The sequence below is a fragment of the Micromonospora marincola genome (genome assembly GCF_056150385.1).
In genome coordinates, this window is sequence record NZ_JAXCFT010000005.1 from 1 (window position 1) to 224,564 (window position 224,564).

Consider the following 224,564-nt stretch of genomic DNA (forward strand, 5'->3'; position numbering starts at 1 on the left):
GACCAGGCCGACGAATCCCCTTCAGGACAGCAACGTCGGTCAGGCGGTGAGTCAGACCAGGCCGGGTGACCCCACCCCTCCATCCTCACTGTCAGGCGGCGGGCGTGGGCTGGGGGGTTGGGATTTGGGTGGGGGTGGGGCGGCCGTCCTGAGCGGGGGTGAGCAGGGGGCGCAGCGACAGGGCCAGCAGTGAGGCGGCCAGGCAGCCGCCCACCACGACCGCCACCCAGACCCGGCCGTTCGCCGCGCCGATCAGCGGCCCGGCGGTGACCGGACCGACGACCCCGCTGATTCCGAAGATCATCGAGCTCATGGCGTTGTACCGGCCGCGCAACTCGTCTGTGGCAAGCGCGTTTGTCAGGGCGGGCATGACCGGCGACAACATCGTCTCGCCGAACCCGAAGATCGCCGAGCAGGCCACCACGCCGAGCGCCGCCAGCAGCGCGTTGCCGCCGCCCACCACACCTGCCGCGCCGAGAACAAGCCAGGCGCCCGCGAACACCGCGCCGACCGCCGCAAGCGCGCCGGTCCGGCTGCGCCCCTCCATCCGGCGGATCACCAGCAGTTGGGAGAGCACGATCATCACGGTGTTGGCCGTGAGCGCCCAGGCCACCACGCGCGGCGTCACCTCCACGACCCGGACCGAGTACGCGGCGAAGCCCACCTCGATCTGCGCGTACCCGCAGGTGGTGAGCACCAGGCCGAAGAGGACGAGCCGGCGGAACGGCCGGTCCCGCAGCACGGTGAGGTAGCCGCCGGCGGTCGCCGACGCCGCGCCGGCCCCGCCCGCGACCGGCCGGCGCCCCACGTGCGGCAGCGTGAGCAGGATCAGAGCCGGCGTCAGGTAGCTCACCGCGTCCAACAGGTAGATCGCCTGGAAGGTGACCGGGCGGGCCACGTCGACCACCGCGCCGGCGATCAGGCCGCCGGTGCCGATGCCCAGGTTGAGCAGCGCGAAGTTGAGCCCGAAGACCCGCTGCCGCTCACCGTCGCCGGTCAGCGAGGCGAGGATGGTGTTCTGCCCGGCCCAGATCGCCGAACTGCCGACCGCGACGAGGGTCATCACGCCGAACGCCGACGCGGTCGAGTCGACAAGCCCCAGCGAGGCGGTGCCGACCGCCTCGACGACCAGGCAGGGCAGCACCACCCGGCGTGCGCCGAACCGGTCGATGAGCGTGCCGCCAAGCGGCGACAGGGCAAGCGTCACCGCGCCGAACCAGCCGATCACCAGGCCGGCGCGGGCATCTGTCAGGCCACGCACGTCGGTGAGGTAGATGAACAGGAACGGCAGGGTGAGACCGCGCCCGACGGCGGAGAGCAGGGTGCCCAGGAGGATCCGGCGGGCTTCGGGACGAGCGGGCAGGGCGCGGCGCAGCATGGTTGGGATTCTGGGCGGCGGGTACGACGATCGCGACCCGTTTACCTCCGACCCGGGTGGACACGGAGCACGTCACACCCGTCTGCGATGCTGGCGCGGTGTCCAGCACCTGGCGTCATCTGCCCGCCCCGGCCCGCGAGATCGCCGTGACCGCCACCGACGCGGTCGACGCGGCCCGGGCGCGCGACGCCGAGGCGTACCGGCCGGCCGTGGAACGACTCGCCGCCGCCGACCGGGCCGGGCTGGTGCTCGGCGGCGTGGTCCGGCTGCTGCTGGAGCAGGGGCATCCGGACGGGTTGGACGGCGACGACGTCCGCCAGGTGCTGGAGCGCTGCGTCCGGTCGAGCGCGACGTGGTGGCCCGAGGTCGACCCGCACGTCCTGCTGGTGCTGCTGGCCGGCGCTCTCGGCGTCTACGACCCGGGCGACGACGACAACCCGCCGGACCCGGCGTCGGTGGCCCGGCACGCCCCGCTGCTCGTCGCCGACCTGCTGGCGGTCACCGGTCGCCCGCTCGCCGACTACCTGACCGCGGCGTTCACCGAGGTCGCCCGCACCGAGCTGCACGACTGAGGGTGCGTTCGGGCCGGCGGCGACCGGTCGCGGCGTCGCGGCGTCCGGTCACGGGCTGGCGGCGAGGAAGACGAACGCGGCCAGCAGCACCAGGTGCACGCCGCCCTGGAGCACGGTGGCCCGCCCCGGCACCACGGTGAGCACGGCGGTCACCGCGGTCAGCGCCAGCAGCGTCATCTGGGTGCCACCCAGGCCCAGCAGCAGCGGGCCGTCCAGCCAGATCGAGGCGATGGCGATCGCCGGGATGGTCAGGCCGATGCTTGCCATCGCCGAGCCGAGGGCGAGGTTGAGGCTGATCTGCACCCGGTCCCGCCGGGCCGCCCGGGCGGCGGCGAGCGTCTCCGGCGCCAGCACCAGCAGGGCGATGATCACCCCGACGAACGCCTGCGGCAGGTTGGCCGCCTGGACGGCGGTCTCGATCGCCGGAGAGACGGTCTTCGCGTCGCCGACCACCGCCACCAGGGCCACGACAAGCAACGCCAGGCTGGCCAGGGCGGTACGCGTGGACGGCGGCTCGGCGTGCCCGTCGCCGTCCCGGTCCTCGGCCAGGATGCTGCCCTCCTGGGTGACCGGGAGGAAGTAGTCCCGGTGCCGGCCGGTCTGCACCATCACGAACAGCAGGTAGAGGGCGAGCGACGCGACCGCCGCGAAGGCGAGCTGGGCGGGGGAGAACTCCGGACCCGGTCGGCTGGTGGTGAACGTCGGCACCACCATGCTGAGCGTGGCGAGGGTGGCCACGGTGGCCAACGCCCCGCCGGTGCCCTCCGGGTTGAACACCGCCACCTGCCGGCGCAGCGCGCCGAGCAGCAGCGACAGGCCGAGGATGCCGTTGCAAGTGATCATCACGGCGGCGAAGACGGTGTCCCGCGCCAGCGCCTGCGTCTTGTCCCCGCCGCTGATCATCAGGGTGACGATCAGACCGACCTCGATCACGGTGACCGCGACGGCCAGCACCAGTGAGCCGTACGGCTCACCCACCTTGTGCGCCACCACCTCCGCGTGGTGGACGGCCGCCAGGACGGCGACCGCGAGCAGGGCGGCCACCACGAAGATCAGTACGCCAGGTAGTTCCCGACCCCAGGTGAACACGAGCAGGAGCACCGCGACCACGGGCGCGACGGTGGTCCAATCGGTCAGGCGGGACCGGATCATGGCTGGCATGCGTCCTACTTTGCCAGGTGGGCCGATCAACGGCCCACAGCCGGGCGCACGGGCCGCCGCGTCGCCGGGCTCGCCGATTCCCTTCTGCCAAGTGAGTCCGCGAGTTAGGATGAACCTGCGCGACCCCGTTCGACGAAAGAGCCCCTGGGCTCTGGCGAGAGCCTAGTTGGGCGGGGGTTCGTGCTGTCGGGGCTAGGGGCTAGTAGTAGTGTGTCTTGCCCGACGCCCAGAGATCGTATTCGTAGCGGATCTTCGGGCGGATCATCTCAAGGTAAGTCTCGTCGCCTCGCTCTCGCCTGCGGGTCACTGCCCAGGTGCAGTAGTCCGCAGCTTGCAGGGCAAAGTCGCTTGAGCACGGCCAGAAGGCAAGGCTGCGTTTGACCCGGTAGCTCACGCACTGGGTGAGGACATCCTCGATCGCCCCACGGAAGGCTTTGCGAGTCTTCTTGGTGCCGAGTTCGGCCGCCACGATCAGCGCCTCGTCGTCCTGGGCGAAGAGTCTCGGTGCGAGCCACTTGAGGTGGTAGTACCACGCGTACTGGTAGAAGATCGCGTCGGTCCGGTGGATGTGTGGCTGCGCCTTCGACTTCTCAAGCAGCGTCACGTCGAACTGGAAGTCGATCGATGACAGAGCGGCAAACACGGCTACCCGGACGTCGTGAGAGTCCTTCGTGGCATGGAAGTAGGAGTCGAGGCCATGGTTCCGGAATGCCAGCTCGTCGCGGAGGGCTGCCAGCGTCGCCCGAAGCTTCCGCAGCTCCGCCTCGTCGATGACCAGGGTTCCGACCGCGAAGTACTTCGAGATGTTCGGCCCCTTCGTGAAGGACAGGTCACCACTCTCATCCGAGAAGAGGAAACGGCGGGCCACCATGCCACTCCGAGGGTGAGACGAGGGGGGACCTCATCGTAGTATCTGGCCCGTTACGCTGTGTTCATCCACGCCGAGACATCCGACTGCCACCTTTCCCGCCGCATCACGAGGAACAGTGAGCACCGGGAACGGGTCAAGGCCCCTCCGTGGAGGGGCCTTGACCGTCATCTACCTCTGGTCGGGGTGGCCGGATTCGAACCGACGACCTCTTCGTCCCGAACGAAGCGCGCTACCAAGCTGCGCCACACCCCGAGGCGTGCCGACAAATACTAGCCCACCCGTCCCCCGGATCAAATTCGGTATCCCCTGCCGCGGCAGGGGAGCGGTTCAGCGGGGGATCAAGGTCAGGATGCTCGCTTCGGGGCGGCAGGCGAAGCGGATCGGCGCCGTCGGGTGGGTGCCCAGCCCGGCGGAGACGTGCAGCCAGGAGTCCGAGCCGGGCCAGCGGTGCAGGCCGCGCGCCATCGACCGGGGCAGCCCGCAGTTGGTCACAAGCGCGCCGTACCCGGGTACGCAGACCTGCCCGCCGTGGGTGTGCCCGGCGAGCAGCAGCCCGAAGCCGTCGGCGGTCATCCGGTCCAGCACGGCCGGCTCCGGCGAGTGGGTCAGCGCGATCGACAGCGCGCCGGGGTCGCTCACCGGCCCGGCCACCGCGTCGTAATCGTCGCGTTCGATGTGTGGGTCGTCCACGCCGACCAGCTCGATCTCCCGCCCGCCCGCCTTCAGCGTGGTGCGGGCGTTGTTCAGGTCCGCCCAGCCCGCGCCGGTGAGGATGCCGCGCAGTTCCTCGTACGGCAGCGGCACGCCCTCGGCGTACCCGCGGTCGGGCAGGAAGTAGGTGAACGGGTTCTTCACGACCGGGCCGGTGTAGTCGTTGGAGCCGAACACGAACGCCCCGGGCAGGTCGAGCAGCGGCTGGAGGGCGCGCAGCACGCCGGGCACCGCCTCCGGGTCGGCCATGTTGTCGCCGGTGACCACCACCAGGTCGGGGTCGAGCGCGGCGAGTGAGGCCACCCAGTCCTGCTTACGCCGCTGGTTGGGCATCATGTGCAGGTCCGACAGGTGGAGTACCCGCAGCGGCTCGGCGTCGGTCGGGAGCACCGGCACGTCGTACCGGCGGAGGGTGAACAGGTTGCGCTCGACGAGCGACGCGTATGCCAGGGTGGCCGTGCCGACGGCGGCGGTTCCGGCCGCGAGCCGGAATAGTGTGCGCTTTCGCATGGTGTTCAGGGTAGTTTGACCGTCCATGAGCACGCTGAAGGACCGTCTCACCACCGACATGCGCGCCGCCCTGAAGGCGCGCGACGAGCTGACCACCTCCACGTTGCGGATGGCTCTCGCGGCCGTCGGCAACGCCGAGGTCGCCGGCCGGGAAAAGCGCGAGCTCAGCGACGACGAGGTGCTCGCGGTGCTGACCAAGGAGGCGAAGAAGCGGCGCGAGGCGGCCACGGCGTTCGCCGACGCGGGGCGCGCCGAGCAGGCCGGCAAGGAGACCGCCGAGGGTGCGGTGCTGGAGCGCTACCTGCCGAGGCAGCTTCCCGACGACGAGCTGGCCGAGCTGGTCTCGGGGGCGCTCGCCGCGGGCGGCTTCACCGGCAAGGGGCAGATGGGCCCGGCCATGAAGGCGGCCCAGGCCGCGGTGGCCGGCCGGGCCGAGGGGGGCCGGGTGGCCGCCGAGGTACGCCGGCAGCTCGGCCTCTGAGGCTCTGACGAAACGACAAACGGGCGGGCACCCGCTGGGGTGCCCGCCCGTTTGTCGTCGTTCTCCGGTCAGCGGCGTCCAGGCCGCCCGTTGCCCGGGTTCGGTGGTGTGCCCGGCCCGGTGGAGCCGTCCGGTTTCGGCGCGCCCTGGCCGGAGCTGACCTCGATCAGGACCACGCCGCCCTTGATGGTGCGCCCGTCCGGGCTGGTGCCGGCCGCGCTGCCGGCCGGGCACTCCGACGGCACCCGGTTGCTGGAGACGACCGGCTCGAAGCCGGCGCCCTTGATCCGCGACTTGGCGGTGTCGACCGACTCGCACTTCACGCCGGGGATAGAGCGCTGGTCACCCATGACGATCTTGCCGCTCGGCGGGGTGAAGTTCTTCCGCTCCTTGCCCTTCATGGCGTCGCGCAGCGTCTCGTAGACGGCCGGGTTGATGCCGTCCTTCACGTCGTGGCCCATCTTCTGGTTGGTCTGTGCCCAGTCCGGGTCGGCCATGATGCCGGCGACCGCGTACTGCTTGGTCATGGCGACCAGGGCGGAGGTCTTCTCCGAGTCGGTGGTGCCGGACTTGCCGGCCACCGGCGCCTTGACGATGTCGTGCACGTTGCCGGCGGTGGCGGTGCCGCACTTCGAGGTGCTGGAGTGGTCGCCGACCGGGCAGCGGGCGGCGTCCACGGCGGCGCGGGCCACCTCGGTGCTGATCCGCTGCTCGCAGCGCGGGTTGGCGATGTCGAGCTTGTCGCCGTCCGGCCCGCGGATCTCCTGCACCGGGATCGGCTCGCAGTATTTGCCGTCGGCGGCAAGCGTGGCGTACGCGTTGGCGAGTTCCAGCGGGGTGGTCTGCGAGACGCCGAGGCTGAACGCGCCCCACTGGTGCGAGTCGGCCGCGAGCGCGGCGTCGTCCGACGAGCGGAACGTGATGCCGAGCTTCTGCGCCGCCTTGACCACGTTCTCCGCGCCGACCCGCTGTTGAAGGTCGATGAAGAACGTGTTCACCGAGAAGCCGAAGCCGCTCCACATGTTGTGCATGCCGGCCATCGCCGGGTTGGCGTTGGTCGGGCAGTATTTGCTGGTGCCCGGGCAGGCCGCCGGGGAATTGAACTTGACCGGGTAGTCCGACTTGAACACCGGCTGCGCGTTGATCGGGTAGCTGAGCGGATAGCCCTTCTCTAGCGCGGCCACCAGCGTGAAGATCTTGAAGGTCGAGCCGGCCTGGTAGCCGGCGATGCCGGGGCCGCCGGTGATCAGCGGGTTTACCGTGTTCGGGTAGTTGCCCCGGATGCCCTTGCGCGCCTTCTTCGGCTCGCTGGCGAGCTTGTTCTGCGGGTGCTTCGGGTCGTCGATCTTGAACTTGCGGTTCGTCGCCACGGCGCGGACCCGGCCGGTGCCGGGCTCGATGACGGCCACCATCCGGGCCGCCTTGCTGCTCTCGCTCAGGTGGTTGCGGACGGCCCTGTCGGCGGCCTTCTGCGCCTGCACGTCCATGCTCGTGACGATGGTGTAGCCGCCACTCTTCAGCCGCCGCTCGCGGTCGTACGTGGTGCCGCCGAACGTCTCTTGCCCGAGCCACCAGCGGTAGAAGAAGTCGCAGAAGAAGCCCCAGGAGTTGGTGCTGGTCTGGACGCAGCCGTTCGGCGTGCGCTTGTCCTTCACCACCAGCTTGATCTTCTTGGCGGCGTCCGCCTCCGCCTGGGTGATCGCGCCGATCTGCACCATGTTCTGGATGACGTAGTCGCGCCGGCCGACCGCCTCCGGGTAGCCGGCCTTGGTGGTCGGGTCGAACGCGGTAGGCGCCTTCACCATGCCGGCGAGCATGGCCGACTCCTGGATGTCGAGCTTGCTCGGCGGCTTGCCGAAGTAGACCTGGCTGGCGGCGTAGATGCCGTACGCGCCGTTGCCGAACGCGGCGATGTTCAGGTAGCGCTCCAGGATCTCGTCCTTGGACAGCTCCTTGTCGACCTGGAGCGCGAGGCTCATCTCGCGCAGCTTGCGGGCGCTCGTGTCCTCGGTGGCGGCGACCACGTCGGCCGGGTGGGTGGCCGAGTAGGAGATGGCCAGCCGGACGTACTGCATGGTGAGCGTCGACGCGCCTTGCTGGGAGGAGCCGGACGACTGGTTGTTGACGAACGCCCGGGCCACGCCGTTGAGGTCGACGCCGTTGTGCTTGTAGAACTCGTGGTCCTCCGCCGCGATGAGGGCCTTCCGCATGATCGGCGAGACGTCCTTGAGCCCGACGTCCTTGCGGTTCTCGTCGTACATGGTCGCAAGCGGCGTCTTGCCGTCCGAGGCGAGCAGGTAGGTGATCTGCGGGGCCCGGGCCACCGTCAGCTCCTTGGGCAGCGCGCCGAATGTCTCGGCGCCCGCCTTGGCGGCAAGGCCGGACATCGCCACCGCGGGGAAGGCCGCCGCGGCGACGACCACGCCGGCCAGCAGGCCACAGATCAGCAGCGATGCGGCGTTGGTAAAGACATTGTGGTCACGTTTCCGCATCCAGGTCACCTCGACAGGGTACGCGAGCAGGGAACGGCCGGCGCACGGGGAACTTTCCCCATTTCCATCACGCGCCGGCCTCGTTGTGCTAAACGCACGAGCCCCGGTCCGGGGTTGCGTGAGATCCGCAGGAAGTCGTCGCCGATCTCGGGGAGCGGCGCGGCGTTTGTCCGAACCGGGGACGGGTAGTCGGCCGGCGCTGGCCCGGTAAGCCGGGAGTGTCCGGAATGATAGATTTAGCCGACAACGTTGCGTAATCACACGACTACACAGCATGATGATGACGGCCGGACGACCGGGGGGAAGTTCGGGCCGCTCGCACGAAGTCGGTAGGCACTGCAAGGGGGGACGAGTACAGATGGGCATGATCACTGACTGGCCGTCACTGGCGGCATGTCAGAACGGGGACCCGGACGCGTTGTTCGTACAGGGCGCCGAACAGAACGTGGCGAAGAGGATCTGCCGGAGCTGCCCAGTTCGGTACGAGTGCCTGGCCGACGCGCTCGACAACCGGATCGAGTTCGGGGTGTGGGGCGGCATGACCGAACGCGAACGACGTGCGCTGCTGCGCCGTCATCCGCAGGTGACAAGCTGGCGCAAGATGTTCGAGGCCGCCATGAAGAAGAACGCCAAGGACAAGTCCGGCAAGGACAAGGTTTTGGTCACCACCGCCACCTGACCGTCGGCCGGCCGGCCGGTTCACCGCCGGCTGATCGCCTCGCCGATCGTCCGCAGCCCGTCGACGTCGTGCACGTCGGCGGGCTGCGCCGTCACCGACACCGCCGGCACCGCCGGGAACGCCTCGGTGAACCGGGCCGCCACCCGCTGCTCGCGTACCGCCTGCTGGGCCAACGCGGCGTGCGCGCGCAGCACCTCGGCGGCGCCCTCGTGCCCGCCGGAGGCCGACAGCCGCTCCGCGGCGGCCAGGCTCCGCTCCGCGGACAGCCCCGCCGCCGCCGGCCGGTGCACCCGGTTGAGCACGAGCCCGGCCAGCGGCATCCGCTCGTCGCGCAGCCGGCCGGCGAAGTAGGCGGCCTCCCGGACCGCGTCCGGCTCCGGCGCCGCGACAAGCAGGAACGCGGTCTCCCCGGCCTGGAGGATCCGGTACGTCTGCTCGGCCCGCTGCCGGAACCCGCCGAACATCGAGTCGAGCGCGGCGACGAAGCCGGACAGGTCGGTGAGCAGTTGCGCGCCGAGCACCTTCTGCACCACCTTCGAGAACATCCCGAAGCTCGCCGTGACCAGGCTGAACATGCTCCGCCCGCCACTGCGCGCCGGGGCCAGCAGCAGCCGCAGCATCCGGCCGTCGAGGAACCGGGACAGCCGGGCCGGCGCGTCGAGGAAGTCGAGCGCGGAACGGGACGGCGGGGTGTCCACCACAATCAGGTCCCAGTCGCCGCGGGCGTGCAACTGGCCCAGCTTCTCCATCGCCATGTATTCCTGCGTGCCGGCGAAGGTGGAACTCATCGCCTGGTAGAAGGGGTTGGCGAAGATCTCCGCCGCCTTCGCCGGGTCGGTGTGCTGGAGCACCACGTCGTCGAACGTGCGCTTCATGTCGAGCATCATGGCGTGCAGCTCACCGCCGCTGGCCTCGACGTCGATGCCCTTGACCTGGCGCGGCGTGTTGTCCAGCTCGGTCAGCCCGAGCGACTGCGCGAGCCGGCGGGCCGGGTCGATGGTGAGCACCACCGTCCGCCGGCCGTGCCGCTCGGCCGCCCGGAGCGCCAGCGCCGCGGCGGTGGTCGTCTTGCCCACACCGCCCGCCCCGCAGCAGACCACGATCCGCACGCCCGGGTCGGCGAGGATCTGGTCGACGTCCAGCGGAGGCGCCGCGTCTTCGGAAGGCACCAATCGAGCGTATCGGTCCCGAGGGGCTCTCTGCTCCGTGCCGGCCGCAGGTGTGAGTCAATCCGCCCGGACGAGCGCCTCGGCAAGCGTCTCCAGCCCCGCCCGGTCGACCCCGTCGGGCAGCAGCGGCAGCTCGGTCAGGGGCAGTTCCAACTCCACCAGGTCGCCCCGCAGCGAGTCCTCCAGGTCGCGGCGTACCCGCTGGTCGCGGGCCTCCTCGGCGAGGCCCGCCACGGTCCGCGCGTCGGTGGGCAGGCCGGCGGCGGCCAACCCCCGCTTCAGCTCCGCGGCGGTCACCGGCCGGCCGGCCGGGACCGGCGGACGGACGGCGTTCACGATCACCCGGCCGACCGGGAAGCCCAACTGGGTCAGGTCGGCCACCGCGTCGAGCGTCTCCTGGACCGGCATCTCCTCCAGCAGCGTCACCACGTGCACCGAGGTCATCGGCGAGCGGAGCAGCGCGGACACGCCCTCGCTCTGGGTCTTGATCGGGCCGACCTTGGCGAGCCGGGCGGTCTCCGCCGTGACGTTGAGGAACCGCCCGATCCGCCCGGTCGGCGGGGCGTCCAGCACCACCGCGTCGTACGCCCGGCGCGACCCGCTGGTGCGCGTGGTGGCCTCCTTGACCTTGCCGGTGAGCAGCACGTCCCGCAGGCCCGGGGCGATCGTGGTGGCGAAGTCGATCGCACCGAGCTTGCGCAACGCCCGGCCGGCCGCGCCGAGCTTGTAGAACATGTCCAGGTATTCGAGGAGGGCCTCCTCGGCGTCGACCGCGAGGGCCCGCACCTCACCGCCGCCGGGGGCGTCGGTGAGGTGCCGCTCCTCGTACGGCAGCGGGTCGGTGTCGAAGAGCTGGGCGATGCCCTGCCGCCCCTCCACCTCGACCAGCAGGGTGCGCCGGCCCCCGCCGGCCAGCCCGAGGGCCAGCGCGGCGGCCACGCTTGTCTTCCCCGTGCCGCCCTTGCCGGTCACCACGTGCAGGCGGCCCGGCCATCTGCCGGCGGACTCGGCCGGCTGCTCACTCGCTGCCACCCGTCGAGCCTAACCAGCCGGCGGGATCAGGCGACCTCGCAGACCCACCAACCCGTCTTCCGCACCACGGTGAAGCGCAACTCCTGGTCGGCGACCTTCTCGTCGGCGGTGGTCATGGTGACCCGGGTGGAGACCGTGGCGCGGTCCCCGGTCTGGTTGTCGACGGTCGGGTTGGTCCAGCGGAAACGCGGGTTCTGGTATTGCCCGGCGTACTTCTGCACCTCGGCGACCTTGGCGGCGATCCGCTCGTCGTCGCGGGCCGCGGAGCAGACGAACGTGGCCGCCTTCTCGACGTCCTGCTCCTGGTAGACGGCCTTGAGGAAGCCGTCCACCGCGACCTGCGGCTCCTCCGCGCCCCGGCCGTCCTCGCCGTTGCGGAGGGCGAGGAACGCGGCCGTGCCGCCGCCGCCGCAGAGCAGGACCGCCGCGACAAGCACGATCGAGACGATCAGCAGGGACCGGCGTTTGCGCGGGTGCGCCCCGGGTGGGTACGGCGGGTGGCCCGGTGGCGGTGTGGCCGCGTGTGACGGCTGGCCGGGACCGGTCGGTGGGGTGGCTCCAGCGGACACCGGTTGCGGGATCGGGTCGCCGGGCGTGCCGGTGGTGCCACCGGCGGGCGGTTGGGTCATCGGACTCCCCCGGGTTGCGGCGCGCCCGTCGCCGCCCCAGGCGACGGGCACGGGTCGAGGTGGTGGGCGGGCGAGCGACCGCGACCGCCCAGTCCGGAAGGGTAGCGGTCGGCGGGCCACTTGCCAGCCCCGCGTGCACGGCGTGCCGGATGCGAAACCGCCATCGCGTTTCGGACCAGGCTTGTGTCGCATATGTGACTTACTGTGACCAGGCGTGCGCGTCCCGTTGTCGAAGCGGGTGGGCACGCCCTACGTTCGTCGCGAAGCGGTGACCGGACCGAGGGAGGCCGAGCCGCAGGGTGGTGTTGATGAGCAGGTATGACGCCCGGAGGCAGCGCATGCGCGACGCGGAGAACGTTCCCCGAGCCCAGTTTCCCCCCGGCGACCGGGCCGCGCGACCCGGCGACGCCGACGGTCCCGGCGCGGGGACACCGTTCAACGAGCGCTCGTACCGACCCGCGGCGGAGGTGGTCCGGACGCTGGTCCGGCCGGCCGTGCGGGGTCGGGACGAGGAGGAGCCCGGCTACGTCATCCACCTGCCGGTGCGGGTGCCCGACCTGGCCTCGGCCACCGCGCTCGCCGGCGTCGTGGCCACCTCGCTCGGCTTCCTCGCCGAGTTGGACGCCGGCGAGACCACCGTCTCCACCGCCGACGACCAGAACAACAGGCACCGCGTCTTCTGCGACCTGTTGCTCGCCGACCGCAGCCGCTGCCCGCAGCGCTACGAGCACGAGGGGCCGTGCGGCGAGCCGCCCGCCCCGGAGCAGCGTCCCGCGACTGACTGAGGCCGCCGGACCGTAGGCTGTGCCTGACCGAAGTCCACGTCAGGCAAGGGAGCCTTCCGCCGATGCAGAAGTGGGAATACGCCACGGTGCCGCTGCTGGTCCACGCGACCAAGCAGATCCTCGACAACTGGGGTGAGGACGGCTGGGAGCTGGTCTCCGTGGTGCCCGGCCCGAACCCGGAGCAGCTCGTCGCGTACCTGAAGCGTCCGAAGGGCTGAAGCCGATGAGCAACGGACCCCACGCCAAGCTCGCCGAGCTGGGTCTCGAACTGCCCGAGGTGGTGCCGCCGGTGGCCAGCTACGTGCCGGCCGTCCAGTCCGGGCAGCACGTCTACGTCTCCGGTCAGCTCCCGATGGCCGAGGGCAGGTTGCTCGCCACCGGCAAGGTCGGCAACGGCGTCTCTGCCGAGCAGGCCAAGGACTTGGCGCAGCGGTGCGCGCTCAACGCGCTCGCCGCGGTGGACGCGCTTGTCGGGCTGGAGAACGTGGTCAAGGTCGTGAAGCTGACCGGCTTCGTGGCCAGCGCGTCCGGCTTCACCGGCCAGCCCGGGGTGATCAACGGCGCGTCGGACCTGCTCGGCGCGGTCTTCGGCGAGGCCGGCCGGCACGCACGCAGCGCCGTCGGCGTGGCCGAGCTGCCGCTCGACGCCCCCGTCGAGGTGGAGCTCATCGTCGAGGTGGGGTAGCGACATCTTGCGGGTCCGCCCCCGGGCACAAGCCTCAGACGAGGACAAACCCGGGGCCGGGCCGGCAAGATCGCGGTGGATGGCCGGCGGGGTCGTACGATCGCTGCCATGGGTGGGCGTGTGACGGGGGCCGCAGGGGCGCTGGCGGATGGGTTGCCGCCGTGGGTGACGCTGCTCCGCGCCCCCAACCCGGGGCCGATGACGCTCGACGGGACGAACACCTGGGTGCTGCGGCCCGCCCCCGACGCGCCGGCCGTGGTGGTCGATCCCGGGCCGGCCGACGAGGGCCACCTGGCCGCCATCGCGGCGCACGGGCCGATCGGGCTCGTGCTGATCACGCACGGGCACCCGGACCACACCGAGGGCGCGCCCCGGCTGAGCGAGCTGCTCGGCGGCGTGCCGGTGCTCGCCGCCGACCCGGCCCACACCATCGGTGGGGAGCCGCTGACCGCCGCCACCCTGCCCGACCCGGGTCTCGGCATCCGGCTGCTGCCCACCCCCGGGCACACCGCCGACTCGGTCTGCCTCCTGGTCGAGCACGACGACCAGCCGGCGGTGCTGACCGGCGACACCATCCTCGGCCGGGGCACCACAGTGGTCGCGCACCCCGACGGGCACCTCGGTGACTACCTGTCGAGCCTGGAACTGCTGTCGGCGTACCGGGGGATTCCGGCGCTGCCGGGGCACGGCCCGGCGCTCGCCGACTGCGGCGCGGCGGCCGACTCCTACCTGGCCCACCGGCGGGCCCGGCTCGACCAGGTGCGCGCCGCCGTGGCCGCCGGCGCGACCACCGCGGCCGAGGTGGTCGCCGTGGTCTACGCCGACGTGGACCGGTCGCTGTGGTGGGCCGCCGAGTGGTCGGTCCGCGCCCAGCTCGAACACCTCGGGGTGGAACAGCCGTGACCTGCCCGGTGTGCGGGACCGTCGCCGTGCCCGGCGCGAAGTTCTGCCACAACTGCGGCGCGGCGCTGCCGGCCGCCGCCACGCTGCCGGCCGCCGAGCGCCGGGTGGTCACCGTGCTCTTCGGTGACCTCTCCGAGTTCACCTCCTGGTCGGAGGACCTGGACCCGGAACGGGTCGGCGCGGTCACCGACCGGGTGCTTGCCGCCCTGGCCGGCGCGGTCAAGACGTTCGGCGGGCACGTCGACAAGCTCACCGGCGACGGGATCATGGCGGTCTTCGGCGCGCCTGTCGCGCACGAGGACGACGCCGAGCGGGCCGTCCGGGCGGCGCTGTCCATGCAGCGGGCCGTCCGCCGGGTGCTCGACGACGAGCGGGGCGGCGGCGCGCCGCTGGGCCTGCGGGTCGGGCTCAACACCGGGGACGTGATCGCCGGCATCCAGGCCGCGATCGAATACACGGTCATCGGCGACACGGTGAACACCGCCGCGCGGCTCGCCGACGCCGCCGCGGTCGGCGCGATCTACGCCGGGGCACGCACCTCCGCCGCGACCCGGCACGTCGCCTCCTGGCGGGCGCTGCGCCCGCTGCGGCTCAAGGGCAAGCGCGAGCCGGTCGAGGCGTACGAGCTGCTGGGTCTGCTGGACGCCCCGGGCACCCGGTCCGGTCTCGGTGACGAGGCGCCCTACGTGGGCCGGGAGACCGAGATCGGTCGGGTCGCCGGCCGGCTCGCCGAGGTGATCGACCGGGGCGAGCCGCGGGTGCTGCTGATGACCGCCGAGGCGGGCATCGGCAAGTCCCGGTTCGCCGCCGAGGTGGAACGCCTCGCCGCCGGCTACGACGTCGGCACCGGCCGGTACGCGGCGCACACCGGCGCCCGGGTGCTCTCGGTCCGCTGCGCCGCGTTCGGCGAGCGACGCCGGCTGGCGCCCCTGGCCGACCTGGTCCGCGCCGCGGTCGGCCTGCCCAGCGACGCGGCGACAGCGGTCACCCGGCCGGCCGTCGAGGAGCGGCTGCGCCGGCTCGGCCAGCGTCTCGCCCGGCTCCCCGGCGACCCGCCGCAGATCGCCGTGGACCAGCTTCTGGCCCTGCTCGGGTACGCCGAACTCCCGCCCGCCGCGGACAGCGTCGAGTGGAACGCCGCCGCCCCGCCCACGGACGCCGAGGCGGTGCCGAACGCGGTCGCCGACCTGCTCAACGCGCTCGCCGGCGAGGCGCCCATGGTGATCGTGGTGGACGACCTGCACGACGCCACCGCCGAGACGGTCAAGGCGCTCGCGCTGGCCCTCAACCGGCTGGCCGGGCCGGTGCTGGTGCTGCTGCTCGGCCGCCCCGAACTGGTGCGGACCGCGGGCGTGCTGACCCGGCTCGCGGACGCCGAGGTGCACGCGCTGCCGCCGTTGCGCGGCGCGGACGCGGCGCGGCTGCTCACCAGCTACCTGGGCGGCGGTCGGCTGCCCCAGCCCGACACGGACCGGCTGCTCGCCACCGCCCAGGGCAATCCGTTCTACCTGGCCGAACTGGTCACGCTGCTGATGGAGCGTGGTGCGCTGACCGCCGGCGCGGGGCGCGGCGCGGACGTGGCCTGGCGACTGACCCCCGGCTCGCTCGGCAGCCGGCTGCTCTCCCGGGACCTGGCCGCCGTCCTCGCGGCGCGCATCGACGCGCTGCCGCCGGACGCCCGCTCGGTGCTGCGCGACGCCGCGGTCGTCGGCGACACCGCGGTCGCCGGCGCGCTTGAGGCGCTGCGGGAGCAGCGGGCCGGGCGGGACGGGCGGCCCGCCGCGGTGGCCGAGATCGAGTGGGACCGGGCCGTCGAGGAACTGCTGCAACGCCGGATGCTGCACCGCACCCGCACCGGGTTCGCCTTCGCCACCCCGCTGATGCGGGAGGCCGCGTACGCCGGGGTGAGCAAGGCCGAGTTGGCCGAGCGGCACGCCGCACTGGCCCGCTGGGCCGCGCCGGAGAGCGCGGCCCCGGCCGGCGTCCCGGCGGGCGGGTTCACCGAGGCGGCCCGGGACGACTTCGTCGCCGCGCACGTCGAGCGGGCGAACGCGCTCGCCGACGCGGTCAAGCTCCGCCCGGACGCGCCGGCCCGGGCGGTCGCCCCGCTTGGCGTGGCCGCGCTGGGCCGGGCCGCCCGCCGGTCGCTGCGCGTCGGGGAGCCGGCGCTTGCCGTCGAGTACGCCGAGCGCGCGGCCGACCTGGCCCGGGGCGGGTTGCCCCCGGCCGACCGGGTGGTGCACGCCCGGGCGTTGCTCCAGATCGGCCGCCCGGCAGACGCGCTCGCCTCGGCCGAGAAGATCGCCGCGAACGCCGGCGAACCGGACACCCGGGCCGCCGCGCTGCTGCTTGCCGGTCAGGCGCAGCAGACCCTTGGCGATGTCGAGCGGGCCGACGCCAGCTACACCGAGGCGTTGCAGGTGGCCACCGACGCCGGCCTGCCGACCCTGCGGGCCTCGGCGATGCGCCGGCTCGGCATGGCCGACTTCGTCGCCGGCCGGCTGGGGCAGGCGAGCAGCCGACTGGCCGCCTCCTACCAGGTCAGCCTCGCCGCGAAGGACCCGCGCGGGCAGGCCTGGTCGTTGCAGAACCTGGCCTGGGTGACCACCACCCGGGGCGACTTCGCCGGCACCGACGCGGTGCTCGGCCGGGCCGCCCGGCTCTTCGCCGAGCTTAAGGACCCGTACGGGCGGGCCTGGCTGCGCGGCACCACCGCGTTCGCCCGGCTGCTCGCCGGTCGGCTGCGGGAGGCGTGCCGGCTGGCGAACGTGTTCCTGCCGTTCGGGGAGCGGGTCGGCGAGGCGTGGGCGGTGGGCACGCTGCGGGCGGTCGAGGCGTACGCCACGGCCGAGCTGGGCGACCTGGCCGAGGCGGACCGCGCGGCCCGGCGCGCGTACCGGGAGTTCGCGGCGGTGGGAGACGACTGGGGGCAGGGCTTCGCGCTCGTGGTGCGCGGCGTGGTGGCGCGCGGCCTGGGCGAGCCGGAGCACGCCGCCGACCTGTTCGGCGACGCGCTCGAGTTCGCCGACCGCACGACCCATCCGCTGCTCACCGGGATGGCCGGCACGCTGCGCGGCTTCGTCGCGCTGGACATGGGCGACTGCGAGACCGCCGAACGGGAGGCCCGGTCGGTGCTGACAAGCGTGGAGCCGCACAACCCGCAGGCGCCGGCCCAGGTCGCGCCGCGGGTGCTGCTCGCCATGGCCCGGGTCGCGGCAGGTGACCCGGGCACCGCGGTGGGGCTGCTCGCCCCGGTGGCCACCGGGGCGGCGAACGCGCCGTCGTTGCTGTTCTCCCGGCGGCAGACGATGGCCAGGTACGCGAGCGCGCTGCTCGCCCACGGCCAGCGGGAGCAGGCGCTGGACTGGGCGCGGCGGGCGGTTGCCGCCCCGGCCGAGGACGTCCGCAGTCAGGTGGTGGCGCGGATGGTCCTGGCCGAGGCGCTGGCGGCCGACGGGCGTGCGGTGGAGGCGACGGCGAGCGCCGAGGAGGCGGTACGCCTGGCGTACGCCACCGAGCAGCGCAGTGAGCGGGCCGTGGCCGACGCGCTGCGGGCCCGCCTCGCCGCCGGCTGACGACAATCGCGGTTCTGCCGGTTCCGGGGATGTGCTCGTCGGTGCGGCCGGTTAGTTTGGGGCGGCGGTGCGCGTGCGCGATCGCCGCTGGGGGAGGAACGATGAGGCTGCCGCGCTCCGGCGCCGGCTGGACGATCGCGGTGTTCGGGCTCCTCGCGTTGCTTCTCGGCGCGCTGGGTCTGATCTGGCCGGAGACGCAGCTACGCCTGCTCGGCTTCGAGGTGCCGGCCGAACGTGGCCCGGGCGACTACACCGGGACGTTCCTCACCGCGTCCTCGATGGCCTCGTTCAACATGGGCGTCTACTACCTGCTCGCGGTCGCCACCGAGTGGCGGCCGTTCTACCGCTTCACGGTCTGGTTCCGACTTGTCACGTTCACCGTGTTCACCATCGCGGTGCTCTCCGACGTGGCGCCGGACCGGTTCTTCGGGGTGGCCGCGTGGGAGGGGCTGGGCGCGCTCGCGACCGCCGCCGGCCTGTGGTGGGACGCCCGTCGATCGGTGCGACCGGCCGGCTCGGCCGGGTCCGTCCCGGTGCCGGCGTCCGACGCGGCGCGCTGACCGACCGGGACCGTTGGGTATTTTCGAGCCGTGACCGAGACTCCGCCCGGCGCCCTGCGGCTGCCCATCGTGCCCGGCCTGACCGATCTGGAGGTGTTCGCCCGGGGCGGTTACGCCACCGTCTACCGGGCCACCCAGATCTCGGTCGGGCGTGAGGTCGCCGTCAAGGTCGAGAACCGGACGCTCGACAGCGAGCGCGACCAGGCCCGCTTCCTGCGTGAGGCCCGCGCGGCCGGTCGGATGTCGTCGCACCCGCACGTGGTGGACCTCTTCGACGTCGGGGTCACCGTCGACCAGCACCCCTACCTGATCATGGAACTCTGCGACGGCTCGTACGCGGAGCGGATGCGCACCTCGCCGCTGGGCCCGCTGGAGACCCGCGACCTCGGCGTGAAGATCGCCGACGCGCTTGTCCACTCGCACGCGGCAGGCGTGCTGCACCGCGACGTCAAGCCGGCCAACATCCTGCACTCCGAGTTCAACTCGGCGGTGCTCGCCGACTTCGGCCTGGCGGTGCTGGCCGAGGTGCGCGACGCCTCGGTCACGCTCGAGGTGCTCACCCCGGCGTACGCGCCGCCGGAGATGTTCAGCCACAGTCCACCGAGCCCGGCCGTCGACGTCTACGCGCTCTGCGCCACGCTCTACGCGGTGATGCACGGCCGCCCGCCGCGCTGGCAGTCCGAACGCAACCCGAGCCTGGTCACCGTGCTGGAGATGTTCCAGCAACCGATCCCCGGCCTGCCCGGGGTGCCCGACGAGTTGATCGACGTGCTCCGCCTGGGCATGTCGAACGATCCGGGCGAGCGCCCCTCCGCCGTCGAACTGCGCGGCATGCTCGCCGCGCTTCCGCTCGACCCCGGCGCACCGAGCGGCGGCGTGCCCGGCGGTGGCCCGTACGGCCGCCCCGGCGGGCCGAGCCCGCGACCGCCGGTCGAGGACGAGCATCCGACCGTGCCGACGCGGAGCTGGCGCTGGCCGAGGCGCTGGTTCCTCGGCGGGGCCGGCGTGCTCGCGCTCGCGGCCTCGGCCGGCGCGGGCGCCTGGCTGGGCGGCGGACCACAGTCGGCGGTGTCACCGACGCCGGTGACCACAGGCGTGGCCGGGGCGGCTCCGTCGCCCGGGTGCGCGTCCGCCGACGTCCGGCTCCCGGCCGGCGCGCGCTGCGCGCCCGAGTTGGAGTGCTACGGCCCGGTGCGGTTGCGCCGCGACCGGGCCGAGGCGAGCCGGGTGCCGTGCGACGGCCAGCATACCTGGGAGACGTACGCCGCGGGTGACCTGCCGGTCGGGCTCGCCGGGGCGGCGCACCACGCGGTCGCCGCCGACCCGGCCGTCCGCAAGGTGTGCAACGTCGGCACGTTCCGGGCGGTCAGCGGCGTCGAACCGGCGAGTGGGTGGAACCTGGAGGTGCTGCCGCCGCCCGCCGCCGAGCCCGACCGCACCTATCGCTGCCTGGCCGGCCAGGGCGTGAACGCGCTCGCCGGCCCCACCCTCACCGGTCGCTGAGCCCGTTCCCGGCCCGCTGCTGCTGCCGCACCGACCTCGGGTCGAGCGTCTCCAGCGTGTCCGCGTCGACCGGGTGGGCGGCCGGGGTCCGCAGGTTCCGCACCGCACGCGGGTCGATCGCCTCGAGCGTGTCGGCGTCCACTCCGTACCCGTATCCGGGGTCGGGGCGCGGCCAGGTCTCGGCCGGCGGAGGCTCACCGACGCCGCCGGACTGCCGGACCGCGGTGATCGTCACCCCGGCGATCATGCCGAGCACGACGCAGGTCAGGGCCAGGACGACCGACAGGATGCCCGGTGGTCGCCACACCACAAGTGTCGCCAGCGCCGCCACCGCTGCCAGGGACGCCACGACGGCCTTCACCCGCGCATCGGACTTCGGGTACGAACTCACCCGACAAGCATGGCCCAGCGGGTCGACCTGTCAACCGCTGGCCCGAGACGGTTTCCCGTCACCTGGTGTTCCATATCGGATCCCGAAAAGTGTCGATCGAGAAAATATCGTTACATCCCTTGGCCTTTTGCCGCGTCGGCCCACGCCCGGGGCACACAGTGTGTAGCTGCCACTCCACAGAGTGACTGAGGTCGAGAACTCCTCGACTGAACTGTTCCCCATCGGAAGGCAGCCAGATGCCACGTGCAGTCCGGTCCCTCGCCGCCACCGGGATCGCCGGAATTCTCCTCGCCGGACCGGCCGCCGCACCCGCCGCGGCGACCCCGCAGCCGCCGCCGTACGACCGCACAAGCGCGGTCGAGGCGCGCCGGGTGGACCGCGTGCCGACGCCCAAGCTCGACTGGTACACCTGCTACGAGTACGCCCAGTGCGCCACCGTCCGGCTGCCGTTGGACTACGACCACCCGAAGGGCGCCACCACCGAGATCGCGCTGCTCCGGGTCCGGGCCCGCGACCAGCAGCACCGGATCGGCAGCCTCTTCGTCAACCCGGGCGGCCCGGGCGGTTCCGGCACCGACCTCGCGCTCGCCGCGCCCTACTTCCTCGGCGACGACCTGCTCGACCGCTTCGACGTCGTAGGCGTCGACCCACGCGGCGTGGCGGCCAGCGACAACATCAAGTGCTTCCGTTCGGTGAAGGACCAGACCCGGGCGTACGCCGGGCTGAACGTCTTCTTCCCGTGGACGAAGGCCGAGGAGAAGGCGTACGTCGCCGCCTCGAAGACCGTCGGCAGGGCGTGCTCGACCACCGGCAGGCCGCTCACCGGCGCGGCCTCCACCGCCGAGGTGGCCCGCGACATGGAGGTGCTGCGTCGGGCCGTCGGCGACCGGAAGCTCAGCTACCTGGGCTTCAGCTACGGCACCGCGCTGGGCCAGTACTACGCCAACATGTACCCGGACCGGTTCCGCGCGCTCGTCGTCGACGGCGTGCTCGACCCGAACGCCTGGGTCGGCCAGGGCCAGGCCCGCAAGCAGGTCCAGGAGACCCGGCTGCGCAGCGCCGACGGCGCCTACCGGGCGCTGCGCGAAATCCTCGTCAGGTGCGGCAGAGCCGGCGCCGGGCGGTGCAGGCTGGCGTCGGGCGGCGACCCGGTCGCCGGGTACGACACCGTGGCGAAGCGGCTGCGCGTGAAACCGGCAGTGATCGACGACCCGGACTACGGCTCGTTCACCGTCAGCTACGCCGACTTCGTCGGCGCCACGCTCAGCTCGCTCTACGACCCGTACGGCTGGGAAGACCTCGTGGAGCTGACCGCCGAGCTGCTGACCGCCACCGACCCGGCCGCGCGCCGGGCCGCCGCCGCGACCGCCCGCCGGGCGCTCGCCGCCCGCGCCGCGCAGGCCCGGCGGCAGCGGGGGTACGACTTCCCGTACCAGAACGGGCAGGAGACGTACCTGACCGTGGAGTGCACCGACGCGTACCACCCGAAGAGCGCGGACGCCTGGCCGGCGCTGGCGGCCCGGGAGGACCGGCGCGCGCCGTACTTCGGGCGGGCCTGGGCCTGGGGCACCTCCGCCTGCGCCCGCAACACCTGGACGGTACGCGACGAGGACGCCTGGACCGGACCGTTCAACCGCACCACCGCCGCCCCGGTGCTTGTGGTCGGCAACTACTGGGACCCGGCGACCAACTATCAGGGGGCGGTCGGCTCGGCCGCGCTGCTGCCGAACAGCCGGCTGTTGAGCAGCGACAGCTGGGGACACACCGCGTACGGCACCTCGACGTGCGTGACCAGCCGGATCGACGCGTACCTGCGCACCGGTGAGCTGCCGGCCCGGGACACGCTCTGTGTCGGCGACTCGCAGCCGTTCCAGGACGACTCGACGGCGAAGCGGGTGGACGCGTCCAAGAGCGAGCTGGCCCGCGCCGGCGTACCCCGCCGGGGCGAGCCGAAGCGGCTCCCGCCGGTGGCCGGCCCACGGCCCGCGGTGGGCACGCTCACCGTCCGCTGAGGACCCCCGGGGTACGACGGGTGATCGGGCACCCGCCGTACCCCGGGCCCACGACGGCGTTCACGGGGCAACGCGCGGCCACTGTCGCGGATTAGAGTCAGGCCCCATGTCACGACGATGGATCTCGACGTTGGCCGCCGCCGGGCTGGTGCTCGGCGCGGCGCTTGGCGCCGCCGCGCCCGCCGGTGCGGCCGGCACCACCTCCGACGGCGACGGCCGGGCGAACGCCGGCGCCAAGCCGGGCGCACGTGTCAGTTCCGTCGCGGCGAAAGCCGCCGTCCCGGCCGGCTACACCATCCAGGGCGTGGACGTCGCCAGCCACGACCACAACCTGGGCCCGATCGACTGGCCGGCGCTGGCCGCCCAGGGCTACAAGTTCGCCTACGTCAAGGCGACCGAGGGGGAGACCTACCTCAACCCCTACTTCGCCGAGGACTACGCCGCCGCGAAGGCCGCCGGGCTGCTCGTCGGCGCCTACCACTTCACCCGGCCGGACGGTCGCAACCCGATCGTCGAGGCCAACTTCTTCGCCGACAACGCGCGGTTCGCCAAGGACGCCCAGACGCTCGTGCCGATGATCGACGTCGAGTGGCCGTACTGGAACGGCGCACCCACCTGCTACGGCCTGACCCCCGCCGAGACGTCGGCCTGGCTCCGCGCCTTCACCGACCAGCTCCAGACTCGCTTCGGCCGGCCGGTGATGATCTACACGAACGCCAACTACTGGAACCCGTGCACCGGTAACGACGCCTCCTTCGGCAACCACCCGCTCGACATCGCCGGCTACACCGCCACCCGGCCGCCGCTGCCGGCCGGCTGGTCGACGGAGACCATCTGGCAGTACGCCCCGGGTGACGCCAGCAAGCCGGCGAACTACAGCCAGAACGTGTTCAACGGGGACTACCCGACGCTCACCCAGCTCACCGGCGCGCCGGTGGCCGCCGCGCCGGTGGCGTTCCGCGCCCGGGCGAACAACAAGATCGTGTCGGCGGACAGCGCCGGCAACAAGCCGCTCATCGCCAACCGCGACAGCGTGGGCGCGTGGGAGCAGTTCGACCTGGTCGACGCGGGCGGCGGCCTGGTCGCGCTGCGGGCCCGGGTGAACGGCAAGTACGTGTCGGCGGACAGCGCCGGCAACAAGCCGCTGATCGCCAACCGCGCCAGCATCGGCGCGTGGGAGACGTTCACCATCGTCGACAACACGGACGGCACCGTCAGCCTGCGGGCGACTGTCAACGGCGGGTACGTGTCGGCGGACAGCGCGGGCAACAAGCCGCTTATCGCCAACCGCACCACCATCGGCGCGTGGGAGAGGTTCGACAAGCTCCCCATCGCCTGAGTTCGCGCTACACCGCCGCTCCGCCGCCCGCGTCCTGGGTGGCGGAGCGGCGCGCTTTCCGGCTACGCCCTCGATCTTGGTACGACTGCGCCCCCGGAGGGGCGGATCGGTACCAAGATCTGGAGGGTGCGACTCGTCGCGGGGCGGAGTGCGGCTCTGCGGACGAAGATGGAACGGCGGGCGGTCGCGTCGCCGCGTTCGTCGACCTGGTAGCCGTCCAACCAGACCCATCCGTCGTAGGTGGTCCAGTCGAGTTCACGGATCAGCCGGAAGAAGATCGGCCGGACGAACTGCGGGCTGGCGGCGCGCGTCACGTGGAGCAGATCACCGGCCCTCACGCAGGCCACGCCCACGGCGGCAGGACCGGATCGGGCGCGGTCACCAGTGTCCCCGGTTGACCAGGACGCGCTGCTTGACCCGACACGGCAGCGGCGATCCGCACGAGCACATCCGCCTGGCCCGGCGCAGCGACCACACCGGACGGTGCTTGCGCGCCAACTCCTCGGCCAGCGCGAGCACGTATTCCGCGTAGCTGATGTGCCTGGTCATCCGCCCTCCTCAGGTGAGGGGCGCGGTGGCCGGGCCACGCACGGTCATCCGACCACCACACCCAGGGTCATCGTTCGCTCACCGGGCAAGATGTGCAATATTACATCTCGGATGAAACGCCTGAGCGCATTTCGCATCGATGTATTCGATTGCTCGGCGTGGCCGACAGGTGTTACATATCGAGCGGAGCTTTCGCCCGGTGTGTAGTCGCGGAGGAGGAACGATCAGTGACGACGGATGCCGGTTCGACAGTCCCGAGGCGACAACTCGGGCGGTACCTGCGGAAGCTCCGCGAGGAAGCGCGCATGACGGTCAAGGCGGCAGCCGACGCGCTTGAGTGGTCCACTCCGAAGATCTGGCGCATCGAGACCGGCGCGACGTCGATGCGCTCGCTCGACGTGGAGGCGATGTGCAAGATTTACCGAGCGTCACCGGAGCTGACCGAGGCGCTGATGGGTCTCGCCAAGGAGACGAAGGGGCGCGGCTGGTGGCACTCCTACGGTGACGCCATCCCCGAGTGGTTCGAGCTGTACGTCGGACTGGAAGCCGCCGCCGCTCGCCTCCGCACCTACGAGGCGCAACTCGTCCCCGGCCTGTTGCAGACCGAGTCATACGCCACCCGCGTCCTGGAAACAGCCCGACCGGACATGGGTCAGGGAGAGATCGAACGCCGCGTGGCCGTGCGCCTCGGTCGTCAGGCGCTGCTCACCCGAGTCGCACCGCGTGCGCCCCAGTTCGACGTCCTACTCGACGAGGCGGTTCTGCGGCGAGAGGTGGATCGGGAACAGCTCCAACGTCTGGTCACTGTCGGCAGGCAGCCCAATATCGCGCTCCGACTGATCCCCTTGGCTGCCGGCCTGCACCGAGGCAACATGACCAGCGGTACATTCACCATCCTCGACTTCGAGGGCGGAGCGGAGCCGTCACTTGTCTACTCCGACAGCCTCACCGGCGCGCTCTATCTCGACAAGCCAGGCGAGGTGGCCACCTACGGGGAGGCGTGGGCCGCCATGGAGAAGCTGGCGCTCACCGAAGCGCAGTCCCGCAAACTCATCGCATCGATCGCGGAGGACCAGGCATGACCAGCCTCATCTGGAAGAAGAGCACGCGCAGCAACGAAGGAAACTGCGTCGAGGTTGCCACCCCGCCCCAGTTCGTCATGGTCCGCGACAGCAAGGACCGCCAGGGCCCGACGCTGTCCTTCACGTCCCCCAGGTGGACCGGCTTCGTCCAGGGCCTCAAATCGGGCACCTTCGACGTCTGAAGCGTCCTCCGCATAGATCTTGGAAGCGGAGGGCCCCCCGAGGGGCCGTTTGCTTCCAAGATCTGCGCCGAGCCTGCGCCGAGCCTGCGTCGGGTCAGCGCGTCTTGCGGAGCAGGTCGGCCAAGTCGGCTGCCTCGACCAACTCGTCGCCGAGGCGGGTTCCCGCGTGGGCCACCGCGGCTGCCCACAGCAGGTCCGTCGGGGTGTCGGAGGCCCACCAACGCTCCATCTCGCCTCTCGCCGGCTCATCCGGCGCCGACCATTGCACGATGCCCGCGAGGTGGCGGAGGGGCGCCTCGCCCGTCAGCTCCGCGAAGTCCGCCAGGTACGGGCCGAGGTCCAACCTCAGCTCGGCCACCGCGTTCAGCAGGTCCTCCATCGGGTACGTGGACGGCCAAGACGTCAGTGTCCACCGCCACCAGGCGCGGAAGAAGTCCCCGACCGCGTCCCGTTCGGCCGGCGTCCAGCCCGCCCAGTATCGGGCGATCCGGCGGGCCAGCGTGTCCGGCCAGGAGTGGTCGACCATCTCGCCGCCTGCGTAGGCGGTCAGCAGCCGGGGCGCCAGGTGCGGCAGCTCGCTCCCGTCACCCCAGGTGCCCGGGTTGGACAGGTAGCTGCCGAGTTGGTCCGGCGTCAGCGCGCGCAGCGGCGTACGCCGGAACCGGTCGACGTCCGCCGGGTCCACGCAGTGGTCGCACGCCGCCATGTCGGACGGCATCGGGTGCCCGGCGAGCACGGCGTACAGCCGCTCACCCGCCCGCTCCACCGCATCCGCCCACACCCCGACAGTCTCCCCACCTCTCGTGACGGGTGTCGACCGGATAATCGCCGGTTAGTAGGACTTGTCCTGGCTGAGTACGTGTTGGGCGACGAAGTTGAGGATCATCTCGCGGCTGACCGGGGCGATCCGGCCGGCCCGCACCGCGCCGAGCAGCGTCGCCACCCCGTACTCGGTGGTCATGCCGGCCCCGCCGAGCGCCTGGACGGCGGTGTCCACGGCGAGCGCGGCGGCCTCGCCGGCCGCGTGCTTGGCCATGTTGCCGGCGACGCCGGCCTCCAGGTCGCGGCCGGCGTCGTAGAGCGTGGCCGCCTTGTGGATCATCAGGCGGGCCAGCTCGACCTGCACGGCCGCGTGCGCGAGCGGGTGCGCGACGCCCTGGTGGGAGCCGATCGACCGGCCGCCCCAGACCTTGCGGGTGGCGGTGTAGTCGGATGCCTTCTCGATGGCGTAGCGGCCGGTGCCGGCGCCCATCGCGGCCACCGTGATGCGCTCCGGGTTGAGGCCGGCGAACAGCGCCGGCAGGCCGGACTCAAGCGACTCGCCGACGAGCGCGTCGGCGGGCAGCCGGACGTCGTCCAGGTAGAGCAGGAACTGGTTCTCCGGGGACAGGATCTCCATGTCCAGCTTCGACTTTTCCAGCCCCGGCGCGTCGGTCGGCACGATGAACAACGCCGGCTTCAGCTTCCCGGAGGAGGCGTCCTCGGTCCGGGCCACCACAAGCACGTGACCGGCTTCGTCGACGCCGGAGATGTAGACCTTGCGGCCGGTGAGCAGCCAGTCGTCGCCGTCGCGGCGGGCCACCGTGCCGAGCCGGTGGAAGTTCGAGCCGGCGTCCGGTTCGGTGATCGCGAAGACGATCTTCTGGGAGCCGTCGGCGAGGCCGGGCAGGTGCCGTTTGCGCTGCTCCTCCGTACCGTGCTTGTTGATCACGGTGGCGGCGATGGCGGGGGAGACCACGAGCAGCAGCAGCGGGCAGCCCGCCGCGGCCAGCTCCTCGCAGACAAGCGCCAGCTCGGTGATGCCGCCGCCACCACCGCCGTACTCGGTGGGGATGTTGACGCCGAGGTAGCCGAGCCGGCCGGCCTCGTGCCACAGCTCGGTGGTGTGCTCCCCGGCCTTGGCTTTCGACACGAAGTAGGAGTGGCCGTACCTGCGTCCCAGCGCCCGGACGGCGTCGCGGAGCTGGTCCTGCTCGTCGGTGAGGTCGAAGTTCACTGCGGGTCCTCCTCGGGGTCGACCACGGCCAGCACGGCGCCCGTCTCCACCTGGCCGCCGGGCGGCACCGGCAGCTCCGCCACCACGCCGGCGGCCGGGGCGAGCACCTGATGTTCGAGCTTCATCGCTTCCAGCGTCAGCAGCAGGTCACCGGCGGCGACCCGCTGGCCGACCTCGACGTGCACCCGGGTCACCGCGCCTGGTAGCGGCGCGAGCAGCGAACCGGCCGCCAGGGCCACGGTGGGCAGGGGCAGCCGCGGAAGCTCGGTGAGGCTCGCCGCCCCGTCCGGGCCGTCCACGAAGACCGACGACCCCACCCGGTGTACGCGGAACGCGCGCCGCACCCCGTCGACGTCGAGCACCACCCGGTCCGGGGTGGCGCTCACCAGCTCCACCCGCGGCTGCGGTTCACTGCGCTCGCCGGCTCCGGTGTTAATAGGGGCCCCTTCCTCTACCGAATCCGTTAAAAGGGGCCCCCGCCTTTCCCACTCGGCGAGCGCGCCGGTGCGGGAGAGGCGGTAGCGGATCTCGATGGCGGTGAAGCGGGTGAGCTGGGGGACGGATGGGACGTTGCGCCAACCCGACGGCAGGCCGGCGAGCACCGGTGCGGCGGCCCGGCGCGCCACCGCACCGGCAAGCGCCGCCGCCAGCGCGGCCACCGGGAGCTGGTCCGGCGGCAGCAGCGGGGCGAAGACCTCCGGATGCCGGTCCAGGAAACCGGTGTCCACGTCGGCGGCGGTGAACTCCGGGCTGCGCAGCACGCGTACCAACAGGTCCCGGTTGGTGGCCACGCCGTGCAGCTCGGCCCGGGCCAGCGCGCCGGCCAGGGCGCGGGCCGCCTCGGTGCGGGTGGGCGCCCAGGCGACAAGCTTCGCGAGCATCGAGTCGTAGTGCACGCTCACCGTCGAGCCGTCCACCACGCCGGAGTCCAGGCGCAGCCCGCGCGCCGGCCCGAACTCGGCGACTACCCCGGGGATCGCGAACCGGTGCATGGTGCCGGTGGCCGGGCGGAAGCCCTCGGCCGGTTCCTCGGCGCAGAGCCGCACCTCGATCGCGTGCCCCTCGGCGGGCGGCGTGGCAGTGACCGGCAACGGCTCGCCCTCGGCCACGAGCAGTTGCAGCCGGACCAGGTCCAGCCCGGTGGTCAGCTCGGTGACCGGGTGTTCCACCTGGAGGCGGGTGTTCATCTCCAGGAAGTGCACCTGCCCGTCCGGCGCCAGCAGGAACTCCACAGTCCCCGCGCCCACGTAGTCGACCGCCCGGCCGGCCGCCACCGCCGCCTCGTGCAGCCGTTCGCGCACCCCGTCGGGCAGCACCCCCGGCGCCTCCTCGACGATCTTCTGGTGCCGGCGCTGGATCGAGCAGTCGCGTACCCCGAGCGCCACCACCGTGCCGTGGGTGTCGCCGAAGATCTGCACCTCGACGTGTCGGCCGCGCTCGACGTACCGCTCGATGAAGACCGTGCCGTCGCCGAACGCCGACGCCGCCTCGCGGCGCGCCCCCGCGACGGCCTCGGCCAGCCCGGCGGCGTCGCGGACGATCCGCATGCCCCGCCCGCCGCCGCCGGCGGCGGCCTTGACCAGCACCGGGAAGTCGGTGACCTGGTCGGGATCGGTCCAGGTGGGAAGCATCGGCACGCCCGCGTCGGCGAGCAGCGCCTTGGCGGCCATCTTGTCGCCCATCGCGGCGATGGCCTTGGGCGACGGACCCACCCAGGTCAGGCCGGCGTCGGTCACCGCGGCGGCGAACTCGGCGTTCTCGGCGAGGAAGCCGTAACCCGGGTGGACGGCGTCCGCACCGGCCCGCCGGGCCGCGTCCAGGATCGCCTCGATCCGCAGGTACGTCTCGGCCGGCGTGTTCCCCGGGAGTCGGACCGCCTGGTCGGCCTCGGCGACGAACGGCGCGTCGGCGTCCGCGTCGGAGTGCACGGCCACGGTCGCCACGCCGAGCGCCCGGCAGGTGGCGAAGACCCGGCGGGCGATCTCCCCCCGGTTCGCCACGAGAAGGGTGTTGATCAAGGCTCTCCCCCTCACATCCGGAAGACGCCGAAACCGTCGGCGCCCCTCACCGGTCCGTTGTGGATCGCCGACAGGCAGAGCCCGAGGACGGTACGGGTGTCGCGGGGGTCGATCACCCCGTCGTCGTAGAGCCGGCCGGAGAGGAACAGCGCCCCGGACTGCGACTCGATCTGCTGCTCGACCATCATCCGCATGGCCGCGTCGGAGTCCTCGTCGTAGTCCCGTCCCCGGGCGGCGGCGGCCTGCCGGGCCACGATCGACAGCACGCCTGCCAACTGCGCCGGCCCCATCACCGCCGACTTCGCGTTCGGCCAGGTGAACAGGAACCTCGGCTCGTACGCCCGGCCGCACATGCCGTAGTTGCCGGCGCCGTAGGAGGCGCCCAGGTTGACGGTCAGGTGCGGAACCGTCGAGTTCGACACCGCGTTGATCATCAGGGCGCCGTGCTTGATGATGCCGCGCTGCTCGTACTCGGTGCCGACCATGTAGCCGGTGGTGTTCTGGAGGAAGACGAGCGGGGTGTCGGCCGCGTTGGCGAGCTGGATGAACTGGGTCGCCTTCTGGGCCTCCTCGCTGAACAACACGCCCCGGGCGTTCGCGAGCACGCCGACCGGCCAGCCGTGCAGCTCGCCCCAGCCGGTCACAAGCGCGGTGCCGTAGCCGGGCTTGAACTCGTCGAACGCGCTGTCGTCGAGCACCCGGGCCAGCACCTCGCGCGGGTCGAACGGCACCTTCAGGTCGGCGCTGGCGAGACCGAGCAGCTCCTCCGGGTCGTACCGGGGTGGGCGGGGGGACGGATTGCGCGGCGGCGGGCCGGCCTTGCGCCAGTTGAGCCGGCGTACGCACTGCCGGGCCAGCCGGATCCCGTCCCGCTCGTCCTCGGCCAGGAAGTCGGCCAGGCCGGACGTGGTGGCGTGCATGCGCGCCCCGCCGAGCGACTCGTCGTCGGTGACCTCGCCGGTGGCCATCTTCACAAGCGGCGGCCCGGCCAGGTAGACCTGCGACCGGTCCCGGATCATGATGGTGAAGTCCGACATGCCGGGTACGTACGCGCCGCCGGCGGTGGCGTTGCCGAAGACCACGCTCACCGTGGGGATCTTCGCCTTGGAGAGCCGGGTCAGGTCGCGGAACACCCGCCCGCCGGGAATGAAGATCTCCGCCTGGCTGGGCAGGTCCGCGCCGGCCGACTCGACCAGGTTCACCATCAGCAGCCGGTTCGCGAGCGCGATCTCACCCGCCCGCCGGGTCTTCGCCAGCGACCACGGGTTGACCGCGCCGCCGCGTACCGTCGGGTCGTTCGCCACGATCAGGCACTCCACGCCCTCGACCACGCCGATGCCGGTCACGGTGCTGGCGCCCACCGGGAAGTCCGTGCCGTACGCGGCCACCGGCGACAGCTCCAGGAACGGGCTGTCCGGGTCGAGCAGCAACTCGATCCGCTCCCGGGGGAGCAGCTTGCCGCGCCCGTGGTGCCGGGTCACGTACTTCTCCCCGCCGCCGGCCCGCGCCTGGTCGAGCGCTGCCTCCAGCTCGGCGAGGCGTTCCCGCAGCGCCTCCCGGTTGGCCGTGAACGCAGGCGCGGACGGGTCGATCGTGCTCTGGAGAACGGTGCTCACAGGCCCATGCCCTTCGCGATGATCTCGTTCATGATCTCGGTGGTGCCGCCGCCGATGCCGAGGATGCGGGCGTCCCGGTAGTGCCGCTCCACCTCGGCGTCGCGCAGGTAGCCGAAACCGCCGTGCAGTTGCAGCGCGGCGTCGACCACGTGGTCGCAGGCGGCCACCGCCATGTTCTTCGCCATCGCCACCTCGGTCACCACCGGCTGCCCCGCGGCGACGCGCTCCGCGACCTCGTGCACGTACGCGCGCGCCGCCTCGGCGCGGGTGTGCATCTCGGCCAGCCGGTGCCGGACGAGCTGCCGGCCGGCGAGCAGGCGGCCGAACGTGGAGCGGTCCCGGCACCACCGCACCGCCAGGTCGACGCAGCGCTGCGCGGTCGCGTACGCCTGCGTGGCGAGCGAGAGCCGCTCGGTGGCGAACTGCTGCATGATGGCCAGGAAAGCGGTGTCCTCCGGCCCGACCCGGTTCGTCACCGGCACCCGGACGTCGACGAAGGACAGCTCGGCGGTGTCCGAGCAGTGCCAGCCCAGCTTCTCCAACCGCCGGCCCACGGTGAACCCGGGCGTGCCCTTGTCGATCACCAGCAGGCTCAGCGAGCCCGACCCGGGGAAGTCGGTGCAGACCGCGGTGGTCACGAAGTCCGCCCGGACACCGCTTGTGATGTAGGTCTTCGACCCGTTCACCACGTAGTGGTCGCCGTCGGGTACCGCGCAGGTGCGGATCGCCGCCACGTCCGAGCCGCCGTCCGGTTCGGTGATCGCCAGCGCACCGATCATGGTCCCGGCCAGCGTCGGCCGGACGTACCTCTCGATGAGCTGCTCGTCCCTGGCGGCCACGATGTGCGGCAGTGCGATGCCGTGCGTGAACAGCGCCGCGATCAGCCCGGACGAGCCACCCGAGCGGATGATCTCCTCGGTGACCACGATCGAGTCGAGCAGGTCTCCTCCGCTGCCGCCGACCGACTCGGGGAAGCCGACGCCCAGCAGCCCGATCTTCGCGGCCGTCTCGTGCAGCGAGCGGGGCACCTCGCCGGCCCGCTCCCAGCCGTCCAGGTGGGGCAGCACCTCCCGGGTGACGAAGGCGCGGGTCAGCTCGCGGAGCTGGCGACGTTCGGGGGTGTCCACGAGGGTCATGCCGGCACCTCCGCCGGCAGGTCGACGACCCGGGCGCGGAGCAGCTCGCCGAGCGCCTTGGCCTGCGGATCGAACCGGGTGGACGCGGCCACGCCCGGCCCCAGCAGCCCTCGGATCACGAAGTTGACCGCGCGCAGGTTCGGCAGCTCGTAGCGCTCCACGGCCAGCGGGGCGGTCTCCGGCAGCAGGTCCACCAGCCGCTCCACGGTGAGCCAGCCGCGCAGCCAGGCCCAGGTGGCGTCCGTGCGGGCCCACACGCCGAGGTTGGCATCCCCGGCCTTGTCGCCGGAGCGCGCGCCCACCACCTCCCCCAACGCTCCCCGCCGGGTGCGGGGTAAGGAAGGGGCCCCGCTTAACGCATTCGGTATATGCGGGGGCCCCGCCAATCGCTTTGTCGTGGGTGGGGTCGGCGGCGGGATCGGCACGCGCTCGCCGGAAGGGAGCACCGCCACGTGCTCCACCGCGTCCTGCGGGACGGTGTCGGCGGTGAACACGCCGTACGGCGTCGCGTCGCCGGGCAACGTGGTCAACGTGCAGCCCGGGTAGGAGGCGAGCGCCAACTCCACCGCGGCGGCCGAGAACGCCCGCCCGGCCCGCGCCTTGTCGCCGTCCCGCAGGTGTACGTGCAGCAGCGCGCTCGCCGCCTCGGTGTCGGCGGCGTCCGGGTGGTCGGTGCGGGCCAGCGTGAACTCCAGCCCGTCCTTGCCGACCGCCTCCTCCACCTGGCCCCGGACCAGGGCCGCCTTGGCCGGGATGTCCAGCCCGCACAGCACGAACGTCATCGAGTTACGGAAGCCGCCCAGGTTGTTGACGCCCACCTTCAGCGTGTCCGGCGGCGGCGTGCCGCGCACCCCGGAGACCCGGACCCGGTCCGGGCCCTCCTGCTCCAGGCGCACCGTGTCCAGCCGGGTCACCACGTCCGGCCCGAGATAGTCCGGCCCGCCCACCTCGTACAGCAGTTGGGCGGTGACCGTCTCGACGGTGACCGCGCCGCCGGTGCCCGGGTGCTTGGTGAGCACCGACGACCCGTCCGGGCGCAGCTCGGCGATCGGGAAGCCGGGCCGGTGCCCGCCGTCCGGCAGCTCGGTGAAGAAGCTGAAGTTGCCGCCGGTGACCTGCGCCCCGCACTCGATCAGGTGCCCGGCGACGGTCGCGCCGGCAAGCGCGTCGAGGTCGTCGCGGGTCCAGCCGAAGCGGGCGATCGCCGGCCCCACCGTCAGGGACGCGTCGGTGACCCGCCCGGTGACCACCACGTCCGCGCCCGCGTCGAGGCAGGCCGCGATCCCGAACGCGCCCAGGTAGGCGTTCGCGGTGAGCGCGTCCGGCCGGGAGAGCGCGTCGCCTTCCACGTACCCGACCCGCACGTCGAGGCCGAGCCGCGCGGCGAGCGACCGGACCGCGTCGGCCAGGCCGGCCGGGTTGAGGCCGCCGGCGTTCGTGACAAGGGTGACCCCGCGCTCCAGCGCGGTGCCGAGCACGCCCTCCAGTTGCCGCAGGAACGTCTTCGCGTAGCCGAGCGACGTGTCGCGCATCCGGTCCCGGCCGAGGATCAGCGTGGTCAACTCGGCCAGGTAGTCGCCGGTCAGCACGTCCAGCTCGCCGCCGTCGAGCATTTCCCGCCAGGCGGCGAACCGGTCGCCGTAGAAGCCGGAGGCGTTGCCGACCCGCAGCACGCTCATTGGTGCGCCCCGCTCGCCGGCTTCCGCTTGTCGCCGGGCGGCCCGGCGAACGCCTGGGCCACGTCCAGCCACTCGTCGGCGACCGGCCCGGTCGCGGCCAGGGCCAGGTCGGCGCGATGTCGCCGCTGCGTCACGAGCAGGCAGAAGTCGAGCGCCGGCCCGGTCACCCGGTCGGCGGCGTCCGCCGGCCCGAAGCCCCAGACCTCACCACCCGCGGGCGCGGCCAGCTCGACCCGCACCGGCGCCGCGGGCACCGGGCGGCCGTGCGCCGCGAAGCCGTGCCCGAGGGTACGGAAGCCGAGGTGCGCGACGTGCCGCAGGCGCCCGGTCGGGGTACGCCGGAAGTCGAGCGCGTCGGCCACGTCCTCGCCGTGCGCCCAGGTCTCCATGAGCCGGGCGGTGGCCATCGAGGCGGGCGACATGCTCGTGCCGTACCAGGGCATCTTCTGCCCGGGCGGGACGGCGGCGAGCGCGCCGGCGAGCGCGGACCGGCCGGCCCGCCAGCGGTTCAGCAGCGCGGCCGGCGGGGCGAGGAACGCCTCGGCGCCGTCCTCGACCAGGCGGGACAGGTCGGGCGCGGCGGTGACGGAGGCGAAGAACGCCGGCTCGTCGGTGGCGGCCAGGTGGGCCACGTGATCGGTCCAGGCCAGGTGCGCGATCTGGTGCGCGACGGTCCAGCCCGGTGCCGGTGTCGGGCGCTCCCATCCGTCCGCCGGTAGCTCCGCGACGAGCGCGTCGAGCTGCTCGGACTCCGCGTGCAGGTCCGCGAGCAGTGCGGTCAGGTCGACCATGGCGCCTCCGGGCGGGTGTGCCGGTCAGGGGGTGAGGAGCGTGGCGAGCTGGCGTTTCCAGGTGTGCAGCAGCGCGGTGCGGCGGGTCGAGTCGTCGTTGAGCAGGTTTGCCACGCCCAGCCCGCGGAGCAGGTCGAGGGTGGCCTGCACCGCCTCGCGGACGCCGGGGCGGCGTTCGTCGACACCGAGCAGTTCGACGGTGAGTCGGTGCATCTCCCGGCCCACGGTGGCCTCCAGCGGGACGAGCGCGTCGCGCAGTTCGGCGTCGGTGCGGGCGGCGACCCAGAGTTCGAGGGCGGCGACGAAGAGCGGCCCGGTGAAGGCCACGCCGAGCAGGTCGATCACCCGGTCCAGTCGTTGCGGGCCGGCCGGCAGCGCGTCCGCCTCGGTGCGCAGTTCGGCCGCCCGGCGCTCGGCCAGGTGGCCGACGGCGGCGGTGACAAGCGCGGCCCTGGTGGGGTAGTGGTGGAGCTGCGCACCCCGGGAGACACCGGCGCGGGCGGCCACCACGGTGGTCGTGGTGCCGGACCAGCCGTGCTCCACCAGGCATTCGACGGTCGCCTCCAGCAGCCGGGCCTGGGTGGCGCGGCTGCGTTCCTGCTGCGGGACGCGGGTCGGTGCGGCGGGCACGGGGACAGCCTTCCGCCCCGGAAACAAACAGTCAAGACTGACTTTTTCTCGGGCCGACATCCGACACCTTCGGCGGCCGGATTCGGCGATACTGTGCTCCGTTCACGGGGAGGGCACGAGACATGGATCAATTCGTGCTGGTCGGCGGCTCCGGATTCCTCGGCACCGCGACCGCCGAGGCGCTACTGGCCGCCGGCGCGCGGGTCACCACCGTGGACCGCCATCCGCCGGCCGAGGCGCACACCGCCGCTGGCCTCGACTGGATCCGGGTGGACCTGCTCACCGACGACCCGCCCGAACTGCCGCCCGGCATCGTCGTGGTGCTGCTCGGCGCCAGCGAGCCGCGTCCCCGCCGGCCCTGGACGCTACCGCTCGACAACGCCGTCAGCACCGCCCGGCTGCTGCCCCGGCTCACCGGCCGGCAGGTGGTGCTCACCTCGTCCGTCGAGGTGTACGGCGCCGCGGCCGGCCCACTCACCGAGGACACCGCGCCCGAGCTGCCGTGGACCGTCGAGGAGATCGACGACTGGGGCGCGCGGGCCCGCGAGCTGGCCCGGACGCCCTGCCCACCCTGGCGGTCCGCCCCGCTCGCCCGCGCCATGGCCGACGCCGACCCCACCGGCCGCTGGACGTACGCGATGGCGAAGCTCGCCCAGGAACGGCTCGTCGCCGGCGCGGTCGACCCCGACCGGCTGACCGTGCTCCGGCTCGCGAACGTGGTCGGCGCGGGACAGCACCGGGTCGCCACCCGACTGGTCCGCCGGGCCCGCCAGGGGCTGCCGCTGCCGGTCACCGCCGACGCCGTCCGTAGCTTCCTGCCCGCCGGCGCGCTCGCGGCGATCCTGCTCGACGGAATCGGCCCCGGCGTCTGGAACGTCGGCGGAAAACCGGTGCCACTCACCGACCTCGCCACCTGGATCCGGGACCTGTGCGGCTCGTCGTCGCCGCTGCGGACCGTGCCCCGCCGCACGCCGGACAGCTCCGGCCTGGTGGTCACCGACAGGCTGACCGCCGCCGGCCACCGGATCGGTCCGCTCCACCCACACCTGGCGGCGCTCGTCGCCGAGGTGGACGGCGACCGGACACCCCTGTTCCGGCCGCCGTTGCCGGTCGTCGTGCCGCCCCCGCCGGCAAACCCCGAGCTGGTGGCCGCCCGCCAGCAGGAGGCGCTCGCCAGCGGCGAGGTCAAGCACGGCAACCGGTGGACGCGGGAGCTGACCGAACGACTGGGCAAGGAGCTGGAACTCGACGACGACCACCGGGTGCTTGTCACCGCGTCCGGCACCGCCGCGCTGCGGATCATGGTGGCCGCCACCGTCGGCCCGGCCCGCCCCGGCGACGTGGCGGTGCTGCCGTCGTACACCTTCCCGGCGACCGCGGAGGTCCTGGTCCAGCTCGGGTACGCGCTGCGCTTCGTCGACGTGGACGCGGCGACCTGGACGCTTGACCCGGCGGCCGTCGCCGTCGCGATCGCGCGCGGCGGCGTACGACTTGTGCTCGGCGTCGACACCTTCGGCAACCCGTGCGACTATCCGGCCCTGCGCGCGGTCTGCGACCCCGCCGGGGTGGCGTTGCTGGCCGACTCCGCCGCCGCGCTCGGCAGCCTGCACCAGGGGCGCCCGGTGGCACAGCAGGCGCTCGCCCACTCGTACTCGATGAGCTTCGCCAAGGTCGTCTCGGCCGGCGGGGCCGGCGGCGCCCTGGTGCTGCCCGCCGACGCCGCCGACGCGGTGCTCGCCTCGCCCGCCGGCTGGACCCGCTCGGAACTGATGAACGAGCTGCACGCCGTCGTCGCGGTCGACCAGCTCGCGGAGCTGGACACGATGGTCCGTCACCGGGCCGAGGTGGCCGAGGTGTACGCGGACGCCGCGCGCTCCCTGCCGGTGGAGTGCCAGCAGGCCCGCCCCGGGGACCGGCACTGCTGGGTGCACTGGGTGGCCCGGTTCGCCGAGCGGGACCGGGTGGCGGCGGAGCTGGCCGGCCTCGGCGTGCAGACCAAGCCCTACTTCGCGGCCATCCACCGTGGCCCCCTCGGCGGCGGGGAACGGCTGCCGGTGACCGACCGGCTGGACGCCGAGGCGCTCGCCCTGCCGATGTCGTCGGAACTCACCGTGGAGCAGGCCGAACGGGTCGTCGCCGCGCTGCGCCGCTGCCTGGGCTGAACCCGGCGGCGCTCGCCGGTCGGCTCGCGCCGCGGCGGCCGATGCGGGCGGTCAGGCCGATGCGGGCAGTCAGGCCGGGGCGGGCGGTCAGGCCGATGCGGGCGGTCAGGCCGGGGCGCGGCGGCCGGTGACAAGCAACTGCTTGCCGGCGTCGGCGAGGACCGGGTCGTCACCAAGCCGGCGCTCAAGCGCCAGCAGCGCGTCCCGGTCGGCGGCGAGCCGCCCGGTCAGCCCCGCCCGGCCCAGCGGCCCCGCGCTGACCAGCAACCCGGCGCTGCGGACCTCGACCAGGCCGGCGTCGGCGAACGCGGCCTCCAGCCGGGCGCGGTCCAGCAGATGCAGGTCGGCGGCGTGCCCGTCGGCACGCCACACGCCCCGCCGCCGGGCCAGCCGGTCCACCGCCTCGTCGTCCCGGCCGGCGCCGACCAGCTCCAGCACCAGGCCGACGAGCGAGTCGACGAGCACCGCCAGCACCCCGCCCGGGCGCAACCATCCGGCCAGGTGCCGGACCGCCCGCTCGGGATCGGCGGTGTACTGCAAGGAACCCATCGCCAGCACCGCGCCGGCCGTGGCGGGCAGCGTCACATCAGTCATCGAGCCCTCGACCAGGGTGAAGCCGGGGCCGGGCGGGCGGCGGCGCAGCTCGGCGATCATCCCCGGCGCCTGCTCCACACCCGTCACCGGGTGGCCCAGGTCGAGCAGCCGCCGAGCCCAGCGGCCCACCCCACAGCCGGCGTCCACCACCGGCCCGCCGGGCGGCAGCAGCGCCCGAACCCGCTCCCAGGCCAGATCGTCGTACGCGCGCCGGTGCGGCACCGCGAAGTGCTCCTCGTAGCCGGGAGCAAGCGCGTCGTACAGCGGCTGACTCGGGCGCATCGGCTCAGACAAGGCTGCGCCGCCCGCGCCGCCACTGCCGGTCGGCCAGATAGGTGCCCGGCCGCCAGCGCAGGTTGAGGCTGTAGTTGCTGCCGCAGCCGACACACTCCTTGCGGAACAGCCGCGCGTGCTCGGCGCGGTATTCCGGAGCGTCGACGATCTCGGCGATCGGACGCTGCCGCACCGAGGCGGTCGGGTCGTGCGCCCAGCAGCCGCCGATCTCGCCCCGCGAGTGCACCATCAGCTTGAGCTGCGACTCGGCGCAGGGCAGGTCACGCTGCACGAGATCGTCGAAGTGCCCGCGCAGGTAGCGCAGCTCCGAATAGCGCGGCAGCCACCGCCGGTCGGCCCGGGCCATCGCCTCCAGCTCGGCCAACGCCGCGTCGAGCCGGTCGCCTGCCACGTCGGTCTGCCCGGTGACCGCGTCGGTCCGGAACAGGAACGTTCGGTCGGTGACCAGGTTGAGATAGAGCGTCACGCCCAGCTCCTGGGCGAGCGCCGCGATGCCGGGTAGGCTGTCCACGTTGTCCCGCATCACGGTGAAGTTCATCCGCACCTTCAGGCCGAGCCGGTCGCGCCCCGCGATCAGGTTCCGCAGGTGCCGGGTGGTCGTCTCGAACGCGCCGAGCCGGCCCCGGATCCGGTCGTGCACAACCGCCGTCGGGCCGTCGACGGAGACGTTGAAGCTGCGTACGCCCGCGGCGAGCACCTCGGCGAGGACCGGCGGGGTGAGCCGGATGCCGTTGGTGTTCAGATGCAGGTGGCGCACCCCGACCTCGCGGGCGTACGCCATCAGGGCCAGCGCGTCCGGCCGGATCAACGGCTCGCCGCCGGTGAAGTTGACCTTGTGGATGCGCAGCGCGACGAGTTGGCGCAGCACGTCCCGCCACTCCTCGGTGGACAACTCACCCCTGGTGTTCGTGGTCCAACAGCCGCAGCTCGTGCAGCGCAGGTTGCAGTTGTCGGTGAGGAACAGCTCGGCGACGAGCGGCCGTACGTGCAGCCGGGGCGCGACCCGCTCCTTGACGGCGAGCCGGCCGAAGAACCAGGCCAGCCGAGCGGTGTCGGTCATGCTCACGGTTGCCTCCGGTCGGTGTCGGTCGTGCTCACGGGCGTCTCCGGGCGCTTCCGGGCGATGACGAAGAGGTTGGCCGAGCGGAACAGGCGGCCGTCGAGGTGGATGCCGCGCTCCAGCAGGCGGCGTACCGGGCCGCCGGTGAGCAGCGCCGGGATCTGCAACCACCGCCAGAACAGGTTGGCGCCGGTCACCGTGGTCGGCTCGAAGCCCGCCGCGCGCAGCAGGTCGAGCAGCTCCCCGGTGCGGTAGTTGGTGTGCCGGTCCCGGCCGACCGACATGTCGCCGCGCAGGTCGTCGGAGAGGTCGGCGAACCGGCTGTGCCACACCTGCGACCCGAACCGCCACGAGTAGATCCGGCGGTGCAGCCGGGGGAAGTCGAACTTCGCATTGTCCGGGTCGAGGAAGCTGAAGACGTGCCGGCGCGGCACGGTCAGCACCAGCAGCCCGCCAGGGGCGAGCACCCGGTGCGTCTCGGCGAGCAGCGTGGCCTCGTCGGGCACGTGCTCCAACACGTCGAGCAGGCTCACCGAGTCGAAGCGACAGTCGGGGAACGGCAGCGGCCCGCCGACCCGGAGCCGGTGCAGCGGCAGGCCCGGGTGGCGGGCGGCCAGCCCGGCGAGGTAGCCCGGGTGCGGGTCGGCGCCCTCGCAGGTCACCGTGCCTAGTTCGTGCAGCGTGGCGAGGAAGTCACCGGGACCGCAGCCCAGGTCGAGGTGCCGCCCGGTGCGGCCGGCGAGCGCCGCCCAGGTGAACGCGTACCGGCGCAGCGGGTGGGTGGCGAAGGGCTGCCCGCCCGCGCGGCGGGTCGCCTCGTCGGCCCGGCTCATCGGACGAGCCGGGCGCAGAGCGCGTCGAGCGTGGCGACCAGCCGTTCGCCGTCGACCGCGCCGGGCAGCGGCCGTTCGGCGAGCAGCAGTCGCTGCCGCTCGGGGTGCCCGGCCACCACGGCCGGCAGGTCGGCCACGTCCCACACCGCGACCACCCGGCCCGAGCGTTCCTCCTCGCGCAGGTAGGCGACCTGGTGGTCGTTGCCCATCTCGCCCCGTGCCGCCTCCCGGGCCACCGCGACCGGCACCCGGCCGAGTCGCTGGACCAGGCGTACGGTGTTGCCCGCGTGGGTGATCACCACATCGGCGGCGGCCAGCCGCTCCCGCATGTCGTCCAGGGGCAGGAACGCCTCGTGCGGGCACGGCGGCGTCACGGTCGAGGTGCCGGTCTGGACGAACACCTCGTGCGCGGCGCAGAGCGGCGCGACCCCGGCGACCAGGCGATCGAACGGCCACGGACCCATACCGACGGTGACCAGGACGCGGGCCATGGTCAGTAGAGCTCCCCGATGAGCACCGCGCGGGGCCGGGAGGCCAGCAGGGCGGGCCGTTGCACGAGCACCGCGGCGGCGAGCCGGGAGCAGAGCCGGGCGGCGGCCCCGGCGGGCCCGGTCATGTTGAACGTCTCCAGCCACAGCGCCGGCACCCGGAGCAGGCGGGCGGCGAGGAAGACGCCGACGGCGACCCCGGTGCCGGCCGACACCACCACGTCGGGTCGCTCCCGGCGCAGCAGCCGCAGGGCACGCCAGGCCGCCGGCAACACCCGGAGTCGGGTGCGCGTCGACAACTCGGGCTGCCAGTGCACCCGCTGCCCGGCCAGTGCCACCTCGGTGTCGGGGGCGCGGACCGCCACCCACACCGGGTCGTGCCGCTCCCACCAGGGGCGCAGCGCGAGCAGGTCCAGCAGGACGCCGCCGCTGCTGGAGACGAGGAGTATCCGGTAACGCCGGCCCATCACGCCACGCTATCGCAGAGTCGCGGATCAGGGCGGATCTGTCCAGGATGGACGGCCGTCAGCGGCCGTCCCGGGGGCCGAAGACAGCCAGGGCGTCGAGGTCCGAATAACGCCCGCGCAGGTACTCGTCCACCCACTGCCCCGCCTCGGGGAAGCCGGACTCGGCGGACACCCGGGCCGCGGCGGCGTCCACGTCGTACCGGGTGCGGCGCAGTTGCACGCCGGGGCCGAGCAGCGCCCACCAGGCGCCGGCGCCGCCGTACGGCATGCCGACGCTGCCCGGGTTGACCACCAGACGGCGGTCGACCAACCGGGCGAACGGCATGTGGGTGTGCCCGCAGACCACGGTGCCGACCTCGGCCGGCAGGCCGCCGAAGACCTCGGCCCAGCGCGCCGGCCGCGAGTCGACGAGCACGACCTCCTCGTCGTCGCGGGGGGTCGCGTGGCAGAACAGCACCTCACCCAGGCCGGCGACCGGCAGGGTGACGTGCGGCGGCAGCGCGGCCAGCCGGGCGACCTGGTCGGCGCGGAGCTGCCCGGCGGCCCAGTTGGAGACCTCGATCTCCGACGGCTTGCCGGCCCGCGCCTCGACCAACTCCCGATCGGCGTTCCCGCCCACCCAACGGGCGCGGTCACCGAGCGCGGCGAGCCGGTCCAGCACCTCGACCGGCTGCGGGCCGGCCGCGATGTCGCCGGTGAGCACGATCAGGTCGGCGGCGGCCACGTCCGGTTCGGCCAGGACGGCATCAAGCGCCGGCAGCACACCGTGGATGTCGGAGAGTACGGCGACTCGATCGATCATCGCCCCAGCCTGGCCGCGGGTCACCGGCGCGTCCAGGAATTCTGCGCCCGGCAGACGGCCGGGCGCCGGTGGCGCGCGGTCCGGGGCGCCCCGCGCGGCCCCGGACGGAACCGCCGCCGGTCTTGGACGGGAGCCCCGCCGGCCCCGGACGGGACCGGCTCGGGCCGCGCGGGGCGGACCGGGCCGGAACGAAGCGGGGGCCGGGAGCACCGGCCGGAAGGTCAGACCCGCGCGCGGCGGGCCAGGCGCTCCGGGTCGAGGATGATGATGCTCTTGCCGTCCAGCCGCAGCCAGCCGCGTGAGGCGAAGTCGGCGAGCGCCTTGTTGACGGTCTCCCGGGAGGCGCCGACGAGCTGGGCGATCTCCTCCTGGGTGAGGTCGTGGGTCACCCGCAGCACGCCGCCGTCACGGGTGCCGAACCGGCCGGCCATCTGGAGCAGGTTCTTGGCGACCCGACCCGGCACGTCTGTGAAGATCAGGTCGGCGAGGGAGTCGTTCGTCCGGCGCAGCCTGCGGGCCAGCACCCGGAGCAACTGCTCGGCGATCTCCGGCCGGTTGTTGAGCCACGGCCGCAGCGCCTGCTTGCGCAGCCGGACGAGCCGGGTGTCGGTGACCGCGGTGGCGGTCGCCGTCCGCGGGCCGGGGTCGAACAGCGACAGCTCGCCCACCATGTCCGACGGGCCCATCACGGCGATCAGGTTCTGCCGGCCGTCCGCCGCGCGGCGACCCACCTTGATCTTGCCGGACAGGAGGATGTAGAGACTGTCACCGGGCTCACCCTCGTTGAAGACGACCTCGCCCTTGCGGACCTCGATCGTCTCCATCTCCTTGGCGAGCGCCTCGGCAGCCTCCGGGTCAACGCCCTGGAAGATCCCGCTTCGGGCCAGTACCTCGTCCATCGCGCACCTCCGCCTGCGCGTGCCGTCCGTCGGCCCGGGTCCGCCGTCCGCTGATCCCTCGCGCGCCGCCAGTCTAGGCGCACGTGAGCAGGAATCGGAGGTGCACCCCTGGATCTCGCTCCCCGGTCCGGGTCGGCGCCACCCCTCCCCACCAGTGATCGTAGGGTGATCGGCGTGCTGGGTGAGCCGATCCTGACCAGCCGGCCGGAGGCCGGGTGGGACATCCCGCTGTTGTTCTGGCGGGCCGAGACGCCGCTGCTGGCGGTCGGCTCCGCCCCGCTGGGCGGGGGGATCGGCGTCCGCGGGTGGGTGGTCAACGCGACCGTGCCGATGTCGTACGACCGGGACGACCCCGCCGCCCACCTGGCTGAGCTGGCCCACGACCTGGACCTGGCCGGGCCCGGGGTCGGGCTGCTGACCGGCGTGGACGTGACCGAGGTGGTGCGCCGGACGGACGGCGGCGTGCGGGTCTGGGCGACTGTCGGCCTGGGCACACCGGTGTGGGCCGCCGCGCCCGACGCTGTCGCGCCCGCCTCCACCGCGCCCGCCCAGCGCGTCGGCACGATCAACATCGTCGCGTACGTGCCGGACCGGCTCGGCGACGCGGCCCTGGTCAACGCGGTGGCCACGGCCACCGAGGCGAAGGCGCAGGCGATCGGGGAGCTGGGGCTGCCGGCCACCGGGACCGCCACCGACGCGGTGACCGTGCTCTGCCCGGCCGACGGCGAGCCGGCCCCGTACGGCGGGCCGCGCTCGGCGTGGGGCGCCCCGCTGGCCCGTGCCGTGCACGCCGCGGTGCGCGACGGCGGTGCCGGCACGGTGGTGCCCTGGTCCGACCGGCGGGCGGGCTGACGTGCGCGGGCGGTTACTCCGGCCATTCGGCCCTCGTCGTGGCGTGCCCCGCACGGTAGCGTCGCCGGCGATGTACGCTCCCGCCCGCTCTGTGCCCCGTTCCCACCGCCCCGCTGGCCCGGTTCCGCGCCGCGTCGAACCCGTCGCGCGCCGGTCCGCCCTCGGCTCGCGTCTCGCCGCGCTCGTCGCCCTCTTCACGGTCCTGCTCGCCGCCGGCTGCTCGGACTCCGGCGACGGCGACCCGATCTGGCAGAGCGGGCAGGGCGGGGGCTCGACCGGCTCGGCCAGGCCCGCGACGGGCGACCAACCGGCGGCCGGCGAGTCCAAGGAGCCGTCCATCTCGCTCACCGCGACCGGCGACGTGATCATGGGTAACGCGCCGAGCCGGCTGCCCCCCAACGGCGGCAAGGGCTTCTTCAACGACGTGAAGTCCGCGCTCAAGGGCGACCTGGTGATGGGCAACCTGGAGGAGCCGCTCACCGAGGACACCGGCGCCGGCAAGTGCGGCCCCAACCCGAAGAACTGCTACCAGTTCCGGGCCCCGCCCGGCTACGCGGCGCACCTGCGCTCGGCCGGGTTCCAACTGCTCAACCAGGCCAACAACCACGGCAACGACTACGGTCAGCAGGGCTACGAGAACACCCAGTCGGCGCTTGAGGCGCACGGGCTCAAGCACACCGGTGCGCCCGGCGAGATCACCGTGGTCGACGTCAAGGGCATCAAGGTGGCAGTGGTCGGCTTCTCGTCGTACGCCTGGTCGAACAGCCTGATCGACCTGGGCGCCGCCAAGCAGGTCATCGAGATGGCCAAGGGGATGGCCCAGCTCGTGGTGGTCCAGGCGCACATGGGCGCCGAGGGCGCCGACAAGACCCGGGTGAAGCCGGGCACGGAGACGTACGTCGGGGAGAACCGGGGCGACCCGGTGCGGTTCGCCCGCGCCGTCATCGACGCCGGCGCCGACCTGGTGATCGGGCACGGCCCGCACGTGCTGCGCGGCATGGAGTTCTACCAGGGCAAGCTGATCGCCTACAGCCTGGGCAACTTCGCCGGCGGCGGGAAGTCGCTGAACAGCGACGGTCGGCTCGGCTGGGGCGGCGTGCTCAAGGTGTCGCTCACCGCCGAGGGGCGCTTCGTCGGCGGCACGTTCACCTCGACCGCGATGAACGGCGTGGGCCGGCCGTCCGTCGACCGGCAGGACCGTGGCCTCGGGCTGGTGCGCGAGGTGACCCGGGCGGACTTCGGCACGACCGGCGCGAAGCTCGACGGGGCCGGCAAGATCAGCGCTCCGGCGGGTGGCTGAGCGAACGTCACCCGCGTCGGCGCGCCGGAGCGTCGGCCCCGCGACGTAGGCTGGCCGGCGTGACCACGCGCTCCCCCGAGACCGACCTCGGCCGTACGCGTCGCGCCCGCCGCATCGGTCGGGTGCTGACCGAGACCCACCCCGACGCGCACTGTGAACTCGACCACTCCAACGCGTTGGAGCTGGCGGTCGCCACGATCCTGTCCGCCCAGTGCACCGACAAGAAGGTCAACGAGGTCACGCCGAAGCTGTTCGCCCGCTACCGCACCGCCGCCGACTACGCCGGGGCGGACCGCGCGGAGCTGGAGGAGCTGATCCGGCCCACCGGGTTCTACCGCAACAAGACCAGCTCGCTGATCAACCTGGGCCGCGCGCTCTGCGAGCGGTACGACGGCGAGGTGCCAGGCAAGCTGGCCGACCTGGTCACCCTGCCGGGCATCGGGCGCAAGACCGCGAACGTCATCCTCGGCAACGCCTTCGACGTCCCCGGCATCACCGTCGACACCCACTTCCAGCGGCTGGTGCAGCGGTGGGAGCTGACCACCGAGACCGACCCGGTCAAGATCGAGCACGCGATCGGCGCGCTCTTCCCCAAGCGCGACTGGACCATGCTGTCGCACCGGATCATCTTCCACGGCCGCCGGGTCTGCCACGCCCGCAAGCCGGCGTGCGGCGCGTGCACGTTGGCGAAGCTCTGCCCCGCGTACGGCACCGGGCCGACCGAGCCGGCCGCCGCGGCCAAGCTGCTGAAGGGCCCCCGCGCGCGTGACCTCGCGGCGGCCGTCGGCCTCGACCCCGACCTGGTGCCGCAGCAGGCGGCCGTGGCGGACGTGCCGTGAACCACCGCCGGCTCGCCCTTCTGCTCGTCCCGCTGCTGCTGGCGGCGGTGGGTTGCACCGCCACGGCCGAGGAGCCGGCCGGCCCGGCGCCCGCCACCCGGGCGGAACGCCCGTCGCCGTTCGCCGACTGCGCCCCGCTGACCGTGGCGCCGGCCTCGGCCGCGCCCGCGCCCGACGGCGACGCCGGTGGTCCGCTGCCCGACCTGACGCTCAACTGCTTCACCGGCGGCGCGCCGGTCACGCTGCGCGACCTCAAGGGTCCGTTGGTGATCAACGTGTGGGCGTCCTGGTGCCCGCCGTGCCGTAAGGAGCTGCCCGCGTTCCAGCGGCTCAGCGAGCGGGCCGACGGCCGGTTCCAGGTGGTCGGCGTGAACAGCCGGGACAGCCGCGGCGGCGCGCAGTCCATCGGCGAGGACTTCGGGGTCGGTTTCCCGATGCTCGTCGACCAGGGCGACGCGTTCGAGCGCGCGTTGGAACGCAGCGCGTTCCCGCTTACCGTGCTTGTCGGCGCCGACGGGCGGATCCGGCACATCGAGGGGACGGGCGCGCTCGACGACGCCCGCCTCGCCACGCTCGTCCGGACCCACCTCGGGGTGCGGGTATGACCCGACGGCCGCCGGGATGGTTCGACCCGCTGCTGGGCCGGCTCGGCACCGCGCGGGCGGAGGACTTCACCCGCCTCACCACCCCGGAGACCGGCGGTCGGGAGAGCGCCGTGCTGGTGCTGCTCGGCGAGGAGCCCGGCGTCGGGCCGGACGTGCTCGTCCTCCAGCGCGCCGCGACCCTGCGCAACCACGCCGGCCAGCCGGCCTTCCCCGGTGGGGCGGCCGACCCGGAGGACGCCGACGCCCGGGCCACCGCGCTGCGCGAGGCGAACGAGGAGGTCGGCCTCGACCCGGGCAGCGTCACCGTGCTCGCCGAGCTGCCCCGCCTCTGGATCCCGGTAAGCGACTTCGTGGTCACTCCGGTGCTCGCCTGGTGGCACGACCCGCACCCGGTGCACCCGCGTGAGCCGGCCGAGGTGGCGCACGTTGCCCGGCTGCCGGTCGCCGAGCTTGTCGACCCGGACAACCGGATGCGGGTCCGCCATCCCAGCGGCTGGACCGGCCCGGCCTTCTCGGCGCGCGGCATGCTGGTGTGGGGCTTCACCGCCGGGGTGATCGACCGGCTGCTGGAGATGGGCGGCTGGGCCCGGCCCTGGCCGCGTTCCCGGGTGGTGGAGCTGCCGCCGGTGGGTGCCACGCCCGCCCCCTCGGCCGGCACCGACGCGGCCGACGAGAGCCGGGTGCGCTGATCACTCGCACGCATCCTCAGGTCACGTTCAGCGAGCGCTGAGCCGGGTGCGAGCCCGGTGCCCGTACCCTTGGGGCGTGTCCGCCGTGGATCTCGTACTGCTGCTGCTCATACTCGTGTTCGCGATCAGCGGATACCGTCAGGGCTTCGTCATCGGCGCCCTGTCGTTCTCCGGGTTCTTCCTGGGCGCGTTGATAGGTCTCCAGGTCGGCCCGCTGATCGCCAGGCAGTTCGCGGCAAGCGGCACCCGGGTGCTGATCTCCCTGGTGGCGATCTTCGGGCTCGCCGTGCTGGGGCAGGCGCTCGCCGGTTGGCTCGGCTCCAACCTGCGCGCCGCCATCACCGGGCCGACCGGGAAGAAGGTCGACGACGTCGGCGGCGCGTTCATCTCGGTCATCGCGGTCATGCTCGTGGCCTGGCTGGTCGCGGTGCCGCTGGGCTCCTCGTCGGTGCCCTGGCTGGCCGCCTCGGTCAAGAACAGCGCGCTGCTCACCGTGGTGGACCAGGTGCTGCCCGACCGCGCCCAGGAGCTTTCCACCGCCCTGCGGGACACCGTCGACACCAACGGCTTCCCCGACGTGTTCAACGGCCTGGGCAGCACCACTGCCCGGCAGGTGTCCCCGCCCGACCCGGCGCTTGCCGGCTCGCAGGTGGTGGCGAACAGCAAGCGGTCCGTGGTGAAGGTGCTCGGCTCCGCGCCGAGCTGCTCCCGCCGGATCGAGGGCTCCGGCTTCGTCTACGCCGACGACCGGGTGATGACGAACGCGCACGTGGTGGCCGGCACCCGCTCGGTGGCGGTGGAGCTGCGCGGTGAGCGCTACGACGGCGAGGTGGTGGTCTACGACCCGGCGCGGGACCTGGCCGTGCTCTACGTACCCGGGCTGCCCGGGCCGTCGCTGCGTTTCGCCGCCGGGGCCGCCGGCAGCGGGGCGGACGCGATCGTGCTCGGCTTCCCCCTCGACGGCCCGTACGACGCCCGGCCGGCCCGGGTCCGCGACGTCGACCGGATCACCGGGCCGGACATCTACTCCTCCGGCGACGTGACCCGGGAGATCTACACGATCCGGGCGCTTGTGCGCAGCGGCAACTCCGGCGGCCCGCTTGTCTCGTCGAACGGGCTGGTGCTCGGGGTGATCTTCGCGGCGGCTGCGGACGACCCGAACACCGGCTTCGCGGTCACCGCGACCGAGGCGCGGCCGGTGGCGCTTGCGGGCGCGGAGCGTACCCGGGGCGTGGCCACCGGCGACTGCACCTGAGGCCGACTGCACCTGAGGGCGGCCGGCGCGGCGGTCAGCCGCCCGCCGGGGCGCCCGCCGGCGTCACGTCGCCGCCCGGCCGGAGCGGCGACACCTTCGCGCGCCCCCAGGTGAGGGTGCGGTCGAGCACCGTCCGCGCCATGATCGCCACGCAGGCGCCGCCGTTGACGAACGAGGCGACCACGTCGCTGGGATGGTGCATGCCCCGGTACATCCGGGTGAGCGCCACGCCGACCGGCACCAGCACCAGCAGCGTCCACCAGGTGACCTTGGCCGGTGTGCTGCGCGCCCGCAGCGCCAGCAGCAGCGCGAGACCGACGTAGAGCGCGGTCGCCGCCGAGGTGTGCCCGGAGGGGAAGCTGGACGTCGGCGGGGAGGAGTCCATGTGCTCCACCGTCGGACGGTTCCGGTCGATGACCATGGTGGTGAAGAGGAAGATCAGCGCCTGCGCGGTCACCGCCGCGCAGAGGAAGATCGGCTCCCGCCAGCGGTGCAGCACCAACCGCAGCACAAGCGCGGCAAGCACGGTCACCACGACGATCATCTGGGTGCTGGCCACCGTGCTGAAGACAAGCGACACGTCGTTCCAGCCCGGGGTCCGGTCGCCGGCGAACTCCCGGTTGACCGCATCCTCCACGGTGAACGGCCAGGTGTGCGTGAGCACCCGGGTGATCAACAGGCCCAGCCCCACCATGACGGCGAAGAGCAGGGCCACCGGCAGCAGGACGCGCCGGGCGATCTGGACCGCGACATCTGACATGAGCCGCCCTTTACCCCGGCGGACCGCCGGTTACGCCCATCTATCCTCGGAGCCCGGTTCGACCACCTCGGGTTCCACCCCCTCCCGGAGCGGCCGGACCGGCCGGTGACCGTCGCCGGACCGCCAGGTGGTGAAACCGGCCGCGGTGGCGGCCACCACTGCCGCCCCGAGCACCCAGCCGCCCACCACGTCGCTTGTCCAGTGCACGCCAAGCGCGATCCGGCTCAACCCGGTGACCACCGTGAGCAGCGCCGCCGCCGTCCACACCGCGACCCGGCCGGCCCGGCTGCCGGCGAACGGCAGGAAGACCAGCAGCAGCACCCCGGCGGCCAACGCCGCGGTCAGCGCGTGCCCGGACGGGAAGGAGTAGCCGGCGGCCCGGGCCACCGGCTCCAGCAGATCCGGCCGGTCCCGGCCGACGAGCAGCTTGAGCAGCGCGCCGAGCAGGCCGCCGGCCACCATCGTGGTCACCACCCAGACCGCCAGCCGGCGCGCCCCGCGCCGCAGCAGCCACACCACCACCACCGCGGCGGCCACCCGCAGCGGGCCGGGCCCGAAGACGTGCGTCCACACGGTCATCGCCCGGACCCAGGCGGGATGGCCCACCGCATAGCCGTGGAACGTGTCGGTGACCGACGCGTCCAGCCGGAGCAGCGGCGGCCAGGCACCAAACACCAGCAGCGCGAGCAGGGCGAACGGCACCAGCACCAGGATCGCCGCGACGGCGGCCACGGTGAGCCGGAGGCCAAGCGACCGGTCGGGGTCGAGGCGGCGGCTCCGCCAGGACCGATCGCGGGTAAACGTCGAGCCGGTGCTGTTCATGCGATGTTCACTACCCCGCGCGGGGCGCGGTCAGACCGGTGATCGTCGCCGGTCAGCGGCGGGCCCGCCGGAACCGGCGCACCATCAACGCGGTGCCTGTGACAAGCGCGATGAACAGCGCCAACCCGGACCACAGCCGCTCCGGCGTGGAATGGTCGGCCTGCCCCGCCGGACGGGCCGACCACCCGGTCGGTTGCGAGCGGCCGAACGGGTCGCCGCCCTGCCCCGCCGCCGCGGCCCGGGTGTCCGGGTCCGCACCCGGCGCGGGCCCGAAGCCCACCACGCCCGGGGAGTCGTTGTCGTCGAGCGGGTTGTGCCCCACCGCCGCCACGTCGGCGGTGAGCGCCGCCACCGGGTCGACCATGCCGTAGCCGAACCTGTCGTCCCGGCCGGTCGGGCCGAGATCCCGGGCGGTCCTGATCAGCCGATTGACCACGTCGCCCGCCGACATCCGCGGATAGCGCGCGCGGACCAGGGCGGCCGTGGCGGCGACGAGCGGCGCGGCGAAGCTCGTCCCCTGCACCCGCCAGTAACCGCCCCGCGAGCGGGCGCCGTAGAGAGCGGTGGCCGGGGCGCTGAGAATGGTCTCGCGACCGGTGATCGCGCCGGACCAGAGGTTCTCGCTGTTGCGATCCAGGCCGGTGACCGCCAGCACGCCCGGCTCACGGGCCGGATACCAGACCTTCGAGGTGGTCGAGGTCGCCAGATTGCCGGTGCACGCCACCACCACCACGTCCCGGGCGAAGGCGTAGTCGAGCGCGGCGGCCAGGGCCGGGCTGTCCCCGCCACCGCCCAACGACAGGTTGACCACCCGGGCGCCGTTGTCGACCGCCCAGCGCACCGCCTTCGCGATGATCAGAGCGTCGTCGTACCGGTTCTCGGCGTCCAGGACCCGGATCGGGAGGATCTTCGCGTCCGGCGCCAGCCCCACCACGCCGCGGTCGTCGTCGGCCCGCCCGGCGATCAACCCGGCCACCGTGGTGCCGTGCCCGACCGGGTCCGGCTCGTCCGTGCCGCCCGGCGTGACCATGTCGAGGCCGGGCAGCACCTGGCCGGCCAGGTCCGGGTGGGACGCGTCCACCCCCGAGTCGATCACCGCGACCACCACGCCGCGCCCGGTCGACGTCTTCCACGCGGTCTTCGCCCGCAACTCCGCCAACTGCCACTGCTCGTCGCGGACCTGGTCGGCGCGGAACACGAGCTGCGGAGCCACCCAGGAGAGCGGCCGGGTGGAGACGGACGCGGCCGGCGCGGCGTACCCCGGCGGAGCCAGCGGACCGGCGGTGACGGCCAGCGCCGCCGCGCCGGCGAGCAGCGCCCGCCCGGCGAGACGCCGGGGCGGCACGCCGGAAGGTCCCTGCCGGTCCCTGGTCACATTCCCCCAGCCATTTCGTCGCTTCCGAAACATGCTGCTCGGAGATTACCGGTTGTCCCGTCCGTCACGGGGCACTTCCGCGCGTCCGGTCACCCGGGCGGGAGATGAGCCAACTGCACCAGACGTACGCCCTCACGGCGGGTGACCAGACGGGCCCGGCCCGGCGGCAGCGGGCCGGCCTTCACCTGCCCGACGAGCGGGCCCTCCTCCGGGCCGCCGGACATCACCAGCCCCGCAGTGGACAACTCCCGCAGCCGCTGGACGATCGGCTCGTACGCGGTCCGGCCGGCCCCGCCGGAACGCCGCGCCAGCACCAGGTGCAGCCCGACGTCCCGGGCGTGCGGCAGGTGCTCCTCCAACGCGCGCAACGGGTTCGTCGGCCCGCCGGCCACCAGGTCGTAGTCGTCGACGAGCACGAACAACTCCGGCCCGGTCCACCACGACCGGCCGCGCAGCTCGGCCGGGGTCACCTCGGGCCCCGGCTGCCGCCCCTGGAGATAGCCGGCCGCCGACTCGATCAGCTCGGTGGTGTGCGGGGCGGCGGTGCCGTACCCGATCAGGTGCGCCGTCTCGATCGCCCCCATCAGGCTGCGCCGGTAGTCGACCAGGATCACCCGGGCCTGCTCCGGGCCGAACCGGCAGACGATCGAGGTGGCAAGCGCGCGCAGGAACGAGGACTTGCCGCACTCGGCGTCGCCGAAGACCACGAAGTTCGGCTCGGTGGCGAAGTCGAGCACCACCGGGGCCAGGTCCGCCTCGGCCACCCCGATCGGGAAGGCCAGGCCGGTGGTCGCGGTCTGGTCCAGCTCGGCGTACGGCAGCACCGGCGGGAGCAGCCGCACCCGGGGCGCGGCCGGGCCGGTCCACGCCTGCGCGACGGACGTGACCAGGTCCCCGGTCTCGGCGCCCAGGGCGGCCACCCGGGGCTGCGCGGTGAGGAAGTGCAGCCCGCCGGCGGTGATCCCGCGCCCCGGCCGCTCCTCCGGCACGGTCGCCGCCAGCGCGCGCTTCACCACCACCGAGTCGGCCGGGTCGCCGAGGCGCAGCTCCAGCCGGGACCCGAACAGGTCCCGGATCGCCGGCCGGAAGTCCGACCAGCGCAGCGCGCTTGCCACCACGTGCACCCCGTACGCCAGGCCCCGGGTGGCCAGCTCGGTGACCAGCGGCTCCAGGTCCTCGTACTCGCCGCGCAGCGTGTTCCAGCCGTCCACGACCAGGAACACGTCCCCGAACGGGTCGGCGCCGGCCGGCCCGCCCGCAGGCATCGCGGCCCGCCGCCGGCGCCACGCCGCCATCGACTCCACCCCCGCCTCGGTGAACCGCCGCTCCCGCTCGGCGAGCAGCCCGGCGACCTCCCCGACGGTGCGGCGGACCGCGGTGCCGTCGGTCCGTCCGCTGACGCCGCCGACGTGCGGCAGGTCGCGCAGCGCGCCGAGCGTCCCGCCGCCGAAGTCGAGGCAGTAGATCTGCGCCTCGGTCGGGGTGTGGGTGAGAGCCAGCGCGCAGATGAGCGTGCGCAGCAGCGCCGACCGGCCGCTGCGGGTGGTGCCGACCACCGCGACGTGCCCGGCCGCGCCGTCCAGGGCCAACCAGAACAGGTCCCGCCGTTGCTCGAACGGCTTGTCCACCACGGCCACCGGCACCTGCAACGCGCCGTGCAGCTCGGGATTGGCCACGGTCAGCCCGCGGGCCGGATCGACGCCGACCGGGCCGAGCAACTCGTCGAGCGTGGGTGAGTCGTCGAGCGGGGGAAGCCACACCTGGTGGGCCGGCGGACCCTGCCCGGCCAGCCGGTCCACGAGCAGGTCGAGCAGCGTCTCCCCGCTCTCCTCCTCGGCCGTCAGGGCGGCCGGCGCGACCGGCTCGGGCACCGGCGCCAGGTGGGTGGAGAACGCGAGCACCCGTGCCTCGCCGAGCCCGGCGCCGCCCGCCGGGCCGGTGCGCCGGCGGACCGCCCCGGAGACGTACGCGGCCTTGAACCGGACCAGCGGGTCGGTGCCGGAGCGCAGGTAGCCGTGCCCGGGCGTGCGGGGCAGCTCGTGCGCGTCCGGCACGCCGAGCACCGTCCGGGACTCCAGCGCGGAGAACGTGCGCAAGCCGATCCGGTACGACAGGTGGGTGTCCAGCCCGCGCAGCCGCCCCTCCTCCAGCCGCTGGCTGGCCAGCAGCAGGTGTACGCCGAGCGACCGGCCCAGCCGGCCGATCTGCACGAACAGGTCGATGAAGTCGGGCTTGGCGGAGAGCAGCTCGGAGAACTCGTCGCAGATCAGCAGCAGCGACGGCAGCGGGGCCAGCGGGCTGCCCGCCGCGCGCGCCCGCTCGTAGTCGCGCACGCTCGCGAAGTTGCCGGCCCGGCGCAGCAGCTCCTGGCGGCGCATCAGCTCCCCGTTGATCGCGTCGACCATGCGGTCGACCAGGGGCAGCGCGTCGGCCAGATTGGTGATCACGGCGGCGGTGTGCGGCAGCCGCTCGAACGGCGCGAAGGTGGCGCCGCCCTTGAAGTCGACGAGCACGAAGTTGAGCTGCTCCGAGCCGTGCGTGGCGGCCAGGCCGAGCACGAGCGTGCGGAGCAGCTCCGACTTGCCCGATCCGGTGGCGCCGATAAGCAGCCCGTGCGGGCCCATGCCGTCGAGCGCCGACTCCTTCAGGTCGAGGTCGATCGCCCCGCCGTCCGCGCCCACCCCGACCGGCACCCGCAGCCGGTCGCGGGCGGCACGGGGCGCCCAGCCCTGCTCGGCGGTGAAGCCCTCCGGGTCGCCGAGGCCGAGCAGCTCCGGCAGGCCCGGCTCGGCGCCGGGGGACGCGGCCGGTCCGCGGGCCATGCCGGCCAGCCGCAGCGGGGCGAGCCGCCGGGCCACCGCCTCGGCGTCCGCCGGCGCCAGCGCGTCCGCGGCGCCCACCTCGGCGTGCCCCTCCGCGGAGTGCGAGTGCAGCCGGCCGTCGACCAGGTCGAGGAGCAGGGCGTACCGGTCGAGCAGCCGGGGCGGCGGGGTGTCCAGGTCGAGCACCGTGACCGCGTCGATGCCGCCGTCGCCGGCCAGGTCGGCGGCTCCGGTCAGGTCACCGCCGTCGAGCACCACCACCACGTGCGGCCCGTCGGTGGCCGGACCGTGCGGGCTGAACCGGGACCGGCTGCCGAGCACGTCGTCGAAGAGCCGTTCCAGGTCGGCGGCGGCGCTTGTGACCAGGCGCACCGGGCCGAGCGCGTCGGTGCGCGTCGGGTGGTGGGCGTGCGGCAGCCACTTCACCCACTCCCAGCGGCTGCGGCGTTCCGGCCCGGCGCAGACCGCGATCAGCAGCTCGTCCGGGGCGTGGAAGACGGCGAGCTGGGTGAGCACCGCCCGGGCCAGCGCCTGCGCGGCCGGCGAGCCGGCGCCGCGTACGTCGCCGGCCGGGCCGCGCACGAAGACCCGGGCGAAGCTGCGCAGCGACAGCGCCACCGGCAGGTCCGGCACCACCGAGTACGCGTCCAGGAAGCGCCGCAACGCCCCGGCGGTCATCGGCTCCAGCTCCTCAAGCGGGCGGGTGACCGGCGGGACCAGTGGGGTGGCGAGCGTCTGCGGCCCGACACCCACCCGGACCACGGCGAAGTCCGGGTCGCCCGGCCGGCGCTCCCACACCCGGTGGCTGTCCACGGTGGACCAGAGTCGCCCCGGCTCCGGATGGCGGTAGGAGAGCCCGGCCCGCTGGGCGCCGGCGGTCTCCCGGACCCGGCGACGCAGCGTGGCGAGGTGGCGCAGGTATTCCCGGCGGGCGCCCATCAGCTCGGACTTCTTCGGGCCGGCGCTGCCCCAGGTGGTGACGAGCATCGCCAGCGAGGAGAGCCCGAACATCCCGCCCACCACGTACGAGTAGGCGCCGCCGCCGCGGCCGAACATCATCGCCATGGCCACCGTCCCGCCGAGCATCGGCAGCACCAGCAGCGCCTGCTGCCAGCGCCCGCCGGTGGCGGTGGGAATCTCCGGCGGCGCCTCGACGGGCAGCTCGCCGGCCGGGATCTCCGGGGCCGGTCGGCGCGGTGGCCGCTTGATGACGACAGTGGACACGGAGCCTCCCATGGCTCTCGGTAACCCGAGCCTGGCTCATAGTAGGTAAAGTCCTCTCGTCCGTCAGCCCACCGAAACGGCCCGATGATGGAGATGCGTCGATGACAAGCGGGCTCGCCCGGGTCACGATCAGCGCGCCCCGGCGGCGGGTCGACGTGGCCCTGCCGGAGCAGGTTCCCCTGGCCGAGCTGCTGCCCGAGGTGCTCCGGCACGCCGGGGAGGGCCTCGCCGACGACGGCGAACGGCACGGTGGGTGGGTGCTCCGGCGCACCGACGGCGCGGTGCTTGCCACCGCCCAGGCGCTGCTGCCGCAGGGTGTCCGCGACGGCGAGGTGCTGCACCTCGTGCCCGCCCGGGCGGAATGGCCCGAGCTGGAGTACGACGACGTGGTCGAGGCGATCGTCGACGGGTCCCGCCGCCGGGGGGCCGCCTGGTCGGCCGGCGCGACCCGGGCCGCCACGCTTGCCGGCGCCGGTGTGCCGCTCGCCGTCGGGCTGGTCGCCGTGCTGTCGGCCGGTCCCGGGGAACGCGGCGGCTGGCCGGTCGCCGCCACGGTCGCCCTGATCCTGGTGCTCGCCGCCACCGCCGCCTCCCGGGCGTACGGTGACGGCCCGGCCGGCGCCACCCTCGGCGGATACGCGCTGCCCTGGGCGGCGGCGGCCGGCGCCCTGGCGGTCGGCTCGGGCGATCCGGTCGGCCCGGTCCCCGGCCTGCGCTGGCTCGGCGCCCCCGAACTGCTCGTCGGCTCCGTCGCGCTGCTGCTGGTGTCGGTGCTCGGCCTGCTCGGTGTGGCCCACCGGTCCCGGGTCCCGGTGGCCGGCGTGACAGTCGGCGCGGGCGGCGCGGCGAGCGCCCTCGGTGCGTTGCCGCTCGACCCGGCCGGCACCGCGGCCGTGCTGCTCGGCATCCTGGTCTTCGCGCTGGGCGGGCTGCCGCTGCTGGCCATCCGGGTGGGCAAGCTGCCGCTGCCGCCGCTCACCCTGCCCACCCCCGCCGGCACCCGGGACCTGCCCGACCGGGGGCGGGTGCACGCGGCCGTGGCCCGGGCCGAGGAGGCGCTGACCGGGATGCTGCTCGGGCACGCGGTGCTCGCCGTGGGCGCCGCCGTCGTGCTCGTCGCCACCGGTGGGACCGCCGGGCGGCTGCTTGTCGCCGTCGCCTGCGGGGTGCTGCTGCTGCGTTCCCGGCTCTTCGTGGCGGTGCGGCACCGGGTGCCGGCCGTCACCGCCGGGCTGGCCGGCTACGCCCTGCTCGGCGTGGTGCTCGCGGAACGGGCCGGGCCGGGCGGGCGGCTCGCGTTGACCGCCGGCGGGCTGGCCCTGGCGCTGGCGGCGGTCACGGCCGGCGTGACGTACGCCCGGCGGCCGGTCTCGCCGTACCTCGGGCGGTTGGCCGACCTGACCGACACCGCGCTCGTGGTCGCGGTGGTCCCGGTGGCCTGCGCGGTGCTCGACCTCTACGACCGGGCCCGCGGCCTGCTCGCCTGAACACGGCGGGGCCCGGGTCGCCGATGCGACCCGGGCCCCGGGGAAGTCTCGCCGTCAGTGCAGCGTCTCGCCGCGCTCCGCGGCCTCCTTGGCACGCCGGTAGGAGTTGACGATCTCCGCCTCCGCCTCGACCCGACCCACCCAGGTCGCGCCCTCGACCGACTTGCCCGGCTCCAGGTCCTTGTAGACCTCGAAGAAGTGCTGGATCTCCAGCCGGTCGAACTCGCCCAGGTGGTGGATGTCCCGCAGGTGCTCCTGGCGCGGGTCCTCGTAGGGAACGCAGAGGACCTTGTCGTCGCCGCCCTTCTCGTCGGTCATCCGGAACATGCCGATGGTGCGGCAGCGGATCAGGCAGCCCGGGAAGGTGGGCTCGGGCACCAGCACCAGCGCGTCCAGCGGGTCGCCGTCCTCGCCCAGGGTGCCCTCGATGAAGCCGTAGTCGGCGGGGTACTGGGTGGAGGTGAAGAGGGTGCGGTCCAGCCGGATCCGGCCGGTCGCGTGGTCCACCTCGTACTTGTTGCGGTGACCCTTGGGGATCTCAACCGTGACGTCGAAATCCATCTTCCACGCTCCCTCGTTGCCCACGCTGGCTGACGGAAACCACCGGCTCGCCGCCCGCACGGGAGGAACGCCCCCGCCGGCTCCGGCCGCCGCATAGTGTTCGGACCGAAGTAGTGTCACCCAAGGTGATTTCGAGTGGGGGAGGAGGGGGCCGTGGGGAGGGAAGATTCACACTACCGCCCCGAGGGGGTTGACGGGCGACGGTCCGTCGGATCCGATTCCGGTCCTCCCGGGGCCGCCGGGCGGGTGTCAGTCCCGGGCGCCAACCAGGCCCACCGGGCGGCGCCGCCCACCGGCTCGGCCCGGGTCGGCCGCCCGGACGACCGGACGGCGTCCGGCAACTGGCCCGCCCCGATTCCGGTGAGCCCGCCGGTCCCGCCGGTCGGTGTCGCCCCGCCGCCATACTCCCCACCGCCCGCCGTCCGGCCGCGCCGCCGGGCCCGACTGGTCGCCGTGCTCGTCGGCGTGCTGGTCCTAGCCCTCGCGGTGGGCGGGGTGGCGGTGCTCCGTCCCGGCCCGGTAGCCGGCTGGCTGGGCGGTGCGGCCACGCCGTCAGGAGTGGCCGCCGCGCCGCCCGAGCCCGACCCGCCGGCCGTGCTGGCCGGCCCGGACGGCAACGCCCCGCTGCCCACCGAGGCCGGCCTCCGGGCCGCGCTGAATCCACTTGTACGCGCCGCCGCGCTCGGCGACCGGGTGAACGTGTCGGTGGCGGACGTGAGCACCGGTCAGGCGCTCTACGGCAGTGGGCCGGACACGCCTACCGTGCCCGCCTCGGTGACCAAGCTGGCCACCGCCGTCGCGGTGCTCGCCGCGCGCGGTCCGGCGTACCGGATCCCCACCCGGGCGGTGGCCGGCGCGAATCCGGGCGAGGTGATCCTGGTCGGCGGCGGCGACCCCACCCTCGCGGTGGACCGGAAGAACGCCTTCTACCCGGGCGCGGCCCGCCTGGACGACCTGGCCGCCCAGGTACGCGACGCGCTCGGCGGCACCGCCCCGACCAAGGTGATCGTCGACTCGTCGCTGTTCAGCGGCCCGGTCTTCGAGCCCGGCTGGGACGCCGACATCCCCACCGGCGGGTTCGGCGCGGCGATCACCGCGCTGATGACCGACGGCGCGCGGAAGGACCCGGCGCAGGCGCGGCGTACCGCCGAGGAGACCAACCACGCCGCCGAGCGGGTGCCCCAGCCGGATCTGACCGCCGGCCGGCAGTTCGCGAAGCTGCTCGGGCTCACCGGGAGCGCGGCCCAGGTGACCCGGGGGACCGCTCCGGCCGCCGGCGGGTCGGGCACGGCACCCGGCGCCGAGCTGGGCAAGGTCGAGTCGTTGCCGGTGATCCGCCTGGTCGACATCATGATCAGCGACAGCGACAACGTGATCGCCGAGGTGATGGCCCGCCAGATCGCGCTGGCCAAGGGCAAGCCCGGGTCCTTCGCCGGCGGCGCGGCGGCCACCGACGAGGTGCTCGGCGAGCTGGGGCTGCCCGCCGACGAGATCAGCCTGGCCGACGGCAGCGGGCTGTCCCGCACCAACCGGATCAGCCCGTCGCTGCTCACCGACCTGATCACGCTCGCCGGCAACGGGAGCCACCCCGAGCTGGCCGCGATCTTCGGCGGTCTGCCGGTCGGCGGTTGGTCCGGCACGCTCGACGACCGCTACCGGGCGGCCACCACCAAGGCCGGCGCTGGCGTGGTACGCGCCAAGACCGGCACGCTGACCGGGGTGAACGCCATCGCCGGGACGGTGACCACCGCCGACGGCCGGCTGCTCACGTTCGCCGTGCTCACCGACCGGACCCAGGGCTCGCTCGACGACACCCGGCAGGCGCTCGACCGGATCACCTCCGCGCTTGCCGGCTGCGGCTGTCGGTGACCGACCGCCGTCGATCGGCCGGCGCGAGCCGGGGTGGGGGTGTTCCGGCGCGGGTACGGTGGGTTCATGGCGCAGTTCGTGGACTGGGATCTGGCCGCCGCTACCGCGGGGGCGCTGAGCAAGTCGGGCCCCCGGGTGTCGTACGCCGAGGCCACCGATGTCGTCGGTGACCTGCGCCGACTGACCGAGGAGGCCGCCGGGCACGTCGCCGACTACACCGGCCTGCGGGCCCAGGTGGCCCACCCGCCGGTGCGCGTGGTCGACCGCCGGGACTGGGCGGCGGCGAACATCGCCGGGTTGCGGGAGGTCGTCAGCCCGCTTGTCGAGCGGCTCTCCGGGGACAAGCGGCCTGGCGCGTTCACCGAGGCGATCGGCTCCCGGCTCACCGGCGTGCAGGCCGGCACCATCCTGGCCTACCTCTCCGGCCGGGTGCTCGGCCAGTACGAGGTCTTCGCCGGTGACCCCGGGCAACTGCTGCTCGTGGCCCCGAACATCGTCGAGGTCGAGCGGAAGCTCGGCGCCGACCCGCGTGACTTCCGGCTGTGGGTGTGCCTGCACGAGGTGACCCACCGCACCCAGTTCACCGCCGTGCCGTGGATGCGCGCCTATTTCCTCGGCGAGGTGCAGGCGTTCGTGGACGCCTCGCAGGGCGGCGAGCACCTGCTGGAGCGCCTGCGCCGCGGCGTGGCCACGCTCTCCGACGCGGTCCGGGAGCCGGACAGCCGGGCCAGCGTCCTCGACATCGTGCAGACACCGGCGCAGCGCGCCGTGCTGGACCGGCTGACTGCGCTGATGACCCTGCTGGAGGGGCACGCGGAGTTCGTGATGGACGGCGTCGGCCCGGAGGTCATTCCCAGCGTCGAGTCGATCCGGTCGGCGTTCAACCGCCGCCGGGAGTCCGGCAACCCGCTGGAGAAGGCGATCCGCCGGCTGCTCGGCATCGAGGTCAAGATGCGGCAGTACGCCGAGGGCCGCAAGTTCGTGCACGGCGTGGTCGACCGGGTCGGCATGACCGGCTTCAACAAGATCTTCTCCTCCCCGCTCACCCTGCCCCGGCTCGACGAGCTGGGCGACCCGGACGCCTGGGTGTCCCGGGTGCACGGGCCGGCCGGTGCCACCCCGACCGCCGGCTGAACCGGCCGCGCCGCACGCCCGGGCACCGTCTGCGCCCGCGCCGGCGGTCGCCGCCGTCCGGCTCGCCGTACGCCGGCTGCTGACCGGCCTGCCCGGGCCCGGGCCGGTGCTCGTGGCCTGCTCCGGCGGGGCCGACTCGCTGGCGCTCGCCGCGGCCACCGCCTTCGTGGCGCCCCGGCTCGGCCGCCCGGCCGGCCTGGTGACCGTCGACCACGGCCTGCAACCCGGCTCGGCCGAGCGCGCCGACGCGGTCGCCGGCTGGGCCCGCGCGGCCGGGCTCGACCCCGTCGACGTGATCCCGGTACGGGTGACCGGGCGACCCGGCGGCCCCGAGGCGGCTGCCCGGCAGGCCCGCTACGAGGCGCTTGTCGCGGCGGCCCGGCGGCACGGGGCGGCCGGCGTGCTGCTCGGGCACACCCGCGACGACCAGGCGGAAACCGTGCTGCTGGCGTTGGCCCGGGGCGCCGGGCCGCGCGGGTTGTCCGGGATGCCGGAGCGGCGCGAGTGGGACGGGGTGCCGCTGCTGCGCCCGCTGCTCGACGTCGCCCGGTCCGACACCCGGGCGGCCTGTACGGCGCTCAGCCTGGCGGCGTGGGCCGACCCGCACAACGCCGATCCCGCGTACGCCCGCGCCCGGGTGCGGGCCGAGGCGCTGCCGGCGCTCGTCGACGCGCTCGGGCCGGCGGTGGTGGCGAACCTGGCCCGGACCGCACGCCTGCTCGCGGCCGACACCGCCGCGCTCGACGCGCTCGCCGTCGACGCGCTCGCCGACGTCCGGGCCGACGGTGGCGGGCTCTCGGTCGACGGGCTGGCCGCGTTGCCGGCGGCGGTCCGCACCCGGGTGTTGCACGCCTGGGCGCGGGAGTTGGGTGCCGCGCCGGCAGCCCTGTCCCACCGGCACGTGGCCGCGCTCGACGCCCTGGTGACCGACTGGCGGGGGCAGGGGCCGGCGCACCTGCCCGGCGGCCTGCCCGTGCGCCGCCACACCGGCCGCCTGGTGCAAGGCGGGGGCCCCGCTTAACGCCTCCGGTATAGGCGGGGGCCCCGCTTAACAGCGGGCCGGTCAGGCGTCGGCGCGTTCGCGGAAGGTGGTCCGGTAGGCGTGCGGCGTGGTGCCGACCCGCCTGGTGAAGTGGTGCCGCAGCGTCGCCGCGTCGCCGAAGCCGGCCTGGTCGGCGACGCTCTCCACGCTGAGCCGGGTGTCCTCAAGCAGCCGTCGCGCCAGCAGCACCCGCTGGTTGGTCAGCCAGTCGTGCGGCGTGGTGCCGGTTTCGGCGCGGAACCGGCGGGCGAAGGTGCGTGGCGCCATGCCGGCCCGGGCGGCCAACTCGTCCACTGTCACGCCGTGGTGCAGGTGACCCATCAGCCATTCCAGCACCGGTTCGAGGGTGGGCGCCTCCGGCGCCTTCGGGATCGGCGCCTCGACGTACTGGGACTGGCCGCCGTCCCGGTGCGGCGGGACCACCATCCGCCGGGCCAGCCGGGTGGCCACGGCGGAGCCGTGCTCCTGGCGGACCAGGTGCAGGCAGGCGTCGATCCCGGCGGCGGTGCCGGCGCTTGTCAGCAGTCGGCCGTCCTGCACGTAGAGCGAGTTGCAGCGGACCTGGGCCCGGGGGTTGCGGCGCTGCAACTCGTCGCCGTAGAGCCAGTGGGTGGTGCACTCACGGTCGTCGAGCAGGCCGGCCGCGCCGAGCACGAACGCGCCCGAGCAGACGCTCATCACGTACGCCCCGCGCTCGGCGGCCCGCCGCAGTGCCGCCAGCACGTCGGACGGGATCGCGGCCAGGTCCTCGTCGCCGGGCACCGTGACGCCACTGAAGTGCGCGGGCACCGCGACGAGGTCGGCCTCCTCGAGCGGCGCCAGGTCGGCGTGCGGCTGGAGATGGAAGCCGGAGGAGGTGCGCACCGCCCGGCCGCCTGGCGTGCAGACCTGGAACCGGTAGCGGGGGAAGCCGTCGTCGGTGCGGTCGGTGCCGAACACCTCGGCGAACACGCCGAGCTCGAACGTGGCGACCTGGTCCATCGCGAGGACGGCAACTGAGCGGAGCATGTGACGAGGGTAACCCGGGTGATGGCAGGAAATCGATGGTGGCGGGCATTCCTGCCACTGTCCGCAGCGGACGGCGGGCCGCAGACTTGGTGGTGTCCGGTGCGCACCGGCGGCGAAAACACTCTCCACCAAGCGAAAGCGAGCGCCGCCGTGACCGTTCTGCTGCTTCTCCTCTTCCTGTTCCTACTCCTCGGCGCCAGCGCCCTCGGGCTCACCGCCGACACGCGCGACTCGGCCGACTGGAAGCCGACCGACGACGGGCGGCGCTGGCGCTCCCGCGTCTGCTGAGGTGATTTGTTCCGTTAGTGCCATAGATCCTCGGCGGGACCGCGCCGAAAGGTGCGGCCCCGCCGACGGAGGCCATCCGGCGTACGGCAGGCTAGGAGCATGGCTGACGGCTCCTGGTACGACGCCGACATCGACCACGTGATCATCTCCGAGGCGCAGATCCGCGAGAAGACGGCGGAGCTGGCCAAGCAGGTCTCGGCGGACTACGCCCACGTCGAGGACGGTCTCCTGCTCGTCTGCGTGCTCAAGGGCGCGGTCATGTTCATGGCCGACTTCGCCCGCGCGCTGGGCCGCCAGGGCCCGCCCGCGGAGCTGGAGTTCATGGCCGTCTCGTCGTACGGCCAGGGCACCACCTCGTCCGGGGTGGTGCGCATCCTCAAGGACCTGGACCGGGACATCGCCGGCCGGCACGTGGTGGTCGTCGAGGACATCGTCGACTCCGGCCTGACCCTCTCCTGGCTGCTCCGCTACCTGGAGTCGCGCTCCGCGGCAAGCGTCGAGGTGGTCGCCCTGTTCCGCAAGCCGGACGCGGTGAAGGTGCAGGTCCCGGTGAGATACGTCGGCTTCGACATCCCGACCGAGTTCGTCGTCGGCTACGGCCTCGACTTCGGCGAGCGCTACCGCGAGCTGCCATACGTCGGGGTGCTCAAGCCCGAGGTCTACGCGCGGGCCTGAGCGCCCGGCCGGCCGTTCGTCAGCGGACGTTCAGCGGGCTCTCAGTCTTTCGGTCTACGGTAGGGCCGGTGACGTGGAGGCACCCTCCACGCCCGACCCCTCAGGCCGCGTGACCGTGCGGCAGGTGCGGATCGGGTGGGGAGCTCCCCGGCCACGCCGGCTCAAACCCCGGTTCGCCGTACGCGTAATTGTGTCGGTCTCGCGAGCTCACTCCTCGCGCGCACTGGGCTCGAATTGTGCGCGACTGCGGGGCTCGCGAGCTCACTCCTCGCGCGCACTGGGCTCGAATTGTGCGCGACTGCGGGGCTCGCAAGCTCACTCCTCGCGCGCACTGGGCTCGAATTGTGCGCGACTGCGGGGCTCGCAAGCTCACTCCTCGCGCGCACGGTGTACCGTCGAATGACCGTGGTGCGGCAGTTCGCGTGCCCCGGGGGTCGGGCCGGCCCGCACGGCGGCCCCGGCCGCCGCCGAGGCGGCGACACCATTCAGACGGTCAGGACGTCGATCAGGAGGATGCGGGCGCCTCGGTGCCCGACGACAGCATGGAACGTACGCGTTTCTTCCGCCGACCGGTGGTCTGGATCATCCTGGTCATCCTCGGCGCCGTTGTGCTCAGTCAACTGTTCACCGCTGGTCCCAGCTACCACCGGGTGGACACATCCGTTGCGCTCAACCAGCTCAATTCCGGTGGCATCGACAAGGTCGTCTTCCAGGACAAGGAGCAGACGCTCCAGCTCGACCTGAAGGACAAGGCCAAGTTCGGCGACACCACCACCGACAAGATCGAGGCGCAGTTCCCGTACGAGGTCGGCGGCCAGGTCTGGAACCAGGTCCGCGAAGCCGAGGCGGCGGACCGGATCACCGGTGCGGTCGACACCAAGGTGTCGTCGGACAGCATCTGGGTCAGCCTGCTTGTCAACCTTCTCCCCATCGCGCTGCTCGTGCTCCTGCTGCTGTTCTTCATGTCGCAGATGCAGGGCGGCGGCTCGCGGGTGCTCAACTTCGGCAAGTCCAAGGCGAAGATGATCACCAAGGACACGCCGAAGACCACCTTCGCGGACGTGGCCGGCGCGGAGGAGGCCGTCGAGGAACTGCACGAGATCAAGGACTTCCTGCAGAACCCGGCGAAATACCAGGCCCTGGGCGCCAAGATCCCGAAGGGCGTGCTGCTCTTCGGCCCGCCCGGCACCGGCAAGACGCTGCTGGCCCGCGCGGTCGCCGGCGAGGCCGGGGTGCCGTTCTACTCCATCTCCGGCTCCGACTTCGTCGAGATGTTCGTCGGTGTCGGCGCCAGCCGGGTCCGTGACCTGTTCGAGCAGGCCAAGTCGAACGCGCCGGCGATCGTCTTCGTCGACGAGATCGACGCCGTCGGCCGGCACCGCGGCGCCGGCATGGGCGGCGGTCACGACGAGCGGGAGCAGACCCTCAACCAGCTCCTGGTCGAGATGGACGGCTTCGACACCAAGGGCGGCGTCATCCTGATCGCCGCCACCAACCGGCCGGACATCCTCGACCCGGCGCTGCTGCGCCCGGGCCGGTTCGACAGGCAGATCCCGGTCGACGCCCCCGACATGGAGGGCCGCAAGGCCATCCTCCGGGTGCACGCCAAGGGCAAGCCGTTCACGCCCGACGTCGACCTCGACGCGGTCGCCCGGCGCACCCCGGGCTTCAGCGGCGCCGACCTGGCCAACGTGATCAACGAGTCCGCGCTGCTCACCGCGCGTAAGGAGCAGCGGGCGATCAGCAACGACTCGCTCGAAGAGTCGATCGACCGGGTGATCGCCGGGCCGCAGCGCCGGACCCGGGTGATGAGCGACCAGGAGAAGAAGATCACCGCGTACCACGAGGGTGGGCACGCGCTCGTCGCCTGGGCGCTGCCGCACGCCGCGCCGGTGCACAAGGTGACCATCCTGTCCCGGGGCCGGTCGCTTGGGCACACCCTGGTCCTCCCGACCGAGGACAAGTACACCCAGACCCGGGCCGAGATGATCGACACTCTGGCGTACGCGCTTGGTGGCCGGGCGGCCGAGGAACTGGTGTTCCACGAGCCGACCACCGGCGCCGGCAACGACATCGAGAAGGCCACCCAACTGGCCCGCGCGATGATCACGCAGTACGGCATGAGCTCCAAGCTCGGTGCGATCAAGTACGGCACCAGCGGCGACGAGCCGTTCCTCGGCCGCAACATGGGCCACGAGCGGGACTACTCCGACTCGGTGGCCGCCGAGATCGACGGCGAGATGCGCGCGCTCATCGAACTGGCCCACGACGAGGCCTGGGAGATCCTGGTGGAATACCGGGACGTGCTGGACAACATGGTCCTGGAGTTGATGGAGAAGGAAACCCTCTCCACCGCCGACATGGCCCGGATCTGCGCCCGGGTGGTCAAGCGCCCGCCGATGGCCCCCTACCACGGCTTCGGCAAGCGCCTGCCCTCCACCGAGCCACCGGTGCTCACCCCGGCCGAGAAGGACGCGCTGGCGACGCAGGCCCGCGCCGACGCTGCCGCCTCGATCGGTGGTTCCAGCAACAACTCGGACGGTACGCACTGAGCACCGACCCGACGGCCGGCTCCCTTGACCGGGAGCCGGCCGTTTCCGCGACCGAGCCCGACGAGGACGACGCGCTCGACCACGTCGCCGCGCGCCTCATCAGCGGCCGGCTGACAGGTGGCCCGGTGGAGAACAGCGTCGACCTCACCCGGATCGAGAAGGCGGTCCGGGAGATCCTCATCGCGGTCGGCGAGAACCCGGACCGCGACGGCCTCCGGGAGACGCCCGCCCGGGTCGCCCGCGCCTACGCCGAACTCTTCGCCGGCCTGCGGGTCGACCCGGCGCAGGTGCTCCGCACCACCTTCGAGGCCAACCACGAGGAACTCGTGCTCGTCCGGGACATCGACGTGATGAGCCTCTGCGAGCACCACCTGCTGCCGTTCCGGGGCAGCGCGCACATCGGCTACATCCCCGGGCCGGACGGCCGGATCACCGGCCTGTCCAAGCTGGCCCGGCTGGTCGAGGTGTTCGCCCGCCGGCCGCAGGTGCAGGAACGGCTCACCTCCCAGATCGCCGACCTGCTGATGTCCAGCCTCAACCCACGCGGCGTCATCGTGGTGCTCGAATGTGAGCACATGTGCATGGCCATGCGGGGCATCCAGAAATCCGGTGCCAAGACCATCACCTCGGCCGTCCGCGGCGGCCTCCAGCACGACGCCAAGTCGCGGGCCGAGGCGATGGCGCTGATCATGCACCGCTGACCCGGCTCCCCGACGGCCGCGTACCCCCGCCCGGGAGGCGCGGCCGTCGCCGTCGCCGGACGGTCAGCCGGGCAACATGGCCAGCAGCAGCCCGGCGGCGGCCAGCACCGCCGGGACCAGGCAGACCAGGGCGCCGAACCGGGGCGTCCGGTCCACCCGATCCGTCGGGCGGGGGCGGAAGATCCGCCCCACCGCGAGCCAGCCCACCATGAACGCGACCGCCGGCAGCGGCAGCCCCACCAGCAGCGCCACCACGATCACCGGCCCGGGGCCGACGAGCGCATAGAGAGCGAGCTGAAGCAGCGGCACCACGACCGCCGCCGGCCCGTAAACCAGCAGGTTGCGCGGACGGGCCGGCCACCGGGCCAGCCGGGGCAGGCCACGCGCCGCCAAGGCGTCGTCCGCCGCATCCGCCCAGCCGCCGGCCGAGCGCAACGCCGCCAGCACCGCCGACGGCCCACCCGCCATCGACCGGGCCGCCTCGGTCACCTCAGGCGGCGTCGGAACCAGCGAAAGCGGCGGTACGCCCAGCTCACGCAGCCGGGACTGCTGCGACGCCAGCCGCTCGCGTACCGTGGTCAGCTCCTCGCGGGCCGCCGCCACCGACCGGGCCTGCTCCCCGGCGGCGGTCGCCGCCGCCCGGCGTACCCCGTCGAGCTGCCGCGCGGCTGCCACGTATTCCGCCCACGCCGACTCGGCGGGGTCCACCGTCACGGTCGGATCACCCACCCGCGGCCCGGGCACCGCCGTCCCCGTCTCGCTCATCAGGTGCCGTCCTCCGCGCCGAAGGGCACGAAGACCGTGCCCTGCTCCGCCGGGCCGTCCCAGAGCACCGCGCGACCGGGGCGGGGTTGCCACCACACCGGCCGGTCGAAGAGCCGTTCCAGCCGGCCACCCGGCACGTCGGTGACCGCCACGGCGGTGAGCTTGTCCACCTCGCCCGCCGGACCGAGCAGCCCGGCCAACGGGCCCGGCGTGCGCCACCAGCCGAGCAGATGCCGACCGGCCGGTGGCCCCTCCAACAGCAGCGACCGCAGCAACTCCGGCGGCACCTCGGCGGCGTCCGGCACGTCCAAGCCGAACACCACCAGGTAGCCCGGCTCGTCCGACTCGACGGCCACCCGCAGCCCGGCGGCGTCTACCGTCTCCACCCGATGCCGCCCGGCCAGCTCGGCGGCGAGCACACCGGCCGGCTCGGCCGACCCGTTCGCAAGCGGCGCCAGCACGAACCGCCCGGCGTCCGGGTGCGCCGCCGCCGCGCTACGGACCGCTGTGACAAGCAGCCGCTCGGCCTCCTCGTCCCGGCCCAGCACGGCCAGGTTGCGCCCGGCGGCCGGCCCCAGCGGCACCGCCACCGTGCTGCGCCGGACGTCCACCGCCCGACCCAGCAACGCCGCCGGCGCGTGGGCCCGACCGGCAAGCGCCGCCCGGTGTCGCGGATCGTTGGCGAGCAGCGGGCGGGCGTAACCGGCGAACACCACAGGCGGGACGGCGTCCTCCGGGCGGGCCGACCACAGCCGCCGCCGCAGGTCGGTGAGGACCGCCGGATCGCCGTACGGGTCCGGGAAACGGATCATCCGCTCGTGGCCCCGGGTCGCGCCCCGCGGGCCGCCCAGCCCACCGGCCGTGTTGACCACCGCGCTGCCCACCGGCAGGCCGGCCGCCGAGTCGTTGGCCGGCTCCAGCACCGCCGAGCCGCCGGGAAGCGCCACCCGCACCGGAAACTGGCCGAGCAGCGGATCCCGCGGGCCGCCGATGCCCAGGTCACCCTCGCCGGCCAGAACCAGGTGGATCCCGTACGAACGGGCGGCGCGCGCAAACGCGTCCAGCCGGGCCAGCAGATCGGTGGCGAGCCGGTCCCGGTCCCGCAGCACAAGCGGGAAGTTGTCGACCACGCAGACGATCCGGGGCAGCGACTGGTGCCCGCGCAGCTCGGCGAAGCGCTGCCCGCCGGCCCGCCGGGACGCTTCCTCCCGGCGGCGCAGCTCCGCCTCCAACTCGCCGAACAGGTCCGCGACGTACTCCCGGTCGGCGGCCATCCCGGCGGCGCGGACCTGCGGCACCCAGGACCGGTCCCGCTCGGTCTGGAGGAACTCCACGAAGGACTCGCCATCACCCAGGTCGGCCAGGTAGAGCGCCAGCTCGTCCGGGCCGTACCGGGCGGCCAGCCCGAACAGCGTATCGGTGAGGAACGCCGACCGGCCGGCCTGCGACCGGCCACTCACCAGCCAGTGCGGGGTCAGCTCGGTGAAGCCGAGACTCACCGGCCGCCCGGCCGCGTCGCCGACCGTGGTGCTCAGCCCGTCGACCGAGTCGATCGCCCACAACCCGTCCGCCGGCAGCAGATCGGCAAGGGTCAGCCGGGAACCGTCCTCGATCTGGCGGGCCAGCCGCCGGCACACCTCGGCGACCAGCTCCGGTGGCGGACCGTCGTCCAGGAACACAGGTGAGTTCAACCCGCCCGGCGAGCCGGCGCCCGGGCTGCTGAACCCGACCTGCGGCGGGTCACCGACAAGCGCGTACGCGGTGCGCACCGTGAGCGGGGTGGCCCGGGGCATCGGGCTGCCGGCCGGCCAACCGGCGGCCACCAGGTGCAGCCCGGCCCGCGGCCCCCGCTCCGCCAGATCGGCGAGCCGGTCCAGGTCGGCCGGACCCGCGCCGGCGGGCCACGCGGCGACCACAAGCAGCAGCGTACGGTCGTGGCCGCGTTGCCTGGCGCTCCCGGCGGCCACCCACTGCTCCGCCTCGGCCAGCACCGCCCGCAGCCCGGCCAGGTCGGTGGCGGGCGGTGGCAGCAGGCCGGCGTCGGCGAGCGCCGCGAACCCGCCGAACGTGTCGCCCGGACCGCCGTCGACCACCCGGGCCAGCAGTTCACCCGCCGGCGTCGCCGCGAAGAGGCGCAGCAGCAGCGCCCGGAGCAGCCCGGCCACCCGCGGATCCGACGCGTCCGCGTCGACGCTCAGGTGGCCGCTGCCCAGCAGGGGCACAAGCGCGGGAAAGCGGACGTCGTCAAGTGGCGCGGCGGCACCGACCCGGACGCAGGGAGGCGGGCCGTCGCCGGGCGGCGTGGTCGACGCCAGCGCCTCCAGCGGCGCGCCGGCCCACCCGGGCGCCACCCGCTCGGCCGCCGATCGCAGGCGCTCGGCCAACTCGTCCTGACGGTGGTGATCGGCGGGCGCGGGCCGGATCTCGTCGAGGATGCCCGCCGCCGCGGTCGCTGCGGCCTCGGCCCGGCGGTGCAGCGCGGCGGCCCGACCGGCACGCGCCTTCGGAGTCGCCACCGCGTCCACCTCTCTTCCCGAGGCCGACATCTTCCCCCCGAGCTGTGACGGTAACCCAGCCGGCAGCCCTCCACCGGGATGTCGGTCGGCGCGGTGAGCTGCCCGCCGGTGACCAGCCTCACCCGATCGCCGGGCGGCGTCCGCCCGGCGGTTCGCCACGATCCGCCAGTTCTGAGGCATTGGGTACGCGGCGCGCAGCCGATAGCCTCAGGGGGTGGAATCAGTGCAGCCCCCCGCCGGTTCCCAGGTCTCCCGCGTACCGGCGCAGCGGACCCCGCCGGAGCAGTTGGCGCCCCCCGCGCCCGCTCCGAGTCCGGTGCGGCCGAAGCGCCCGTTGCGTACGGTGCTCACGATCATCGCCGGGGTGTTGGCGTTGCTCTGCACGGGCGGAGCGCTTGTCGGTTTCGTGCTGTACGACCGGGCGACCGCCCCGGACCGCAGCGCCCCGGACGTGGTGGTGGCGAACTACGTCCAGGCATATCTCATCGACCGTAATGACACCAAAGCCCGGGAGTTCGCCTGCGGGAACGACGGTGGCCTCGCCGACATGCGTGCATTGCGGGCGGAGCTGGAGCAACGCGAGGCCAACTTCAATGTGGTGATCAAAGTGAGCTGGGCGCCTCTGATCCGAGCTAAGGATGGACAAGGCGAGTCGGTAACCACGACGCTTGCCATCTCAAGTTCACAAGACGGTCAGCCACGGAGCAGCCGTCGTGAAGCTTGGCGGTTCGGATTGGTAGACGCCAAGGACGGTTGGCGTATCTGCGAGGCGAGCAAGATTAGCTAGGCGGCGCCTACTCCAGCCAGAGGAGATGAACGGGCACCTCAAGGGTGGTGGGTGCCTGGCCGCGCCAGGCCCACCGGTACCACTCCACCTCGGGTGCGACCCGGACGCAGATGTCGCCGTCCGCGCCGGAGTAGGTCTCGGTGACCGCGCGTAGGTCGCGTCGCTCCACGCCGCCGTCCACGTGCACCACCCGCCGCCCGGTCACGGCGTCGGCCTCGAAGACCGGAGTGGGCGGCCGACGGGCCGGCGCGTCGAGCGAGACCAGCCGGAGGCCCGATCCGGTCGATGCCGGTATCGTCCGCCGTTCGCCGATCGTCTCCACCCAGACCCGTTCCACCGGCACCAGCGGCGCGAACACCTCCACCTGCTCGGACTCGGCCCGGTACCACTCGTGCTCCGGGATGACCGGCACGTAGGTACGGCTGCCCTGCACCACCCGCTCGTCGGCCCGCAGGTCACCGCGCCAGCCGAGCCCGGGGAGGCCGACAAGCACGCGGCGACCGCGTAACTCGGCGCCGCCGGTGGCGGGCACGACGTCTACCGGACGGGGCGGCAGCGGGGCCCAGTCGGGGCGGTCCGCGAAGGGGTCCGGCAGCGGGTTGCTCACGGGCGGGACCTCACTTGGTCTCGCCCAGGGGCGCGCCCCGTTCGCGCATGAACGGCACCGGGTTCTCGGCGCCGCCGCTGGACCGGTCGCTGTCGTGGTGCACCTCGAAGTGCAGGTGCGGGCCGGAGGAGTTGCCGCTGGTGCCGGAGAGCCCGATCACCTCGCCCGCCGCGACCTCCTGGCCCGGGCGTACCTTGGGGCGTTCGATCATGTGGCAGTAGCGGGTGATGAACCCCTCGGCGTGCAGGATGTCGACGAACCAGCCGCAGCCGCCCTTGTCCGGCCAGCCGTCCCGGTCACAGTCCCGTCTGCCGGAGTGGTCGGGGTCGCAACGGGCGACGAGCACCCGGCCCGCCGAGGCGGCGTGGATCGGGGTCCGCTTGCCCGCGGCCAGGTCCACGCCGTCGTGGCTCGGGCGGGCCTCGGTCCGGAAGCCGGAAACCACGCCGCCGGGCAGCGGCGCGGTCCAGCCGGAGGCGGCGATCCGGGCCCCGGCGGCGGCGTCGCAGACGGCCCTACCGGCGATCTCCACGGTCCGGGCCGCCCCGCCGGCGAGCGCGTCGACGATCTGCCCGGCCAGCGCCTCGTGCTTGGCGTAGGCGTCGGGGAACGCGCTGACCTGGACCCGCTGCGCCACCGCGGTCAGCGGCCGCTGCTCCCAATCCGGCACCTTCGCCATCTTCTGGTAGAACTTGCGGGCCGCGTACGAGGGCGTCATCCGCTCCTCGACGCTGCCCCAGCCGGGCCGCTGCTGGAACAGGCCCAGTGAGTCGTGATCGGCGCCGACGCCCTCGTGCGGCAGGGCCAGCGACGCCGACACCCTGCTGTTGGCGAGGTTGCGCAGCGCCGACTCCTGCATCGCGGTGGCCAGCGCGATCACCCAGCCCCGGGCGGGCAGTTTCATGTCCTGTCCGACCTTGATGATGACGGCGGCGTTGCGCAGCTGGCTCTCGCCGTACTTGGCGAAGCGTGGCATGTCGCCGGTCAGGTTGACCTGGTAGTCGGGGTCGCAGGACAGGCTGGCGAGCTTCGGGTCCTCCCGGTCGCCGCCCAGTTCGGTGAGGAAGAACGCGCCCGCGCCACCGACGCAGCAGAGCAGGGTGAGGACGGCGGTGACCGCGGTGGCCAGCACGCCGACCCGCAGCTTGCGGCGAACCCGCGCGGCGGCGGCCGGCCCGGCGGTCACGGGCGCTCCCAATCGACCGCGTCCACCAGCCACGGGCCGTCCGGGGCGACCAGCTCAAGCCGGAGCGTGCCGTTGTCCAGCGGGATCAACGCCTCGACGAAGGACTCGGTGCGTGGCCGCAGCGTCGGCGGGCCGGTGGTCCGCCGCGCCGGCACGGTCTCCGGGTCGGCGCCTGTCATCTTCTCCTCGAGCGCGGGGGAGGAGAGCGGACGCAGCCGGGCCTGCCAGGCGTCCCCGGTGCTGCCGGGGCCGGTCAGCCACGCGGTGGCGAACCGCGCGGCGACCTGTTCCGGCGGGGCCTCGCCCGGGCGCGTCCGCGGGGCGACCGCGGCCGGCGGGCTGGACAGCATCCCGTCCTCACCTGCCTCCGGATCCGCCGTGCTGATCGGCTGGGTGGGGCGGACGGCCACGCCGCCGCCCGGGTCGGCGGGGCCGGAGACCAGCCGGGCCGCGCCGATCACCCCGAAGACCAGGACGGCGATCACCAGCGCCACGCCGAGCCGGGACCGGAGGACCCGGGTGAAGAGGAATTCCACCGCCCGCCGCACCGGTCTCACCTCGCCTCGGTGCGGATCCGCGGCGCCGGTCGGGCCGGCGCGCCACCACGGTCCGCCGAGTCCGGCCGGTAGACGGCGTAGGAGGGCGCCTCCTCGGGCACATCCGGCTCGGTCCAGGTCGACGGCGCGCGGCGCGGTCGGGGCGCGGTGGTGGGGCGCCCGCCCCGGCGCTCGGTGGCAGGCGCCTCGTCCGGCCGCTCCCGCCCGTCCGGCCGTTCCCGCTCCACCGTGGGGACGGCGTGCGCCGGATCCTCGTGCCGGGCCTCCGGCCGGAGGCTGCGCTGGTCGGCCACGACGCCGCGACGCCGGCCGAGCGTCGGCTCGTTGGTGCCACCGGGCTCGGCCACGTCCAACCGGGCGGCGATCCGCATGTCCCGGAAGAACCTGCGGTGCCACGAACCGGCCGAGCTGACCGCCTCGCTGCTGTCCTTGCCGCCGAGCTGGGTGATCCGCCGGTACGGCCGCAGCAGCAGCCAGCCCACCACCCCGCAGAGCCATACCAGGACCACCTGGAGCCAGCCGGGCAGTGTGGCCGTATTCATGATCAGGTCGACCGCGAAGAGGTAGATCGCCGCACCGGTGCCGAAGATGGCGATGTTGAACACGGCGGCCACCACGGCGTTCGCCAGCCGGCGGAGTCCGGCGCTGGCCGGACGCATCAGGCCGACCGTGCCGAGGATCGGCGCGGCGATCACCGCCCACCGGAAGATCAGGAAACCGAGCAGCACCAGCACCGACGCGGTCAGGTCGAACATGGCGAAGAGCAGCGAGGCGAGGACCGCGATGAAGCCGGCGCCGATCCGGTCCATGTCCTTGGTGCCCTGGAGGTATTCGTACGCCTCCGGGTCCTCCGACTTGATCTGCTCGGCGACCCGGGCCCACTGCTGCTGCTTGGCCTTGATCACGACATCGCGTGTGGCCGGATTGGCGCGAATCGACTCCGCTTCGTCCCAGGTCAGCGACTTGGCATCGTAGAGGGCCAGGCCGTACTTCTTGGCCGTCTCGCTGTCCGCCGAGCCGAGGATGCCGCGCAGCCAGTTGCGGTAGAGCATGGTTTCGGTGGCGGTGTCGCTGGCCCGTACGGCGGGTGGTCGATGGTCCTTGCATGCTTCGGGGTTGGGGTCGTCGCACTGGCCAGGGGGAGTGTCCTTGGTGGAGGGGCCGACCGCGTCGTGCACCACGCCGAGCGTGGTGATCAGTGTGTTGTCGGCGATGTTCGCGGACTTCACCGGCCAGGCGGCAAGCGCGGTCACCGCCACCATCACCAGGATCGCCCAGCCGGCCGTGGTCATCGCGTTGCTCATGTCCGACTGGCGGGAGCGCCAGAGCAGGTAGAGGCCGACCACGCAGATGGTGATGATGCCGAAGACGCTGAACACCTTCTGGTAGACGGCCTTGGTGGCCTGCTCCACAAGCGGGTCCGCCCAACGCCACATGGTCCGCGGGTCCCACGCGCGCTCCCGCAACGCGTTCGACGCGCCGATCACCGCGTTGGCGAACATGAACTCGCCGTTCGCCACCATGGTGGTGAAGCGGTAGTCGGGGTGGAGCACGGAGGAGGCGCAGCCGCCGTCCACGTCGTACGTGGTGTAGCTGTAGCCGGCGTATCCGTAGTCGCTGTAGAGGCCCTTCGGGCCGGGCTGCTTGGCCGAGTCGGGCCGGGATGCGAACCAGCCGGCCAGGCCGGAGTCCGGCGCGCCCGGCACCGGCGCGTTACGGCACTCGACCTGGTCCTCGCTCACCGCCTTGAGCTTCCCGACGCAGGCGCGGAAGTCGGTCTGCCACTCCTTGGTGCTGCACAACTCGGCCCGCGCCTGGCTGGTCGGGCCGGCGGCGTATGCGGGTGTGGCCCCGACCAGCGGCCAGGAGATCGTGGCCCCGGCGAGTACGCCGAGGGCGATGAGGAGCGCCGCGATCCGTGCCCGGGCCCTCGCCATGTCACGCCTCCAGGTCAGCCAGCACGGTCGGGAGTTGCCCGGCGGCCTGGGCGACCGCGGCGGGGGTGGTGTCCAGGTGGGTCAGCAGCCCGTCGACGTACGACACGTCGACCCGGACCTTCTGCACGCGCCCGTCGACGTCGCGCATGACGAACTCGCGGAAGCCGAGCCGGTTGGCCGAGCCGCTGTCGGCCTGGGAGAGCGAGGCGAGGGTGGCCTCGTAGCCGTCGTCGACCGGCACCCGCAGCAGCCGCAGCGCCTCGGAGGCGATTTCGCTGTCCTCGGCGATGCGGCCGACGAAGACTGTGGAGACGAGGTTCTGCACGTCGAGCCCGAGGATGTCCTTCGGGTTCTGCGAGGCGACGAGCGCGGCCAGGTTCCACTTCCGGGAGTCGCGGGCGAGCCGGACCAGGAACGACCGCCCGGAGCGCCAGCCCTCCATGAAGTGCGCCTCGTCCAGGCCGACAAGTTTCCGGGAGGACATCGAGCCGCCGTAGCAGCGGCGGACCGCGAGCCGGTGCGCGGTGTGCAGCATCGGCAGGGCCAGGGCCTCCTCGGCCGACCAGTATTCTCGCTCGATCTTGAGGTCGGGCAGCCGGAGCCCGGCCATGGTGATCACGGTGAGCGCGGCGTCGGCGCCGAGCAGACCTTCCGGCGGCCGGCCGAAGAAGAGCATGGCCAGCGGCATCTCGGCGGTGTCGAGCAGCAGGTTCGCCAGCTCGCGCCCGGCGTCGTCGTCGAGCCCCTGGAGGCAGGTGACCACGTCGTCCAGGGTGGACGTCTCCTCGGCCGGCACCTGGCGTACGGCGTGCCGGAACAGGGTGGCGGTGGACGCCTCCCGGGCGACCTGCGGCGGCACCAGCATCATGCAGATGTCCTGCACGAGCATCCGGCGTTCGGCCCGGGCGTTGGAGACGGCGATCTCGAACTCCCGGTCGCCGGCCGCCCCGGTGGCGAACTCGCTGCGCAGCGGCGTGGGGATCAGCGCGTACGGCGCCAGGGTGCCCTGCTCGGAGCCGGTGAGGTTGAGCACCCGCGAGTAGGGCGCCAGCTCGGGCATGGCGCAGAGCCGGGCCAGCGGGCCGGACGGGTCGAGCAGCGTCACCTGCACGCCGCGCCGGGCGGACAGGTAGCCGAGCGCGCCGAGCAGGGTGGATTTGCCGCCGCCCGGTTCGGCGACGAAGACGGCGAGGCCGGAGCGCTCGCGTACCTCCATCGGGAAGTGGAGGTCGAGGAAGACCGGCCGACGGCAGGTGCCGGCGGTGCGGCCGATCAGGTCGCCCCGCCGGTCGCCGACGGTGGACGCGGCCTGCGGCAGCGCGGCGGCGAGCAGGTTGACCGGCATCCGCCGGACGTATCCGGTGTTGGCGATCGGCTCGCCGGGGATGAACTCGCGGGCCAGCCAGTCCTGGTTCTTCGGGTGCTGGAGCGAGATCCGCAGCTCGCGGGAGTAGAGCTGGATGAGCCGCCGGGCCCGTTCCAGGCACTCCTCGCGGGTGCGGCCACCGACGGCGATCCGGTGCCAGCCGTGCGCGCGGGCCGAGTCGACAGGCAGGCCGGTGGTCATCTCGTCGCCGATCACCAGCGCCCGCTTGGCCAGCCGTTCCAGCTCGGGCGGCGCGTCGATGCCGTGTTCGGCGTAGTCGAGCTGCTGGGAGCGGATCATCCGGAGCCGGTGTTCGAGGTTCCGGAAGGAGTCGTTGGGGCCGAGGATGTCGACGCGTGTGGACAGCTCCATCGGCCACGGCAGGCGCTCGTGGAAGTGCAGCCAGGGCTCGTGCCGCTCGGGGATCTCCAGCGGCTCCATCCGGCCGACCGCGAGCACGGCCACGTGCCGTTCCTCGCCGGTCATCCGGTTGACCAGCTTCACCGTGGAGCCGTAGGGGGTGCGGTAGCGCTCCACCTGCTCGGTGAGGGCAAGCAGGTCGCCGCGTTCCCATCGGCCGTTGGTGATCGGAGAGAGGACGCCGGGCGGCGCCATGCAGAGCGCCACCGAGCGGTAGAGCAGCCACTCCAGCTCGGGCGCGCTGACCCGGCGACCCCGCATGCCGAACGCGCCGAGCACCTCGTCGAACTGCTCGACGGTGCGGCCCAGCCGGCGTCGCTCGCCGTCGGCGGTGCCCCGGCCGAACGTGCGCAGCAGGCGTTCGGTGAGCGAGTCGCCGAGCGACCGGCGGGCGAAGGTGACGCCGAGGTAGGTCTGCCCCTCGGCGTGGTTGACCGACATCAGGTGCCGCTGGGCGGCGACCAGATGATCGGCCCAGCCGGTGGTGCCTGGTACGTCGGGCAGCGGCGCGGCGGTGTGCGCGTCGATCGTGCGGGCCCACTCGTCGGCCGGGAAGGGCCGGGTGGTGCGGCGCAGGTGCAGCCGGAATCCGGCCAGGCCGGCGTACTGCTCGGAGATCGCCGAGAGCAGCGCCTCGCGTTCGGCGTCCGGGCGGAACGCCCAGCGCACCTCGGGCAGCCAGTACCAGGCGGTGACCGTGTTGGGAGTGAAGGTGAGGTGCCCGGCGATCTCGGTGATGGCCAGTTCGACCGAGGGGTCCCGGTCGCCGAACTTGATCTTCGGGGCGCGGACCCGGACCGGCTTGGCCGGCTTGTTCCGGCGTTCGGTCGAGCGCTGCCGGGGCGGCGCCACCTCCCGGTGCGCCGGCCGGCTGACCTCCCGGGACGGCGCGGCCGGCACCGGATGGGCGTCCCGCCGGTCGGGTTCGGGCTCCCGCCGATCGGCGCGGTGGGCCGGCCCGCGCTCCTCGACGGGCGTCACCGGCGCGACGACGGGCTCGGGGGCGGGCTCCGGCGTGGCGGTGGGTCGGAGGGCGGGAAGCCTGTCGCCCGGCTGCGTCGGCACCCGGTTGCGGGCCGCCGGTGGCGGGTCGAGCGCGGGCGGCTCGACGGGCGCGGCGAGCGCCGGCTCCGGGCGGGGTCGCCCCACCGCGCGTACGCCGGGGATGTGCTCCCGGGCCGGCGGCTCGGGCTGGACCTGTGGTGCGGGCTCGACCGGCACGGCGGGCTGGTGCGGGATGGGCAGCGCGTCGCGGCCGACACCGCGTCGGGGCGGCGCCACCACGGGCTCGATCGCCGGCGCCGGTGGGGGCGGTCCGGCGGCCGGCGCGGGGCGGCGGACCCGGGGCTGCGCGCCGCCGAACAGGTCGAGGAAGGGCGAGTCGATGTCGCCGTCGGGGCCTACCGGCTCGCGCGGTTCGCCGCCGCGGGGGGCGAGCGGACGCGGCGGTTGGAAGACGCCGACCCGGCCGTGCCCGGGGCTGGTGACGAGCGCCGGGTCGAGGACGACCTCGTCCAGCTCCTCGTCGGGCGGGTAGTCGAACGATCGCGCACGGTTACCGGGGGGCCCGGCCGGGCGCCCGGCCGGGGAACCCGGCGTGGAAGAGCGACTCATGCGACCGCCTCACCCGCGTCGTTCGTCTGCGCCATCGGCGTACGCCTGGTCATGCCAGTTCCTCCCGGATCCTGATCCGGCTCGCGACGAGGCGCGGGTCCCGCAGCTCGGCGGCCGGCTCCCGGGTGCGTCGCCAGTCGGTCAGCGCGGTCCGGATGACCATGCGCGCCGGCCGGTCCGGGTCGACGTACCGGAAGATGAACGAGGTCGTCACGATGGCGAGCGAGATCTCCCAGGCGGGGAAGAGCTCCACCTGGAGCGTGAACAACCAGTGGATGAACACGTAGAGGGGTACGAGCAGCATGAACAGGCCGTACTGGGCGTACGGCAGGTGGACCGGAAGGGTGTAGCCGGGCGGCCCCAGGTAGACCAGGCGAGCCCGGTAGATGTCGTCGTCGGTGCGCAGCCGCATCGTCGCCCAACGCCCTACTCGAAGATCAGGTTGATCAGGTAGTCGCCGACGAAGAAGAGTGTGGCCGCGCCGGCGATGAAGGCCAACCCGATGATGGCGATGGCCGAGCTGGTGAGCACCTTGGAGATCTCGCCCCGGCTGGCCCGGCCGATGAAGATCACTCCGAGGACCGCGAGCAGGATCGGTGCGACCTTGCTGGCGAAGAAGGAGACGACGTTGTCGGTGTCGATGCCCTTCGGGGCCGGCTCGGCGAGTGGAGTCGACGCCAGGGTGTGGAGCGCGTGGTCGACGGCGGTCGACGCCGTTGCCATGAGCTCGATGGCGATCACTGGAAACCTCCCCAAGGGTCGCGGCCGGCGGCGCCGCGATGGTGCAGTTAAGGCAAGCCTGGCGGGATGGTGCTCGTCAGGAACAGCGCCGTCGACGCTGGGTCCGTCACCCACCACGTACGGTGGTGAGCTTTGGGCGGATTCGTCCCGCTTCGGCCCTCCCTCCAGGCTTCGCCATCTCGATGCCGGGCAATTCCAAAGCGTACGGGCCGGCCACCTTTGCGACAAGCCGCGAAGAGTGGACCCCGATCGACCCGGACGACCGATCGTACACCTGTTCCAATGCGCACGTCAGGGGTGGCGGATCCGCGGCGCGCCCGGTGACCGGAACCCCTGCCGGCGAACGGTACTGTCGGGTCCGTGACCGATCTGGTACGAGCGGACGCCCCGGTGGTGATGGGCGTTCTCAACGTCACCCCCGACTCCTTCTCCGACGGCGGCAGATACGCCGGTCTGGACGCCGCCGTCGCACACGGGGTGCGACTGCGCGGGGCCGGCGCGGACCTGGTCGACGTGGGCGGCGAGTCCACCCGGCCCGGCGCCGACCGGGTCGACGCGGAGACCGAGACCGCCCGCGTGCTCCCGGTGGTCCGGGAGCTGGGCGCCGCCGGCATCCCGGTAAGCGTCGACACCACCCGGGCCCGGGTCGCCGAGGCCGCGCTCGCCGCCGGCGCCGACGTGGTGAACGACGTCTCCGGCGGACTCGCCGACCCGGACATGGCCCGGGTGGTCCGGGACGCCGGTTGCCCCTGGGTGCTCATGCACTGGCGGGGCCACTCCCGCGACATGCGCGACCTGGCCACCTACACGGATGTGGTGGCCGACGTCCGGGCCGAACTGGGCCGCCGGGTCGACGCGGCGCTCGCCGCCGGCGTCGCCGCCGACCGGATCATCGTCGACCCCGGGCTCGGCTTCGCCAAGACCGCCGCGCACAACTGGGAACTCGGCGCCCGCCTGCCCGAGCTGGTCGACCTCGGCTTCCCGCTGCTGTTCGGGTCCAGCCGCAAGTCCTACCTGGGCCGGCTGCTCGCCGACCCGGCGGGCGGGCCCCGCCCCACCGACGGGCGGGACGCCGCGACCATCGCGACAAGCGTGCTGGCCGTGGCCGCCGGCGCCTGGGGGGTACGCGTGCACGACGTCCGCGGCACCGCCGACGCGCTGGCCGTATGGCGGGCCACCGGCAGCCCGCGGCTGGCGACCGCCACGCGGGCCGGCGCCGGCAGCGGGGCGGACCGATGACCGACCGGATCGAGCTGACCGGCCTGCGCGCGCACGGCCGGCACGGCGTCTACGACTTCGAGCGCGCCCAGGGGCAGGAGTTCGTGGTCGACGCGGTGCTCGAACTCGACCTGGGCCCGGCCGCCCGCTCCGACGAGGTGACCGACACGGTGCACTACGGCGAACTGGCCGACCGCCTGGTCGCGGTGATCACCGGAGAGCCGGTGAACCTGATCGAGACACTCGCCGACCGGCTGCTCGCGATCTGCCTGGCCGAGCCGCGGGTCGCCGCCGCCACGGTGACCGTGCACAAGCCGGAGGCCCCTATTCCGCACGCCTTCCGGGACGTGGCGGTCACCATGCGGCGTACCCGGTGACCCGGGCCGTGCTGTCGATCGGCAGCAACCTCGGCGACCGCCTCGGCCACCTGCGCGGCGCGGTGGCCGCGCTGGGCGACGGCGTGGTGCTGGTCTCCGGCGTCTACGAGACTCCACCGTGGGGGGACGCGGACCAGCCCGCGTACCTCAACGCGGTGGTGATGGTCGCGGACCCGGCGGCGGAGCCGGGCGACTGGCTGGCGCGGGCCCGGGCCGCCGAGGCGGCGGCCGGGCGGACCCGCGACCCGGCCCGGCGGTACGGTCCCCGCACGCTCGACGTGGACGTGATCGCGGTCTGGGACTCCGCCGGTCAGCCGGTGCTCGCCGACGACCCCGAGCTGGTCCTGCCGCACCCCCGGGCGCACCTGCGCGCCTTCGTGCTGCGGCCGTGGATCGACATCGAGCCGCACGGCCGGCTGCCCGGGCACGGCTGGCTGACCGACCTGCTCAACGCCGAGCCGCTGGCCGCCGACGCCCTGGAACTGAGCCCCCGGCCCGATCTGACGCTAGAGTCGGACGCATGAGTACGGCCCGGTCCCCGCAGGACCCCGACCGCTTCCGGATGGGTCCGACCCGGGCTTCCACGCTTGTGGTGGCCGGCCTGGCCGCCGCCGCGGTGGCCTGGCTGCTGATCAGCGGCTTCTACTACGACTTCGCCCCCGACCTGCCCTGGCTTCCGGTGATCACGCTGGCCGGGCTGGCCGTGCTTGAGGGCTACGCGGCGGTCAACACCCGCAGCCGGATCGAGCGGCGGCCCGGCCGGGAGCCGGTGAACCCGCTGCTGGTCGCCCGGTTCGTGGTGCTCGCGAAGGCGTCCGCGTTGGCCGGCGCCATCTTCGCCGGCTTCTACGCCGGGTTGGCCGGCTGGCTGTTCGTGGAGCGGACCAACGCCGCCGAGAGCGACCGACCGGCCGCGGTGGCCGGGCTCCTCGCCTCGCTGGCGCTCGTCGTGGCCGCGCTCTGGCTGGAGCGCGCCTGCCGGGTGCCCGAGCAGGAGGACGACGAGGACCGGGAGCCGGGCGACCGCGAGACACCGCGCGGGCGTCGCTGATTCCGAGGCTTCCCCCGCCCTCCGCCCGCAGGTACCGTCCCTGGCGACCGGAGAGCGACGGCCGCACCGGTCCGCCCGCGGGATGGGCCGGAGACGCGGCCACCTGGGAGGCGCGCGCTGATGGGGTACGACGAGCCGGGCCGGACGGCCCCACCGGAGACGTCGTCCGGCGTGCCCGCCGCCGTGCTGGAGAACATCTTCGACGACCCGTCCCACGGTGAGCCCGGCCGGGACCGGATCGCGGTGCACGTGGTCTGGGAGTTCGTGCTGCTGGCCGGGCTGGCGGCGGTGACCTGGCAGCTCTGGCGGTCCGACTCGGACGCGCTGCGCGGCGGCGCGCTGAAGACGCTGCTCGTCGACGTGGCCGCGCTCGGCCTGCTCACCCTGGCCGCCGGCCTGGCCCTGCGGGCCGCCGCGGTGAACCTGGCGATCGGCCCGGTCGCGCTTGCCGCCGCGTTGCACTTCGCCGAGCAGGGCGACCGGGGCGCCCGGGAGGCGCTGCTCCCGGCGCTCGCGGTGGCGGCGGCCGGCGGGCTGGCGCTCGCCCTCGCCGTGGTGGTGCTGCACGTGCCCGGCTGGGCGGCCAGCCTGGCCGGTGCGGCCGGCGTGATCGTCTACCTGGAACGGCGGACCACCCCGGTCGCGGTCCAGGGCGAACACGACCCCCGGCGCGCCGCGCTCTACCTCTTCGTCGGGTTCGCCGCGGTCGCCGTCCTCGGTGGTCTCTTCGGCACGATCAAACCGGTGCGCCGGCTGATCGGCCGGTTCCGTCCGATCGCCGACCCGGCCCGGCGGCGCGGTGCCGTGGCCGCCACGGTGACCGCGCTGGCCCTGGTCGGCTCCACGGTGCTGGCGATGCTCGGCGGGGTGCTGATCGCCGCGAACGGCAACGGCCCGGTCGAGCCGGGCACCGGGCTGGACTGGACGGTGCTGGCGGTCGGCACGGTGATGCTCGGCGGCACCAGCGCGTACGGCCGGCGCGGCGGCGTCTTCGGCACCCTGCTCGCGGTCTGCCTGGTGGCGGTCTTCCTGGCCTGGACCGTGGTGCACGACTGGACGATCAGCCGGTGGGCGGTGGGCGGCGCCGTTCTCGGCGGCGGGCTGCTTGTCACGCGGCTGGTGGAGACGTTCGGTAGGCCCCGCCCGGCCCCGCCCGGCGCGGGCGCGCCCGGTCCGCTCCGACCGGCCGGCGACGGCGTGGTCAGCGGTGGCTGGGCGATGACCCCGGCGCCCGGGCCGGCCGACGCCTGGCCGTCGGTGCTGCCGGAGCGGAACACCGACACCCCGGTCGACGCCTGGGAGGCGCCACGCTGGGAGAACGAGCCGCGCCGCTGGGACGCCGACGACCGTTGACGCGCGCCGGACGTGATCTCGCCGGTTAGGCTCGGCGGCATGACGGAGACTCCTGCCCCCGGCGGCCGTACCTTCGACGAGCTCGACAAGCTCCCCACCGAGGAGTTGCGCGAGCAGGCCTTCCACCTGGCCCGGGAGCGCCGCGACGTGGGGTTCTTCTGGTCGGTGCTGCGGCACCTGCCGAACGCCGACGAGGCCGCCGCCCTGGACGGCGCGCCGAACTCGGTCGGACCCACCATCGACGAGGCAAACGCGCTGTGGCGGGAGTTGACCGGGCACGGCTACGAGGAGTCCGCGCCGCTGCTGCGCGCCGCCTTCATCGACTACCTGATGAAGCACTGACCGGTGGCCGCCCGCCGGCCGGCGGCCGGCGCGCGGCCGGGCAGGTTTGCCCGGCGCGGCGGCCCGGGAACTGATCGCCCCATGGCGCTCACCAACCGCCCCCGCACCATCCCCCGGTACGGCACGGCCGCCGGCACCGGCACGCTCGCCGCGTTCCTGCTCGTCGCGGTCGGCGGCAGCCCGATGTACGTGAACTGGGCGCAGGGCCACACCGACCCGACCGGCGCCGGTGGCTGGTTCCTGCGGCTGCTGGCCTGGCCGGCCTGGCGGTGGCAGGCGGACGAGGGGGTGCTCGCCACGAACCTGCGGGCGATCCTGCTGATCGTGCTGGCCGCGGCGCTGCTCTATCTGTTACCCGGCCCGCAGGTGGACCGGGTGGCGTCCTCGGGCAGCCAGTTCCTCTCCGGTTGGGGCGCGTACGCCCTGGCCGCCGGGCTCAGCGCGCTTGTGGCCACGCTCGTCGGGCCGGACGGCACGCTCTACGCCGCCTTCCAGGCCGCGAGCACCGGTGTCGCGTACGGCTTCTTCACCGGCTGGGTCGTCGGCCTGGCCAGCTTGGGTGGCCGGGCCTGACCCGGACCGGCGGTCTGGGCGGCTCAGTCCACCGCGCCCATGGTCAGCACCCGGGCCCGGGTGAGCAGTCCGAGCGGGTGGCCGTCGTCGGTGACCACGGCGTGGTCGGCGCCGGAGGTGAGCAGCGTGCCAAGCGCGTCGTAGGCCGAACTGCCCAACGGCACGGTGGGCAGGCCGGTCCTGTCGCCGGCCGGGAGCGGGTCGAGCACCGTGCGGGTCACCGGGGTGACCGCCAGCCGCCGGATGCCCCGGTCGGCGCCGACGAACTCGCGGACGAACGCTGACGCGGGCGTGCCGAGCAGCGCGGCGGGGGTGTCGTACTGCTCCAGGACGCCGCCCTCGGACAGCACCGCGATCCGGTCGCCGAGCCGCACCGCCTCGTCGAGGTCGTGGGTGACAAGCACGATGGTCTTGCGGACCTCGGCCTGGAGCCGGAGGAACTCCTCCTGCAACCGGGTCCGGACGATCGGGTCGACGGCCGAGAACGGCTCGTCCATCAGCAGCACCACCGGATCGGCGGCGAGCGCCCGGGCGACCCCCACGCGCTGCCGCTGGCCGCCGGAGAGCTCGTGCGGGTAGCGCCTGCCGAACTGCGCCGGGTCGAGGCCGACCAGCTCCAGCAGCTCGGCGACCCGGCCCCGGGTCCGCTCCCGCGACCACCCGAGCAGCCCCGGCACGGTGGCCACGTTGGCGGCGACGGTCTGGTGCGGGAAGAGGCCGACGTTCTGGATCACGTATCCGATGCGGCGGCGCAGCGTCACCGGGTCGACCCGGGTGACGTCGTCGTCGCCGAGCAGGATCCGTCCGTCGGTCGGCTCGATCAGCCGGTTGATCATCCGCAGCACGGTGGACTTGCCGCAGCCGGACGGCCCGATCAGCACCACCAGCTCGCCGGCCTCGACCTCCAGGCTCAGCTCGCGAACCGCCTCGGTGCCGTCCGGATAGCGCTTGCGGATGCGCTCCAGCCTGATCGAGGCGGCGCCGTGACCGGCGGGGGTCCCCGGGGTAACGTCCACGTGTGTTCCTCCACCTGAGCTACCGGGCCGCCCCGGGTAATCCGTGGTTCTCCTGGCAGTACGTGCGGGACAACTCTGACACCATCCTCGCGGCGCTGCGTGAGCACACCTGGCTGACCGCCCGGGCCGTGGTGATCGCCGCGCTTGTGGCGCTGCCGCTCGCGGTGGCAGCGTACTGGTTCCGGTCACTTGCCGCGTCGATCCTGGCGCTGACCGGGGTGCTCTACACGATTCCGTCGCTGGCGCTGTTCGCCTTCCTCGCGCCGTATCTCGGCATCGGCGCGGCGACCGTGCTCACCGTGGTGGCGCTGTACGCGTTGCTGGTGATCGTCCGTAACACGCTTGCCGGCCTGAACCAGGTGCCACCGGAGGTGCGGGAGGCCGCCGAGGGGATGGGGTACGGCAGGTGGGGCCGGCTGTTCCGGATCGAGCTGCCGCTGGCGCTGCCCGGCATCCTCACCGGCGTACGGCTGGCGACCGTCTCCACGGTCGCCCTGGTCACGGTGGGGGTGGTGGTCGGCCGGGGCGGGCTCGGCCAGCTCATCTTCGCGGGCTTCCAGAACAACTTCTACAAGGCGCAGATCATGACCGGCACCGTGCTCTGCGTCCTGCTGGCTTTGGTGCTCGACCTGGTCCTGGCCGGGGTGGGTCGGCTGCTCACCCCCTGGCTGCGCGGGCGGTCCTCCTCGTGAGCGCGAGGAGTGCAGCGCAGCGGAGCCCCGCAGTCGCGAACGGAAGGACAGCTCGGTGAACCCGGTGCAGGCGGCGGTGACCTGGCTCAACGACCCGCTGAACTGGACCAACCCCGGCGGCGTGCTGGACCGGCTCGGCGAGCACCTGAGCATGTCCGCCCTGGCGGTGCTGCTCGGCTGCCTGGTGGCCTGGCCGATCGGCCTCTGGCTCGGGCACAGCGGCCGGGGTGGTGGCGTGGTGCTGCTGGTCTCCAACGTCACGCTGGCGATCCCGACCCTGGCCCTGCTCACCATTCTGCCGCTGACCTTCCTCGGGTTCGGCCGGCCGTCCGTGGTGGTGGCGCTCGCGGTGTTCGCGGTGCCTCCGCTGCTGGCCAACGCGTACACCGGCGTCCGGCAGGCTGATCCGGAGGCCCGGGACGCCGCGCGCGGGATGGGACTGTCCGGTTGGCAGGTGCTGCGCCGGGTGGAGCTGCCGCTCGCGGTGCCCTACCTGGCGGCCGGTTTCCGGACCGCGGCCGTGCAGGTGGTGGCCACCGCCGCGCTTGCGTCCTTCGTCAACGGCGGTGGCCTGGGTCAGATCATCCGGGCCGGTTTCGGCCTCGACATCGCCGCCGGCGGGGGCCAGATCATCGCCGGGGGCGTCCTGGTGGCCGGCCTGGCGATGCTTGTTGAGGGCGTGCTCGCGGTGGTGGAGCGGATGGTCACGCCGCGTCCGCTGCGCCGGGTCCGGCGGCGGGCGAACCGCCGCGCCGCCGCGGCCACGGCCGGCGGCTGACCCACCCGTCCGGCGGGTTTGCTGAGGCGGCGGTCACAGCCGCGCGGCCGGCCGGTGACGATCGGATGACGAAAACCGCTCCGAGTTTGTCGGTGGGGTCGGTGAGGATGTTGGGTGAAGTCGCGGGCGGCGCACGGATCGCCCGTCGGACACGCGGCCGGCCCGAAGGGGTCGCGCCGGGACACGGAAGGCGGGCATTGATGCGCGCACGTTCACGGCTGGCCGCGGGGGCCTTCGGCGCCCTCGTCGCGGCGGGCCTCCTCACCGGCTGCGGCGACGCCGGCTCATCCGGCACCGACGCCCCCGAGGCGGGCGCCTCGGGCGCCGGTTGTGCCCCGGTGGCGGGCAACCAGTTGGTCGTCCTCACCGACGACAAGAAGCTCCAGAACACCGACAACGTCCTGCCGGCGATCAACGCGAAGGCGGCCACCCCGCAGCTCGTCGCCGCGCTGGACAAGGTCTCCGAGAAGCTCGACACGCCGAAGCTGATCCAGCTCAACCGGGCCGTCGACGACGAGCGGAAGACCCCCCAGGTGGCGGCGCAGGAGTTCGCCACCGCCAACGGCGTCACCGACGGGATCGAGAAGGGGTCGGGCGGCCAGGTGACAGTCGGCGCCGGCAACTTCAGCGAGAGTCAGACCGTCGCCGAGCTCTACAAGATCGCCCTCACCGCGGCTGGCTACCAGGTCAAGGTGCAGACCATCGGCAACCGCGAGCTCTACGAGCCGGCCCTGGAGAAGGGCCAGATCCAGGTCGTCCCGGAATACGCCGCCACCATGGCCGAGTTCCTCAACACCAAGGCGAACGGCAAGGATGCCCAGCCGGTTTCCTCGCCCGAGCTGGACAAGACGGTCGCGGCGCTCAAGACCGAGGGCGACAAGGCCGGCCTGGTGTTCGGTAAGCCGTCGCAGGCGCAGGACCAGAACGCCTTCGCGGTGACCAAGGCGTTCGCCGACAAGTACGCCGTGTCCTCGCTCTCCGATCTGGCGGCGAAGTGCTCCGGTCAGGCCACCGTGCTCGCCGGTCCGCCGGAGTGCCCGCAGCGGCCGAAGTGCCAGGCCGGGCTTGTCGAGGTCTACGACTTCAAGGCCGGCTCGTTCAGCTCGCTTGACGCGGGCGGCCCGCAGACCAAGAACGCGCTGAAGACCGGTTCCGCAAGCGTCGGCCTGGTCTTCTCCTCCGACGCCGCGCTCGCCGCGAGTTAAGCCACCGCCGCCGGCCGGCCACCCGGCCGGCCGGCGGCTCCACGCACGGGCGGGCAGCCCGATCAGCGGTGCGTGCATCCGACCGTGCCGACCCGTTCCCCTCGGGTGGAACTCTCGGTAGTCTGCTCACCCATGCCCGCCTCGGTCGCCCCCGCCGACAAGCGCACCCCGACGCTGCTGACAGTCCTGTTCTGGATCGGTGTGGGGCTGGCGCCCGTGGCGGCGCTCATCCTGCTGGTCGCCGACGGCAACGGCACGCTCCGGTTCGGTGCCGTGCTCGCGATTCTCGCCGTCGTGCTGATCGGCCTCTCCATCGCGCTGCGGGCCGACAACGGCGCCGGTGACGCCGCGACCGAGGAGCTGCGGGAGGCGTTGGAGCAGCTTCGTCGGGAATTGCGGGCGGAGATCGTGGCCACCGCCCAACGCGGCAACCAGGCGCTGGACCAGGCGCGACGAGCTGAGGAAGTAGCGGGCGCGGTGCGCCGCCGGCTCGACGCGGCGGCCGCCGGCCTGGCCGCCGCGCCCGCCGAGGAGCGCCCGGGCGGACGGGCCCGAGTGCCGGCCGCCGGGGCGTACGAGGCGGGGCGGGCGCAGTCGACCGGCCACGACGAGGACGCGTCGAGCCGGCCGGCGGGCGATCGCTACGGCGCCGACCAGCAGGCCGACCCGCCGCGAGCGGGTCGTCACGACACCGGGCGACCCGACACGTATGCCGTCGAGGGCCGGGCGCGCCCGGAGCCGCCCGGCCGTGATCGCGTCGCGGAGGAGCACACCGGGTTCGGCGGCCATGGGGGCGAGCCGGCCCGGCCGGGCGCGGCACGTGCGGAGGGCTACCGCGCGGAGCCGGCACGGTCCGGCGGACACGGCGCGGAACGGCCCTCCGGCGGGGTGTACGGGGCGGCGCGGGTGCCCGAGCCGGGCGCCCGGCCGGAACACCGCCCGGTCGGCGTGGTCCACCACACCGAGACCGTGCACGTCACCACCCGGCACACAATCGTGGGCGACGGGGGCGACGCGGCCGGTTCCCGGTACGGCGGATTCGCCGGTAGCTGGTCGCCGCCAGTGGACGACCGCCATCGGGACGAGCCGGTCGACCATCGGGCCGCCGGACACCGCGAGGCGGGCCGGGACGACCACCCGTGGCCGGGCCGATCCGGTGCGGCCGAGGACGCCTGGCCCGGGGGCCTGTGGTCCGGCTCCGGCGCGGAACGGTCCTGGCCCGACGCGCGGGACGACGGCCCGCCGGACGTCGGGGGCCGTCCTGGCACGCCCGGCGACGGACCCGGATGGGCCGGCGACGGTACCGGATGGAGGGGCGACGGGGCCGGGTGGGCCGGCGGCGACGAGCCGGTCCGCACCGGTGGCGAGCACCCCTGGGCGGGCGTCGGCCGGGCCGCCGGTGGCGAGCGGGGCTGGACGTCGCGGGAGGACGACGGCTGGTCCGCCGGCCACGACCGGGCACGTCCGGCGGACGAGCAGCGGCCCGGGTCGGGCGCGGAGCGGACCGGCTGGGCGGCGGGCGACCGCCCCGAGGAGCGGCCCTGGCCGGGCCGGCACGACGGCCCGGCGGACCGGAACGACTCACCGGTCCGCCCGGGTGCGTGGCTCGGGCCGGAGGGGCGGGCCGCAGCGGGCGCCTGGCCGGAGGAGCAGCCGGCGCCGGGCTGGTCACCGGCCGGACCGTACGACCCCGGAACATACGGCCGGGGAGCGTCGTCCGGTGAGTACGGCCGGGCGGCTCCGGTCGGGCCGTACGGTCGGACGGGGACCGCCGAGCCGGACGGGGAGCACTGGTCCGAGGCGCGCGCCGGCAACCGCTGGGCCGCGGTGCGCGACGACGGCCAGGGCCGGGAGGTCCGGGTCGGCGAACGGCGGGCCGCGGTGCACGCCGACGGGGGCGGGACCGAATACCGGATCGAGGACCGCTGGGCCGCTGTGCGGGGCGCGTCTGCCGGCGCGGACGCCGCCGGCTCGGCGCGTCACGATCCGGAGCCGGGCGGCGGCTGGCCCGGGGAGAACGCACCGGCGCTGCCGGCCGGTGGGGTGCCGGTGCCCGAGCAGTGGCGTCCGCCGACCCAACACGGCGGCCAGGAGTGGCGTCAGGTCGAGCCGGAGTGGCGGCAACCGGAGCCGGCGTGGCAGCAACCAGAGCCGGCGTGGCAGCCCGAGCCGGAGTGGCGCCGGCCGGAGCCCGGCGGCTACGGCCCGCCGCCCCGGGACACCGCCGACCGCTGGCGCTGACCGCGCACGCCGTCCGTCGACGCGACGGGACGGAACGGAACGCGACGGAACCGGACGCGACCCGACCCGACCCGACCCGACGCGACGCGACGCGACGGGCGAGATTACTTGTCGATGTCCCCGACCACGAAGAACATCGAGCCCAGGATGGCGATCAGGTCCGGCACCAGGCAGCCGGGCAGCAGGGTCGACAGCGCCTGCACGTTCGCGTATGAGGCGGTGCGCAACTTGAGCCGCCAGGGCGTCTTCTCACCCCGTGACACCAGGTAGTAGCCGTTGATGCCGAGCGGGTTCTCGGTCCAGGCGTAGGTGTGCCCCTCGGGCGCCTTGACGACCTTCGGCAGTCGCGTGTTCACCGGCCCGCTCAGCCGGTCCACCCGGTCCAGGCACTGCTCGGCGAGGTCGAGCGAGGCGTACACCTGGTCGAGCAGCACCTCGAATCGGGCGTGGCAGTCCCCGGCGGTCTTCGTCACCACCGGCACGTCGAGCTGGTCGTACGCCAGGTAGGGCTCGTCGCGGCGCAGGTCGAGGTCGAGGCCGGAGGCCCGGCCGACCGGCCCGGACGCGCCGAACGCGGCGGCGTCGGCGGCGGACAGCACGCCGACGCCGACGGTGCGGGCCAGGAAGATCTCGTTGCGCCGGATCAGATTGTCGAGGTCGGGCATCCGCCGGCGTACCTCGCCGATGGCGGCGCGGGCCCGGCCGGTCCAGCCGGCCGGCACCTCCTCCTTCAGGCCGCCGACCCGGTTGAACATGTAGTGGATCCGGCCGCCGGAGACCTCCTCCATCACCGCCTGGATGGTCTCCCGTTCCCGGAACGCGTAGAACATCGGCGTGATCGCGCCGATCTCCAGCGGGTAGGAGCCGAGGAACATCAGGTGGTTGAGCACCCGGTTCAGCTCGGCCAGCGCCATCCGGAGCCAGGTCGCGCGCTCCGGCACCTCCATGCCCATGAGCCGTTCGACGGCGAGCACAACGCCCAGCTCGTTGGAGAACGCCGACAGCCAGTCGTGCCGGTTGGCAAGCACGATGATCTGCCGGTAGTCGCGTACCTCGAAGAGCTTCTCCGCCCCCCGGTGCATGTAGCCGACGATCGGCTCGGCGGCGACCACCCGTTCCCCGTCGAGCACCAGGCGCAGCCGGAGCACACCGTGCGTCGACGGGTGTTGCGGCCCGATGTTGAGCACCATGTCGGTGCCGAGCTGCTCGCCGCCGGCCCCGGTGCCGACGGTCAGCTCGCGGAGGTCGCCGGCGTCCGTGGTCATGCCCGTCATCGTGCCACGAGCGGGCCGAGGGCGACGCCGACCGGCTGGCGCAGCCAGAAGTGCCCGCCGAGGCCGGCCGCGTCGGTCAGTTCGGCCGCCGCCGCCGCCGTGGCAAGCGCCCGCAGGTAGCCGGCCGGGTCCCGGGCGGCCAGGCTCAGCGGCGGTCGCACGCCGTCGGCCCCGAGCGCACGCAGCGCCTCCCGCTGCGACACCAGGGTGTACGCGCACCGGGCGACCCGCTCACCGGCGGAGGCGACCGAGTCCATGGCGACGTGCGCGGTCACGTCGCACGACCCGTCCGGCACCGGTGGCACCTGCCGCCCGTCCCGGTAGCCGGTCAACGTCCCGGCGATCGGCCGCGACCCGCGCAGGTGCCCGTAGTCCACGGCCAGCGCCAGCCCCCGCTCGACCCGCCCCACGGCCTGCGCCCACGCCTCATCCCGCGCCCGCCCGACCTCCGCCCGCCCCCACCCGCCCGACTGCCCGTCCCACCCGTGCCCGCCGTCCCACCCGTGCGGGCGGGACGGGAGGGGCCACCAGCGGGTGAGCCAGGCCGTGTCGGTGGGGGAGAGGGCGGGGCCGGGGGTTTCCTCGCCTGTGGTGGGGTTCACCAGGAGGTGGCGCCAGCCGGTCGGGGAGAGGACCGCCACGTCCAGGGGGACGTTGTCCAGCCACTCGGTGGCGAGCAGCAGGCCGGTGATCCGCTCGGGGATCTCGTCCCGCCAGTCGATCTCCGGCGGCAGTTCGGTGGGGCGGGCGGCGCGTTCCACAGCTGTCGGGCGGATGCGGGCGGCCAGGTCCGGCGTGACCTGCGCCAGCAGGGTGCGGAGCAGCTCGCCCCGGCCCGCGCCCACGTCGACGACGTCCAGCCGGGCGGGCCGGCCCAGCGCCTCGTCAAGCACGACGAGTTGACGGAGCAGGGCGGCGGCGAAGACCGGCGAGGCGTGCACGCTGGTGCGGAAGTGGGCCGCGGGGCCGGGGCCGGCGACGAAGAAGCCGCCCGGCCCGTAGAGCGCCCGCTCCATGGCGTCGCGCCAGCGCAGCGCGGGGGGTCCGGACGTCACCGTGCCGACCTTACGGCGCGCCGCCGCAGGCCCGGCGGGTGGCGGGTGTTGGTTTTCACACCTTCTTGTTTCCGGTCTGTCACCCCGGCGCATACTTGCCTCGACCGGTACCCCCTCCGAGGACTGGATCACTGCCATGAGCGCACCGCTGCGCCCGCGGGCCCTCCGCGCCCCGCTCGCCTTCCCCCGTACCCTCTCCGTCGGTGTGCTCGGCGCCGGCCGGGTCGGGGCCGTGCTCGGCGCGGCCCTCGCCGCCGCCGGCCACCTGGTGGTCGCCGCGTCCGGCGGGTCCGGCGCCTCCCGCGCCCGGCTCGCGCTGCTGCTGCCGCGGACCCCGCACCGTGCCGCGCCCGACGTGGCCCGCGCCGCCACCGACCTGCTGATCGTCGCGGTGCCCGACGACGCGCTGGCCGGCGTGGTCGCCGACCTGGCCGCGCGGGGCGCGCTGCGCCCGGGCCAGGTGGTGGCGCACACCTCGGGCGCGCACGGGCTGGCCGTGCTGGCCCCGGCGGTCGCCGCAGGCGCCCGACCGCTCGCGTTGCACCCGGCGATGACCTTCACCGGTACGCCTGACGACCTGTCCCGCCTGCCCGGCATCTCCTACGGGGTGACCGCTCCGACCGAGCTGCGCCCGTTCGCGGCCCGGCTGGTGGCCGACCTGGGCGGCGTGCCGGAGTGGGTGGGCGAGGCCGACCGGCCGCTCTACCACGCGGCGCTCGCGCACGGCGCCAACCATCTGGTGACCCTGGTCAACGACGCCGCCGACCGGCTGCGCGACGCCGGGGTGGACCGGCCGGAGAAGGTGCTCGCCCCGCTGCTGCGCGCCGCCCTGGAGAACGCGCTGCGCCTCGGCGACGACGCGTTGACCGGCCCGGTGTCCCGGGGCGACGCGGGCACCGTACGCCGGCACCTGGACCGGCTGGCCCGGACCGCGCCGGAATCCGTACCGGCGTATCTGGCGTTGGCCCGACGGACGGCGGACCGTGCGGTCGCGGCGGGGCGGCTGCGCCCGGCGGACGCGGCGGCGCTCGTGGACGTGCTGGACGGGATGGAGGTGGCTTCTTCGTGGTGAGCGTCGTGCACACCCGTAAGGATCTGGCGGCGGCCCGGGGCGGGCTGACCGGCACGGTCGGCGTGGTGATGACCATGGGCGCGCTGCACGCCGGGCACGGGACGCTGCTGCGGGCCGCCCGGGAGCGGGCCGACCACGTGCTGGTGACCGTGTTCGTGAACCCGCTCCAGTTCGGCCCGAACGAGGACTTCGACCGCTACCCGCGCACGCTCGACGCGGATCTGGAGATCTGCCGGCGGGCCGGGGTGGACCTGGTCTTCGCGCCCCCGGTGAGTGAGATGTATCCGGAGGGCCAGCCGACGGTTCGGCTGGACCCGGGTCCGCTCGGCGCGGACCTGGAGGGCCTGAGCCGTCCCGGTTTCTTCCACGGCGTGCTCACCGTGGTCCTGAAGCTGCTTCAGCTCACCCGCCCCGATCTGGCGTTCTTCGGGGAGAAGGACTACCAGCAGCTCACCCTGGTCCGCCGGATGGTGCGCGACCTGGACGTGCCGACCGAGATCGTCGGCGTGCCGACCGTGCGGGAGCCGGACGGCCTGGCCCTGTCCAGCCGCAACCGCTACCTCTCCGCCGAGGAGCGGCGGGCCGCGTTGAGCCTCTCCGCCGCGCTGCGCGCCGGCGTCGCGGCGGCCGAGCGGGGCGACGACGCGGGCGCGGTGCTGGCCGCCGCGCACCGGGGCTTCGTCCCGGGTACGCCGGCGGCCCGCCTCGACTATCTGGTGCTCACCGACCCCGACCTGGAGCCCGGCCCGGTCGCCGGCGCGGCCCGGCTGCTGATCGCGGCCTGGATCGGCGCCACCCGTCTGATCGACAACACGGCGATCCACCTCGCGCCGCGGCACTGACCCACCACGAATGCGGAAAGGCACCCCGATGCTCCGGACCATGCTCAAGTCGAAGATCCACCGGGCCACGGTGACCCAGGCCGACCTGCACTACGTCGGCTCGGTGACGGTGGACGAGGATCTGCTCGACGCGGCGGACCTGCTCCCCGGCGAGCAGGTCGCGATCGTGGACATCACCAACGGCGCCCGCCTGGAGACGTACGTGATCCCGGGCCGGCGGGGCAGCGGCGTGATCGGCATCAACGGTGCCGCGGCGCACCTGGTGCACCCCGGTGACCTGGTCATCCTCATCTCGTACGGGCAGATGGACGACGCCGAGGCGCGTGCCTGGCAGCCCCGGGTGGTGCACGTGGACGCCGACAACCGGGTCGTTGACCTCAATGCCGACCCGGCCACCGCCGCCCCCGGCACCGCCGGAGACCCCGTCCCCAACCCCCTGGCCGCCCTGGCCTGATTCCTGCCCGCGATCCCCTGGTTCGCGGTCTGTCACCGGAAGGTCATTTTCGGCTACCCTGAGCGGACCGTCGGAATCGACGGTCGTCGGGCTGGGGGAGGCGCGATGGGCCGTGCGATGCGGAGCCTCGTCGCCGCGGTGGTCGCGGCGGTGACGCTTGCCGGGTGTGCCTCGTCGGGCGGGCTGGACGGCGACCTCACCGACGACTGGGCGGCCTTCGCGCCGGCCGGGCCGTTCACCCCGGCGGCCGAGGTCTGCCAGGTCGCCGACTTCACCCCGACCCTGGCCCTGGCGGGCTACGACCCGGTCGACTGCGACCTGCCGCACCGGGTGGAAACCGTGCACGTCGGGGCGTTCACCGTCGACCGGGCCACCCCGCCGGCGCTCACCTCGCCGGAGTTGCGTGCCGCGTTCACCGAGTGCGACAAGCGGGCCGGCGCGTACGTCGGCGACGACTGGCGCGCCGGACGGCTCCGGCTGGGCGTGGCGGTGCCCACCGGCACCGGCTGGACGGCCGGGGCCCGGTGGTACCGGTGCGACCTGACCGAGTTGAACACGGTCGAGGCGGCGGCCGTCGTGGTGGTCCGGACGGGCAGCCTGCGCGGCGCGCTCAAGCCGCCGTCCCCGCTGCGCCTGGGCTGCCAGCGCACCGGCACGGACGGGAGCCGGGTGCAGCGGCTCACCCCGGTCGACTGTGCGGTGGCGCACGATGCCGAGTTCGTCGGGGTGTGGGTGGCGCCGGACCGCCCGTTCCCGAAGAAGCCGGCGGACTGGGCGCCGCTCTACGCCGGCTGCTATTCCGCCATCGCGCGCTTCTCCGGGGTGCCCGCCGACCCGATCCTGCGCTACCGCAGCGACGTGGTGGTCCGGCCGCCCGCCGCCGGTCGCTGGGCGGTCGGCGACCGCGGTGTCAGGTGTTACCTCTGGCTCAGCGACCGCAGGGTGACCGCCTCGCTGAAGGGCGCCGGCCCGACGCGCCTGCCGGTCCGGACGAGGTAGCCGAAACCACTCGTCCCGCCCCCGGCGCCCGGGCCGAGGACGCTTCGGGTTGACTGTGCCCATGGACCTACCCACCGTCGACCTGCCAGTGCTGCCCCGGCTGCTCGCCGCGCCCGCGCCCGGCTGGGTGGAGACCACCGACGTGATCGTCGTCGGCTCCGGCGTCGCCGGGCTGACCGCCGCGCTGCACCTGCGCGAGGCCGGCCTGCACGTCACAGTCGTCACCAAGGTCGACATCGACGAGGGTTCCACCCGCTGGGCGCAGGGCGGCATCGCCGCGGTGCTCGACCCGGCGGACAGCCCGGCCGCGCACGCGTACGACACCGAGGTCGCAGGCGTTGGCCTCTGCGACCCGGCGGCGGTCCGGGTGCTCGTGGAGGAGGGCCCGACCCGGCTGCGCGAGCTGATGCGGATCGGAGCGGAGTTCGACCGCAACCCCGACGGCTCGCTGATGCTCGGCCGCGAGGGCGGCCACCGGGCCGACCGGGTCGTGCACGCGGGCGGCGACGCCACCGGCGCCGAGGTGCAACGGGCGCTGCACGCGGCGGTGCGGCGCGACCCGTGGATCCGGCTGGTCGAGCACGCCCTGGTGCTGGACCTGCTGCGCGCGCCCGGCGACGGTCCGGGTGGGTTCGGCCCGGCCTGCGGGATCACCCTGCACGTGCTGGGCGAGGGCAGCGAGGACGGCGTCGGCGCGATCCTCGGCCGCGCGGTGGTGCTCGCCACCGGCGGGATGGGGCAGATCTTCGCGGCCACCACCAATCCGTCGGTCTCCACCGGGGACGGGGTGGCGCTGGCGTTGCGCGCCGGCGCGGCCGTCACCGACCTGGAGTTCGTCCAGTTCCACCCGACCGCGCTTGTCGTGCCGGCCGGCGGCCCGGGAGCCGGCCTGGCGCAGCAGCCGCTGGTGTCCGAGGCGTTGCGGGGCGAGGGCGCCCACCTGGTCGACGGCGACGGCAAGCGGTTCATGGTCGGCCAGCACGAGCTGGCCGAGCTGGCACCCCGGGACGTGGTGGCCAAGGGCATCCACCGGGTGCTGCGGACCACGGGCGCCGACCACGTGTTCCTGGACGCGCGGCACCTGGGCGGCGACTTCCTGGCCCGGCGGTTCCCGACCATCGTGGCGTCCTGCCTGGCCATCGGGGTGGACCCGGCGACCGACCTGATCCCGGTCGCGCCGGCCGCCCACTACGCCTCCGGCGGCGTCCGGACCGACCTTCGTGGCCGCACCTCGATCCCCGGCCTGTACGCCTGCGGTGAGGTGGCCTGCACCGGTGTGCACGGCGCCAACCGGCTGGCCAGCAACTCACTGCTGGAGGGGCTGGTCTTCGCCCGCCGGATCGCCGAGGACGTCGCCGCCGGGCTGCCCGAGCAGGCCCGGCCGGCGGAGACCGGCGCCTGGGTGGGCGGGCCGGGCCGGCTGGTGCCGGCGGCGGGCACGCCGGAGCTGCAACTGGCGATGTCCCGGGGCGCGGGCGTGCTCCGGTCGGCGGAGTCGTTGACCGCGACCGCGGCCACGCTGACCGGCCTGGGCGAGGGGCGGGGCGTGCCCCGTACCGCCGACTGGGAGGCGACGAACCTGATCACTGTGGCGTCGACGCTCGTCGCCGCCGCGTACGCCCGCGGGGAGACGCGGGGGTGCCACTGGCGGGAGGACTTCCCGGCGGCCGACGACAGGTGGCTGGGTCACCTGGTGGCCGAGGTGGACCCGAACGGACGGCTGGTCGAGCGTTGGGTGAGCGCGAGGAGTGAGCCGGTTTTGCGAGCCCCGCAGTCGCGAACGTCAGGAACAGAGGAGCAGAAACCATGATCGAGTCGACGGTGCGGGCGCTGCGGGACGGCGGGCTGGACCCGGAGCGGGTCCGGCGGGTCGTGGTGGACGCGCTGGCCGAGGATCTCGGCCCGGACTTCCTCGACGTGACGAGCGTCGCCACCGTCCCGGCCGACCAGCGGGACACCGCCGACCTGGTGGCGCGCGAGGACGGGGTGGTGGCCGGGCTGCCGGTGGCCGCCGCGGTGTTCGAGCTGGTGGGCGACGTGACAGGCGCCGGGCGTGCGGTCGAGGTGTCGCTTGTGGCCCACGACGGGCAGCGGGTGGCGCGCGGCGACGTGCTGGCCACCGTGACCGGGCCGACCCGGCTGCTGCTCACCGCCGAGCGGACGGCGCTCAACCTGCTCTCCCGGATGTCCGGGGTGGCCACCCACACCCGGGCCTGGGCCGACGCGCTGGCCGGCACGAAGGCGATGGTGCTCGACACCCGCAAGACCACGCCGGGGCTGCGGGCGCTGGAGAAGTACGCGGTCCGGGCCGGCGGCGGCACCAACAAGCGGATGGGCCTGCACGACGTCGCGATGATCAAGGACAACCACAAGCTGGCGGCGGGCGGGATCACGCCCGCGTTCCGGCGGGTCCGGGAGGCGTTCCCGGACGTTCCGGTGCAGGTCGAGGTGGACACGCTGGCCGAGGCGGTGGAGGCGGTCGAGGCCGGGGCGGGCTTTCTGCTGCTTGACAACATGACCCCGGCGCAGTTGCGCGAGGTGGTGGCCGTGGTGGGCGACCGGGCCGAGCTGGAGGCGACCGGCGGGCTGACCCTGCCGGTGGCCGCCGAGTACGGCGCCACAGGTGTCGACTTCCTCTCCGTGGGCGCGCTCACCCACTCGTCGCCGATCCTCGACATCGCCCTCGACCTGCGCGGTAGGTGACCGTCTAGGCTGCCGCTGTGCTGCTCTGCATCGACATCGGAAACACCAACACCGTGCTGGCGACCTTCGACGGCGACAAGCTGGTGCACTCCTGGCGGATCAAGACCGACGCCCGTTCCACCGCGGACGAGCTGGGCCTGATGTTCCGCGGGTTGCTGGCCGGTGACGCCGTGGAGATCACCGGGGTGGCCGCCTGCTCGACCGTGCCGGCCGCGTTGCGCTCGCTGCGCACCATGCTGGGTCGTTACTACGCCGACCTGCCGAGCGTCATCGTCGAGCCGGGCGTGCGGACCGGGGTGCAGCTCGCCATCGACAACCCGAAGGAGGTGGGCGCGGACCGGGTGGTGAACACGCTTGCCGCTTACACGCTCTACGGCGGGCCGTCGATCGTGGTCGACTTCGGCACCACCACCAACTTCGACGTGATCAGCGACCGGGGCGAGTTCCTCGGCGGGGCGTTCGCACCGGGCATCGAGATCTCCTTCGACGCGCTCGCCGCCCGCGCCGCGCAGCTACGGAAGGTGGAGGCCACCCGGCCCCGCTCGGTGATCGGCAAGAACACCGTGGAGTGCCTTCAGGCCGGCCTCTACTTCGGCTTCGCCGGCCAGGTGGACCGGATCGTCGAGCGGATGTCCGAGGAGCTGGGTGAGGTGAAGGCGGTCATCGCCACCGGCGGCCTGGCCTCGTTGGTGCTTACCGAGTGCCGTGCCATCACCCATCACGAGCCGATGATCACCCTGATCGGGCTGCGGATGGTCTACGAGCGCAACACCTGAGGTCAGTACCGTCGCGCGCGGAGCACGACCGTGCGGTAGGGCAGCTCGACGGTGTCCCGGCCGGCCAGCTCGGGGTGGGTGGCGAACAGGTCGACCAGCCCGCCGTCGACGCGCGCCCGCTCGGCCGGCGTGGCGGTCAGCCAGTAGGAGCGGGTGTGCAGCATGCCCACCAGATCGTCCGGCGTGAGCGTGGTCGCGTGCGCGAACTCGCCCACCTCGACCCGGGTGAAGGGGGGCCCGAAGTCGGCGTACCGCTCGGTCACGTCACCGGCGTTGTGGTCGAGGTGGGCGATCCGGGTCAGCTCCGCCACCCAGCCGACCCGTTCGTCCCGGACGTTCCACACCGGCGCGAACGTGCCGTCGGCGCGCAGCACCCGGGCGACCTCGGCGTGCGCCAGGTCCCGGTCGAACCAGTGGTAGGCCTGCCCGGCCAGCACCGCGTCCACCGAACCGTCCGGCAGCGGCACCGACTCCGCGCTGCCGGCGAGCGCCGTCGTGCCCGGGGTGGTGGCCGCCAGTTGCGCCCGCATCCCCGGATCCGGCTCGACGGGTACGACGTGGTGCCCGAGTGCGGTCAGGCCACGGGTGAGGATGCCGGTGCCGGCGCCGAGGTCCACCAACCGGGCCGGGGTGGCCAGCCCGTCCAGCGCCCAGCGCAGCGCCGCCTCGGGATAGCGGGGCCGGAACCGGTCGTACGCGGCGGCGGCGGCGCCGAACGAGAGGGCCGAAGTGGGGTCGGTCATGGCGGGCAGGTTATCCCGTAACGGTCGGCACGGCGCTTGAGTACGCTCATGGGCTGACCCCGCCGTTGTTCCCCAAGGCTTGAGGAAGCGTGCCGTGACCGAGCAGAACGCCCTGCCCACCGACCCCGCCGACGACCTTCCGCAGCAGATGAAGGTCCGCCGGGAGAAGCGGGACCGGATGCTCGCCGAGGGCGTCGAACCGTATCCGGTGGGTTTCCCCCGGACCACCACGCTCGCGCGGCTCCGCGAGCGCTACGCCGACCTGCCCACCGACACCGCCACCGGCGACCGGGCCTCGGTCACCGGCCGGGTGATCTTCATTCGCAACACAGGCAAGCTCTGCTTCGCCACGCTGCGTGACGGCGACGGCACCGAGCTTCAGGCGATGCTCTCGCTCGACCGGGTCGGGCCGGAGCGCCTGGCGGACTGGAAGCGCCTGGTGGACCTCGGTGACCACGTCGGCGTGACAGGTGAAGTGATCACCAGCCGGCGTGGTGAGCTGTCCGTGCTCGCCGACGAGTGGGCGGTCACCGCCAAGGCGCTGCGCCCGCTGCCGGTGGCGCACAAGCCGCTGAGCGAGGAGTCCCGGGTCCGCCAGCGCTACGTGGACCTGGTGGTCCGCCCGCAGGCCCGGCAGATGGTCCGCACCCGGGCCACCGCGGTCCGCAGCCTGCGGGACGCCCTGCACGCGGAGGACTTCATCGAGGTCGAGACCCCGATGCTCCAGTTGCTGCACGGTGGCGCCGCAGCCCGCCCATTCGTGACCCGCAGCAATGCGCTCGACACCGACCTCTATCTGCGAATCGCGCCGGAACTGTTTCTCAAGCGCGCGGTCGTGGGTGGCGTCGACCGTGTCTTCGAGATCAACCGCAACTTCCGTAATGAGGGCATCGACTCGTCGCACTCGCCGGAGTTCGCGATGCTGGAAACCTACCAGGCGTACGGCGACTACGACACGATGGCCGAGCTGACCCGAAATCTGGTGCAGCGGGCCGCCGTCGCGGTCGCCGGCTCGACGGTGGTGACCCACGCCGACGGCCGTGAGTTCGACCTGGGGGGCCAGTGGCGATCGGTGACGCTGTTCGGTGTTCTTTCCGAAGCGCTCGGCGAGGAGGTCACCGTCGGCACCGAAAGGTCACGGCTGGTGGAGTACGCCGACAAGATCGGTCTCTCGGTCGACCCGAAGTGGGGGCCGGGCAAGCTGGCCGAGGAGTTGTTCGAGGAGTTGGTGGTGCCGTCGTTGCAGGCGCCCACGTTCGTCCGTGACTACCCGGAGGAGACCAGCCCGTTGACCCGGGCGCACCGCAGCGAGCCGGGGCTGACCGAGAAGTGGGACCTCTACGTGCTCGGATTCGAGCTGGCCACCGCCTACACGGAGCTTGTCGACCCGGTGGTGCAGCGGGAGCGGCTGGTGGCCCAGGCGCAGCTCGCGGCGCGCGGCGACGACGAGGCCATGCGTCTCGACGAGGACTTTCTCCGGGCGTTGGAGTATGGAATGCCGCCGGCCGGTGGTATGGGAATGGGAATCGACCGGCTCCTGATGGCCCTGACCGGCCTGGGAATTCGGGAAACCATCCTGTTCCCCTTGGTCCGGCCCGAGTAGGCGCGCAAGGATTCTCCGGCTTGTTACGCGCTCCTATTGACGGAGCGAGCATCGGACAGGTTATTGTGCTCGGAGTATTGCAGGAGCACAGCCCTGCTCGAAAGGAATGTGGGACGTGGCCAAGCAGATCATTCACAGGCTGGTCGATGACCTGGACGGCGGGGACGCTGACGAGACTGTCAAGTTCGCGCTCGACGGCGTGCAGTACGAGATCGACCTCTCGGCCCCCAACGCGGAAAAATTGCGCGACGTATTCGCGCAGTACATCGCGCATGGCTCGAAGGTCGGTCGTGGGGGCGTGGTGGTCGGTGGCCGGGCCGCGCGCGGTCGGGGCGGCGCGACCGCGGACCGGGAGCAGAACCGCGCCATCCGCGAGTGGGCCAAGAAGGCCGGAAAGGACATCTCCGACCGGGGCCGGATCCCGCAGGAGATCGTGGACGAGTACCACGCGAAGGCGGGGCACTGACCCCGACGTTCGCGATGGTGGCCGCACGCCGGTCCGGAGGACGACTCCGGGGCGGCGTGCGCCGTTTCCGGCCGACTGTCCGATTCAGGGCGATCGTGACGGCCGGTGTATCGCGGCCGGCGCGGAAGGAAACCGGCGTCGGACGGAGTTGTCCACAGGCGGTGGAGATTCCGTCCACAGGCTGTGGACAGCCGTGGCAGGTGCGCGCTCCCCGCTCGAAGCCCCTCGACCGGGCCCTCCACCGCCTGTCGAATTTCGCTCTGCGCGTACACGCCGGGGTCCCGGAACACCTCCTGAGCGTGGACGGTTGGCAGAAACGACGTCGGAAGGGTCCCCGGCGGGGTCACACGACCTCAGCGGAGACGCTCCGCGGCGATAGAGTAAGGAGGCACGGACGTCCGTCCCGGACGTTCGCGCACCGGCCCCGCCGAGATCTGACCATCAAGGCGCACGGCACGTGAGGAGCACGAGGGCATGTTCGAGCGGTTCACCGACCGAGCGCGACGGGTTGTCGTCCTGGCCCAAGAAGAGGCCCGGATGCTCAACCACAACTACATCGGTACGGAGCACATCCTGCTGGGCCTGATCCACGAGGGTGAGGGTGTCGCGGCGAAGGCTCTGGAGAGCCTCGGCATCTCCCTGGAGGGCGTCCGCCAGCAGGTCGAGGAGATCATCGGCCAGGGCCAGCAGGCGCCGAGCGGGCACATCCCGTTCACGCCGCGGGCCAAGAAGGTGCTGGAGCTGTCCCTGCGCGAGGCGCTGCAGCTCGGCCACAACTACATCGGCACCGAGCACATCCTGCTCGGCCTGATCCGCGAGGGCGAGGGCGTGGCCGCCCAGGTGCTGGTCAAGCTCGGCGCCGACCTCAACCGGGTCCGCCAGCAGGTGATCCAGCTGCTCTCCGGCTACCAGGGCAAGGAGCCGGCCGCCGCCGGGGCTGCGCCGGGTGAGGCCGCGCCGTCGACCAGCCTGGTGCTGGACCAGTTCGGCCGGAACCTGACTCAGGCCGCCCGGGAGGGCAAGCTCGACCCGGTGATCGGGCGCGAGAAGGAGATCGAGCGGGTCATGCAGGTGCTGTCCCGCCGCACCAAGAACAACCCGGTGCTGATCGGTGAGCCTGGCGTCGGCAAGACCGCCGTGGTGGAGGGTCTGTCCCAGAAGATCATCAAGGGCGAGGTGCCCGAGACGCTGAAGGACAAGCAGCTCTACACGCTCGACCTCGGTGCGCTGGTCGCCGGCTCGCGCTACCGTGGCGACTTCGAGGAGCGCCTGAAGAAGGTGCTCAAGGAGATCCGCACCCGCGGCGACATCATCCTGTTCATCGACGAGATCCACACGTTGGTGGGCGCGGGCGCGGCCGAGGGCGCGATCGACGCCGCCAGCATCCTCAAGCCGATGTTGGCCCGCGGCGAGTTGCAGACCATCGGCGCCACCACGCTCGACGAATACCGCAAATACCTGGAGAAGGACGCCGCTCTCGAGCGCCGCTTCCAGCCGATCCAGGTGGGTGAGCCGTCACTGGCCCACACCATCGAGATTCTGAAGGGCCTGCGGGATCGCTACGAGGCGCACCACCGCGTCTCGATCACCGACGCCGCCCTGGTCGCCGCCGCGACTCTTGCCGACCGGTACATCTCCGACCGGTTCCTGCCGGACAAGGCGATCGACCTGATCGACGAGGCGGGTGCGCGGATGCGGATCCGCCGGATGACCGCGCCGCCGGACCTGCGTGACTTCGACGAGCGCATCGCCCAGGTGCGCCGCGACAAGGAGTCCGCGATCGACGCGCAGGACTTCGAGCGGGCCGCTCAGCTCCGCGACAAGGAGAAGCAGCTGCTCGGCCAGAAGGCGCAGCGGGAGAAGGAGTGGAAGGCCGGTGACCTGGACGTCGTCAGCGAGGTCGACGACGAGCAGATCGCCGAGGTGCTCGGCAACTGGACCGGCATCCCGGTCTTCAAGCTGACCGAGGAGGAGACCTCGCGACTGCTGCGCATGGAAGATGAGCTGCACAAGCGCGTCATCGGCCAGGAGGACGCGGTCAAGGCGGTGTCCAAGGCGATCCGGCGCACGAGGGCCGGTCTGAAGGACCCGAAGCGCCCGTCCGGCTCGTTCATCTTCGCCGGCCCGTCCGGCGTGGGTAAGACCGAGCTGTCCAAGGCGCTCGCCGAGTTCCTGTTCGGCAGCGAGGACGCGCTGATCCAGCTGGACATGTCCGAGTTCCACGACCGCTACACGGTCTCCCGGCTGGTGGGTGCACCTCCCGGCTACGTCGGTTACGACGAGGGCGGGCAGCTGACCGAGAAGGTGCGTCGCCGGCCGTTCTCGGTGGTCCTGTTCGACGAGATCGAGAAGGCCCACCCGGATGTGTTCAACACGCTCCTGCAGATCCTTGAGGACGGGCGTCTGACCGACGGTCAGGGCCGGATCGTGGACTTCAAGAACACGGTCATCATCCTGACCACAAACCTCGGCACGCGGGACGTCGCCAAGGCGGTCTCGCTGGGCTTCCAGGCCTCCGACGACTCCGAGTCGAACTACGACCGGATGAAGCAGAAGGTCAACGACGAGCTCAAGCAGCACTTCCGGCCCGAGTTCCTGAACCGGATCGACGACACCATCGTCTTCCACCAGCTGCGCGAGAACGAGATCCTCCAGATCGTGGACATCATGATCCAGCGGATCGAGGGCCAGCTGCGCAACAAGGACATGGGCCTGGAGTTGACCGACAACGCCAAGAAATACCTGGCGAAGAAGGGCTTCGACCCGGTGCTGGGCGCGCGTCCGCTGCGTCGCACGATCCAGCGCGACATCGAGGACAACCTCTCCGAGCGGATCCTGTTCAACGAGCTGACCCCCGGTCAGATCGTGGTGGTGGACTGCGAGGGCGACCCGGAGAACATCGACAAGTCCAAGCTTGTCTTCCGGGGCGCGGACCGGCCGGACGCCGTGCCGGACGCGGTCCCGGCTGATCTCGGTGCCGCGGCCACCGGCGCGGACGACAACGCCGCGTAGGTCAGGGCGACTGTTTCCAGGGCGACGGCCCCGGTCGGCGAGAGCCACCGGGGCCGTCGCCTTTTACGGATGCGCGGTGACCGGGCCCAGGGCAGCAGGACGGCGGTGCGAGCTCAGGGCAGGGGGACGGCGGGGCCGGCTCAGGGCAGGGGGACGGCGGGGCCGTCGCCGGCCAGCCGGAAGGACTCCTGACCCACCGGTTCCACAAGCCCGTCGGTGACCAGGCCGGCCAGCGCCCGCGCCCGCTGCACGTCGTCGTACCAGACCTGGTCCAGCCGCTGGTGCGGCACCGGTCCGGTGGTCTCCCGGAGCACCGCGAGCAACAGGCCGCGTACCTGCCTGTCGGTGCCGGCGTAGCGCTGTGGACGACGGGTCGGCCCGGCGGGGGCCGGCTGCCCGGAAGCCCGCCAGGCGCAACTGGACTCGACCGGGCACACCGCGCAGCGGGGCGCGCGGGCGGTGCAGACGACCGCCCCGAGCTCCATGAAGGCCGCGCTGGCCAGGGCCGCCGCGGCCGGTTCGACGGGTAGCAGTTCCTCGGTGGCGACCAGATCCGCGGGCCGGGTGGTCGGGCCGGCGTCGGGCTCACCCGCGACCGCCCGGCACACCACCCGCCGGACGTTTGTGTCCACCACCGGGTGCCGTTGCCCGTACGCGAACGCGGCCACCGCGCGGGCCGTGTACGTGCCGACTCCGGGCAGCGCCAGCAACTGGTCGAGCCGGTCGGGCACCACGCCGCCGTGCCGTTCCACGACCGCCACCGCGCACTCGCGCAGGCGTACCGCCCGGCGGGGGTAGCCGAGCCGTCCCCACATCCGGATCGCCTCGGCCGGGGTGTCCTCCGCGAGTGCGCGCGGCTCCGGCCAGCGGGCCAGCCACGCCTGGAAGGCGGGCACCACCCGGACCACCGGGGTCTGCTGGAGCATGACCTCACTGACCAGGATCGCCCAGGCGCCGATGCCCGGCCTGCGCCAGGGCAGATCACGGGCGTTGCGTTCGTACCACCGGCTGACCAGGGTGGCGAAGGTGGGCTCAGTCATGGCGGTGCCGATGATGTCACGGGCGTCCTTCCCGCAGGATGGGCGGGCCGGGTGGGCCGGCGCGGCGGAGTTCCGGCGGCGGGGCAGAATGTCCGAATGAATGAGCTCGCGATCACCGTCATCGGTCGGGACCGGCCGGGCATCGTGGCCGATGTCGCGGAGGTCCTCGCCCGGCTCGGCGCGAACCTCACCGACTCGACGATGACCCGGTTGCGGGGGCACTTCGCGATGACCCTGATCTGCGTGGGCCCGGCCGCCGCGGATGTCGAGGCCGCGCTGGCCCCGCTCGCCTCCGACGGGCACCTGCTGGCCACCGTGCGCGCGGTCACCCCGGACGGTGGCAGCATCCCCGCCGGCGAGCCGTACGTGCTTGCGGTGCACGGCGCCGACCGCATGGGCATCGTCGCGGCGATGACCCGGGTGCTGGCCGACGTCGGCGGCAACGTGACAGACCTGAGCACCAGGCTGACGGGTTCGCTCTACGTGGTGGTCGCCGAGGTGGAGTTGCCGCCGGGCAGCTCGGACGAGGTGGCCGGCCGGCTGACCCGGGCCGCGGCGGAGTTGGGCGTCGGGGTCAGTCTCCGCCCGGCGGACACGGACCTGCTGTGACCGCCGAGGGCTACGCCGGCCTGGGTGGCTGGACGCCGGAGAAGCTTGGCGTACCGGGCGAGGTGCGCCGGGTGGTCGCCGCCCCGGAGCCGGTGTTGAGCCGGCCCGGGCCGGAGGTCGACCCGACCTCGGCCGAGGTGGTGCGGCTGGCCGCCGACCTGGTGGCCACCATGCGGGTCTCGCCGGGTTGTGTGGGGCTGGCGGCGCCGCAGGTGGGGGTGGGCGCCCAGGTGTTCGCGGTGGACGTGACCGGGCACCCCAAGGCGGTGACGGTGCACGGCACGTTTGTCCTCTGCAACGCCCGGGTGGTGGAGGCGAGCCGGTGGAAGGCCGGCCGGGAGGGCTGCATGTCGGTGCCGGACCTGACCGGCGACGTGAAGCGGGCCAGCCGCCTGGTGGTGGAGGGGATGCTGCCGGGCAGCGGCGAGGTGGTGCGGCTGGTCACCGACGGTTTCGAGGCGCGGGCGCTCCAGCACGAGATCGACCACTGTGCCGGGCAGCTCTTCCTCGACCGGGTGGCCGGGGCGCACGCCGTCTACCAGCGCAAGGTCTATCTCTGACCATGGTGCTCGGCTTCCACAATGGACGCGACGCCGGTTGTGGCTCAGGGTCACCGGCGCGTCGGACCGGCGCGCCGAGCGTCGCGCGACTACGGTAGGCGAATCATGCGTCTGACGGTCGGCTCCCTGCCTCCCGCCGTGTACTGGCGGCGTCGCGCCGTCGTGCTCGGCGCGGTGCTGCTCTTCCTGATTGTCCTGCTCTATTCGTGCACCGGCACGGACAAGAACACCGGCGCGCCGGGCGGCGATCCGTCTCCGGGCGGCTCGGCCGGTGCGGCTCCGGATTCCTCCGGCCCGGTGTTGACTCCGCAGTCGACGAGCCCGTCGCCGACACCTGGCGCTTCCGGTGACACAGGCGGCACGAACGCCGGCGGCGGCTCCGGCACGGGTGACGGTTCGGGCACGGGCGACGGCACGGGCGACGGCGCGAGCAACGGCGCCGGTGACGGCGGCACGTCCGGGCAGTCGGGCTCCGGCGACGGCACCTGCACGGACTCGGAGTTGCAGGTGACGCCGGTCGCGGTGCCGACAAGCGCCCAGCGGGGCACCGTGGTCACGCTGCGCCTCAAGGTCAAGAACGTCTCCGACCGCACGTGCAGCCGGGACGTCGGCGCCGATCTGCAGGAGCTCTACGTCAAGGCCGGCGCGGAGAAGGTCTGGTCGTCGGACACCTGCGGCACCAACAGGGGCACGAACGTGCAGTCGTTCGCGTCGAACTTCGAGCGCTCCTACGAACTGGGCTGGAACGGGCGGGACACCAGCCGCTGCGCCGACGGCCTGGCTGCCGGCCCGTACGCGCCGGTCGGCACGTACCAGGTCTTCGCCCGGGTCGGCACCAAGATCAGCGACCCGGTGAAGCTGACGATCACCGGCTGAGGCGGGTCAGACGTACCGCTCCAGGATGGACGCCTCGGCGAGCCGGGACAGGCCCTCGCGGACGCCACGGGCGCGGGCGTCGCCCACCCCCTCGACCGCCTGGAGGTCTTCCACTGTCGCGCCGAGCAGTCGCTGGAGGCTGCCGAAGTGCACGACCAGCCGGTCGACCACGGCCGCCGGCAGCCGGGGCACCTTGGCCAGCAGGCGGAACCCGCGCGGGCTGACCGCCGCGTCGAGCGCGTCGGAGGCGGACGGGTAGCCGATGGCCTTGGCCACCGCCACCAGGTCGATCATCTCGGTGGCACTGAGCAGGTCGAGTTCGACAAGCGCCTCGTCGAGCGTGCGCGACTTGCGGCCGACCGGCAGGTAGTCGCGGATGACCAGGGTGCGGTCGGCGTCCACGCCGGCCATCAGCTCGTCGAGCTGGAGGGCCAGCAGACGGCCGTCGGTGCCCAGCTCCACCACGTAGCCGGCGATCTCGTCGGCGATCCGCCGGACCATCTCCAGCCGCTGCACCACGGCCACCGCGTCGCGGACCGTGACCAGGTCTTCGATCTCCAACGCGGAGAGCGTGCCGGAGACCTCGTCGAGCCGGAGCTTGTAGCGCTCGAGCGTGGCAAGCGCCTGGTTGGCCCGGGACAGGATCGCGGCCGAGTCGTCGAGCACGTGCCGTTGGCCGTTGACGTAGAGGCTGATGATCCGCATCGACTGGCTGACCGAGATGACCGGGTATCCGGTCTGCCGGGCCACCCGCTCGGCGGTGCGGTGCCGGGTGCCGGACTCCTCGGTGGGGATGGACGGGTCGGGCATCAGGTGCGCGCCGGCCTGGACGATCCGGGTGCCGTCGCTGGAGAGGACCACAGCGCCATCCATCTTGCACAGCTCGCGGACCCGGGTGGCGGAGAATTCCACGTCCATCGGGAAGCCACCGGTGCAGATCTGCTCGACCACCTTGTCGTAGCCGAGCACGATCAACGCGCCGGTGCGACCGCGCAGGATCCGTTCCAGACCGTCGCGGAGCGCGGTGCCGGGCGCCATGAGGGCGAGGTTGGCCCGCAGTGGGTCGGCGCCGGCTCCACCGACGCTCGCGGCGACGCTCACGCTGATCGCGCGGGTCGGGTTGCCGCTGACGGCACCGGTGCGGGCGTGCGGCGTCGCCGTTGCGGGCTTGGTGGCATCGCGGTCGGTCGGCACGGGCACATTCTACGGACTGCGGTGCGGTGGGTGCTCTCGTGGTTACTGTGATGTGTCACGATGTCCGGCTTTCGTGGTCGCCGACGGGGTGCGCGGCCTGTCCGGAATCGCCCGGCCGGTCCCGGCTCGTGACCACCCACGGTCACTCCGCGGACGCGCGGGCGGCGGCCTGGAGCGCGGCCCGTACATCCGTGACCTCGATCACCCGCATGTGCTCGGGGGCGACGCCGCTGCTGCCGGGACCGCAACCGGGTGGGACCAGGGCCAGCCGGAAGCCCAGCCGGGCGGCCTCGGCCAGCCGGCGGGCCACCGCGCCGACCCGGCGCACCTCACCGGTGAGCCCGACCTCGCCGATGGCGACCAGGTGCGGGTTGAGCGCGAGATTGAGCCCGCCGGAGGCCACCGCGAGCGCCACGGCGAGATCGGCGGCCGGCTCCACCACCCGGATGCCGCCGACGGTGGCGGCGAAGACCTCGCGGTCGTGCAACGTCAGCCGCTCGGTGCGTCGTTGGAGCACCGCGAGGACCATGGCCAGCCGGGCGCCGTCGAGCCCGGAGACGGTGCGTCGGGGCGAGCCGGCGACCGTCGCCCCGATCAGCGCCTGCACCTCGGTGACAAGCGCCCGCCGGCCCTCCATCGCCACGGTCACGCAGGTGCCCGGCACCGGCTCGGAATAGCGGGTGAGGAAGAGGCCGGACGGGTCGGCCAGGCTGCTGATGCCGCCCTCGTGCATCTCGAAGCAGCCGACCTCGTCGGCCGCGCCGAACCGGTTCTTGACGCCGCGCACCATGCGCAGCGAGGAGTGCTTGTCGCCCTCGAAGTGGAGCACCACGTCCACCAGGTGCTCAAGCACGCGCGGGCCGGCCACCTGACCGTCCTTGGTGACGTGGCCGACGAGCACGGTGGCGACGCCGCGTTCCTTGGCGACCGCGACGAGCGCGGCGGTGACCGCGCGCACCTGGGTCACCCCACCGGGCACACCCTCGGTGCCGGTGGTGGAGATCGTCTGCACCGAGTCGAGCACCAGCAACCCCGGCTTGACCGCGTCGAGGTGGCCGAGCACCGCGGACAGGTCGCTCTCGGCGGCCAGGTAGAGCTGGTCGTGCAGGGTGCCCATCCGCTCGGCCCGCAGCCGCACCTGGCTGACCGACTCCTCGCCGCTGACCACAAGCGACGGGCTGCCGGCGCCGGCGGCCCACTGCTGGGCCACGTCGAGCAGCAGCGTCGACTTGCCGACGCCGGGCTCGCCCGCGAGCAGCACCACCGCGCCGGGGACCAGGCCGCCGCCGAGCACCCGGTCGAGCTCGCTGACGCCGGTCGGGCGGGCCCGGGCCGGCGCGGCGCTGATGGTGGCGATCGGCCGGGCCGGCTCGGCCGGCATCCGGGAGCTGACCACCCGGCCGGAGACCATCGGGCCGGTGACCGTGGACTCGACCACCGAGCCCCACTCGCCGCACTCGGGACAGCGGCCCATCCACTTGGGCGGCTGGTGCCCGCAGGCGTCGCACTCGTAGGCCGGGCGGGGTTCGCGGGCGGCGGCGCGACCGCGGCCGGCGCCGGCGCGGGGGGAGGACGATCGGGGCGTGGTCACCACCGGACGTTAACCGGACGGTACGACGAAAGCCCACCGGAAACGGCGACACCGCCGCCGCGGCGCGGGCCACGACGGCGGTGTCGGCGGAAAGCGGGGTACGGCGTCAGCCGTGGCTCTCACCCTCGACGCCACCCTCTTCGCCGGCGTGCTCACGCGGGTTGACGACCGCGGACGGGGGCGCCTCCGGGGTCAGCGGGACGCCGACCTGGGCCGGCGTCCGAATGACCTGGCCGTTGCCGAAGTCGAAGGTCAGGTTGACCTGCTGGCCGACGACCAGCTTCTGGTTCAGGCCGACGAGCTGGAGGAACCGCGGATTGCCGCTGTTGAGCTGGGCGTACCCGAGCGCCGGGATCTCGATCCGGGCCGGTTGGCCGGCGGGCGCGGACTCGCTCTCCGACGGCGAGGGGCTGGCCGAGTCGGACTCGCCGGCCGACGGCGAGGCGGGCACCTCGAGCGACTGGCTGGGGGAGGCGCTCGGGTCGGCGGCGGTCGGCGAGACCGAGGCCGGCTCGGTCGGCGAGCCGGTCGGGGTGGCCGCGCCGCTGGCGCCGGCGGCACCGGCGAGCACGATATCCCGGGCGCTGTCGGTGGTGACGGTCACCGTGACCGGGGCCTGGCTGTCGTTGTAGATCACGACGTTGAGCGGCGCGTTGGCGCCCGCCTCGTAGCCCTGTGGCCCGGGGAACTGCACGTAGAGGCCGCGCACCTTGTAGAGGTTGTCGGAGGTCTGGACGTTGACGCCCTGTACCGACGGGATCTTGTTGGCGGTCTCGGCCACCTGCCCGGTGCCGCACCCGGCGAGCAGCAGACCCGCCGCCGCGGTGCCGGCCAGCAGCAGGGCCGGCCGCCGGGAACCCCTGATCGAGCGCGTCACGTCGGTCCTCCTCGTCACGATCCCCGCCCGGTCGACCGCCGGGCACGGGGTGGCCTTGCCCGCGCAGACCGCGCTCCAGGGTAGTTGGAGCTGATCGAGGCCCGCACACGGACCCGGCAATGCCACCCGCGCCGGGGACCGCTCAGACCACCCGGCCGTTCGCGACAAGCAGCACCACATCGATGAGCGCCACCACGAGCACCGCCCGGAAGGCGGCCACCTGTCGACCGCCGGTCCGGGCCGCCGCGCGCCCGGCGTACCAACCGACGGCCGGCACCGCGACGGCGGCGGCGACCGCCGAGAGGCCGGCCCACGACGGCGGGCCGGGCGGGCCGAACACCAGGGCGACGGTGGCGGCGAGGAGCAGCCCGGCAGCGGCCAGCCGGCTGCCCGTCGGGCCGAGCCGGTGTGGCAGCCCGCGCACCCCGGTCCGCGCGTCGTCGGCCAGGTCGGGCAGGACGTTTGCGAAGTGCGCCCCGGCGCCCAGCAGCGCGGCGGCGGTCACCAGCCAGGCCGGTGGCGCGGGCGAGCCGGGAAGGGCCAGCACCACGAACGCGGGCAGCGCGCCGAACGAGACCGCGTAGGGCAGCACCGACACCGCTGTCGACTTCAGCGGCCAGTTGTAGAGCAGCGCGGAGACCAGCCCCAGGGTGGCGCAGGCCGCCGCGGCCGGACCGCCGGCAAGCGCCAGCAGCGGGGTGGCGACGGCGGCCACCGCGGTGGCCCGGGCCAGCGTCGACCGGGCGACCGCGCCGGTGGTCACCGGCTTGTCGGTACGTCCCACCGCGGCGTCCCGGTCGGCGTCGATGAGGTCGTTGCTCCAGCCGACCGCGAGTTGGCTCGCCAGCACGGTGAGCGCCACCGTCGCGACCCCGGCGGCGGAGTGCCCGACGCCTGCGGCGAGCAGCGCGGCGACCACGGTGACGGCCGCCGCCGGCTCCGGATGGCTTGCCCTGACCAGCCCTAACACCCGCGTCGACATAAGGGAAGTCTGGTCGTTACCGGGGAGTCGTGCCACGCTCGGTCCATGCCAGAAGCGTCCCCGGTGTCCCGTCCGCGCCGGGCGCTGCCCCCGAACGACCCCCGGCAGTACGACGACCTGGCCGGCGAGTGGTGGCGGCCGGACGGCGCCTTCGCGATGCTGCACTGGCTGGCCCGCGCCCGTGCGGCGCTTGTGCCCCCGGCGTCCTCCCCGGACGATCTGCTCGTCGACCTCGGTTGCGGCGCCGGTCTGCTGGCGCCGCACCTGGCCGGCAAGGGCTATCGGCACGTCGGGGTGGACCTGACCCGCTCGGCGCTCGACCTGGCCGCCGCGCACGGGGTGACCGTGCTCCAGGGCGACGCCACCGCGGTGCCCCTTGCGGACGGTTGCGCCGCCGTGGTGTCCGCAGGTGAGGTGCTTGAGCACGTGCCGGACTGGCGGCGGGCGGTCGCCGAGGCGTGTCGGCTGCTGCGCCCCGGTGGCCTGCTGGTGCTTGACACCATCAACGACACGTTGCTGGCCCGCCTGGTCGCGGTGGAAGTGGGCGAACGGCTGCCCACGGTGCCGCGTGGCATCCACGACCACCGGCTGTTCGTGGACGCACGCGCGCTTGTCGCCGAGTGCGCCCGGCACGGCGTGGCGTTGCGCGTACGCGGGCTCCGCCCCGAGTTTGGCGGCACGCTTGGCTGGCTGCTGCGCCGGTGGCGGGGCGGTGACCGTCCGGTCCGGACGCAGCCGCGCATCGTGCCGACCCGGTCGACCGCCGTCCTCTACCAGGGCAGTGGCCGGCGAGGCGGGTAGCCGGGACCACCCGGGGTAAGGGACGCGGAGAGGGAGGCGACATGAATGTGGACGCGCTGGAGGCGGCCCGCCGGTTGGCGCCGCGGCTGGCCGCCCGCGCGGCCGGGCACGACCGGGACGGCTCGTTCCCGGTGGACGACTTCGCCGACCTGCGGGAGGCCGGCCTGTTCGGGTTGATGGTCCCGCGCGAGCTGGGTGGGCTGGGGGCGACCTTCGCCGAGTACGCCGCGGTCGCCACCGAGCTGGCGCGCGGCAACGGCGCGACCGCGCTTGTGTTCAACATGCACGCCTCGGTCACCGGCGCGTTGGGCGCGGTCACCGAGGAACTGGCCGAGGCGCTCGGCGTACCCGAGGATGCGCTTGCCGCCCGGGACCGGCTGCTGCGCGCGGCGGCCGACGGCGCCTGGTATGCGGTGGCGATGAGCGAGCGCGGCGCCGGCGGCCGGTTGTCCCAGCTCAGCACCGTCTACGAGCCGGTCGACGGTGGCTGGCACGTCAAGGGCAGCAAGACCTTCTGCTCCGGCGCGGGCCACCCGGACGGCTACCTGGTGGCCGCGCGCAGCGCCACCGACCAGTCCGTGGTCTCCCAGTTCCTGGTCCCGGCCGGGGCGGGAATCACGGTGGAGCCCACCTGGGACTCCCTCGGCATGCGCGCCACCTCCTCGCACGACCTGCACCTGGACGTGACAGTGCCCGCCGACCGGCTGCTCGGCGGCGTGGAAGGGCTGGCCCTGGTGGTGGCCCAGCTCATGCCGCACTGGCTGGTGGCCAGCTACGCGGCCGTATACGTCGGGGTGGCGCGGGCCGCGATCGAGGCCGCCGCCGAGCACCTGAACGCCCGGAACCTGGCCGGCCTGCCGGCGGTCCGGGCCCGGTTGGGCCGGGCGGACGCGGCCACCGCGGCGGCCGAACTGGCGGTCGCCGAGGCGGCCCGTCGGGTCGACGAGAACCCCGGCGACGCCGAGACGAACCGGTGGGTGTGGCGCGCCAAGCTGCTGGCCGGCACCACGGCCGCGGACGTGGCGGCGTCGATGCTCGAGGCCGCCGGCACCTCGGCGACCCGCCGGGGTCATCCGCTTGAGCGGCTCTACCGCGACGCCCGGTGCGGCTCGCTGCACCCGGCCACCTCCGACGTGTGCGCCGACTGGCTCGGCATCGCCGCGCTCGGCGGTGACCCGGACCGGGACGGCACGGCCCCTCGTTGGTGAGCGGAGACAGCTATCGAGAGGTGGGGGACGTGGGCGTACCGGTGATCGCGGGTCTGGGCATGGCACAACCGCCGGGCGCGGCGCAGGCCGAGCTGTGGACCGGTTTCTTCGAGAAGCACTTCTCCGGCACCACCCGGGCGCTGGCCGAGAAGATCTTCGCCAATTCCGGGGTGACCCGTCGGCAGGCCGCGGTGAATCCCCTGCTGGAGGACGTCTCGGAGTGGCCGACCGAGCGCCGGATGCGCCGCTACCAGGTCGAGGCGCTGCCGCTCGGCAAGGAGGCGGTCGGTCGCGCGCTCACCGCCGCCGGCCTGGACGCCAGTGACATCGGGCTGTTCGTGGTCTGCTCCTGCACCGGCTACGCGACGCCCGGGCTGGACATCCTGCTCGCCCGGGACCTGGGCATGGCCTCGGACACGCAGCGCATGTTCGTCGGGCACATGGGTTGCTACGCGGCCCTGCCCGGGCTCGGCGCGGCGAGCGACTTCGTCACCGCCCGGGGGCGGCCCGCGCTGCTGCTCTGCGCGGAGCTGACAAGCCTGCACATCCAGCCGGCGGGCGCGCGGGTGGACACCCAGCAGATCGTCTCGCACGCGCTCTTCTCGGACGCCGCGGTCGCCGCCGTGGTCGTGCCCGGCGGCCGGGGGTACGCGGTGCGCGAGGTCACCTCGATCACCGACACCTCCACCGCCGACCACATGACCTGGGACGTCACCGACACCGGCTTCCGGATGGGGCTGTCGCCGAAGGTGCCGATGGTGCTTTCCCGGTTCGTCCGCGATCTGGTGGACGACCTGCTGGCCCGGCACGGGCGCGACCGGTCCGAGGTGGACGGCTGGGCGGTGCATCCGGGCGGCCCCCGGATCCTCAACGTGGTGGAGCGTGAGTTGGCCCTGCCGCCGGCGGCGCTCGCGGCGTCCCGGGAGACGCTTGCCGAGCACGGCAACTGCTCGTCCCCGACGGTCCTGCTGATCCTGGACCGGCTGGGCCGGGCGTCCCCGCCGCCGCGTCGGGTGGTGATGCTCGCGTTCGGGCCGGGGCTGACGCTCTACGCGGCCCTGCTGGAACGGGAGTCCTGACGGGTCGCCGCGAGCCGTCCACATGGATACGCTGCACGGCATGGCGTCCGAGGAACGGATCCGGCGCGCGGTGCTGGCCGGCCTGACCGTGCTGGCGCTGGTGCTCGGCGCGTGGTGGTGGCGGTTCACGGCGCCGGCTGTCGGTCCGATCTCGGGCCGGTCCGCCGACGGCATCGTCCAGTCACATGTCGATCTCGACGCCGAGACCGGCGAGGTGCTGCCGGGCCGACCGCCCGGCTCGGAGCCGCTTGTCGGTGTGGATCCCCGCTCCGGCCGGGAAAGCTCCGATCCGGACCGGTCGGTGGTGATCCGGGTGAACCCCGACGGGGCGGCGCGTCCGGTCCGGGTGTCGCACGTGGTGTGGCGGGAGACGTCCGAGCTGGCGGCGGACGGCCCACCTGTGGTGCGGCAGGTGAGCCCCACGCCTGGCGACACGTACCAGCTCTCGGTGGGCTGCTCCGGCGGCGGGGTCATGGTGATGCGGCTGACCGCCACCGACTCGGAGGACCTCGAACGGGTGCGCGACTGCGACGGGCTTCTCGAAGTCCTCTTCGTGGAGGGCACCGGCGGGCAGGTGCGGGTGCGGTTCGCCGCGCTGCGGGGCGAGCCCCAGCTCGACGCCCGGTTGGAAGCGCTCTACTGAGCCCGGGTCAACCGCTCAGCCGGGCCAGGTCGGCCTGGTAGTCGCCGGCGGGGCCGAGCTCTGGCACCACCCGGACCAGCGTGCCCCGCCGGTCCACGAGCAGCGCGGCGGCGGTGCCCGGGTGGGCGGCGAGGTGCAGGTAGGAGCGCAGGCCGCCGGCCGGGTCGCCGAGTGGGCGTACCCCGGTCGCGATGGCGGGTCCGGCGCTGCGGCCCTCGGTCACGGTGACCACTGTGACTCCGGCGGGCGCGGTGGCCGCGGCCGTGCCGACCTCCGCGGTGCAGGCGCAGGCGTCGACCAGGATGATCATGGCGGGCAGCAGGCTACGCAGCGGCACCGGCGTGTCGTCGGCGCCGACCAGGTCGAGCGCGGGCAGCGGGCCGACCACGGGCGGGCTGGCCGTGGTGGCCCGGGGAAGCACGGTCGGGCCGCCGGCCCGGTTGGACCGGGGCCAGGTGACGGCGGCCAGCCCGGCGAGTGTGACAAGCATCGAGATCAACAGCGCCAGGAGGGGGAACCCGAGGCGGACCGGGCCGGAGCGGCGCGGGTGCCGGGTGCCACGGCGCAGCTCGCGGCGGACCTGCCGGGCCTCGTCGGCGAGCGCCGACGCGTCGTCCGGCACCACCACCCGGCCCCATTCCGGGGGCAGCCCGGGCAGGCCGTCCGGCGGCCCCTGGCCGTCAGCGTCAGGCACGCCCATCGGACCCCCAGGAACGCCTCGGTGAGCGGACGTCGCGTCCACTCCCAGGGTCCCGCACCGGGGGCCGTACCGCCACACCTGGGCGGGAATGGAGTTACGGAGCTACCATGGAAGGAGCGCATTGCCCTAGATCCGTACGCTCCGGCCGGCCGTACCGGGTTGTCATTTGTTCGTGACGGAGCGTGTTGAAACCATCGACTTGAGCTCCTGTCAAGCCGAAGAAATACCTCTCACAGGGCCCCTGAGCTGCGCCAACGATCAGGACAGCGGTGAGACATCGGTGCCTGAGCGTGTTACCCTAGACACAGCGAAAGGGGTTTCGAACCTATGGTTTTCAGTGTCGGCGAGACCGTTGTTTACCCCCACCACGGGGCCGCACTCATCGAGGCAATCGAGACTCGGGTCATCAAGGGCGAGCCCAGGGAATACCTCGTCCTGAGGGTCGCGCAGGGTGACCTGACGGTCCGGGTGCCCGCCGAGAACGCCGAGATCGTGGGTGTGCGCGAGGTGGTCGGCGAAGAGGGCCTGGGCAAGGTCTTCGACGTGCTCCGTGCACCGCACACCGAGGAGCCGACCAACTGGTCGCGGCGTTACAAGGCGAATCTGGAGAAGCTGGCCTCCGGTAACCCGCTGAAGGTGGCCGAGGTCGTCCGCGACCTGTGGCGCCGGGAGCGGGAGCGGGGCCTGTCGGCGGGCGAGAAGCGCATGCTCGCCAAGGCCCGTGACATCCTTGTGGGCGAGGTCGCACTGGCCGAGAAGAGCACCAAGGACGAGGCGGAGACGCTGCTCGACAAGGTGCTGACCGAGGCCTGATCCGCACCACTGCCTCTACCCGCACCGCAGCGAACGAAAACCGAGGACCGCGACGTGACCGCGCAGCTCAATCCGCGCGGTGACGTCGCGGTCCTCGTTCCTGCGGCAGGTGCCGGGGTACGCCTCGGCCCGGGCGCTCCCAAGGCGCTCCGACCGCTCGCCGGGGAGCCCCTGCTGGTGCACGCCGTCCGGCGGATCGCCGCCGCGCCGTCCGTGCACACGATCGTGGTCGCCGCGCCGGCCGCCGACGTCGAGTCGGTGCGGGCGCTGCTCGCGCCGGTGGCACCGGTGACGGTGGTGCCCGGCGGCGCCGAGCGGCAGGCGTCCGTCGCGGCAGCGCTCGCCGCCGTGCCGGCCGGGCCGGAGATCGTCCTGGTGCACGACGCGGCCCGGGCGCTGACCCCGCCCGAGCTGGTCGAGTCGGTCGCCGCAGCGGTCCGGGACGGGCACGACGCGGTGATCCCGGTGCTGCCGGTGGTCGACACGATCAAGGAGGTCGACGCCGCCGGGCGGGTGCTCGGCACCGTCGACCGGGCGGCCCTCCGGGCCGTGCAGACGCCGCAGGGCTTCCGCCGGCCGGTGCTTGCTGCCGCGCACCGGGCGGCCGGCGATCCACTCACCGACGACGCCGGCCTGGTCGAGAAGCAGGGCGTCGCGGTGTTCTGCGTACCCGGCTCCGAGCTGGCCATGAAGATCACCCGCCCGTTCGACCTGACCTTGGCCGAACACCTCCTGGCCACTGCTCTCACTCGGCCCTGACCGCGTTGATCAAGGAGTTTCTGTCAACCGCGACCTCGCATCGTGACGTGAACTCCTTGGTCAACGTGGGTCGCGCCGGCAACGCCGGGTGACGGGGCCGCGCGTACGCTCGGGTCATGATCGTTCCTCTGGTGGCCGTCGGCACCGACGTGCACGCGTTCGCGGCCGGGCGGCCCTGCTGGGTCGCCGGCCTGCACTGGCCCGGCCAGGACGGCCTGGCCGGCCACTCGGACGCCGACGTGGTGGCGCACGCCGCCTGCAACGCGCTGCTCTCCGCCGCCGGGCTCGGCGACCTGGGCGCCAACTTCGGGGTGGACCAGCCGGAGTGGGCGGGCGCCTCCGGGGTGGCGCTGCTGACCGAGAGCGCACGCCGGGTGCGGGCGGCCGGCTTCGCGATCGGCAACGTCTCCGTCCAGGTGGTCGGCAACCGGCCCAAGATCGGGCCGCGTCGGGACGAGGCGCAGCGGGTGCTCTCCGAGGCGGTCGGCGCGCCGGTCACGGTCTCCGCGGCGACCACCGACGGCCTCGGCTTCACCGGGCGTGGGGAAGGGCTGGCCGGCATCGCGGTGGCGCTCGTGTACGAGGCGCCGACGCGGTGACGCGGCGACCGGGCGCGCCGGTCGCCGCGCCGGCAGTCAGTCGACGTCTGTGCACACGTTGTGGGTCGTGCCGTGGAGCATCGTGATGGTCTTGTCGAAGTTGGCGGCGAACGCCACCCGGAACTGACCGTCGACGACCCACAGCCCCTTCGGCAGCGAGCCGGCGTTCTCCCGGAAGCCGAGCAGCACCGGACCGGAGACGTACCAGGTCATCGATCCGTCGGTGCGGTAGACGACGAGCGAGGTGCCGCTCGCATCCGCGGTGGAGGTGGCCCCGGTCTCCAGGTTCGTCACCCGGTCGATGAGGGCGCCGGTGAACAGTTCCCGCTTGGGTGAGCCGTCCGGATAGGTCTCCAGGGTCAGTTTCCGCACCTCGTCGATGATCGGCTCCACCCGCACCGCGAACTCGCACCGGGTGCCGGCGGGCATCTCGAACGCCTCCTGGGGCGCCGGCACCCAGGCGCCGGGGCCGCGCCCGTTGCCGGCGGCGCTCGCCGGGCCGGGCTGGGCCGCGACAACCACCGCCAACAGCGCCGCCACCGCGACGCTCATCCTGTTGACACGCATGATCACTCCGTCCGGGTCACTTGTCGGGACGGGATCAGCCTCAGCAATGTGGCTCACCACCGGCTCACCGTGTCGAACTCGCCGCCGGCCCCATCCGCCCCGTGCCCGGACCCGGACGCCGAGGTGCCCGACCACCGGCTCACCGCCGGCTGACAACCGCCGGCCCCGGCTGGCTCGTCCTGGTTGGTATGGAGTTCCGCCTGCTCGGGCCGTTCGAGGCCCGCCATGACGGCCGGCCCGTCGAGATCGGCAGCCGACGCCAGGAGCGCTGCCTGCTGGGGCTGCTGCTGCTCGACGCGGGTGCGGTGGTGCCGACCGACCGCCTCATCGACCTGCTCTGGAACGGCCGGCCCCCGGCCGGGGCGCGCGGTGCGGTGCAGACGTACATCGGTCGGTTGCGGGGCGCACTGAACCCGTACGGGGTGCGGATCAGCACCCGAGGTGAGGGTTACGTCGTCGAGGGCGACGGGCATCGCGTCGACGTCGACGAGTTCGGCGAACTGGTCCGGGCGGCAGGTGGCGTCGCCGACCCCGCCGAGCGGGTGCGGCTGCTCGACCGCGGGCTCGCGCTCTGGCGGGGGCCGCTGCTCGCCGCCGAGGCGGACGGCGAACTCCGCGACCGCCTGCACGGCCCGTGGGCGGAACTCCGCCTGGTGGCGGTGGAACTGCGTGCCGAGGCTCAGCTCGCGCTGGGCCGGCACGGCCGGGTGATCGCCGAGCTGATGCCCCTGGCCGCCCGGCATCCGACCCGGGAACAACTGGTGGCTGTGCTGATGACCGCCCTGTACCGGGGCGCGCGGCGGGCCGACGCGCTGCGGCTCTACCGCACGACCCGGGAGTTGCTCCTGGCGGACTTCGGCGTCGAGCCGGGGTCGCGGCTGCGTGAGGTGCGCCGCCGCGTCCTGGCCGGGGACGACCGGCTCGACCGGGTGGGTCGGCCCGCGTACGAGGTGCGGGTCCGCGACGAGGCCCTGCCCTGGAGTGTCGGCGGTCATCCCGCCCTCGACTTCTGCAACACCTACGCCGGGTGGGGACTCGAATCCCCGCTGCCCGGGGCCGAGTGGCTGCGCGGCTACCGGACGCTTGCCGTCTGGGCGGGGCACGTCGGGCTGGCCGACGAGGTGTCCGTGAACCGCCTGCTGCACCTGGCCCGGCGCGACCCCGACACGGCGGAGACGGTGCTCGCCGAGGTCCGTACGTTTCGGGCCGCCCTCTACGCCAGCCTGGTCGAGCCGGCCGACCGACGGGCGTTCGACGTGGTCGCCCGGACCGCCGAGGCGGCCGTCCGGACCCTGGTGTTCCGGCGCGAGGGCGAGGGGCGCGGGCGCTGGTGGGTATCCCTCGCCGCCGGGTTGCGGCTGCCCCTGTACGCCGCCGCGTTCAGCGGCGCCCAGTTGCTCGCCGACGCGAGTCGGTTCACCGTCCGGGTCTGCCCCGACGAACGCTGCGGGTGGTTGTTCCTCGACGAGAGCGGCAGACGCCGCTGGTGCAGTCTCGGGACCTGCGGGGGCCGGGCGGACGCGCCCTGCCGCAGCGCCTGAGCGGCGGCGCTGTGGACGCGAGGTGGGGCGGGCCGGTTACGCTCGCCGGGATGCCGAGTGACGCCGCCCCCGACCAGTCCGCCGCCGACGGCTTCCTCCAGCGTGCCCACCTCCTCGCCGAGCTGGGCCGCTACGACGAGGGCATCGGCGAACTCACCGCGTTGATCGCGACGGAGCCCGCACACCTGGGCGCGTTGACCATGCGAGCCCGGATGCAGCTCGCCGCGGACCGTCCCGCCGAGGCGCTTGCGGGGGCCGAGGCGGCGCTGGCGGCGGCACCGGGCGACGTGCCGGCGCTCGTGGTACGCGGGCTCGCGCTGCTCGACCAGGAGCACTGGAAGGCCGCGGCGAGCACCGCGGACGAGATCCTGGCGCTCGGCCCGACCGACCCGTACGCGCAGCGCAGCGCCGCCGCGATCCTCTCCGCCGCGCGCAACGGGCAGCCGGCGCTCGACGCGGCCTGGCGGGGGGTCGAGCTGACCCCGGACGAGCCGGAGGCCCACCTCGTGCTCGGCCTGGTCTCGGTCCGGCTGGAGCTGTTCGACCTCGCCGAACGGGCCTACCGCGAGGCGCTGCGGCTGGATCCGGAGCTGGCCGGGGCGGGGCAGGACCCGGGGGTGGCCCGGCTGGAGCGCCGTCGCTACGCGGAGACGCTTGAGCACCTGACCGAGGTGGCCGAGATCTCGCCGGCCGGGCCCGATCCGGTCCGGTCCGCCGACGACGGCCTGCGCCGGCTGGTGCTGTCCGCGGCCGGCTGGTCGCTTGCCGCCACGCTGCTTGCCGCCGGGCTGGCCCCGGTCGCGTCGGGCGCGTCCCGGCTGCTCGCGGTGCTGGTGGCGGTCGGGGTCGGCGTGTTGGCGGGGCTGCCGGCGGCCCGGTCGCCCGGGCTGCGGGACGCCATGTCGCGCGGCCTGGCCCCGGCGGTGTACGCGTCGGCCGCCGGGCCGCTGCTGCTGGCCGGGTACGCGCTGACCGGCGGCCCGTGGCCGTTGGTGGGGGCGATCACGGTCACGGTGTTCGCCTGGTTCACCGCGTTCCGCCGAGGGTAGGAGCGTCAGGGCTTGCGCGCCCAGGTCCAGGCGTAGCCGTCGTCCTCGCAGGCGGTGCCGGCGTCGCAGAGGTCGAGCGGGCGGAACGTGTCCACCATGACCGCCAGCTCGTCGAAGAAGTCCGCGCCGATCGACCGTTCGGCGGCACCCGGCTGCGGGCCGTGGGTGAAGCCGGACGGGTGCAGCGAGATCGAGCCCTGCTCGATGCCGGAGCCGCGCCGGGCCTCGTAGTTGCCGCCGGTGTAGAAAAGCATCTCGTCGGAGTCGACGTTGTGGTGGTTGTACGGCACCGGGATGGCGGCCGGGTGGTAGTCGACCTTGCGCGGCACGAACGAGCAGATCACGAAGTTCGGGCCCTGGAACGTCTGGTGCACCGGCGGCGGCTGGTGGATCCGCCCGGTGATCGGCTCGAAGTCGTGGATGGAGAACGCCCACGGGTACAGGTGCCCGTCCCAGCCGACCACGTCGAACGGGTGGTGCGCGTAGACGTACCTCGTCCAACCACGACGGTGCTTCACGAGCACCTCGACCTCTTCGCCGTCGACGAGCAGCGGGGTGTCCGGTCCCCGGACGTCGCGCTCGCAGTAGGGCGAGTGCTCCAGGAACTGCCCCCGGACGGAGAGGTAGCGCTTGGGCGGGCCGATGTGGCCGGCCGCCTCGACGGCGAGCAGCCGGGTCGGCTCGTCGCCGGTCGGCACCAGGCGGTGGATGGTCGAGGTGGGGATGACCACGTAGTCGCCGGCCACCGCGTCGAGCACGCCGAACGGCGACTCCACCCGCAGCGAGCCGGATTCCAGGTAGAGGCAGTGGTCGCCGGTGGCGTCGCGGAACAGCGGCGAGGGCCGGTCGGCCTGCACGTACGCGATCCGGACGTCGTCGTTGGCGAGCAGGTACCGCCGGCCGAGCACCGGGTCCGCGCCGGCGCCGTCGAGTTTGTGGGTACGCAGGTGGCGGGGCTTGAGCGGCAGGTTCGGCACGCGGGTGACTGTGGGTGGGGCGTACTCCTCGGCGGCGAGGATCGCGGTCGGCGCGTGCCTGTGGTAGAGCAGCGACGAGTCGGAGGAGAAGCCCTCCTGGCCGACCAGTTCCTCCGCGTAGAGCGTGCCGTCGGGCTGCCGGAACTGGGTGTGGCGCTTGCGGGGCACCTCGCCCACGCTGCGGTAGTAGGGCATTTCGCCTCCCGTTATGTCCCGTTGCCGGCCGGCGGCGTCCGATAATCGGACGCTGTTGTCCGTTCCTCGTAGCGTCCCGTACATTCTTGTCTCGTGTCAACGCAGGTGCCCCGCCTCCTCACCGGCCTGGTCGACGACGCCGCGGTCTTCCCGCCCGGCAACGCCGCGCTGCCCGACGCGGTGACCGCGCACCGCCGGCACCGCGACGCCTGGTACGCCGGCCTCGTCGGCCCGCTGCTGCTACCCGCCTCGGAGATCGTCCGCGGCGCGCTGAGCGGCCTGGCCGCCCCGGGCCTCGTCATCGGGTTGATCGGGGACACCGGCCTCGATCAACTGCCCTTCGCGCTGTCGTTCCTCCCACCGGACGGCGTCACCGCCCGGCAGGTCGAGGCCCCGGTCGCCAAGCGCGGCGAGGACCCGCAGCCCGGCGTGGCCGAGTTGGTCGCGCTCGCCGGCCGGCTCGACGGCACCGCCGTCTACGCCGAGATCCCGCTGACGTTCGGCCTGATGGGCGCGCTCGACGCGCTCGCGCGGGCACGGGCCGACGGCCTGCCGGTGGCGGCCAAGTTCCGCACCGGCGGGCTCGCCGCCGAGCTGTTCCCCACGCCTGTCGAGCTGGCCGCGGTGATCTGCGCCTGCCGGGAACGCGACCTGCCGTTCAAGCTCACCGCCGGGCTGCACCACGCGATCCGGCACCGCGACCCGGAGACCGGCTTCACCCACCACGGCTTCGTCAACGTGCTGGCCGCCACGCTGGCCGCCGTCGAGGGCGCCGAGGTGGACGCGGTGGCCGAGCTGCTGGCCGCCACCGACGCGGTGCGCGTGGTCGAGCCGGCCCGGGCCGGGCGCGAGACGCGGCGCCCGCTCTGGGTCGGGTACGGCTCGTGCAGCATCTCCGAACCACTTACCGATCTGATCCGGCTGGGGCTGGTGAACGGAGGCTTCGAGGCATGAGCGAACGCACCGAGCGAAGCGAGGGCCGTGAGGGCATGCCCGGCCAGCACGGCATGAGCGAACGCACCGAGCGAAGCGAGGGCCGTGAGGGCATGCCCGGCCAGCACGGCATGACGTGGGTTGAGGGGGCGGCGGGTTCGCCGTACGGGGTGACGAACCTGCCGTACGGCGTGTTCCGGCACGGCGAGGGCGAGCCGCGGATCGGCGTCCGGATCGGCGACTCCGTGCTCGACCTGGCCGGCGCCGAGGCGGCCGGGCTGGTGCTGGCCGGCGGCGCGCTGGGCCGACACACGCTCAACGCCTTCCTGGCGCTCGGCCGGCCGCAGTGGACCGCCGTCCGGGAGCGGATCACCGAGCTGCTCACCGACCCGGCCCACCGGCCGGCGGTGGAGCCGCTGCTGGTGCCGGTGCGCGAGGTCGAGCTGCTGCTCCCGTTCGAGGTGGCGGACTACGTCGACTTCTACTCCTCGGAGCACCACGCCGGGAACGTCGGGCAGATCTTCCGGCCCGGCCAGCCGCCGCTGCTGCCGAACTGGAAGCACGTGCCGATCGGCTACCACGGCCGGGCCGGCACGGTGATCGTCTCCGGCACTCCGGTGGTCCGCCCGACCGGTCAGCGGGCCAGCGCGCAGGGCCCCACCACTGGCGCCTCGGTGCGCCTGGACATCGAGGCCGAGGTCGGCTTCGTGGTCGGCGTGCCGAGCCGGCTCGGCGAGCGGGTGCCGGTGACCGACTTCGCCGACCACGTGTTCGGTGTGGTGCTCGTCAACGACTGGTCGGCCCGGGACATCCAGGCCTGGGAGTACCAGCCGCTCGGCCCGTTCCTCGGCAAGTCGTTCGCCACCTCGGTCTCCGGCTGGGTCACGCCGCTGGAGGCGCTCGCCGGCGCGTTCGTGCCCGCGCCGGACCAGGACCCGCCGGTGCAGGAATACCTGCGGGACACCCCGCGCCTCGGGCTGGACCTGACGTTGTCGGTCGAGTGGAACGGCGAGCGGGTGGCCGAACCGCCGTTCGCCACCATGTACTGGACCCCGGCCCAGCAGCTCGCCCACCTCACCGTCAACGGGGCGTCGCTGCGCACCGGCGACCTCTACGCCTCCGGCACCGTCTCCGGTCCGGAACGCGACCAGGTCGGCTCGTTCCTGGAACTCACCTGGGGCGGGACCGAGCCGGTGAAGTTCGCCGACGGCAGCCAGCGGACCTTCCTGGAGGACGGCGACACGGTGACGATCACCGCCACCGCGCCCGGCCCGAACGGCACCACTGTCGCGCTCGGCGAGGTCACCGGGACGATCCTCCCGGCCCGCTGAGATCCACCTGCCGAACGACGGCCCCGATCGCACCAGGTGTGCGATCGGGGCCGCTTCCTTGTGCGTTTATCGACGCGGATCGAGTGCGCCCGGGCGGTGCCGGTCCGGGACGTACGAGGAAGAGAAACAGGAAGGACCGAGCATGACCGAGTTGACCGGCGCTCTATGGCGCACCAGCAGCCGCTCCAACGATCAGGGCCTCTGCGTCGAGGTGGCCACAAATGTGGTCGCCGCGCACGGCGTGGTGGGCGTACGCGACTCGAAGGACCCGGAGGGTCCGGCGCTCGCGGTGAGCCCGCCGGGCTGGTCCGCGTTCGTCGCGGCGCTGCGGGGCGACGTCTTCCGGGGCTGACCGATCCACGGGAACGCCGGCGCCCCGACCGGGGTGCCGGTGGTGGAAATGTCGCCACGGGGCTCCACGGGACCGGTGACGGCCCGTACCGTGGACGACACGGGAGGTGCCATGTCGACGGTTACCGTTTCCGCTAACATCGAGGCGCGGGACGCCGATCTGTGGCGCCTGCTGACCGACCTCCCGGCCCGCGCCGACTGGCTGTCCGCGGTGGGCGCGGTCGAGGTGCTCTCCGCCGGTGGGTTCGCCCCCGGCGCCATCTGGCGGGAGACCCGGGTCCGGCCGGACGGCGGGGCCGAGCCGGAGGAGTTCGAGGTGGTCGAGGCGGTCGCGCCGCGCCGACTGGTGCTCGGCTCGCGCGGTTCCGGCGTCGACTACCGGATCACCTGGACGCTGCGCACGGTCGAGCGGCGGCGGCGCGGCTGCACCGAGGTCACGGTCGAGCAGCAGGCGGTGCCGACCCGGCCGTACGGGCGGGTCCTGGCGCTGATCCTCGGCGGCCTGGCCGCCCGGGCGGTGGAGGGCGCGCTCCGGCGTGACCTGGCCGACCTGGCCGTGGCCGCCGGCCCGTCCCGCTCCGCCGAGGCCGCCTGAGGCGCTCCGACCGCTCGCCGCGCCGCCCAACTGTGCAGCCGTCCGTGCCGGTGAAGGACGACCGGATGGCGTCGCCGTCCGTGCCGTCCGGCGTCGCGCTTTGGGTGCACCTGTGGTTGCCAGAGCGACAACAAACGCACCCAAAGCTTGATTTGGAAGCCGGACGCCTTGGGGCGGGCGAACGGGTCGCGCCCGGGACCCGGCCGGTAGGGTGCCGGGGCGGAGGTGGCGGATGGCGAAGGCCGGCAGGCGGCGGGCCGTGGTGGCGCTGGTGGCGGTGCTTGTCGTCGCGGCGTCGGTCGCCGTGGTCGCCCGGGTGCTGGCGCCGGCCGAGGTCGAAACCGTGGCCCGGGATCCCTACCCGGCACTGCCCGCGCCGACCGGCGGGGTGATCGGGCGGCTGCCGGTGGCGCCGCTTGTCGTGGACGGCCGGCTCCGCGTCTACACGGGCACCCGCCAGGTGTACGCCGACCAGCCGGTCACCGGCCGGCACCGGGTCACCCCGTTCTGGTCCTACCGGCGTTGGCCGGCGACGCTCGTCGGGGTGCTCGCCGAGGGCACGACTGTGGTCAGCCGCTGGTCCGACGGGAAGCTGGTGGCGCTCGACGCGCGTACCGGACGGGTGTCCTGGCGCGCCGACGGCCCGGAGCCGGCGTCGGTGCCGGAGCCCCGACGGACCTTCGCCGCCACGGTCTGGGAGCCCGCCGGCCTGCACGTGGCCCGCGCCGCCGACGGGCGCGACGTGCTGCTCGCCGCCGGTCCGGGCGCGGTCGCCGGATACGCCCTGGCCGACGGCCGCCGGCTCTGGCGCGCCGACGTCGGCCGTGGCTGCCGGGTCGACGTGGGCAGCACCGCGAGCGGCGAGATGGTCGGGGTGGACAACTGCGGCGGGCCGGCCGCGGTCGAGCTGCGGGACGCGACGACAGGTGTGGTGCGGACCCGCTGGCGACCGCCGGACGCGCTGGACCGGCTCGTGGTCACCCCGGCCGGCTGTCGCGACGGGCACTCCGGGTGCCGTGGCCTGCGTACCGCCGGGCCGGGCGGCGAGAACAGCCGGGGCTGGCTGGTGACGGATCCCGGCGAGCCGACGGCCGCGCCGGGCCTGGACGGTCCGGACTCGGTGCTTGACGGCGAGCGAGTGGTGGACACGTCCGGTCCGGTGGTGACCGGACGGTCCGCGCGCACGGGTGAGGAGCTGTGGCGCCGGGCGGACATCCACCCGGCCCGGGTGCTCGCGGTGGAGCCGGGCCGGGTGCACCTGCTTACCGACCGGCGGGAACTGGTCACGCTCGATCCGCTTACCGGCGCGACCCGGTCGGAGTTCGTGCTCGACGTCGGGCGGGACGGGATCGGCTGGCAACCGGGCCGCGCGTACGCGGTGAGCGGCTACGTCGCCGTGGAGCGGGTCCGGGAGGACGCCACCCCCGAGGACGACGACCAGGGCTGGTTCCTGATGGCCGAGCCGGTGCTGCTAGCCGCCACCTGACGCCTCCGGGCCGGTGAGAGGGGGCCCCTTCTCGACGCCAGGCGTTAAGAAGGGGCCCCTCCTCAAGCCTCGGCGGCGGCGAGGAACGCGTCGTTCTCGGCCGGGGTGCCGATGGTGACCCGCACCCCGTCGCCGGGGAACGGCCGGACGATCACGCCGCGCGCCTCGCACGCCCTGCCGAACTCCACGGCCCGCTCGCCGAGCGGCAGCCACACGAAGTTGGCCTGGCTCTCCGGCACGTCCGGCACGAACTTGCGCAACGCCTCGGTGACCCGGTCCCGCTCGGCCACCACGAGCGCGCAGCGCCGCCGCACCTCGTCGGCCTGTGCCAGCGCGGCAAGCGCGCCGGCCTGCGCGGCCGTGCTCGTGGAGAACGGGGTGACCACCTTGCGGACGGCGGCGGCCACCGCCGGCGCGGCGACCAGCCAGCCGATCCGCAGGCCGGCCAGGCCCCACGCCTTGGACAGCGTGCGCAGCACCGCCACGTTCGGCCGGTCCAGGTAGCTGAGACCGTCGGGCACCTCGGCGTCGGTGACGAACTCCCGGTACGCCTCGTCGATCACCACGAGCACGTCGTCCGGCACCGCGTCGAGGAAGCGGTCCAGCTCGGCCTTGCGCACCGCCGTACCGGTGGGGTTGTTCGGGTTGCAGACCAGGATCATTCGGGTCCGGTCGGTCACCGCCGCCGCCATCGCGGCCAGGTCGTGCCCGTGCCCGGCGTCGTTCGGCACGCGCACGCTTGTCGCGCCGCTCGTCGCCGCGATGATCGGGTACGCCTCGAAGGAGCGCCACGAGTAGATCAGCTCGTCGCCGGGCAGGCAGGTGGCCCGCACCAGGTGCTCGGCGAGCGCCACCGAACCGCAGCCGGTGGCGATCCGGTCGGCGTCCACGCCGTAGCGCTCGGCGAGGGCCTGGCGCAGCGCCACCACACCCATGTCGGGGTAGCGGTGCGACCCGGCGACGGCCTCGGCGACCGCCTCCACCACGCCCGGCAGCGGGCCGTACGGCACCTCGTTGCTGGCGAGCTTGATCGCCTCGGCCAGGCCCAGCTCCCGGGCCAGGTCGGCGGGGCTGCGGCCGGGCACGTAGTTCGGCAGCGCGTCCAGGTCGGCGCGGGTGAGCCGCAGCGCGGGCTGGTGACGTCCGGTCTCGGTCATGGGGATTCTCCCGGGGGGTCGGCGCGGTCGCGCGGGGTGGTGGGGGCGTCGGGCCGGGCGCGGGGGAGCTGGACCACCACGGTCTGCGCCCGCTTGTCGTGCAGCGCCTGGCGCAGCGGTTGGTCGAACAGCGGGGAGACGGCGTCGACGAACTGGAACAGCAGGCCGAGCCCGCAGCAGTACCAGAGCAGCGTGGGCAGGCCGAGCGTGCTCCACCGCCGGAAGGCCCGGCCGAAGCCGAGCGGCTGGTCCGTCTCGACCGGCAGCGCGCGTACCCGGGCCACCCGCTTGCCGAAGGTCTGCCCGCGCGCCGCCATCGACGGGACCTCGTACGCGAACCAGAGCGCGGTGGCGATGAGCAGGATGACGACCTGGAGCCCGCCGGCCTGGTCGTCGATCTGGGGCAGCCCCTCGGTGGAGGTGTCCCCGTTCAACGCCCGGCGCATCGTCTCCCGCAGGTAGGGCTCGACCGCCTCGAAGTAGCGCCAGATGAACCAACCGTTGACCAGGACGTTGAGCAGGAACACCACGCCGAAGTCGATCAGGCGGGCCACCAGTCGGGCGCCGTACGAGGCGAGCGGCAGACCGTGCGGGCGCGGGACGGGCGGTCGGCCCGGCCATTGCGGGTAGGGCCAGCCCGGCGGCGGCCCCTGCTGCCCGGCCTGTCCCGACCAGGCTCCGCCCGGTCCCGGCTGCGCCGGCTGCCCGGGTTGTTGTCCCGACCACGGCCCGGCCTGGCCCGGCTGCCCGGCCTGGCCCGGTGTGCCGAACGGCGGGGCCCCGGTGGCGGGGGCGCCGGCCGCGCCGGAGGCCGGCGCCGGGGCGGCCGGCTCGGGCTCGGGCTCGGCGGGCGGGGGACCGTCGGGCGGGGTGACGTCGACCGGGATCGGCGCGCCGATCCAGCCCTCCCCGTCCCACCACCGGCGGGTCTCCGGTTCGGCAGGGTCGACGTACCAGCCGGGTTCCACACTCACCGACGTGCCTCGCTGTGCTCGTTCAAAGTCACGGACCAACCTTAACGACGACCGTGCCGGCGAACTTGTCGTGCAGGCACTGCTGCCAGGGCTTGTCCCAGAGCTGCCAGAACCCGTCGAGGTAGTTGAGGAACGGCACGAGCGAGCCGGCGACGAACTCGACGAGCCAGCGCTTGCCGAGCATGCCGCGGGTAAGCGTCGCGCCGGGCCGCGCCGGAACGATCCGCAGCTTCATCACCTTCTTGCCGAGCGTCTGCCCGGTCCGGCGGGCGTACTCGACGTGGTAGAGCCAGTAGAAGACAAAAAGCAGCAGCAGGAGGCCGAACTCGACGGCCAGCAGCGGCAGGAAGAAGTCGGTCAGGAACGCGTCCGGGTCGGGCCCGTCCGGGCCGGCCCGCTCCAGGTCGTCGATCATCCGGAAGACGATCAGGAAGAGGACCGGCAGGAAGACGACCATGGCCACGGCCGACGCCACGGCGGTGTCGATCAGCCAGGCCAGCAGTCGGTCGCCGAAGCTCGCAAGCGGCTGCCCGTCCGGCGCCACCGGGGGCGGGGCGAACGCCGCGTACGGGGCGTACCCGGGTGGGGGCGACGGGTAGCCGGGCAGGTCGGCGTACGTCGGCGGGGTGTGCTGCGCGGGCACCGCCGGACCGGACGGCGGCGCGACGCCGCCGCCCGGGGGCGGGGGCCCGGCGGGCGGCGGCGTCGTGTTCGGGGGAGGCTGGGTCACGCGGACAGTGTCACAGATTGCCGCGCTTCTCCTGCTCCCGCTCGATCGCCTCGAACAGGGCCTTGAAGTTGCCCTTGCCGAAGCCGAGGGAGCCGTGCCGCTCGATCAGCTCGAAGAAGACGGTGGGACGGTCCTGCACCGGCTTGGTGAAGATCTGGAGCAGGTAGCCGTCCTCGTCCCGGTCCACCAGGATCTTGCGGGACTGAAGCTCCTCGATCGGCACCCGCACGTTGCCGATGCGGGCGCGCAGCTCCGGGTCCTGGTAGTAGGAGTCCGGGGTGTCCAGGAACTCCACGCCGGCCGCCCGCATGGCGTCCACGCTCGCCAGGATGTCGTTGGTGGCCACCGCGACGTGCTGGGCGCCGGGGCCCTGGTAGAACTCCAGATACTCGTCGATCTGCGACTTCTTGCGGGCCACCGCCGGCTCGTTGAGCGGGAACTTCACCTTGCGGGTGCCGCTGGCGACCACCTTGCTCATCAGCGCGGAGTAGTCGGTGGCAATGTCGTCGCCGACGAACTCGGCCATGTTGGTGAAGCCCATGACCCGCTTGTAGAACTCGACCCACTCGTCCATCCGGCCCAGTTCGACGTTGCCGACCACGTGGTCGACGGCCTGGAAGAAGCGCTTCGGCTGGAGGCCGGCGTCGATCATCGGCTGCCGGTCCACGATCGGGCCGCGGGCGACGAAGCCGGGCAGGAACGGGCCGGTGTAGCGGGACCTGTCGACGAGCGTGTGCCGGGTGTCCCCGTACGCGGCGACGGACGCGATCCGGACGGTGCCGTGCTCGTCGCTGACGTCGTGCGGGTCGAGCAGGCCGGTCGCGCCCTGCGCGGTGGCGTGCGCGTACGCGGCGTCCACGTCCGGCACCTCAAGCGCGATGTCGGAGATGCCGTCGCTGTGCGCGGCCACGTGCTCCGCGCCGTCGGCGCCCGGGCGGACCACGCCGGTCAGCACGAACCGGGCCGAGCCGCTTGTCAGCACGTACTGCGCGTGGTCGCGGTAGCCCTGCTCCGGGCCCCGGTAGGCCACGCAGGTCATGCCGTAGGCGGTGGAGTAGTAGTGCGCCGCCTGCTTGGCGTTGCCGACCAGGAAGTGCAGGTGGTCGAGGCCCCGGACCGGGAACGGGTCCCGGCTGATGTCGTGGTCGACGGCGCCGACGAGAACGTCGGCGTCGGCCTCCTCGGTGGGCTGGGGTCGGTCGATCGCCTGGGTCATGGTGGCCTCCCTCGCGTACCGGCCGGCCTCGTGGGCCGCCGTGGGTGTGCGTGTCCGGCGAGCATCGCCGGACCGCCTCCGGTTGGGCAACAGTTGACGAAATTCCTGGTCAGGTTGTGCATTCGGTACGGTTGACCACCATGAACACTGATCAGGATGTACAGCTCGACGAGCTGGACGCTCGCTTGATCGAACTGCTCGCGGAGGAGCCCCGGATCGGGGTGCTGGAGTGCTCACGGCGGCTCGGCGTGGCGCGGGGCACGGTCCAGGCACGGCTGGACAAGCTGGTGGGCCGCGGCGTGGTGGGCGGGTTCGGGCCGGACATCTCGCCGGCCGCGATCGGCTTCGGGGTGACCAGCTTCGTCACCCTGGAGATCAGCCAGCGGCACGGCCACGACCAGGTCACCGCGCACCTGGCCGCCATCCCGGAGGTGTTGGAGGCACACACCATCACCGGTTCCAGCGACCTGCTGTGCCGCATCGTGGCCCGGTCGAACACCGACCTCCAACGGGTCATCGACCAGATCGTCGCCTCGGAGGGCATCCGGCGCGCCTCCACCATCATCGCGCTTGCCGAACAGATCCCCTACCGCACGCTGCCGCTGGTCCGCTCCGCGGCCCGCGGCGAAGGAAGGGGCCCCGCTTAACGCATCCGGTAGAGGCGGGGCCCCCTCTTAACACCTGAGGCCGCGCAAGAAGCGGCGCGACACGCCCCGCGCGGAGCCCGGGGGAGCGGTGATCGTCGCTACGGTGTCGGGTGTGAAGGGCCTAGGCGCACGCGGCTGGTTGCTGCTCGGGCTCATCACCGTGGTCGTGCTCGCCGCGACAGGTGTCTGGAACCCCTTCCCCGGCCTGTGGGACTGGGTCGACCGGAGCAAGCCGATCTCCGAGCCGGACGTGCTCTGGCAGCAGCGCGTCGGCGGCACCCCACGCAGCGTCACGATCGCCGGCGACACCGTGATCGTGGAGCAGCGCACCCGGATCGAGGCGCGCAACCTCGCCGACGGCAGCCAGCTCTGGGAGCGCAAGGCCGACTGGTCCGCGGTGGCCGGCAGCGGACGCGAGTCGGTCGTCGCCGTGGGCAAGCTGCTGAACAAGGGGTACGAGGTGCTCGACCCGGTGACCGGGGTGACCCGTCGCCGCGACGATCGCGCGATCGCCGTCTGGACCTACCGGAACCTGCTGCTCGACGCCTACTGCGTGGAGCCCACCGACTGCACGTTGCGGGCCTGGGATCCGCGCGGCAACGCTCCGTTGTGGACCGCCTTCCTGCCCGGCGTACACAGCGGTGTGCTCGCCGACAACCCGGAGCTGCGCGGCACCCGCCGGCTGGACGCGAACCGGATCGACGGCGAGGTGGCCGGGCCGGAGTCGGTCCCGCCGCTGCTGGGTTTCCCGGTCGACGGCCGGGTGCACGTGCTCGACACCGCGACCGGCCGGGTGCTCCAGAACGTCCAGCCCGGGCGCGACGAGCGGCTGTCCGTGGTCGGTGGCCGGCTGCTCCGGATCGCGGCGACCTCCCGCGACGGGAGCTGCTACTTCGTCATCACCGCCGTCGACCCGGCCACCGGCCAGCAGGTGTGGCGGCGGGCCGGGGTCAACCTGCGCACCGCGGACTCCGCCGGCTGCGTGCAGCGGGAGGATCCGCAGGGCGCCCGCAACGTGCTCATCGGGGTGGCCCCGGACGGCCGCGAGGCGGTGCTCGACGGCTACGACGGTCGGCCGCTCCAGGTCGGCGCGGAGGGCGAGAAGTTGCTCACCGTCGACGACAGGTACGCGGTGGTGCGCAGCGCCGGCAAGGACTTGCTGCTCGGCCGCGAGCTGTCGGCCGACCGGACCAGGTGGACCCGGCCGGCGGGCACCAAGAGTGGCGCGGCGCTCACCCCGTACGCGGTGGTGATCAGTGAGGAGAAGCCGTCCCGGCTGGTCGCGGTCGAGCCTCGCCAGGGCCGGGTGCTGGTCGAGCTGCGTACCTCGGCGAACGCCCTGGCGGTCGGCCCGAACGGCATGATCATCGGGGAGGGGCGGGAGATCGGGTACGTCCGCTGGGGCGCCACCGCCGCCGGGGTGTCCCGGCCGGATCAGGGTGCGGTGCCGGCGCCCGACCCGGCTGACACCTGGCGCCCCCCGAGCGACCAGGGCAGTTGCGGGCCGAAGCGGGAGCTTTGCGTCGACGGGAAGTGACGCGCGGTGGGACGCGCGGTGAGATGGGCGTCCCACGACCCACCGGCGGGTGTCACCGATCGATCGCTCTGCCCTAGGCTTTTCGGTCATGAGCAGTGCCGCCGCATTCTCGTACGCGCCCCTGTTGCCGACCGGTCCGGACCAGACGGAATACCGCCTGGTCACCGACGAGGGCGTGGACGTCGTAAACGGCCCGGGTGGCCGCCGGTTCCTCACCGTGGAACCCGCCGCGCTCACCGCCTTGACCGCCGAGGCCATGCACGACATCGCCCACTTCCTGCGCCCGGCCCACCTGGCCCAGCTCCGGTCGATCATCGACGATCCGGCGGCCTCGCCGAATGATCGGTTCGTCGCGCTCGACCTGCTGCGCAACGCCAACATCGCGGCCGGTGGCGTGCTGCCGATGTGCCAGGACACCGGCACCGCGATCGTGATGGGCAAGCGTGGCCGGCACGTGCTCACCGACGGCGCCGACGCGGAGGCGATCTCGCGCGGCGTCTACCAGGCGTACACCCGGCTCAACCTGCGCTACTCGCAGCTCGCGCCGCTGACCATGTGGGACGAGCGGAACACCGGCAGCAACCTGCCGGCGCAGGTGGAGCTGTACGCCGAGGACCCGGACGGTCACCCCGACGCGTACAAGTTCCTCTTCATGGCCAAGGGCGGCGGTTCGGCCAACAAGTCGTACCTCTACCAGGAGACCAAGGCGCTGTTGAATCCGACGCGGATGATGCAGTTCCTGGAGGAGAAGCTGCGGCTGATCGGCACCGCCGCCTGCCCGCCCTACCATCTGGCGATCGTCATCGGCGGCACCTCCGCGGAATACGCGTTGAAGACCGCCAAGTACGCGTCCGCGAAATACCTGGACGCGCTGCCCACCCGGGGTTCGATGAGCGCACACGGCTTCCGTGACCTGGAGTTGGAGGCCGAGGTGCTGGAGCTGACCCGCAACTTCGGCATCGGCGCGCAGTTCGGTGGCCGCTACTTCTGCCACGACGTGCGGGTGGTCCGGCTGCCCCGGCACGGCGCCTCCTGCCCGGTCGCCATCGCGGTCTCCTGTTCCGCCGACCGTCAGGCGGTTGCCAAGATCACCCCGTCGGGCGTGTGGCTGGAACGACTCGAAACCGACCCGGCGCGGTTCCTGCCCGACGTCACCGACGAGGCGCTGGAGACCGAGGAGGTCGTCCGCGTCGACCTGAACCGGCCGATGGCCGAGATCCGGGCCGAGCTGTCGAAATACCCGGTGAAGACGCGGCTGTCGCTGACCGGCCCGCTCGTCGTCGCCCGTGACATCGCGCACGCGAAGATCGCCGAGCGGCTGGACGCCGGTGAGCCGATGCCGCACTACCTGCGCGACCACGCGGTCTACTACGCCGGCCCGGCCAAGACCCCGGAGGGGTACGCGTCCGGTTCGTTCGGCCCCACCACGGCCGGCCGGATGGACGCCTACGTGGAGAAGTTCCAGGCGGCCGGCGGTTCGATGGTGATGCTGGCCAAGGGCAACCGGTCCGCTCAGGTGACCCGTTCCTGCCACGCCTACGGCGGGTTCTACCTCGGCTCCATCGGCGGCCCGGCGGCCCGTCTCGCCCAGGACTGCATCAAGCATGTCGAGGTGCTCGAATACGCCGAGCTGGGCATGGAGGCGGTCTGGAAGATCGAGGTGGAGGACTTCCCCGCCTTCATCGTGGTCGACGACAAGGGCAACGACTTCTTCGCCGAGGTCACCAAGCCGGTGCTCACCGTCGGCCGCCGCTGACCCGCCGACGTACACCGAGGGGCGCCCGGGGATCTTCCCGGGCGCCCCTCGGCGCGTCCGCCGTGCATCGACATCGGTGCGCCTGACCAGCCTCGCGGCCGGCCAGGCGCACCGCCCCCGTCGGATGCCGTCACCGACAACCGGAATGATTCTGGGCGCGGGCGCTGTCGATCCGCTATCAGATCGCTATCGCCTCCCCCCGGCGTCCGGTGATCGCCGGGCTACGCTGCTGGAAGGTGCAACCGGGCGTACGGGGGTCGCAGATGCGGTTCGGGATCCTGGGACCCCTGCGGGTGGGCGGTGGCGAAGCCACCGTCACCGCAGGTCGGGACCGGATCGTGCTCGCCATGCTGCTGCTGCGCGCCGGTCGGGTGGTCCCGACCGAGGAACTGGTCGACGCCATCTGGGAGGAACGCCCGCCTGCCACCGCCCGCGCCCAGCTCCAGATCTGTGTGTCGCGGCTGCGACACCGGTTCGTGGTGCTGGGCCTGCCCGCCGACACCATCGTCACCGACCCGGCTGGTTACGGCATCCGGGTCGGGGCGGACGATCTGGACGCCGAGGTGTTCGCCCGCATCGTGGAGACCGCCCGCGCGGAGGTCAGCGCCGGTCGGGCGACGGAGGCGCGTGCGCACTACCGGGCCGCGCTGGCGCTCTGGCGCGGCCCCGCGCTCGCAGGCATTCCCGCCCGGAGCGTACGGCGGCGGGCGCTGACGCTCGACGAGCAGCGGCTCGCGGTCCTGGAGGAGTGCGTCGACGTCGAGCTGCGGCTGCGTCGGGCGGCCGACCTGGTCGACGAACTGGCCGAGAACGTCGAGCGTCACCCGCTGCGGGACCGGCTGCGCGGGCAGTTGATGCAGGCGCTGTCCGCGCTCGGCCGGCAGGCGGACGCGCTCGCCGTCTACCGGGAGGGGCGGCGGATCTACGCCGACGAGCTGGGCATCGAACCCGGCTCGGCGCTCCAGGCGCTGCACCAACGGCTGCTCGCCGGTGACGACGCCGGGGGCGGGCCGGCGGTCGCGCCCCGGGCCGTTCCGGTGCGCGCCCTGCCCCGGGCCATCAGCGACTTCACCGGGCGGCAGCAGACCATGGCCCGGCTGGTGAAGGAGATCGTGGCCGAGGGCGCCCGCCTGCACCTGATCGACGGGATGGCCGGTAGCGGTAAGACCACCCTCGCCGTGCAGGTCGCGACCGCCGTGCGGGAGCAGTTCCCGGACGCGCAGCTCTTCATCGACCTGCACGGCTACAGCGAGCGCACCCCGTTGACCGCCGCCGCGGCGGCGGGCACGTTGCTCCGGCAGCTCGGGGTGCCCGCCGAGCGGGTGCCTGTCGACCCGGAGGACCGGCTGGCCATGTGGCGCTCCGAACTCGCCGACCGGCGGGCCGCGGTGGTGCTGGACAATGCGGCGAGCGCCCGCCAGGCCGCCGCGTTGCTTCCCAGCGGCCCGGACAATCTGGTGCTTGTGACGAGCCGCCGTCGGCTTGTCGGTCTCGACGAGGGGCGTCCCCACTCGCTGTCCGTGCTGGACCCGGACGAGGCGCTCGAACTGCTCGGCCGGGTCGTCGGCGCCGACCGGATCGGCGCGGAGCCGGCGGCTGCGGCCGAGGTGGTCGGACGATGCGGCTACCTGCCGCTCGCCATCCGGCTGGCCGGCGCCCGCCTCGCCCATCGTCCGCTCTGGCGGGTCGCCGACTTGGCGCAGCGGTTGACCGAGGCACAGGATCCACTGGCCGAGCTGGCGGCCGGCGAGCGTTCGGTAGGTCACGCCTTCGCCCTGTCGTACGCCCAGGTCTCCGCGCCGGCCCGGCGGTTGTTCCGGCTGCTCGGGCTCCACCCGGGGGTGCGGTTCGACAACCGGGTGGCGGCGGCGCTCATCGAGCTGCCGCTGCCCGAGACGCAGGACCTGCTCGACGAACTTGTCGACGCGCATCTGGCCGAGGAGGTGGAGCCGGGCCGTTACCGTCTCCACGACCTGTTGCGGGAGTACGCCCGCCGGCTGGTGGCCGAGTCCGAGCGTGCCGAGGAGCGACGCGCCGGCGTCGACCGCCTGATCGAATACCACCTTCAGGTGGCGGCTGCTCTCGCGATCCTCGCCGAGGCCAAGCCGAGCGGCATGGCAAACGTCGCGCTCCCGCCGCCGCGTCGTCCCGACCTGGTGCTCACCCAGGAGCGGCGGGGCCTGTCCTGGTTCGACGAGAACCGGGCCACGCTCACCGCGTTGGTGCGCCTCGCCGAGTCGGAGGGCCTGCTCGACCACTGCTGGCAGCTCGCCCGGGCGTTCTGGTGGTCCAACTTCGTCGGCGGTCACCTCGACGAGCTGGTCGAGACGCACGACGTCGCACTGCGGGCCGCGACCGCCTCGGGCAACGACGAGGCGGTGGCGATCACCATGAACTACCTTGCCTCGGCGAAGTTCCGGCTCGGCCGCTACGCGGAGTCGGTCCGGCTGATGGAGGCGGTCGTGGACCGCTACCGCCGGCTCGGTCTGCGTCAGGAACGGGTGCAGGCGCTCAGCAATCTCGCCGCCGCGTGTTTCGGCGGTGACGAGTACGAACGCTGTGTGGAGTGCCTGGACGAGGCCCTCCGGCTCGCCCGTTACCCGGAGGACGCCGGGTTGATGGCGACCCTGTTCAACATGCTCTCGATCGTCATGATCTCCCGGGGCCGGTACGACCGGGCCCTCCGGGTGGCCCGCCAGCACGTCCTGCTGGCCCGGGAGGGCGGCGAGTTCCGGCACACCGGGAACGCGATCGGCCACCTCGGCATGATCCGTCATCGCATGGGCGACCTGGGGCCGGCCCGCCGGCTGCTCCGGGCGGCGCTGCGGGTCAAGCGGTTGAGCGCCAACCGGTTCGGCGAGGGGGAGATCCTCAACGAGATCGGCCTGATGGAACAGGAGGCGGGTCGTCCGGCCGAGGCCGCGGCCCGGCACCGCGCCGCCCTGCTGGCGATGACCGACGCCGGGGACCGGGTCGGGCAGTGTGCGTCCCGCAACCTGCTCGCGCGCGCCCTGCGTGCGCTCGGTGACGTGGACACCGCGCTCGAACTGCACCGCCGGGTGATGACCGACGCCACCCGGCTCGGCCTCCGCTACGAGCAGGGGCGGGCCCTCGACGGGTTGGCCCGCTGCCTGCGCGGCACCGACCCGGCGCAGGCCCACAGGTACGCCGCCCGGGCGCTTGTGCTGTTCCGCCAGGTCGAGTCGCCGGACCAGCGGGCGACGGAGGAGTTGCTGGCCGAGCTGGGCTGAGGGCGCTCTGCTTTCCCTGCACGTCGGCGGGGGGCGGGGCAGGATGGTACGGGTGACGACTCCAGAGGCGACCGGTTACCGGATCGAACGCGACTCGATGGGCGAGGTGGAGGTGCCCGCCGAGGCGCTGTGGCGGGCGCAGACGCAGCGCGCGGTGCAGAACTTCCCGATCTCGGGGCGCGGGCTCGAACCGGCCCAGATCAAGGCGCTGGCGCAGATCAAGGGCGCGGCTGCCCAGGTCAACGGCGAGCTGGGGGTGATCGACGCGGATGTGGCCGAGGCCATCGCCACCGCCGCCGCGCACGTGGTCGCCGGCGGCTACGACGACCAGTTCCCGGTGGACGTGTTCCAGACCGGTTCCGGCACGTCGTCGAACATGAACGCCAATGAGGTGATCGCGTCGCTGGCGAGCCGCGAGCTGGGCCGCGACGTCCACCCGAACGACCACGTCAACGCGTCGCAGTCCAGCAACGACGTGTTCCCGACCTCGATCCACCTGGCCGCCACCCAGTTCGTGGTGGAGGATCTGCTTCCCTCGTTGACGCGGCTCGCCATGGCGCTTGAGGCCAAGGCGGCCGATTTCGAGACCGTGGTCAAGGCCGGCCGTACCCACCTGATGGACGCCACCCCGGTCACCCTGGGGCAGGAGTTCGGTGGTTACGCCGCGCAGGTCCGCTACGGCGTCGAGCGGCTGGAGTCGGCGCTGCCCCGGCTGGCCGAGCTGCCGCTCGGCGGCACCGCCGTGGGCACCGGCATCAACACCCCGCTCGGTTTCGCGGGGAAGGTGATCGGGCGACTACGGGACTCGACCAGCCTGCCGCTGTCGGAGGCACGCAACCACTTCGAGGCGCAGGGCGCCCGGGACGCGCTCGTGGAGACGTCGGGTCAGCTCCGCACCGTCGCGGTCGGCCTCTACAAGATCGCCAACGACGTACGCTGGATGGGTTCCGGCCCTCGCGCCGGCCTGCGCGAGCTGCGCATCCCCGATCTCCAGCCCGGCTCGTCGATCATGCCGGGCAAGGTCAACCCGGTGGTGGCCGAGGCGATGCGTCAGGTCTGCGCCCAGGTGGTCGGCAACGACGCGGCGGTGGCCTTCGCGGGCTCGCAGGGCGACTTCGAGCTGAACGTGATGCTCCCGGTGATGGGCCGGAACCTGCTGGAGTCGATCAAGCTGATCGCCGCGTCGAGCCGGCTCTTCGCGGAGCGCCTGGTGGCCGGCCTGGTCGCGGACGCCGAGGTCTGCCTGGCGTACGCGGAAGGGTCGCCGTCGATCGTCACCCCGCTCAACCGCCATCTCGGCTACGACGAGGCCGCCTCGATCGCCAAGGAGGCGCTGGCCAAGCAGGTCTCCATCCGCGAGGTGGTGATCTCGCGCGGCCACGTCGACTCGGGCAAGCTCACCGAGACCCAGCTCGACGAGGCGCTCGACCTGCTCCGGATGACCCACCCCTGACTTCGCGGCGGGCCCAACCGAGAAAGCGGTCGAACAGGGCCGCCGGTTCGAGCCGGTGGTCGGGGTGCGGGCGCAGGGGCAGATGCGGCCGGTCGGGTGACGGCATGGGCGCTCCGACCCAGCGTTGCGTCATGCGGGGCGCGATCATGAAGTTGACGGCCCTGACAGAGATCCACATCGCCGTCAACTTCATGATCAGGCCGACGGGCGTGGTGCCGTGGAGATGTGAGAAGAGGGGTGGGGGATTTGTGGTCGCCGAATTGGGGGAATCCTGGCCAGCGTCCGCGCGCAGATCGCGAGCTGGACTGGGGGTGGTTCGGCCGGACGGGCGGGTAATTGACTCGCTGGATCGTGAGGGGTGGCGGGATGATCCGGCGGTGGGTGACGACGGGGTGTTGCTGGAGACCGCGCGGCTGACGGTGCGGCGGTTCACCATGGACGACGTGGATCAGCTTGTCGCGCTGGACGCCGATCCGGAGGTGATGCGTTTTCTCACCGGCGGCGTGCCGACACCGGCCGGGACGATCCGAAACGAGATGTTGCCGCCGCTGCTGGCGCGGTACGACAGTCATCCCGGCCTCGGCCGCTGGGCCGCGCTCGACCGGTTCAGCGGTGAGTTCCTCGGCTGGTTGGCGCTCGACCCGTCCGACGACGGCGGCGAGGGGGAGCTGGGCTACCGGCTACGCCGCGCGGCGTGGGGGCACGGGCTGGCCACCGAGGGCGCACGGGCGCTGGTGCGGCACGGGTTCGACACGGTCGGCCTCCGCCGGGTGTGGGCGCAGACGATGGCGGTCAACGACCGGTCCCGCGCGGTGATGGCCCGCGCGGGGTTGCGCTACGTCCGCACGTTCCACCTGACGTTCGACGACCCGATTCCGGGTACGGAGCACGGCGAGGTGGAGTACGAGCTACGCCGGGAGGACTGGCCCGGGGTGCGTCAGGAGTGGGACGCCGCCCTGCGCGCCCGGTAGGCGCTGACCGCGGCCCGGTTGCCGCAGCCGGCGTCGCAGAACCGGCGGGACCGGTTCTTCGACAGGTCGACGAGCACGTTGTCGCAGTCGGGGTGGTCGCAGCGGCGCAGCCGGCTCAGCTCGCCCGCCCGGACCAGGTCGGCCAGGGCCATCGCGGCCTCGACCGCCATCCGGGTCGCCAGCGGCGCGTCGCGGGGCACGGCGTGCAGATGGTACGGCTCGTCGTCGTGCCGGATGAGCTGCGGCAGGGCGCGGGACTCGCGGAGCAGTCCGTTGATGATCTCCACCACCTCGTCGGTGTCGGCGTACCAGATCCGGCGTAGCCGGGGCCGTAGCGCTTGGACCTGGCGCAGCTCGGCGTCGGTGTGTTCGTGCCGGCCGCTCCACCCGTGCGCGGTGAAGAACTCATCGAGCGCGGCCACGTCGGGCAGGCTCTCCCGACCCGGACCGGTGGTGTTCACAAGCGCGGCGGTGGCGGCCAACCCGCATTCGGTGTCATGGGCAAAAAGCAACTTGACTCCTGTCGTGTCACACCCCTAGCGTCATCAGCGTAACGCTTTTCACTCATGACCAGGAGTTGCCGATGCGTGAACGGTCCGGTGCCGGGCTCGGACTGGCCCTGCTCTCCGCGCTCACGTTCGCCACCTCGGGCACGTTCGCCCGCCCGCTGATCACCGGCGAGTGGTCGGCGGCGGCCGTGGTGATCGCCCGGGTCGGCATCGCCGCGCTGGTGCTTGCCGTGCCCGCCATGCTGGCGCTGCGCGGCCGGTGGCCGGTGCTGCGCCGCAACGCGTTGACCGTGGTGCTGTTCGGCCTCCTCGGCGTGGCCCTGGCCCAGGCGTGCTTCTTCAACGCGGTCCGCTACCTCCCGGTCGGCGTGGCGCTCCTGCTGGAATACCTCGGCATCGTGCTTGTGGTCGGGTGGATGTGGCTGGTGCACGGGCAGCGTCCCCGGCTGCTGACCGTGGCCGGCTCGCTCACCGCCCTGGCCGGGCTGGTGTTCGTCCTCGACCTCACCGGCGCCGGCCGCCTCGACCCGGTGGGCGTGCTCTGGGGGCTCGGCGCCGGGATCGGGCTGGCCGGATACTTCGTCATCGCCGGTCGCATCGACGCCGACCTGCCCTCGGTGGTGATGGCAAGCGGCGGCATGGCCGTCGGCGCCGTGGTGCTGCTGCTGCTCGGCGTGGTCGGGGTCCTCCCGCTGGCCGCCGGCACCGCCGACGTCAGCTTCGCCGGGCACCGGATGAGTTGGCTGGTGCCGATCGCCGGGCTGTCGCTGATCGCCGCCGTGGTCGCGTACCTGACCGGGGTCGCCGGGGCGCGGCTGCTCGGCGCCCGCCTCTCCTCCTTCGTGGGGCTGACCGAGGTGATGTTCGCGGTGCTGATCGCCTGGCTGTTGCTCGACGAGTTGCCGAGCGCGATCCAGTTGGTCGGCGGCGTGCTCATCGTCGGCGGCGTCGCCCTGGTGCGGGTGGACGAGCTGCGGGCCGGCCCCGAGCAGACGTCGCCGGTCGCGGCCGAGCCGGCGCTGGCCGGCGAGCGATGAGCGCGCCCCGCAGCGCCGTCGTCTTCGACGCCGACGAGACCCTGATCGACCTGCGCCCGGCAGTCACCGGAGCGCTTGCGACCGTACTCGACGAGATGCGGCGGCGGACCCCGGCGGCGGCCGAGGTGTCGCTCGCGGACCTGGAGGGGGACTGGGGTGCCGTCTTCGGCGGGCTCACCGCCGCGCCGGTGCGGGAGATCCGGCGTGCCGCGTTGGCGCGGTCGCTGGCGCGGGCCGGCCTGGACGCCCACCTCGACGAGTTCACGGCGCTCTTCTTCGCCCGCCGGTTCGCCCTGAGCCGGCCGTTCCCGGACGCGCTGCCGGCGTTGGCGGCGCTGCGCCCACATCACCTGCTGGGCTTCGCCACGAACGGCAACAGCCGCGCCGAACGCTGCGGGCTCGCCGGCCAGTTCGCCTTCGCGTTGTACGCGCACGAGGGCGGCGTGCCGAAGAAGCCCGCTCCGGCGTTCTACGCCGCCGTGGTGGCCGCCGCCGGGTTGCCCGCCGCCCGGATCGTCTACGTGGGCGACTCGCCGGAACACGATGTGACCGCCGCCCAGCGCGCAGGTATGCGAGCCATCTGGCTCAACCGGCGTGGGGTTCCCCGACCGCCCGGTCTCGAACCGGATGCCGAGGTGTCCACGTTGGTCGACCTGCCCGACGCGGTGGCCGCGTTGACGAGCGCGAATGCCTGATTGCGGACTATTACGGACGTGCATCTGGCGAAACCCGCTCCCGTGTTGTGGGATGACTGCCACGTCCCTCAACGAGAGGATCTGATGTGGTGAGCAAGCGCTTCACCGCCGGCGCGGTCGCGGTAGCGGCCTCGTTGGCACTCACGGTGACCGGCCTGGGCGTTCCGGCGACCGCCGCGCCGTCCAGCACCCGGACCTTCACCGTGCTGGCGGAGAGCGGTGTGTCCACCGACGCCGCGATTGCCGCGATCAAGGCGGCCGGCGGCACGGTCGTCTCCCGCACCGACGACGTCGGCCTCTTCCAGGTCACAAGCGACCGGGCTGACTTCGCGAGCCGGGCCACCGCCGCCGGCGCGCTTGTCGGCGCCGCCGAGGAGAAGGCCATCGGCCGGAAGCCGAAGCTGGACCGGGTCGAGCAGGAGCATCTGACGGCCCCCGGCGCGAGCAAGGGCAAGGCCGCCAAGGGCAAGGCCAAGAAGATGGACCCGCTCGACGACAAGCTCTGGGGGCTGGACATGATCCGGGCCGACCAGGCCCGCAAGATCGAGCCCGGCGACCGGCGGGTGACCGTCGGCGTCCTGGACACCGGCGTCGACGCCAGCCAGCCCGATCTGGCACCGAACTTCAACTGGGCGCTGTCGCGCAACTTCGCGCCGGACATCCCCGACGTCGACGGGCCGTGCGAGGTGGCGAGCTGCCTCGACCCGGTCGGCACCGACGACGGCGGGCACGGCACGCACGTGGCCGGCACGATCGGCGCCGCCGCCAACGGCTTCGGCCTCTCCGGCGTGGCCCCGAAGATCTCCCTGGTGGAGCTGAAGGGCGGCCAGGACAGCGGCTACTTCTTCCTCAACCCGGTGGTCAACGCCCTGGTCCACGCGGGCCGCTCCGGGCTGGACGTGGTCAACATGTCCTTCTACGTCGACCCGTGGCTCTACAACTGCGCCGCCAACCCGGCCGACTCGCCGGAGGCGCAGGCCGAGCAGCGGACCATCATCGAGGCCATGAAGCGGGCGCTGACCTTCGCCCACCGCAAGGGCGTCACGCTTGTCGGCGCGCTCGGCAACAACCACGAGGACCTGGGCTCTCCCCGCACCGACGTGAGCAGCCCGGACTACGGCGCAGACCCGTACCCGAGGCCGATCGACAACGCGAGCTGCTGGGACCTGCCCACCGAGGGCCCGCACGTGATCAGCGTGTCGGCGGTCGGCCCGTCCGGCAAGAAGTCCGACTACTCGAACTACGGCACCGAGCAGACCGCGGTGGCGGCACCGGGCGGCTGGTTCCGGGACGGCTTCGGCACCGACAGCTACCTCACCGACGCCAACATGATCCTCTCCACGTACCCCAAGAAGGTGTTGCAGGAGGAGGGGTCGGTCGACGAGAACGGCAACATCGTGGCCGGCTTCGAGGAATCGGTGTTCAAGCAGTGCACCGCAAAGGGTGAGTGTGGCTACTACACCTACCTCCAGGGCACCTCGATGGCGTCCCCGCACGCCGCGGGCGTGGCCGCGCTGATCGTCAGCCGGTTCGGCAAGAAGCAGGGCCGGGACGGCTACGGCATGGCGCCGGACCAGGTCGAACAGCACCTCTACCGGACGGCGGCCGAGCACGCCTGCCCGGAGCCGCGGCTGCAGACCTACACCAACGAGGGCCGGAGCGCCGAGTTCGACGCGTACTGCGCGGGCTCGCTGAACTTCAACGGCTTCTACGGCTATGGCATCGTCGACGCCTACGCGGCGGTGAAGACCCCGCTGAAGCCCAACGCACGGCCGTAACGACAATCGCTTACCGGGAAGCCCGGGCGACCTTCGTCGCCCGGGCTTCTCCGTGCTGTGCGGCGACCGCGCACACTGATCTTCCGCCGGTGGCACCACACTCGTCACGGGCGCCAACCCCGAGCCACAAGGGCGGCGCGAATCTCGCGGACCAGGGGCGGAAACTCGTGGCGTAGGCGGCGGCCGGTCACGTGCAGCACCAACCAGCCCGCCTCGACGAGCTGGTTGAGCCGGCGCCGGTCGAGGTGTATCCGATCGGGGTCGACGTGCCACTGACCGTCGTACTCGACTGCCACCCGGAACTCCGGCCAGGCCAGATCGGGATGCAGGACGAGGCCGGTGGACACGCGTACCGGATGCTGCGCCACCGGACGCGGCAGGCCGGCGAACATCAGGCGCACCCGCAGATGGGACTCGGGTGGTGACTCGGCACAGCCGTCGGTCAGGCCGAATATCCAGGAGGCCCGGCGGCCGCCCGGACGGCCGGTGTTCCGGGCCGCTTCGGCGGCCAGGCCGGACTGACCGACCGCCCCGATCCGCAGGAGCCCGTCGATGATGCCGACCGCCCGGACGGGATCGGCCCAGACCGCCGTCTCCCAGGCGCAGACGGCGGGTGCCGTCCGGGGTGTCGGCCCGCTCAGGCCCGGTGGCGCGCTCAGGTCCGGTGGTCTGGTGAGGTCTGGTGGCCGGGCCGGTCGCGCTGATCTGATGAGGGTCGTCGGTCTGGTCGGGTTGGGCGATCTGGTCGGGTTGGGCGATCTGGTCAGGCTGGATGGTCGGGTCAGGCTGGATGGTCGGGTCGGGCTGGGTGGCGCGGTCGGGTTCGGTGGTGCGGTCGGGTTCGGTGCTGTGGTCAGGCCTGGCGCTCTGGCGGGCGTGGTGGAACGGAAGCCCGTCGACGTGGTGACGGCTGCGACGCGCGTTGGCCGGTCGGTCGGGAGGCCGGTACCGGTCGGCGCGGCGACGGTGGGAACCAGCAGGCCGCTGCGCGCGCTGGCGATCGGGGCGTGGTGCACCCGGACGCCCGGATGAGAGTCGGCTCGGACCATGGCCGGCAGGAGGACGTGCACGTCGTCCGTGAAATCGGCGGCGTGTTCGACGCCGTGCAGGTAGGCCGCCGACGGGCCGGCGATCAGTGTGCCGGGCGGCATGCGGAGCAGGACGGCCCGGCAGGACAGCGCGTGGTCGCGGTCGAGGCGGGCATCGGCGTAGACGTCCTGCCGGAGCCGGACCCAGGACGCCCCCCGGAGATGGTGGCGGGACAGCAGCCCGCGCCGGACCGCGTCGGAGCCTCGGAAGACCTGCCATGCCAGCTGCGGCGGTCGATGCGGATGAGGTGGCATGCGACAAGCGTGGCGGCGAGTCGAGGCCGACCGACACCCCTGTGGACAACCGCGGCCCACCTCCTCCGCCGCTCCTGTGGACAACCCACCAGCCGGCCGCCCGATGTGCTATGCCGACGCGCCCGTGCCCCTATCTTCGGTGGAAGATCGACTCCAGTTCGCCGAGGTGGTGCGGTCGGACCGCCTCCGACTGCGCCACTTCGCCGAGCTGGCGGCGGAGCGGCTGATCTGCGGGTCGTCGCGGGAGCCGAGTGCCCGCCGGACGAGCAGGGCGGGCGGGCCGGCGACGTTGGCCTGGCTGCTCGCGCGTTCGCGGCTTGCTGCTTGCGCGTTCGGCCCGGCCCGAGGTCGAGGTCGAGGTCGAGGTTCGGCGCCACTTCGCCGAGGTGGCGTAATCCGATCGGGTGCGACGCCGCCACTTCGCCGAGGTGGCGCCGAGTAACCGGTCGCGTCGATTGAATTGCCACTTGAGCGTCGGACGAGTGGAGCGAGGCGGTGGGGAGCGTTGGCACGCTGGCCCGCATGGACGGGTGTCGTCTGAAGCAGAGCCCGCAGGGCGGGATTGAAACGGGGTGATCACCTCCATCTCGCCGAGGTGGCGGTATCCACCCGGCTCTGATGGCGCCACTTCGCCGAGCTGGCGCTGGCGAGCGGCTGGCGAGCGGCCGGGGAGCGGCCGGGGAGCGGCCGGGGAGCGGCGAGGGGCCGTCAGGTCAGGGCGGCGGCGACCGCCTCGGCGGCGGCCGTGACCTGGATGCCGACCTCGGTCACGTCCAGCGGGGTCAGCGACACCACGCCGACGCTGCCCTCCAGCCCGGGCACCCCGAGCACCGGCGCCGCCACCCCGTGCGCCCCGGACTGGAGTTCCCCGCTGGTGCTGACCGGCCCGGGGTCGCCGGCCCGGCCGGCCAGCACGGCCCGGCCGGCCGCGCCCCGCTCCAGCGGGTGCCGGGAACCCGTCCGGTACGCCACGTGGAACGCGGTCCAGCTCGGCTCGACCACGGCCAGCGCGACCCCTTCGCCGCCCTCGACCACGGTCAGGTGCGCGGTGGCCCCGGTCCGCTCGGCGAGCCGGCGCAGCGGGGGCAACGCCCCCTCGGCGAGCAGCGGCTGGGCGCGTCGGGCCAGGTGCAGCACGCCGACACCCAGTCGGAGCCGGCCCGCACCGTCGCGCCGGAGCATGCCGTGCCCGGTCAGCGCGCCGACCAGCCGGTAGACGGCCGCCCGCCCGATGCCCAGCCGGTGCGCCGCCTCGGTGACGGTCAGCCCGCCCGGGGCGTCCGCGACGAGGTGCAACAGGCGCAGACCCCGGTCCAGGGTCTGCGCGGTCTCTCCCGGGCGTGCCTGCGCGTCCACAGCACGCAGCGTACGACCCGGCTCCGGCCAACCGGGAAATGTGCGTACGGCTACCCTTGTGAGGTGACGCTACGCCTGTACGACACCGCCACCCGATCGGTGCGGGACTTCGTCCCGCGGGAAGCCGGCAAGGTGGGGGTCTACCTGTGTGGTCTCACGCTCCAGGGGCCCCCGCACATCGGCCACCTTCGCTCCGGCGTCAACTACGACGTGCTGCGTCGCTGGCTGGTCGGCAACGGGTTCGAGGTCACCTTCATCCGCAACCTGACCGACATCGACGACAAGGTGCTGGCGAAGGCCATGGAGCAGGGCCGGCCGTTCTGGTCCATCGCGTACGTGAACGAGCAGATCCTGACCGCCTCCTACCGGGCGCTGAACGTGCTCCCGCCGACGTACGAGCCACGGGCCACCGGGCACATCCCGGAGATGCACGAGCTGATCGCCCGGCTGATCGAGACCGGGCACGCCTACCCGGCCACCGACGGCTCCGGCGACGTCTACTTCGACGTGGCCTCCTGGCCGGCGTACGGCTCGCTGTCCGGGCAGTCCCCGGCGGACATGCAGCCCGCCGGGGACGCCCCCGACCGGGGCAAGCGGGACCCGCGTGACTTCGCGCTGTGGAAGGGCGTCAAGCCGGGCGAACCGACCGACGCCTCCTGGCCGTCGCCGTGGGGTCGGGGCCGGCCCGGCTGGCACATCGAGTGCTCGGCGATGTGCTGGCGCTACCTGGGCGCGGAGTTCGACATCCACGGCGGCGGGCTCGACCTCACGTTCCCGCACCACGAGAACGAGATCGCCCAGTCGCAGGCCGCCGACCTGCCGTTCGCCCGCTACTGGGTGCACCACGGCCTGCTCGGCATCGGCGGCACCAAGATGGGCAAGTCGCTCGGCAACACGCTCGACCTCGACTACGTGGCCTCGCTCGGGGTGCGCCCGGTGGAGCTGCGCTACTACTACGCCGCCGCGCACTACCGGTCCCGCATCGACTACTCCGAGGACGCGCTGCGGGAGGCCGCGGTCGCGTACCGGCGGATCGAAGGTTTCGTGAAGCGCGCGGCCGAACGGGTCGGCGCGGGTCTGCCCGGTGGGCTGCCGGCGGGTTTCGTCGCGGCGATGGACGACGACCTCAACACCTCGGCGGCGCTCGCCGTGCTGCACGAGGTGGTTCGGGACGGCAACACGGCGCTCAGCGGCGGCGACGATGTGACCGTCCGCACGACGATGGCCGCCACCCGGGCGATGCTGGATATCCTCGGCGTCGACCCCCTGGATCCGGCCTGGGCCGGCGGCGACCGCGCGGGTGACCTGCGCGGCGTGGTGGACTCGCTGATCGCGTTGGCTCTGGAGCAGCGCGCCCAGGCCCGCAGCCGCAAGGACTGGGCCGCCGCCGACGGTGTCCGCGACCAGCTCAAGCAGGCCGGCGTGGTCGTCGAGGACACCCCCCAGGGCCCGCGTTGGACTATTGGAGAGCAGGACTGATGGCCGGCAACTCGCAGCGCCGTGGCCGGCGACTGACGCCGAAGGCAGGCGCCCCCAAGGGCACCGGTGGCAAGAACAAGGATTCCCTCGCCGGCCGGGGCCGCACCCTGCCGGCCGACGAGCGGCCCTGGCACAAGGCATACTCGGGCACCGAGAAGCTGCCCCAACGCACCGCCTGGAAGCAGGACAAGGAGCGCCGTGCCGCCGCCGAGGAGGGTCGCGCGCCCAAGATCGGCCAACCCGGCAGCAAGGACACCACCTGGGGCAAGGGCGGCGGCCGGGGCGTGCCAAACGCCAAGGGCCGCAGCGGCGGCGGCAAGCCGACCGGCCGGTCCGGCGGGCCCCGGGTCGCCCCGGGCCGCAAGTCGAACCCGGCGAAGGACAGCCCCGAGCTGCTCGTCGGGCGCAACCCCGTGCTGGAGTCGCTGCGCACCCAGGTGCCGGCGACCGCGCTCTACACCGCGCATGGCATCGACGTCGACGACCGGGTCAAGGAGATCGTCCGCACCGCCGCCGACCGGGGCATCGCGATTCTCGAAGTCGGCCGCGCCGAACTGGACCGGATGACAGGTGGGGTGCTGCACCAGGGCGTCGGCCTCCAGGTGCCGCCGTTCGCCTACGAGTCGTTCGACGACCTGGTCGCCGCCGCGCTTGAGCAGGCCGCCCCGCTGCTTGTCGCGCTGGACGGGGTCACCGACCCGCGCAACCTCGGCGCGGTGATCCGGTCGGCCGCCGCGTTCGGCGCGCAGGGTGTCTTCGTACCCGAGCGGCGTGCCGCCGGGATCACCGCGACCGCCTGGCGGACCAGCGCCGGCGCCGCCGCGCGCGTCCCGGTCGCCCAGGTCACCAACCTGACCCGGTCGCTCAAGGCGTGCAAGGAGGCCGGCTTCGTCGTGGTCGGCCTCGACGCCGACGGGCAGACCGACCTCTACGACCTGGAGGCCGCGACCGGCCCGCTTGTCGTCGTGGTCGGCTCGGAGGGGCGCGGGCTGTCCCGCCTGGTCGGCGAGACCTGCGACCTCACCGTCAGCATCCCGATGGTCTCCGACGTGGAGTCGCTCAACGCCAGCGTCGCCGCCGCGGTCACGCTCGCCGAGGTCGCGCGCCGCCGGGCCGCCGAACTCTGACACCGCAGACGAAAAGGGGCGGTCCGCCGTGGCGGACCGCCCCTTTTTCGCGTACGTCAGATCCGCAGGCCGGAGGCCGCGTGGAAGACGTGGCTGCGGCCGGTACGCGGCTTGACGAACACGGTGTCGCCCATGTTCGGCATGCTGCGCCGGTCGGTGCGGACCACGAACCGCTCGTTGTGGCCCTCGAGCGCGGCGTGGCCGTAGATGTTGGCGTCGGAGCCCAGGTCCTCGACCAGCTCGACCACGACCGGCATGCCGCCCTCGGCCGGGCTGACCAGGTCGCAGTCCTCCGGCCGGAAGCCGACCGTGACCTTGTTGTCGCCGCCGTCGGCGCGGGCCGCCGCGACCTGCTCGCGGGTCAGCGGGATCATCATCTCGGCGAACGCGCCGCCCTGCTCGGTCAGCGGCACCGTCTTGATGTTCATGGCCGGGGAGCCCATGAAGCCGGCGACGAAGACGTTGGCCGGGGTGTCGTAGAGCGCCCGCGGGGTGTCCACCTGCTGGAGCACGCCGTCAAGCATGACCGCCACCCGGTGACCCATGGTCATGGCCTCGACCTGGTCGTGGGTGACGTAGACCGTGGTGACGCCGAGCTTCGCCTGGAGCGAGGCGATCTGCGTACGGGTCTGCACCCGGAGCTTGGCGTCGAGGTTCGACAGCGGCTCGTCCATGAGGAAGACCTGCGGCTCGCGGACGATCGCGCGGCCCATGGCGACACGCTGGCGCTGACCGCCGGAGAGCGCCTTCGGCTTGCGGCTGAGGTATTCCTCAAGCTGGAGGAGGTTGGCCGCCTCCTTGACCCGCCTGTCGATCTCCGACTTCGAGGTCTTGCGAAGCTTGAGGGCGAACGCCATGTTCTCGTACACCGTCATGTGCGGGTAGAGGGCGTAGTTCTGGAAGACCATCGCGATGTCGCGGGCCTTCGGCGGGAGGTGCGTGACGTCCCGGTCGTCGATGTAGATCGCGCCGTCGTCCACGTCCTCCAGGCCGGCGAGCATCCGCAGGCTGGTGGACTTTCCGCAGCCGGACGGGCCGACCAGGACGAGGAACTCCCCGTCACCGATCTGCAGGTCGAGCTGGTTGACGGCGGGGCGCTCGGTGCCCGGATAGATCCGGGACGCCTTCGCGTAAGTGACCGTAGCCATGATGGAGCGCTTCCTTTCACCGGCAGGAACGTGCCGGACGATCCGAGTGGAAGGAGCGACCGGCACCCAGGGTGCCGGCCGGACGGGGCGTCACCCAGGCAGCCGAGGCCGGCCGGAGTGTCATCCGTGTCACTGCACCGTAAACGGCTTTCACCTTCGTGCCAAGGCGGGGAGCAGTCGGTGGGACGAGGGGCATAGACATTTCGGTCACCTAGGCACGGCAAGGCATCAATCTCCCGGCTGTTGAAGCGATTCGACGACGATCCATCGGCCGATCCCGGTCGGGAAGGTGACGTTTTCCGTGGTCGGGAGCACTGCCAGGCGGGATTTCCGGTGGCCAGTCGCTATGCTGAGCCCGTCACACGCGCCCCTGTAGCTCAGCTGGCCAGAGCACTCGCCTTGTAAGCGAGATGTCGCCGGTTCGATCCCGGCCGGGGGCTCCAATTCCACAAGGCGTTTGCGGCCGGTGGCCGTCGTGATCGCCGAGGGTCAGACGGCCGTGTCCTGGGCGACCCGGTCGTCGGCGGCGACCGGCGCGGTCCGGAGACCCTTGACGAGCAGGTAGACGCCGAGCGAGAACTCCCACACCGCGATGGGCAGGGCCGCGATCGCGGTCACCGGCGACAGCCGGTCCCAGAAGTCGAACAGGATGCCGATGTCGGCGACGACGAGCAGGGGTGCCCCGGCGAGTCCGAGCAGCGGAAGAACGCGCGGGACCAGGCGTGACTGATACAGCAGGGAACCCAGCAACAGCGCGTTCACGGCCGGGATGAGGCTCTGGCTGAGCAGGAACATCGAGTCGTAGAGCGCGACCAGCGCCTGACCTGTGACAAGCGCGTCCGCACCGGCTCCGGCCCGTCGCAGGGCCACCACGGTCAGGAGGCTCGCGACCCCGACGAAGATGCCGGCGGCCTCCAGCACCCGAGCGGCGACGAAGCCCAGCGCTCGGGTTTCGCCCTGCCGCTTGAGCACCGGGAACAGCGCGACGGCGGTGCCGATGCAGGCGAGTGCGACGATCACCTCAAGCGCGCCGCCGACGGCGACCGAGGTTTCCGACCCGCTGCCCACGAGGTAGTCCGCCTCGCGTACCGGGGCGTACAGGGTGAGGGTCGGGATCGAGGCGAAGGTGAGCACGTAGCAACCGCCCGCGATCAGCGAGGTCCTTCTCAGTTGGTCCATCCGGGGCTCCTCCCGTGGTTGTCGTTCAATCGACGGTGTTGATGCCGTTACCCTGCTGCGCATCGGAGCGGTGGCGAATCGGCCGCTCGGGCAGTCCTCGGCGACGACGGAACGGGGCAGAACTGGGAGGCGTGCGGCGATGCGCGAGGTGACGGGGCGACGGGGTGACGGGGTGACGGGGTGTTAACAGGGGGCCCCTCCTATACCGAATGCGTTAACAAGGGCCCCCTCCTTACATGAGTCGGGGGAGTGAGGAGTCGAACCGGGCGATGTTGCGTGCCCGGGACGCGATGGATCGGGCGTACGCGCAGCCGCTCGACATCCCGGCGCTGGCCCGGATCGCGCACGTCTCCGAGGCGCACTTCATCCGGACCTTCCGGGCCACCTTCGGCGAGACCCCGCACCGCTACCTGCAACGCCGTCGGGTCGAGCGGGCCATGTCGATGCTGCTGGAGACCGACCGGGACGTCACCGACATCTGCCTCGCCGTGGGCTTCGTCAGCCTCGGCACGTTCAGCCGGACGTTCCGGCGGATCGTCGGCGAGTCGCCGAGCGACTTCCGGCGGCACCGGTCCGCCGCCGCGAACGTGCCGAGCTGCTTCGCCAAGTCCTGGACCAGACCCAGCAGTTTTGGATAAGCAGCAGGTCAGGGGCTTGCTCTAGCGTTCATGGCATGACGATGACTTCGATTTCCCGCTCCCAGATCTACGTGCTCGACCAGGACGAGGCGCTCGACTTCTATGTCGGCAAGCTGGGCATGGAGGTGAACACCGACCAGGATCTCGGCTTCATGCGTTGGTTGACGGTGAACGTGCCGGGCGACGTCGAGCGGGAGATCCTGCTGGAGAAGCCCGGCCCGCCGGCGCTTGACCCGAAGACCGCCGAGCAGGTGCGGGAACTGCTCACCAAGGGCGCCACCGGCGGCTTCCTGTTCCTCACCACCGACGACGCGCACAAGACGTACGCGGATCTGGTCGCCAAGGGCGTGGACGTGACCGACGAGCCGACCGACCGGCCGTACGGGATCGACTTCGGCATCCGCGACCCGTTCGGCAACCGGATCCGGATCGGCCAGATGCACCCTCGGGAGCAGTGGGCGAACGGCTGACCGGGGCAGCGGGCATCGGGAGGGGCGGCTAGGGTCGTCCCTCCCGATCATGGTGAGGTGGCAGATGCCCAGCCGGCTGCTGTTCCTGGCCCGACACGGCGAGCAGGACGAAGCGGAGGTGGAGGGGAACACCGGCCTCTCCGCGCGGGGCCGGCGGCAGGCGGTCCTGCTCGGCGAGCGGCTGCGTGGGGCGCGGATCGACGCGGTGCACCACGGGCCGCTGCTTCGGGCCGCGGAGACCGCCGAGCTGGTCGTCGCCGCGCTTCCAGGCGTACCCGTGCACTGCTCCGACAGCGTGGGTGACCACCTGCCCCACGACACGGACCCGACCGGCGTGCCGCCGGCGTACGCCCGGATGCTTGCCGGCTACGACGCGGCCGAGCGGGTCGACGGGCCGCGCCGGACGGCGGAGGCCGTGGCGCGCTTCGCCGCCGCCCCGGCCGAGGGTGACGTACGCGAGCTGGTGGTCACGCACAGCTTCCTGATCGCCTGGTTGGTGCGGCACGCCCTGGACGCCCCGGAGCGGCGTTGGCTCGGCCTGGGCCTGCACAACGCGGGGTTGACCGTGATCCGCTTCAGCGACGGCGGCCCACCGAATCTGATCGCGGTCAACGACGTCGCGCATCTGCCGCCGGAGCTGCGCGGCACCGGCATGCCGCCGGACTTCGTGTTCTAGCCGGTCGCGCGGGTGAGCAGGCCGACGACCTCGGCGGTGGCGGCCGGCGGGGTGGCCTGCGGGGGGCAGTCCACGTAGCCGACGTTTGTGGAGCCGATGGTGAGCTGGTAGCTGAAGGCGTCGGCGCACATGGTCGCCGGCACGGTGACGGCGGCCTCGGCGGTCAGCCGGGGGTCGACGGTGAGCTGGCGCAGCCGGTCGAGGTCGGCCTCGGCGAGCCGGCCGTCGCGGGCGGTGCCGGCCCGGTCGGTCCTGGTCCAGCTTCCGTCGGGTCGCACGGTGATGGTGTCGGTGAGCCCGACGATGCCGCCCGATTTCACGAGTGTCACGTTGACGCCGGGCAGGGGTGTGACGGCCGGGCCGACGGGCGCCGGTGTGTCGGCTCGGGCGCAGCCGGCGAGCGGGGTGAGGATGGCGGCGACGGCGGCTGCCATGGCGGGGGCTGCTCTCATGCCGATCGGACGCGCGACGGGGCCACCAGGTTCCGGCCCACCGCGCCTCCCTCATCCGTTCGGTCAGTGTCTCGGACGGGAAACCGCCGATCTCTTTCACGTTCTTCGATGTCTCAGATATATCTACATCAGTGACTACCCCCGTCACAACTTCCTTCCAGGAGGGCCCGTGAAAAGAACCGTCGCCGCCGCCAGCGCAGCGCTGCTCACCAGCGGCGTGCTGGCCTGCGTCACCACCACGGCGCACGCGGCAGCACCAGGCGCCGCAAACCCCGAGCCCGCCGCCGCGGCCCGGGCCGACAGCTTGCTCCGTGCCAACCCGGGTGCCGTCCAGGGCGCCAGCGGGGAGGCATACCAGGCCGTCCGCACCAAGGTCGACCCCTCGGGGGCGGCGCACACCCGCTACACCCGGACCTACCACGGCCTGCGGGTCTACGGCGGTGATTTCGTCGTCCACACCGCCCCGAACGGCACCATGGCCGGCACCTCGGTCGGCCTGTCCGCCCCGCTCACCCTGGGCACCACCGCGAAGGTCGGCGCGGGCGCGGCCAAGGCCAGCGCACGCAAGGCGTTCTCCGGCAGCCTCACCTCCGTCGGCGCGCCCGAACTCTTCGTCGACGCCACGAGCGGCAAGGGCCGGCTGGCCTGGGAGACGGTCGCCACCGGGTGGAAGGCGGACAAGCAGACGCCGTCGAAGCTGCACGTCGTCACCGACGCCACCACCGGCAAGGTCATCGGCTCGTACGACGAGATCGAGTCGGTGGTCGGCAGCGGCCAGGGCATCTACACCGGCTCGGTGAGCATCGACACGACGCTCTCCGGCAGCACCTACCAGATGATCGACCCGTCGCACGGCAACGGCCGCACCTGCGACATGAACAACGGCACCTCCACCTGCACCACGTTCACCGACGCCGACAACGCCTGGGGCACCGGCGCCAACTCCAACCGGCAGTCCGCCGCCGTGGACGCCCACTTCGGCGCCGCGAAGACGTTCGACTACTTCAAGAACGTGCACGGGCGCAACGGCATCTTCGGCAACGGCCAGGGCGTGCCGAGCCGGGTGCACTACGGCAACAACTACGTCAACGCGTTCTGGGACGGCGCCCAGATGACCTACGGCGACGGTTCCAGCAACTCCCGCCCGCTGGTCTCGCTTGACGTGGCCGGGCACGAGATGAGCCACGGCGTCACCGAGGCGCTGTCCGGCCTGGTCTACTCCGGTGAGGCCGGTGGCCTCAACGAGGCGACGAGCGACATCTTCGGCAACATGATGGAGTTCTACGCCGCCGCGCCGAGCGACCCGGGTGACTACCAGGTCGGCGAGAAGATCAACATCAACGGCAACGGTACGCCGCTGCGCTACATGTACAACCCGTCGCTTGACGGCTCGTCCGACTCGTGCTGGTCCACAAGCACGAAGAACAAGGACGTGCACTACTCCTCCGGCGTGGGCAACCACTTCTACTTCAACCTCGCCGAGGGCACCGGCGCCACCGCGTACGGCACGTCGCCGGTCTGCGGCTCGGCCCCGGCGGTCACCGGCATCGGCCGCGACAAGGCGGAGAAGATCTGGTACCGGGCGCTCGACGTGTACTTCACCTCGAACACCTCGTACGTCAACAACACCACCCCGTCGAACACCGCCCGGGCGTACAGCCTCCGGGCGGCGACCGACCTGTACGGCAACTGCTCGACCGAGTACAAGACCGTCCAGGCGGCGTGGACCGCGGTGAACGTCGCCGGCAGCGACGCGCCGTGCAGCTCCACCGGCAACGACTTCTCCGTCTCGCTCTCCCCGACCGCCGGGTCGGTGACCGCGGGCGGTTCCGTCTCCGCCACTGTCGCCACGGCCACCACAAGCGGGACCGCGCAGACCGTGACGTTCTCCGCGTCCGGCCTGCCGAGCGGCGCCAGCGCGTCGTTCAGCCCCGCCTCGGTGACCTCGGGCGCCTCGTCCACCCTCACGATCGCCACCAGCTCGACCACCCCGTCCGGCACCTACTCGGTGACGGTCACCGGCAGCGCCACGTCGGGGGCGAAGACCGCCACGTACTCGCTTACCGTCACCGGCGGCAGCGGCGGCTGCACCGGCGCCGGCCAGAAGCTCGGCAACCCGGGCTTCGAGTCCGGCACCAGCCCCTGGACCGGCACCACCGGCACGATCGGCTCCTTCACCGGCCAGTCGGCGCACGGCGGCACCCGGTTCTCCTGGCTGAACGGTTACGGCTACCGCAGCAACGAGAACATCGCGCAGTCGGTGAGCCTGCCATCGGGCTGCTCGACCTACAACTTCAGCTTCTGGCTGCACATCGACTCGGCGGAGAGCACGACGAGCGTGCAGTACGACAAGCTCACCGTGCAGGTGCTCAACTCCTCCGGCACCGTGCTGGCGACGCTGGCGACCTACTCGAACCTGGACAAGGCCACCGGCTACAGCCAGAAGTCCTTCTCCCTGGCGTCGTACGCCGGGCAGACGGTCACGCTGAAGTTCACCGGCACCGAGGATCTCTCGTTGCAGACCTCGTTCGTCATCGACGACACCGCGGTCGACGTCTCCTGACCTGACCGCCCGACCCCAGGGGCCCGGCGGCCACCCCGAACGGGTGGTCACCGGGCCCCGCCCGTTACGGTCGGACCCATGTCCGACGCGGAGTTGACCGTCACCGTCACCGGCCCGGTGGCGACGGTGGTGATCCGCAACCCGGCCCGCCGCAACGCCATGACCCCGGCCATGTGGAGGCAGCTTCCAGTGCTGCTCGACGGCCTGGAGGCCGACCCGGTGGTGCGGGCGCTCGTGCTCACCGGCGCGGGCGGCACGTTCTGCGCCGGCGCCGACCTCGGTGACCTGGACGAGCTGCTGGACGCCGGTGACGGCAGCATCGCGGTGGCCGCCGAGGAACGGCTCGCCGCGTTCGGACGCCCCACCGTGGCGGCGATCGAGGGCGCCTGCGTCGGCGGCGGCTGCCAGCTCGCCGTCGCCTGCGACCTGCGCCTCGCCGCGGCGGACGCCCGCTTCGGCGTACCCCCGGCCCGGCTCGGCCTGGTCTATCCCGCGCCGACCACCCGCCGGTTGGCCGGCCTGGTCGGGCCGTCCGCGGCCAAGCACCTGCTCTTCACCGGCGAGCTGATCGACGCCGAGCGGGCGGCGCGGATCGGCCTGGTCGACGAGGTGCTGCCGGCCGGTTCGCTCGCCGACCGGGTGGCGGCGCTGACCGCCACGATCGCCGAACGGTCCCGGCTCACCGTGACCGCCGCGAAGGAGATCGTGGACGGGCGCGCCGACGCCGACCGGATCGCCTGGTGGCACGCCCAGGTGCGGGCCAGCGGCGAGGCTCGCGAGGGGGTGGCGGCGGTCACTGAGCGCCGACCGCCGCGCTTCCGCTGGACTCCGCCGGTTTGATCGTCGTTTGACCGGCACCACCCTCTGGGTACGGCGCATCCCGCCGATCCGGTGACGGAACGCGAAGGGTTGCCGTTCTGAGCGGTTCCCCGGGCCGAGCAGGCGCCAGCTCGGGGGAGTGGCGGCATCCCGAGAGCCGCTACCCCGCCACCTCGGCGAACTGGAGTCGATCACCGGTTCCGAGCGACCGACGGGCCTACTCGTCGTCGGCTGGTCGGGGCCGTCGGTGTTCGGCGATCCAGGCTTCGACGTCGGCGGCCAACCACACCTTCGTGGCGCGTAGCTCCTGGTACGGCTTCGGGAACGAGGGGCGCATGGCGATCTGCTGGAACCGCGATCGGGACACCCCGAGCCGTTCGCAGATCTCCCACGGTCCCATCAGCTTCCCGGGTCCCTCGGACATGGGCTGAACATAGGCACAGAATCATCTCCCCAGATGGGGGTCCCCGGAAGGGGGTGCCCAGATTGACAGGGCGGTGATGGCTGGTGTGCGATGAGTGCAGGCCCTCGCTCTGCTGGAGGTGACGCCCGGTGTGGCGGGGTGCCAGCCGAAGCCGACCCTTCCGGAGGTGGACATGCAGTGCCATGCACCCGTCAAGCCGCTGTGGTTCTGTGCGGCCTGCGCCAACCCGTGGCCCTGCGGACCGGCCCGGCTGGAGTTGGCCGCGCAGTACGCAGGCGAACCGAAGTGGTTGGCCGTCGACATGGCGGAGCTGCTGCACGAGGCGATCGCCGACCTGACCCGGCTGAATGCCCAGCCGCCGGACGGCGTGGCGATGTACGGCAGGTTCCTGGGCTGGGTGCGGCACCTGGCCGTGAGCCGGGCACGCAACCCCTGCCACTTCGGCAGCAGCCCCCGGCGGGCGCCGCGCCGGAGGCGTACCCCCGGCACCGCCCCCTGTGCCCGCCGGCCGTCCGTCACCGCGCCAGCGCGACCCAGCTCGGGGTCGTCGGCTCCCGCCGCAGCGGCATGCCCGCCTCGGCCGGGGTCCGGTCGCCCTTGCGCTGGTTGCAGCCGTAGCAGGCGGCGGTGGTGTTCCCCCAGGTGTTCCGGCCACCGCGCGAGCGGGGCAGGACGTGGTCGATCGTGCTGGCCGGGCCGTCGCAGTAGGCGCACCGCCGGCCGTCGCGGGCCAGCACCCCGGCGCGGGACCAGGCCGGGCCGGCGCGGAACCGCCAGCGCGTCACCACGTACCGGACGAGGCGGACCACCCGCGGCAGCGGGAAGACGCCGATCAGCCGGTCCGGCTCGGCCTCGTGGATCTCGGCGACCCGGCGGCAGAGCATCCGGATGGCGTGCTGGACGGTGACCCGGTGCAGCGGGCCGAGGTCGGCGTTGATGACGAGGACGGCGTCCACCGGGCACTCCCTTCCCGATCGGTGGTACGAAAAAGCCGCCCGGTCCACGGGGACCGGGCGGCGCGACGGGGACGCGCGGGCGCGCGTCAGTCGCGCCTTCCGGACCATGGGCCGTCAGCGCCGGACAGCCACGACGGCATCGTGGTGGCGGATCGCAGCGACATGGACGGCTCCCGGAACAGCGGTTGACCTTGCGCGCTCACGGTAGATCGATGCCGGAAACGCGGGCAACGCATTTCGATCTCATCGACGACTCAGCGACGGGCCAGCAGGCCACGCGGACGGATCGAACGGACCGGCTCGGCCGCCGCCCCCTCGGCCCGCAGGATGTGGTTCGCCGCGATGATCCCGGTCGCCGCCGAACGCTCCATCAACGCGCTGGGGAACTCGGTGCGGATCCCGTCCCCGGCCAGATACAGCCCCGCGGCGTCGGTGCGTACCCCCGGACGGCCGGCGTGGCTACCAGGCGTGAACGCCGGCGCCTGCGCCTCGACCCGGGCGCGCAGCTCGCGTACCCGCAGGTCGGCCACCTCCGGCCAGAGCGCGGTCAGCTCCCGCAGCATCCGCGCGGCCAACTCGTCGGCCGGCACGTCCGGTTCGCAGGCGTACGCGTGCAACTCCACCACCGAGCCGCCGGTGCGTTCCGCCCAGCGGCGCGGCTCCGCCTCCAGCCGGTGGTAGAGCGTCACCGAGTCCAACGTCGGCTGGCGGGACACCCCGCTGAACACCGCCCGGTCGGGCCGGACGTCACCGTCCATCCAGTAGCGCGCCACCGCGTACGGCGGGCCGGGCCGGCCGAACGCGGGCATCCGCGCCACCAGCTCGGGCGCCGCCGCACCCAGGCCGGGGGAGGCCGCGACAAGCGCGGCGAGCGCCGGCGGGTCGACCGCGAGCACCACGTGCCCGGCCGCCCAGGTGTCACCGTCCGCGCCGATCACCCGCCAACCGTCCGGGGTACGGTCCAGCCGGGCGGCCGGCGCGCCGGTGAGCACCCGGCCGCCGTGCTTCTGCACGTGCCGGGTCAGCGGCTCCCAGATCGCCGTCGCATAGTCCTGGTCCGGGCAGTCGAAGGCCAGCCCCTCCGGGTTGCCGAGCAGATAGAAGTGGAACTGGGCGATCATCTCGGCGGCCGACATCTCCGCCTCGTGGTTGAAGAACGAGTGCGAGAAGACCTCGAACAGCATGGCCCGGGCCCGGTCCGGCAGCCGCAACGAGGTGAGCAACTCGTCCGCGGTCCGCTCGTCGAACTCGGCGTAGGTGCGCACCGGGTCGTAGGTGAGCAGCGGCAGCGCCGCGTCCCGATCCATCGCGCGCAAATCCGCCAGGCGCACGCTCGGGCTGCGCAGCAGCAGCGCCAGCAGGTTGGCCGGCGGGGCCGGCGGCAGCTTGCCGAACTCCTCGGTCGGCCACCGCGCGGACAGGATCGGATAGCCCGGGACCGGCTTGAGGAAGCCAAGCGTCGGGTCGACCCGGCGCAGGATCGACCGCCAGTTCCAGTACTGCCGGAAGAACGCGTGGAACCCGTGCTCGTTGCGCTGCACACCGTCCGGCAGCGCCTCCGGCCAGGCGCCGAGCCGGCCGCCGAGGTGCGGCGCGGCCTCCAGCACGGTCACCGCCACCCCGCGCTCGGCCAGCACCACCGCCGCCGACATGCCGGCGATGCCACCACCCACCACGAGCGCCGACGCCGGTCGCGGCACGCGGGCCGCGCCACCGCCGCCCGGGTCCACCACATGTTCGCGTACGCCGATGAGCCGGCCAACCTGTCGCGACAGCCCCACGCCCCACCTCCCCGGCCTCCCAGTGTGCCCGAGGTGAAAGGCGGGGGCCCCGCTTAACGCATTCGGATGTGGCGGGGCCCCCGCTTAACACGCGGGGCGCGAGCTACCCGAACGAAAAGACGCGTTCCGCCGGGTCCACCACCACTGGCAGACGCGCTCCAGGCACGAGGGCCGGGTCGTCGGGGCGGATCGCCTCGACCTCGAAGGAGGCGAATCCGGTACCACTGATCCGCAGGCGGAGTTTCAGCCCGGTCTCCTCCCCACCCAGATGGTTGGCCACCGTGAGAACCTCCGCCGTGGCGGGGATGCCGGTGGCGGCGAGCCGCCGCGCGTCACGGCGCGAGCGGGTGACGAGGCGCAAGCCCCAGACCCCGAAGCCGACGCTGACGATCGTCGTCAGGAGATCCCCGGCGAGCAGGCCCCAAAAGTCGGTGGTGGACAGCCTCTGGCTCTGCGAGACGCCGGCGACCAGCAGGACCGGTCCGGGCAGACAGATCGCCAGGAACACCACTCGGCACAGCAGCGCGCCGACCGGACCGATGCGCGTCTCAGCCTCCCGCGGCGCGCTCGTCATTCCCACACCCTAGGCGGGGCCGTCCTCTCACGACAGGCAGCGGCGGGGGCGGTCGGAGGGGGGCCACACGTACTCCAGGTCGGTGGGGGTGTCGGGGAAGAGCGGGGCGTAGTGGGTGGGGTCCTTGCGCAGCAGGGACGAGCGGTGGCTGCGGTGCACGTCGTCGCGGCCCAGCCAGGGCGGAAGGTCACCGGTGGCGGCCAGCTCGCCCTGGGTCCGGATCGTCGTGATGCCGCAGGCGACGGCGAGGTCGGTGGCGAGCGTGGCGGCGCAGGTGTCGGCCCGGCCGGGCTCGCACCACACCGCGCACATGTCCAGCCCGTAGCGGGTAAGCGCCTCCTCGTACCCGGCCCACATCTTCACCGCCGGATGGTTGCGCCAGCCGTAGTCCGGCCGGGTCAGCCCGCGCAGCACCTGGATGGCCTCGACGCGCTGCTTGCCCAGCCGCTTCTGGTCGAGCGTCCGGGCGCTGGCCAGGAAGTCCGGATGGGGCAGGAACGTCTGCATGCCGCTGCTCTACCCGCGCCCGGCCGCGACATGCGTTCAAGATCGGGGGCTGCGCCGGCCGCGAGCGGCTGACTACGATCCGGGCATGGCCGAGCCCCTGCGCGACCGCGCGCGTCGCGCGACCGGGTGGCGGTTCCGGCCGAACGGCGACGAGCTGCCCCACTACGTGGTCTGCGGCTCCGACCCGCTTGCCTACTGGGTGGTGCGGGCGCTGCTCGCCACCGATCCGACCGCCGGTCAGGTCCGGGTCACGCTCGTGGTGCCGGAACGCCGCCGGTCCGACGGCCCCGACGGGCGGGACGTGCCGGGGGTACGCGTGGTGACGGCGGACCGGCTCGACGAGGCCACGTTCCGGCGGGCCGGGCTGGCCGACGCGGACGGGCTGGCCCTGCTGCACCAGGACGACGTGGGCAACATGCACGCCGCGCTCTGCGCCCAGGAGGTGGAGCCCCGGCTGCGGCTGGTGGTGCGGATGTACAACACCAACCTGGCCGACGGGCTGCGTCAGCTCTTCCCCGACTCGGCGGTCATCTCCGACGCCTCGATGGCCGCTCCCGCTTTCGTCGCCGCCGCGCTCGGTGAGCTGGCGCCGACCCACTTCCGGCACGCCGGTCGCACGCTCTACGTGGCGCGTCGCACCGACGTACGCCCGCAGGACGTGGTCTGCGGCCTGGCCGTCACGACCGATCCGGAGCTGGTCCGGGTGCTGCCCGCCGACGAGGCCGCGGCCGACGTGGTGCTGGCCGAGGCGACCGGCCGGCCGGCGGGCACCGAGCTGGCGGCCCGCCGGCTGGTGCGGGCCCGGCGGCGCCGCCAGCCGGTGGAGGTGGTGCTCCGGGCCGCGCGCAGCTTCGCCACCCGCAAGATCGGCATTGCGGTGTTGGTGCTGCTGGGGGTGATCGCGGTGCTCGGCTGGCTGAACGCCCGGGCGGCGGGCGTCACCTGGGGCGAGGCGCTCTACCTCACCCTGGTCACCACGCTCAGCGGCCAGGATCCGGACGTCAACAAGCCGGCCGCCGCCCAGGTGATGCAGGTGGTGCTCAACCTGGCCGGGCTGGCGTTGATCCCGCTGATCACCGCCGCCGTGGTCGACGGCATCGTCAACGCCCGGCTGGCCCTGCACTCCGGCCGGATCCAACCCGACCGGTCCGGGCACGTGGTGGTGGTCGGGTTGGGCAACATCGGCACCCGGGTGATGGCCCAGTTGCACGACTTCGGCGTCGAGGTGGTGGCGATCGACAAGGACCCCGACGCGCGGGGCGCCGCGCTGGCGCACCGGCTGGGGGTGCCGGTGATCGTCGCCGACGCCGGCCTGGAGGAGACGCTCCGCTCCGCCTCGGTCGACACCAGCCAGGCGCTTGTGGTCGTCTCCACCGACGACGGCGCGAACCTGCGTGCCGCGCTCATCGCCCGTTCCCTCGACCCGGACCTGCGGGTGGTGCTGCGGTTGTTCGACGGCGACTTCGCCGAGCGGATCCAGCAGGCGTTCGGGATCGGCATCTCGCGCAGCGTGTCCTACCTGGCCGCGCCGTCGTTCGCGGCGGCCCTGCTGGACCGCGCGGTGATCGCCACCATCCCGGTCGACAGGCACGCGCTGCTGGTCACCGAGGTGCCGGTGGTGGCCGACTCGCCGCTTGACGGTCGCCCGCTCGGCGCGGTCGCCCGCCCGGGCGAGGTGCGCCTGCTCGCGCACACCCGCACCGGGCAGAAGGCCGACTGGTCGGTCGACCCGCGCGTGGTGTTGCGCGCCGGCGACCGGTTGACTGTGGTGGCCCGGCGGGCCGGGCTGACCGCCCTGCTTCGGGAGACCACCCCCGGGCCGCCGGCCGCGCCGGTTCCTCGCCAGCCGGAAGAGTGAGCCCGGTCAGCGGTGGCGGAGGGCGTACCAGAGTGCGCCGAGGGCGAGCACACCGAAGCCGGCGAGCACGCTCGGCAGCGGCAGGCTGACCGCGAGCACCAGGCACCCGACCAGCCCCAGCGCGGCGAGCAACGTCGGGCCGAGCGTCAACGCGGAGGCGTTGGTGATCGCGTAGTAGACGAGCACCGTGAAACTGGAGAAGCCGATCGCGCCCCGGACGTCGGCAAGCGACACCACGACGATCACCACGGCGGCCACGGCCAGTTCGGCGCGGTGCGGCACCCGGTGGCGCGGGTGCACGGCGGCCAGCGTGCCCGGCAGGTCACGGTGGCGGGCCATCGCCAGCGTGGTGCGTCCGACGCCGGCGAGCAGGGAGAGCAGCACCCCGGTCACCGCGACTGCGGCCCCGGCCCGGACCAGCCAGGCCAGTCCGGGCCGGCCGGCCGCGGTCACCACGTCGACGAGCGGGGCCGTCGAGGCGGCGAGCCGGCCGGAGCCGAGCACGCCGAGCGCGACCACGGCAAGCGTCAGGTAGATCGCCAGCACCGCGCCGAGCGCCAGCGGCACCGCACGGGGGATGGTGCGCTCCGGGTCGCGGACCTCCTCGCCGAGCGTGGCGATCCGCGCGTAGCCGGCGAAGGCGAAGAAGAGCAGGCCGGCGGCGGTGAGCACGCCGTGCGTCCCGACGTCCGCGAAACCGGTGAGCCGGTCGGCCGCCACGTGCGGCGCGCCGGTCACCGCCACCACGGCCAGCACGGTGAGCACCACCGCGACAAGCACCCGGGTGGCGGTCGCGGTCTTGCCGATGCCGCGCAGGTTCACCGCGGTCACCGCCACGACCGCGAGGACCGCGACGAGCCGCGCCCGCCCCGGCCACAGGTAGGCCCCGATGGTAAGCGCCATCGCCGCGCAGCTCGCCGTCTTGCCGACCACGAACCCCCACCCGGCGACGAAGCCGGCGAACGGGTGCAGCCGCTCCCGGCCGTAGACGTAGGTGCCGCCGGACTCCGGGTAACGGGCGGCGAGCCGCGCCGAGCTGGTGGCGTTGCAGAACGCGATGAAGCCGGCGAGCGCGAGCGCGACGAGCAGCCCGGCGCCGCCGGCCGCCGACGCGGCCGGGGCGAAGACCACGAAGACGCCCGCGCCGAGCATCGAGCCCAGACCGATGACCACCGCATCGGGTACGCCGAGCCGCCGCGCCAGCCGTTCCACAACGGCAGCCTAGGGGCTCGGGGTGAACGGGCGGTGGATCAGTCCGGGGCGGACCAGCCGACCGGGCGCGTCCATCCGCCCAGCCGCCGGGGCAGCGGCAGGTCGTCCCAGGGCACCCGGCGCAGCAGCCGGTCCAGCAGCAGCCCGAGCAGCAGCCCGGCGATCGAGTCGGTGAGCCAGTGCCAGCCCAGGTAGACGGTGGTGCAGAAGACGATCGCCGGGGGCGCCACCCGGACCACGGTGACCAGCCGGGGCGGGACGACGCGGCCGACCGTGCGCAGCAGGGGGGCCAGCAGCAGGGCGAGCACGCCGTACCAGACGATCGCGTTGGCCACGTGCCCGGACGGGTACGACTGGGCGAAGCGCACCGGCAGCTCGTGCTGGAACAGCGGCAGGGTCTGCTCGGGCGGCAGGAACGGCTCCTTCACGCTGGCGCTCGGCGCCGGGCGGGCGGTCCACACCTTCAGCGGGCCGATCGTGAAGAACGTCAGCACGAACGCGGTCACCGGCGGCAGCACGGCCCGCACCGAGCGCAGCCGCAGCGCCAGCAGCACGCCCAGCCCGGCCGCCAGCAGCGTCAGCGGGGTGCCCTGGCCGAGCAGGTTGAACGCCATCGCGACCCAGCGGGCGGCGGTCGGCCGGTGCGCGGCCGACCAGTCGGCGACGGCCCGGTCGAGCCCGAACAGGTGCCCAGCGGCAAGCGCCACGGTCAGTGCCACGAGCGCGGCGAGCAGCAGCCCGTCGCACCACCACCCGGCCGGACGGACGGGCCGCAGCCGCAGGTCGCGGCGTACCCCTGAGGTCTGACGCACGCGAACACGCTACCGGCCGCCGACGGCGGACCGGGCATCGGCGGTTGTGTGCCGAGCCACGAAGAGAAGCGTTTCCCGGCGGTCACCGGTCACACTGGTGGCCGTGCGGATCACTTCGGCCCTCGTCGACCCGGCGCTGCTCGACCTTCCCTGGTCGACACCGCTGGCCGAGTGGCCTGCCGAGCATCTGGTGGCGCTACCTCAGGGCATCTCCCGGCACATCGTCCGGTTCGTCCGGCTCGGCGGCTACGTCTACGCGGTGAAGGAGACCGGCGAGCGGGTCGCCGAGCGCGAGTACGACCTGCTGCGGGCGTTGGAGCGGATCGACTTCCCGTCCGTCGAGGCGATCGCGATCGTGGCGGACCGGCAGACCGACGACGGCGAGCCGCTCGACCCGGTGCTGATCACCCGGCACCTCCAGTTCTCCCTGCCCTACCGTGCGCTGTTCTCCAACACGCTGCGCCCGGAGACAATGAACCGGCTGCTTGACGCGCTTGCCGCGCTCATCGTCCGGATGCACCTGACCGGCTTCTTCTGGGGCGACTGCTCGCTGTCGAACACGCTGTTCCGGCGGGACGCGGGCGCATTCGCCGCCTACCTGGTGGACGCCGAGACCGGGGCGTTGCACCCGTCGCTCTCCAACGGCCAGCGCGGGGAGGACCTGGAGATCGCCCGGGTGAACATCTTCGGTGAGGCGCTCGACCTCCAGGCCGCCGGCCTGCTCCACGAGTCGATCGACCCGGAGGTGGTCTGCGAGGAGGTGGTGCGGCGCTACGAGCAGCTCTGGCACGAGATCACCTACGAGCAGCAGGTCGAGCGCGCCGCCCGGCACGACATCGAGGGCCGCATCCGTCGGCTCAACGAGATGGGCTTCGACGTGGCCGAGGTGGCGCTGTCGACCGTCGACAACGGACGCTACCTGGTGCGGCCCAAGGTGGTCGACGCCGGCTACCACACCCGGCGGCTGCTGCGGCTCACCGGCCTGGACGCCGAGGAGAACCAGGCCCGCAAGCTCCTCAACGACCTGGACGCCTACCGGGTGGAGAGCGACCTGACCGACGAGCAGCAGGCCGCGCACCGCTGGCTCACCGAGGTGTTCGAGCCGGTGGTCCGGGCGGTGCCGGCGCACCTGCGGCGGAAGCTGGAGCCGCAGGAGCTGTTCGCCCAGATCATCGAGCACAAGTGGCTGCTCTCCGAGCGGGCCGGCCGGGACGTGGGGATGCGCCGGGCGGTGCACTCCTATCTGGCGGACGTCCTGGTGCACCGCCCGGACGAGCAGGCCGTGCTCGGCGTCGAGGTCCCGGCCGCCGGCTGACCCGCCCGGCTCACTCCACCCACTCGCCGGCGCGCATCACCCGGACCACGTTCAGGTCGTCGTCCAACACCACCAGGTCGGCGCGCAGGCCGGCCTGGAGCGCGCCCACCTGGTCGCCGAGGCCGAGGGCGCGGGCCGGGGTGGTGGCAACCATGCGGGCGGCGTCGGGCAGCGCGACTCCCGCGCCGACCGCGTGCCGCAGCGCGGCGTCCATGGTGAGCGTGCTGCCGGCGATCGCGCCGTCGCGGGTGAGCCGGGCCTCGCCACCGGCCACGGTGACCGCCTGGCCGCCCAGCTCGTACTCGCCGTCGGGCATGCCGGCGGCGGCCATCGCGTCGGTGACCAGGGCGGCCCGGTCCGGGCCGGCGACCGAGGTGGCGAAGCCGAGCATGCCGTCGTGCAGGTGCACGCCGTCGGCGACCAGCTCGCAGACCACGTTCGGGGCCTCCAGCAGCGCCACCACCGGGCCGGGCTCGCGGTGGTGCAGTGGACGCATGCCGTTGAACAGGTGGGTGCCGACGCTCGCCCCGGCGGCCACCGCCGCGCGGGTCTGCGCCCAGGTGGCGTCCGTGTGCCCGACGGCCGCCACGACGCCGTTCGCCACAAGCAACTCGATCGCGGCGATGGCGCCCGCCCGCTCCGGTGCCAGCGTGACCATCCGGACCGCGCCGCCGCCCAGCTCGATCAGCTCGGTCAGCTCGTCGGTGGACGGGTCGCGCAGGAACTCCGGGTTCTGCGCGCCGCAGCGGTCGGCGGACAGGTAGGGGCCCTCGAAGTGGAGGCCGGCGAGCACGCCCGACTCGACGAGCGGCCGGAGCGCGGCGGTGGCGTCCCGCATCAGCGCGAACGGGGAGCTGACCAGGCTGGCCAGCAGCGTGGTGGTGCCGTGGCCGAGGTGGAACGCGGCGGCCTGCCGGGCGGAGGACGGGTCGCCCGTGGTGAAGGTGTGCCCGCCGCCGCCGTGGGTGTGCATGTCCACGAAGCCGGGCACGATCCAGTGTCCGTCGCGCACCGACGGGTAGTCGGCGACCGCGCTGATCCGGCCGTCCCGGATCTCCACGCAGCCCTGCCGGATGACGCCGGTCGGGGTCACCACCTTGCCGGTCACGCGCCGGGTCATCGACTCTCCTTCACCAGTGTGTCCAGGGCCAACAGGGCGGCGCCGAGGCAGCCGGCCTCGTCGCCGAGGGCGGCGGCGACCAGGCGCGGCTCGCGGTGGAACGTCAGCCGCTCACGCAGCGCGCCGCGCAGCGGGTCGAACAGCCGGGGACCGGCCTGCGCCAGGCCGCCGCCGATCACCACGGTCGCCACGTCGTACAGCGCCTGCCCGGTGGCGAGCCCGTCGGCGAGCGCCTCGACCGCCTCCCACCAAACCTCACCGGCGAGCTGCTCGCCGGCCGCCGCCCGGTCGGCCACCTCGGCGGCGGTCGTCGGCACCCCGGCCAGATCCGTGTAGCGACGGCCGATCGCCGAGGCCGAGGCGACCGCCTCCAGGCAGCCGGCCCGACCGCAGCCGCAGGGCGGGCCGCCGGGGCGTACCAGGATGTGTCCGATCTCCCCGGCGGCGCCGTGCGCGCCGGCGGCGGCCGACCCGTCGACCACATGCGCGGCGGCGATGCCGGTGCCGATCGCGACGAAGAGCACGTGGCCGGCGTCCCGGCCGGCGCCGAGCCGGGCCTCGGCCAGGCCACCCACCCGCACGTCGTGGCCGAGCGCCGCGGGCAGGCGCAGGCGCGTCCGGGCCAGGTCCCGCAGCGGTACGTCCCGGAAGCCCACGTTCGCCGACCAGACCGCCACCCCGCGGGTCTCGTCGACCACCCCGGGCACGGCGATGCCGCAGGCGACAGGCGTGAAGCCGCCGGCGCGTGCGGTGGCGGCCAGGCCCTCGGCCACGTCGAGGATCGTCCCGACCACGGCGTCCGGGCCGCGCTGGGCGCCGGTGGCGTGCCGTTCGGTGTGCACGGTCGTGCCGTCCGGTCGGACCAGGGCGCACTTCATCCCGGTGCCGCCCACGTCCAGCGCGACGACGACCTCGTCGCCCGACCTCACGCCGTCGGCTCGCTTCGCTCACCGACGCCGCGAGGCGCCTGGACGCTGAGCCGGCCGGTTCGCTCGCTGCGCTCGCTCACGCCAGAACCACGGACCGGGTCAGGTGGCGGGGCGCGTCGGGGTCGAGGCCGCGGCTGGTGGCCAGCGCGACCGCGAAGCGCTGGGCGAGGATCAGGTCGGCCATCGGGTCGACGGGGTTGCGGCCGGCCGCCCAGCTCGTCAGCACCGTGCGGCAGCCGTGCGTGCGGCTGTGCACGAATGCCGCGCCGGTGGCCGCCACGTCTTCCGCCAGCCCGTCCGGGATCCCACCGAAGGCCCAGACCAGCCGGCCCGGGGCGGCGACCGAGATGGGGCCGTGCCGGTAGTCCATGGCCGGGTACGCCTCGGCCCAGAACGTGGCCGCCTCGCGGCACTTCAGCGCCGCCTCCTGGGCCAGCCCGACGGTCCAGCCGCGTCCGAGGAACGTGACCTGCTCGATGCGGGCCGGGTCGATCGGCAGCGGGGCCCGGACGGCCACCTCGGCGTCGGCGGCCAGCCGGCCGAGGTCCTCGCCGAGGTGGGCGCGGAGCAACGCCAGCGCGGTGGTGGCGAAGCGGGTCTGCACGACGGAACGCTCGTCGGCGAAGGGCAGCGCGACGGTGGCGTCGGCCAGGGTGACGGCGGGCGAGGCCGGGTCGCCCACCAGGACCGTGGTGGGGATCTGCCCGCGTAGCGCGGCGAGCAGGTCGAGCACCTCGGTGGTGGTGCCGGAGCGGGTGATCGCGATGAGCCGGTCGTAGCGGCGGCCGGTGGGGAACTCGCTGGCCTGGAAGGCGTCGGTTTCGCCCTGCCCGGCGGTCTCGCGTAGCCCGGCGTACGCCGCCGCCATGAACCACGATGTGCCGCAACCGACGACGGCGACCCGCTCGCCGGGTTGCGGCAGGCGCTCGGCGACTGTCGGCGCGAGCCGGGCCGCCTCCCGCCAGCAGTCGGGCTGGCTCGCGATCTCCGCGTGCACGTACGCCATGACAACTCCTCGCCCGGGGAGACCTTGCGCAATACGGCGCGATCCGGCCTTCTTTCGCGCGTCATTCTGCGCGAAGTGGGGTGGGCGTCGCAACCGTCTCCCGGTTCGCGCAGAACAGGGTTTTGCGCAGACCGAGTTTCGCGCACTACTGTGCACGCAACCGATCACCGTACGTGCACAGTCAGGGGAGGCCCCCGCGGTGGACCGCTACGCGCGCTGGAACGCGCTGCTCGAGATGCTCACCGACAGCGGCCGGGTAAGCGTCGAGGAGGCGGCCGAGCGGCTGGAGGTCTCCCAGGCGACCATCCGGCGGGACTTCGACCAGCTCGCCCAGCAGCAGATGATCACGCGGACCCGGGGTGGCGCGGTCGCCAACGGCGTCTCCTACGACCTGCCGCTGCGCTACAAGACCGCCAAGCACTCGGCGGAGAAGCAGCGGATCGGCGCCGCCGCCGCCGCGCTTGTGTCCCCGGGCACGGTGGTCGGCCTGAACGGCGGCACCACGAGCACCGAGGTGGCCCGCGCCCTGGCGGTCCGCCCGGATCTCAACACCAGCGCCGAGGGCGCCCAGCTCACCGTGGTCACCAACGCGCTGAACATCGCCAACGAGCTGCTGGTGCGCTCGCGGATGAAGGTGGTGGTGGCCGGCGGCGTGGTCCGGCCGAAGTCGTTCGAGCTGGTCGGGCCGCTGGGCGGGGCGCTGTTGCGTGAGGTCACCCTGGACGTCGCGCTGCTCGGTGTGGACGCGATCGACCCGCAGCTCGGCGCCGCCGCGCACCACGAGGGCGAGGCGGCCATGAACAGCCTCATGGTGGCCCGCGCCAAGCGGGTCGTGGTCATCGCCGACTCGTCCAAGCTGGGTGGGCACGCGTTCGCCCGGATCTGCCCGGTGGACCGGGTGGAGACGCTCGTGACCGACTCCGGAGCGTCACCGAGCCTGTTGCAGGCGTTCCGCGAAGCGGGCCTGCACGTCGTCTGCGCCTGAGGTGTAAGGAGGGGGCCCCGCTTAACGCCTCCGGTATAGGCGGGGCCCCCGCTTAACACACCGACACTGCATACCGGGTATTGCCTTTGCGTGCATACCGCGTATGGTGTCGCTGTCGCCTAACTTATCGGGGGAGGTCAGCTGTGTCGGCTGTCCTGGAGATCGAGGGTCTCCGTAAGACGTACCGGAGCCGGAAACGCGGGGTCCGCCACGCGCTCGACGGCTTCGACATGCGGGTCGAGGCCGGCCAGGTGCACGGCTTCCTCGGCCCGAACGGTTCGGGCAAGACCACCACGCTGCGTACGCTGCTCGGGCTGATCCGGCCCAACGGCGGCCGGATGGCGATCCTCGGCCAGGAGCTGCCGCGGGCGCTGCCGGCGGTCGCCGGGCAGGTCGGCGCCATCGTGGAGAGCCCGCAGTTCTTCCCGCACTTCTCCGCGCGGGACACGCTCGGCCTGCTCGCCCGGGCCGGCGAGTTGCCGAAGCAGCGGGTCGACGAGGTGCTGGAGCTGGTCGGGCTGCGCGACCGGGCCAGGGAGCGGGTGAAGACCTACTCGCTCGGCATGAAGCAGCGGCTCGCCGTCGCCTCCGCGCTGCTCAAGGAGCCCAAGCTGCTGATCCTGGACGAGCCGGCCAACGGCCTCGACCCGGGCGGCATCCGGGAGATGCGCGGGCTGATGCGCAACCTGGCCGAGTCCGGCATGACCGTGGTGCTCTCCAGCCACATCCTGGGCGAGATCCAGCTTATCTGCGACTCGGTCACCATCATCTCGCTCGGCCGGCGGGTCGCGTTCGGGCCGGTCGAGCAGGTGCTCGCGGCGCACTCCCAGGGCTCCGTGCGGGTGCGCCTGGAGGCGGTCAACGACCTGCCCCGGGCCGTGGAGACGCTCACCCGCTCCGGGATCCGCGTCGCCAGCGAGCCCGACCACCTGATGCTGTCCGGCGTGGACAAGCCGGCGGTGGTCAGCCGGCTCCTCGCCGAGCAGGGCCTCTACGTCAGCGAGCTCACCCCGGTCGCGGTCGACCTGGAGAGCGTCTTCCTCGAACTGACCGCCACCGCGCCGGTCCCCGGCCAGAACCGTCAGGTCGATCAGTCCGCCAAGGTCGACCAGACCGGCACCGCAGGAGGTTGGGGCGCATGAGCCTGTTCGTCACCGAGCTGCGCCGGCTCGCCAAGCGCCGGCTCACCCGGCTGCTGCTCGTCCTGCTGGTGCTCGGCCTCGCCACCGTGGCCACCGCGTTCAGCTTCTCCAGCCACAAGCTCTCGCCGGAGACGGTGGCCGCCGCCCAGGCCGAGTCCGACCGCCAGTACCGGCAGTCGGTCCAGGACTGGCAGCGCACCGTGACCGAGTGCGAGGCCGCCCAGGCCCGCGGCGAGCAGACCGAGGACCGGTACGGCCCGAACTGCGGCAAGGACTACCAGCCGCAGCCGGAGATGTTCGACCCGAAGTGGAACCTGCCCTACCAGTTCGACTTCCGGGCCGAGTTCCCCACGTTCATCGCCGTCTTCGCCGGCGCGGTGGCGCTCTTCGCGTTCATCGTCGGCGCCTCCTTCGTGGGCGCCGAGTGGAACACCGGCGGGATGATGAACCTGCTGCTGTGGCGACCGAGACGGCTCGCCGTGCTGGGCACCAAGTTGGCCGCGCTGCTCACCACCGTGCTCGGGCTGAGCGTCGTGCTCGGCGCGTTGTGGACGGCGGTGTTCTGGCTGATCGGCTCGTCCCGCGGGACCACCGCGAAGATGACCGCCGGGGTGTGGCAGTCGATCGGGCTGGACGGCCTGCGAGCGGTGGCGCTGGTGCTCGTGGTCGGCGCGGTCGCCTTCGCGCTCGCCTCGCTGGGCCGGCACACCGCGATGGCGCTCGGGGCCGCGGTGGCGCTCTTCGCGGTCAGCGAGATCGGCATCCGGATCGCGGTCGGCGTGCTGTCGGTGCCGTTCGGCGACCGCTACGTGCTCTCCACGTACGCCCAGTCGTGGTTCATGAAGCAGGCAGAGTTGTTCGACTACGACACCTGCCAGTTCGCCAGGGGCGCCTGTGAGCCGGCCAGGTACGTGGTGACCTGGCAGCAGTCGGCGGTGGTGTTCGCCATCGGCGCCGCGGCGGCCCTGGTCGGCGCGTTCTGGACGATGCGCCGGCGGGACATCTCCTGACCCGCCGTCCGCGCCGCCGTCACCAGGCGACGGCGGCGCGGGGCGATGCGGCCGAGGGCGGCCCTGGTTACGCTGGGGTTCCCCTCGGCCGGCGCGTCTCCCGCGCCGGTCATTCTTCGTCGGAGAGGAGCGCCATGTCCGCCGACGCCCCGGACCGGACCGCCGTGGAGCGGCCCGACCCGTCCGGCCCGACGGAGGGTACGCGCCGGCCGGCCGTCCCCCCGCCGCGCACTCCGGCCGAGCCCGTCGGCGCCACCTCGCCCGAAGCCGGTGGCGACGATACGGCCGGCGGCGACGACGCGGCCGGCGACGACGACGCGGCCGGCCCCGTTGCGGCGGAACCGGTAGGTGGGCTGACCGAGCGGGAGCGGCGCATCCTCACCTTCGAGTCCCAGTGGTGGAAGCACGCCGGCGCCAAGGAACAGGCCATCCGGGACACGTTCGGGCTGTCCGCGACCCGCTACTACCAACTGCTCAACGCGTTGCTCGACCATCCGGCGGCGTTGGCCACCGAGCCGTTGCTGATCGGTCGGCTGCGTCGGCTGCGTTCGTCGCGGGCCCGTAACCGGCGGCGTTGACAGACGTCGCTTCCCGCCGATGGTGAGCGCTCTCACCCCGGAACGGACCGGTCGGATGACAACGCAGCGTGAGCCGGAACACCCCGGGGGTACGACCGGCCGACCCGCCCCGCCGTACCGGCAATGAGTGCGCAAAGGGGTGGACGCGCGTCGGAGGGGCCGGCAGACTCCGGCTCGTGACGGGTGCGGTACGGCTGGAGCCGGTGGACGAGCGGAACATGGAGCCGTTGCTCTCCGTAGCGGCGGCGGAGGCGGAACCGGAGGATGTCATGCCCCCGGTGGACGCCCCGGCCGGCTGGTCGCTGGCCCGCCGGGACGCCTTCCGCGAGTTCCACCGAGCCAGCTTCGGCGGGCTGGACGGGCCGACGCGCACCCTGATGTTCGCGATCGTCTCCGGCGGTGAGGTGGTCGGCATGGTGCGGATGACCCGCCGGGACGAGCCGGGGACGGTGGAGACCGGGATGTGGCTCGGTCGGTCGGCGCGGGGTCGCGGCCTGGGCGCCGCCGCGCTGCGGGAGTTGCTGCATGCTGCCGCCGCGGCCGGCATGCACACGGTCGTGGCCGACACGACACCGGACAACGCCGGGGCGATTTCGGTGCTTCGCAGATGTGGCGCGGAATTGCGGGAGAAGGGCGGAAAAACGCACGCCAGGATGTGTCTGGATTCCGCCCTGCCGACCCACTGACGAAGTCCCTCATTTCTCACCTTCGCCCTGCTCGTTAGTGCTTCGCTGCGAAGTTCCGCCCCGGCCGCGACCCCTTTCCGATTTCGCTGGGGAAATGTTTTGCGCATGTTCTGCCGGGTACTGCCGCCCGGGTTTCCCGCGCCTGTTGCCACGCATGAGGTGTCCCTCCGCCGGGGAGCGAAGGAGAACTTGTGAAGAGTGGAGCTCGGATCGCCCTGGCGGTCGGATTCGGATATGTCCTCGGCCGTCGCCGGAAGCTGCGGACGGCGCTCACCCTGGCCGCCGCGGTCGCCGCCGGCCGGGCCAGCCAGAACCCGGCGGGCCTGAAGCAGATGGCCACCGGCCTGCTCGGGTCGAACCCCCAACTGGGCAACCTCGGCAAGCTCGGCGCGCCGCTTGTCACCGCCGGTCGGGCCGCGGCGACCGCAGCCGCTGGCAGCGGCATCGACGCGGTTAGCGGCCGGCTGCGCGGCGGCGCGGACGCGCTGCGCCGCCGGTCCGGCACGCAGTCCACCGACGGTTCCCGCGGGCAGCGGTCGGCTCCGGACGAGGAGCCGGAAATCGACGACCAGCCGGACGCCGGTTACGACGAGACCGACGACCAGATCGACGACGAGGACCGCGACGAGCAGCCGGCCCCCGTGCGCCGGTGGCGGGGGCGGTGACCATGTCCACGAGCAACCTCACCGGGCGGGCCCGCGACCAGATCGGCGGCGAGCTGCGCAACCTGGCCTCCGCGATCGGCGAACGCGCCGTGCAGGTGGTGACCGAGCGGGTCACCGGCGCGACCGGTCGACTCAGCGAGTACGCGAAGCAGGGCGGTGGACCGGGCCTGGTCGCCGCGGCCACCGGCGCGCAGAAGCTCGCCGACGGCCACTCCCCGCTGAAGGCCATGTTCCATGCCGGCGTGGCCGGCGGTAAGGAGAAGCTGATGTCGGCATTCGGCGGCGGCAAGGGTGGCAAGGGCGGCGGCAGGAAGCTCAAGGTCACCAACATCGTCGAGGCCATCGAGGTCGGCGTGCCGGTCCGGGTCGCCTACAACCAGTGGACCACCTTCGGCGACTTCCCGAGCTTCATGAAGAAGGTCGAGCAGGCCGACTGCGACGAAGACGAGAAGATGACCTGGAAGGCGCAGGTCCTGTGGTCACACCGGACCTGGGAGTCGACGATCGTCCGGCAGATCCCGGACCGGCTCGTCCACTGGCGGTCCAGGGGCGACAAGGGCTCGGTCGACGGCACGGTCAGCTTCCACGAGGTCGGCCCGGAGCTGACCCGGATCCTGGTGGTGCTGGAATACCACCCGCAGGGCCTCTTCGAGCACACCGGCAACCTGTGGCGGGCGCAGGGCCGCCGGGTCCGGTTGGAGCTGAAGCACTTCGTCCGGCACGTGATGACCGAGACCGTGCTCGACCCGGACTCGGTCGAGGGCTGGCGAGGCGAGATCAAGGACTCCCAGGTGGTCAAGGACCACGAGACCGCGCTCCGCGAGGAGCGGGAGGGCGGCGGGCAGCGGGAGCAGGACCGCGGCGAGGAGCCCGCCGGGCGTGGCCGCCGCCGGCCGCCGCAGCGCCGCCGTCCGGTCGAGGAGCAGGAGTACGACGACTACGACTCCGGTGACGACTTCGACGACGCGGAGTACGACGAGGAGCCGGAGGAGGAGCAGCCGCAGCGCCGCCGGCAGCCCGAGCGGGCCCGCCGCCCGCAGCGCGACGAGCGGGCGCCCCGCGAGGAGCGGGCCCGTCGTGGCCCCGAGGCACCCCGCCGGCCCGTGGCCCGGCGTCGTCGGGAGGAGCGCGACGAGTAGCGGTGGCGTGTCGCCCTCCGTCAGCGGGGGTCGAGGTTCTCCAGCAGTGAGGGGTCGCGCCGGATCATTTCGGCGAGCCGGGCCGCCGGGTCGGTCCCGACCGGGTCGTGGCCGGGGTCGACCACCGTCTTCACCGACATCGGCCAGGCCGGCGGCGACTTCGGCGCGGGCACCGGACCCACCGTGACCGTCGGGCCGGCCCAGGAGACGCGCAACGGGTACGCCTGGTTGCCCAACTCGACCCGGACCGTCACGGCGAGCCCGGGGTGATCGGCGACCACCCGCCGGAGCGCCTCGGCGACCTCCTCGACCGGGTCGCGCCGGCGCGGCGGCGCCTCTCCGCCGCGCAGCCGGTACGCGCCGTGCCCCGCCCGAGGGTCGGCCGCTTCGACGAGGCCGCGACCGGCGCGGTCGGACCCGGCGCGCTCCGGCCCGACGGGGTCCGGCCCGACCCGGTCGGGCCCTGCCAGGCCAGGCCAGGCCAGGTCCGACCCGGCCAGGTCCGGCTCGCCGATGCCGGGCCCGGCCAGTCCCGACCCGGCCAGTCCCGACCCGGCCAGTTCCGACCCGGCCAGTTCCGCGCCCCGGTCGGCCTCCTCGGCCGGCTCGGCCGGCTCGCCGGGCAGCGGGGTCCGGCGGCGCTGCGCCTCCTGGCGCCGGGCCAGCCGGGCCAGTGTCTCGTCCAGATCACCTCTCATCGCGTCCACCCCTTCGATGACCACGGACCGAACCGACGGATGGTTCAGCGTTCCCGGGACCGGGTCGCCCGGTCCAGCGCCCGGTCCAGGACGACAAGCAGGGCGTCCCGAACGGAGAGCCGGTCCCGGGCGTCGAACTGCACAAGCGGCACGTGCTCGGCGATCGCCAGCGCCCAGCGGATCGACGGGAGGTCCAGGGCCAGCCGCCCGTCGAAGGCGTTGACGCCCACGGCGAACGGCAGCCCGGCCCGTTCGAAGAAGTCGATCGCCGGATAGCAGTCGTCGAGCCGGGCGCTGTCCACCACCACAAGCGCGCCGAGCGCGCCCCGGGCCAGGTCGTCCCACATGAAGCCGAACCGGGCCTGACCGGGCGTACCGAAGAGGTAGAGCTTCAGGCTGCGGTCGATGGTCACGCAGCCGAAGTCCATGGCGACCGTGGTGGTGGTCTTGCCGGCCACCCCGCCGGGATCGTCGACGCCGATTCCGGCGGTGGTCATCTCCGCTTCGGTGGTAAGCGGCGCGATCTCGGAGATCGCCCCGACCGTGGTGGTCTTGCCGACCCCGAAGCCGCCGGCGATGAGGATCTTCACCGGGATGGGCGGGCGGGGCGCGGGTACCCGGCTGACGATCGGCGCCGGTTCCCCGGGCGTGCCCGGTGGCCGGTAGGGCAGTGGCGGTCCGGCCGGTGGGGGCGGTGTGGCCCGGCCGATCAGCGGGGCAGGGTTGCCGTAGCGGGCAGGGGCGCTGTTCGCGGCCGGCCCGCCCTGGGCGGCCGCCCGCCAGTCAGGAGATCGCACGAAGTCCATCAATCACTCGCAGGATGAGGTCGGGATCGAGGGCGTCGTCGCCGTCCGCGACGTGTACGTCGAGGTGGCCGGCGGCGCGCAGGTCACCGACCAGCACCCGGGTCACCCCGAACTGCATCCGGGTCCGGGCGGAGATCTCGGCCACCGACACCGGCTCGACGCAGATCGCGACGATCGCCGCCAGTTCCGGGGCCAGCCGGGCGGTCACCGCCCACGAGATGCTGCCCGGTCGGGCAGTCACCTGGGTCTCCAGGCTGATCGCCGGGTCGCCGTCCACCCGGCCGGCGGTGAGCACGAACGGCCGTAGGCCCGCCGGCTCCCCGTCGACGGCGTCCGGGCTCGGCGCCGGCTTGGCGGACGCGCGCAGGAAAGGGCGGATCCGGACACCGGGCTCCGGCTCCGGGTCCTCGTCGGCGACCCCCGGGATCATTGCTGAACGGCGTTCTTCAGCTCGGCGATCAGGCGGGGGCTCAGCGCGCCGCCGGCACGGCCGGCGAAGAGAGTCATCTCGTACGCCACGGTGCCCAGGTTGGCCGTGCGGTCGGCGACCACGCCGAGGACCGAGCCGCTGCTGATCGCGCTGATCAGCAGGTAGCCCTCGGCCATGTCGACGATCACCCGGTTGAGCCCGCCGAGCGCGTACCAGCTCGCGGCGCCGCCGGCGAGGCTGGTCATGCCGGAGACCACGGCGGCGAGCCGCTCCGCGTTGGACCGGTCCTTGATCGCGGACATGGCCATCAGCAGTCCGTCCGAGGAGACGGCGATCGCCTCCATCACCCCCGCCGTGCTGGAGGTGAACGAGTCGAGCAGCCAGTTGAAGGTGCGCGCCTCGGGGCTGAGGTCGCCGTTGATGCTCTGTTCGACGTTGTCGTGCAGGAACGGGCTGGTCACCGTGATGGATCCTCTTCATAGCGTCGGTCGGGACTCACCTCGCGCAGAGCACGGGCGACGCCCGCCTCGAACTCGGTGATGAGGTTTCGGACCTCGACAGGGTCGCCGGGGTCGGAGCTGGCCGGGGGCGGGGGCGCCACCGCCGAGACGGACAGGTTCGCCCCGGGCACCCGCCGACTGAGCCGGGGGCGTTCCGGTGTCGACTCAGCCGGCGTGACATCGTCCTCGGCCCGGCGTACCCCGTCCTGGAACGCCTCCACCAGGGCGCGGACCGCGGCCGGGTCGTCCGGGACGCCGATCAGCGGCCCGATCGCCGGCCCGGCCGGCGCGGCCGGCGGGCCCGGGGGCAGGTTCGCGCCGGGGACCCGTTTCCGGATCGGTCGGGTTCCGGGCGGCCCGGCCGGGCCCGGCACGCCCAACGGCCGCGCGGTGGGCGGCCGGACGGTGGACGGCCGTTCGGCCGGCGGGAACCCGGCGGGCGGCGGCGTCGGGCGGGCCGGGCCGCCGGGCGTCGTGGGTCGGGTCGGGCCGGTGGGCGGCGGCGCGAAGGCCGGGCCGGTGGGCGGCGGCGCGAAGGCCGGGCCGGCGGGCGGCGGCGCGAAGGCGGGGCCGGCGGGCGGCGGCGCGAAGGCGGGGCCGGCGGCCGGGGGCGCGAAGGCCGGGCCGGGCGGGGGCCCGGGGGCCGGGGGGGCGGCCGGTGTCGGGCCGACGACCGGTGTCGGCGGAGTGGTGCTCGCGGGGGGCGCGGCCGGGCCGGCGGGCAGCGTGGTCGGTGGCCCGTCCGCCGGCGGCCAGGCGGGCGGCGGGCCGCCGGTGGGGAGGCGGAAGTCCTCCACGGACATGTCTGCGGCGACCGGGCGGTCGGCCCTCGCCGGGCGGTCCGGACCGGTCGGGCGGCCGTCGGTCAGCGCGGCCGGAGCGGTCGCCGCGGCGCCGAGCGGGCCGGTCGACTCCGGATCGTCGGCCGGCTCGCCGAAGGCGTTCCACGAGTCGCCGCTGGTGATGCTGCGGGTGGCCCGGCTCAGCAGCTCCGCGTCGAAGCCGACCGGGTCGGCGTGCGCCGGCGGGACGCCTACCGCGTGCCCCTGGGGAGCGGGTGCCGCGTGCCGCTCGCCGGCCGGTACGGTGGCCCGCGCCACGGTCGCGCCGGCCGGATCCGGCCGGCGGACCACGAGCGAGGCGGCCGGGATCTCCACGCCGGCGGTGACGCCACCGCCCAGGGTGGCCGCGAGCCGTACGGTCCAGCCGTGCCGGCGGGCCAGCCGGCCCACCACGAAGAGCCCCAACACCTCGGTCGGGGCGAGGTCGAGCCGTTCCCGCCGGGTGAGCCGGGCGTTCTCCTCGACGAGCCGTTCCTCGGTGAGGCCGATGCCGTGGTCCACCACGAGCAGCCGGGCGCCGCCGCCGGTCAGCTCGCCGGAGACCACGACGCGGGTGTGGGGGGGCGAGAAGGCTGTCGCGTTCTCCATCAGCTCGGCCAGCGCCAGCACCAGGTCGCCGGCGATCGCGGGCGCCGCCGAGACACCGGGCGGGACCTGCACGTCGACCCGGGTGTAGTCCTCGATCTCGCCGAGCGCGAGCCGGACCACGTCGGCCAGCGGGACCGGCGCCACGTGACCGTCCGATCCGGTGGCGCCGGAGAGCACCACCAGGCTGCCCGCGTTGCGGCGCAGCCGGCTGGAGATGTGGTCCAGCCGGTAGAGGTGCTCCAGCCGGCCCGGGTCGGCCTCCTGCCGTTCCAGCCGGTCGATGAGCGCGATCTGGCGGCCGACCAGGTTCTGCGTACGCCGGCCGACGTGGCCGAACATCTGCGCCACGTTGCGCCGGCCGGCCACCTGCCGCTCGACCAGCCGGGCGGCGGTGTGCTGTACCCGGTCGAACGCGCGGGCCAGGTCGCCGATCTCGTCCCGGGCGCCGACGTCAACCGGGTCGAGGCGTACCGGTGGCACCGACTCGGTCTCGTCGTCGGCGACCCGGGTCAGCTCCGCCTCGGCGACCCGGGCGACGCGCTCGGCGGACTTGGTTAGGCGGCTCAGCGGCCGGGACACGGTCCGGGCCACGGTCATGCTCAGCAGCACGACCAGGAGAAGGATCACGGCCGCCGCCACGGCGACCAGCCAGGCCGTGGTAAGCGCCCTCCGCTCCTCGGTGCGGGTCTCCGCGATCACGTCCGCGACGACCTTCTTCTCCACGAACTGGCCCAGTGTGATCATCGAGCGGACGGAGGGGAAGAGCGTGTCAAGCGGTATCCGGGCGATCGAAAGGACCGGGTCCCGGACGCTGTCCTCCAGGAAGGTCTGACTGGTCCGGGCGGCCACCGCCGCGTCGTCAAGCAGCGCGAGCTGCAACTGTTCCGGCGTGATCAGCTTGCGGAACCGCTCGTTGTCCACGTTGAGCGTCGCGACACAGGCGATGTAGGAGGCGGACACCGCCGGCTCACCTGTCGCACGGACCAGCACGATCTGGGTGGCGCACGAGCTCAGCGACTCGTCGGTGCGCAGCAGCGCGTCAAGCGCGAGCACCTGCCGCCCGGCCGACGTGTCGGTGTCCACCCGGAACGGCAGCCGAAGCGCCTCGATCAGCGCCAGGTCGACCCGGGAGAAGGTGTTCAGGATCTGCCCCGGGACGGCCCGGCCGTCGAGCGTCGCGGCACGGACGTCGGCGAGCTCGCGTACCCCTTCGAGCGCCTCGCTGACCGGCGTCGGCAGCGCTTCGGCGCGCAGGTCGGCGACCCGGTCGTCGACGGTGGCGGACTTCTGGATCAGCTCGGTGCGGGTGACCCGACCGAGCAGCAGCCCGATCGAGAGCAGGCGTTCCTGCTGGAGATCCTGGACCAGGCTGCCGATCCGGCTGGCGACGCGGACGGTCTCGGCGGTGTCGGCGGCCCGCTGCGCGGCGGCCACCCGGTCCAACACCACTGGCACGGCAAGCCCGACCATGCTGAGCAGCGGAATGATCACCAGCAGGGCGAGCTTGCCCCGGATCCGCAACCTAGTGAGCAGCATCGAAGGGCCTCCACCGCTCGGCCTCGGGGGCCGCACCGACCCGGACGGGTAGGCGGTCGGCGTCCCGGGCGGGGGCCGGTGGGTCCGCGCGGGTCGCCGGGGGCGGCGCGGTCCCGGCGCGCGGCGGGCGCGTGTCGGTGGGCCGGCGCCGGAACAGCGTCACGGCCAGCCCCACCAGCAGCGCGGTCGCCACCCCGGCCGCGACCCGGGCCAGCAGCCGGTCCTGGTCGAGTGAGTCCAGCCGCTTCTTCAACAGTGTGTCGAGCTGGTCGAGGATGACGGTGCGGAGCTGCTTGGCGGCGTTCTGGGCGCTGATCCCGGCGGCGGTGAGCTGCTGGGGATTCGGCGCGGCCTGCCCGCCGCCCGCCGCGGTGAACGCTTCGAGGGACCGCTGGTAGGTGTCCAACGGGGTGAGCACGTTGGCGCCCAGGTCGGTGCTCTCCGAGCTGTCCACCGCCGCGCGCAGGTCGGCGACCAGGTCGTTGGCCGGGCCGAACGCGGCCACCCGGAGTTCGGCCAGCTCGATGCCGGTCTTCGCGCGCTCGGCGGCGGGTCGGGTGCCGGCCAGCCGGACCAGGTCGGCGAGCCGGCCGGCCAGCACCGTCGCGGTGGGCAGGTCCGCGCCGATGCCGTCCTGCAGGAAGAACGTGTCCGACTGCGGGTCGCGGATCAGGCCGGAGCTTTCCCGTACCTTCCGGTAGAGGGCGAGCAGGAGGTCGGTGGCCTCGCCGTACGCCTGGTAGGCGGCCTCCGGGTCGGTGAGGCTGCGCTCCGGCAGCCCTTCCAGTTTCGCCCGCAGCCCGGCCCAGCGGTCGTGGCTGCGCAGCTCGTCGCCGACGGCGTCGTCGACGCTTGCCACCTGTTCGACGGCGGCGTCGAGCGCGGCGCGGGAGGCCGGCACCTCGGCGACGGCCGTGGACTGGACCTCCACGAGCGAGTCGGTGAGCGGCCCGAGGGCGCGCAGGTAGCGGACGCCGAGCCGTTCCCGGTTGGCCAGATCGCGGTCGTCCGCGGTGTTCCCATCGGCCAGCGCGAAGAGCAGGCCGAGTGGGGCGACAAGCGCCAGCGCCAGCAGCAGGGGCAGGACACGGCCCGGCACGGAGGGCCGCCGACGGACCCGCGGCGCGGGAACGGTCATGGTCTGTCTCCTCCGGCGACGGCGGGGCGGTCGGTGCTGCGGAAAGGTCGCCGTGAACAGTCCCGTGCACCGGACCGGAAAATTATCCGAACCGGGCGTGTCTGGAAGCGTGGTCGCGGAGTCGGCTTCACGTCAGTTCGTCCGGGGTGACCGATGGTGGATTGTGGCGACACACAGCGTCGGATCGGGCCGGCAAGACGTGGCATCGACGATGGTTTGCGCCTGTAGATGTGAATTCACGTGATCCGAATACATCCCGCTGGGATGTTCTGGACCTTCTGCGGACGACGGGCGGCGCGCACCGAACGGCGCAACCGGACGGACGTACGGCGGATCTCAGTAAACGCTCAGTTGACGGCCCGTACCGTGTGCCACATGAGATCACCGCTGTCCGTCGCGCGGGCCCGGCGTGCCCTGTCCGGCCACCCGCGCCGGATCGTCGCCGCCGTGGTGGTGGTCGTCCTCGTCGCCGCCGCGCTGGTCTGGGTGGTCCGGCCGCAGGGCCCGGACTTCCGGACCGAGCCGTCCCTGGTGACCGTCCGCTCGGGACCGGACGGGACCGAGCCGGTCGACCTGGACACCACGCTCTATCTGCCCGACGGCGCCTCCGGCGACAACCGGGTGCCGGCGGTCCTGCTGGCGCACGGCTTCGGCGGCACCAAGGAGTCGGTGCGCTCCGACGCGGAGGACCTGGTCGCCCGGGGCTACGCGGTGCTCACCTGGACCGCCCGGGGCTTCGGCCGCAGCGGCGGCCAGATTCACCTGGACAGCCCGGACTACGAGGTGCGGGACGCGCAGCGGCTGCTGGACCGGCTCGCCGCCCGCCCGGAGATCCGCCTCGACTCCGCGGGCGACCCGCGGGTCGGCGTGGTCGGCGGCTCGTACGGCGGCGGCCTGGCCCTGCTGCTGGCCGCGCAGGACCCCCGGGTCGACGCGATCGTCCCGATGATCACCTGGAACGACCTGTCCCGCGCGTTCCTGCCGGAGAGCACCGGCAAGGCGCCGACCGACGGCGTGTTCAAGAAGGGCTGGGCCGGCATCTTCTTCGGGGGTGGCGGCAACGCCGGCTCCGGCCCGGCCGGCCTGTCCGGCGCCACCGCCGCCGTGCCGGAGGGCGCACCCGCCTCGGCCGGGCCGGCGAGCCCGCAGCCCGGCGCCGGACCGGGCAGTGGCTCCGGCCGGGCGCCGGGTGGCGCCGCCGACCCGTCCTGCGGGCGGTTCGCCGCCGACGTCTGCGCCGCGTACCTGCGCATCGCCACCACCGGCCGGGCCGACGCCGCCGCGGTCGAGCTGCTGCGCCGCTCGTCGCCGGCCACGGCGCTGGACCGGATCAAGGCCCCCACCCTGCTGGTGCAGGGCGAGGCGGACACGCTCTTCCCCCTCACCGAGGCGGACGCCAACGCGCGCGGCATCGCCGCCACCGGCACCCCGGTCCGGGTCGCCTGGTTCACCGGCGGCCACGACGGCGGCGCCGGGCCGACCTCCGACTCCGACCGGGTGAAGTTCCTGACCGCGCAGTGGCTCGACCACTACGTCAAGGGCGAGGGCGCGGCGCCCGGCGACACCTTCACGTTCTCCCGGATCGCCGGGTTCGACGCGCTCGACCGTGGCCTGCTGGCCACCGGCTACCGCATCGACGACTACCCGGGCCTGACCGGGCAGGAACGCCGGAACATCGCGCTCACCGGCCCGGCCCAGCCGGTCGCCGTGCCGCCCAACGGCAACCCGGCGGCGATCTCCACGATCCCGTTCGCCGGCGCGCTCGGCTCGCTGCTGGACGGCGTGGCCGGCGACATCCCCGGCCAGCACGCGCGCTTCGAGTCGGCGCCGCTCGACGACCCGGTCGACGTGGTGGGCGCACCTACCGTGCGGATCCGGGCCGCCTCGGCGACCGGCGAAGCGGTGCTCTTCGTGAAGCTCTACGACGTCGACCCGCAGGGCGCGGCCACGCTGCCCGACGGCCTGGTCGCGCCGGTGCGGCTGACCGGCCTGCCGGCCGGCCTCGACGCCGCGACGCCGGTGACGGTCACGCTCCCGGCGATCGTCCGGCGGGTCGAGGCCGGGCACCGGCTGCGGCTCGTGGTGGCGACGTCGGACCAGGCGTACGCCACGCCGGCCGAGCCGGCCGTGCACACCGTGGCCCTCGGCGACGGCCCGCTCGTGCTGCCCACCGTGGACGCCGCGCCGATCCCCACCTTCGCCGCGATCTGGCGCTGGGTGCTTGTCGGCCTGGTCGCCGCGATCGCGGTCGGACTCGTCGTGGTCGTCCTGCTCGCCCGCCGCCGGCAACGCCGTCAGGACCGCTCCGTGCACCCGGAGTACGCGGGCGTGCCGCTCGCCGTGCGTAACCTGCGCAAGGAGTACGCGGACGGGTTCGTCGCCGTCTCCGAGGTGGACTTCGAGGTGCACCCCGGCCAGGTGGTCGGCCTGCTCGGGCCGAACGGCGCCGGCAAGACCACCACGCTGCGGGTGCTGATGGGACTGACCCAGCCCACCGCCGGGGAGATCTACGTGTTCGGCCACCGGCTGGTGCCCGGCTCGCCGGTGCTCTCCCGGATCGGCGCGCTTGTCGAGGGGCCGGGCTTCCTGCCGCACCTGTCCGGGCTGGACAACCTGAAGGCGTACTGGCGGGCGACCGGCCGGCCGTGGGCGGACGCGCACTTCGACGAGGCGCTGGAGATCGCCGGCCTGGGTGACTCGGTGCACCGGCGGACGAAGAAGTACAGCCACGGCATGCGCCAGCGGCTCGCCATCGCCCAGGCCATGCTCGGCCTGCCCGAGCTGCTGGTGCTCGACGAGCCGACGGACGGGCTCGACCCGCCGCAGATCGCCGAGATGCGCCGGGTGCTCCAGCGCTACGCCACCGACGGTCGGGCGGTGCTGGTCTCCAGCCACCTGCTGGCCGAGGTGGAGCAGACCTGCACCCACGCGGTGGTGGTGAACAAGGGGCGGATCGTGGCGTCCGGCCCGGTCGGGGAGATCGTCGGCGAGTCGCCGAGCGTGCTGTTCGAGGTGAGCGACCCGGACGCCGCGCGTACGGTGCTCGACCGGCTCGACGGCGTGCGGGTGCTGCCCGACGACGACGGTGGGCTGGTGGTCGACACCAACGGCACCGCGCGCAGCGAGGTGGTGGCCGAACTGGTCCGGGCCGGCATCGGGGTGGACCGGGTGGTGCCCCGGCGTCGCCTGGAGGACGCGTTCCTCGCCCTGGTCGGCGAGAACTCTCGGGGAAGCGGTGACAGGTGAGGGCGGATTCTTCGGTGGTGTCCGGCGTGACCTCCTCCGACGCGGGTGGCGCGGCGGTCGGCTACCGGCCGACGGCCACGCTGCCGTTCGGGGCGGAGTTCCGGCGGCAGGCGTCGCGTCGGCGTACCCAGTTGGCGCTGGGGTTCATGGTGCTGCTGCCACTGATCATCCTGATCGCGTTCCAGTTCGACTCCGGAAACGACGACGGCGGCGGGCGGGGAGAGTTCGCCAGCCTGGCCGACCTGGCCACCGCGGGCGGGCTCAACTTCACCCTGTTCTCGATCCTGGTGTCGGCGTCGTTCCTGCTGGTCGTGGTGGTGGCGTTGTTCTTCGGCGACACGGTGGCAAGCGAGGCGAGCTGGGGCAGCCTGCGCTACCTGCTGGCCGTGCCGGTGCCCCGGGCCCGGCTGCTCGCGGTGAAGCTTGTGGTCGCGCTCGCGTACTCCGGGTTGGCGTTGCTGCTGCTCGCGGGCACCGCGCTGCTCGCCGGCACGCTGCGGTACGGCTGGGAGCCGTTGAGCAGCCAGGTCTCCGCCGAACTGGCCCCGGCCGACGGGTTGCTCCGGCTGCTCGGGGTGCTCGGCTATCTGGCGGTGGTGCTGCTTGTGGTGGCCGGGTTGGCGTTTCTGCTCTCGGTGACCACCGATGCCGCGCTCGGTGCGGTCGGCGGGGCGGTGCTGCTCTGGATCCTGTCCAGCATCCTGGATCAGATCACCGCGCTGGGCGGGCTGCGTGACCTGCTGCCGACCCACTACAGCAGCGCCTGGCTGGGGTTGTTGTCCACGCCGACGCAGACCGACGACGTGGTGCGGGGCGCGATTTCGGCGATCGTCTACGCGACGCTTTTCTGGGCGCTCGCCTTCTGGCGGTTCACCCGCAAGGACATCACCAGCTGAGATGCAAGGCGGGGGCCCCGGTTAACGCCTCGGGTAGAGGAAGGGGCCCCGCTTAACAGCTTCAGCCCATATCATGGGAGCGTTCCCATGAGATTGTCCCGCCAGCAAGGAATTGATTAACTTCTATACCTGAGCCCGCCATCCTGGACGTCGCCACATATCGCCCCAGGAGGTTTCCCATGGTCCCCGCGCAGTTGAAGGGCCCCGTGCTCGCCCTGTTCCGCATCGTCGTCGGCCTGCTCTTCCTGCTCCACGGAGCGGCGTCGATCTTCGGCATACTCGGCGGCAACCCGGTCACCGGCAAGGCGATCCCGTTCGGCACCTGGCCCGGCTGGTGGGCCGCGTTGATCCAGTTGGTCTGCGGCGCGCTTGTGCTCGTCGGCCTGGGCACCCGGCCGGCCGCGCTGCTCGCCTCCGGCTCGATGGCGTACGCGTACTTCGTGGTGCACCAGCCGCACGGCCTGCTGCCCATTCGCAACGGCGGCGAGGCAGCCGCGATGTTCTGCTGGTCGTTCCTGCTGATCGCGGTGCTCGGCCCCGGCGCCTGGGCGCTCGACGCCCTGCTGGCCCGCCGTCGCACGGCCGCCGAGACCCCTTCGACCCCCCGCGCCTCCGTCCCCGCCTAAACCCCACACCTCCGCGATCTTGGTACGGGGTCGCCCCTCAGGGGGCGGTCCCGTACCAAGAGTCAGCCCGGCACCCGTCCGGATGGGGCGCGGGGAGCTGGCAGCGGCGGGGGAGTGGGCCGGTGAGGCGGGCGTCGCACCAGACCCGGGTACGCGCCGACTGTCGGTCCTCCTCGGACAGCGTCGTCTCGCCGAAGTCGACGGCGAGCACATGACCGAGTGAGCGACGCAGCGCCATGGCCAGCGCGGCGGCCTCGTCGACGCTGGTCAGCGTGGTGGGCAGGTGGATGATCCAGTGCGCATCGCTCATCGCGGCCCACCCGTGCCGGACAACCCGCAGGTGTACGTCGACAGCGCGCCGACGGCCGCCGTCAGGCTCTCCATCATCAGGTCGAGTTGTTCGGCGGCGCGCCGCCACTGCCGGACGGCGTCATCGGCAGCCGGGTCGTCAACCGGGGCGGCGTCGAGGAGTTGACGCCCGGCGGCGGTGACCCGGTCGGGGAGCCGGCCGATCCGGTCGGCGGTCGCGCCCAGCCGGCTCCGCACGCCGTCCAGCGCCTCGACCAGCCCGCCGACGGTGACGGTTTCCCGGTGGTCGGCGGCCACGCGGAGCCGGCGTACGCCGTCGCTGATCTGGGACTCCGCGTCCCCGGCCAGGTCCAGGGCGTCCTCGCCGCTGCGCCGGGCCAGCTTGACCGCGGGATGCGCGCACCCCGCGCCGACGCGCTCCAGCAGCACGGTGGCGGCGGCCACCGCGAGGTACGTCTCCCGCATCTCGCCGGCCACCTGCTCGACCGCCCAGATCGCACCGGCGACGGTCGCCTCCGGACTCGTCTTCGCTTCCGTCACATCGGCTCTTCTTTGCCTGGCGGGGTGCCGGGGCGGCGCACTGGTGCCGTCGAAGACGTGCGCTGCCCCGGCTGGGGGGATCGACCAGTGCCTAGCTGGGCGTTCCTTCGGGAAGCTTTACCGATAATGCTGGTAAAGTCAACGATGCGCTTGAAGTGTCTCCCGGCTTCGTGATCAGATGGGTATGCCTAGCTGGGAGCACTCGCATGTCCACACCGCGCAGATTCGAGCCGCACTACCGCAGGATCATCGTCGACATCAGGAGGCGCATCGCCGAAGGCGAGTGGCCGCCCGGTCACAAGCTGCCGTCCACCAAGGAGTTGGCGGATCTGTATGAGGTGGGCAGCCAGTCGACCGTCCGGCAGGCCATCACGATCCTGATCGAGACCGGCGAGTTGTACGGCCATCAAGGCCTCGGCGTGTTCGTTCCGGACGCCAACAAGTAGCCCGGCCGCAAGATCGGGTGCCACCACCCGAGATCTTGGAAAGAAACGGCCCCTGGAGGGGCACTTTCCCTCCAAGATCTCTCCGGCTTCGTTGACAACCCGCTCGCGGATCGTCGAGGGCCGGAGGCGCTCAGAGGGGCCGGAAGAGCTCAGAGGGGGTTGTCGGGGGTGACGGCTGGGGACGGCGGGGCGCTCGGCTCGGTCGGTTCCGTGGTCGGCTCGGGGTCGCGGCGCTTCCAGGCGCTGACCCCCAGCCGGCCGGTGTTGCCGAGGTCGATCGGACCGTCCAGCGCGACCGGGTACGCCGGCCGGCCGGTCACCGGGGCGACGTAGAGTTGCCTGCCCTCGGTCGCCACCACTGTCGCGTCGGTGACGGTGTTGCGCCAGAGCAGCGCCGCGCCGGCCCGTTCGCCGGGGCGCAGCACGATCAGGGTGGGTGGGGCGTCGAAGCCGGAGGTGATCCCGGTGGCGCCGGGGACGATCCGGACCATGATCGGTTCCCCGTCGCCGTCCCGGAGGCGGACCGCCGGATAGCCGCGCAACTCGTACGGCTGGTTGCCGCAGTTGACCAGGTCCAGGCCCATGGCCCGCAGCCCCATCGCGGCGCTCACCCCGGTTTCGGTGATCCGGATGCCCTCCGGGGTGCACGGCGGGGTGGGTGAGGCGGCGGGGGCGGTCGGGTGCGGGGGCAGCGGGTCGATCGGCGCCGGTGCCCGGGTGCAGGCCGCCAGTAGCGTCAGCGCCGCGAGAAGGCCGGTACCGACTGCCGCGTTCCGCATCCGGTGATCATGCCACCCGCGCCGGCCCACTGCGTGGGATCCCCGGGTGGCAGCTTCGTGAGCAGCGCATAGACTCGGTGGCACAACTGCATACCTCATCCAGAGGGGCTGAGGGATACGGCCCGACGACGCCCCGGCAACCACCCGCCACGCTCGACGACGAGCGACCGCGGGCAGGTGCCAATTCCGTCCCCGCCGCACCCGGCGATGCGGGGAAAGATGAGAGGAACCTCTCGACATGACGTCGACGCTTTCCGCCGTCCCCGGCATCGACACCACCCGCAGCCCGGCCCGCGCCCTGGTCTGTCGCGCCTGTTCCGCGCGCTACCCGCTGGCCGCGCAGCACGCCTGCTACGAGTGTTTCGGCCCGCTTGAGGTCGACTACGACACCGCCGCCCTGGCCACCGTCACCCGTGCGCAGATCGAGGCCGGCCCGAACAGCATCTGGCGCTACGCCGCCCTGCTGCCGGCCGGCCAGGACCCGGCCACCCGGGTCACCCTCGACCCGGGCCTGACCCCACTCGTGGCCGCCGGCAACCTCGCCGCCGAGCTGGGCCTCACCGGCCCGCTCTGGGTCAAGGACGACAGCGCCAACCCCACCCACTCGTTCAAGGACCGCGTCGTGTCGGTGGCGCTCACCGCCGCCCGGGCGCTCGGCTTCACCCGTTACGCCTGCGCGTCCACCGGCAACCTGGCCAACTCGGTCGCCGCGCACGCGGCCCGGGCCGGCGTGCCGTCGGTGGTCTTCATCCCCAGCGACCTGGAGCAGGGCAAGGTCGTCACCACCGCGGTCTACGGCGGTGACCTGGTCGCGATCGACGGCTCGTACGACGACGTGAACCGGCTCTGCGGCGAGCTGGTGGAGACCGACGAGTTCGAGGACACCGCGTTCGTCAACGTGAACGTCCGGCCGTTCTACGCCGAGGGCTCCAAGACGCTCGGGTACGAGGTGGCCGAGCAGCTCGGCTGGCGCATCCCGGCGCAGGTGGTCATCCCGATGGCCAGCGGCGAGCTGCTCACCAAGATCGACAAGGCGTTCACCGAGCTGGTCGAGATCGGGCTGGTGGAGGCCCCGGCCGGCGGCTGGAAGGTGTTCGGCGCCCAGTCCGCCGGCTGCAACCCGATCGCCACCGCGCTGCACGACGGAAGCGACACCATCGTCCCGGTCAAGCCGACAGGCATCGCCAAGTCGCTGAACATCGGCGACCCGGCCGCCGGGGTGTACGCGCTGGAGGCGGTCCGCCGCACCGGCGGCTGGATGGAGTACGCCGACGACGAGGAGATCCGCGCCGGCATCCGACTGTTGGCCCGGACCACGGGCGTGTTCGCCGAGACCGCGGGCGGCGTGACGGTGGCGGTGCTGCGCAAGCTTGTGGAGTCCGGCAAGCTCGACCCCACGGCTGAGACGGTGGTCTTCAACACCGGCGAGGGCCTGAAGACCCTCGACGCGGTGGCTGCCGCCGCCGGCCCGACCCACCGCATCAAGCCCAGCCTCCGCGCCGCCCGCGACGCCGGCCTCCTCTCCTGACCTCCTGACCCGTCCGGCAAGGCGTTGACCAAGGAGTTCGTGTCAGCGGCAGTGGCCGTTCCGGACGCGAACTCCTTGGTCAACTTGCCGCAGCGGGTGACGGGGGATGTGCGGGGAGTGGCAGAAAGCCGCCCCCGAGGACTTGACGGCAGGAACCGGACGGCGCAAGATGCTCGGTGCGGGAGGGCATCCGCCGGAGACTTTTCGAAGTTTTGCGACCCAACGCCGGAGGCGTTGTGCGGACGTCCCTCCCGACCAACCTCGGACAGGGCCAGCGGAAAACCGCTGGCCCTGTCGCCGTTTCCCGCCCCAGGCAGTTGTGACACGCCCCTACTGATCTGGTGCCTTCCTGTTGCATGATGGCGGGCATGACGGAGACCCCGCACCCCCTGTACGACAGGCACGCCGAAACCCTCGACCGGGCGCTGACCGCGATCACGGAGCGCGGGTACTGGTCCGCCTATCCCGAGTCGCCCAGCCCCCGGGTGTACGGGGAGACCGCAGCCGCCGACGGCAAGGCCGCCTTCGAGGCGTACCTGGGTGGCGACTTCCCGCTCGACCAGGCCGGTGACGGCACCACGGTCGCCACCGAGGCCAGCCCGTTCGGGGTGACGCTTGACGTGCGCTACCCGCACACCGGCGCCGACGAGCTGGTGGCCGCCGCCACCGCCGCGCTGCCGGCCTGGCGCGACGCCGGCCCGGCGGCCCGGGCCGGGGTCTGCCTGGAGATCCTCAACCGCCTCCACAAGAACATCTTCGAGCTGGCCAACGCGGTGCAGTTCACAAGCGGCCAGGCGTTCGTGATGGCGTTCCAGGCCGGTGGCGCGCACGCGCTGGACCGCGCCCTGGAGGCGGTCGCCTACGCGTACGCGGAGATGACCCGCCACCCGGGGACGGCCGGCTGGGAGAAGGCCGCCGGCAAGGGCGACCCGCTGCGGATGACCAAGACGTTCCACGTGGTGCCGCGCGGGGTGGCGCTTGTCATCGGCTGCAACACGTTCCCGACCTGGAACTCGTATCCCGGGTTGTTCGCCTCGCTCGTCACCGGCAACCCGGTCGTGGTGAAGCCGCACCCGCGTGCCGTGCTGCCGCTGGCGATCACCGTGAGGTACGCCCGGCAGGTGCTCGCCGAGGCCGGCTTCGACCCGAACCTGGTGCAGCTCGCCCCCGAGGCCGCAGGCGAGAAGCTCGCCTCGACGCTTGCCCTGCACCCCGCCGTCAAGATTGTCGACTTCACCGGCTCCACCGAGTACGGCGACTGGCTGGAGGCGAACGCCCGGCAGGCCGCCGTCTACACCGAGAAGGCCGGCCTGAACACGGTGGTGATCGACTCCACCGACGACTTCGCCGGGCTCTGCCGCAACCTCGGCTTCACGCTCACGCTCTACAGCGGTCAGATGTGCACCACCTCGCAGAACCTGCTGATCCCGCGCGACGGCATCGACACCGACCAGGGGCACCGGAGCTTCGACGAGGTGGCCGCCGGTATCGCCGGCGCGGTCGCCAAGCTGACCGCAGACCCGGCCCGGGGCGTCGAGCTGACCGGCGCGATCGTCAACGACGGCGTGCTGGAGCGGCTGGACGAGATCGCCAAGGTCGGCGAGCCGGTGCTGGAGTCCCGGACCGTCGAGCACCCGTCCTTCCCGGGCGCCGTGGTGCGTACGCCGACAGTCGTCAAGCTGGACGCCGGCGACACCGCGACCTACGGGCGGGAGTGGTTCGGGCCGATCTCGTTCGCCATCGCGACCGCCTCGACCGAGCACAGCCTGCGCATCCTGCGCGAGACGGTGGGGGAGAAGGGCGCGCTGACCGCGGCCGTCTACTCCACCGACGAGGCGGTGCTGGACGCGGCCGAGGCGGCGGCTGTCGACGCCGGGGTGCACCTGTCCTGCAACCTGACCGGCGGCGTCTTCGTCAACCAGTCGGCGGCGTTCTCCGACTTCCACGGCTCGGGCGCGAACCCGGCGGCGAACTCCGCCCTGACTGACGGCGCATACGTGGCAAACCGCTTCCGCGTGGTCCAATCCCGCCGCCACGCATGAAAGGCGGGGCCCCTTCTTAACGCATTTGGTAGAGGAGGGGCCCCCGCTTAACACACTCAGGCCGGGCGGCGCATCTGGAGTTCGTGCAGGGCGGGGATGCGCGGGTGCGGGACGCGTACCCCGGTGTCGGTGAAGCCCAGCTTCTGGTAGGCCCGGCAGGCGCGGTCGTTGCCGACCACCACCTCCATCATCAGCTCCGGCCGGCCGCACGCCCGGGACCAGGCGGCCACCTCGTCCACGAGCGCGGCGAGCAGCCCGCTCCCACGCCGTGCCGGGGTCACGTAGACCGCGTAGACGAGCGTCAGGCCCGGCTCGTCCGGCGCGGCCGTGCCGCCGGCGTGACCGACCAGGCGGCCACCCGGGTCGGCGACGAACTGGGCGGTGTGGTCGCCCCGGGAGACCGCCGCGACCCGGGCGGCGAAGTCCGCGTGCGGCCGGGCGGCGGCCTCGGCGACGGTTTCCAGGAAGGCCAGCGGGGCGTCGGCAAGCATCTCCAGCCGGAGCGCCCGCATCCGGGCGGCGTCCTCCGGGCGAATCCGGCGGACCGTGGTCGGGGCGGGCGCGCTGGTCATGCCGCATACATACCGGACCGGTCCGGTGGCGGCGCCGCCGGGTGCCCGACCCGGCCCGGAATGCGCCCGATTTGTGGTCGTGCGCGGTCGTCACGCCTGGTGTAGCGTGCGATTTCGGTCACCGATTCAGCGGCCGTCGCCGATCGCCGAAACCGGTGGGCCGCCGGTGCCGGTCCGCCGGTCTCCGGGTCTTGGGACGCCGCGCAGAGTGAGGAAGTGCACCGTGGCACAGGGCACCGTGAAGTGGTTCAACGCCGAAAAGGGCTACGGCTTCATCGCCGTCGACGGCGGCCAGGACGTCTTCGTCCACTTCTCCGCGATCGAGATGGACGGCTACAAGGCGCTTGAGGACGGCCAGCGGGTCGAGTTCGAGATCGCCCAGGGCCAGAAGGGTCCGCAGGCCGAGCGCGTCCACGTCATCTGATCATCGTCGGTCGCCGCGCGCGGCCGAGCCACCCCGGCCGGGGCTGCGCTGCGGCCCCGCACCGTGGAAGATCATGAGCCGTTCCAGCCGTCGCTGAGGAGGGCCCATGTCCGAGCTGCCCCCGTCGGGTGCCCCCGAACCGGTGCCCCCGGTCGACCCGACCCGGCCCCCGCCGCCGCCCGCCGACCCGTGGGCCGACCCGGCCCCCGCCGGCCAGCCCGGCTCAGACCCGGCCGTTCCACACCAGCCCGGGTACGACCCGCCCCCGGGCTCCGCTCCGGACGGCACCCCACCCGGTCGGCCCGCCCCGCAGGGCACCCCACCCGGTTGGCCCGCGCCGCAGGGCAGCCCGCCCGGTTGGCTCGCCCCCCAGGGCGCTCCGCCGGGCTGGCCCGCGCCGGACTCCGCTCCGCCCGGGTGGCACTGGCCGGCGGCCGGCGCGCCCGGGGCGGCGTACCCCGGTCACCCGATGCCCGGCGCGGCGTATCCGGCGTCGCCGATGCCCGGCGGCCATCCCGGCTGGTTTCCGGGTATCGACCCGCAGGACCCGCTTGTCACCCCGCCGCACGCGGGCGTGGGGGGTTGGTTCGCGCGGTGTGCCGGCGCGGTCCGGCGCGGCTGGCCGCAACTGGTGCCGATCATGCTGCTCACCCAGGGTGTCCCGGCGGCGGTGATCTCCGTCGTCTCGCTGTTCCTTGTCCCCACCGACGAGATGGCGACCGGCCCGGACGGCGCGCCGGTGCTCCCGGACGGCTACCTGGAGCAGACGCTCGCGTTCTACGGTGTGGTGCTGCTGGCCGCCCTGGTCTTCGGCCCGCTCCAGGCTGTCGGCTGGGCCGCCGGCACCTGGGTGGTCGCCCGGCAGGCGGCCGGTGGGCCGGCGGGCCTGGGCGGCGCGCTCCGGTACGGGATGCGCCGCGCGCTCGGTCTCTGGGGTTGGACGATCGTTGCGTCGCTGCTGATCACGGCCGGCGCCTGCTTCTGCCTGCTGCCAGGCGTCTACGCCGGTTTCGCGGTCGCCCTGTTCGGGCCGGTCTACCTGTTCGAGCGGCAGGATCCGATCGGGCGGTCCTGGCGGATGTTCCACCGGAGCTTCGGCATGGTGCTGGGCCGGGTGGCGCTCGTGGCGTGCGCGCTGCTCGCGGCGGCCGTGCTGGACATCGTGGTGGGCGCGGTGAGCGGCGCGGTGTTCGGCGCCGATCCGACGACCGCGCTCGGCACCACGGTCGGGGCGGTGGCGCTGGCCGTGGTGGGCGCCGCGCTCGCCGCGCCGGCCTACCTGGCCCAGCTCGTCGGACTGGTCGTCGCGTACGCCGAGCAGCGGGCGCAGGAAGGCCCGGTGAACGCGGCCCGGCTGGCGGCGGAACTCGGCTGACCGGCGCTGTCGTGCTTGCACTCGGCTAGGGAGAGTGCTAAACAAGTCATTGGCACTCGCGTACGGTGAGTGCCAATGGTCGGGGCGGTAGGGCCACGGCCGCACCGGTGTCCCAGGGGCGCCGGAGTGGCACGGGGCCGGTCGTCGCGGGCTGTCCGGCCCGACCGAGGAGGACGTCGTCGTCGCCAGGTGGCGACGTCCCCAAGGTGCGTACACCAGACGGCCCATCCGGGCATCCGGGTGGACCGTGAGTGTCCAGGAGGACAACGCCGTATGGCCAAGATGATCGCGTTCGACGAAGAGGCGCGCCGCGGCCTCGAGCGGGGCATGAACCAGCTCGCCGACGCCGTGAAGGTGACGCTCGGCCCGAGGGGCCGCAACGTCGTGCTCGAGAAGAAGTGGGGTGCCCCCACCATCACCAACGATGGTGTGAGCATCGCCAAGGAGATCGAGCTCGAGGACCCGTACGAGAAGATCGGCGCCGAGCTGGTCAAGGAGGTCGCGAAGAAGACCGACGACGTTGCCGGTGACGGCACGACGACGGCGACCGTCCTGGCCCAGGCCCTCGTCCGTGAGGGCCTGCGCAACGTGGCTGCCGGCGCCAACCCGATGGCCCTGAAGCGGGGCATCGAGGCCGCCGTCTCCAGCGTCTCGGAGGAGCTGCTCAAGCTCGCCAAGGACGTGGAGACCAAGGAGCAGATCGCCTCCACCGCCTCCATCTCCGCCGGTGACAGCACCGTCGGTGAGATCATCGCCGAGGCGATGGACAAGGTGGGCAAGGAAGGCGTCATCACCGTCGAGGAGAGCAACACCTTCGGCCTGGAGCTTGAGCTCACCGAGGGCATGCGCTTCGACAAGGGCTACATCTCCGCCTACTTCATGACCGACCCGGAGCGTATGGAGGCCGTCTTCGACGACCCCTACATCCTGATCGTCAACAGCAAGATCTCGTCGGTGAAGGACCTGCTCCCGATCCTGGAGAAGGTCATGCAGTCGGGCAAGCCGCTGCTGATCATCGCCGAGGACCTGGAGGGCGAGGCCCTGGCCACCCTGGTGGTCAACAAGGTCCGGGGCACCTTCAAGTCGGTCGCCGTCAAGGCGCCGGGCTTCGGTGACCGCCGCAAGGCCATGCTCGGTGACATCGCCATCCTCACCGGTGGCCAGGTCATCAGCGAGGAGGTCGGCCTCAAGCTGGACGCCGTCAACCTCGACATGCTGGGCCACGCCCGCAAGGTCGTGGTGACCAAGGACGAGACCACCATCGTCGACGGCGCCGGTGACGCCGACCAGATCCAGGGTCGGGTCAACCAGATCCGGGCCGAGATCGACAAGAGCGACTCCGACTACGACCGGGAGAAGCTGCAGGAGCGCCTGGCCAAGCTGGCCGGCGGTGTTGCGGTGATCAAGGTCGGCGCGGCCACCGAGGTCGAGCTGAAGGAGCGCAAGCACCGCATCGAGGACGCCGTCCGCAACGCGAAGGCCGCCGTCGAGGAGGGCATCGTCCCGGGTGGTGGCGTCGCGCTGGTGCAGGCCGGCAAGACCGCCTTCGACAAGCTGGACCTTTCCGGCGACGAGGCGACCGGCGCGCAGATCGTCAAGATCGCGCTGGACGCCCCGCTGCGGCAGATCGCCGTCAACGCCGGCCTCGAGGGTGGCGTCGTCGTCGAGCGGGTTCGCAACCTCGACTCGGGTCACGGCCTCAACGCCGCGTCCGGCGAGTACGTGGACCTGCTGGCCGCGGGCATCATCGACCCGGCCAAGGTGACCCGTTCCGCGCTGCAGAACGCCGCCTCGATCGCCGCGCTGTTCCTCACCACCGAGGCCGTCGTGGCGGACAAGCCGGAGAAGACCCCGGCCGCCCCGGCTGGCCCGGGTGGCGGGGAGATGGACTTCTGAGTCCAGCTCCACAAGTACGCCGAGAAGGGGGCGGGCCGCGTCAGCGGTCCGCCCCCTTCCGCGTGCGCGCTCAGGTGGGCAGCGGCCGTTGGTTGCGTCGCTTGTGCGCCCGGTCGTAGGGCGGCAGCAGCCGCCTCGGCTCGTCCACCGGCTGCCGCGACTCCTCCGCGGCCGGCTGGTCGGCGGCGGCCTGCTCGGCGTCGCCGAGGTCGAGCCGATCGGCGACCCGCTCGCCGGTCGGGGCCGGGTCGTCGGTCCGTTCGTCATCAGTGGTCATGCGCCGCCTCCTCTGCTCCTCGACGGTAGGGGCCGATCGATCACCACGGCGGACGAACGGCGTTATGCCCCATTTCGGGCGGCCCGCACCGCCGCGTACGCGTCGACCAGGCCGGCGCCGACCGTGTCCCGGGTGCCGCCGCACGTCCCGCCGGCCGGCACCGTGGCCGGGGTGGCGGTCTCGGCGAGGATCCGCCGGGTCCGGTCCAGGTCCCCGATCAGCGCCGGGTTCGCCGACCACATCAGCGCCACCACGCCCGCCACCTGCGGCGTCGCCATCGAGGTGCCGTCCAGGGTGGCGTACCCGCCGCCCGGGAACGCCGACGGCACGGCCGCGCCGGGCGCCACCAGGTCGGGTTTCGCGACGCCTCCGGTCGGGCCCCGGCTGGAGAACTCGGTGAGCCGGCGGGAGCGGTCGACCGCGCCGACCGTGAGCACGTCCGGGTACGGCGCCGGCGGGTCGTTGAGCGAACCGCAGGACGGTCCCTCGTTGCCGGCGGCGGCCACCACCAGGATGCCGGCGGCGGCAAGCGCGGCGGTCGCCGGACGCAGCGCACCCGCGTCGCACCCCTCAAACGGCGGGCAGCCCCACGAGTTGGTGAGCACGTCCGGCGCGCGTTGCGGCCGGCCGTCGGTGAGCGGGTCACCTCCCGGCGGGAACGGGGCCAGCATGAACTGGAGACAGTCGAGATAGCGGGCCGGGTTACCGAGGTTGCGGTCCAGGTTGACGCAGCCGACCCAGCTCGCCCCCGGGGCCACCCCGATCCCGCCGCGACCCACTGCGCTGCCGAGCGTGTGGGTGCCGTGGCCGCCCCGGTCGGCCGGCGCGCGGCGGTGCTCCCACGGGTCGTACCAGGAGTCGTCGCCGCCCCGGAAACCGGCGGCAAGCGCCGGGTGTCCACCGTCCACGCCGGAGTCCGAGCTGCCCACCACCACGCCGGCGCCGGTGACGCCAAGCTCCGACCAGACCCGGTCCGCGCCGATCAGCGACACGTTCCAGGTCGGGCCGGTCGGCGCCGGGCTGTCCCCGCGGGCCGGCGGCGGCGCCGCGGGAAGCGGGCGCAGACGCTGGTCGACGAGGACCCGGGCCACCTCGGGGCGGCCGGAGAGCCAGGCCCGTACCGCCGGGCCGCCGTCCGTCTCGATCGCGTTGACCAGGTAGTAGGGCGTCGGGTCGAGACGCAACCTGGTGAGCGTGCGGCGCAGGTCGCCCTGGGTGCGCTCGGCGGTCGCCACCAACCGCCGGTAGACCTCGGCGGCCCGGGCGTCCCGGCCGGCCCGACCGGGCACGCCGGCCGGCAGGCCGCTCAGGTCGGCCTGCTCCCGCAGCACCACGAACAGCCGCTCGCCGTACAGCCCCGGCTGGCCGGGCACCACGTACACCACGGCCACGGCGGCCAGCAGGGCCCCGGCGGCAAGCGCGGCGACGCCCCGGCGGGGAGCGCGGGCGTGGGGGCGGGCGAGCAGCACGCCGTACCCGACGGCGAGCAGGACCGCGACGGCGAACGCGGCGCCGGTGCCGACCGCGACCCAGAACGGCACGTCGCGGCCGGTGGCCAGCAGCAGGCTGATCTCCTCCGGGTCGGTGAACGCCAGCGGCCCGGCCACCGCCAGGCCGACAAGCCACCGCACCGGGGCCGGCCCGGCCGCGCGGCCGGCATGCCGGGCCGCGGCCTCCAGCGCACCGAGGACGAAGCCGAGCGGCGGCAACAGGACCAGGCCCGGCAACTGGGCGCCGGACTGCCCGGCGCCGGCCGCCAGCAGCGCCAGTGTGACCCCGGCGACCAGGCCGCCGACAAGCACCAGCCGGGCCGGCCGCAGGGTGGTCCCGCCGGCGAGCCCGGCCCAGAACCCGGGGCCGAGCAGCACCCCGGCCAGCACGCCGAGCGCGGCGGCGGCAAGCGCGGCGAGCAGCGTCTCCAGCGCCCCGCCCAGCGCGCCCACCCAGATCCAGGGCAGCAGCGCCGCCAGCCCGGCGGCGATCGCCAGCAGCGACACGGCGGCGTCACCGCCCGGCGGAACCGCCGGGACGGCCGGCCGGCGGCGGGCGACCAGGCCGACCGCGAGCGCGAGCAGCGCGGCGGTCACCGCCAGCGCGGCCAGGTACGCCTCGTGGTGCACCGGCGGCAGCGCCCGCAGCAGCGTCGCCGCGCCGAGCGCGACCGCGCCGCCGGTCCACGCCCGCCCGGTCGCCCGCACCGCCGGGGAGCGGGGCGCCAACGCCAGCGCCAGCGCGGGCCCGCCGACAAGCAGCATGGTGACCACCGCCACCACCGGCCAGCTCACCACCGCCCGGTCCATCCCGAGGGCCAGCATCACCTGGTCGACGAGCCAGCCGGTGACCTGGCCGGGCACGGTGACAAGCACCGCCCAGACGCCTGTCGCCACCGCCGCCACGACCGGCCACGGCCCGGTCCCGCGCGGCGGTGGCAGGGGTACGGGAGCAGCGGGCGGCCCGGTCAGCATGGTCATCACGGTACGGCCGGGACGTGTCGTCGTAGCGCGGGGACGGCTACCGTGGACGGGTGCGTGACCCCAACGTCTTCCGATCCGTGGCCGGCCAGCTCTCCGCCGAGCGCCGCGCCGACGACCTGCGCCGGCTGCGCGCCGAGCGGTTCGACGTGCTGATCATCGGTGGTGGGGTGACCGGGGCGGGCGCCGCGCTCGACGCCGCGTCCCGGGGGCTCAAGGTCGCCCTGGTGGAGGCGCGGGACTACGCCGCCGGCACGTCCAGCCGATCCAGCAAGCTGATCCACGGTGGCCTGCGCTACCTGGAGCAGTTGGAGTTCCACCTGGTCCACGAGGCGCTCACCGAACGCGGCCTGCTCGCCACCCGGCTCGCCCCGCACCTGGTCCGCCCGGTGCCGATCCTGGTGCCGCTGCCCACCTCCGGCGGCGTCCGTGACCTGCCCGGGCGTGTCGTCCGCCGCTCCTACTACGGCCTCGGCGTGGCCGCGTACGACGCGTTCGCCGGGTTGTTCGGCGGCGGGCGCGGCATGCCGATGCACAGGCACCTGACCCGCGAGGGCGCACGCCGGGTCTTCCCGAGCCTGCGGCCGGACGCGCTCGCCGGCGCGATCCGCTACTACGACGGCCAGGTCGACGACGCCCGCCTGGTGGTGACGCTGGCCCGCACGGCGGCCAGCCTCGGCGCGACAGTGGTCAACAGCGCCCGGGCGGTCGGCCTGATCCGCCAGGCCCGCGAGGTGACAGGCGTGCGGGTCCGCGACCTGGAGGCGCCGGCCGGCTCGCCGGACGCCGAGTTCGAGGTACGCGCGCGCACCGTGATCGCCGCGACCGGGGTGTGGAGCGACGACATGTCGCGGATGCTCAACGACGTCGGGCTGCGCCCCGGCCTGCGGGTACGGGCCTCGAAGGGCGTACACCTCGTGGTGCCCCGGTCGGCGATCGTCGGCGAGACCGGGCTGATCCTGCGCACCCCGACGAGCGTGCTCTTCGTCATCCCGTGGGGCGGCCACTGGATCATCGGCACCACCGACACCGACTGGCAGCTCGACCGGTCCCACCCGGCCGCCACCGCGCGCGACATCGACTACCTGCTCGATCAGGTCAACACCGTGCTGGACCGGCCGCTCACCACCGCCGACATCGAGGGCGTCTACGCCGGGCTGCGCCCGCTGCTCTCCGGCGAGGCGGACTCCACCTCCAAGCTCTCCCGGGAGCACGCCGTGGTCGAGCCGATGCTCGGCCTGCTGCTGGTGGCGGGCGGGAAATACACGACGTACCGGGTGATGGCCTCCGACGTGGTCGACCACGCGGCGCGCCGCCTCGGCCGGACCCGCCCGTCGCGCACCGCCGACCTGCCGCTGCTCGGCGCCGACGGCTACGCCGCCATGTGGCGGGACCGGGCCGACCTGGCCCGCCGGCACGGGGTGCCGGTCGGGGTGGTCGAGCACCTGCTGGAGCGCTACGGCAACCTCACCCTCGACGTGCTCGCCCTGGTCGACGCCGACCCGCTGCTCGGTTCGCCGCTCGCCGGCGCGCCGGAATACCTCGCCGCCGAGGTGACGTACGCGGCCCGGGCCGAAGGCGCCTTGCACGTCGAGGACGTGCTCACCCGGCGTACCCGGATCTCCATCGAGACCAGCCACCGCGGCCTGGAGTCGGCGGAGCACGCCGCGGAGCTGATGGGCGCGGTGCTCGGCTGGGACGCGGCGACCCGGGCCCGGGAGGTGGCCCACTACCGGGCGCGGGTGGAGGCCGAGCGGGAGTCGCAGCTCATGCCGGACGACATCGCGGCCGACGCGGCGCGACTCGGCGCACCAGACGTGCGTGGCTTCGCCGCCGACCGGGCCAGCTCACCCCGCTGAGAAAACCGGACCGCACGGACTGATCAGTAGGGTAGTGCGCCCTACCTACGGAAGTGTAGGTTTCCCGCGTGGTTCGCCCATCCTGGACGCGCGTCTCCGCCCTGTCCGCCGGCGTGCTGCTGGTGACCGCCGTGACCGGCTGCTCGCTCCTCGGCCGTTCGGGGAGCGCCAGCGACCCCGACCAGCAGGGCTCGGCCACACCGACACCGGCCGGGAGGCGCGTCAGCCTGGTGCAGCGGCTCGGCGGTGACGGCCCGGTCCGCACGCTCGACGTCGAACCGACCGGCCGGTGGCAGTGCCGCGACTGCGCCGGCGACGGCGTCGACGCGACAGGCGCGCTGAACCCCGAGCAGACGTCCCGGTTGCAGAAGATGCTCGACGACCCGGCGCTGGCCGGGGAGACCGACGAGGTCCGGCGTTACCGGCAGCTCTGCATCGGCGCGCTGACCTCGACGCTGCTCATCCCGCCGGGGCTGACCATCACCATCCAGGACTGCCCCGGCGAGCCGGAGCCGCCGGTGGCGTACGAGGTGTTGCTGCTGCTCACCCAGGCCACGCCGGCGCAGGACAAGGGCTGAGTCAGACCACCTTGCCGGGGTTGAGCAGACCGGCCGGGTCCAGCGCCGCCTTGATCGCCTGGTGCACCCGGACGCCCACCGGGCCGATCTCCCGGGCCAGCCAGTCCCGCTTGAGCAGCCCGACGCCGTGTTCGCCGGTGCAGGTGCCACCCAGCTCCAGGCCGAGCCGCATGATCTCGTCGAAGGCCCGCCGGCCCCGGTCCACGCTCGCCGGGTCGGCCCGGTCGACCACGATGTTGGGGTGCATGTTGCCGTCGCCGGCGTGCCCGACCACGCCGATCGGCACGTCGCACTCCTCGGCGATCCGGGCCACCCCGTCGAGCAGTTCGGCCAGCCGGCCGCGCGGCACCGCCACGTCGTCGATGACCAGGCCGCCGTTGCCGCCGGGGAAGGCAACCGCGGCGAACCGTTCCATCGCCGGGTGGGCCAGCCGCCGGGCCTGGAGCAGGGCGGCGGCCTCGGTCGCGTCGGTGGCCACGTAGACCTCGTCGGCGCCGGCCGCGCGGCACACCTCGGCGATCCGGTCCAGGTCGCCGGACGCCCGATCGCCGGTGTCCACCGCCGCCAGCAGCAGCGCCTCCGCGTCCGTGCGCAGACCCATCGGCCGGTACGCCTCGATGGCCCGCAGGTGGGTCCGGTCCAGCAGCTCCAACAGGCTCGGGGTGAGCCCCCGCTCGGCGATCCCGGCCACCGCGCCGCCGGCCGCCGCCGTGGTCGGGAAGACCGCCACCAGGGTCAGCGACGCCTCGGGCGCCGGGCGCAGCGCCACGGTCACCTCGGTGATCACGCCGAGCGTGCCCTCCGACCCGACGAACAGCCGGGTCAGGTCGTAGCCGGCGACGCCCTTGGCGGTGCGCCGACCGGTGCGCAGCACCTCACCGGAGGCGAGCACCACCTCCAGGCCGAGCACATACTCGCCTGTCACGCCGTACTTCACGCAGCACATGCCACCGGCGTTGGTGGCCACGTTGCCGCCGACCGTGGACGACTCCCACGAGCCGGGGTCCGGCGGATACCACAGCCCGTGCTCCCGCAGCGCCCCGGCCAGCGCCGCGTTGACCACGCCGGGCTGCACCACGGCGATCCGGCCGACCGGGTCGACCTCCCGGATCCGGTCCATCGCCACGGTGCTCAGCACCATCGCGCCGGCCACCGCGTTCGCCGCGCCGGCCAGCCCGGTCCGCGCGCCCTGCGGCACCACTGGTACGCCGTGCCGGCCGGCCGCGCGCACCGCCGCCACCACCTGCCCGGTGTCCCGAGGGCGGACCACCACAAGCGGGGTGCCCGAGGCGCACAGGTCGGCCTCGTCCCGCTCGTGGACGGCCAGCAGGTCCGGGTCGGTCAGCACGGCGGACCCGCCGAGCGCGGCCCGTAGTTCGTCGAGGAGGGGATGGGCGACCATGCCGGGAAGGCTACCGGCGTACCGTTGCGCCGTGCTCTTCCTGGACCCGCCCGCGGTGCCCTGGCGCGGCCGGCTCTGGTCGCACCTGATCAGCGACGTGTCCTACACGGAGCTGCACGCCTTCGCCGAGATGCTCGGCGCGCCCCGGCGCGGCTTCGACCGGGACCACTACGACCTGCCCGCCGAGCGGTTCCGGACGGCGATCTGGCTGGGCGCGACAGCGGTCCCCTCGCGGGAGATCGTCCGGCTGCTGCGCGCCGCCGGGCTGCGCCGCCCGAAGCACGTCTCCGCCCCGGCCACTCGGGTGCCCGGCCAGCCGGCCTCAGGTCAGGGTGCACAGCTCGCGGTCCAGGTTGGCGCGGGCAGCCGCCTCCCAGCGGGCGTGCGGCTCGGGTAGGCGGTAGAGCGCCGGCAGGGCGAGCAGGTGCCGCAGCACATCGGCCCGGCCGGCCCGGAAGTCCGGCTCCGGCACGTGGGCGTACTCGCGACGGATCGCCACGGCGTACCTGTCGTAGTCGGCCGGCGCGGCGGCCAGCACTGCCAGGTCGGCGTCGCAGAGCAGGGCCCCGTCCGGGTCGTCCGGCCCGACCTCGTGGCCGGCGGTGAGCAGCACCAGGCGGCGTACCCCGGTCACCGTCGCGGCCGGCACCCCGGCGGCGGTGAGCAGCGATCCGGCCAGGTCGGCGCTGGCCCGCTCGTTGGCGTCGCCGCCCGCGCGCGCGTCATAGACCGCGTCGTGACACCACGCCGCCAGCCGGACCAGGTCGGGGTGGCGGGCCCGATCGGCGTACGCGTCGACCACGTTCAGCACCGTCCGCAGGTGGTCGACCGTGTGGTGGTGCCGGTGCGGCTCCCGCCAGCCGGCCAGCAGCCGCGCCCCGGCCCGATCCACGGCGGCCGGGTCGGTGGCCCCGGCCGCCCGCGCCGTCTCCCGCCACCGCGCCGTCAACTCGTCCATCCGGTGCAGTCTGCCCGACGTCGTCTCCCGGCCCGCGGTCGTCTCCCGGCCTGGCGTCGTCTCCCTGCCCGGCGTCGTCTCCCGGCCCGACTCGGCCGTCGGGGCGAGGATTCACCGGGGGTGGGACGGGTAGTACCCGCCATGGCCCGGGACCGACGACTGCCGTTCCTGCGGCGCGTGACGTCGCGCGACGGGCGCGGTGACCTCGACGGGCCGCGGATCGCCGCCGCGATGGACGAACTGCGGAGCAAGAGCAAGGCCACCCTGCACGACCGGCTGCACCGGGTCCGGACCGCGTTCGGCCTGGCGTTGCAGGCCGGGCTCGCGGCCGGCCTGGCGTACCTGGTGTCGCACCGGTTGCTGGGCAACCCGCAGCCGGTATTCGCACCCATCTCCGCGGTGGGCACGCTCGCCGCCTCGGTGGGCCAACGGTTCCGGCGTACCGTCGAGTTGATCATCGGGGTGGCGGTCGGCGTGCTCGTCGGCGACGTGCTGATCTACTTCCTCGGCACCGGCGCCTGGCAGCTCGCGCTCGTGGTGACCTCGGCGATCCTGCTGACCATCTTCGCCGGGGGGAGCGTGGCCATCGTGATCCAGGCGGCGGCCACCGCGGTGCTGATCGTGACGCTCAGCCCGTCCACCAAGAACATCGAGTTCCCGCGCTTCATCGACGCCTTCATCGGCGGCGCCCTCGCGTTGGTGGTCACCGCCGTCCTGCTCCCGCTCAACCCGCTCCGGGTGATCAACCGGGCGGCCCGGCCGGCGCTGGACCTGCTCGCCGAGCAGCTCGACATGTGCGCCCAGGCACTGCGCAACCGGGACCGGGGCACGGCCCAGCAGGCGTTGTTCCGGCTCCGGGAGAACAAGGAGGAGTTGGCCGCGCTCGGCGAGGCGATCGAAGGCGCCAAGGAGACCATCACCATCTCACCGGCGCGCTGGCACCGGCGCAGCGAGCTGACCCACTACGCGGAGGCGGCCGAGCCGATCGACCGGGCGATGCGCAACAGCGGCACGCTGATCCGCCGCTCGGTGACCATGATCGAGGACGAGGAGCCGATCCCGGAGCCGATGCCGGACGCCGTCGCCCACCTCGCCGAGTCGGTACGCCTGCTCCGGCACGAGTTCGCCGTGGGGGAGGAGCCGCAGCGGGCGCGGGAACGGGCGCTGCGCGCGGTGAGCGAGGCCGGTCGGGCGTACACGTCAGGGGTGGGCTTCTCCGGGAGCGTGGTGGTCGCCCAGGTGCGTACCGCCGCGAGCGACCTGATGGTGGCCTCCGGCGTCGACCAGGAGGAGGCGAACCGCCTGGTCCGCCAGGCGTTCGGCGTCAAGGGCCAGAGTCCCGGACCTCCCCCCGCCCAGCCCTCCCCCACCCCCGCCCCCACCGCCCCACCCATCGACTGACCCACCCCCACCCCCCGCCCCCGCCCTCCCCCTCCCCGCCGCAGGGATCGCTTCGGTGATCATGAAGCTGACGGTTGGGAGAGCGCTTCGGTAACTTCATGATCACCGGGGGCAGGGCGGGGCGCCGGGGGCAGGGCAGGGAGGGAGCGGTCAGGGGAGGGTGGAGAGGGCGGTCAGGAGGGTCTCGATCTCGTGGGGGGTGGTGCCCAGGCCCAGGCTGGCGCGTAGGGCGGTGGGGGGCAGGGTCGCGCCGGGGGTGCGGGCGGCGGCCTCGGTCAGCAGGCGGCGGGCCAGTGGGTGGGCGCAGAACAGGCCGTCCCGGACGCCGATCCGGTGCCGGGTCGCCAGGTGGGCGGCCACCTCCGCGGAGTCCCGCCCGGCGACCACGAAGCTGACGATGCCCACCCGGGGCGCCTCCGGGCCGAACGTGCGCAGCTCCACCACGCCCGGCAGCGCGGCCAGGCCGGACCGCAACCGGGCCAGCAGCGCCTGTTCCCGGGCGTGCAGCGCGTCCCGGTCCGCCGCCGCGAGGGCCGCGCACACCGCCGCCAGCGCCACCGCGCCGAGCAGGTTGGGGGTGCCGCCCTCGTGCCGGGCCGGGCCGGTCGTCCAGCGCACGTCGTGGGTGGCGGCACCGACGTGACTGGTGGCCCCGCCGCCGGGCAGGTACGGCGGGGCGGCGTCCAACCAGTCCGCCCGCCCGGCCAGCACACCCGCGCCGAACGGGGCGTACAGCTTGTGGCCGGACAGGGCCACGTAGTCCAGGTCCAGCGCGGTCACGTCGACCGGGGCGTGCGGGGCGAGCTGCGCGGCGTCCACCAGGATGCGGGCGCCGTGCCGGTGGGCCACCCGGGCCAGTTCGGCCACCGGCCAACACTCGCCTGTGACGTTGCTGGCGCCGGTCACCGCGACAAGCACCGGCAGGCCGGGCCGGGCGTCCCGGGCCAGCTCGCTGAGCGCCGCGTCGAGGGACCGGACCGCGTCTGCCGGGCTGGCCGGGACCGGGAGCCGCACCGAGCCGCGCGGCCAGGGGAGCAGGTTGGCGTGGTGCTCGCCGGCGAAGGTGACCACTGTGGTGCCGGCGGGCAGTGCCCGGGCCAGCAGGTTCACCGCGTCGGTGGTGTTCCGCGTGAAGATCACGTGGTCGTCGGGTCGCGCGCCGAGGAAGTCCGCCACGGTCTGCCGGGCCCGCTCGTAGGCGAGGGTGCAACGCCGGGACAGCGCGCCCGCGCCGCGGTGCACGCTCGCGTACCAGGGCAGCAGCTCGGCCACCGCGTCGGCCGCGGCCCGCGCGCACGGCGCGCTGGCGGCGTGGTCCAGGTTGATTTCTCCTGGTACGCCGAGCACGCCGAGCGGGTCCGGCCGGACCGGCGTGGGCAGCGTGGGCAGTGCGGGTACGAGGGTGACGGTCATGGCGGAGCCTCCCGGGCCACAGGGGACCCCGGGGTGTCGGGACGGGGTCCGCGCTTGCCCAGCGCGCGAGGTGGCGCTGGGCCCGGTCATCACCCGGGGCACCCCACCGCGAACTCGACGAGGGTTGCCGGCCAGCAAGCCGGGGCTTGACGCTGGCGCTCGTGACCTGTTCGGGAGCATAGCGGTCGTGATGCGGCCGGACCAGCGGGGCGTGGGTGGTTACGCTGACCGCATGGCCGTCACCCCGCCCGGCGGAGCACTGCCGCCGCCGTCCGCGCCGCCCGCCGCCCCGCCGCCCGGGGCGCCGACGCCGCGGATGCCCCTGCGCCGGCTCGGCTGGCGGCGTTTCCTGGTGCTGGCCGGGGTGGTGTTGCTGATCGCGGCCGGCGCCGTGTTCATGGTCTTCACGCTTGGCGAGAGCCTGGGCTCCGAGGCGCTGCTTGTCGGTGTGATCGCGGCGATCCTGCCGGTGCCGGTGCTGGTGTCCTGCTTCCTCTGGCTCGACCGCTACGAACCCGAGCCGCTGAAATACCTGGTCTTCTGCTTCGCCTGGGGCGCGTTCGTCTCCACCGCCATCTCGCTGCTCGTCAACGAGACCGGCGCGAGGCTGTTCGACGACTGGGGGCTGCCCGCCGCGTTGACAGCCGTGCTCGTCGCGCCGTTCATCGAGGAGTTGACCAAGGCGGCCGGCCCGATCCTGCTGCTGATCTTCCGGCGTCGGGAGTTCTCCGGGGTCACCGACGGATTGGTCTACTGCGGGCTCTCCGCGGTCGGCTTCGCCATGGTCGAGAACATCCTCTACCTGGGCGGATACGGCTACCGCACGGGTGTCGAGGAGTACGGGCCGGCGACCGGGGCGCAGCAGGTGATCGCGATCTTCATCGTGCGGATCCTGCTGTTCGGGTTCGCCCACCCGCTGTTCACGTCGATGACGGGCGTCGGGCTGGGTGTCGCCGCGCGTACCGCCGACCGGCGGGTGCGGATCCTCGCCCCGCTCGCCGGCCTGCTGCTGGCGATGATGCTGCACGGCACGTGGAACCTGATCCCGTCACTGGCCCAGGTCACCGGGCAGCCGGTGATCGTGCTCTACGGCTACATCGGCGTGATGGTGCCGATCTTCTTCGGCATGGTCGGCCTGGCGGTCTGGTTGCGGGCCTGGGAGGGGCGGCTCACCGAACGGACGCTTCCCGACTACGTGCGGGCCGGTTGGCTCACCCCGCCCGAGGTGGCGTCGTTGGGCAGCCTGGGCCGGCGGCACGCGGCCCGCGCCTGGGCCCGGAGGGTGGCCGGCGACGGCGGGGTGAAGGCGATGCGCGGCTACCAGTTCGCCGCGACCCGGTTGGCGTTGCTGCGGGACGGGATGCGCCGGGGGTTGGACCGTAAGCCCGCCGAGCGGGACCGGACGGCGCGGGAGGAACGGGAGCTGCTGGACGCGATCGCCGCGTACCGGTCGTTCTTCGTGGGTCGCGACCCGCAGGCCCCGGTCGGGGTCTGGGACGGGCAGCGCTACCACCTGCGTTTTCCGGACGGCTCCCGGCGGGCGGTCGAGGCGCCGGACGAGCCGGTGGTGCCGATCCCGGTGGTGCTGGCCCCGCCGCCTCCAGCGGTCTACGGCCCGCACCCGTGGCACCCGCACGGCTGAGGTCAGGCCATCAGGCCGCTGAGGAAGTCGCTGAGCCCCTGGGCGATGGCCATCAGCGCGGCGCCGATGCCCCGGAACAGCTGTGCCGCGCCGTCCGGCCGGAAGGCCATGAAAAAGATCAGGAACGCGAGCAATCCCCAGGCGAGAATCCGCTTGACGACGATCATGGTCCCTCCCCAGGGCACGCTGAGGTGCCTGGGCTTCCCGCCGGGACGCGCCGCAAACAGCCCTAGAGGTAGAGCCCGGTGGAGCCGGTCGCGGTGGTCTCCACCCGCTCCGCCGCCACCGCGTGCACGTCGCGTTCGCGAAGCAGCACGTACGCCCGGCCGTGCAGCTCGACCTCGGAGCGGTCGTCCGGGTCGAACAGCACCCGGTCCCCGGCGACGATCGAGCGCACGTGCGGCCCGACGCCGACCGCGGTGGCCCAGGCCAGCCGCTTGCCGACCGCCGCGGTCGCCGGGATGACGATGCCGGCGGTGGAGCGGCGTTCCCCCTCACCACCCTCGGTACGCACAAGCACGCGATCGTGCAGCAGGCGGATGGGCAGCCCGGCGTCGAGACTCTGGTCGGCGGTCACGCGAAGACGCTACCGCGTGCCCCCACGGGCGCTTCCGCCGTGGTTGCCGGACGGGGCGGCGGGGCAATGTGTGGCGGGACGGCCCTACGGTGGGGCGGTCCGTCGTATCCTGTCTGCCCTGTGACGTGGGTCGACCAACTTTGCGGGAGGTGCGCTTGAGCCGCTTCGAGCGGATGCGCGGACGGCTCCGCCGCGCGTACGAGTCGGGTCGTGAGGCCCGGGCCCGCGAAGCCGGTCCGGATCCGACAGCGGGGGATGCGGGCGTGGCGTCGCCCTCCTCGCCGGGTCCGGAGGCGCCGCCGGCCGCGACCGTGGTGGGCGCCGAGCCGCCGGCCGCGATGCACAACTCGACAGTCAGCCGCGACGACACCGAGGTGCCGCACGCGCTGCGGATCGCCGCCGCCTGGTGCTGGCGGCTGATCGTGATCGGGATCGTCACCTGGGCCCTGCTCAGGATCGTCGGCACGATCAGCATCGTGATCATCCCGTTGACCGTCGCGTTGCTGCTGTCGGCGTTGCTCGCCCCGGCGGTCGGCTGGCTGCTCAAGGCCCGGTTCCCCCGCTCGCTTGCGACAGGCGTGGTGCTTGTCGGCGGCCTGGCCGCGGTGGTGGGCACGCTGACGCTCGTGGTCAACGAGTTCATCCAGGGCGTGCCGGAGTTGAGCGAGAAGTCCTCCCAGGGCGTCCGGCAGATCCAGGACTGGCTCAAGACTGGGCCGCTGCACCTGTCCGACAGCCAGCTCACCCGCTACATCGACGAGGCGCAGAACTGGATCAACGGCAACACCGAGCGGTTCACAAGCGGCGCGCTCAGCACCGCCGCCACGCTCGCCGAGGTGCTCACCGGCACCGTCCTGGTGCTCTTCGCGACGTTCTTCTTCCTCCGTGACGGCAACAACATCTGGCGGTTCCTGGTCCGGCTGCTGCCGGTGGCCGCGCGGTGGAAGGTCGACGACGCTGGCCGTGCGTCCTGGGCGACGCTCGGCGCGTACGTCCGGGCCACCGTGCTCGTCGCCTTCATCGACGCCGTGGGCATCGGCATCTTCCTGGTCATCTTCGATATCCCGTTCGCGTTCCCGCTTGCGGCGCTTGTCTTCCTGGGCGCGTTCATCCCGATCGTCGGCGCGTTCCTGTCCGGCGTGGTGGCCGTGCTTGTGGCGCTCGTCGACAGCGGCCCGGGAATCGCCCTGGTGATCCTCGGCGCGGTGGTCGGCGTGCAGCAGGTCGAGGGGCACGTGCTCCAGCCGCTGATCATGGGCCGGGCGGTGGCCATCCACCCGCTCGCGGTGATCATCGGCATCGCCGCGGGCGTGGTGCTCGCCGGCATCGCCGGCGCGCTCGTCGCGGTGCCGCTGATCGCCGTGCTCAACACCGCGATCCGGCGGCTCGCCGCGCGTACCGTGCCGGACACCCCACCGGACGCGGTGGTGGTCGCCTCGCAGGCGCCCTGACCCGGCCGATCCTGCCGACGCCCGCGTCACCCCGCCCGGGGAGGCGCGGGCGTCAGCTCTTCGCGAGCCGTTCCAGCGCGCCCCGGGCCACCTCGGGCCGCGTCGTGTACCAGAACGGGGGCAGCGAGCGGCGCAGGAACGGGCCGTAGCCGCGTGCCGTCTCCAGGCGCGAGTCGAGCACCGCCACCACACCCCGGTCGCCGGTGGCCCGGATCAGCCGGCCGACGCCCTGCGCCAGCCGCACCGCGGCGATCGGCACGCTCACCGCGGCGAAACCGGAGCCGCCGCCCGCGTCCACCGCCGCCGCCCGAGCGGCGGCGAGCGGCTCGTCGGGCCGGGGGAACGGCAGCCTGTCGATCACCACGAGTTGGCAGGCGTCGCCCGGCACGTCCACCCCCTGCCAGAGCGACATCACCCCGAACAGGCAGCTCTCCCGTTCGGCGCGGAACCGGCGGACCAGCAGCGGCAGCGCCTCCTCGCCCTGGAGCAGCACGGGCAGGTCGGTCCGCGCGCGGACCAGCTCCGCCGCCTGCTGCGCGGCCCGTCGCGACGAGAAGAGCCCGAGGGTACGCCCACCGAGCGCGCCGACAAGCGCCAGCAGTTCCTCGCCGGCCGCCGTGGGCAGCCCGGAGACGCTGGGGCGGGGCAGGTGCGCGGCGACGTAGAGGATGCCCTGCCGGGCGTAGTCGAACGGCGAGCCGACGTCGAGCGACCGCCAGCCGGGGCCCTCGGTGGCCGGGACCGTGCCGATGGCCGCCCGGCTGCCCTCGGTGCTCGCCACCGGGGCCGGACCGGCACCGCGGCCGGCGGCTGCCGCGGTGGCCATCGCGGCGGCGGCAGGCGTCGGCGGGGCGGGCGGCGGCGCGTCCAACCCGAGCGCCCGGGCCACCGTGTCGAAGCGCCCACCCAGCGCCAGCGTGGCCGAGGTGGCGACCACTGTCCGTTCGTCGTAGAGGTGGGTGGCGAGCGTGCCCGCCACCGACAGCGGCGCCACCACGAGCGCCCGGCGGCTGCCGTTCTCCGGCTTCTCCACCCAGGCCACGTCGTGGTCGCCCTCTTCGAGCAGCCGCTGGGCGGTGGCGGACAGCTCGTCCAGCACGGCTTTGGCCTGCTGCTTGCGGACCGGGTCCGGGTCGTCGGCCTTCACGTCGCCGATCGCCTCCAGCGCGGCCCGGGTCGCCGAGTCGAGAAGCGTGCACGCCTCGCGCAGCGCGGGCGGCAGCCCGGCGGTGAGCCGGCCGGCCGGCGCCTCCGCCAGCCCCACCGCAAGCGCGTCACCGGCCTCGGTGAGCCGGTCGGCCAGGTCGGGGCGGAGCAGCGGCCGGGCCCGCCGGGTGGACCTGTCGATCAGCTCGGGCACCAGCTCGGCCTGGGCCGCCGAGGACACCCGGTCGGCCAGCTCGTGCGCCTCGTCCACGACGAGCAGCCGGTGCGGCGGCACGATGTGCCGCCCGGCGAGCATGTCCACGGCGAGCAGGCTGTGGTTGGTCACCACGATGTCGGCCTCCCGGGCGCGGGCCCGGGACGCCTCCGCGAAGCACTCCTGCCCGAACGGGCAGCGGCTGGCGCCGACACACTCCCGGGCCGGCATCGAGACGCCGCGCCACACCTGGTCGTCGACGCCCGGATCCAACTCGTCGCGGTCGCCGGTGGCGGTCTCCTCCGCCCAGTCGCGCAGCCGCTGCACCTGCTTGCCCAGCCGGCCCGCCTCGCCGAGCCACTTCGTGCCGCCGCCGGGCCGGGGGGTGTCGAAGAGCGCGTCGTCCGGCTCGTCCTCGACGGAGCTGTCCAACCGGGCCAGGCACAGGTAGTGGTGGCGGCCCTTGAGCACGGCGAAGGTGGGCCGGCGGCCGAGCGCCGACTCGACCGCGTCGGCCAGCCGGGGCAGGTCGTGGTCGACGAGCTGGGACTGCAACGCCAGAGTGGCGGTGGAGACCACCACCGGGCCGTCCACGGTAAGCGCGGGCGCGAGGTAGGCCAGGGACTTGCCGGTGCCGGTGCCGGCCTGCACCAGCAGGTGCTCGCCGGAGGCGATGCTGTGCTCGATCGCCTCGGCCATCTGCTGCTGGCCCGGCCGGGTCGCGCCGCCCGGCACCGCGCCCACCGCGGCGGCCAACAGGTCCCCACCGCTCGGCCGGCCGCTCCGGCGCTTCTTCGGGACGGCGGGGCCGGTGGCGGTGCGGGACGGGCTCACCGTGCGACCGTACCCGCCGGCACCGACGCCGGTCCCGCCACTCCGGCGGCGTGGCGGGACCCCGGGTCGCGTCCGGTTACCTGCCGATCGCGTGGCGTTGCCGGAATCGGTTAGGGTGCCAGGCATGCCGAGCGATGTGGTCCGCGTGATCTACCGCAAGTACGACGGCAGCGCCCACCGCGACTACCCGGCCCGCCGGCTCGCCGAGGACGACCTCGGCGTATGGCTCGGCGTGCCGGCCGGCACCGAGTCGGTCTACCACGGCCGGCCCTCGGTGGAGCAGATCCCGTTCGTCCTGCTGGTGCCCCGGCACGCCTGGTGGACGGGCATGTTCAACCCGCCGCCGCGCACAAGCGAGGTCTACTGCGACATCGCCACCCCGGCCCGCTGGGACGGCGACGAGACGGTCCACCTCGTCGACCTCGACCTGGACGTGGTGCGCCGCCGCGAGACCGGCCTCGTCGAGCTGCGCGACGAGGACGAGTTCGCCGAGCACCGGACCCGGTGGAACTACCCGGACGACCTGGTCGCCGAGGCCGAGGCGGCGGCCCGCTGGCTGCTCGGCGCGTTGGGTGACGGCAGCGAGCCGTTCGCCACGTCGTACCGGAAGTGGTTGGCCCTGGTGGTCTGAGACCGCGCTCACCAGCGCGGCGGCCAGCCGGCCTCCGGGCCCAGCGGCGGCAGCTCGCCCACCTTCTCCGGGTTGAGCTGGTTGAACACGCCGGTGATCCGTCCCTCGTGCACCGCGAACGAGGTGACCATCCGCATCGTCCGCCCGTCGGACCAGGCGAGTTCCGCCTGCCAGCCGAGCACGCCGTCGACGAGCACCGGCCGCGCCCGCACCCCGCCCCGCCGCCGGGCCTGGTCGAACAGGCCGAGGAGCAGGCGGCCGGCCGCCTCGGCGCCGACCACCGGCCGGCGGGCCGCCGGGAAGTGGCCGCCGGAGTCACCCATCGACACCACGTCCGGGGCGAGCACCTGGACCAGTTGGTCCAGCTCACCGGACTCCACCGCGGCCACGAACGCGGTGAGCACACGCCGCTGCTCGGCCAGGTCGGCGGTGTGCCGCGGCTCGTCCGGCCCGTGCACCGCCCGGCGGGCCCGGGAGGCGAGCTGCCGCGCCGCCTCCGGCGTCACGGCGAGCACCTCGGCGACGTCGCCGAACGGCACCGCGAACACGTCGTGCAGCACGAACGCCACCCGCTGCTCCGGCGTCAGCCGCTCCAGCACCACAAGCAGGGCGGTGCCGAGCTGGTCGGCCCGGACCGCCCGCTCGGCCGGGTCCGGCGCGAACCCGTCCGCCGGCGGCAGGCCGGTCACCACCGGCTCCGGCAACCACTGACCCGGGTACGCCTCGCGGCGCACCCGCGCCGACCGGAGCACGTCCAGGCAGAGCCGCGAGCAGGTGGTGGTCAGCCAGCCGCGCAGGTCCCGGACGCGGGCGCGGGCGGCCGGATCGGCGAGCGCGCCGGAGTATCGCAGCCAGGTTTCCTGCACGGCGTCCTCGGCCTCGCTGCGGCTGCCGAGCATCCGCCGCGCGACCGCCAGGAGGTGCCCCCGCTCCGCCTCGAACTCCCCCGCCAGCCCATCCACCCACCCATTCTCCCGCCCACCCCCACCCCTCCCACCCCCCACCCCCGCCCGTGTCCACCCCCCACCCCCCACCCGTGTCCGCCGCCCACCCGTTGTCCGCCGCCCACCCGATGCGGTGGCCTCCGAGATCTTGGTACGGATCCGCCCCTCCAGGGGCGTGCGCGTACCAAGATCTCCCCGCTCCCGAAATGCGGACCGCCCGCCGGCGACGGGGGCGATCATGAGGTTGGCGGTGAAGTTGATCTCCGTTGATGCCGCCAACTTCATGATCATCCCCTCTCCCGCCCCTCGGGTGAGGTGCGAGTGGTTGGTGACGCGAGCCGGGTGACCCGCCAAAGTCAGCCCAGCCCAGCCCAGCCCGGCCGGCTCGTTCCCTCTCCCGGTCGGCAAGCGCATGTATCGGGATGTAGCGGGCGCTGCGTACCCATGATCGGGGTTGTCGGGTGAGGATCGGGGGATGAGTGGGGTGGTGAGGCCCGAGGACGGGTCGATGCGGGAGTTGCTGCGGGTGGGGCCGGGAACTGTGGACCTCGAGGCGGTGGATCCCCGCTCGATGCCGGGATTGCCGAAGGCGGCCGGACGCGGGTCGGCGCGCAAGGCATGGGCCCGCGGCCAGGTCGAGCTGATCGGCGCGGAGTTGGGCCGGCAGCAGGAGATGCTGTACGCCGCCGCGCAGGTCGCCGCCGGAGCGGGCAGCGCCACGAGCGCACCCGCACAGTCCGGCGCACGGTTGGCCGGGGGCCGGCCACGCCGGGTGCTGCTGGTCCTCCAGGCCATGGACTGCGGCGGCAAGGACGGCGCGGTCAAGCGGGTGGCCGGCGCGATGAACCCGCTCGGTCTGCACATCCGCTCGTTCGGTCCGCCGACGAAGGAGGAGCTGCGGCACGACTTCCTGTGGCGGATCCGGCGGGCGCTGCCGCCCCCCGGGTACGTGGGCGTGTTCAACCGCTCGCACTACGAGGACGTGCTTATCGCCCGGGTGGAGGGCCTGGTCGACGAGGCGACCTGGCGGTCCCGCTACGAGATCATCAACGGCTTCGAGCGGGAGTTGGCCGAGGGTGCGGTCACCGTGGTCAAGGTGATGCTGCACATCTCGTACGACGAGCAGGGCGAGCGGCTGATGGAACGGCTCACCGACCCGACGAAGCACTGGAAGTACAACCCCAGCGATCTGGACACCCGGGCCCGGTGGGACGAATACCAGGCCGCGTACGCCGAGGCGTTGGAGCGGTGCGGCACGGACGCCGCGCCCTGGTTCGTGGTGCCGGCGGACCGCAAGTGGTACCGCGACTGGGCGCTCGCCCATCTGCTGAAGGAAACGTTCGACGACCTGGATCTGGGGTATCCGGCTGCCGATTTCGACGTGGAACGGGAGCGTGACCGGTTACGCGACCAGGGCGCGAAGCGCTCAGGTGAACAGCAGGTGAACGAGCGGTGAATCGGGCCTGACCAGGGGTGGGCCGGTCGATGCCCGGTTCCACCGTGTCCCTAGCATGCCCAGAGCAGGCGCCTGCTTCAGGCGACGGCCACCCTTCCACCGACACGACGAGGTCCGTGCTGTGAAGTTTTCCTTCCGTCCCACCGAGGGCGCCTTCTACGAGCTCTTCACCAGGGCCGCGCAGAACCTGGTGAAGGGGACCGACCTGCTCAACGAGCTGGGCCTGCCCGGTTCCGACGTGCAGTCGATCAGCGAGCGGCTGACCGACATCGAGCACGACAGCGACCAGATCACCCACGATCTCTACAAGAAGATCAACTCCACCTTCATCACGCCCTTCGACCGGGAGGACATCTACCGGCTGGGGTCGCTGCTCGACGACGTGATGGACCACCTGGAGGCGGTCGGCAACCTGCTCTACCTGTACGGCCTGACCAAGCTCCCGTCGCTCCCGCGCGAGCTGCACGAGCTGGTGAACGTGCTCGACCTACAGGCCAAGCTCACCGCCGAGGCGATGCCCCGGCTGAAGTCGATGAAGGATCTCGAGGACTACTGGATCGAGTGCAACCGGCTCGAGAACGACGGCGACCAGGCGTACCGGATGCTGCTCGTCCGCCTCTTCTCCGGTGAGTACGACGCGCTCACGGTGTTGAAGATGAAGGAGGTGGCCGACGAGCTGGAGGCCGCCTGCGACGCCTTCGAGCACGTCGCCAACACCGTCGAGACCATCGCGGTCAAGGAGTCCTGATCCACGTGACACCCGAACTCATCGCCGTGCTGGCGGTGATCGCGGTAGCCATGGCGTTCGACTACACGAACGGCTTCCATGACGCGGCCAACGCGATCGCCACAAGCATCTCGACCCGGGCGCTGACGCCCCGCATCGCGCTCGGCCTGGCCGCCGTCGGCAACTTCGTCGGCGCGCACTTCGGCGCCGGGGTCGCCAAGACGGTCGGCGACGGCCTGGTCACGCTCCCGACCGGGGTGCAGAGCCTCGGCGTGGTCTTCGCCGGTGTGCTCGGCGCGATCGCCTGGAACCTGATCACCTGGTACTTCGGCCTGCCCTCGTCCTCCTCGCACGCGCTCTTCGGCGGCCTGGTCGGCGCGACCCTCTTCGCCGCCGACGGCGTCGTCCAGTGGGGCAACATCGTGGAGAAGGTCCTCCTCCCGATGGTGCTCTCGCCTGTGGTCGGCCTGGTCCTCGGCTTCCTGGTGATGCTGGCGATCATGTGGCTGTTCCGGAAGGGGCAGCCGGGCAAGCTCAGCCGCGGCTTCCGCTGGGCGCAGACCGTGTCCGCCGCCGCCATGTCCGTCGGCCACGGCATGCAGGACGCCGCCAAGACCATGGGCATCATCGTGCTGGCGCTCTACACCGGCGGATTCCAGGACAGCAAGACGCACATCCCGGGCTGGGTCTTCTGGACCTCCGCGACGATGCTGGCGCTCGGCACGTACGCGGGCGGCTGGCGGATCATCCGAACCCTGGGCCGGAAGATCATCGACCTCGGCCCGGCGGAGGGCTTCGCGGCCGAGACCGTGGCCAGCGCCGTGCTCTACTTCAACGCGCTGGTGCTGAAGGCCCCGATCTCCACCACGCACACGATCACCTCGGCGATCATGGGCGTCGGCGCGACCAAGCGGCTCTCCGCGGTCCGCTGGAACGTGGCCGGCAACATCGTGATCGCCTGGATCATCACGTTCCCGGCGGCGGCGGCCATCGCCTGCCTCGCGTACCTGCTGGTCCGCCCCCTGTTTTAAGGAGGGGGCCCCGCTTAACGCTTTCGGTATAGGCGGGGGCCCTTCTTAACACCCGGGTTTTAAGAAGGGCCCCCGCCTTACTCATAGGAGACGCCGATCTGGGCCTTGATGTCGTCGATCAACGTCATCACCTCAAGCGTGGCGGCGTGCGGCACCAGCGGGCTCTCGGTCAGCCCCGCCGCCAGGCAGCGCTGCACCTCGATCGCCTCGTACTGGTAGCCGCCCCCGGTCAGGTCCGCCGGGATCGTCTCCGGCGCGGCGCCGGCCCGGTGCAGCACCACCGACCCGGGCCGGAAGAACAGCTCCGGCAGGTCGATGCGACCGGTGGTGCCGGTGATCGACGCGGTGATAGCGGTAGGGCCGACCATGCCGCAACTGAGCGTCGCCACCGCCCCGGAGTCCCAGCCCAGGACCATGCCGGTGTTCTCGTCCACCGCCTCCGGGCTCAGCTTCGCCCACGCCCGCACGTGCTGCGGCGCGCCGAGCACCAGGTGGGCCAGGCTCAACGGATAGACCCCGAGGTCGAGCAGCGCGCCGCCGCCGAGCGCAGGATTACGCATCCGGTGCTCGGGCGGGAACGGCCCGGCCGCACCGAAGTCGGCCCGGACATGGGTGACCTCACCGATCGCGCCGTCGGAGATCAGCTCCATTACCCGCAGGATCAGCGGGTTCGTCCGCATCCACATGGCCTCCATGAGGAAGAGCCCACGGGCGCGCGCCGTCTCCACCAGTTCCGTGGTGGTGGGCAGGTCAAGCGTGCAGGGCTTCTCCACGAGCACGGCCTTGCCGCCGGCCAGGCAGGCCATCGCCGCCTCGTGGTGCGCGGCGTGCGGCGTGGCCACGTAGATCGCGTCCAGGTCCGGGTCCGCGGCCAGATCGGCCCAGGAGGCGTACGCCCGCGGCACGTCGTGCTGCCGCGCGAACGCCTCGGCGCTCTCCCGGGTACGCGACCCGACCGCCACGAGTTCGGCGTCCGGCACCAGCCGCAGGTCGGCGGCGAAGCAGGCGGCGATGTGTCCGGTAGCCAGAATTCCCCAACGCGTCATGCCGGCACGTTATCCCGGCGGACTCGGCCGCCGGCAGGGCGATCCACCAAACGGGATGTCAGGCCCGGCCGGCGACCTCCGCGACGAACGCGCGCCACGACGTCGGGAAGGCAAGCGCCGGCCCGGTCGGGTTCTTCGAATCGCGTACGCCGACGACGCCGGCAAGGTTGTCGGCCACCTCGACGCAGGCCCCACCGTTGGTCGAAGAACGTGACGCCTTGCGCCACTGCGCGCCACTCAGGTCCATGTCCTCACCCATCCCTACTACCGAGCGGCGACATCAGCGATGAACGCACGCCAGGCGGTCGGCGTGAAGAGCAGCAACGGCCCGACCCGATCTTTGGAGTCCCGGACGGCGACGACCTCTCCCAGACCGTCGGCAACCTCCACACAGTTCCCGCCGCTCGATCCGCTGCGCCGGGACTTCCGCCAGATGGCGTCATTGAGATCCATGATGGTTCTGCACTTCCTTCAACAGGTCGAGGGACTGCCGACGCGGGAGGGCTTCGGTGCGGACGTTCTCCCATCGCGCCTCAAGGATATGAAGTTCATCCTGACCGTCGACGACGATGCCGCCCAGCTGATTCTCAAGGTGCCCGACCCAGCGGCCGTCCTCGCCGCGAGCCAGTGCGAAGGGACCGGACAGACCGATATGGAGGCCGGCGGTCGCCGGGATCACGTGTATGTGCACGTGCGGAAGTTCGGCCACGACGATCAGGTGAGCCACCTGTTCCGCGATGACGACCGAGAACTCTTCCCCGGCACGGTGCAGCGCGGACTCGTCGAGCACCACCACCACCTGCGGGGGAGTCTCGCTGGTCAAGATCCGATGGCGACTCATGCGCCCGCTCACCCGTTGGTCGACCTCCTCGGTCGACATGAGGTCGTTGAGTCGCATCACCACGCGGGCGTAGTTCTCTGTCTGGAGCAGACCCGGGATCAGCAACGGCTCGAAGAGACGGAGCTGCCGAGCGCCGCGCTCGGCGTCGAGCCAGGGCAGGAACCACGACGGTGCACCCAACTTCGCCACCAGCCGCTCGAAGAACCCGCCGTTGCGGAGTGCACGGTCAGTGCCCTTGACGAAGTCCATGGTGAGGGCCCGGGAGCCGCTCTCGACCGCACTCACATGCGAGGCGCTGAACCCCGCCGAGCGCCCGAATGTCTCCTGGGTCATTCCTGACATGCCTCGGGCTCGGCGGATCTCGCTCACGATGAAGTCGGCGAGGGGACTTGGCACGCCACTCATTCAGACCCTCCCAACGTGGAGATCGACTACTCAACGCCCCGCGACCACGGTTCCGGCTCGGCCAGGCCAGCCCAGCAGCCCGAACGGCCTTCCGAGAGTAACGGCGATCGCAGCAGAGTGTCACGAGGTGGCGCGGCTGGTGGAGGCGGAGCCCGGCGGTCGCGTCGCACGCGGGGGCCGCCGCCATGGTCCAGCGCCGGCGGCGGCCCCCCTGACCGCCCTACGAGGGGAGTGCAGTGCCATGCCCGACGAGAAGCCCGCACCGCCGACCAGCGCCGCGAAGGTGGTACACCATCTCGACCCGAATCGCCGGACCAACGTCGCGCCGGAAACTCGCTGGTCTCCGCGTACCCCCTCGGGGTGGCCCTCGGCGCACGTGGCGGACGGTCCGGCGTGGATCTGCGCGCGATGCGGCCACGACTGGCCGTGCCCGACGTTGCGGTCCGCGCCGACGGACGCCGCCCGCCGGGCGACGCTGATCCCGGAGTTCGCCCGGCTTGCCGTGCCGCCTCCGTTCGCGACTGCGGGGCTCGCAAACCCGGCTCACTCCTCGCGCTCACTAAGGGCGGGCCATCCGCGACCTGCGCGGCCGGGCCGACGGCCCGACGCCGCCCGAGATCGTCAAGCGCTTCCTGTGGTTCATGTCGCTGAGCGATGACGAGGCCCGGGCCGTCGCGTTGCGGCTGCGGTGAGCCGGCCGCATGTCGCCAGGCGTCCCACCTGGCGCTGCGACGCCTGCGACCGTCCGTGGCCCTGCGACGCCGCCCGCCGGGCGCTGCTTGCCGAGTATCGCGACGACCGGGCGGCGCTCGCGATCTACCTGGCCACCCTCCTGGTGGAGGCCGCCGGGCAGTGCGCCGGCCAGGATCCGGTGCGGCTCGGGGCCCGCTTCCTCGGCTGGATCCGGCCCGGCCGGGTCGCCGCGCCGGGAACTAGGCTCGGGCCATGACGATCGACGGCTTCGCCGCGCCTCCCGCCCTGGTGGAGCACGCCCGCCGGTTCCACGCCGAGGGCGGCGTGCCCGCGGTGCCCCGGGTCGCCGCCACCGTGCTGCTGCTCCGCCCGGCCGGCGACGGCTTCGAGGTCTATCTGATCCGGCGGGTGGCGGCGATGACGTTCGGCGGCATGTACGCCTTCCCCGGCGGCGGGGTGGACCGGTCCGACTCGGAGGCGCACCTCGGCTGGGCCGGTCCGACGCCGGCGACCTGGGGCGAGCGGTTCCGGCTCGACCCGGCGGACGCGCAGGCGGTGGTCTGCGCCGCCGCCCGCGAGGTCTTCGAGGAGGCGGGCGTGCTGCTGGCCGGCCCGGACCCCGGGACCGTCGTCGGTGACGTGAGCGGCGACGACTGGGAGACGGCCCGGCAGGACCTGGTGGGCCGGCGTACCGGCTTCGCCGACCTGCTGGCCGGGCGCGGGCTGACGCTCCGGTCCGACCTGCTGCTGCCCTGGACCAGGTGGATCACGCCGGAGTTCGAGCCGCGACGCTTCGACACGTACTTCTTCGTCGCCCTGCTGCCCGAGGGGCAGCGGACCCGCGACGTCTCCGGCGAGGCCGACCTCACGCTGTGGCTGCGCCCGGCGGACGCCGTGGCCCGCGCGGAGGCGGGGGAGCTGACCATGCTGCCGCCCACCATGGTCACGCTCGCCGAGGTCGCCGCCGCCGGTGACCTCGCGGGCGTGGCCCGCGCGGCGTTAAAGCGAGACCCGGGTACGCCGATCATGCCGCACCTGGAGGACCTGGACGGCGCCGAGCCGCGCTTCGTGCTCCGCTGAGCGGCCTCGCGCTCGGCGGCTCGCGCCGAGCGGGGTTGTTAGGCGGGGCCCCTTCCTATGCAGAAACCGTTAATAGGGGCCCCCTCCTAACACCTCAGCCGAAGCGGCCGGTGATGTAGTCCTCGGTCTTCTTCTGGGTGGGGTTGCTGAAGATCTTCTGCGTGTTGTCGTACTCGATCAGGCGGCCCGGGTCGCCTGTCTTCTCGATCGAGAAGAACGCGGTGCGGTCGGACACCCGCGCGGCCTGCTGCATGTTGTGCGTGACGATGATGATCGTGAACTTGTCCTTGAGCTGGAACATCAGGTCCTCGATGGCAAGCGTCGAGATCGGGTCCAG

210 protein-coding genes, 2 tRNA genes, 2 pseudogenes and 2 riboswitches (1 of these 216 running past the window's edge) are annotated in these 224,564 nt (G+C 73.3%); of the genes and pseudogenes, 115 read left to right on the forward strand and 99 right to left on the reverse strand.

Features of this window, described 5'->3' with window-relative positions:
- Positions 1-91: 91 nt before the first annotated feature.
- Positions 92-1,378, reverse strand: coding sequence for an MFS transporter (locus SM450_RS13480; RefSeq protein ID WP_474620079.1), 1,287 nt, complete (start codon positions 1,376-1,378; stop codon positions 92-94).
- A 98-nt stretch (positions 1,379-1,476) separates the two neighbouring features.
- Between SM450_RS13480 and SM450_RS13485 the strand changes: the two genes are divergently transcribed.
- Positions 1,477-1,950 (forward strand): hypothetical protein, encoded by a 474-nt coding sequence (locus SM450_RS13485; RefSeq protein WP_474620080.1) that lies wholly within the window; start codon positions 1,477-1,479, stop codon positions 1,948-1,950.
- Positions 1,951-1,998: 48 nt separating this feature from the next.
- On the opposite strand, the gene SM450_RS13490 is transcribed toward SM450_RS13485, so the two are convergent.
- The 4 genes from SM450_RS13490 to SM450_RS13505 all read right to left on the reverse strand — a co-directional run bounded on the left by SM450_RS13490 (position 1,999) and on the right by SM450_RS13505 (position 5,203).
- A complete protein-coding gene (locus tag SM450_RS13490) occupies positions 1,999-3,102 on the reverse strand; it encodes a calcium:cation antiporter (protein WP_474620452.1) in 1,104 nt (367 codons plus the stop codon).
- A 208-nt stretch (positions 3,103-3,310) separates the two neighbouring features.
- A complete protein-coding gene (locus tag SM450_RS13495) occupies positions 3,311-3,982 on the reverse strand; it encodes a DUF3800 domain-containing protein (protein WP_474620081.1) in 672 nt (223 codons plus the stop codon).
- A 175-nt stretch (positions 3,983-4,157) separates the two neighbouring features.
- A tRNA-Pro gene (locus tag SM450_RS13500) sits at positions 4,158-4,234 on the reverse strand.
- Positions 4,235-4,309: 75 nt separating this feature from the next.
- Positions 4,310-5,203 (reverse strand): metallophosphoesterase, encoded by an 894-nt coding sequence (locus SM450_RS13505; protein ID WP_474620082.1) that lies wholly within the window; start codon positions 5,201-5,203, stop codon positions 4,310-4,312.
- Between the two features lie 25 nt (positions 5,204-5,228).
- Here SM450_RS13505 and SM450_RS13510 point away from each other — a divergent pair, with 25 nt between their 5' ends.
- Positions 5,229-5,684 carry a GatB/YqeY domain-containing protein gene (locus SM450_RS13510; RefSeq protein WP_474620083.1) on the forward strand — a complete coding sequence of 152 codons (456 nt, stop codon included), beginning with the start codon at positions 5,229-5,231 and terminating at the stop codon, positions 5,682-5,684.
- A 68-nt stretch (positions 5,685-5,752) separates the two neighbouring features.
- On the opposite strand, the gene SM450_RS13515 is transcribed toward SM450_RS13510, so the two are convergent.
- Positions 5,753-8,176 carry a transglycosylase domain-containing protein gene (locus tag SM450_RS13515; protein ID WP_474620084.1) on the reverse strand — a complete coding sequence of 808 codons (2,424 nt, stop codon included), beginning with the start codon at positions 8,174-8,176 and terminating at the stop codon, positions 5,753-5,755.
- Positions 8,177-8,534: 358 nt separating this feature from the next.
- Here SM450_RS13515 and SM450_RS13520 point away from each other — a divergent pair, with 358 nt between their 5' ends.
- On the forward strand, positions 8,535-8,855 hold the full coding sequence (locus tag SM450_RS13520) for a WhiB family transcriptional regulator (RefSeq protein WP_474620085.1): 321 nt from the start codon (positions 8,535-8,537) through the stop codon (positions 8,853-8,855).
- 20 nt (positions 8,856-8,875) lie between these two features.
- Here SM450_RS13520 and bagB read toward each other — a convergent pair whose 3' ends face one another.
- Genes bagB through SM450_RS13535 form a run of 3 tightly spaced genes read right to left on the reverse strand, consistent with a single transcriptional unit; the run spans position 8,876 to position 11,685 of the window.
- A complete protein-coding gene (gene bagB / locus SM450_RS13525; RefSeq protein ID WP_474620086.1) occupies positions 8,876-10,027 on the reverse strand; it encodes an ATPase BagB in 1,152 nt (383 codons plus the stop codon).
- 54 nt (positions 10,028-10,081) lie between these two features.
- Complete coding sequence (gene bagA / locus SM450_RS13530) at positions 10,082-11,056, reverse strand: ATPase BagA (RefSeq protein ID WP_474620087.1); 975 nt, start codon at positions 11,054-11,056, stop codon at positions 10,082-10,084.
- Positions 11,057-11,082: 26 nt separating this feature from the next.
- Positions 11,083-11,685, reverse strand: coding sequence for an Rv0361 family membrane protein (locus SM450_RS13535; RefSeq protein WP_474620088.1), 603 nt, complete (start codon positions 11,683-11,685; stop codon positions 11,083-11,085).
- Between the two features lie 338 nt (positions 11,686-12,023).
- Here SM450_RS13535 and SM450_RS13540 point away from each other — a divergent pair, with 338 nt between their 5' ends.
- The 7 genes from SM450_RS13540 (at position 12,024) to SM450_RS13570 (ending at position 19,696) form a co-directional block, all read left to right on the forward strand.
- Positions 12,024-12,470, forward strand: coding sequence for a hypothetical protein (locus tag SM450_RS13540; protein WP_474620453.1), 447 nt, complete (start codon positions 12,024-12,026; stop codon positions 12,468-12,470).
- 62 nt (positions 12,471-12,532) lie between these two features.
- The gene (locus SM450_RS13545; protein WP_013289021.1) at positions 12,533-12,688 is read left to right on the forward strand and encodes a DUF4177 domain-containing protein; all 156 of its coding nucleotides are present in this window, start codon (positions 12,533-12,535) and stop codon (positions 12,686-12,688) included.
- Between the two features lie 5 nt (positions 12,689-12,693).
- On the forward strand, positions 12,694-13,155 hold the full coding sequence (locus SM450_RS13550) for a RidA family protein (RefSeq protein WP_474620089.1): 462 nt from the start codon (positions 12,694-12,696) through the stop codon (positions 13,153-13,155).
- A gap of 108 nt (positions 13,156-13,263) precedes the next feature.
- Positions 13,264-14,058: an MBL fold metallo-hydrolase gene (locus SM450_RS13555; protein ID WP_474620090.1), complete on the forward strand. Its 795-nt coding sequence runs from the start codon at positions 13,264-13,266 to the stop codon at positions 14,056-14,058.
- Positions 14,055-17,633 carry an adenylate/guanylate cyclase domain-containing protein gene (locus SM450_RS13560; RefSeq protein WP_474620091.1) on the forward strand — a complete coding sequence of 1,193 codons (3,579 nt, stop codon included), beginning with the start codon at positions 14,055-14,057 and terminating at the stop codon, positions 17,631-17,633. Before SM450_RS13555 ends, SM450_RS13560 begins: the two co-directional genes overlap by 4 nt.
- A 101-nt stretch (positions 17,634-17,734) precedes the next feature.
- A complete protein-coding gene (locus SM450_RS13565) occupies positions 17,735-18,193 on the forward strand; it encodes a hypothetical protein (RefSeq protein WP_474620092.1) in 459 nt (152 codons plus the stop codon).
- Between the two features lie 30 nt (positions 18,194-18,223).
- On the forward strand, positions 18,224-19,696 hold the full coding sequence (locus SM450_RS13570) for a serine/threonine-protein kinase (protein WP_474620093.1): 1,473 nt from the start codon (positions 18,224-18,226) through the stop codon (positions 19,694-19,696).
- Here SM450_RS13570 and SM450_RS13575 read toward each other — a convergent pair.
- On the reverse strand, positions 19,683-20,087 hold the full coding sequence (locus tag SM450_RS13575) for a hypothetical protein (RefSeq protein WP_474620094.1): 405 nt from the start codon (positions 20,085-20,087) through the stop codon (positions 19,683-19,685). The genes SM450_RS13570 and SM450_RS13575 overlap by 14 nt on opposite strands.
- 236 nt (positions 20,088-20,323) lie before the next feature.
- On the opposite strand from SM450_RS13575, the gene SM450_RS13580 reads away from it, so the two are divergent.
- Together SM450_RS13580 and SM450_RS13585 are read left to right on the forward strand one after the other, a co-directional pair.
- Positions 20,324-22,099 carry an alpha/beta hydrolase gene (locus SM450_RS13580; RefSeq protein ID WP_474620095.1) on the forward strand — a complete coding sequence of 592 codons (1,776 nt, stop codon included), beginning with the start codon at positions 20,324-20,326 and terminating at the stop codon, positions 22,097-22,099.
- Positions 22,100-22,205: 106 nt separating this feature from the next.
- Positions 22,206-23,438, forward strand: coding sequence for a GH25 family lysozyme (locus SM450_RS13585; protein ID WP_474620096.1), 1,233 nt, complete (start codon positions 22,206-22,208; stop codon positions 23,436-23,438).
- A 62-nt stretch (positions 23,439-23,500) separates the two neighbouring features.
- Here the strand turns inward: SM450_RS13585 and SM450_RS13590 are convergent, their stop codons facing one another.
- Both SM450_RS13590 and SM450_RS13595 read right to left on the reverse strand, forming a co-directional pair.
- Positions 23,501-23,785, reverse strand: coding sequence for a hypothetical protein (locus tag SM450_RS13590; protein WP_474620097.1), 285 nt, complete (start codon positions 23,783-23,785; stop codon positions 23,501-23,503).
- Positions 23,786-23,816: 31 nt separating this feature from the next.
- A complete protein-coding gene (locus SM450_RS13595) occupies positions 23,817-23,987 on the reverse strand; it encodes a hypothetical protein (protein ID WP_474620098.1) in 171 nt (56 codons plus the stop codon).
- 227 nt (positions 23,988-24,214) lie between these two features.
- On the opposite strand from SM450_RS13595, the gene SM450_RS13600 reads away from it, so the two are divergent.
- Together SM450_RS13600 and SM450_RS13605 are read left to right on the forward strand one after the other, a co-directional pair.
- Positions 24,215-25,069 carry a helix-turn-helix domain-containing protein gene (locus tag SM450_RS13600; protein ID WP_474620099.1) on the forward strand — a complete coding sequence of 285 codons (855 nt, stop codon included), beginning with the start codon at positions 24,215-24,217 and terminating at the stop codon, positions 25,067-25,069.
- Positions 25,066-25,251, forward strand: a complete 186-nt coding sequence (locus tag SM450_RS13605; protein WP_474620100.1) for a DUF397 domain-containing protein — start codon at positions 25,066-25,068, stop codon at positions 25,249-25,251. Before SM450_RS13600 ends, SM450_RS13605 begins: the two co-directional genes overlap by 4 nt.
- A 94-nt stretch (positions 25,252-25,345) precedes the next feature.
- Here the strand turns inward: SM450_RS13605 and SM450_RS13610 are convergent, their stop codons facing one another.
- Genes SM450_RS13610 through SM450_RS13645 form a run of 8 tightly spaced genes read right to left on the reverse strand, consistent with a single transcriptional unit; the run spans position 25,346 to position 35,117 of the window.
- Positions 25,346-26,032 (reverse strand): hypothetical protein, encoded by a 687-nt coding sequence (locus SM450_RS13610; RefSeq protein ID WP_474620101.1) that lies wholly within the window; start codon positions 26,030-26,032, stop codon positions 25,346-25,348.
- A 51-nt stretch (positions 26,033-26,083) separates the two neighbouring features.
- Positions 26,084-27,247: an acyl-CoA dehydrogenase family protein gene (locus SM450_RS13615; RefSeq protein ID WP_474620102.1), complete on the reverse strand. Its 1,164-nt coding sequence runs from the start codon at positions 27,245-27,247 to the stop codon at positions 26,084-26,086.
- A complete protein-coding gene (locus tag SM450_RS13620; protein ID WP_474620103.1) occupies positions 27,244-29,265 on the reverse strand; it encodes an acetyl/propionyl/methylcrotonyl-CoA carboxylase subunit alpha in 2,022 nt (673 codons plus the stop codon). The genes SM450_RS13615 and SM450_RS13620 overlap by 4 nt, the downstream gene beginning before the upstream one ends.
- A gap of 11 nt (positions 29,266-29,276) precedes the next feature.
- Positions 29,277-30,881: an acyl-CoA carboxylase subunit beta gene (locus SM450_RS13625; RefSeq protein ID WP_474620104.1), complete on the reverse strand. Its 1,605-nt coding sequence runs from the start codon at positions 30,879-30,881 to the stop codon at positions 29,277-29,279.
- The gene (locus tag SM450_RS13630; RefSeq protein WP_474620105.1) at positions 30,878-32,017 is read right to left on the reverse strand and encodes an acyl-CoA dehydrogenase family protein; all 1,140 of its coding nucleotides are present in this window, start codon (positions 32,015-32,017) and stop codon (positions 30,878-30,880) included. Before SM450_RS13630 ends, SM450_RS13625 begins: the two co-directional genes overlap by 4 nt.
- Positions 32,014-33,696, reverse strand: coding sequence for an acyclic terpene utilization AtuA family protein (locus tag SM450_RS13635; protein WP_474620106.1), 1,683 nt, complete (start codon positions 33,694-33,696; stop codon positions 32,014-32,016). Before SM450_RS13635 ends, SM450_RS13630 begins: the two co-directional genes overlap by 4 nt.
- Positions 33,693-34,487 carry a TIGR03084 family metal-binding protein gene (locus tag SM450_RS13640; protein WP_474620107.1) on the reverse strand — a complete coding sequence of 265 codons (795 nt, stop codon included), beginning with the start codon at positions 34,485-34,487 and terminating at the stop codon, positions 33,693-33,695. The genes SM450_RS13635 and SM450_RS13640 overlap by 4 nt, the downstream gene beginning before the upstream one ends.
- A 24-nt stretch (positions 34,488-34,511) precedes the next feature.
- Positions 34,512-35,117 carry a TetR/AcrR family transcriptional regulator gene (locus SM450_RS13645; RefSeq protein WP_474620108.1) on the reverse strand — a complete coding sequence of 202 codons (606 nt, stop codon included), beginning with the start codon at positions 35,115-35,117 and terminating at the stop codon, positions 34,512-34,514.
- 122 nt (positions 35,118-35,239) lie between these two features.
- Here SM450_RS13645 and SM450_RS13650 point away from each other — a divergent pair, with 122 nt between their 5' ends.
- Entirely contained in the window at positions 35,240-37,279 is a 2,040-nt protein-coding gene (locus SM450_RS13650) for an aminotransferase class I/II-fold pyridoxal phosphate-dependent enzyme (RefSeq protein WP_474620109.1), read from the forward strand.
- Between the two features lie 105 nt (positions 37,280-37,384).
- Here SM450_RS13650 and SM450_RS13655 read toward each other — a convergent pair whose 3' ends face one another.
- The 7 genes from SM450_RS13655 to SM450_RS13685 form a co-directional block, all read right to left on the reverse strand.
- The gene (locus SM450_RS13655) at positions 37,385-38,155 is read right to left on the reverse strand and encodes a class I SAM-dependent methyltransferase (protein ID WP_474620110.1); all 771 of its coding nucleotides are present in this window, start codon (positions 38,153-38,155) and stop codon (positions 37,385-37,387) included.
- Between the two features lie 4 nt (positions 38,156-38,159).
- Positions 38,160-39,227: a radical SAM protein gene (locus SM450_RS13660; RefSeq protein ID WP_474620454.1), complete on the reverse strand. Its 1,068-nt coding sequence runs from the start codon at positions 39,225-39,227 to the stop codon at positions 38,160-38,162.
- Between the two features lie 2 nt (positions 39,228-39,229).
- Positions 39,230-40,060, reverse strand: coding sequence for a class I SAM-dependent methyltransferase (locus SM450_RS13665; protein WP_474620111.1), 831 nt, complete (start codon positions 40,058-40,060; stop codon positions 39,230-39,232).
- Positions 40,057-40,551, reverse strand: a complete 495-nt coding sequence (locus SM450_RS13670) for a hypothetical protein (RefSeq protein ID WP_474620112.1) — start codon at positions 40,549-40,551, stop codon at positions 40,057-40,059. The genes SM450_RS13665 and SM450_RS13670 overlap by 4 nt, the downstream gene beginning before the upstream one ends.
- Positions 40,552-40,553: 2 nt before the next feature.
- Positions 40,554-41,015 carry a glycosyltransferase gene (locus tag SM450_RS13675; RefSeq protein WP_474620113.1) on the reverse strand — a complete coding sequence of 154 codons (462 nt, stop codon included), beginning with the start codon at positions 41,013-41,015 and terminating at the stop codon, positions 40,554-40,556.
- Between the two features lie 58 nt (positions 41,016-41,073).
- Entirely contained in the window at positions 41,074-41,817 is a 744-nt protein-coding gene (locus tag SM450_RS13680; RefSeq protein ID WP_474620114.1) for a metallophosphoesterase family protein, read from the reverse strand.
- A gap of 221 nt (positions 41,818-42,038) precedes the next feature.
- Positions 42,039-42,716 carry a Crp/Fnr family transcriptional regulator gene (locus tag SM450_RS13685; RefSeq protein WP_007073398.1) on the reverse strand — a complete coding sequence of 226 codons (678 nt, stop codon included), beginning with the start codon at positions 42,714-42,716 and terminating at the stop codon, positions 42,039-42,041.
- A gap of 174 nt (positions 42,717-42,890) precedes the next feature.
- Between SM450_RS13685 and SM450_RS13690 the strand changes: the two genes are divergently transcribed.
- From SM450_RS13690 to SM450_RS13715, 6 genes are all read left to right on the forward strand, one after another.
- The gene (locus SM450_RS13690; RefSeq protein WP_474620115.1) at positions 42,891-43,568 is read left to right on the forward strand and encodes an adenosylcobinamide amidohydrolase; all 678 of its coding nucleotides are present in this window, start codon (positions 42,891-42,893) and stop codon (positions 43,566-43,568) included.
- 202 nt (positions 43,569-43,770) lie between these two features.
- The gene (locus tag SM450_RS13695) at positions 43,771-44,868 is read left to right on the forward strand and encodes a CapA family protein (protein ID WP_474620455.1); all 1,098 of its coding nucleotides are present in this window, start codon (positions 43,771-43,773) and stop codon (positions 44,866-44,868) included.
- Between the two features lie 59 nt (positions 44,869-44,927).
- Positions 44,928-45,707 (forward strand): endonuclease III, encoded by a 780-nt coding sequence (nth, locus tag SM450_RS13700; RefSeq protein WP_474620116.1) that lies wholly within the window; start codon positions 44,928-44,930, stop codon positions 45,705-45,707.
- A complete protein-coding gene (locus SM450_RS13705) occupies positions 45,704-46,312 on the forward strand; it encodes a TlpA family protein disulfide reductase (protein WP_474620117.1) in 609 nt (202 codons plus the stop codon). Before nth ends, SM450_RS13705 begins: the two co-directional genes overlap by 4 nt.
- Positions 46,309-47,001: an NUDIX hydrolase gene (locus SM450_RS13710; RefSeq protein WP_474620118.1), complete on the forward strand. Its 693-nt coding sequence runs from the start codon at positions 46,309-46,311 to the stop codon at positions 46,999-47,001. Before SM450_RS13705 ends, SM450_RS13710 begins: the two co-directional genes overlap by 4 nt.
- A gap of 76 nt (positions 47,002-47,077) precedes the next feature.
- Positions 47,078-48,256, forward strand: a complete 1,179-nt coding sequence (locus SM450_RS13715) for a MarP family serine protease (protein ID WP_474620119.1) — start codon at positions 47,078-47,080, stop codon at positions 48,254-48,256.
- Positions 48,257-48,290: 34 nt separating this feature from the next.
- Here the strand turns inward: SM450_RS13715 and SM450_RS13720 are convergent, their stop codons facing one another.
- The 4 genes from SM450_RS13720 to eccCa form a co-directional block, all read right to left on the reverse strand.
- The gene (locus tag SM450_RS13720) at positions 48,291-49,016 is read right to left on the reverse strand and encodes a phosphatase PAP2 family protein (protein WP_474620120.1); all 726 of its coding nucleotides are present in this window, start codon (positions 49,014-49,016) and stop codon (positions 48,291-48,293) included.
- A 30-nt stretch (positions 49,017-49,046) separates the two neighbouring features.
- Positions 49,047-49,838: a phosphatase PAP2 family protein gene (locus tag SM450_RS13725; RefSeq protein ID WP_474620121.1), complete on the reverse strand. Its 792-nt coding sequence runs from the start codon at positions 49,836-49,838 to the stop codon at positions 49,047-49,049.
- 52 nt (positions 49,839-49,890) lie between these two features.
- Positions 49,891-51,213: a type VII secretion-associated serine protease mycosin gene (gene mycP / locus SM450_RS13730; RefSeq protein WP_474620122.1), complete on the reverse strand. Its 1,323-nt coding sequence runs from the start codon at positions 51,211-51,213 to the stop codon at positions 49,891-49,893.
- 89 nt (positions 51,214-51,302) lie between these two features.
- Positions 51,303-55,259: a type VII secretion protein EccCa gene (gene eccCa, locus SM450_RS13735; RefSeq protein ID WP_474620123.1), complete on the reverse strand. Its 3,957-nt coding sequence runs from the start codon at positions 55,257-55,259 to the stop codon at positions 51,303-51,305.
- Between the two features lie 101 nt (positions 55,260-55,360).
- On the opposite strand from eccCa, the gene eccD reads away from it, so the two are divergent.
- A complete protein-coding gene (gene eccD, locus SM450_RS13740) occupies positions 55,361-56,746 on the forward strand; it encodes a type VII secretion integral membrane protein EccD (RefSeq protein WP_474620124.1) in 1,386 nt (461 codons plus the stop codon).
- Between the two features lie 54 nt (positions 56,747-56,800).
- On the opposite strand, the gene SM450_RS13745 is transcribed toward eccD, so the two are convergent.
- Positions 56,801-57,307, reverse strand: coding sequence for an inorganic diphosphatase (locus tag SM450_RS13745; protein WP_091070192.1), 507 nt, complete (start codon positions 57,305-57,307; stop codon positions 56,801-56,803).
- Between the two features lie 453 nt (positions 57,308-57,760).
- On the opposite strand from SM450_RS13745, the gene dacB reads away from it, so the two are divergent.
- The 3 genes from dacB (at position 57,761) to tilS (ending at position 61,331) form a co-directional block, all read left to right on the forward strand.
- The gene (gene dacB, locus SM450_RS13750) at positions 57,761-59,176 is read left to right on the forward strand and encodes a D-alanyl-D-alanine carboxypeptidase/D-alanyl-D-alanine endopeptidase (protein ID WP_474620456.1); all 1,416 of its coding nucleotides are present in this window, start codon (positions 57,761-57,763) and stop codon (positions 59,174-59,176) included.
- Positions 59,177-59,242: 66 nt separating this feature from the next.
- Positions 59,243-60,310 (forward strand): zinc-dependent metalloprotease, encoded by a 1,068-nt coding sequence (locus SM450_RS13755; protein WP_474620125.1) that lies wholly within the window; start codon positions 59,243-59,245, stop codon positions 60,308-60,310.
- The gene (gene tilS / locus SM450_RS13760) at positions 60,288-61,331 is read left to right on the forward strand and encodes a tRNA lysidine(34) synthetase TilS (protein WP_474620126.1); all 1,044 of its coding nucleotides are present in this window, start codon (positions 60,288-60,290) and stop codon (positions 61,329-61,331) included. The genes SM450_RS13755 and tilS overlap by 23 nt, the downstream gene beginning before the upstream one ends.
- Before the next feature lie 42 nt (positions 61,332-61,373).
- Here tilS and SM450_RS13765 read toward each other — a convergent pair whose 3' ends face one another.
- A complete protein-coding gene (locus SM450_RS13765) occupies positions 61,374-62,360 on the reverse strand; it encodes a GlxA family transcriptional regulator (RefSeq protein WP_474620127.1) in 987 nt (328 codons plus the stop codon).
- Between the two features lie 150 nt (positions 62,361-62,510).
- Between SM450_RS13765 and SM450_RS13770 the strand changes: the two genes are divergently transcribed.
- From SM450_RS13770 to folE, 4 genes are all read left to right on the forward strand, one after another.
- The gene (locus SM450_RS13770; RefSeq protein ID WP_474620128.1) at positions 62,511-62,648 is read left to right on the forward strand and encodes a hypothetical protein; all 138 of its coding nucleotides are present in this window, start codon (positions 62,511-62,513) and stop codon (positions 62,646-62,648) included.
- Positions 62,649-62,747: 99 nt separating this feature from the next.
- Positions 62,748-63,323, forward strand: coding sequence for a hypoxanthine phosphoribosyltransferase (gene hpt, locus SM450_RS13775; protein WP_474620129.1), 576 nt, complete (start codon positions 62,748-62,750; stop codon positions 63,321-63,323).
- 542 nt (positions 63,324-63,865) lie between these two features.
- Positions 63,866-65,875 (forward strand): ATP-dependent zinc metalloprotease FtsH, encoded by a 2,010-nt coding sequence (ftsH, locus tag SM450_RS13780; RefSeq protein ID WP_474620130.1) that lies wholly within the window; start codon positions 63,866-63,868, stop codon positions 65,873-65,875.
- Positions 65,872-66,576, forward strand: coding sequence for a GTP cyclohydrolase I FolE (gene folE, locus SM450_RS13785; RefSeq protein ID WP_474620457.1), 705 nt, complete (start codon positions 65,872-65,874; stop codon positions 66,574-66,576). The genes ftsH and folE overlap by 4 nt, the downstream gene beginning before the upstream one ends.
- A gap of 63 nt (positions 66,577-66,639) precedes the next feature.
- On the opposite strand, the gene SM450_RS13790 is transcribed toward folE, so the two are convergent.
- Positions 66,640-67,341 (reverse strand): hypothetical protein, encoded by a 702-nt coding sequence (locus tag SM450_RS13790; RefSeq protein WP_474620131.1) that lies wholly within the window; start codon positions 67,339-67,341, stop codon positions 66,640-66,642.
- Positions 67,341-69,866, reverse strand: coding sequence for an FtsK/SpoIIIE domain-containing protein (locus SM450_RS13795; protein ID WP_474620132.1), 2,526 nt, complete (start codon positions 69,864-69,866; stop codon positions 67,341-67,343). The genes SM450_RS13790 and SM450_RS13795 overlap by 1 nt, the downstream gene beginning before the upstream one ends.
- Positions 69,867-70,080: 214 nt before the next feature.
- Between SM450_RS13795 and SM450_RS13800 the strand changes: the two genes are divergently transcribed.
- Positions 70,081-70,644, forward strand: a complete 564-nt coding sequence (locus SM450_RS13800) for a hypothetical protein (RefSeq protein ID WP_474620458.1) — start codon at positions 70,081-70,083, stop codon at positions 70,642-70,644.
- Between the two features lie 7 nt (positions 70,645-70,651).
- On the opposite strand, the gene SM450_RS13805 is transcribed toward SM450_RS13800, so the two are convergent.
- The 7 genes from SM450_RS13805 to SM450_RS13835 are packed head-to-tail and all read right to left on the reverse strand — an operon-like array spanning position 70,652 to position 79,072.
- Positions 70,652-71,251, reverse strand: a complete 600-nt coding sequence (locus tag SM450_RS13805) for a hypothetical protein (protein WP_474620133.1) — start codon at positions 71,249-71,251, stop codon at positions 70,652-70,654.
- A gap of 10 nt (positions 71,252-71,261) precedes the next feature.
- Complete coding sequence (locus tag SM450_RS13810) at positions 71,262-72,437, reverse strand: M23 family metallopeptidase (protein ID WP_474620134.1); 1,176 nt, start codon at positions 72,435-72,437, stop codon at positions 71,262-71,264.
- The gene (locus SM450_RS13815) at positions 72,434-72,994 is read right to left on the reverse strand and encodes a hypothetical protein (protein WP_474620135.1); all 561 of its coding nucleotides are present in this window, start codon (positions 72,992-72,994) and stop codon (positions 72,434-72,436) included. Before SM450_RS13815 ends, SM450_RS13810 begins: the two co-directional genes overlap by 4 nt.
- Entirely contained in the window at positions 72,991-74,931 is a 1,941-nt protein-coding gene (locus tag SM450_RS13820; RefSeq protein WP_474620136.1) for an MFS transporter, read from the reverse strand. Before SM450_RS13820 ends, SM450_RS13815 begins: the two co-directional genes overlap by 4 nt.
- A 1-nt stretch (position 74,932) precedes the next feature.
- Complete coding sequence (locus SM450_RS13825; RefSeq protein WP_474620137.1) at positions 74,933-78,331, reverse strand: ATP-binding protein; 3,399 nt, start codon at positions 78,329-78,331, stop codon at positions 74,933-74,935.
- A gap of 49 nt (positions 78,332-78,380) precedes the next feature.
- Positions 78,381-78,743 carry a hypothetical protein gene (locus SM450_RS13830; RefSeq protein ID WP_089157613.1) on the reverse strand — a complete coding sequence of 121 codons (363 nt, stop codon included), beginning with the start codon at positions 78,741-78,743 and terminating at the stop codon, positions 78,381-78,383.
- 14 nt (positions 78,744-78,757) lie between these two features.
- Positions 78,758-79,072 (reverse strand): hypothetical protein, encoded by a 315-nt coding sequence (locus SM450_RS13835; RefSeq protein ID WP_474620138.1) that lies wholly within the window; start codon positions 79,070-79,072, stop codon positions 78,758-78,760.
- A 360-nt stretch (positions 79,073-79,432) separates the two neighbouring features.
- Here SM450_RS13835 and folP point away from each other — a divergent pair, with 360 nt between their 5' ends.
- From folP to SM450_RS13870, 7 genes are all read left to right on the forward strand, one after another.
- Positions 79,433-80,311, forward strand: a complete 879-nt coding sequence (gene folP / locus SM450_RS13840) for a dihydropteroate synthase (RefSeq protein WP_474620139.1) — start codon at positions 79,433-79,435, stop codon at positions 80,309-80,311.
- Positions 80,308-80,667, forward strand: coding sequence for a dihydroneopterin aldolase (gene folB, locus SM450_RS13845; protein WP_474620140.1), 360 nt, complete (start codon positions 80,308-80,310; stop codon positions 80,665-80,667). Before folP ends, folB begins: the two co-directional genes overlap by 4 nt.
- Entirely contained in the window at positions 80,664-81,191 is a 528-nt protein-coding gene (folK, locus tag SM450_RS13850; protein WP_474620141.1) for a 2-amino-4-hydroxy-6-hydroxymethyldihydropteridine diphosphokinase, read from the forward strand. The genes folB and folK overlap by 4 nt, the downstream gene beginning before the upstream one ends.
- On the forward strand, positions 81,188-81,718 hold the full coding sequence (locus tag SM450_RS13855) for a DUF3180 domain-containing protein (protein WP_474620142.1): 531 nt from the start codon (positions 81,188-81,190) through the stop codon (positions 81,716-81,718). The genes folK and SM450_RS13855 overlap by 4 nt, the downstream gene beginning before the upstream one ends.
- 120 nt (positions 81,719-81,838) lie before the next feature.
- Complete coding sequence (locus SM450_RS13860) at positions 81,839-83,071, forward strand: ABC transporter permease (protein ID WP_474620143.1); 1,233 nt, start codon at positions 81,839-81,841, stop codon at positions 83,069-83,071.
- A 39-nt stretch (positions 83,072-83,110) separates the two neighbouring features.
- Positions 83,111-83,413 carry a hypothetical protein gene (locus tag SM450_RS13865; protein WP_281586290.1) on the forward strand — a complete coding sequence of 101 codons (303 nt, stop codon included), beginning with the start codon at positions 83,111-83,113 and terminating at the stop codon, positions 83,411-83,413.
- A gap of 81 nt (positions 83,414-83,494) precedes the next feature.
- The gene (locus SM450_RS13870) at positions 83,495-83,986 is read left to right on the forward strand and encodes a hypothetical protein (protein WP_474620144.1); all 492 of its coding nucleotides are present in this window, start codon (positions 83,495-83,497) and stop codon (positions 83,984-83,986) included.
- Positions 83,987-84,009: 23 nt separating this feature from the next.
- Here SM450_RS13870 and SM450_RS13875 read toward each other — a convergent pair whose 3' ends face one another.
- Positions 84,010-85,002: an ABC transporter ATP-binding protein gene (locus SM450_RS13875; RefSeq protein WP_474620145.1), complete on the reverse strand. Its 993-nt coding sequence runs from the start codon at positions 85,000-85,002 to the stop codon at positions 84,010-84,012.
- A gap of 2 nt (positions 85,003-85,004) precedes the next feature.
- Here SM450_RS13875 and SM450_RS13880 point away from each other — a divergent pair, with 2 nt between their 5' ends.
- The 4 genes from SM450_RS13880 (at position 85,005) to SM450_RS13895 (ending at position 89,918) form a co-directional block, all read left to right on the forward strand.
- Positions 85,005-85,694: an ABC transporter permease gene (locus SM450_RS13880; protein WP_474620146.1), complete on the forward strand. Its 690-nt coding sequence runs from the start codon at positions 85,005-85,007 to the stop codon at positions 85,692-85,694.
- 55 nt (positions 85,695-85,749) lie between these two features.
- A complete protein-coding gene (locus SM450_RS13885; RefSeq protein ID WP_474620147.1) occupies positions 85,750-86,472 on the forward strand; it encodes an ABC transporter permease in 723 nt (240 codons plus the stop codon).
- 200 nt (positions 86,473-86,672) lie between these two features.
- Entirely contained in the window at positions 86,673-87,677 is a 1,005-nt protein-coding gene (locus SM450_RS13890) for a glycine betaine ABC transporter substrate-binding protein (protein ID WP_474620148.1), read from the forward strand.
- 132 nt (positions 87,678-87,809) lie between these two features.
- Positions 87,810-89,918, forward strand: coding sequence for a hypothetical protein (locus tag SM450_RS13895; protein ID WP_474620149.1), 2,109 nt, complete (start codon positions 87,810-87,812; stop codon positions 89,916-89,918).
- A gap of 104 nt (positions 89,919-90,022) precedes the next feature.
- On the opposite strand, the gene SM450_RS13900 is transcribed toward SM450_RS13895, so the two are convergent.
- Complete coding sequence (locus SM450_RS13900; RefSeq protein ID WP_474620150.1) at positions 90,023-91,192, reverse strand: NADH-quinone oxidoreductase subunit D; 1,170 nt, start codon at positions 91,190-91,192, stop codon at positions 90,023-90,025.
- Complete coding sequence (locus SM450_RS13905) at positions 91,189-92,208, reverse strand: SAM-dependent methyltransferase (protein WP_474620459.1); 1,020 nt, start codon at positions 92,206-92,208, stop codon at positions 91,189-91,191. Before SM450_RS13905 ends, SM450_RS13900 begins: the two co-directional genes overlap by 4 nt.
- Positions 92,209-92,383: 175 nt before the next feature.
- Here SM450_RS13905 and SM450_RS13910 point away from each other — a divergent pair, with 175 nt between their 5' ends.
- The 7 genes from SM450_RS13910 (at position 92,384) to SM450_RS13940 (ending at position 99,093) form a co-directional block, all read left to right on the forward strand.
- Positions 92,384-93,319, forward strand: a complete 936-nt coding sequence (locus SM450_RS13910) for a Rossmann-like and DUF2520 domain-containing protein (RefSeq protein WP_474620151.1) — start codon at positions 92,384-92,386, stop codon at positions 93,317-93,319.
- Positions 93,313-94,161, forward strand: coding sequence for a pantoate--beta-alanine ligase (panC, locus tag SM450_RS13915; RefSeq protein WP_474620152.1), 849 nt, complete (start codon positions 93,313-93,315; stop codon positions 94,159-94,161). Before SM450_RS13910 ends, panC begins: the two co-directional genes overlap by 7 nt.
- Before the next feature lie 28 nt (positions 94,162-94,189).
- Positions 94,190-94,615, forward strand: a complete 426-nt coding sequence (gene panD / locus SM450_RS13920; protein ID WP_474620153.1) for an aspartate 1-decarboxylase — start codon at positions 94,190-94,192, stop codon at positions 94,613-94,615.
- A gap of 105 nt (positions 94,616-94,720) precedes the next feature.
- The gene (locus SM450_RS13925) at positions 94,721-95,614 is read left to right on the forward strand and encodes a septum formation family protein (protein WP_474620154.1); all 894 of its coding nucleotides are present in this window, start codon (positions 94,721-94,723) and stop codon (positions 95,612-95,614) included.
- A 61-nt stretch (positions 95,615-95,675) separates the two neighbouring features.
- Positions 95,676-97,424, forward strand: a complete 1,749-nt coding sequence (locus tag SM450_RS13930) for an L-aspartate oxidase (RefSeq protein WP_474620155.1) — start codon at positions 95,676-95,678, stop codon at positions 97,422-97,424.
- Positions 97,421-98,317, forward strand: coding sequence for a carboxylating nicotinate-nucleotide diphosphorylase (gene nadC / locus SM450_RS13935; protein WP_474620156.1), 897 nt, complete (start codon positions 97,421-97,423; stop codon positions 98,315-98,317). The genes SM450_RS13930 and nadC overlap by 4 nt, the downstream gene beginning before the upstream one ends.
- Before the next feature lie 17 nt (positions 98,318-98,334).
- Complete coding sequence (locus SM450_RS13940) at positions 98,335-99,093, forward strand: type III pantothenate kinase (protein WP_474620157.1); 759 nt, start codon at positions 98,335-98,337, stop codon at positions 99,091-99,093.
- Between the two features lie 2 nt (positions 99,094-99,095).
- On the opposite strand, the gene SM450_RS13945 is transcribed toward SM450_RS13940, so the two are convergent.
- On the reverse strand, positions 99,096-99,836 hold the full coding sequence (locus SM450_RS13945; protein ID WP_474620158.1) for a class I SAM-dependent methyltransferase: 741 nt from the start codon (positions 99,834-99,836) through the stop codon (positions 99,096-99,098).
- A 94-nt stretch (positions 99,837-99,930) separates the two neighbouring features.
- On the opposite strand from SM450_RS13945, the gene lysS reads away from it, so the two are divergent.
- The 3 genes from lysS (at position 99,931) to SM450_RS13960 (ending at position 104,917) form a co-directional block, all read left to right on the forward strand.
- Positions 99,931-101,439: a lysine--tRNA ligase gene (gene lysS / locus SM450_RS13950; RefSeq protein WP_474620159.1), complete on the forward strand. Its 1,509-nt coding sequence runs from the start codon at positions 99,931-99,933 to the stop codon at positions 101,437-101,439.
- 115 nt (positions 101,440-101,554) lie between these two features.
- Positions 101,555-101,905 carry a histone-like nucleoid-structuring protein Lsr2 gene (locus SM450_RS13955; RefSeq protein ID WP_474620160.1) on the forward strand — a complete coding sequence of 117 codons (351 nt, stop codon included), beginning with the start codon at positions 101,555-101,557 and terminating at the stop codon, positions 101,903-101,905.
- A 474-nt stretch (positions 101,906-102,379) separates the two neighbouring features.
- Positions 102,380-104,917 (forward strand): ATP-dependent Clp protease ATP-binding subunit, encoded by a 2,538-nt coding sequence (locus tag SM450_RS13960; protein WP_474620161.1) that lies wholly within the window; start codon positions 102,380-102,382, stop codon positions 104,915-104,917.
- Between the two features lie 140 nt (positions 104,918-105,057).
- Here SM450_RS13960 and SM450_RS13965 read toward each other — a convergent pair whose 3' ends face one another.
- Complete coding sequence (locus tag SM450_RS13965) at positions 105,058-105,957, reverse strand: HhH-GPD family protein (protein ID WP_474620162.1); 900 nt, start codon at positions 105,955-105,957, stop codon at positions 105,058-105,060.
- Between the two features lie 96 nt (positions 105,958-106,053).
- Between SM450_RS13965 and SM450_RS13970 the strand changes: the two genes are divergently transcribed.
- The 3 genes from SM450_RS13970 (at position 106,054) to SM450_RS13980 (ending at position 108,002) form a co-directional block, all read left to right on the forward strand.
- A complete protein-coding gene (locus tag SM450_RS13970) occupies positions 106,054-106,566 on the forward strand; it encodes a glycine cleavage system transcriptional repressor (RefSeq protein WP_474620163.1) in 513 nt (170 codons plus the stop codon).
- A complete protein-coding gene (locus SM450_RS13975) occupies positions 106,563-107,126 on the forward strand; it encodes a peptide deformylase (RefSeq protein WP_474620164.1) in 564 nt (187 codons plus the stop codon). The genes SM450_RS13970 and SM450_RS13975 overlap by 4 nt, the downstream gene beginning before the upstream one ends.
- Positions 107,127-107,231: 105 nt before the next feature.
- Positions 107,232-108,002, forward strand: coding sequence for a hypothetical protein (locus SM450_RS13980; protein WP_474620165.1), 771 nt, complete (start codon positions 107,232-107,234; stop codon positions 108,000-108,002).
- Between the two features lie 6 nt (positions 108,003-108,008).
- Here SM450_RS13980 and disA read toward each other — a convergent pair whose 3' ends face one another.
- The 4 genes from disA to SM450_RS14000 form a co-directional block, all read right to left on the reverse strand.
- Positions 108,009-109,196: a DNA integrity scanning diadenylate cyclase DisA gene (disA, locus tag SM450_RS13985; RefSeq protein ID WP_281586311.1), complete on the reverse strand. Its 1,188-nt coding sequence runs from the start codon at positions 109,194-109,196 to the stop codon at positions 108,009-108,011.
- 142 nt (positions 109,197-109,338) lie between these two features.
- Complete coding sequence (radA, locus tag SM450_RS13990; RefSeq protein WP_474620166.1) at positions 109,339-110,787, reverse strand: DNA repair protein RadA; 1,449 nt, start codon at positions 110,785-110,787, stop codon at positions 109,339-109,341.
- 106 nt (positions 110,788-110,893) lie between these two features.
- Entirely contained in the window at positions 110,894-111,664 is a 771-nt protein-coding gene (locus SM450_RS13995; RefSeq protein ID WP_474620167.1) for a hypothetical protein, read from the reverse strand.
- A gap of 142 nt (positions 111,665-111,806) precedes the next feature.
- Entirely contained in the window at positions 111,807-112,646 is an 840-nt protein-coding gene (locus tag SM450_RS14000; protein ID WP_474620168.1) for a UbiA family prenyltransferase, read from the reverse strand.
- A 45-nt stretch (positions 112,647-112,691) separates the two neighbouring features.
- Here SM450_RS14000 and SM450_RS14005 point away from each other — a divergent pair, with 45 nt between their 5' ends.
- Genes SM450_RS14005 through SM450_RS14020 form a run of 4 tightly spaced genes read left to right on the forward strand, consistent with a single transcriptional unit; the run spans position 112,692 to position 116,377 of the window.
- Positions 112,692-113,447 (forward strand): methyltransferase domain-containing protein, encoded by a 756-nt coding sequence (locus SM450_RS14005; protein ID WP_474620169.1) that lies wholly within the window; start codon positions 112,692-112,694, stop codon positions 113,445-113,447.
- Positions 113,448-113,488: 41 nt separating this feature from the next.
- Positions 113,489-114,655, forward strand: a complete 1,167-nt coding sequence (locus tag SM450_RS14010) for an acyl-CoA dehydrogenase family protein (protein ID WP_474620170.1) — start codon at positions 113,489-113,491, stop codon at positions 114,653-114,655.
- Positions 114,656-114,675: 20 nt separating this feature from the next.
- Entirely contained in the window at positions 114,676-115,734 is a 1,059-nt protein-coding gene (locus tag SM450_RS14015) for a type III polyketide synthase (protein WP_474620460.1), read from the forward strand.
- Between the two features lie 40 nt (positions 115,735-115,774).
- The gene (locus tag SM450_RS14020) at positions 115,775-116,377 is read left to right on the forward strand and encodes a hypothetical protein (RefSeq protein WP_474620171.1); all 603 of its coding nucleotides are present in this window, start codon (positions 115,775-115,777) and stop codon (positions 116,375-116,377) included.
- A gap of 7 nt (positions 116,378-116,384) precedes the next feature.
- On the opposite strand, the gene SM450_RS14025 is transcribed toward SM450_RS14020, so the two are convergent.
- Positions 116,385-117,077, reverse strand: a complete 693-nt coding sequence (locus SM450_RS14025; RefSeq protein ID WP_474620172.1) for a hypothetical protein — start codon at positions 117,075-117,077, stop codon at positions 116,385-116,387.
- Positions 117,078-117,404: 327 nt separating this feature from the next.
- On the opposite strand from SM450_RS14025, the gene SM450_RS14030 reads away from it, so the two are divergent.
- From SM450_RS14030 to ispF, 3 genes are all read left to right on the forward strand, one after another.
- Entirely contained in the window at positions 117,405-117,890 is a 486-nt protein-coding gene (locus SM450_RS14030) for a CarD family transcriptional regulator (RefSeq protein WP_013288937.1), read from the forward strand.
- A 54-nt stretch (positions 117,891-117,944) separates the two neighbouring features.
- A complete protein-coding gene (ispD, locus tag SM450_RS14035; protein WP_474620173.1) occupies positions 117,945-118,649 on the forward strand; it encodes a 2-C-methyl-D-erythritol 4-phosphate cytidylyltransferase in 705 nt (234 codons plus the stop codon).
- Positions 118,650-118,765: 116 nt separating this feature from the next.
- Positions 118,766-119,248: a 2-C-methyl-D-erythritol 2,4-cyclodiphosphate synthase gene (gene ispF, locus SM450_RS14040; RefSeq protein ID WP_474620174.1), complete on the forward strand. Its 483-nt coding sequence runs from the start codon at positions 118,766-118,768 to the stop codon at positions 119,246-119,248.
- A gap of 36 nt (positions 119,249-119,284) precedes the next feature.
- Here the strand turns inward: ispF and SM450_RS14045 are convergent, their stop codons facing one another.
- Positions 119,285-119,815 (reverse strand): hypothetical protein, encoded by a 531-nt coding sequence (locus SM450_RS14045; protein WP_474620175.1) that lies wholly within the window; start codon positions 119,813-119,815, stop codon positions 119,285-119,287.
- A 188-nt stretch (positions 119,816-120,003) separates the two neighbouring features.
- On the opposite strand from SM450_RS14045, the gene SM450_RS14050 reads away from it, so the two are divergent.
- Together SM450_RS14050 and SM450_RS14055 are read left to right on the forward strand one after the other, a co-directional pair.
- Entirely contained in the window at positions 120,004-121,356 is a 1,353-nt protein-coding gene (locus SM450_RS14050; RefSeq protein ID WP_474620176.1) for an AfsR/SARP family transcriptional regulator, read from the forward strand.
- A 50-nt stretch (positions 121,357-121,406) separates the two neighbouring features.
- Complete coding sequence (locus SM450_RS14055) at positions 121,407-122,405, forward strand: tetratricopeptide repeat protein (RefSeq protein WP_474620177.1); 999 nt, start codon at positions 121,407-121,409, stop codon at positions 122,403-122,405.
- A 5-nt stretch (positions 122,406-122,410) separates the two neighbouring features.
- On the opposite strand, the gene SM450_RS14060 is transcribed toward SM450_RS14055, so the two are convergent.
- A complete protein-coding gene (locus SM450_RS14060; protein ID WP_474620178.1) occupies positions 122,411-123,577 on the reverse strand; it encodes a homogentisate 1,2-dioxygenase in 1,167 nt (388 codons plus the stop codon).
- Positions 123,578-123,670: 93 nt separating this feature from the next.
- Between SM450_RS14060 and SM450_RS14065 the strand changes: the two genes are divergently transcribed.
- From SM450_RS14065 to SM450_RS14085, 5 genes are all read left to right on the forward strand, one after another.
- Complete coding sequence (locus tag SM450_RS14065) at positions 123,671-124,531, forward strand: hypothetical protein (RefSeq protein ID WP_474620179.1); 861 nt, start codon at positions 123,671-123,673, stop codon at positions 124,529-124,531.
- 110 nt (positions 124,532-124,641) lie between these two features.
- The gene (fahA, locus tag SM450_RS14070) at positions 124,642-125,841 is read left to right on the forward strand and encodes a fumarylacetoacetase (protein WP_474620461.1); all 1,200 of its coding nucleotides are present in this window, start codon (positions 124,642-124,644) and stop codon (positions 125,839-125,841) included.
- A gap of 142 nt (positions 125,842-125,983) precedes the next feature.
- Complete coding sequence (locus SM450_RS14075; protein ID WP_474620180.1) at positions 125,984-126,193, forward strand: DUF397 domain-containing protein; 210 nt, start codon at positions 125,984-125,986, stop codon at positions 126,191-126,193.
- Between the two features lie 111 nt (positions 126,194-126,304).
- A complete protein-coding gene (locus SM450_RS14080) occupies positions 126,305-126,787 on the forward strand; it encodes an SRPBCC family protein (RefSeq protein WP_474620181.1) in 483 nt (160 codons plus the stop codon).
- A gap of 232 nt (positions 126,788-127,019) precedes the next feature.
- On the forward strand, positions 127,020-128,273 hold the full coding sequence (locus tag SM450_RS14085; RefSeq protein ID WP_474620182.1) for an outer membrane protein assembly factor BamB family protein: 1,254 nt from the start codon (positions 127,020-127,022) through the stop codon (positions 128,271-128,273).
- 62 nt (positions 128,274-128,335) lie between these two features.
- Here the strand turns inward: SM450_RS14085 and hisC are convergent, their stop codons facing one another.
- The 4 genes from hisC to hppD are packed head-to-tail and all read right to left on the reverse strand — an operon-like array spanning position 128,336 to position 132,350.
- Positions 128,336-129,430, reverse strand: coding sequence for a histidinol-phosphate transaminase (gene hisC, locus SM450_RS14090; protein WP_474620183.1), 1,095 nt, complete (start codon positions 129,428-129,430; stop codon positions 128,336-128,338).
- Positions 129,427-130,404, reverse strand: coding sequence for an RDD family protein (locus tag SM450_RS14095; RefSeq protein WP_474620184.1), 978 nt, complete (start codon positions 130,402-130,404; stop codon positions 129,427-129,429). Before SM450_RS14095 ends, hisC begins: the two co-directional genes overlap by 4 nt.
- Before the next feature lie 28 nt (positions 130,405-130,432).
- A complete protein-coding gene (locus tag SM450_RS14100) occupies positions 130,433-131,134 on the reverse strand; it encodes an RDD family protein (protein WP_474620185.1) in 702 nt (233 codons plus the stop codon).
- A gap of 10 nt (positions 131,135-131,144) precedes the next feature.
- Positions 131,145-132,350, reverse strand: coding sequence for a 4-hydroxyphenylpyruvate dioxygenase (gene hppD, locus SM450_RS14105; protein WP_474620186.1), 1,206 nt, complete (start codon positions 132,348-132,350; stop codon positions 131,145-131,147).
- Between the two features lie 140 nt (positions 132,351-132,490).
- On the opposite strand from hppD, the gene SM450_RS14110 reads away from it, so the two are divergent.
- The 6 genes from SM450_RS14110 to SM450_RS14135 all read left to right on the forward strand — a co-directional run bounded on the left by SM450_RS14110 (position 132,491) and on the right by SM450_RS14135 (position 141,965).
- Entirely contained in the window at positions 132,491-132,997 is a 507-nt protein-coding gene (locus SM450_RS14110; RefSeq protein WP_474620187.1) for an Lrp/AsnC family transcriptional regulator, read from the forward strand.
- A 103-nt stretch (positions 132,998-133,100) separates the two neighbouring features.
- A complete protein-coding gene (locus SM450_RS14115; RefSeq protein ID WP_474620188.1) occupies positions 133,101-134,534 on the forward strand; it encodes an outer membrane protein assembly factor BamB family protein in 1,434 nt (477 codons plus the stop codon).
- A gap of 88 nt (positions 134,535-134,622) precedes the next feature.
- Positions 134,623-136,290, forward strand: a complete 1,668-nt coding sequence (locus SM450_RS14120) for a fumarate hydratase (protein ID WP_474620189.1) — start codon at positions 134,623-134,625, stop codon at positions 136,288-136,290.
- 263 nt (positions 136,291-136,553) lie between these two features.
- Complete coding sequence (locus tag SM450_RS14125) at positions 136,554-139,541, forward strand: AfsR/SARP family transcriptional regulator (protein WP_474620190.1); 2,988 nt, start codon at positions 136,554-136,556, stop codon at positions 139,539-139,541.
- A 43-nt stretch (positions 139,542-139,584) separates the two neighbouring features.
- Positions 139,585-140,994, forward strand: coding sequence for a class II fumarate hydratase (locus SM450_RS14130; protein WP_474620191.1), 1,410 nt, complete (start codon positions 139,585-139,587; stop codon positions 140,992-140,994).
- 377 nt (positions 140,995-141,371) lie between these two features.
- Positions 141,372-141,965, forward strand: coding sequence for a GNAT family N-acetyltransferase (locus SM450_RS14135; protein WP_474620192.1), 594 nt, complete (start codon positions 141,372-141,374; stop codon positions 141,963-141,965).
- Here SM450_RS14135 and SM450_RS14140 read toward each other — a convergent pair.
- The gene (locus SM450_RS14140; protein ID WP_474620193.1) at positions 141,932-142,477 is read right to left on the reverse strand and encodes a CGNR zinc finger domain-containing protein; all 546 of its coding nucleotides are present in this window, start codon (positions 142,475-142,477) and stop codon (positions 141,932-141,934) included. The genes SM450_RS14135 and SM450_RS14140 overlap by 34 nt on opposite strands.
- Before the next feature lie 71 nt (positions 142,478-142,548).
- Between SM450_RS14140 and SM450_RS14145 the strand changes: the two genes are divergently transcribed.
- The 3 genes from SM450_RS14145 to SM450_RS14155 all read left to right on the forward strand — a co-directional run bounded on the left by SM450_RS14145 (position 142,549) and on the right by SM450_RS14155 (position 145,984).
- Complete coding sequence (locus tag SM450_RS14145; protein WP_474620194.1) at positions 142,549-143,511, forward strand: EamA family transporter; 963 nt, start codon at positions 142,549-142,551, stop codon at positions 143,509-143,511.
- Positions 143,508-144,206: an HAD family hydrolase gene (locus SM450_RS14150; RefSeq protein ID WP_474620195.1), complete on the forward strand. Its 699-nt coding sequence runs from the start codon at positions 143,508-143,510 to the stop codon at positions 144,204-144,206. The genes SM450_RS14145 and SM450_RS14150 overlap by 4 nt, the downstream gene beginning before the upstream one ends.
- A gap of 89 nt (positions 144,207-144,295) precedes the next feature.
- Complete coding sequence (locus SM450_RS14155; RefSeq protein WP_474620196.1) at positions 144,296-145,984, forward strand: S8 family serine peptidase; 1,689 nt, start codon at positions 144,296-144,298, stop codon at positions 145,982-145,984.
- 104 nt (positions 145,985-146,088) lie between these two features.
- Here SM450_RS14155 and SM450_RS14160 read toward each other — a convergent pair whose 3' ends face one another.
- Positions 146,089-147,327, reverse strand: a complete 1,239-nt coding sequence (locus tag SM450_RS14160; RefSeq protein ID WP_474620197.1) for a hypothetical protein — start codon at positions 147,325-147,327, stop codon at positions 146,089-146,091.
- A gap of 708 nt (positions 147,328-148,035) precedes the next feature.
- Positions 148,036-148,683, reverse strand: a complete 648-nt coding sequence (locus tag SM450_RS14165) for an IclR family transcriptional regulator (protein ID WP_474620198.1) — start codon at positions 148,681-148,683, stop codon at positions 148,036-148,038.
- A gap of 63 nt (positions 148,684-148,746) precedes the next feature.
- Here SM450_RS14165 and cysS point away from each other — a divergent pair, with 63 nt between their 5' ends.
- A complete protein-coding gene (gene cysS / locus SM450_RS14170; RefSeq protein ID WP_474620199.1) occupies positions 148,747-150,162 on the forward strand; it encodes a cysteine--tRNA ligase in 1,416 nt (471 codons plus the stop codon).
- Entirely contained in the window at positions 150,162-151,289 is a 1,128-nt protein-coding gene (rlmB, locus tag SM450_RS14175; RefSeq protein WP_474620200.1) for a 23S rRNA (guanosine(2251)-2'-O)-methyltransferase RlmB, read from the forward strand. The genes cysS and rlmB overlap by 1 nt, the downstream gene beginning before the upstream one ends.
- A gap of 56 nt (positions 151,290-151,345) precedes the next feature.
- Here the strand turns inward: rlmB and SM450_RS14180 are convergent, their stop codons facing one another.
- Positions 151,346-152,437, reverse strand: coding sequence for an ABC transporter ATP-binding protein (locus SM450_RS14180; RefSeq protein ID WP_474620201.1), 1,092 nt, complete (start codon positions 152,435-152,437; stop codon positions 151,346-151,348).
- Between the two features lie 366 nt (positions 152,438-152,803).
- On the opposite strand from SM450_RS14180, the gene SM450_RS14185 reads away from it, so the two are divergent.
- Positions 152,804-152,880: transfer RNA gene (locus SM450_RS14185), tRNA-Thr, on the forward strand.
- Positions 152,881-152,926: 46 nt separating this feature from the next.
- On the opposite strand, the gene SM450_RS14190 is transcribed toward SM450_RS14185, so the two are convergent.
- Positions 152,927-153,616: a DUF4386 domain-containing protein gene (locus tag SM450_RS14190; RefSeq protein WP_474620202.1), complete on the reverse strand. Its 690-nt coding sequence runs from the start codon at positions 153,614-153,616 to the stop codon at positions 152,927-152,929.
- Between the two features lie 236 nt (positions 153,617-153,852).
- Between SM450_RS14190 and SM450_RS14195 the strand changes: the two genes are divergently transcribed.
- The 3 genes from SM450_RS14195 to SM450_RS14205 all read left to right on the forward strand — a co-directional run bounded on the left by SM450_RS14195 (position 153,853) and on the right by SM450_RS14205 (position 155,400).
- Complete coding sequence (locus SM450_RS14195) at positions 153,853-154,254, forward strand: helix-turn-helix domain-containing protein (RefSeq protein WP_474620203.1); 402 nt, start codon at positions 153,853-153,855, stop codon at positions 154,252-154,254.
- A 35-nt stretch (positions 154,255-154,289) separates the two neighbouring features.
- Positions 154,290-154,724 (forward strand): VOC family protein, encoded by a 435-nt coding sequence (locus SM450_RS14200; RefSeq protein WP_474620204.1) that lies wholly within the window; start codon positions 154,290-154,292, stop codon positions 154,722-154,724.
- Positions 154,725-154,788: 64 nt separating this feature from the next.
- Positions 154,789-155,400 (forward strand): histidine phosphatase family protein, encoded by a 612-nt coding sequence (locus tag SM450_RS14205; RefSeq protein WP_474620205.1) that lies wholly within the window; start codon positions 154,789-154,791, stop codon positions 155,398-155,400.
- On the opposite strand, the gene SM450_RS14210 is transcribed toward SM450_RS14205, so the two are convergent.
- Positions 155,397-155,834, reverse strand: coding sequence for a hypothetical protein (locus tag SM450_RS14210; protein WP_474620206.1), 438 nt, complete (start codon positions 155,832-155,834; stop codon positions 155,397-155,399). The two genes, SM450_RS14205 and SM450_RS14210, sit on opposite strands and share 4 nt — an antisense overlap.
- Before the next feature lie 187 nt (positions 155,835-156,021).
- Between SM450_RS14210 and SM450_RS14215 the strand changes: the two genes are divergently transcribed.
- Together SM450_RS14215 and SM450_RS14220 are read left to right on the forward strand one after the other, a co-directional pair.
- A complete protein-coding gene (locus tag SM450_RS14215; protein WP_474620207.1) occupies positions 156,022-158,415 on the forward strand; it encodes a M4 family metallopeptidase in 2,394 nt (797 codons plus the stop codon).
- Positions 158,416-158,493: 78 nt separating this feature from the next.
- Positions 158,494-159,255, forward strand: coding sequence for an enoyl-CoA hydratase/isomerase family protein (locus tag SM450_RS14220; protein ID WP_474620208.1), 762 nt, complete (start codon positions 158,494-158,496; stop codon positions 159,253-159,255).
- A 196-nt stretch (positions 159,256-159,451) separates the two neighbouring features.
- On the opposite strand, the gene SM450_RS14225 is transcribed toward SM450_RS14220, so the two are convergent.
- The 5 genes from SM450_RS14225 to SM450_RS14245 all read right to left on the reverse strand — a co-directional run bounded on the left by SM450_RS14225 (position 159,452) and on the right by SM450_RS14245 (position 163,476).
- Positions 159,452-159,658 (reverse strand): helix-turn-helix transcriptional regulator, encoded by a 207-nt coding sequence (locus SM450_RS14225; protein ID WP_474620209.1) that lies wholly within the window; start codon positions 159,656-159,658, stop codon positions 159,452-159,454.
- A gap of 515 nt (positions 159,659-160,173) precedes the next feature.
- Entirely contained in the window at positions 160,174-160,614 is a 441-nt protein-coding gene (locus SM450_RS14230) for an HNH endonuclease (protein WP_474620210.1), read from the reverse strand.
- 254 nt (positions 160,615-160,868) lie between these two features.
- Complete coding sequence (locus tag SM450_RS14235; RefSeq protein ID WP_474620211.1) at positions 160,869-162,395, reverse strand: FAD-dependent oxidoreductase; 1,527 nt, start codon at positions 162,393-162,395, stop codon at positions 160,869-160,871.
- Between the two features lie 103 nt (positions 162,396-162,498).
- A complete protein-coding gene (locus tag SM450_RS14240) occupies positions 162,499-162,969 on the reverse strand; it encodes a hypothetical protein (RefSeq protein ID WP_474620212.1) in 471 nt (156 codons plus the stop codon).
- A 27-nt stretch (positions 162,970-162,996) separates the two neighbouring features.
- Positions 162,997-163,476 carry an MSMEG_6728 family protein gene (locus SM450_RS14245; protein ID WP_474620213.1) on the reverse strand — a complete coding sequence of 160 codons (480 nt, stop codon included), beginning with the start codon at positions 163,474-163,476 and terminating at the stop codon, positions 162,997-162,999.
- A gap of 85 nt (positions 163,477-163,561) precedes the next feature.
- On the opposite strand from SM450_RS14245, the gene SM450_RS14250 reads away from it, so the two are divergent.
- Positions 163,562-165,334, forward strand: coding sequence for an NAD-binding protein (locus tag SM450_RS14250; RefSeq protein WP_474620214.1), 1,773 nt, complete (start codon positions 163,562-163,564; stop codon positions 165,332-165,334).
- Positions 165,335-165,340: 6 nt separating this feature from the next.
- Here the strand turns inward: SM450_RS14250 and SM450_RS14255 are convergent, their stop codons facing one another.
- Together SM450_RS14255 and SM450_RS14260 are read right to left on the reverse strand one after the other, a co-directional pair.
- Positions 165,341-166,546, reverse strand: a complete 1,206-nt coding sequence (locus tag SM450_RS14255; protein WP_474620215.1) for an APC family permease — start codon at positions 166,544-166,546, stop codon at positions 165,341-165,343.
- A gap of 38 nt (positions 166,547-166,584) precedes the next feature.
- The gene (locus SM450_RS14260) at positions 166,585-167,358 is read right to left on the reverse strand and encodes a phosphatase PAP2 family protein (RefSeq protein WP_474620216.1); all 774 of its coding nucleotides are present in this window, start codon (positions 167,356-167,358) and stop codon (positions 166,585-166,587) included.
- 103 nt (positions 167,359-167,461) lie between these two features.
- Between SM450_RS14260 and SM450_RS14265 the strand changes: the two genes are divergently transcribed.
- A complete protein-coding gene (locus SM450_RS14265) occupies positions 167,462-168,673 on the forward strand; it encodes a DUF4032 domain-containing protein (protein ID WP_474620217.1) in 1,212 nt (403 codons plus the stop codon).
- Positions 168,674-168,683: 10 nt separating this feature from the next.
- Here SM450_RS14265 and nagA read toward each other — a convergent pair whose 3' ends face one another.
- The 3 genes from nagA to SM450_RS14280 all read right to left on the reverse strand — a co-directional run bounded on the left by nagA (position 168,684) and on the right by SM450_RS14280 (position 171,728).
- On the reverse strand, positions 168,684-169,793 hold the full coding sequence (nagA, locus tag SM450_RS14270; protein WP_474620218.1) for an N-acetylglucosamine-6-phosphate deacetylase: 1,110 nt from the start codon (positions 169,791-169,793) through the stop codon (positions 168,684-168,686).
- Positions 169,790-170,722, reverse strand: coding sequence for an ROK family protein (locus SM450_RS14275; protein WP_474620219.1), 933 nt, complete (start codon positions 170,720-170,722; stop codon positions 169,790-169,792). Before SM450_RS14275 ends, nagA begins: the two co-directional genes overlap by 4 nt.
- Before the next feature lie 76 nt (positions 170,723-170,798).
- The gene (locus tag SM450_RS14280; RefSeq protein WP_474620220.1) at positions 170,799-171,728 is read right to left on the reverse strand and encodes an SIS domain-containing protein; all 930 of its coding nucleotides are present in this window, start codon (positions 171,726-171,728) and stop codon (positions 170,799-170,801) included.
- A gap of 199 nt (positions 171,729-171,927) precedes the next feature.
- On the opposite strand from SM450_RS14280, the gene SM450_RS14285 reads away from it, so the two are divergent.
- The 7 genes from SM450_RS14285 (at position 171,928) to SM450_RS14315 (ending at position 177,933) form a co-directional block, all read left to right on the forward strand.
- Positions 171,928-172,713: a DeoR/GlpR family DNA-binding transcription regulator gene (locus SM450_RS14285; RefSeq protein WP_474620221.1), complete on the forward strand. Its 786-nt coding sequence runs from the start codon at positions 171,928-171,930 to the stop codon at positions 172,711-172,713.
- Positions 172,714-172,856: 143 nt separating this feature from the next.
- Entirely contained in the window at positions 172,857-173,855 is a 999-nt protein-coding gene (locus tag SM450_RS14290) for an ATP-binding cassette domain-containing protein (protein ID WP_474620222.1), read from the forward strand.
- Positions 173,852-174,865, forward strand: a complete 1,014-nt coding sequence (locus SM450_RS14295; RefSeq protein ID WP_474620223.1) for an ABC transporter permease subunit — start codon at positions 173,852-173,854, stop codon at positions 174,863-174,865. Before SM450_RS14290 ends, SM450_RS14295 begins: the two co-directional genes overlap by 4 nt.
- A gap of 134 nt (positions 174,866-174,999) precedes the next feature.
- Positions 175,000-175,443 carry a DUF3263 domain-containing protein gene (locus tag SM450_RS14300; RefSeq protein WP_474620224.1) on the forward strand — a complete coding sequence of 148 codons (444 nt, stop codon included), beginning with the start codon at positions 175,000-175,002 and terminating at the stop codon, positions 175,441-175,443.
- Positions 175,444-175,619: 176 nt separating this feature from the next.
- A complete protein-coding gene (locus tag SM450_RS14305) occupies positions 175,620-176,129 on the forward strand; it encodes a GNAT family N-acetyltransferase (protein WP_474620225.1) in 510 nt (169 codons plus the stop codon).
- 191 nt (positions 176,130-176,320) lie between these two features.
- Positions 176,321-176,794: a hypothetical protein gene (locus SM450_RS14310; protein WP_474620226.1), complete on the forward strand. Its 474-nt coding sequence runs from the start codon at positions 176,321-176,323 to the stop codon at positions 176,792-176,794.
- 2 nt (positions 176,795-176,796) lie between these two features.
- Positions 176,797-177,933, forward strand: a complete 1,137-nt coding sequence (locus tag SM450_RS14315; RefSeq protein WP_474620227.1) for an SRPBCC family protein — start codon at positions 176,797-176,799, stop codon at positions 177,931-177,933.
- 20 nt (positions 177,934-177,953) lie between these two features.
- Here the strand turns inward: SM450_RS14315 and SM450_RS14320 are convergent, their stop codons facing one another.
- From SM450_RS14320 to SM450_RS14345, 6 genes are read right to left on the reverse strand one after another with little or no spacing between them, the layout of a single operon-like run.
- Positions 177,954-178,631 (reverse strand): hypothetical protein, encoded by a 678-nt coding sequence (locus tag SM450_RS14320; protein WP_474620228.1) that lies wholly within the window; start codon positions 178,629-178,631, stop codon positions 177,954-177,956.
- Between the two features lie 44 nt (positions 178,632-178,675).
- Positions 178,676-179,437, reverse strand: a complete 762-nt coding sequence (locus SM450_RS14325) for an ATP/GTP-binding protein (RefSeq protein ID WP_474620229.1) — start codon at positions 179,435-179,437, stop codon at positions 178,676-178,678.
- A complete protein-coding gene (locus SM450_RS14330) occupies positions 179,415-179,867 on the reverse strand; it encodes a DUF742 domain-containing protein (protein ID WP_474620230.1) in 453 nt (150 codons plus the stop codon). Before SM450_RS14330 ends, SM450_RS14325 begins: the two co-directional genes overlap by 23 nt.
- The gene (locus SM450_RS14335; protein ID WP_281586382.1) at positions 179,864-180,328 is read right to left on the reverse strand and encodes a roadblock/LC7 domain-containing protein; all 465 of its coding nucleotides are present in this window, start codon (positions 180,326-180,328) and stop codon (positions 179,864-179,866) included. The genes SM450_RS14330 and SM450_RS14335 overlap by 4 nt, the downstream gene beginning before the upstream one ends.
- A complete protein-coding gene (locus SM450_RS14340) occupies positions 180,325-183,333 on the reverse strand; it encodes a sensor histidine kinase (protein WP_474620231.1) in 3,009 nt (1,002 codons plus the stop codon). The genes SM450_RS14335 and SM450_RS14340 overlap by 4 nt, the downstream gene beginning before the upstream one ends.
- Positions 183,320-184,471 (reverse strand): hypothetical protein, encoded by a 1,152-nt coding sequence (locus SM450_RS14345; protein WP_474620232.1) that lies wholly within the window; start codon positions 184,469-184,471, stop codon positions 183,320-183,322. Before SM450_RS14345 ends, SM450_RS14340 begins: the two co-directional genes overlap by 14 nt.
- A gap of 375 nt (positions 184,472-184,846) precedes the next feature.
- On the opposite strand from SM450_RS14345, the gene SM450_RS14350 reads away from it, so the two are divergent.
- The 3 genes from SM450_RS14350 (at position 184,847) to SM450_RS14360 (ending at position 189,239) form a co-directional block, all read left to right on the forward strand.
- Positions 184,847-187,717: an alpha/beta fold hydrolase gene (locus SM450_RS14350; RefSeq protein ID WP_474620233.1), complete on the forward strand. Its 2,871-nt coding sequence runs from the start codon at positions 184,847-184,849 to the stop codon at positions 187,715-187,717.
- Positions 187,714-188,613, forward strand: a complete 900-nt coding sequence (locus tag SM450_RS14355; protein WP_474620234.1) for an ABC transporter permease — start codon at positions 187,714-187,716, stop codon at positions 188,611-188,613. The genes SM450_RS14350 and SM450_RS14355 overlap by 4 nt, the downstream gene beginning before the upstream one ends.
- Positions 188,614-188,792: 179 nt before the next feature.
- Positions 188,793-189,239 carry a DoxX family protein gene (locus tag SM450_RS14360; RefSeq protein ID WP_474620235.1) on the forward strand — a complete coding sequence of 149 codons (447 nt, stop codon included), beginning with the start codon at positions 188,793-188,795 and terminating at the stop codon, positions 189,237-189,239.
- Between the two features lie 37 nt (positions 189,240-189,276).
- Here the strand turns inward: SM450_RS14360 and SM450_RS14365 are convergent, their stop codons facing one another.
- The gene (locus tag SM450_RS14365; protein WP_474620236.1) at positions 189,277-189,549 is read right to left on the reverse strand and encodes a hypothetical protein; all 273 of its coding nucleotides are present in this window, start codon (positions 189,547-189,549) and stop codon (positions 189,277-189,279) included.
- Positions 189,546-190,088: a hypothetical protein gene (locus SM450_RS14370; RefSeq protein ID WP_474620237.1), complete on the reverse strand. Its 543-nt coding sequence runs from the start codon at positions 190,086-190,088 to the stop codon at positions 189,546-189,548. The genes SM450_RS14365 and SM450_RS14370 overlap by 4 nt, the downstream gene beginning before the upstream one ends.
- A 206-nt stretch (positions 190,089-190,294) precedes the next feature.
- Here SM450_RS14370 and SM450_RS14375 point away from each other — a divergent pair, with 206 nt between their 5' ends.
- On the forward strand, positions 190,295-190,534 hold the full coding sequence (locus SM450_RS14375) for a GntR family transcriptional regulator (protein ID WP_474620238.1): 240 nt from the start codon (positions 190,295-190,297) through the stop codon (positions 190,532-190,534).
- Positions 190,535-190,683: 149 nt separating this feature from the next.
- On the opposite strand, the gene SM450_RS14380 is transcribed toward SM450_RS14375, so the two are convergent.
- The gene (locus SM450_RS14380) at positions 190,684-191,313 is read right to left on the reverse strand and encodes a DUF4232 domain-containing protein (protein ID WP_474620239.1); all 630 of its coding nucleotides are present in this window, start codon (positions 191,311-191,313) and stop codon (positions 190,684-190,686) included.
- Positions 191,314-191,405: 92 nt separating this feature from the next.
- Positions 191,406-191,539, forward strand: a riboswitch (SAM riboswitch).
- A gap of 12 nt (positions 191,540-191,551) precedes the next feature.
- Here SM450_RS14380 and thrC point away from each other — a divergent pair.
- Both thrC and paaN read left to right on the forward strand, forming a co-directional pair.
- The gene (thrC, locus tag SM450_RS14385; RefSeq protein WP_474620240.1) at positions 191,552-192,841 is read left to right on the forward strand and encodes a threonine synthase; all 1,290 of its coding nucleotides are present in this window, start codon (positions 191,552-191,554) and stop codon (positions 192,839-192,841) included.
- Between the two features lie 368 nt (positions 192,842-193,209).
- A complete protein-coding gene (paaN, locus tag SM450_RS14390) occupies positions 193,210-194,883 on the forward strand; it encodes a phenylacetic acid degradation protein PaaN (protein ID WP_474620241.1) in 1,674 nt (557 codons plus the stop codon).
- 56 nt (positions 194,884-194,939) lie between these two features.
- On the opposite strand, the gene SM450_RS14395 is transcribed toward paaN, so the two are convergent.
- Entirely contained in the window at positions 194,940-195,455 is a 516-nt protein-coding gene (locus tag SM450_RS14395; protein WP_474620242.1) for an N-acetyltransferase family protein, read from the reverse strand.
- 223 nt (positions 195,456-195,678) lie between these two features.
- On the opposite strand from SM450_RS14395, the gene SM450_RS14400 reads away from it, so the two are divergent.
- The 3 genes from SM450_RS14400 to groL all read left to right on the forward strand — a co-directional run bounded on the left by SM450_RS14400 (position 195,679) and on the right by groL (position 199,150).
- Complete coding sequence (locus SM450_RS14400) at positions 195,679-195,879, forward strand: cold-shock protein (RefSeq protein WP_281586395.1); 201 nt, start codon at positions 195,679-195,681, stop codon at positions 195,877-195,879.
- A gap of 106 nt (positions 195,880-195,985) precedes the next feature.
- Entirely contained in the window at positions 195,986-197,254 is a 1,269-nt protein-coding gene (locus tag SM450_RS14405) for a hypothetical protein (protein ID WP_474620243.1), read from the forward strand.
- 273 nt (positions 197,255-197,527) lie between these two features.
- Positions 197,528-199,150, forward strand: a complete 1,623-nt coding sequence (groL, locus tag SM450_RS14410; RefSeq protein ID WP_474620244.1) for a chaperonin GroEL — start codon at positions 197,528-197,530, stop codon at positions 199,148-199,150.
- A 70-nt stretch (positions 199,151-199,220) separates the two neighbouring features.
- Here the strand turns inward: groL and SM450_RS14415 are convergent, their stop codons facing one another.
- Together SM450_RS14415 and SM450_RS14420 are read right to left on the reverse strand one after the other, a co-directional pair.
- Positions 199,221-199,427, reverse strand: coding sequence for a hypothetical protein (locus SM450_RS14415; RefSeq protein WP_474620245.1), 207 nt, complete (start codon positions 199,425-199,427; stop codon positions 199,221-199,223).
- Positions 199,428-199,489: 62 nt separating this feature from the next.
- Positions 199,490-201,898, reverse strand: coding sequence for a S8 family serine peptidase (locus SM450_RS14420; protein WP_474620246.1), 2,409 nt, complete (start codon positions 201,896-201,898; stop codon positions 199,490-199,492).
- Between the two features lie 53 nt (positions 201,899-201,951).
- Between SM450_RS14420 and SM450_RS14425 the strand changes: the two genes are divergently transcribed.
- Positions 201,952-203,757 carry a glycerol-3-phosphate dehydrogenase/oxidase gene (locus SM450_RS14425; protein WP_474620247.1) on the forward strand — a complete coding sequence of 602 codons (1,806 nt, stop codon included), beginning with the start codon at positions 201,952-201,954 and terminating at the stop codon, positions 203,755-203,757.
- Between the two features lie 68 nt (positions 203,758-203,825).
- A complete protein-coding gene (locus SM450_RS14430) occupies positions 203,826-204,335 on the forward strand; it encodes a hypothetical protein (protein ID WP_474620248.1) in 510 nt (169 codons plus the stop codon).
- A gap of 1 nt (position 204,336) precedes the next feature.
- Here the strand turns inward: SM450_RS14430 and SM450_RS14435 are convergent, their stop codons facing one another.
- Positions 204,337-205,737: an FAD-binding oxidoreductase gene (locus tag SM450_RS14435; protein ID WP_474620249.1), complete on the reverse strand. Its 1,401-nt coding sequence runs from the start codon at positions 205,735-205,737 to the stop codon at positions 204,337-204,339.
- Positions 205,738-205,768: 31 nt separating this feature from the next.
- On the opposite strand from SM450_RS14435, the gene SM450_RS14440 reads away from it, so the two are divergent.
- Positions 205,769-206,134, forward strand: coding sequence for a DUF4031 domain-containing protein (locus SM450_RS14440; RefSeq protein WP_474620250.1), 366 nt, complete (start codon positions 205,769-205,771; stop codon positions 206,132-206,134).
- Here the strand turns inward: SM450_RS14440 and SM450_RS14445 are convergent.
- Entirely contained in the window at positions 206,060-206,695 is a 636-nt protein-coding gene (locus SM450_RS14445; RefSeq protein WP_474620251.1) for an HD domain-containing protein, read from the reverse strand. The two genes, SM450_RS14440 and SM450_RS14445, sit on opposite strands and share 75 nt — an antisense overlap.
- 141 nt (positions 206,696-206,836) lie before the next feature.
- On the opposite strand from SM450_RS14445, the gene SM450_RS14450 reads away from it, so the two are divergent.
- Positions 206,837-208,096, forward strand: coding sequence for an FUSC family protein (locus SM450_RS14450; RefSeq protein WP_474620462.1), 1,260 nt, complete (start codon positions 206,837-206,839; stop codon positions 208,094-208,096).
- A gap of 150 nt (positions 208,097-208,246) precedes the next feature.
- Here SM450_RS14450 and SM450_RS14455 read toward each other — a convergent pair whose 3' ends face one another.
- The gene (locus SM450_RS14455; protein ID WP_474620252.1) at positions 208,247-209,509 is read right to left on the reverse strand and encodes an aminotransferase class V-fold PLP-dependent enzyme; all 1,263 of its coding nucleotides are present in this window, start codon (positions 209,507-209,509) and stop codon (positions 208,247-208,249) included.
- A gap of 45 nt (positions 209,510-209,554) precedes the next feature.
- Positions 209,555-209,676: riboswitch (SAM riboswitch) on the reverse strand.
- Between the two features lie 23 nt (positions 209,677-209,699).
- Between SM450_RS14455 and SM450_RS14460 the strand changes: the two genes are divergently transcribed.
- Positions 209,700-211,151, forward strand: a complete 1,452-nt coding sequence (locus SM450_RS14460) for a PrsW family intramembrane metalloprotease (RefSeq protein ID WP_474620463.1) — start codon at positions 209,700-209,702, stop codon at positions 211,149-211,151.
- Positions 211,152-211,153: 2 nt separating this feature from the next.
- On the opposite strand, the gene SM450_RS14465 is transcribed toward SM450_RS14460, so the two are convergent.
- Both SM450_RS14465 and SM450_RS14470 read right to left on the reverse strand, forming a co-directional pair.
- Positions 211,154-211,318 (reverse strand): hypothetical protein, encoded by a 165-nt coding sequence (locus tag SM450_RS14465; protein WP_281586407.1) that lies wholly within the window; start codon positions 211,316-211,318, stop codon positions 211,154-211,156.
- A 62-nt stretch (positions 211,319-211,380) separates the two neighbouring features.
- Positions 211,381-211,728 carry a GroES family chaperonin gene (locus SM450_RS14470; RefSeq protein WP_281586408.1) on the reverse strand — a complete coding sequence of 116 codons (348 nt, stop codon included), beginning with the start codon at positions 211,726-211,728 and terminating at the stop codon, positions 211,381-211,383.
- A gap of 155 nt (positions 211,729-211,883) precedes the next feature.
- On the opposite strand from SM450_RS14470, the gene SM450_RS14475 reads away from it, so the two are divergent.
- Positions 211,884-213,179: an AI-2E family transporter gene (locus tag SM450_RS14475; RefSeq protein WP_474620253.1), complete on the forward strand. Its 1,296-nt coding sequence runs from the start codon at positions 211,884-211,886 to the stop codon at positions 213,177-213,179.
- Between the two features lie 52 nt (positions 213,180-213,231).
- Here the strand turns inward: SM450_RS14475 and SM450_RS14480 are convergent.
- Together SM450_RS14480 and SM450_RS14485 are read right to left on the reverse strand one after the other, a co-directional pair.
- A pseudogene (locus SM450_RS14480) lies at positions 213,232-213,918 on the reverse strand (ATP-dependent DNA helicase); the annotation flags it as partial.
- A 111-nt stretch (positions 213,919-214,029) separates the two neighbouring features.
- A pseudogene (locus SM450_RS14485) lies at positions 214,030-215,373 on the reverse strand (ATP-dependent DNA helicase); the annotation flags it as partial.
- Positions 215,374-215,497: 124 nt separating this feature from the next.
- On the opposite strand from SM450_RS14485, the gene SM450_RS14490 reads away from it, so the two are divergent.
- Positions 215,498-216,004, forward strand: a complete 507-nt coding sequence (locus tag SM450_RS14490; RefSeq protein WP_474620254.1) for a DUF402 domain-containing protein — start codon at positions 215,498-215,500, stop codon at positions 216,002-216,004.
- A gap of 8 nt (positions 216,005-216,012) precedes the next feature.
- Here SM450_RS14490 and sigJ read toward each other — a convergent pair whose 3' ends face one another.
- Entirely contained in the window at positions 216,013-216,966 is a 954-nt protein-coding gene (gene sigJ / locus SM450_RS14495) for an RNA polymerase sigma factor SigJ (protein WP_474620255.1), read from the reverse strand.
- Positions 216,967-217,423: 457 nt separating this feature from the next.
- Between sigJ and SM450_RS14500 the strand changes: the two genes are divergently transcribed.
- From SM450_RS14500 to SM450_RS14510, 3 genes are all read left to right on the forward strand, one after another.
- On the forward strand, positions 217,424-218,404 hold the full coding sequence (locus SM450_RS14500) for a PPK2 family polyphosphate kinase (protein WP_474620256.1): 981 nt from the start codon (positions 217,424-217,426) through the stop codon (positions 218,402-218,404).
- 121 nt (positions 218,405-218,525) lie between these two features.
- Positions 218,526-219,152, forward strand: a complete 627-nt coding sequence (locus tag SM450_RS14505) for a DUF47 domain-containing protein (RefSeq protein WP_474620257.1) — start codon at positions 218,526-218,528, stop codon at positions 219,150-219,152.
- Between the two features lie 5 nt (positions 219,153-219,157).
- Positions 219,158-220,162, forward strand: a complete 1,005-nt coding sequence (locus SM450_RS14510; RefSeq protein WP_474620258.1) for an inorganic phosphate transporter — start codon at positions 219,158-219,160, stop codon at positions 220,160-220,162.
- A gap of 77 nt (positions 220,163-220,239) precedes the next feature.
- Here the strand turns inward: SM450_RS14510 and SM450_RS14515 are convergent, their stop codons facing one another.
- From SM450_RS14515 to SM450_RS14530, 4 genes are read right to left on the reverse strand one after another with little or no spacing between them, the layout of a single operon-like run.
- A complete protein-coding gene (locus tag SM450_RS14515; protein ID WP_474620259.1) occupies positions 220,240-221,208 on the reverse strand; it encodes a Gfo/Idh/MocA family protein in 969 nt (322 codons plus the stop codon).
- Between the two features lie 58 nt (positions 221,209-221,266).
- Positions 221,267-221,455 (reverse strand): DUF397 domain-containing protein, encoded by a 189-nt coding sequence (locus SM450_RS14520; RefSeq protein WP_474620260.1) that lies wholly within the window; start codon positions 221,453-221,455, stop codon positions 221,267-221,269.
- Positions 221,456-221,472: 17 nt separating this feature from the next.
- Positions 221,473-221,661, reverse strand: coding sequence for a DUF397 domain-containing protein (locus SM450_RS14525; protein ID WP_474620261.1), 189 nt, complete (start codon positions 221,659-221,661; stop codon positions 221,473-221,475).
- Positions 221,648-222,454 carry a helix-turn-helix domain-containing protein gene (locus tag SM450_RS14530; protein WP_282285076.1) on the reverse strand — a complete coding sequence of 269 codons (807 nt, stop codon included), beginning with the start codon at positions 222,452-222,454 and terminating at the stop codon, positions 221,648-221,650. Before SM450_RS14530 ends, SM450_RS14525 begins: the two co-directional genes overlap by 14 nt.
- 688 nt (positions 222,455-223,142) lie before the next feature.
- Between SM450_RS14530 and SM450_RS14535 the strand changes: the two genes are divergently transcribed.
- Complete coding sequence (locus tag SM450_RS14535) at positions 223,143-223,403, forward strand: flavin reductase (protein ID WP_474620262.1); 261 nt, start codon at positions 223,143-223,145, stop codon at positions 223,401-223,403.
- Positions 223,400-224,227, forward strand: a complete 828-nt coding sequence (locus SM450_RS14540; protein ID WP_474620263.1) for an NUDIX hydrolase — start codon at positions 223,400-223,402, stop codon at positions 224,225-224,227. Before SM450_RS14535 ends, SM450_RS14540 begins: the two co-directional genes overlap by 4 nt.
- 94 nt (positions 224,228-224,321) lie before the next feature.
- Here SM450_RS14540 and pstB read toward each other — a convergent pair whose 3' ends face one another.
- Positions 224,322-224,564: the 3' portion of a phosphate ABC transporter ATP-binding protein PstB gene (gene pstB / locus SM450_RS14545; RefSeq protein WP_474620464.1), read on the reverse strand. 534 nt of this gene lie beyond the right edge of the window; 243 of the gene's 777 nt are visible here — the last part of the coding sequence; its start codon lies off the right edge, out of view; it ends in the stop codon at positions 224,322-224,324.

Excerpts from the sequence above, each read along its gene's own strand:
- SM450_RS13965 (WP_474620162.1), bottom strand. The coding sequence starts at position 105,957 with ATGACTGAGCCCACCTTCGCCACCCTGGTCAGCCGGTGGTACGAACGC.
- SM450_RS13545 (WP_013289021.1), top strand. The coding sequence starts at position 12,533 with ATGCAGAAGTGGGAATACGCCACGGTGCCGCTGCTGGTCCACGCGACC.
- rlmB (WP_474620200.1), top strand. The coding sequence starts at position 150,162 with ATGGCCGGCAACTCGCAGCGCCGTGGCCGGCGACTGACGCCGAAGGCA.
- SM450_RS14000 (WP_474620168.1), bottom strand. The coding sequence starts at position 112,646 with ATGTCGACGCGGGTGTTAGGGCTGGTCAGGGCAAGCCATCCGGAGCCG.
- hppD (WP_474620186.1), bottom strand. The coding sequence starts at position 132,350 with ATGACCCAGGCGATCGACCGACCCCAGCCCACCGAGGAGGCCGACGCC.
- SM450_RS14405 (WP_474620243.1), top strand. The coding sequence starts at position 195,986 with ATGTCCGAGCTGCCCCCGTCGGGTGCCCCCGAACCGGTGCCCCCGGTC.
- SM450_RS13710 (WP_474620118.1), top strand. The coding sequence starts at position 46,309 with ATGACCCGACGGCCGCCGGGATGGTTCGACCCGCTGCTGGGCCGGCTC.
- SM450_RS13830 (WP_089157613.1), bottom strand. The coding sequence starts at position 78,743 with ATGCGGCTGCGCACCGACGACGACATCTACCGGGCTCGCCTGGTCTAC.
- SM450_RS13540 (WP_474620453.1), top strand. The coding sequence starts at position 12,024 with ATGCGCGACGCGGAGAACGTTCCCCGAGCCCAGTTTCCCCCCGGCGAC.
- SM450_RS13595 (WP_474620098.1), bottom strand. The coding sequence starts at position 23,987 with ATGACCAGGCACATCAGCTACGCGGAATACGTGCTCGCGCTGGCCGAG.
- SM450_RS14030 (WP_013288937.1), top strand. The coding sequence starts at position 117,405 with ATGGTTTTCAGTGTCGGCGAGACCGTTGTTTACCCCCACCACGGGGCC.
- SM450_RS13565 (WP_474620092.1), top strand. The coding sequence starts at position 17,735 with ATGAGGCTGCCGCGCTCCGGCGCCGGCTGGACGATCGCGGTGTTCGGG.
- SM450_RS14050 (WP_474620176.1), top strand. The coding sequence starts at position 120,004 with ATGGAGTTCCGCCTGCTCGGGCCGTTCGAGGCCCGCCATGACGGCCGG.
- SM450_RS14455 (WP_474620252.1), bottom strand. The coding sequence starts at position 209,509 with ATGACCGTCACCCTCGTACCCGCACTGCCCACGCTGCCCACGCCGGTC.
- SM450_RS14245 (WP_474620213.1), bottom strand. The coding sequence starts at position 163,476 with ATGCAGACGTTCCTGCCCCATCCGGACTTCCTGGCCAGCGCCCGGACG.
- ftsH (WP_474620130.1), top strand. The coding sequence starts at position 63,866 with ATGGAACGTACGCGTTTCTTCCGCCGACCGGTGGTCTGGATCATCCTG.
- SM450_RS14345 (WP_474620232.1), bottom strand. The coding sequence starts at position 184,471 with ATGACCGTTCCCGCGCCGCGGGTCCGTCGGCGGCCCTCCGTGCCGGGC.
- hisC (WP_474620183.1), bottom strand. The coding sequence starts at position 129,430 with ATGACCGAGACCGGACGTCACCAGCCCGCGCTGCGGCTCACCCGCGCC.
- SM450_RS13480 (WP_474620079.1), bottom strand. The coding sequence starts at position 1,378 with ATGCTGCGCCGCGCCCTGCCCGCTCGTCCCGAAGCCCGCCGGATCCTC.
- SM450_RS13490 (WP_474620452.1), bottom strand. The coding sequence starts at position 3,102 with ATGATCCGGTCCCGCCTGACCGATTGGACCACCGTCGCGCCCGTGGTC.
- SM450_RS14110 (WP_474620187.1), top strand. The coding sequence starts at position 132,491 with ATGAACACTGATCAGGATGTACAGCTCGACGAGCTGGACGCTCGCTTG.
- SM450_RS14300 (WP_474620224.1), top strand. The coding sequence starts at position 175,000 with ATGTCCGCCGACGCCCCGGACCGGACCGCCGTGGAGCGGCCCGACCCG.
- SM450_RS14080 (WP_474620181.1), top strand. The coding sequence starts at position 126,305 with ATGTCGACGGTTACCGTTTCCGCTAACATCGAGGCGCGGGACGCCGAT.
- SM450_RS14200 (WP_474620204.1), top strand. The coding sequence starts at position 154,290 with ATGACGATGACTTCGATTTCCCGCTCCCAGATCTACGTGCTCGACCAG.
- SM450_RS14010 (WP_474620170.1), top strand. The coding sequence starts at position 113,489 with ATGAATGTGGACGCGCTGGAGGCGGCCCGCCGGTTGGCGCCGCGGCTG.
- nagA (WP_474620218.1), bottom strand. The coding sequence starts at position 169,793 with ATGACCCGGCGCGTGACCGGCAAGGTGGTGACCCCGACCGGCGTCATC.
- SM450_RS13665 (WP_474620111.1), bottom strand. The coding sequence starts at position 40,060 with ATGAGCCGGGCCGACGAGGCGACCCGCCGCGCGGGCGGGCAGCCCTTC.
- SM450_RS13970 (WP_474620163.1), top strand. The coding sequence starts at position 106,054 with ATGAATGAGCTCGCGATCACCGTCATCGGTCGGGACCGGCCGGGCATC.
- SM450_RS14005 (WP_474620169.1), top strand. The coding sequence starts at position 112,692 with ATGCCAGAAGCGTCCCCGGTGTCCCGTCCGCGCCGGGCGCTGCCCCCG.
- SM450_RS13535 (WP_474620088.1), bottom strand. The coding sequence starts at position 11,685 with ATGACCCAACCGCCCGCCGGTGGCACCACCGGCACGCCCGGCGACCCG.
- SM450_RS14530 (WP_282285076.1), bottom strand. The coding sequence starts at position 222,454 with ATGAGTGGCGTGCCAAGTCCCCTCGCCGACTTCATCGTGAGCGAGATC.
- SM450_RS14420 (WP_474620246.1), bottom strand. The coding sequence starts at position 201,898 with ATGACCATGCTGACCGGGCCGCCCGCTGCTCCCGTACCCCTGCCACCG.
- SM450_RS13890 (WP_474620148.1), top strand. The coding sequence starts at position 86,673 with ATGCGCGCACGTTCACGGCTGGCCGCGGGGGCCTTCGGCGCCCTCGTC.
- SM450_RS13720 (WP_474620120.1), bottom strand. The coding sequence starts at position 49,016 with ATGTCAGATGTCGCGGTCCAGATCGCCCGGCGCGTCCTGCTGCCGGTG.
- SM450_RS14250 (WP_474620214.1), top strand. The coding sequence starts at position 163,562 with ATGGCCGAGCCCCTGCGCGACCGCGCGCGTCGCGCGACCGGGTGGCGG.
- SM450_RS13655 (WP_474620110.1), bottom strand. The coding sequence starts at position 38,155 with ATGCGCCCGAGTCAGCCGCTGTACGACGCGCTTGCTCCCGGCTACGAG.
- SM450_RS14490 (WP_474620254.1), top strand. The coding sequence starts at position 215,498 with ATGCCGAGCGATGTGGTCCGCGTGATCTACCGCAAGTACGACGGCAGC.
- SM450_RS14045 (WP_474620175.1), bottom strand. The coding sequence starts at position 119,815 with ATGCGTGTCAACAGGATGAGCGTCGCGGTGGCGGCGCTGTTGGCGGTG.
- groL (WP_474620244.1), top strand. The coding sequence starts at position 197,528 with ATGGCCAAGATGATCGCGTTCGACGAAGAGGCGCGCCGCGGCCTCGAG.
- SM450_RS13585 (WP_474620096.1), top strand. The coding sequence starts at position 22,206 with ATGTCACGACGATGGATCTCGACGTTGGCCGCCGCCGGGCTGGTGCTC.
- SM450_RS13640 (WP_474620107.1), bottom strand. The coding sequence starts at position 34,487 with ATGGTCGACCTGACCGCACTGCTCGCGGACCTGCACGCGGAGTCCGAG.
- SM450_RS13860 (WP_474620143.1), top strand. The coding sequence starts at position 81,839 with ATGGGGTACGACGAGCCGGGCCGGACGGCCCCACCGGAGACGTCGTCC.
- SM450_RS14240 (WP_474620212.1), bottom strand. The coding sequence starts at position 162,969 with ATGACGAGCGCGCCGCGGGAGGCTGAGACGCGCATCGGTCCGGTCGGC.
- nadC (WP_474620156.1), top strand. The coding sequence starts at position 97,421 with ATGATCGAGTCGACGGTGCGGGCGCTGCGGGACGGCGGGCTGGACCCG.
- SM450_RS13820 (WP_474620136.1), bottom strand. The coding sequence starts at position 74,931 with ATGGCGAGGGCCCGGGCACGGATCGCGGCGCTCCTCATCGCCCTCGGC.
- SM450_RS14150 (WP_474620195.1), top strand. The coding sequence starts at position 143,508 with ATGAGCGCGCCCCGCAGCGCCGTCGTCTTCGACGCCGACGAGACCCTG.
- SM450_RS14020 (WP_474620171.1), top strand. The coding sequence starts at position 115,775 with ATGGCGTCCGAGGAACGGATCCGGCGCGCGGTGCTGGCCGGCCTGACC.
- SM450_RS13685 (WP_007073398.1), bottom strand. The coding sequence starts at position 42,716 with ATGGACGAGGTACTGGCCCGAAGCGGGATCTTCCAGGGCGTTGACCCG.
- SM450_RS14160 (WP_474620197.1), bottom strand. The coding sequence starts at position 147,327 with ATGCCACCTCATCCGCATCGACCGCCGCAGCTGGCATGGCAGGTCTTC.
- SM450_RS13755 (WP_474620125.1), top strand. The coding sequence starts at position 59,243 with ATGGCGCAGTTCGTGGACTGGGATCTGGCCGCCGCTACCGCGGGGGCG.
- SM450_RS13505 (WP_474620082.1), bottom strand. The coding sequence starts at position 5,203 with ATGCGAAAGCGCACACTATTCCGGCTCGCGGCCGGAACCGCCGCCGTC.
- SM450_RS13630 (WP_474620105.1), bottom strand. The coding sequence starts at position 32,017 with ATGACCCTCGTGGACACCCCCGAACGTCGCCAGCTCCGCGAGCTGACC.
- SM450_RS14145 (WP_474620194.1), top strand. The coding sequence starts at position 142,549 with ATGCGTGAACGGTCCGGTGCCGGGCTCGGACTGGCCCTGCTCTCCGCG.
- SM450_RS14375 (WP_474620238.1), top strand. The coding sequence starts at position 190,295 with ATGTCCACACCGCGCAGATTCGAGCCGCACTACCGCAGGATCATCGTC.
- SM450_RS14330 (WP_474620230.1), bottom strand. The coding sequence starts at position 179,867 with ATGATCCCGGGGGTCGCCGACGAGGACCCGGAGCCGGAGCCCGGTGTC.
- paaN (WP_474620241.1), top strand. The coding sequence starts at position 193,210 with ATGACGGAGACCCCGCACCCCCTGTACGACAGGCACGCCGAAACCCTC.
- SM450_RS14125 (WP_474620190.1), top strand. The coding sequence starts at position 136,554 with ATGCGGTTCGGGATCCTGGGACCCCTGCGGGTGGGCGGTGGCGAAGCC.
- SM450_RS14190 (WP_474620202.1), bottom strand. The coding sequence starts at position 153,616 with ATGGACCAACTGAGAAGGACCTCGCTGATCGCGGGCGGTTGCTACGTG.
- SM450_RS13510 (WP_474620083.1), top strand. The coding sequence starts at position 5,229 with ATGAGCACGCTGAAGGACCGTCTCACCACCGACATGCGCGCCGCCCTG.
- SM450_RS14325 (WP_474620229.1), bottom strand. The coding sequence starts at position 179,437 with ATGGACTTCGTGCGATCTCCTGACTGGCGGGCGGCCGCCCAGGGCGGG.
- SM450_RS13930 (WP_474620155.1), top strand. The coding sequence starts at position 95,676 with ATGGACCTACCCACCGTCGACCTGCCAGTGCTGCCCCGGCTGCTCGCC.
- SM450_RS13550 (WP_474620089.1), top strand. The coding sequence starts at position 12,694 with ATGAGCAACGGACCCCACGCCAAGCTCGCCGAGCTGGGTCTCGAACTG.
- folB (WP_474620140.1), top strand. The coding sequence starts at position 80,308 with ATGACCGACCGGATCGAGCTGACCGGCCTGCGCGCGCACGGCCGGCAC.
- SM450_RS13765 (WP_474620127.1), bottom strand. The coding sequence starts at position 62,360 with ATGCTCCGCTCAGTTGCCGTCCTCGCGATGGACCAGGTCGCCACGTTC.
- SM450_RS14365 (WP_474620236.1), bottom strand. The coding sequence starts at position 189,549 with ATGAGCGATGCGCACTGGATCATCCACCTGCCCACCACGCTGACCAGC.
- SM450_RS13925 (WP_474620154.1), top strand. The coding sequence starts at position 94,721 with ATGGGCCGTGCGATGCGGAGCCTCGTCGCCGCGGTGGTCGCGGCGGTG.
- SM450_RS13675 (WP_474620113.1), bottom strand. The coding sequence starts at position 41,015 with ATGGGCCGGCGTTACCGGATACTCCTCGTCTCCAGCAGCGGCGGCGTC.
- SM450_RS14380 (WP_474620239.1), bottom strand. The coding sequence starts at position 191,313 with ATGCGGAACGCGGCAGTCGGTACCGGCCTTCTCGCGGCGCTGACGCTA.
- SM450_RS13905 (WP_474620459.1), bottom strand. The coding sequence starts at position 92,208 with ATGGAGCGGGCGCTCTACGGGCCGGGCGGCTTCTTCGTCGCCGGCCCC.
- SM450_RS14450 (WP_474620462.1), top strand. The coding sequence starts at position 206,837 with ATGGCCCGGGACCGACGACTGCCGTTCCTGCGGCGCGTGACGTCGCGC.
- SM450_RS13515 (WP_474620084.1), bottom strand. The coding sequence starts at position 8,176 with ATGCGGAAACGTGACCACAATGTCTTTACCAACGCCGCATCGCTGCTG.
- SM450_RS13555 (WP_474620090.1), top strand. The coding sequence starts at position 13,264 with ATGGGTGGGCGTGTGACGGGGGCCGCAGGGGCGCTGGCGGATGGGTTG.
- SM450_RS14085 (WP_474620182.1), top strand. The coding sequence starts at position 127,020 with ATGGCGAAGGCCGGCAGGCGGCGGGCCGTGGTGGCGCTGGTGGCGGTG.
- SM450_RS14060 (WP_474620178.1), bottom strand. The coding sequence starts at position 123,577 with ATGCCCTACTACCGCAGCGTGGGCGAGGTGCCCCGCAAGCGCCACACC.
- SM450_RS13680 (WP_474620114.1), bottom strand. The coding sequence starts at position 41,817 with ATGATCGATCGAGTCGCCGTACTCTCCGACATCCACGGTGTGCTGCCG.
- SM450_RS13945 (WP_474620158.1), bottom strand. The coding sequence starts at position 99,836 with ATGACCGACCCCACTTCGGCCCTCTCGTTCGGCGCCGCCGCCGCCGCG.
- SM450_RS14055 (WP_474620177.1), top strand. The coding sequence starts at position 121,407 with ATGCCGAGTGACGCCGCCCCCGACCAGTCCGCCGCCGACGGCTTCCTC.
- SM450_RS13670 (WP_474620112.1), bottom strand. The coding sequence starts at position 40,551 with ATGGCCCGCGTCCTGGTCACCGTCGGTATGGGTCCGTGGCCGTTCGAT.
- SM450_RS13790 (WP_474620131.1), bottom strand. The coding sequence starts at position 67,341 with ATGAGCGAGACGGGGACGGCGGTGCCCGGGCCGCGGGTGGGTGATCCG.
- SM450_RS13520 (WP_474620085.1), top strand. The coding sequence starts at position 8,535 with ATGGGCATGATCACTGACTGGCCGTCACTGGCGGCATGTCAGAACGGG.
- SM450_RS14500 (WP_474620256.1), top strand. The coding sequence starts at position 217,424 with ATGAGTGGGGTGGTGAGGCCCGAGGACGGGTCGATGCGGGAGTTGCTG.
- SM450_RS13635 (WP_474620106.1), bottom strand. The coding sequence starts at position 33,696 with ATGAGCGTGCTGCGGGTCGGCAACGCCTCCGGCTTCTACGGCGACCGG.
- SM450_RS13605 (WP_474620100.1), top strand. The coding sequence starts at position 25,066 with ATGACCAGCCTCATCTGGAAGAAGAGCACGCGCAGCAACGAAGGAAAC.
- SM450_RS14295 (WP_474620223.1), top strand. The coding sequence starts at position 173,852 with ATGAGCCTGTTCGTCACCGAGCTGCGCCGGCTCGCCAAGCGCCGGCTC.
- SM450_RS13870 (WP_474620144.1), top strand. The coding sequence starts at position 83,495 with ATGGCGCTCACCAACCGCCCCCGCACCATCCCCCGGTACGGCACGGCC.
- SM450_RS14360 (WP_474620235.1), top strand. The coding sequence starts at position 188,793 with ATGGTCCCCGCGCAGTTGAAGGGCCCCGTGCTCGCCCTGTTCCGCATC.
- SM450_RS14415 (WP_474620245.1), bottom strand. The coding sequence starts at position 199,427 with ATGACCACTGATGACGAACGGACCGACGACCCGGCCCCGACCGGCGAG.
- SM450_RS13980 (WP_474620165.1), top strand. The coding sequence starts at position 107,232 with ATGCGTCTGACGGTCGGCTCCCTGCCTCCCGCCGTGTACTGGCGGCGT.
- fahA (WP_474620461.1), top strand. The coding sequence starts at position 124,642 with ATGACGTGGGTTGAGGGGGCGGCGGGTTCGCCGTACGGGGTGACGAAC.
- eccD (WP_474620124.1), top strand. The coding sequence starts at position 55,361 with ATGACAAGCGGGCTCGCCCGGGTCACGATCAGCGCGCCCCGGCGGCGG.
- SM450_RS13855 (WP_474620142.1), top strand. The coding sequence starts at position 81,188 with ATGAGTACGGCCCGGTCCCCGCAGGACCCCGACCGCTTCCGGATGGGT.
- ispF (WP_474620174.1), top strand. The coding sequence starts at position 118,766 with ATGATCGTTCCTCTGGTGGCCGTCGGCACCGACGTGCACGCGTTCGCG.
- SM450_RS14315 (WP_474620227.1), top strand. The coding sequence starts at position 176,797 with ATGTCCACGAGCAACCTCACCGGGCGGGCCCGCGACCAGATCGGCGGC.
- SM450_RS14540 (WP_474620263.1), top strand. The coding sequence starts at position 223,400 with ATGACGATCGACGGCTTCGCCGCGCCTCCCGCCCTGGTGGAGCACGCC.
- SM450_RS13825 (WP_474620137.1), bottom strand. The coding sequence starts at position 78,331 with ATGAGTCGCTCTTCCACGCCGGGTTCCCCGGCCGGGCGCCCGGCCGGG.
- SM450_RS14445 (WP_474620251.1), bottom strand. The coding sequence starts at position 206,695 with ATGGACGAGTTGACGGCGCGGTGGCGGGAGACGGCGCGGGCGGCCGGG.
- SM450_RS14435 (WP_474620249.1), bottom strand. The coding sequence starts at position 205,737 with ATGGTCGCCCATCCCCTCCTCGACGAACTACGGGCCGCGCTCGGCGGG.
- SM450_RS13660 (WP_474620454.1), bottom strand. The coding sequence starts at position 39,227 with ATGACCGACACCGCTCGGCTGGCCTGGTTCTTCGGCCGGCTCGCCGTC.
- thrC (WP_474620240.1), top strand. The coding sequence starts at position 191,552 with ATGACGTCGACGCTTTCCGCCGTCCCCGGCATCGACACCACCCGCAGC.
- SM450_RS14395 (WP_474620242.1), bottom strand. The coding sequence starts at position 195,455 with ATGACCAGCGCGCCCGCCCCGACCACGGTCCGCCGGATTCGCCCGGAG.
- SM450_RS13910 (WP_474620151.1), top strand. The coding sequence starts at position 92,384 with ATGAGCGCACCGCTGCGCCCGCGGGCCCTCCGCGCCCCGCTCGCCTTC.
- panD (WP_474620153.1), top strand. The coding sequence starts at position 94,190 with ATGCTCCGGACCATGCTCAAGTCGAAGATCCACCGGGCCACGGTGACC.
- SM450_RS14465 (WP_281586407.1), bottom strand. The coding sequence starts at position 211,318 with ATGATCGTCGTCAAGCGGATTCTCGCCTGGGGATTGCTCGCGTTCCTG.
- SM450_RS13960 (WP_474620161.1), top strand. The coding sequence starts at position 102,380 with ATGTTCGAGCGGTTCACCGACCGAGCGCGACGGGTTGTCGTCCTGGCC.
- SM450_RS14180 (WP_474620201.1), bottom strand. The coding sequence starts at position 152,437 with ATGGCTACGGTCACTTACGCGAAGGCGTCCCGGATCTATCCGGGCACC.
- SM450_RS14195 (WP_474620203.1), top strand. The coding sequence starts at position 153,853 with ATGAGTCGGGGGAGTGAGGAGTCGAACCGGGCGATGTTGCGTGCCCGG.
- SM450_RS14350 (WP_474620233.1), top strand. The coding sequence starts at position 184,847 with ATGAGATCACCGCTGTCCGTCGCGCGGGCCCGGCGTGCCCTGTCCGGC.
- SM450_RS13865 (WP_281586290.1), top strand. The coding sequence starts at position 83,111 with ATGACGGAGACTCCTGCCCCCGGCGGCCGTACCTTCGACGAGCTCGAC.
- SM450_RS13725 (WP_474620121.1), bottom strand. The coding sequence starts at position 49,838 with ATGAACAGCACCGGCTCGACGTTTACCCGCGATCGGTCCTGGCGGAGC.
- SM450_RS14025 (WP_474620172.1), bottom strand. The coding sequence starts at position 117,077 with ATGGGCGTGCCTGACGCTGACGGCCAGGGGCCGCCGGACGGCCTGCCC.
- SM450_RS14220 (WP_474620208.1), top strand. The coding sequence starts at position 158,494 with ATGTCCGACGCGGAGTTGACCGTCACCGTCACCGGCCCGGTGGCGACG.
- SM450_RS14520 (WP_474620260.1), bottom strand. The coding sequence starts at position 221,455 with ATGGACCTGAGTGGCGCGCAGTGGCGCAAGGCGTCACGTTCTTCGACC.
- SM450_RS13650 (WP_474620109.1), top strand. The coding sequence starts at position 35,240 with ATGGATCAATTCGTGCTGGTCGGCGGCTCCGGATTCCTCGGCACCGCG.
- SM450_RS14225 (WP_474620209.1), bottom strand. The coding sequence starts at position 159,658 with ATGTCCGAGGGACCCGGGAAGCTGATGGGACCGTGGGAGATCTGCGAA.
- SM450_RS14525 (WP_474620261.1), bottom strand. The coding sequence starts at position 221,661 with ATGGATCTCAATGACGCCATCTGGCGGAAGTCCCGGCGCAGCGGATCG.
- SM450_RS14320 (WP_474620228.1), bottom strand. The coding sequence starts at position 178,631 with ATGAGAGGTGATCTGGACGAGACACTGGCCCGGCTGGCCCGGCGCCAG.
- SM450_RS14340 (WP_474620231.1), bottom strand. The coding sequence starts at position 183,333 with ATGCTGCTCACTAGGTTGCGGATCCGGGGCAAGCTCGCCCTGCTGGTG.
- SM450_RS13745 (WP_091070192.1), bottom strand. The coding sequence starts at position 57,307 with ATGGATTTCGACGTCACGGTTGAGATCCCCAAGGGTCACCGCAACAAG.
- SM450_RS14280 (WP_474620220.1), bottom strand. The coding sequence starts at position 171,728 with ATGGCGTACGTGCACGCGGAGATCGCGAGCCAGCCCGACTGCTGGCGG.
- SM450_RS14205 (WP_474620205.1), top strand. The coding sequence starts at position 154,789 with ATGCCCAGCCGGCTGCTGTTCCTGGCCCGACACGGCGAGCAGGACGAA.
- SM450_RS14210 (WP_474620206.1), bottom strand. The coding sequence starts at position 155,834 with ATGGCAGCCGCCGTCGCCGCCATCCTCACCCCGCTCGCCGGCTGCGCC.
- SM450_RS14075 (WP_474620180.1), top strand. The coding sequence starts at position 125,984 with ATGACCGAGTTGACCGGCGCTCTATGGCGCACCAGCAGCCGCTCCAAC.
- SM450_RS14460 (WP_474620463.1), top strand. The coding sequence starts at position 209,700 with ATGCGGCCGGACCAGCGGGGCGTGGGTGGTTACGCTGACCGCATGGCC.
- SM450_RS14130 (WP_474620191.1), top strand. The coding sequence starts at position 139,585 with ATGGTACGGGTGACGACTCCAGAGGCGACCGGTTACCGGATCGAACGC.
- hpt (WP_474620129.1), top strand. The coding sequence starts at position 62,748 with ATGGCTGACGGCTCCTGGTACGACGCCGACATCGACCACGTGATCATC.
- SM450_RS13895 (WP_474620149.1), top strand. The coding sequence starts at position 87,810 with ATGCCCGCCTCGGTCGCCCCCGCCGACAAGCGCACCCCGACGCTGCTG.
- SM450_RS14120 (WP_474620189.1), top strand. The coding sequence starts at position 134,623 with ATGAGCAGTGCCGCCGCATTCTCGTACGCGCCCCTGTTGCCGACCGGT.
- SM450_RS13580 (WP_474620095.1), top strand. The coding sequence starts at position 20,324 with ATGCCACGTGCAGTCCGGTCCCTCGCCGCCACCGGGATCGCCGGAATT.
- SM450_RS13495 (WP_474620081.1), bottom strand. The coding sequence starts at position 3,982 with ATGGTGGCCCGCCGTTTCCTCTTCTCGGATGAGAGTGGTGACCTGTCC.
- SM450_RS13900 (WP_474620150.1), bottom strand. The coding sequence starts at position 91,192 with ATGACGGGCATGACCACGGACGCCGGCGACCTCCGCGAGCTGACCGTC.
- SM450_RS14515 (WP_474620259.1), bottom strand. The coding sequence starts at position 221,208 with ATGACGCGTTGGGGAATTCTGGCTACCGGACACATCGCCGCCTGCTTC.